The sequence below is a fragment of the Spirosoma litoris genome (genome assembly GCF_054776755.1).
The window spans coordinates 57,672-255,302 of the sequence record NZ_BAAHBI010000071.1 but is presented as its reverse complement, the minus strand read 5'-3'; the positions used below and the strand labels follow the sequence as shown (position 1 = coordinate 255,302).

154 protein-coding genes and 4 tRNA genes (1 of these 158 cut by a window edge) are annotated in these 197,631 nt (G+C 47.0%); 66 read left to right on the top strand and 92 right to left on the bottom strand.

What is annotated here, in order from left to right; translation table 11 throughout:
• The first annotated feature begins 161 nt into the window (after positions 1–161).
• On the top strand, positions 162–617 hold the full coding sequence (locus ACYVGR_RS34810) for a ferritin-like domain-containing protein (protein ID WP_460965085.1): 456 nt from the start codon (positions 162–164) through the stop codon (positions 615–617).
• 70 nt (positions 618–687) lie between these two features.
• On the opposite strand, the gene ACYVGR_RS34805 is transcribed toward ACYVGR_RS34810, so the two are convergent.
• From ACYVGR_RS34805 to ACYVGR_RS34795, 3 genes are all read right to left on the bottom strand, one after another.
• The gene (locus tag ACYVGR_RS34805) at positions 688–1,035 is read right to left on the bottom strand and encodes a hypothetical protein (protein WP_460965083.1); all 348 of its coding nucleotides are present in this window, start codon (positions 1,033–1,035) and stop codon (positions 688–690) included.
• A gap of 61 nt (positions 1,036–1,096) precedes the next feature.
• Entirely contained in the window at positions 1,097–1,975 is an 879-nt protein-coding gene (locus ACYVGR_RS34800; RefSeq protein ID WP_460965081.1) for an aldo/keto reductase, read from the bottom strand.
• 107 nt (positions 1,976–2,082) lie between these two features.
• Positions 2,083–2,940 carry a prephenate dehydrogenase gene (locus ACYVGR_RS34795; RefSeq protein WP_460965079.1) on the bottom strand — a complete coding sequence of 286 codons (858 nt, stop codon included), beginning with the start codon at positions 2,938–2,940 and terminating at the stop codon, positions 2,083–2,085.
• A 106-nt stretch (positions 2,941–3,046) separates the two neighbouring features.
• Here ACYVGR_RS34795 and ACYVGR_RS34790 point away from each other — a divergent pair, with 106 nt between their 5' ends.
• Positions 3,047–3,439 carry a GxxExxY protein gene (locus ACYVGR_RS34790; RefSeq protein WP_460965077.1) on the top strand — a complete coding sequence of 131 codons (393 nt, stop codon included), beginning with the start codon at positions 3,047–3,049 and terminating at the stop codon, positions 3,437–3,439.
• A 61-nt stretch (positions 3,440–3,500) separates the two neighbouring features.
• On the opposite strand, the gene ACYVGR_RS34785 is transcribed toward ACYVGR_RS34790, so the two are convergent.
• Both ACYVGR_RS34785 and ACYVGR_RS34780 read right to left on the bottom strand, forming a co-directional pair.
• Complete coding sequence (locus ACYVGR_RS34785) at positions 3,501–4,676, bottom strand: pyridoxal phosphate-dependent aminotransferase (protein WP_460965075.1); 1,176 nt, start codon at positions 4,674–4,676, stop codon at positions 3,501–3,503.
• A gap of 133 nt (positions 4,677–4,809) precedes the next feature.
• Positions 4,810–5,394, bottom strand: coding sequence for an NUDIX hydrolase (locus ACYVGR_RS34780; protein WP_460965095.1), 585 nt, complete (start codon positions 5,392–5,394; stop codon positions 4,810–4,812).
• A gap of 131 nt (positions 5,395–5,525) precedes the next feature.
• Between ACYVGR_RS34780 and ACYVGR_RS34775 the strand changes: the two genes are divergently transcribed.
• Entirely contained in the window at positions 5,526–6,143 is a 618-nt protein-coding gene (locus ACYVGR_RS34775; protein ID WP_460965073.1) for a hypothetical protein, read from the top strand.
• A 181-nt stretch (positions 6,144–6,324) separates the two neighbouring features.
• Here the strand turns inward: ACYVGR_RS34775 and ACYVGR_RS34770 are convergent, their stop codons facing one another.
• Positions 6,325–7,263, bottom strand: coding sequence for a nucleoside hydrolase (locus ACYVGR_RS34770; protein WP_460965071.1), 939 nt, complete (start codon positions 7,261–7,263; stop codon positions 6,325–6,327).
• A gap of 192 nt (positions 7,264–7,455) precedes the next feature.
• Here ACYVGR_RS34770 and ACYVGR_RS34765 point away from each other — a divergent pair, with 192 nt between their 5' ends.
• Positions 7,456–9,126: a M28 family metallopeptidase gene (locus tag ACYVGR_RS34765; RefSeq protein ID WP_460965069.1), complete on the top strand. Its 1,671-nt coding sequence runs from the start codon at positions 7,456–7,458 to the stop codon at positions 9,124–9,126.
• 105 nt (positions 9,127–9,231) lie between these two features.
• Here the strand turns inward: ACYVGR_RS34765 and ACYVGR_RS34760 are convergent, their stop codons facing one another.
• Positions 9,232–11,394, bottom strand: a complete 2,163-nt coding sequence (locus ACYVGR_RS34760) for a tetratricopeptide repeat protein (protein WP_460965067.1) — start codon at positions 11,392–11,394, stop codon at positions 9,232–9,234.
• A 110-nt stretch (positions 11,395–11,504) separates the two neighbouring features.
• Between ACYVGR_RS34760 and ACYVGR_RS34755 the strand changes: the two genes are divergently transcribed.
• The gene (locus ACYVGR_RS34755; RefSeq protein WP_460965065.1) at positions 11,505–12,392 is read left to right on the top strand and encodes a DNA/RNA non-specific endonuclease; all 888 of its coding nucleotides are present in this window, start codon (positions 11,505–11,507) and stop codon (positions 12,390–12,392) included.
• A gap of 77 nt (positions 12,393–12,469) precedes the next feature.
• Here ACYVGR_RS34755 and ACYVGR_RS34750 read toward each other — a convergent pair whose 3' ends face one another.
• From ACYVGR_RS34750 to ACYVGR_RS34705, 10 genes are all read right to left on the bottom strand, one after another.
• Entirely contained in the window at positions 12,470–13,555 is a 1,086-nt protein-coding gene (locus tag ACYVGR_RS34750) for a fatty acid desaturase family protein (protein ID WP_460965063.1), read from the bottom strand.
• Between the two features lie 151 nt (positions 13,556–13,706).
• Complete coding sequence (gene gnd / locus ACYVGR_RS34745) at positions 13,707–14,603, bottom strand: phosphogluconate dehydrogenase (NAD(+)-dependent, decarboxylating) (protein ID WP_460965062.1); 897 nt, start codon at positions 14,601–14,603, stop codon at positions 13,707–13,709.
• Positions 14,604–14,780: 177 nt separating this feature from the next.
• A complete protein-coding gene (locus ACYVGR_RS34740) occupies positions 14,781–15,134 on the bottom strand; it encodes a VanZ family protein (protein ID WP_460965060.1) in 354 nt (117 codons plus the stop codon).
• The gene (gene gldF, locus ACYVGR_RS34735) at positions 15,131–15,856 is read right to left on the bottom strand and encodes a gliding motility-associated ABC transporter permease subunit GldF (protein ID WP_182458628.1); all 726 of its coding nucleotides are present in this window, start codon (positions 15,854–15,856) and stop codon (positions 15,131–15,133) included. The genes ACYVGR_RS34740 and gldF overlap by 4 nt, the downstream gene beginning before the upstream one ends.
• 86 nt (positions 15,857–15,942) lie before the next feature.
• Positions 15,943–16,464 (bottom strand): DUF4199 domain-containing protein, encoded by a 522-nt coding sequence (locus ACYVGR_RS34730; protein ID WP_460965057.1) that lies wholly within the window; start codon positions 16,462–16,464, stop codon positions 15,943–15,945.
• Positions 16,465–16,490: 26 nt separating this feature from the next.
• A complete protein-coding gene (locus ACYVGR_RS34725) occupies positions 16,491–17,042 on the bottom strand; it encodes a DUF4199 domain-containing protein (RefSeq protein ID WP_182458626.1) in 552 nt (183 codons plus the stop codon).
• Positions 17,039–18,370: a dihydroorotase gene (locus ACYVGR_RS34720; RefSeq protein WP_460965055.1), complete on the bottom strand. Its 1,332-nt coding sequence runs from the start codon at positions 18,368–18,370 to the stop codon at positions 17,039–17,041. Before ACYVGR_RS34720 ends, ACYVGR_RS34725 begins: the two co-directional genes overlap by 4 nt.
• A 99-nt stretch (positions 18,371–18,469) precedes the next feature.
• The gene (gene gcvH / locus ACYVGR_RS34715) at positions 18,470–18,853 is read right to left on the bottom strand and encodes a glycine cleavage system protein GcvH (protein WP_182458624.1); all 384 of its coding nucleotides are present in this window, start codon (positions 18,851–18,853) and stop codon (positions 18,470–18,472) included.
• A gap of 127 nt (positions 18,854–18,980) precedes the next feature.
• Positions 18,981–20,039, bottom strand: coding sequence for an aldo/keto reductase (locus ACYVGR_RS34710; protein WP_460965053.1), 1,059 nt, complete (start codon positions 20,037–20,039; stop codon positions 18,981–18,983).
• Between the two features lie 124 nt (positions 20,040–20,163).
• On the bottom strand, positions 20,164–20,976 hold the full coding sequence (locus ACYVGR_RS34705) for an SDR family oxidoreductase (protein ID WP_460965052.1): 813 nt from the start codon (positions 20,974–20,976) through the stop codon (positions 20,164–20,166).
• 81 nt (positions 20,977–21,057) lie between these two features.
• Between ACYVGR_RS34705 and ACYVGR_RS34700 the strand changes: the two genes are divergently transcribed.
• Positions 21,058–21,402 carry a MerR family transcriptional regulator gene (locus ACYVGR_RS34700; protein ID WP_460965050.1) on the top strand — a complete coding sequence of 115 codons (345 nt, stop codon included), beginning with the start codon at positions 21,058–21,060 and terminating at the stop codon, positions 21,400–21,402.
• Between the two features lie 15 nt (positions 21,403–21,417).
• On the opposite strand, the gene ACYVGR_RS34695 is transcribed toward ACYVGR_RS34700, so the two are convergent.
• The 3 genes from ACYVGR_RS34695 to sov form a co-directional block, all read right to left on the bottom strand.
• The gene (locus ACYVGR_RS34695) at positions 21,418–21,918 is read right to left on the bottom strand and encodes a DUF6169 family protein (RefSeq protein ID WP_460965048.1); all 501 of its coding nucleotides are present in this window, start codon (positions 21,916–21,918) and stop codon (positions 21,418–21,420) included.
• The gene (locus tag ACYVGR_RS34690; RefSeq protein ID WP_460965046.1) at positions 21,890–22,099 is read right to left on the bottom strand and encodes a hypothetical protein; all 210 of its coding nucleotides are present in this window, start codon (positions 22,097–22,099) and stop codon (positions 21,890–21,892) included. Before ACYVGR_RS34690 ends, ACYVGR_RS34695 begins: the two co-directional genes overlap by 29 nt.
• Positions 22,100–22,198: 99 nt before the next feature.
• A complete protein-coding gene (gene sov / locus ACYVGR_RS34685; protein WP_460965044.1) occupies positions 22,199–29,803 on the bottom strand; it encodes a T9SS outer membrane translocon Sov/SprA in 7,605 nt (2,534 codons plus the stop codon).
• Between the two features lie 353 nt (positions 29,804–30,156).
• Between sov and ACYVGR_RS34680 the strand changes: the two genes are divergently transcribed.
• The 3 genes from ACYVGR_RS34680 (at position 30,157) to ACYVGR_RS34670 (ending at position 33,190) form a co-directional block, all read left to right on the top strand.
• Complete coding sequence (locus ACYVGR_RS34680; protein ID WP_460965042.1) at positions 30,157–30,957, top strand: Rossmann-like and DUF2520 domain-containing protein; 801 nt, start codon at positions 30,157–30,159, stop codon at positions 30,955–30,957.
• A 60-nt stretch (positions 30,958–31,017) separates the two neighbouring features.
• Complete coding sequence (locus ACYVGR_RS34675; RefSeq protein WP_460965040.1) at positions 31,018–32,043, top strand: WD40/YVTN/BNR-like repeat-containing protein; 1,026 nt, start codon at positions 31,018–31,020, stop codon at positions 32,041–32,043.
• 85 nt (positions 32,044–32,128) lie between these two features.
• A complete protein-coding gene (locus ACYVGR_RS34670) occupies positions 32,129–33,190 on the top strand; it encodes a M48 family metalloprotease (RefSeq protein ID WP_460965038.1) in 1,062 nt (353 codons plus the stop codon).
• A gap of 61 nt (positions 33,191–33,251) precedes the next feature.
• Here ACYVGR_RS34670 and ACYVGR_RS34665 read toward each other — a convergent pair whose 3' ends face one another.
• Both ACYVGR_RS34665 and rocD read right to left on the bottom strand, forming a co-directional pair.
• Complete coding sequence (locus tag ACYVGR_RS34665; RefSeq protein ID WP_460965036.1) at positions 33,252–33,878, bottom strand: hypothetical protein; 627 nt, start codon at positions 33,876–33,878, stop codon at positions 33,252–33,254.
• A gap of 73 nt (positions 33,879–33,951) precedes the next feature.
• Positions 33,952–35,205 carry an ornithine--oxo-acid transaminase gene (rocD, locus tag ACYVGR_RS34660; RefSeq protein WP_460965034.1) on the bottom strand — a complete coding sequence of 418 codons (1,254 nt, stop codon included), beginning with the start codon at positions 35,203–35,205 and terminating at the stop codon, positions 33,952–33,954.
• Positions 35,206–35,293: 88 nt separating this feature from the next.
• Here rocD and ACYVGR_RS34655 point away from each other — a divergent pair, with 88 nt between their 5' ends.
• From ACYVGR_RS34655 to ACYVGR_RS34645, 3 genes are all read left to right on the top strand, one after another.
• A complete protein-coding gene (locus tag ACYVGR_RS34655) occupies positions 35,294–35,464 on the top strand; it encodes a DUF5522 domain-containing protein (RefSeq protein WP_460965032.1) in 171 nt (56 codons plus the stop codon).
• A gap of 60 nt (positions 35,465–35,524) precedes the next feature.
• On the top strand, positions 35,525–35,764 hold the full coding sequence (gene rpmB / locus ACYVGR_RS34650) for a 50S ribosomal protein L28 (RefSeq protein WP_111344536.1): 240 nt from the start codon (positions 35,525–35,527) through the stop codon (positions 35,762–35,764).
• A gap of 140 nt (positions 35,765–35,904) precedes the next feature.
• Positions 35,905–36,627: an RluA family pseudouridine synthase gene (locus ACYVGR_RS34645; protein ID WP_460965030.1), complete on the top strand. Its 723-nt coding sequence runs from the start codon at positions 35,905–35,907 to the stop codon at positions 36,625–36,627.
• A gap of 87 nt (positions 36,628–36,714) precedes the next feature.
• On the opposite strand, the gene ACYVGR_RS34640 is transcribed toward ACYVGR_RS34645, so the two are convergent.
• From ACYVGR_RS34640 to ACYVGR_RS34630, 3 genes are all read right to left on the bottom strand, one after another.
• Positions 36,715–39,897, bottom strand: coding sequence for an efflux RND transporter permease subunit (locus tag ACYVGR_RS34640; protein WP_460965028.1), 3,183 nt, complete (start codon positions 39,895–39,897; stop codon positions 36,715–36,717).
• Positions 39,898–40,002: 105 nt separating this feature from the next.
• Positions 40,003–40,959 (bottom strand): efflux RND transporter periplasmic adaptor subunit, encoded by a 957-nt coding sequence (locus ACYVGR_RS34635; protein ID WP_460965026.1) that lies wholly within the window; start codon positions 40,957–40,959, stop codon positions 40,003–40,005.
• Positions 40,960–41,049: 90 nt separating this feature from the next.
• Positions 41,050–42,291 carry a TolC family protein gene (locus ACYVGR_RS34630; RefSeq protein ID WP_460965024.1) on the bottom strand — a complete coding sequence of 414 codons (1,242 nt, stop codon included), beginning with the start codon at positions 42,289–42,291 and terminating at the stop codon, positions 41,050–41,052.
• 300 nt (positions 42,292–42,591) lie between these two features.
• On the opposite strand from ACYVGR_RS34630, the gene ACYVGR_RS34625 reads away from it, so the two are divergent.
• The 3 genes from ACYVGR_RS34625 to ACYVGR_RS34615 all read left to right on the top strand — a co-directional run bounded on the left by ACYVGR_RS34625 (position 42,592) and on the right by ACYVGR_RS34615 (position 44,459).
• Complete coding sequence (locus ACYVGR_RS34625; protein ID WP_460965022.1) at positions 42,592–43,266, top strand: peptidoglycan recognition protein family protein; 675 nt, start codon at positions 42,592–42,594, stop codon at positions 43,264–43,266.
• A gap of 77 nt (positions 43,267–43,343) precedes the next feature.
• Positions 43,344–43,832, top strand: coding sequence for a TlpA disulfide reductase family protein (locus tag ACYVGR_RS34620; protein WP_460965020.1), 489 nt, complete (start codon positions 43,344–43,346; stop codon positions 43,830–43,832).
• Between the two features lie 6 nt (positions 43,833–43,838).
• Positions 43,839–44,459, top strand: coding sequence for a thioredoxin family protein (locus ACYVGR_RS34615; protein ID WP_460965018.1), 621 nt, complete (start codon positions 43,839–43,841; stop codon positions 44,457–44,459).
• 176 nt (positions 44,460–44,635) lie between these two features.
• On the opposite strand, the gene scpA is transcribed toward ACYVGR_RS34615, so the two are convergent.
• Together scpA and ACYVGR_RS34605 are read right to left on the bottom strand one after the other, a co-directional pair.
• Complete coding sequence (gene scpA, locus ACYVGR_RS34610; RefSeq protein WP_460965016.1) at positions 44,636–46,846, bottom strand: methylmalonyl-CoA mutase; 2,211 nt, start codon at positions 46,844–46,846, stop codon at positions 44,636–44,638.
• A 12-nt stretch (positions 46,847–46,858) separates the two neighbouring features.
• Positions 46,859–48,193, bottom strand: a complete 1,335-nt coding sequence (locus ACYVGR_RS34605; RefSeq protein ID WP_460965014.1) for a methylmalonyl-CoA mutase family protein — start codon at positions 48,191–48,193, stop codon at positions 46,859–46,861.
• A 304-nt stretch (positions 48,194–48,497) separates the two neighbouring features.
• Between ACYVGR_RS34605 and dnaA the strand changes: the two genes are divergently transcribed.
• Entirely contained in the window at positions 48,498–49,907 is a 1,410-nt protein-coding gene (gene dnaA / locus ACYVGR_RS34600) for a chromosomal replication initiator protein DnaA (protein ID WP_460965012.1), read from the top strand.
• Positions 49,908–49,924: 17 nt separating this feature from the next.
• Positions 49,925–50,905 carry a GNAT family N-acetyltransferase gene (locus ACYVGR_RS34595; RefSeq protein WP_460965010.1) on the top strand — a complete coding sequence of 327 codons (981 nt, stop codon included), beginning with the start codon at positions 49,925–49,927 and terminating at the stop codon, positions 50,903–50,905.
• Between the two features lie 337 nt (positions 50,906–51,242).
• Here ACYVGR_RS34595 and ACYVGR_RS34590 read toward each other — a convergent pair whose 3' ends face one another.
• Together ACYVGR_RS34590 and ACYVGR_RS34585 are read right to left on the bottom strand one after the other, a co-directional pair.
• Positions 51,243–52,034, bottom strand: a complete 792-nt coding sequence (locus tag ACYVGR_RS34590) for a DUF3108 domain-containing protein (RefSeq protein ID WP_460965008.1) — start codon at positions 52,032–52,034, stop codon at positions 51,243–51,245.
• 30 nt (positions 52,035–52,064) lie between these two features.
• Positions 52,065–53,111, bottom strand: coding sequence for an aminopeptidase (locus ACYVGR_RS34585; RefSeq protein WP_460965006.1), 1,047 nt, complete (start codon positions 53,109–53,111; stop codon positions 52,065–52,067).
• Positions 53,112–53,280: 169 nt separating this feature from the next.
• Between ACYVGR_RS34585 and vapB the strand changes: the two genes are divergently transcribed.
• Positions 53,281–53,490, top strand: a complete 210-nt coding sequence (vapB, locus tag ACYVGR_RS34580; RefSeq protein ID WP_460965004.1) for a type II toxin-antitoxin system VapB family antitoxin — start codon at positions 53,281–53,283, stop codon at positions 53,488–53,490.
• A 539-nt stretch (positions 53,491–54,029) separates the two neighbouring features.
• Here the strand turns inward: vapB and ACYVGR_RS34575 are convergent.
• The 14 genes from ACYVGR_RS34575 to ACYVGR_RS34510 form a co-directional block, all read right to left on the bottom strand.
• Positions 54,030–54,581 carry a hypothetical protein gene (locus ACYVGR_RS34575; protein WP_460965002.1) on the bottom strand — a complete coding sequence of 184 codons (552 nt, stop codon included), beginning with the start codon at positions 54,579–54,581 and terminating at the stop codon, positions 54,030–54,032.
• Between the two features lie 244 nt (positions 54,582–54,825).
• On the bottom strand, positions 54,826–55,161 hold the full coding sequence (locus ACYVGR_RS34570; RefSeq protein ID WP_460965001.1) for a hypothetical protein: 336 nt from the start codon (positions 55,159–55,161) through the stop codon (positions 54,826–54,828).
• 55 nt (positions 55,162–55,216) lie between these two features.
• A complete protein-coding gene (locus ACYVGR_RS34565) occupies positions 55,217–55,711 on the bottom strand; it encodes a PD-(D/E)XK nuclease family transposase (RefSeq protein WP_460964999.1) in 495 nt (164 codons plus the stop codon).
• Positions 55,712–56,302: 591 nt separating this feature from the next.
• On the bottom strand, positions 56,303–56,596 hold the full coding sequence (locus tag ACYVGR_RS34560) for a hypothetical protein (protein ID WP_460964997.1): 294 nt from the start codon (positions 56,594–56,596) through the stop codon (positions 56,303–56,305).
• Positions 56,578–57,237 carry a hypothetical protein gene (locus tag ACYVGR_RS34555; RefSeq protein ID WP_460964995.1) on the bottom strand — a complete coding sequence of 220 codons (660 nt, stop codon included), beginning with the start codon at positions 57,235–57,237 and terminating at the stop codon, positions 56,578–56,580. Before ACYVGR_RS34555 ends, ACYVGR_RS34560 begins: the two co-directional genes overlap by 19 nt.
• A gap of 2 nt (positions 57,238–57,239) precedes the next feature.
• Positions 57,240–57,974, bottom strand: a complete 735-nt coding sequence (locus ACYVGR_RS34550; RefSeq protein WP_460964993.1) for an HNH endonuclease — start codon at positions 57,972–57,974, stop codon at positions 57,240–57,242.
• 372 nt (positions 57,975–58,346) lie between these two features.
• A complete protein-coding gene (locus ACYVGR_RS34545) occupies positions 58,347–58,868 on the bottom strand; it encodes a hypothetical protein (RefSeq protein ID WP_460964991.1) in 522 nt (173 codons plus the stop codon).
• A 403-nt stretch (positions 58,869–59,271) separates the two neighbouring features.
• Positions 59,272–59,913, bottom strand: coding sequence for a cysteine hydrolase family protein (locus tag ACYVGR_RS34540; RefSeq protein WP_460964989.1), 642 nt, complete (start codon positions 59,911–59,913; stop codon positions 59,272–59,274).
• A 53-nt stretch (positions 59,914–59,966) separates the two neighbouring features.
• Positions 59,967–61,250, bottom strand: coding sequence for a serine hydrolase domain-containing protein (locus tag ACYVGR_RS34535; protein WP_460964987.1), 1,284 nt, complete (start codon positions 61,248–61,250; stop codon positions 59,967–59,969).
• Between the two features lie 88 nt (positions 61,251–61,338).
• The gene (locus ACYVGR_RS34530; RefSeq protein WP_460964985.1) at positions 61,339–61,896 is read right to left on the bottom strand and encodes a GNAT family N-acetyltransferase; all 558 of its coding nucleotides are present in this window, start codon (positions 61,894–61,896) and stop codon (positions 61,339–61,341) included.
• Positions 61,897–61,972: 76 nt separating this feature from the next.
• Positions 61,973–63,073 carry a mandelate racemase/muconate lactonizing enzyme family protein gene (locus ACYVGR_RS34525; RefSeq protein ID WP_460964983.1) on the bottom strand — a complete coding sequence of 367 codons (1,101 nt, stop codon included), beginning with the start codon at positions 63,071–63,073 and terminating at the stop codon, positions 61,973–61,975.
• A 96-nt stretch (positions 63,074–63,169) separates the two neighbouring features.
• Positions 63,170–64,303, bottom strand: a complete 1,134-nt coding sequence (locus ACYVGR_RS34520) for an amidohydrolase family protein (RefSeq protein WP_460964981.1) — start codon at positions 64,301–64,303, stop codon at positions 63,170–63,172.
• A gap of 174 nt (positions 64,304–64,477) precedes the next feature.
• A complete protein-coding gene (gene ispF, locus ACYVGR_RS34515) occupies positions 64,478–64,957 on the bottom strand; it encodes a 2-C-methyl-D-erythritol 2,4-cyclodiphosphate synthase (RefSeq protein WP_182458594.1) in 480 nt (159 codons plus the stop codon).
• Positions 64,954–66,189, bottom strand: a complete 1,236-nt coding sequence (locus ACYVGR_RS34510) for a M16 family metallopeptidase (protein WP_460964979.1) — start codon at positions 66,187–66,189, stop codon at positions 64,954–64,956. Before ACYVGR_RS34510 ends, ispF begins: the two co-directional genes overlap by 4 nt.
• 144 nt (positions 66,190–66,333) lie before the next feature.
• Here ACYVGR_RS34510 and ACYVGR_RS34505 point away from each other — a divergent pair, with 144 nt between their 5' ends.
• Positions 66,334–67,413, top strand: a complete 1,080-nt coding sequence (locus tag ACYVGR_RS34505) for a hypothetical protein (RefSeq protein ID WP_460964977.1) — start codon at positions 66,334–66,336, stop codon at positions 67,411–67,413.
• Between the two features lie 66 nt (positions 67,414–67,479).
• On the opposite strand, the gene ACYVGR_RS34500 is transcribed toward ACYVGR_RS34505, so the two are convergent.
• The 4 genes from ACYVGR_RS34500 to ACYVGR_RS34485 all read right to left on the bottom strand — a co-directional run bounded on the left by ACYVGR_RS34500 (position 67,480) and on the right by ACYVGR_RS34485 (position 74,559).
• Positions 67,480–69,381 (bottom strand): DNA polymerase III subunit gamma/tau, encoded by a 1,902-nt coding sequence (locus ACYVGR_RS34500; RefSeq protein WP_460964975.1) that lies wholly within the window; start codon positions 69,379–69,381, stop codon positions 67,480–67,482.
• Positions 69,382–69,483: 102 nt separating this feature from the next.
• Positions 69,484–70,785: a PepSY-associated TM helix domain-containing protein gene (locus ACYVGR_RS34495; RefSeq protein ID WP_460964973.1), complete on the bottom strand. Its 1,302-nt coding sequence runs from the start codon at positions 70,783–70,785 to the stop codon at positions 69,484–69,486.
• Positions 70,786–70,987: 202 nt separating this feature from the next.
• Entirely contained in the window at positions 70,988–73,372 is a 2,385-nt protein-coding gene (locus tag ACYVGR_RS34490) for a TonB-dependent receptor domain-containing protein (RefSeq protein ID WP_460964971.1), read from the bottom strand.
• 389 nt (positions 73,373–73,761) lie between these two features.
• On the bottom strand, positions 73,762–74,559 hold the full coding sequence (locus ACYVGR_RS34485) for an ion transporter (protein WP_460964969.1): 798 nt from the start codon (positions 74,557–74,559) through the stop codon (positions 73,762–73,764).
• A 451-nt stretch (positions 74,560–75,010) separates the two neighbouring features.
• Between ACYVGR_RS34485 and ACYVGR_RS34480 the strand changes: the two genes are divergently transcribed.
• From ACYVGR_RS34480 to ACYVGR_RS34470, 3 genes are all read left to right on the top strand, one after another.
• Positions 75,011–75,721 carry a GNAT family N-acetyltransferase gene (locus tag ACYVGR_RS34480; RefSeq protein ID WP_460964967.1) on the top strand — a complete coding sequence of 237 codons (711 nt, stop codon included), beginning with the start codon at positions 75,011–75,013 and terminating at the stop codon, positions 75,719–75,721.
• A gap of 443 nt (positions 75,722–76,164) precedes the next feature.
• Positions 76,165–76,521: a hypothetical protein gene (locus ACYVGR_RS34475; RefSeq protein ID WP_460964965.1), complete on the top strand. Its 357-nt coding sequence runs from the start codon at positions 76,165–76,167 to the stop codon at positions 76,519–76,521.
• A 130-nt stretch (positions 76,522–76,651) separates the two neighbouring features.
• Positions 76,652–77,965 carry a cryptochrome/photolyase family protein gene (locus ACYVGR_RS34470; RefSeq protein ID WP_460964963.1) on the top strand — a complete coding sequence of 438 codons (1,314 nt, stop codon included), beginning with the start codon at positions 76,652–76,654 and terminating at the stop codon, positions 77,963–77,965.
• A gap of 172 nt (positions 77,966–78,137) precedes the next feature.
• Here ACYVGR_RS34470 and ACYVGR_RS34465 read toward each other — a convergent pair whose 3' ends face one another.
• On the bottom strand, positions 78,138–78,704 hold the full coding sequence (locus ACYVGR_RS34465; RefSeq protein WP_460964961.1) for a hypothetical protein: 567 nt from the start codon (positions 78,702–78,704) through the stop codon (positions 78,138–78,140).
• Positions 78,705–79,135: 431 nt separating this feature from the next.
• Between ACYVGR_RS34465 and ACYVGR_RS34460 the strand changes: the two genes are divergently transcribed.
• Entirely contained in the window at positions 79,136–81,490 is a 2,355-nt protein-coding gene (locus ACYVGR_RS34460) for a TonB-dependent receptor (RefSeq protein WP_460964959.1), read from the top strand.
• A 2-nt stretch (positions 81,491–81,492) separates the two neighbouring features.
• A complete protein-coding gene (locus ACYVGR_RS34455) occupies positions 81,493–82,521 on the top strand; it encodes a DUF4249 domain-containing protein (RefSeq protein ID WP_460964957.1) in 1,029 nt (342 codons plus the stop codon).
• 9 nt (positions 82,522–82,530) lie between these two features.
• Here ACYVGR_RS34455 and ACYVGR_RS34450 read toward each other — a convergent pair whose 3' ends face one another.
• From ACYVGR_RS34450 to recQ, 4 genes are all read right to left on the bottom strand, one after another.
• Positions 82,531–83,757 (bottom strand): lytic transglycosylase domain-containing protein, encoded by a 1,227-nt coding sequence (locus ACYVGR_RS34450; protein ID WP_460964955.1) that lies wholly within the window; start codon positions 83,755–83,757, stop codon positions 82,531–82,533.
• Between the two features lie 101 nt (positions 83,758–83,858).
• Positions 83,859–85,097: a lytic transglycosylase domain-containing protein gene (locus tag ACYVGR_RS34445; RefSeq protein ID WP_460964953.1), complete on the bottom strand. Its 1,239-nt coding sequence runs from the start codon at positions 85,095–85,097 to the stop codon at positions 83,859–83,861.
• Positions 85,098–85,262: 165 nt separating this feature from the next.
• Complete coding sequence (locus ACYVGR_RS34440) at positions 85,263–86,345, bottom strand: lytic transglycosylase domain-containing protein (RefSeq protein WP_460965093.1); 1,083 nt, start codon at positions 86,343–86,345, stop codon at positions 85,263–85,265.
• 189 nt (positions 86,346–86,534) lie between these two features.
• A complete protein-coding gene (gene recQ, locus ACYVGR_RS34435) occupies positions 86,535–88,661 on the bottom strand; it encodes a DNA helicase RecQ (protein WP_460964951.1) in 2,127 nt (708 codons plus the stop codon).
• A 210-nt stretch (positions 88,662–88,871) separates the two neighbouring features.
• Between recQ and ACYVGR_RS34430 the strand changes: the two genes are divergently transcribed.
• Entirely contained in the window at positions 88,872–89,507 is a 636-nt protein-coding gene (locus ACYVGR_RS34430) for a hypothetical protein (protein ID WP_460964950.1), read from the top strand.
• A 78-nt stretch (positions 89,508–89,585) separates the two neighbouring features.
• Here ACYVGR_RS34430 and ACYVGR_RS34425 read toward each other — a convergent pair whose 3' ends face one another.
• Positions 89,586–90,050 (bottom strand): hypothetical protein, encoded by a 465-nt coding sequence (locus ACYVGR_RS34425; RefSeq protein WP_460964949.1) that lies wholly within the window; start codon positions 90,048–90,050, stop codon positions 89,586–89,588.
• Between the two features lie 243 nt (positions 90,051–90,293).
• Between ACYVGR_RS34425 and ACYVGR_RS34420 the strand changes: the two genes are divergently transcribed.
• The 4 genes from ACYVGR_RS34420 to ACYVGR_RS34405 all read left to right on the top strand — a co-directional run bounded on the left by ACYVGR_RS34420 (position 90,294) and on the right by ACYVGR_RS34405 (position 96,243).
• Complete coding sequence (locus ACYVGR_RS34420) at positions 90,294–92,663, top strand: penicillin acylase family protein (RefSeq protein ID WP_460964947.1); 2,370 nt, start codon at positions 90,294–90,296, stop codon at positions 92,661–92,663.
• A gap of 118 nt (positions 92,664–92,781) precedes the next feature.
• Positions 92,782–94,566, top strand: coding sequence for an arginine--tRNA ligase (gene argS, locus ACYVGR_RS34415; RefSeq protein WP_460964945.1), 1,785 nt, complete (start codon positions 92,782–92,784; stop codon positions 94,564–94,566).
• A gap of 69 nt (positions 94,567–94,635) precedes the next feature.
• Positions 94,636–95,253, top strand: coding sequence for a glutathione peroxidase (locus tag ACYVGR_RS34410; protein ID WP_460964943.1), 618 nt, complete (start codon positions 94,636–94,638; stop codon positions 95,251–95,253).
• A 96-nt stretch (positions 95,254–95,349) separates the two neighbouring features.
• A complete protein-coding gene (locus ACYVGR_RS34405) occupies positions 95,350–96,243 on the top strand; it encodes a 1,4-dihydroxy-2-naphthoate polyprenyltransferase (protein ID WP_460965091.1) in 894 nt (297 codons plus the stop codon).
• Positions 96,244–96,354: 111 nt separating this feature from the next.
• Here ACYVGR_RS34405 and ACYVGR_RS34400 read toward each other — a convergent pair whose 3' ends face one another.
• The 5 genes from ACYVGR_RS34400 to ACYVGR_RS34380 form a co-directional block, all read right to left on the bottom strand.
• On the bottom strand, positions 96,355–98,679 hold the full coding sequence (locus ACYVGR_RS34400) for a metallophosphoesterase (protein ID WP_460964942.1): 2,325 nt from the start codon (positions 98,677–98,679) through the stop codon (positions 96,355–96,357).
• A gap of 91 nt (positions 98,680–98,770) precedes the next feature.
• Complete coding sequence (locus ACYVGR_RS34395; protein WP_460964940.1) at positions 98,771–99,169, bottom strand: hypothetical protein; 399 nt, start codon at positions 99,167–99,169, stop codon at positions 98,771–98,773.
• A 284-nt stretch (positions 99,170–99,453) separates the two neighbouring features.
• Positions 99,454–102,900, bottom strand: a complete 3,447-nt coding sequence (gene ileS, locus ACYVGR_RS34390; RefSeq protein WP_460964938.1) for an isoleucine--tRNA ligase — start codon at positions 102,898–102,900, stop codon at positions 99,454–99,456.
• Between the two features lie 182 nt (positions 102,901–103,082).
• Positions 103,083–104,060: an Rpn family recombination-promoting nuclease/putative transposase gene (locus tag ACYVGR_RS34385; RefSeq protein ID WP_460964936.1), complete on the bottom strand. Its 978-nt coding sequence runs from the start codon at positions 104,058–104,060 to the stop codon at positions 103,083–103,085.
• Entirely contained in the window at positions 104,060–105,430 is a 1,371-nt protein-coding gene (locus tag ACYVGR_RS34380) for an OmpA family protein (protein ID WP_460964934.1), read from the bottom strand. The genes ACYVGR_RS34385 and ACYVGR_RS34380 overlap by 1 nt, the downstream gene beginning before the upstream one ends.
• Before the next feature lie 216 nt (positions 105,431–105,646).
• On the opposite strand from ACYVGR_RS34380, the gene ACYVGR_RS34375 reads away from it, so the two are divergent.
• The 5 genes from ACYVGR_RS34375 to ACYVGR_RS34355 all read left to right on the top strand — a co-directional run bounded on the left by ACYVGR_RS34375 (position 105,647) and on the right by ACYVGR_RS34355 (position 113,345).
• A complete protein-coding gene (locus tag ACYVGR_RS34375; protein ID WP_460964932.1) occupies positions 105,647–107,065 on the top strand; it encodes a Gfo/Idh/MocA family oxidoreductase in 1,419 nt (472 codons plus the stop codon).
• Between the two features lie 114 nt (positions 107,066–107,179).
• Positions 107,180–108,553: a putative oxidoreductase C-terminal domain-containing protein gene (locus tag ACYVGR_RS34370; protein ID WP_460964930.1), complete on the top strand. Its 1,374-nt coding sequence runs from the start codon at positions 107,180–107,182 to the stop codon at positions 108,551–108,553.
• 81 nt (positions 108,554–108,634) lie between these two features.
• Positions 108,635–109,810 (top strand): Gfo/Idh/MocA family protein, encoded by a 1,176-nt coding sequence (locus tag ACYVGR_RS34365; protein ID WP_460964928.1) that lies wholly within the window; start codon positions 108,635–108,637, stop codon positions 109,808–109,810.
• Positions 109,811–109,918: 108 nt separating this feature from the next.
• The gene (locus ACYVGR_RS34360) at positions 109,919–111,262 is read left to right on the top strand and encodes a sigma-54-dependent transcriptional regulator (protein WP_460964926.1); all 1,344 of its coding nucleotides are present in this window, start codon (positions 109,919–109,921) and stop codon (positions 111,260–111,262) included.
• 115 nt (positions 111,263–111,377) lie between these two features.
• Positions 111,378–113,345 carry a KUP/HAK/KT family potassium transporter gene (locus tag ACYVGR_RS34355; RefSeq protein ID WP_460965089.1) on the top strand — a complete coding sequence of 656 codons (1,968 nt, stop codon included), beginning with the start codon at positions 111,378–111,380 and terminating at the stop codon, positions 113,343–113,345.
• Positions 113,346–113,400: 55 nt separating this feature from the next.
• Here the strand turns inward: ACYVGR_RS34355 and ACYVGR_RS34350 are convergent, their stop codons facing one another.
• Positions 113,401–114,327: a WD40/YVTN/BNR-like repeat-containing protein gene (locus tag ACYVGR_RS34350; protein ID WP_460964925.1), complete on the bottom strand. Its 927-nt coding sequence runs from the start codon at positions 114,325–114,327 to the stop codon at positions 113,401–113,403.
• 681 nt (positions 114,328–115,008) lie between these two features.
• Between ACYVGR_RS34350 and ACYVGR_RS34345 the strand changes: the two genes are divergently transcribed.
• From ACYVGR_RS34345 to ACYVGR_RS34305, 9 genes are all read left to right on the top strand, one after another.
• Complete coding sequence (locus ACYVGR_RS34345; RefSeq protein ID WP_157585830.1) at positions 115,009–115,089, top strand: potassium-transporting ATPase subunit F; 81 nt, start codon at positions 115,009–115,011, stop codon at positions 115,087–115,089.
• A 72-nt stretch (positions 115,090–115,161) separates the two neighbouring features.
• Complete coding sequence (kdpA, locus tag ACYVGR_RS34340; RefSeq protein WP_460964923.1) at positions 115,162–116,865, top strand: potassium-transporting ATPase subunit KdpA; 1,704 nt, start codon at positions 115,162–115,164, stop codon at positions 116,863–116,865.
• A gap of 113 nt (positions 116,866–116,978) precedes the next feature.
• The gene (gene kdpB, locus ACYVGR_RS34335) at positions 116,979–119,048 is read left to right on the top strand and encodes a potassium-transporting ATPase subunit KdpB (RefSeq protein ID WP_460964922.1); all 2,070 of its coding nucleotides are present in this window, start codon (positions 116,979–116,981) and stop codon (positions 119,046–119,048) included.
• 123 nt (positions 119,049–119,171) lie between these two features.
• Entirely contained in the window at positions 119,172–119,735 is a 564-nt protein-coding gene (locus tag ACYVGR_RS34330; protein WP_460964920.1) for a K(+)-transporting ATPase subunit C, read from the top strand.
• Positions 119,736–119,846: 111 nt separating this feature from the next.
• A complete protein-coding gene (locus ACYVGR_RS34325) occupies positions 119,847–120,998 on the top strand; it encodes a porin (protein WP_460964919.1) in 1,152 nt (383 codons plus the stop codon).
• A gap of 73 nt (positions 120,999–121,071) precedes the next feature.
• Complete coding sequence (locus ACYVGR_RS34320; RefSeq protein WP_460964917.1) at positions 121,072–122,196, top strand: sensor protein KdpD; 1,125 nt, start codon at positions 121,072–121,074, stop codon at positions 122,194–122,196.
• A 2-nt stretch (positions 122,197–122,198) separates the two neighbouring features.
• Positions 122,199–124,046: an ATP-binding protein gene (locus tag ACYVGR_RS34315; RefSeq protein ID WP_460964915.1), complete on the top strand. Its 1,848-nt coding sequence runs from the start codon at positions 122,199–122,201 to the stop codon at positions 124,044–124,046.
• 114 nt (positions 124,047–124,160) lie between these two features.
• On the top strand, positions 124,161–124,997 hold the full coding sequence (locus ACYVGR_RS34310; RefSeq protein WP_460964913.1) for a ThuA domain-containing protein: 837 nt from the start codon (positions 124,161–124,163) through the stop codon (positions 124,995–124,997).
• 83 nt (positions 124,998–125,080) lie between these two features.
• The gene (locus tag ACYVGR_RS34305) at positions 125,081–126,004 is read left to right on the top strand and encodes an SMP-30/gluconolactonase/LRE family protein (protein ID WP_460964911.1); all 924 of its coding nucleotides are present in this window, start codon (positions 125,081–125,083) and stop codon (positions 126,002–126,004) included.
• Between the two features lie 128 nt (positions 126,005–126,132).
• Here the strand turns inward: ACYVGR_RS34305 and ACYVGR_RS34300 are convergent, their stop codons facing one another.
• The 3 genes from ACYVGR_RS34300 to ACYVGR_RS34290 all read right to left on the bottom strand — a co-directional run bounded on the left by ACYVGR_RS34300 (position 126,133) and on the right by ACYVGR_RS34290 (position 131,005).
• The gene (locus ACYVGR_RS34300) at positions 126,133–128,337 is read right to left on the bottom strand and encodes a penicillin acylase family protein (protein WP_460964910.1); all 2,205 of its coding nucleotides are present in this window, start codon (positions 128,335–128,337) and stop codon (positions 126,133–126,135) included.
• A 44-nt stretch (positions 128,338–128,381) separates the two neighbouring features.
• The gene (locus ACYVGR_RS34295) at positions 128,382–129,971 is read right to left on the bottom strand and encodes an amidase (RefSeq protein WP_460964908.1); all 1,590 of its coding nucleotides are present in this window, start codon (positions 129,969–129,971) and stop codon (positions 128,382–128,384) included.
• Positions 129,972–130,156: 185 nt separating this feature from the next.
• On the bottom strand, positions 130,157–131,005 hold the full coding sequence (locus tag ACYVGR_RS34290; RefSeq protein ID WP_460964906.1) for an SDR family oxidoreductase: 849 nt from the start codon (positions 131,003–131,005) through the stop codon (positions 130,157–130,159).
• A 96-nt stretch (positions 131,006–131,101) separates the two neighbouring features.
• On the opposite strand from ACYVGR_RS34290, the gene ACYVGR_RS34285 reads away from it, so the two are divergent.
• From ACYVGR_RS34285 to ACYVGR_RS34250, 8 genes are all read left to right on the top strand, one after another.
• Entirely contained in the window at positions 131,102–131,554 is a 453-nt protein-coding gene (locus ACYVGR_RS34285; RefSeq protein WP_460964905.1) for a winged helix-turn-helix transcriptional regulator, read from the top strand.
• Between the two features lie 141 nt (positions 131,555–131,695).
• Complete coding sequence (locus tag ACYVGR_RS34280) at positions 131,696–132,253, top strand: RNA polymerase sigma factor (protein WP_460964903.1); 558 nt, start codon at positions 131,696–131,698, stop codon at positions 132,251–132,253.
• A complete protein-coding gene (locus tag ACYVGR_RS34275; protein ID WP_460964901.1) occupies positions 132,225–132,947 on the top strand; it encodes a hypothetical protein in 723 nt (240 codons plus the stop codon). The genes ACYVGR_RS34280 and ACYVGR_RS34275 overlap by 29 nt, the downstream gene beginning before the upstream one ends.
• A 2-nt stretch (positions 132,948–132,949) precedes the next feature.
• Complete coding sequence (locus ACYVGR_RS34270; RefSeq protein WP_460964899.1) at positions 132,950–134,065, top strand: hypothetical protein; 1,116 nt, start codon at positions 132,950–132,952, stop codon at positions 134,063–134,065.
• Between the two features lie 132 nt (positions 134,066–134,197).
• Positions 134,198–134,884 (top strand): hypothetical protein, encoded by a 687-nt coding sequence (locus ACYVGR_RS34265; RefSeq protein WP_460964898.1) that lies wholly within the window; start codon positions 134,198–134,200, stop codon positions 134,882–134,884.
• A gap of 100 nt (positions 134,885–134,984) precedes the next feature.
• The gene (locus ACYVGR_RS34260; protein ID WP_460964896.1) at positions 134,985–135,578 is read left to right on the top strand and encodes a YbhB/YbcL family Raf kinase inhibitor-like protein; all 594 of its coding nucleotides are present in this window, start codon (positions 134,985–134,987) and stop codon (positions 135,576–135,578) included.
• A 347-nt stretch (positions 135,579–135,925) separates the two neighbouring features.
• Positions 135,926–138,493 (top strand): TonB-dependent receptor, encoded by a 2,568-nt coding sequence (locus ACYVGR_RS34255; RefSeq protein ID WP_460964894.1) that lies wholly within the window; start codon positions 135,926–135,928, stop codon positions 138,491–138,493.
• A 263-nt stretch (positions 138,494–138,756) separates the two neighbouring features.
• Complete coding sequence (locus ACYVGR_RS34250; RefSeq protein WP_460964893.1) at positions 138,757–141,621, top strand: TonB-dependent receptor; 2,865 nt, start codon at positions 138,757–138,759, stop codon at positions 141,619–141,621.
• Between the two features lie 47 nt (positions 141,622–141,668).
• Here ACYVGR_RS34250 and ACYVGR_RS34245 read toward each other — a convergent pair whose 3' ends face one another.
• From ACYVGR_RS34245 to mnmC2, 24 genes are all read right to left on the bottom strand, one after another.
• Positions 141,669–142,661 (bottom strand): sulfite exporter TauE/SafE family protein, encoded by a 993-nt coding sequence (locus ACYVGR_RS34245; protein ID WP_460964891.1) that lies wholly within the window; start codon positions 142,659–142,661, stop codon positions 141,669–141,671.
• 170 nt (positions 142,662–142,831) lie between these two features.
• Positions 142,832–143,083: a hypothetical protein gene (locus ACYVGR_RS34240; protein WP_460964889.1), complete on the bottom strand. Its 252-nt coding sequence runs from the start codon at positions 143,081–143,083 to the stop codon at positions 142,832–142,834.
• 66 nt (positions 143,084–143,149) lie between these two features.
• On the bottom strand, positions 143,150–143,479 hold the full coding sequence (locus ACYVGR_RS34235) for a hypothetical protein (protein WP_460964888.1): 330 nt from the start codon (positions 143,477–143,479) through the stop codon (positions 143,150–143,152).
• A gap of 119 nt (positions 143,480–143,598) precedes the next feature.
• Positions 143,599–144,153, bottom strand: a complete 555-nt coding sequence (locus ACYVGR_RS34230) for a carboxymuconolactone decarboxylase family protein (protein WP_460964886.1) — start codon at positions 144,151–144,153, stop codon at positions 143,599–143,601.
• Between the two features lie 73 nt (positions 144,154–144,226).
• Positions 144,227–145,291 (bottom strand): cobalamin-independent methionine synthase II family protein, encoded by a 1,065-nt coding sequence (locus ACYVGR_RS34225; protein WP_460964884.1) that lies wholly within the window; start codon positions 145,289–145,291, stop codon positions 144,227–144,229.
• Positions 145,292–145,408: 117 nt separating this feature from the next.
• On the bottom strand, positions 145,409–147,673 hold the full coding sequence (locus ACYVGR_RS34220; protein WP_460964882.1) for an FG-GAP-like repeat-containing protein: 2,265 nt from the start codon (positions 147,671–147,673) through the stop codon (positions 145,409–145,411).
• A 474-nt stretch (positions 147,674–148,147) separates the two neighbouring features.
• Positions 148,148–148,690, bottom strand: a complete 543-nt coding sequence (locus ACYVGR_RS34215; protein ID WP_460964880.1) for a hypothetical protein — start codon at positions 148,688–148,690, stop codon at positions 148,148–148,150.
• A 198-nt stretch (positions 148,691–148,888) separates the two neighbouring features.
• A complete protein-coding gene (gene rpoC, locus ACYVGR_RS34210; RefSeq protein WP_460964878.1) occupies positions 148,889–153,238 on the bottom strand; it encodes a DNA-directed RNA polymerase subunit beta' in 4,350 nt (1,449 codons plus the stop codon).
• Positions 153,239–153,341: 103 nt separating this feature from the next.
• Positions 153,342–157,211: a DNA-directed RNA polymerase subunit beta gene (gene rpoB / locus ACYVGR_RS34205; protein ID WP_460965087.1), complete on the bottom strand. Its 3,870-nt coding sequence runs from the start codon at positions 157,209–157,211 to the stop codon at positions 153,342–153,344.
• A 325-nt stretch (positions 157,212–157,536) separates the two neighbouring features.
• Entirely contained in the window at positions 157,537–157,920 is a 384-nt protein-coding gene (gene rplL / locus ACYVGR_RS34200) for a 50S ribosomal protein L7/L12 (protein ID WP_142775445.1), read from the bottom strand.
• A gap of 58 nt (positions 157,921–157,978) precedes the next feature.
• A complete protein-coding gene (rplJ, locus tag ACYVGR_RS34195) occupies positions 157,979–158,512 on the bottom strand; it encodes a 50S ribosomal protein L10 (RefSeq protein ID WP_460964876.1) in 534 nt (177 codons plus the stop codon).
• A 3-nt stretch (positions 158,513–158,515) separates the two neighbouring features.
• Positions 158,516–159,214 (bottom strand): 50S ribosomal protein L1, encoded by a 699-nt coding sequence (gene rplA / locus ACYVGR_RS34190; protein ID WP_460964874.1) that lies wholly within the window; start codon positions 159,212–159,214, stop codon positions 158,516–158,518.
• A 26-nt stretch (positions 159,215–159,240) separates the two neighbouring features.
• Entirely contained in the window at positions 159,241–159,684 is a 444-nt protein-coding gene (gene rplK / locus ACYVGR_RS34185) for a 50S ribosomal protein L11 (protein WP_111344336.1), read from the bottom strand.
• A 168-nt stretch (positions 159,685–159,852) separates the two neighbouring features.
• Complete coding sequence (gene nusG / locus ACYVGR_RS34180) at positions 159,853–160,413, bottom strand: transcription termination/antitermination protein NusG (RefSeq protein ID WP_460964872.1); 561 nt, start codon at positions 160,411–160,413, stop codon at positions 159,853–159,855.
• 15 nt (positions 160,414–160,428) lie between these two features.
• Positions 160,429–160,620 carry a preprotein translocase subunit SecE gene (secE, locus tag ACYVGR_RS34175; protein WP_012928967.1) on the bottom strand — a complete coding sequence of 64 codons (192 nt, stop codon included), beginning with the start codon at positions 160,618–160,620 and terminating at the stop codon, positions 160,429–160,431.
• A 17-nt stretch (positions 160,621–160,637) separates the two neighbouring features.
• Positions 160,638–160,708 (bottom strand) — tRNA-Trp (locus tag ACYVGR_RS34170).
• Positions 160,709–160,820: 112 nt separating this feature from the next.
• Complete coding sequence (tuf, locus tag ACYVGR_RS34165) at positions 160,821–162,008, bottom strand: elongation factor Tu (RefSeq protein WP_460964871.1); 1,188 nt, start codon at positions 162,006–162,008, stop codon at positions 160,821–160,823.
• 156 nt (positions 162,009–162,164) lie between these two features.
• Positions 162,165–162,236: transfer RNA gene (locus ACYVGR_RS34160), tRNA-Thr, on the bottom strand.
• 110 nt (positions 162,237–162,346) lie between these two features.
• Positions 162,347–162,419, bottom strand: a tRNA-Gly gene (locus tag ACYVGR_RS34155).
• A gap of 106 nt (positions 162,420–162,525) precedes the next feature.
• Positions 162,526–162,611: transfer RNA gene (locus ACYVGR_RS34150), tRNA-Tyr, on the bottom strand.
• Positions 162,612–162,730: 119 nt separating this feature from the next.
• On the bottom strand, positions 162,731–163,270 hold the full coding sequence (locus ACYVGR_RS34145; protein ID WP_460964869.1) for a hypothetical protein: 540 nt from the start codon (positions 163,268–163,270) through the stop codon (positions 162,731–162,733).
• A gap of 163 nt (positions 163,271–163,433) precedes the next feature.
• Positions 163,434–165,455 carry a M13 family metallopeptidase gene (locus ACYVGR_RS34140; RefSeq protein WP_460964868.1) on the bottom strand — a complete coding sequence of 674 codons (2,022 nt, stop codon included), beginning with the start codon at positions 165,453–165,455 and terminating at the stop codon, positions 163,434–163,436.
• A gap of 110 nt (positions 165,456–165,565) precedes the next feature.
• On the bottom strand, positions 165,566–166,156 hold the full coding sequence (locus ACYVGR_RS34135) for a thioredoxin family protein (RefSeq protein ID WP_460964866.1): 591 nt from the start codon (positions 166,154–166,156) through the stop codon (positions 165,566–165,568).
• 83 nt (positions 166,157–166,239) lie between these two features.
• On the bottom strand, positions 166,240–166,911 hold the full coding sequence (gene mnmC2, locus ACYVGR_RS34130; RefSeq protein WP_460964864.1) for a tRNA (5-methylaminomethyl-2-thiouridine)(34)-methyltransferase MnmC2: 672 nt from the start codon (positions 166,909–166,911) through the stop codon (positions 166,240–166,242).
• A gap of 116 nt (positions 166,912–167,027) precedes the next feature.
• Between mnmC2 and ACYVGR_RS34125 the strand changes: the two genes are divergently transcribed.
• From ACYVGR_RS34125 to ACYVGR_RS34095, 7 genes are all read left to right on the top strand, one after another.
• A complete protein-coding gene (locus tag ACYVGR_RS34125; protein WP_460964862.1) occupies positions 167,028–167,501 on the top strand; it encodes a DUF4293 domain-containing protein in 474 nt (157 codons plus the stop codon).
• Positions 167,502–167,684: 183 nt separating this feature from the next.
• Positions 167,685–170,192: a zinc-dependent metalloprotease gene (locus ACYVGR_RS34120; RefSeq protein WP_460964860.1), complete on the top strand. Its 2,508-nt coding sequence runs from the start codon at positions 167,685–167,687 to the stop codon at positions 170,190–170,192.
• 308 nt (positions 170,193–170,500) lie between these two features.
• Positions 170,501–171,130: a TetR/AcrR family transcriptional regulator gene (locus ACYVGR_RS34115; protein ID WP_460964858.1), complete on the top strand. Its 630-nt coding sequence runs from the start codon at positions 170,501–170,503 to the stop codon at positions 171,128–171,130.
• Positions 171,131–171,172: 42 nt separating this feature from the next.
• On the top strand, positions 171,173–172,531 hold the full coding sequence (locus ACYVGR_RS34110) for a TolC family protein (RefSeq protein WP_460964857.1): 1,359 nt from the start codon (positions 171,173–171,175) through the stop codon (positions 172,529–172,531).
• A 9-nt stretch (positions 172,532–172,540) separates the two neighbouring features.
• Positions 172,541–173,644: an efflux RND transporter periplasmic adaptor subunit gene (locus tag ACYVGR_RS34105; RefSeq protein ID WP_460964855.1), complete on the top strand. Its 1,104-nt coding sequence runs from the start codon at positions 172,541–172,543 to the stop codon at positions 173,642–173,644.
• A gap of 196 nt (positions 173,645–173,840) precedes the next feature.
• Positions 173,841–176,990 carry an efflux RND transporter permease subunit gene (locus tag ACYVGR_RS34100; protein ID WP_460964853.1) on the top strand — a complete coding sequence of 1,050 codons (3,150 nt, stop codon included), beginning with the start codon at positions 173,841–173,843 and terminating at the stop codon, positions 176,988–176,990.
• A 245-nt stretch (positions 176,991–177,235) separates the two neighbouring features.
• Entirely contained in the window at positions 177,236–178,690 is a 1,455-nt protein-coding gene (locus ACYVGR_RS34095) for a hypothetical protein (RefSeq protein ID WP_460964851.1), read from the top strand.
• Positions 178,691–178,766: 76 nt separating this feature from the next.
• On the opposite strand, the gene ACYVGR_RS34090 is transcribed toward ACYVGR_RS34095, so the two are convergent.
• The 4 genes from ACYVGR_RS34090 to mdh form a co-directional block, all read right to left on the bottom strand.
• Positions 178,767–180,023, bottom strand: coding sequence for a Na+/H+ antiporter (locus ACYVGR_RS34090; protein ID WP_460964850.1), 1,257 nt, complete (start codon positions 180,021–180,023; stop codon positions 178,767–178,769).
• A 181-nt stretch (positions 180,024–180,204) separates the two neighbouring features.
• Positions 180,205–180,954 carry an SDR family NAD(P)-dependent oxidoreductase gene (locus ACYVGR_RS34085; RefSeq protein WP_460964849.1) on the bottom strand — a complete coding sequence of 250 codons (750 nt, stop codon included), beginning with the start codon at positions 180,952–180,954 and terminating at the stop codon, positions 180,205–180,207.
• Positions 180,955–181,004: 50 nt separating this feature from the next.
• Positions 181,005–181,601 (bottom strand): TetR/AcrR family transcriptional regulator, encoded by a 597-nt coding sequence (locus tag ACYVGR_RS34080; protein WP_460964847.1) that lies wholly within the window; start codon positions 181,599–181,601, stop codon positions 181,005–181,007.
• A 159-nt stretch (positions 181,602–181,760) separates the two neighbouring features.
• Entirely contained in the window at positions 181,761–182,702 is a 942-nt protein-coding gene (mdh, locus tag ACYVGR_RS34075; protein WP_460964846.1) for a malate dehydrogenase, read from the bottom strand.
• A gap of 187 nt (positions 182,703–182,889) precedes the next feature.
• Between mdh and ACYVGR_RS34070 the strand changes: the two genes are divergently transcribed.
• From ACYVGR_RS34070 to ruvA, 7 genes are all read left to right on the top strand, one after another.
• Complete coding sequence (locus tag ACYVGR_RS34070; RefSeq protein ID WP_460964844.1) at positions 182,890–183,351, top strand: YkvA family protein; 462 nt, start codon at positions 182,890–182,892, stop codon at positions 183,349–183,351.
• A 200-nt stretch (positions 183,352–183,551) separates the two neighbouring features.
• The gene (locus tag ACYVGR_RS34065) at positions 183,552–183,755 is read left to right on the top strand and encodes a Sec-independent protein translocase subunit TatA/TatB (protein ID WP_157590364.1); all 204 of its coding nucleotides are present in this window, start codon (positions 183,552–183,554) and stop codon (positions 183,753–183,755) included.
• A 190-nt stretch (positions 183,756–183,945) separates the two neighbouring features.
• A complete protein-coding gene (gene gatA, locus ACYVGR_RS34060) occupies positions 183,946–185,370 on the top strand; it encodes an Asp-tRNA(Asn)/Glu-tRNA(Gln) amidotransferase subunit GatA (RefSeq protein ID WP_460964842.1) in 1,425 nt (474 codons plus the stop codon).
• Positions 185,371–185,467: 97 nt separating this feature from the next.
• Entirely contained in the window at positions 185,468–187,024 is a 1,557-nt protein-coding gene (locus ACYVGR_RS34055) for a lytic transglycosylase domain-containing protein (protein WP_460964840.1), read from the top strand.
• A 671-nt stretch (positions 187,025–187,695) separates the two neighbouring features.
• Positions 187,696–189,270, top strand: a complete 1,575-nt coding sequence (locus ACYVGR_RS34050) for a T9SS type A sorting domain-containing protein (RefSeq protein ID WP_460964838.1) — start codon at positions 187,696–187,698, stop codon at positions 189,268–189,270.
• A 575-nt stretch (positions 189,271–189,845) separates the two neighbouring features.
• Positions 189,846–191,771: a glycoside hydrolase family 97 protein gene (locus ACYVGR_RS34045; protein ID WP_460964837.1), complete on the top strand. Its 1,926-nt coding sequence runs from the start codon at positions 189,846–189,848 to the stop codon at positions 191,769–191,771.
• Between the two features lie 260 nt (positions 191,772–192,031).
• Positions 192,032–192,625 (top strand): Holliday junction branch migration protein RuvA, encoded by a 594-nt coding sequence (gene ruvA / locus ACYVGR_RS34040; RefSeq protein WP_460964835.1) that lies wholly within the window; start codon positions 192,032–192,034, stop codon positions 192,623–192,625.
• A 60-nt stretch (positions 192,626–192,685) separates the two neighbouring features.
• Here ruvA and ACYVGR_RS34035 read toward each other — a convergent pair whose 3' ends face one another.
• Both ACYVGR_RS34035 and ACYVGR_RS34030 read right to left on the bottom strand, forming a co-directional pair.
• Positions 192,686–193,006, bottom strand: a complete 321-nt coding sequence (locus tag ACYVGR_RS34035) for a hypothetical protein (protein ID WP_460964833.1) — start codon at positions 193,004–193,006, stop codon at positions 192,686–192,688.
• Positions 193,007–193,327: 321 nt separating this feature from the next.
• The gene (locus ACYVGR_RS34030; protein WP_460964831.1) at positions 193,328–195,562 is read right to left on the bottom strand and encodes a S9 family peptidase; all 2,235 of its coding nucleotides are present in this window, start codon (positions 195,560–195,562) and stop codon (positions 193,328–193,330) included.
• A 166-nt stretch (positions 195,563–195,728) separates the two neighbouring features.
• Between ACYVGR_RS34030 and ACYVGR_RS34025 the strand changes: the two genes are divergently transcribed.
• Positions 195,729–197,631, top strand: the 5' portion of a protein-coding gene (locus ACYVGR_RS34025; protein WP_460964829.1) for a SusC/RagA family TonB-linked outer membrane protein. The gene runs 1,277 nt beyond the window's last position; only the first 1,903 of its 3,180 coding nucleotides appear in the window; its start codon is at positions 195,729–195,731; the stop codon falls past the right edge of the window.

Sequence of the window (197,631 nt, the reverse complement as noted above, 5' to 3'; positions counted from 1 at the left end):
TTGGCCCATGTCGGAAAGATACTTAATTTTATCTAATCATTAAATTGGAAGAGTACTAGTGAGATAACCTTATCAAGCTCTGTACTTTTTAGTTAATTTGTAAACAATCGCGCGTACACTAGGTTGTAATTTGAGTTTATAACTCATAGAATTCAACTGTTATGATTACGAATAAGGAAATTGTTGACGATCTCAACGAACTGGTTAAAATCAACAACGATCGCATTCAGGGCTATGAAAAAGCGATTGAAGACAATGAAGATGCTCAACTGGACGATTTGTTCCGGCATTATGTTATTCAGAGCCAGAACTTTCGTAGCCAACTAGCCGATCACATTGTACGGATTGATGGGTTGGCTGTATCGGATGCCACCTCAACCGATGTAACCAGCAAAATTCACCGCGCGTGGATTGATATCAAAACCGCATTGACGGGTAAGGATCGCGATAGCGTGTTGAGTTCGGTAGAATTTGGCGAAAATGCTGCCATCGAAGCGTATCAGGATGCCATCGATAAGGATCACATTCCTGCGTATATCAAAGAAGATCTGGTAAAACAACTTAGTGAATTACAGGCTGCTCATGATAAGATCAGTTCACTGGAAAAAGTGTCCTAGTCGCGAGCAGTGTACTAAAAAAGGGATGGCTTTACGTCATCCCTTTTTTAGTAGTAGGGTATTGATTCATTTACCCCGCCTGCGTAACCTGTTTCGAAGTAGCTTCCAATACTTGAGCCAGTTGGAGTAGCTGGCCGACCAAGCCAACGTCCGTTTCCTCGCCAGCAGCCTGCTTTGTTAGTTTACTAAGCGTATGCAACGACCCCGCGATTTTAGCTGCTTTGCCTTCGGCCAGGGCTTGTTTGAGCGAAAACAACTCATCGGCAACATTTTCGAGTGTTAAATTGCCTTCACCAAGCGTATCGCTCCACTGATTAATCAGATCATTGACTGGGCTTATGTGCTCAGCGCCTTCTTGCAGCCGGTGCAGGGTCGAAGCCAGCAATTGCTGCGGGTCTTGTTTGGTTTGTGTTAGCATACAGATTGACGATTTGGTTACTGAGTTTGGGTCTACAGTATCGCATCGAATACCGTAAACCTTATTTTGGAAGTGGCATATCCTGCAAATCTTCGTCGGTAAGTTTAATGGTAGCCGCCTTTACGTTTTCTTCCAAATGCTTAACAGAAGATGTTCCGGCAATCGGAAGCATGGCAGGCGAAGCGGCTAATAGCCAGGCTAGGGCAATCTGATAGTCAGTTGCCCCGTGGCGAGCGGCTACTTTCTTGATGGCGTTGTCGGCGGCTACGTTCCCTGCGTTGAGGGGAAACCACGGAATAAAGGCGATATTGTTCTGTTCGCTGTATTTAAGCACATCATTCCAGCGTTGTTCGCCAAAGTTGTACATGTTTTGTACCGATACGACTTCGAAGTATTTTTTCGCTTCTTCAATCTGATCGATACTCACTTCCGATAAACCAATGTGCTTGATCTTCCCTTGCTCCTGGGCTTCCTGTAAGAAACTCAAAAACTCGTCGGAGGGAACTTTGGAGTCGAAACGGTGTAATTGATACAAATCGATTCGATCGACTTTCAGGCGTTTTAAGCTTCCCTCCAGGGCTTCCTGAAGGTGTTTCCGGCTTCCGTCTACCGGCCACTGATTGGGGCCCGTACGTAATAGTCCCCCTTTAGTGGCAATAACTAAGCCATCGGGGTAGGGGTGGAGTGCTTCGGCAATAAGTTCTTCCGATACATAAGGACCATAGCTATCAGCCGTATCAATAAAATTAATGCCCAGGTCCAGACAGCGTTTTAAAACGCGAATGGCTTCGTCATGATCTTTGGGTGGCCCCCAAATGCCATTTCCCGTAATACGCATGGCTCCGTAAGCCATACGGTTGACTGTTAGATCGTTCCCGATGGTAATTGTACCAGCCTGTGCGGCCACGTTTGACCCGGCTGATTGTTCACTTGCTTGCATAGGTATTCAATTGATTCAGGTTCCGGGACGTACCAGTTTGTGGCGTCCTTTAGGCTATAAACCAATAGAAATCCGTTTTGTATCGATAAGTGTAAAAAGTTTTACACTTATCGCTTCTCGATCCCGTCTAACACTCGCCGGATAACGTTGGCCCGCTGCATGAAATCCAGTGACGTTTGAAGGTCCTGAGTGTCAATTACAGCTTTAAACTGCTGTAAGAAGTCGATATAGGCGGCTAGTGCATCCGATACGTTCGTGCGATTCTGGTCAAAGATGGGGGCCCACATCTGCGGTGAGCTTTTGGCCAAACGGACTGTTGAGCTGAAACCTGTACTCGCCATGTCGAAAATGGCTTGCTCATCTTTCTCTTTTTCCAGCACGGTCAGGCCAAGGGCAAAGGCGCTGATATGGCTTAGATGAGAAACATAGGCCAGGTGCAGGTCGTGCTCTTGGGGAGTCATGTAAAACAATTTCATACCTATATCCCGGAATAGGCTTTCGACAAGCGTCAGGCTGTCGGCATTACTTTTCTCCCGGTCGCAGATGATCAGGTTTTTGCCGGGAAGCAGTTCCTTGAACGCTGCGCCAGGCCCCGAGTTTTCGGTACCCGCCATCGGGTGTACGGCAACAAACTGTGCTCGTTTTTCGTGGGCGTCGGCTACGGCACAAATCAACTCTTTGGTCGATCCTAAGTCGATAAGGGTAGCCCCCGGTGGGAGATGATCAAGTACTGTTGGCAACAGATCGATGATCGTGTTAACGGGTGTGGCCATCACAACAAGTGTACTTTGGGCTACGGCTTCGGCCAGTGGAAGCACTTCATCGACAATACCTTTTGCCAGCGCCAATTGCCCATTCACAGGCGACGCATCGACGCCAATGAAGTGCATTTTTGGGTATTTCTCTCGTACTGCCAGGGCGAATGAGCCACCTAATAAACCTATGCCAATAATAGAAACAGTCATCTGAACCGGGATTTTTATGATTTAACTGACTGGCTTTGATTAATTAATCTCATTGATGAATATTGATTTGTAATCATTATATTTTCAAGAGAATACTAATAAAAGTATGATTAAAACAGAATATAAATACTCAGAGTTGGCGGGTAAAGTAATTGGGTGCGCATTTGAAGTACATAAGATACTGGGGAGTGGGTTTCAAGAAGTTATTTATCAACGAGCATTAGCAATAGAATTAGAAGAATGCAATATTGGTTTTGCTCGTGAATACGATATGCCGATTTTCTTCAAAGGAAGACATATTGGCTCTCGTAGAGTTGATTTTCTGATTGAAAACGTAGTGTCTGTTGAGTTAAAAGCAATTGCTACGCTCAATGATGATCATTTAGCTCAGGCTATTAACTATTTGGAAGCTTATAATCTTGAGGTAGGTATGCTCATTAATTTTGGCTGTTTAAGTCTACAGTTTAAGCGACTTTTAAATAAAAAATTCAGGCCTTGAACTAAATTTTATTATCTCGCTTGAAAATCAAACCAATCAGTTTAATCAAAAAAATCCCGGTTCAGACGCCCAAAATTCGTTCAATCGCGGTTCGGATTCGGTCTTCGGGTACGCACAACGACACCCGCACGTATCGATTTCCTTTAGGCCCAAAAATGAAGCCGGGCGCAATGAAAACGTGTTTTTTTGTCAATAGATCGTTGACCAAAGTTTCGGCTGATTCAACCGAATCGGGTAGTTTGGCCCAGATAAATAGCCCTTCCTGATCGGTAGAATAGCTACAACCGAGCGCATTTAGAAGGGCATGAACGGCATCCAGCCGACCCTGGTAAACAGCGTTACGCTCCCGGTGCCAGTCGTCAGAGTTGCCCAATGCTTCGGTCGCAGCGTCCATGAGTGGTTTAAACTGGCCCGAGTCAACGTTACTTTTGATCGTTAACACAGCATCGACATACGCTTTAGCACCAGCCATCCAGCCAATGCGCCAGCCCGCCATGTTATGCGATTTGCTCAGTGAGTTTAACTCCACAGCTACCTCTTTCGCCCCATCAACCGACAATAGGCTAATCGGTGGTTTTTTATTCAGAATCAGGCTATAAGGGTTGTCGTGGCATAACAATACCCGGTTGTCGTGCGCAAACCGTACCGCCCGTTCGAACAGCGCGTGTGTAGCGGGTGCACCCGTGGGCATGTGTGGGTAATTGAGCCAGATAATTTTAGCTTTTTCGGAAGTGGGCAATGCGGCCAGTAAATCGGTCATGGCTTCCCAATCGGGTTGCCAGCCAGCCTGTTCCAGCAATGGGTACTCATGAACCTTTGCGCCAACCATCTGACTTACGGCCCGATAGGCTGGATAACCCAACTCTGGAACCAGTACGCCATCGCCTTCATTCAGGTAGGTGAGCGAAATATGTGTGATGCCTTCTTTAGAACCGATTAACGGTAAAATTTCTGTTTCGGGGTCGAGGGCAACACCGTATGTATGACTATAGAATTGGGTAATAGCCTGTCGTAGGGCGGGCGTACCTTTATAGTTTTGATAGCCGTGCGAAGTAGGCTGTTGCGCCGACTGAATAAGCGCATCGATTGTATTGGCCGAAGGCATCATATCAGGATTGCCAATGCCAAGGTTAATCACATCATGACCAGCCGCCTGTATCCGACGAACTTCAGCCAACTTTACTGAAAAATAATACTCCTGCGTTTGATCAGCGCGGAGAGCAAGAGGGATAATCATTCTGAACCGGGATTTTTCTGATTGGTATAATTCCTCTGATTTTGATTGGGAATCAGAGGAATCATACCAATTTGGACGGCAAAGATACTCGTCGGGGCAATGCCATAAACCATTAATGACTAGATAATCAAAATCAGTCAGTTAAATCAAACAAATCCCGCGGGGCCGCCCGGCGGTTCAGGTATTTCAGCAATGGGGCCAAATGTAGCGCCTGCATCATCTCGCCGTTATTGATAATCTCCATTGCCCGTTCCCGCGAAACAACGTGTACCGTGATTTCTTCGGTGTTTTCGAGGTGTTGTGCCTGTTTTATCTCAACATCTGTTGCCAGAAACGCATGGGTCAGGTTAGCATGCGTGCCCGGATTGGCAGAGAGTGTCATCAGATGCTGCCATTGACCACCGCCAAACCCAGTTTCTTCCAGTAATTCACGCTGAGCGGCCACAATTGGCTCTTCGCCAGGATCGATAACGCCTGCACAAAGTTCGTAGTGAACCCCCGCAATGCCGTGTCTATATTGCCGAATAAGTACGAGTTGCTTGTCTTTGGTAACAGCGACTACATTGATCCAATCAGGATATTCGAAAACGAAATAGTTGGGAATTGAGCCACCATTTTTCATCCGAATGGCGTCTTTTCGAACCGTAAACCACGGCAACTGATGAATGTACTCGGAGGTTTCGACCTGCCAGGGCTGGGGATCTTTATCTGGAATCATGGCCGCAAAGGTAGGCACAGCCTGTGGACTAATTGAAGGCTTTTTTGGGTGAATCATATTAACCGGCCCTTCTGATTCGTTGTAGATGGGATTTTGTCTCCGCAATTTCCGTTCGTCCAACTCACGACCTGATGAAAAATGCCATTGCCCTTTTTGTTACTGCGTTATGCCTTTTTCTTTCATCCTGCCATCGCCCTGTTGCGTATTTTCAGCGATCATCCCATCCGGCAGCAGCCCGATTAGCCGTTGAGAAGTTTAAAGAGCGAAAGAGTGAAAGAGTGGAAAAGCGTTCTGCCTCGCATACCGTAGCACCAGATTCGGATTCAGTGGCGGAAGGTAATGGATCGATTACAACGTTGCCGTTGATAGCTGACCCTGTTGTGGCCAATCGAAGGCATCAGCCGGTTCAGACAACCAGCAATCGCATTGAACATCGTATGCATCGGGTTCAGTCGCTGTTAGCAGCGTCAACTGAATCGACCGATAAACAACCCGATCCCCGACCCAAGAAAAAACTCAAACTAGGGAATCAAATTCGGCAGAGTCTAGGCATGCGATTACGTCCAGAACTGAACTGGTGGCAGCGGATTAGCTGGAAATTAAAAGCGTCCGTGTTGATTATTCTGGTGGCCGTTCTCTTTGCCATTCTGCACATCACAATCCTGGCAATCATCTTTGGTATTCTGGGTGCCTTCCTGATGATTAGCGGCCTGAAAAAGTCGTTTAAAGTCAGACGACCGTGGTTTTAAGTTTTCGACAGGATTAACAGCATTTGCAGGATTTTACTGTGGTGTCGGATGCTTACATCTGACACGGCGAGGTTTCTCAAAACCTCGTTTATAATCACAAATCAAAAGGTTATGAGAAACCTAAAATGTCGGTTACTCATAACCGACATCACGCTACTCCTGCAAATCCTGTCGAAAAAACTTAAGGCAGTTTTTGAACGGCTTCGTAAATCAAGTTGATGTACTTCTCCCGATCAATGTCATACACAAACTCGGTATTCGGGACTTGTTTCAACACATTGAAGAAGTCGACAACTGTGGTGCCCAGCGTTAGTTTACCCGTTACTTCGACATCTACGTAACAGGATTTTGACGTAAACATCGTTGAGTCAATGAGCCAGGCGATGGCGCAGGGATCATGCAGGGCCGCTCCTCCTTCCAGCTCCGGGCGTTCGCTTCGATAATAGATGGAGAAAAAGTCCATCAATTCGGCAACGACTTTGCCCGATTGATTGCCGATGGACCGGAATCGCTCAATATCTTCCTGAAAAACGAGTGCTTTGTGGGTAACGTCCAGACCACACATGGTAATCGGAACGCCCGAGTTAAACACGACTGAAGCGGCTTCGGGGTCAACATAAATATTAAATTCGGCGGTGGGCGTCATGTTGCCTCGAAAACCACCACCACCCATTAGCGATATGCGGGCAATTTTCGATTTCAGATGTGGATACGCCAGCAGAAAAGTAGCAATATTGGTTAGTGGCCCGGTTGGAACGAGAGTTATAGGTTCGTCACTGTTGGTCAAAATAGCTGCTATGGCCTCTACAGCTGGTATCGGTTCCTGTTTTAGCGTCGGTTCAGGCAGAATTGGCCCATCCATACCTAATTCACCATGTACGTGGTCGGCAATGATAAGATTGCGAAAAAGCGGTTTATCGCAACCTTTGTAGATAGGAATATCAACGCCAAGCAATTCCTTGAGCTTTAGTGCATTGGTTAGTGTTTTTTGTTGCGTCTGATTGCCCGCTGAAGTCGTAATAGCTTTAATATCAAATAAGCCGCTACCGATGGCCAACATGAGCATAACGGCATCGTCGTGGCCGGGGTCGCAGTCGATAAGTATGGGTAATTTCTTCATTGTCTGTTGATCGTCTAAGTGGCCCAACTTCCTCTAAAAGTCATAGCCGATTTCTGGTCTAATTGGGGCGCCCAATATACGACCAATTAAGCAAGTGTATGGATATCGGAGCTAAAGTTGCGTAAGGGTCAATTTGTTCTCCTGAAACTGTGATCTATATTAGCTAATCGTTTTCTGCTTTACTCTTCTTCGATGAGACACTTTACAACAACTATTGCCTTTAGTTTATTGATGACCCTGTCTGGTGTAAATTGGGTAGTAGCCCAATCCAGTGCCATTCCGGCCGACGCTCAACAAGTTACAAAAACCGTTCGCCCCGATGCTATTCGAAGACATATGAGCGTTCTGGCCAACGATTCCTTGAAAGGCCGAAAACCGGGTACAAGAGGGTTTGCTATGGCGGCCGATTATGTAGTTGGGCAATTCAAGGCATTGGGACTGCAACCAGCCGGGGAGAACAACACGTTTCGACAGAATGTACCCCTTCGTCGGTGGCAGGTAAACGAAAAAAACAGCTTACTGGCCTTGCTGTCGAATGGCAAGGAGGTGCCCCTTAGTTATGGAAAACAGTTTATTCTGAACCCAAGTCCTGATAACCCTATTGGCGATATAACCGCTCCGGTAGTCTTTGTTGGCTATGGCGTGACCGCGCCTGAACTCGGTTACGATGACTACATGGGCATTGATGTAAAGGGAAAGATTGTCGCGTTTCTGAATGGAGCCCCAGCTACGTTTCCGTCAAATCAACGAGCTTATAACTCATCGTCTAAAGCCGAAAATGCTGTAGCGCATGGGGCCATCGGTACAATCGCTTTCAGTTTACCCACCGATTTACGCAGTCGTATCGAAACGGCAGCTCCTCGCGCCCGCCAGGGAGTAACGCGATGGGTAGGTAAGGATGGAAAACCTAAAAACACGTTTCCGGCGTTGAAAGGCGCTGCCTCTATTAGCGACTCACTAGCCCGGCTCCTGTTTGTCAATGCGCCAACGTCGTTTACCGAAGCGGTGGGGCTGGCTATGAAAAACAAATCCCAGGCATTCCCGCTCAACGTGTCGGTACACATGAAAACGCAGACCGATGTTGCCGAAGATATTGCCGGATTTAACGTGGTGGCCGTATTACCCGGCTCAGATCCCGCACTGAAAAATGAATACATTGTACAAGTAGCTCACCTCGATCACCTGGGCGTTGGCAAACCTGTAAAGGGTGATTCGATCTTCAACGGTGCTCACGATAATGCCTCGGGTGTTGCTATTATGCTCGAAACCGCGCGCCTGTATGCGTCCTTACCCAAAGCACCCCGACGGTCTATTTTATTTGTGGGTGTAACGGGCGAAGAAATGGGCCTGCTAGGGTCTGATTATTTTGCCAATAACCCGACTGTGCCAAAAGAAAAAATTGTGGCGAATTTGACGTTAGATATGCCGTTCTTTTTTCATCCACTACTCGATATTGTGCCCTATGGCGCTGAGCATTCGAGTTTGGCTAAAGAGGTCAAACAGGCCGCTGACTTTCTGGGCGTTGCGATTAGTCCTGACCCAATTCCTGAACAGACGGTGTTTATGCGAAGCGATCACTTCAGTTTTGTGCGGCAGGGGATTCCGGCATTGTTTATCAAAAGTGGTTCGCAGACGGGCAATCCCAATCTGGATGGTACTAAACTCAATCTGGAATGGCGGGCAACCATTTACCACACGCCACAGGACGACATGAACCAGCCTTTTGATTTCAATTCTGCGGCCAAACACGCCCAATTGCAATTCCTGGTCGGTTACCTGACCGCACAGGATAACCAACGTCCAACCTGGAACAAAGGCGACTTCTTCGGTACAAAGTTTGGGAAAGGGAATGTTGGACAGTGAATGTAGCGTATTAATTACCGGCTGGTAGGCGTCGTTACTAAAAAGGGCGTTCCGAATTTTGGAACGCCCTTTTTAGTAACGATATCGTCTTTGTAAGGCTCTTGCTTAGTACTTATTGATAATCGAGTCGGGCAGCATTTTTACGTCAATACCAAAGGCTTTGAGCAGATTAGCCCGGTTGTTCTGTCCGTCTACATACGCTGGGTTTACCACCATCGACCGGTTGTAGTAATAGGAGGCCAGTTCCAGCTTCTGCCGGTTGTTCTGCGTCTGACCTTCACCCTGATAAATTACCCCAAGGTTGTTATAAGCCGGAGCATAGGCATTGGCTGCCCGGATCGTTTGCTTGTAGTAATACTTGGCTGAATCGACGTTAGGCGTAATTTTCTGAAACACATAGGCCATCGAGAAGTAAGCTTCACCAAAATTAGGATAAATTCGGGTTGACTCCTGCAAGTGATCCAGCGCCCAACGGCCGTGTTTATTGGCATGGGCAATGTTCGTATCAATCAATATCTGTGCTTTCTTAACCTGCTCAAGAGACGGTTTGGGCTTAATCGCGTTTGTGGCGTTCGCAATCGAATCAGCTTTAGCCCGATCTTTCAAGCCTTTCTCAATCCACTCATTTGCCACGTGCCGTTGTACCTGACAGCTATTGGGCGCATAGGGTAAGGCCGAGTTAAAGAGGATGAAATTGTTCTCCCAGTCGCGGTTTCGTTCAACCGTTTTGAAGGAGTATAAGCCCGCTACAACCGCCATTAGACCAAGCAAAGGAGCGTATCGAACCAGTACGGGTTTAGGTGAGTTTTCCGATTGACGAACCAGCAATTTCTCTAAGGCCCAGATTAACACGAAGCCAAAGCCCATCACAGCCGCATACGCAAAACGTTCAGCAAAAATACCCCCCCGAAGCCAGATGAAGCCCAGACCTGGAGCCATCGTTACGAAGAACCAGAATATGCCAAATCCCCAGAGGGTACGCTTCATAAATCCTTTCCAGGCTAACCAGATCAGACCCAGGAACGTAAAGAAACCAGCCCATGTCAGGATATCGCCTTTACCGCCCGATGGAATGACATTGTACGAGTAGTCATAAACCAGCGGATGGGGCAAAAAGAGTAATCGCAGGTAGTACTCCAGAAACTTAAACATGGTTGATTTCTGGGTCTTCTCAATCGCGTACGGATAGTTAGCCCAGTCGACCGGAGGAGTACCACTAAGCGTTCCAATCATTTTCTGTTTTTGGTAGAAAAACAGCGCCGTAACGATCAGGAATGGCCACAAGCTAATGAGCGATTGCCAGACATTACGACGGGCGAACCAATACTGCATCGCCGGAATCAGTGCCAGACTCACAATGGAAGATTCTTTCGACAGAAAAGCAAAATAGAGCGATGCGCAGGCAAGACCCATCCAACTGCCAGATAAGGCTCCCATAATCAAAACGCCCAATACACCACCAGCCGTGCTACCGAGTGTATTTACCATTAAGCTACTGCCAATAACCCAGCCGCCAACGATGGAGAAGAGACCCAATAGGCCGCCTAATGGCCAGTCTGAAATTGGTCCCTTGAACCAATAAGGCGAGTCAGCCTCTAAATGCTTCCAATACGAAAGCAGCATCAGCGAAATAAACAGGAAGCTCAGAATTTCATCACGCCCTTTGATGTTGGCAACAATCTCAGTATGTAGCGGATGGGCAATAAAGACCAGGCCAATCAAAAACGCGGTAATCGTTTGCTTCGTCAGCCATTTTTGCAACAACACGCCAACAACCAAACCAGTCACTCCGTAGAGACCCGCATTAATCATGTGGCTGATGTTTGGGTTATCTTTAAAATATTCCTGCTCCATCGCAAACGTAATGAGCGACAGCGGACGATAGTAGCCTAGTGAGATATTACTGAAATGCCAGAACTCCGTACGGAGCAAATCGGGGATACCCGCAAGACCTTTTTTAACAAACAAATTCTGACCAACAGCGGCAATGTCGTCGAGCGCATACTGGTGGCCAAACGTATTGATATACAGGGCTACTCCCAGCAAGGCTAGGACAACTGGCGGCCACCACTCAATCGGACGTCGTTCGATCGGTAAATCATCCGTAACAGCTGGTTTTGCCGGGGTTGATCGAACAGGAGGACGTTGTGTGGTATCAACGGGTCTGGTTGCATTGGTACGCGCAGCACCCTGGGTTGGAGTTGGTGTAGGTTTAGGCGCTACGGAGCGAGGATTCTCGTAGCCAGAAGATTGCTTTTTTTTAGCCATAACAGCAGATGCTCGTCTATTTTAGGTCACTTAAATTCTCTCGTTAGATTTACTAAAGGGCTACGTCGAGAATCACTACATTTATGGATTGATCGTAAAGTTCCGTAAGAATGTCAGCAAAATCAATTCAACTTCATCATCCGTTCAAAACTATTATTTTGGCGGTCAGTCTGGGCGTCCTTCTGAACGGGTGCGCTACTGTACGACCGACTGCTCCAGCAACAACATTTCCTTCTCAAAGTCTTAACCGCGCGGATAATCTTGCTCTCGGAAACCCGAGTGGAGCGTCGATCAGTGATCCGGATAATTACCCCATTACGCGTCCTCAGTATACACTGTCTTATAATCGTAGCCGAGGCATTGCTAACTGGGTAAGCTGGCGCCTAAGTCCTTCCTGGAAAGGTGATGCCAAACGAACAACCGAGTTCAAACCTGATCAAACGTTACCAACGGGCTGGTATGCTGCTCGACCAAACGATTATACGAATACGGGCTTTGACCGGGGGCACCTCTGTCCATCCGACGATCGGGATTCAAGCCCCGAAGATAATGCCGCCACATTCATCCTATCCAACATCGTGCCACAAGCGCCACGACACAATCGGGAGGTCTGGAAAAGTTTAGAAGATTACGAACGTCAACTGATGAGCAACGGTAATGATGTCTATATTATTGCTGGTGTAAGTGGTACCGGAGGAACCGGACAAAACGGCTATGCAACCACAATCGCTAATGGCAAACTGACCGTTCCGGCTACGCTCTGGAAAATACTGGTCGTTGTCCCTAACGGGAGTGATAATGGATTTCAGCTTACTTCTAATACGCGCGTCATTGCTGTCAATATCCCTAATAATCAGACCGCTGCCGACAAGCCCTGGCGAGCTTATCTAACCAGTGTAGACGAACTGGAAAAGTTAACTGGCTACGATTTCTTATCGAATGTACCTGTCGACGTTCAGCAGATTATTGAAAAGCAAATCGATGGCGGCAATAGTTAGAGCTAAACACAGAGACACGGAGAACACAGAGCATTATTTACCACTCTGTGTTCTCCGTGTCTCTGTGTTTATACAATTTATGCAGCCACCGCCGACACCTGCGGCATGTCTGTGACTACAGTCTTCAAGGGAATTCGCTTTGTGCGTCGTCGTAGCAGTGCAATGGCTTCGTCATCATCAGCAAAAGCCCCGTTAATATTGACCATGTTTCGAGCCAGCACATCATAGCGCTTAAACATGAGCAGGAAAAATACTTGCCCGAAATCAATTCCATCGAAAACAACAGCCTGATTCTGTGCGTATTTATCAATAGTTTTCATGAAAAATGTGGGATGCTCAGTCCAGTGCATGGCTGGCCGAACATGGTGACTAATGTGATAACCGTCATTCCAGCATTTTTTGTTATAGCGCACATTGATGCAGGTTATACTGTTTTTGTAAGCATTACCTGGATCGTCAAAATCGACAAAACAGTGTTGGGTCCAGTTACCCAACATCGCAATAAATCGATAGATAACAAGCGGCAGCAGAAATACCAGTACCGTAGCGCGCCAGTTTACAAAGCATAGCCCAATGCAAACAACCGCAAACAGGATTTCACCTGTTAGCGCACGTGTCGCTAGTTTAGGGCGATTTTTCTGCCGGAGATAGCCCAGCAAATTACGTACACCAACCACAAAAAAACGCCCGAAATAAGCCAGGAAGCTTCGGAAGCTATCGCGTTGGAAGGTCATTGTACTACTATCATCCTCTTCGAGATTATTCTCAGGATGGTGCATGCCAATATGATGACTATAATAGGTTTCGGGGGTATGACCAAAGAAAGGCGCCAGTATCCAGGGCAGAAATTTATTCATCCAGTCATACTCGGTCTTAAAAAACTGACGGTGGCTTGTACAGTGAAGCATCAAACCAAAGGGACCTTTGACGCCCAGATTACTAAAAAATAAATGAAGAACAGCGATCGCCCACCAGGCCCAACCCGTCAAAAAGGGCATAAACAGCAAAACGCTTAAGGGAACAAGCGTCAGGCAAATGCGAAGGGTAAGATAAATAAAGGGCAGGTCTCGTTCATCTTTAATAAACTGGAGGAAAAAACGATCCAGCCTATTGTAATTTCCACCTTTGAACGTAGGGTCGTGGATAGTGCTCAATAATTTCATGCAACAGGTACGGCGGTTTAAGGAATAATAGGATACAAAAATTCGGGTCGCTTCAATTATCGTTCATAGCGAAATTGAAACGACCCGAACCTTTGTGTAATACTAACGAAAAAAACAGAACTTTATTTAACTATTTATCGTTAGGACCTTTTTATTTTTTCTCGACGGCATGGCCGCCGAACTCATTGCGCAAAGCTGCTACTACTTTCCCGGTGAAGGTATCATCCTGTAAGGAGCGATAACGGGTTAGTAAGGACATCGCGATTACGGGTGTTGGAACACCCAGATCAAGGGCCGCATCGAGCGTCCAGCGCCCTTCGCCCGATGAGAACATCTTCCCTTTAATTGTATCCAGTTTAGGGTCTTTCCGGAACGCGTCTTCCGTCAGTTCCATGAGCCAGCCACGAATCACTGAGCCATGACTCCACATTTTGGCAACAGCTTCAAAATCGAACGGGAATTGGCTTTTCTCTAGTACTTCAAAGCCCTCGGCAATGGACTGCATCATGCCATACTCAATGCCGTTATGGACCATTTTGGTGAAGTGACCGCTTCCTGCAGGGCCTGTGTATAGATAGCCGTCTTCAACAGAAATGTCCTTAAAAACACCATGTAGTGGCTCAATTACGTCAGGATCGCCCCCTACCATAGTACAAGCGCCATTCAGGGCACCGCTAATACCGCCACTGGTTCCGCAATCGAGGAAACCAATGCCTTTCTCTTTCAGGTATTCATGCCGCCGGAGCGAATCCTTGTAGTGCGAGTTCCCCCCGTCAATAACGACGTCGCCCGATTGCATAACCGCCAGTAATTGCTCAATTACCTTATCAACCAGATTCCCTGCCGGAATCATCAGCCACAAAACGCGTTTCTCGGGCAGCGCATTATAAAGGTCGGCTAACGTGTTAGCTCCCTGGGCGCCTACCTTCTCAATACCTTCAACCAACTCTGGGTTAATATCGAAGCCGACAACAGTGTGTTCATGCCTTACCAAGTTAGTAACGAGGTTGAACCCCATCTTGCCTAATCCTATGAATCCAATATGCATAACAGTTGATGATTTAAGCAGTTAAGTTGGCAATTTTTCCCTTACTCTTCTTTTTTCGGTCCGTTAGAATTCAATTAATCCTATTTTAAATTTCTCCCGGCGTATTATTTCCTATCAACTGGCTATCCGCAGTAGACACTCAATAGATATAAGCAGAAAAGATGCGTTATGATTTTATCAGGCTACAACCCCTGTTTTTTGGACAGCCCAGGCTAAGCCTATCCCTATAAGGACACCCAATCCATCAGCGGCAAAGTCAATCCAGTCGGCACTACGATTAATCGGCAATATGTATTGTAGAACTTCAATGAGTGCTCCGAGTAGAATGCCTGCTATCAACGTATGATTCATGCGAACCCCAGCCAATATCCACAAGATGGAGAATGGAGCAAAAATGGCTGCATGCAGCATTTTATCGTTAAGCTCCACTAATTCACCAGGCAATTCCTCATGGGGAGTGAGGCACCCGATCAACATAATAATGGTCCAGACAATGGCTAGCCAACGAAATACGGTCGGATTAATTTTCATAGAGTTGATTTCAAGCGATTGGTTGTCAAAAGCAGGAAGAGGATAAGTAAGCTAAGCAGATAAATCACATTTCGGCTATCAATTACACCCCTGCCCAGCGCTCGGTATTGTTCATCCAGCGCCAATGAAGATAGGTAATACGATAAGCCACCCAACGCTGATAAGCCAGCCAGCGCGCTAAGACCCACATAGAGTAAAAAACAAAAAAATGCACCCAGTACGAAGGCAACCACCTGATTGTCATTAAATGACGACGCCCACAAACCAATAGCCACAAACACACCGGCTAATAAGATCAGGCCAAGATAAGAACCAAACACCCCCGCCGAATCGATATTCCCAACGGGCGAACCGAGTTTATAAAGCGTAAAATAATAAATCAGAGTAGGAAGCAGGGTGATAATGACCAGTAGCCAGCTAGCTAGAAACTTTCCGCTGATAATGCCCCATTTACTAACAGGCTTAGTCAGTAGCCATTCGAGGGTACCCGAACGTACTTCATCGGCCAGCGAACGCATGGTAATGGCCGGCACCAGAAAGAGCAATAAATAGGGAGTTAGATTAAAAAAGGTGCCCATATCAGCGTAGCCATTTTCGAGCAGGCTAGTGTCGGGAAACACCCACAGCAGTAAGCCCATTGCTGTCAGGAATACACCCATGATAATATAGGCGATGGGCGAGGAGAAGAATTGGTTGATTTCTTTACGGAAAATAGCCAGCATAGTTGATGATTTACGGTTTATGGTTTACGATTGGCCTGTACCTATTTGCTGATCAACCAACGGTAAACCGTAAACTGTAACTGTTTCTATTCAAACGGATTGTCTTTGTTCCTACGTATGAAAGCGGCTATAATCAGCGAGAAAATGACACCAATGAGTATGGTCATAAAGATACCCACGGCAAAGGTTATGCCTGGGCTCTGAAACTTCTGCATCATTTCGATACCCTGATCGATCTGTTCGTCAGACATAGTCCCCTGATCTTCCATCTGCGTGCGCACCTGCTCGGTGATACGCTCCTGAAAACCTGGATCAATGATCTGGGTATAGAAAACCGTAAACAGCGACGACAGAAAGCCTGCTATGGCCGATACCAAAGTTCCTGTACTCATGCCCTCGCCGTAACTCATGTATCCCTCGTTGGCAGTACGGTAGTCACGCATACTCAACACTAATCCTACAATCAGAATCAGATAAATGATAAGACTAAGCGAGCGGTTCGTCGTTTGATCGAGTGTGTACAGAATGATTGAATAGACCACTAAGGTTATGCCAGTTATCAGTCCCCATTTTAGGGCAACACGGGCGGTGGAGGTCTGATTATTCATAATCTTGGGCTAGTAATTAGATCGGATTATCGCAAAACACTATAGTCCTGCTTTCGGAAAATAAGCGAAATAATGAGTACGGGCAACACGGCTAACGCTGTTTTCTTTGTCAACTCATCAGGCAGCAGCACCGAAGGCTGCATATTAACAACTTTACTCCACTGTTCGGCAAAGGTTTCTGGGCCAAACTGATCGGTGAGTTGCTTTTTGCCATCTAGTAAGAGCTTTTTAGAATTAACTACATATTCAGCAAACACGCCCGGATCAATTTGTGTAATAAACAGATAAATAAGCCAGCCCGTCACTAAGGCTGCTACTGTATTAAGGACGTAACCAATGGTCAACCCTTCCCACAAATGCAACCGACCATGGCCAATATATTTCCGGTAATACCAGACTGTAGCGGCCATCACAATAATGTGAATGCCGAAATCCAGCACTCGAATATTTCCTAACGGGGGAACGCCAATGGCATACAGCGCCAGGAAATACAGGAAACACAAAACACCCGTTAGCAATCCAGCCAGAAGTGGGATTTTTAGCAACGGGTGATTAAAATAATTCAGAATACTTTTCATTTAGCAGGCTTAAATTGGCCGTGATGTACAATACCGACTATGCGTCCGGTGAACGACTGACCTAGAAATGGAGAATTTTTCGACTTAGAAACCGTACGTTCATAGTGCCACGTGCTGGTCGGATCAAAAAGCGTTAAACAGGACGACTGTCCTTCGGCAATGCTCAACGCAGGAAGTCGCAGAATTTGGCGAGGGCGTGTGGTGAGTTTTTCAATGAGTTGTGCCCAGGACAATCTTCCCTGATTATGACTGGCCAAAATAGGGAAAACTGTTTCCAGACCAATTATGCCAAATTCCGCCTGATCGAACTCCAGGTTTTTACTTTCGGCATCCTGAGGAGAGTGATCTGATACGATGGCATCAATCGTTCCATCGGCCAGCCCGGCCCAAAGCGCAGCCACATCTGTTTCTGACCGGAAGGGTGGATTCACTTTAAGATTTGTATCAAAACCTGCTAACGAAGAGTCATCGAAGACAAGTTGATGAACTGCGACATCGCAACTAACAGGCAATCCCTGCGCCTTCGCCTGCCGAATCAACTCCACCGAACGGGCCGTAGAAATCGTTGAGAAGTGAAGAGTGGGGGGCACGGAGCTCGGGGCTGGGGTTGTTTTGTCATGCTCCCTGCTCTCTGCTCCGCGCCCCGTGCTCAGCACATAATCCAGCAATCGCAAATCGCGCTCTACGATTAGTTCTTCGGCGAGGGCTGGCATGCCTTTCAGGCCAAGTAAGGTGCTTTGAATACCCTCATGCATTTGACCGAACTGAGTCAGCAATTGCTCTTCTGGCCGATTCATCAGTAGCCCATTAACCGGTTGCAGATATTGTAACGTTTTGAGCAATAAGTCAGGGTTCTGGAGCGGATGGGTACCGTCAGAAAACGCAACAGCGCCTGCATGATGCAGGTCAAGCATTTCTGTAAAATCAACGCCAGCCGCTTTTTTCGTTATAGCGGCAATAACGTGGACACTTACAGGTTGTCCTTCGGCCATGCGCCGGACATAACCCAGTGTTCCTTTGTCGTCGATAACCGGCTGCGTGTTTGGTAGCACCGCAATATCGGTAAAACCACCGACAGCGGCAGCCTTACAAACACTGTTCAGATCTTCCTTGTGCTCGTAGCCTGGGTCTTGTGCCAAGACCCGCATATCGACCCAGCCGGGTGATACATGCAAATTATCCGACTCGATAACCACGCTGCTTGCATCGGCAGACAAATTTTCGCCAACTTGACGAATCAGGCCGTTGTCAACCAAGATATCAACTACCTGCCCATTCAAGGATGAAGCAGCATCAACAACACGGGCAGAACGGATTAGAAATTGCATAGAAAATTCCCCTCTCCCGTTTTTCGAAGAGGGCTGCATATGAAGTAATTATCGAAAAAAAGGCCCCTTTCGGAGCCTCCAATTAATCTATTCAGCGAATTAGGCGCCTATCAATTCCCGGTAGGCATCGGCAGATAATAAACCATCTTTTGCTCCGGCATCGACAGGTTTCAGGCGAATAATCCACCCTTCACCATATGGATCGCTATTCAACAGTTCGGGGCTTTTTTCAATGGCAGGATTCAGTTCGAGAACTTCGCCTTCGACTGGTAAAAACAGGTCCGATACCGTTTTCACAGCTTCAACAGCACCAAAAACATCCCCTTTCCCGAGTGATTGACCGACGGTATTAACGTCGATGAAAATAATATCGCCCAATTCATTTTGTGCGAATTCAGTAATGCCAATTACGGCGGTACCATCATCTTCTATGCGAATCCACTCGTGATCCTCCGTATAGCTTAATTCTGCGGGAAAATTCATTGTAAAGGGGTCTTGATTGATTCCCACAAAAATCGGTATCATCTGCCGAATTTGCAAACGGTAATGTGGCTGGCCAGGCTCACTTTAGTTATAAACGATTTTCCATCGGGCCACCGAAGCGACTACCTTACTTTACCACTGTCGATTGATTGGGTGAGAAATTATAAGCCCCAAGTCGATCACTACTCTGCCGTTGAATCATCCATTGTGGATAGGGCTTCGTGGTTGAACTGACCTGATCGAGCTGCTCAAGTTGTTCGCTGGTGAGGCTTACTTCTACTGCTTTAATGTTATCGGCAAGCTGGTCGGTGTTTTTGGCACCAATAATAACGCTTGTCACACCAGGTTTGGCCAAGACCCAGGCCAGCGCAATCCGTGCAACCGAAACACCGTGTGCCTCAGCAATGGTTTGCATCACCTCAATAATATCGTAAGCACGCTCTTGATTAACAGGTGGGAAATCAAACGCCAATCGACGCGAATCGCCTTCGGGTTTGTTTTCACGGGTATATTTTCCGGATAAGAAACCTCCCGCCAATGGACTCCAGGGTAAAATAGCCATCTGCTGATCCTGTACCATTGGCACGATTTCATTTTCGAGATCGCGACCAGCAATGGAATAATAATTCTGAGTCGATACAAACTTCGTCCAGCCATTTTTCTCCGCGATTCCATTGGCTTTCATCACTTGCCAGGCCGCCAGATTCGAGCAGCCAATGTAGCGCACTTTACCACTTCTGACCACATCTTCCAGCCCGCGCATAGTTTCTTCCAGCGGTGTTATGGGGTCAAATCCGTGAATTTGGTATAGGTCGACATGGTCAACTTGAAGGCGTTTCAGGCTACCTTCTATCTGCTGCATGATTTGCAAACGACCTAAACCAACCTGATTCTTGCCTTCGCCCATGCGCCCACGGACTTTCGTGGCAATCACCAGTTCATCACGCGATATCCCCAGCGTTTTCAACGACTGCCCCAGCAATCGTTCCGATTCGCCAAAGGAATAGACGTTGGCGGTATCAATGAAATTAATGCCACTATCCAGTGCGGCTTTGACAATATCGTTGACGGCATTCTGCTGAAGCTCGCCCATTGCTTTCCAATAGCCATTTCCTCCGAAGGTCATGGTACCCAGGCAGATTTCGGAAACTAATACGCCGGTATTTCCGAGATGGTTGTATTTCATACGTTCGTTTATTGGGGTTTGTTAAGTCAACCGGGATACTAGGTCGATTGTTGATCGAGATACCCGGTATTAAGGTTACTAAATTGTGATGAGACGAATAGATAAGGCAATAGTCAGTAAGGCTTTACTCATTAAAAAACCGATCGTTAACGGCTTTTCTGAATACTTCGTCGCCCACTTGTAAGCGTTGCGCATATAAGGCTTTGGCATCCTCGCCCGCCACGTACCGCAATTGATTTTTGCCATCCGTAGCCGCTTCATATACGACTTCAGCAATTTGGTCGGCAGTTGAGTAATTGGCACGGCGAGCCGGATCACTAAAGGCGGCAATTACTTTATTCAGTTGATCCGTGTACGCTTCGTGCGATGTTCGCACAATGGAACGACCTGAAAAATCGGTTGTGATACCGCCGGGCGAAACTGTTTTGATTCCAATACCAAATTTGGATAACTCAAACGACATGCTTTCACTCCACCCTTCCAAGGCCCATTTGGTAGCATGATAGACCGAGTTGAACGGGAAGGCCACTAAACCGCCAATCGACGTAGTGCTAATAAACAAACCGGCTCGTTTTGCTCTGAAATGTGGGATGAATGCCTGCGTAACCCGAATAACACCCAGCAAATTTGTTTCCAGTTGTTTCACAATCTGCTCGTCAGTTGTGCCTTCTAAAGGGCCAACCAAACCGTAGCCAGCATTGTTGAATACTACATCTACCTCACTTGAGTCAATCACTTGCTGTACTGTAGACTGTATCTGTTCGAGGCTCGTGACATCGAGCGGCAGGAGCTTAATGGCAGGGATTTGGGTAAGTTCCGTTTCATTTTCGGGATTGCGCATGGTGGCAATCACGTTCCAGCCCTTGTTCGCAAACAGAATTGCAGCGGCTTTGCCAAGTCCACTCGATGCGCCTGTAATGAAAATTGTTTTTGTCATTGTTGAGAATGGTTTCATATTCGTATAGCGAACAAATTGGAGTTAACTCCAGAATTCCCACAACGCTCATTTTTTTGTGAAATGTACATCCGCGAACTAGCCAATCGAACCGGGCTAACGCCCGACACCATCCGATTTTACGAGAAATTGAATTTATTACAAAGCAACCGCCAGAGTCGACGGGGGCATCGCCAATACGACGAATCGCATGTAGCGGGATTGCTGCAAATTAAGTTTATTAAAGCAATGGGCTTCACACTCAGGGATATACAGGAAAAGTTCGTTGACTGGCGAGCGGGCAAGCTGACGAACTTAGAAAAACGAACGATTCTGGAAGACCAGCTCCGAAAAATGGACGAAGCCGCTGCCGAAATTGAACAGGTCAGAGCTTATTTACGCAAAAAGATTGGCCTGTTTCCTGATTGATTGTCAGAAAAGGAATTATTTCTCGCCGTTTGCTAAATCCTCAAAAGCGGCAATGATAGCCTGACGGAAGGGGTTGTCGTATCGAAAAAATATTGACGCAAAGTATTGTTCAGGACCACTAATTACTGACGGAAGGTCATATTTCTCAAACGGGTGATTCCTGCTTCGGTTAAACCAGTTATCAAATTTACGCTTGCGAGCTAATTCGCGAGAGTCAGAGTCATCGCAGATATACAGAATAACCCGTTCATGAACGGCGAAGAAATCAGAAATGATGGCTACAATCGTTGGAAAGATGGCACGATCTGCGGGAATATGAGTAGGGTTAGGAGCCGTAATTACTTCAATGACTAGTTCATAAAAATCATCTCGCCATGGTTCATAAGGCGGGACATAATCTATCCCAGGCTTAAAACGAACATCGTATTCAACGTTGTTCTTTGTGCTAAATGAGTATACACTATCCCATCCACTATTGAACTTGTAATTATAAATACGGGGTTCCTCGCTTTGCATTTTCTTCTCTTAATTGCCGCATGACTTCCTGATGTTCTGGCGTCTTTGCATACTCGCGCATTTCTGCCTGGGTTTCGCGTTTGCGCTGCATTGCCTTCCGATAAAAAGCCAGCCATTTTTCCCGTTGTTCGGGCGTTAAATCTTCCGCTCGGATAGCTTTAACTTCTTTCTGCTTTTCCATGGTTTTTACTATTTAGTATACAAACGTAGCGATTCTCAGAAGTATAAACAATTAACGAACTGACTTGAGTTCTGTAAACCCTCATTCCTGACGGGCTTTCTACTCTGCCAGATTAAATTTCACCTGTACGCCACCAGCGGTAGTTGCTCGCTTAAACGAGTTCGAAACGAGTGGGTCGTTGAACGTGCGATCGAAGTAGAGGTTGAAATTCAGACGCTTGCTAACAATATAGCTAATTTGCGGGCGCAACTGGAAGTTTACGTTACCAGCGGTCACAATCTGCTCAGCATCTAATTTACGCTGAATGGTTCGGGTATCTCGGAATGTCAATGCACAGGAGAACGTCAGGTCGTTTTTGAGTTTTTTATACGTTCCATTGATCCGGAATGGAATCCGGAAGTTCTGCCGTGTAAAGCCCATAGAGGCCGTTATGTCCTTATTGCTTAGTTCAGCAACCTGAGCATTCGACAGACTTAGCGCAACATCCCGACTCTGGTTGAAGGCCAATTGGCCGCTAATACGATTTTTCGTTTGGAACTGAACGCCAATTAAGGGCGCAAATTTCTCCGACATCGTAATAGTACTCATCGCTACAATAGGCACAAATTGACCTAACTGATTCGTCACCTGATCTACCCTTGGACCAAAGTCCTGTACCGCCAGATTTACGTAAGCGGCTGTATAATCCAGATTCGAAATGAAATTACCGACGCTGTAAGTCGATGAGTAACTATGGTTTAAAGTAAATGAGGAGAATTTCTTCCGAATAAACCCTAAGCCTGACATACCATTGTAGGCAATCTGCCAGTTTGGTAAGGGGAAATTATAGAACGGCGAAAACTTCGCTTTCTCTTTTTTCTGACCACTATAGGCGGCAAAGAACGAAGGGATCAGTACATCTTGTGAATTGACATCATAGGTTCCCGCCCGATTTGCCTCTCCTGCTTTTTTATTCAGTACGCCAGCAAAGTAGGATCGATATTGCTCAAGACTGTCAAATAAAACCGAACTATTATCGGAACGCAACCCTTTAAACGCTGTTCGGAACGACCAGAAAGACATGCTAAACTGGCCACTTCGCACGGGCGTCTGGGTTTCAAATGGGCCACCCTGCGAACCAGGTCGGTAGTATTCCTGATAAGCGTCGGTTCGGTCAAGTCGCCAGTTGATCTGCATTCGGAAGTCCTTAAATGGCTCCAGCGTTGTACTAGCCGTAAACTTCTTGGTAATATTTTGCTGGAAAGCCGTATTCTGAACCGTGCTGGGTGATAACCAGCCTTTTTGTGCCGCTTTATAGGCAATATTATGATCCTGACTGCCCAACACAAAACCTAAACCTGGTGCGTTTTCGGCACTTAGACCAAAGAATTTCGGGGTTGGCAGGAAGCCGGGTAAAATGGTGGATTCCTGCAAGTTATAGGAGAAGTTAATTCCACGCACGGTCAATAAGGCACGCGTAAAGTTTTTCAGGACTTTACTTTCTCCGCGCACAATATCTTCAATATCGCCAGGGTTACGGGCAAAGTTTTTCCGTATCGGCGCAGGTGTATTGGCAAAGCGCAGGTAGCGAATTTTATTGTACAATCGAATTAAATCGACCCGGCCTGTAATACCCCGTTCGCGGTTGTTGCGCAGGATATTACCAAACGGAACCCCAAGCGAATCGACAATACCGTAAGAATTGGCCTGGAACTGATAGCCTACTGCATAGCTGGCATCGGCGGCAATCCAGTCGAGTAGCGGAATCTTGTCTAACGGCAGTCGATAGGTGGCCTTAATGTCCTGAACGAAGTTTTTCATCCGTCCCAAATGCTTGATGCTGTTGATAATCGAGTCGCGTTTGGCTTGCGTATTGATGTCGCCTGCTGGTTCGTCGATAATTGCATTGGCCTGGGCGTGATAGGTCAAAATCAGACTACGCGTCAGATTCCAGGTCAGATCATAATACCGATTGAACAGGAAATATTTCTCGAATTGCGGCAAAATCCCGTTCGTTGTCAGGTCAGATGATCGGAGTTGGGTTTTAATGAAACTCCGGTCCATATCGGTTCGGATCGAGACCAGCGACGGCAACAGCGTCAGGTTAAAATCTTTGAGCCAGCGCAGATACGGAGCCTCAAACGAAGCCACATTCCGGAACGGCTCAAACGGTTTGGGTTGTGCGCTATACGTATAGGAAATGCCGCCCCGATTCTGCCGTTGCAGGTATTCCTGCGTCAGAATGTTCGTGCGCTTCATATCATTGAACGCATAGGTAAACGCAAAGTTTTCGAAATCCCAGAAGTGTGATTTTGCATTTGGGGCGGTTTTTACCTTCCTCACATTCGAGAAATTATACCCTCGGCGTGTTGTATTATCCTGAACTAACTGACGATAACTGTCGCGTTCAGACTCCGGTTTGGTCGACAACGAGGTTTGCAGTGGCGTATCGGGGTCGAGCGGGTCGAAATGAGGGTCAACATTCCGATGGTCGTAATTGACGTAAAGCGGAATCTTCATGCCCCAACTGGCTGGCAAAAATTTATCGATTGCCAGCGCCGACGAGACACCAAACTCAGTCGTCGTTTCGAGGGCTCGTTCACCAATACGTGTCTGTACGCCACCGAATCCAAAGGTCGTAATTCGGCCTGATGCTGTGAGTGTCCCCAGATCGGCGAGTTTCATATTTAACGCACCAACTGCGGCCACCCCGGCATGCTGATCATAACCGCTTGCCCGCAACTCATCGACCCAGATGGTAAAGGTCTTAGGCTGTTCTCCATCACCAAGCATTTTAGGGTTTCGCATCCCAATCATGATCGATTGCACCGAACTCAAATCCGGGTTACCCACTACCGTGAGCAGGTAATGTTTATCTGCCGATGGCTGTGTAAATGGTAGCGAGCTTTTGCGACCAAATTCCCGGTTCCGGTTTGCCTTGAGGGTAATCAGTTCGTTAAGCGCTAAATCCAACGCATTTCCATCGGGCCAGACTACCTCTGGCGCCTGATTACCAGCTGGTGTGGCGATCAGGCCAGGAATTTCAATTTCGTAATAGTTGTCTGTGTAATCGGTACCAAGTCGAACAAAAGCAGACACTTTACCGCTTTCCGTTTCATTGTTGTGCATATGCACAAACATTTTGAGCCGCTCCCGGAACAGCAGATTGTAATTGGTATTCTTGAACGCCCCTCGCGAATCGCCATCTCGTAAACCCGTTACGCTCAACCGCATCGACTGCTCGTTCAGTTCAACGATGTTGGGTTGGGTATAGTCGCGATCCCGAACGTAGCCCGGTGGCACCGTATATTGATATTTGTCTCCTCCAGCCGTGGTGGTTTGGGTGCTGCTGTTTTCTTCAATGTTAACCGTCGATACCGTAAAGTTTGCATCATACGGTTCAGGAACTTCCTGTAAGCCATGCTGCGTCAGATCGCCCGTGTATTTACGATATTGGTTGGCCTCCATTTGCAACTCGGCAAACCGAAGCACAACAGGATCTGCAAAACCCGTCAGGTACATCCGCATAAACCGGATTGACTTATACCCGTTGATGTCGCCTACTTTACCTGATGGCTCCCGCACTGGAATTCGGAATTGATACCAGTTTACTGGCCCTCCCGGCGTACTTACGGTCACTTTATCAACAATATATTTAGTCTGACCAACTTCCAGTTTATCAGGCTGCAAGTCCAGCTCGTATTCATAATACGCTTCGTTGTCGTTGATGGTATTGTCTATATTTAAATCCTCAATATCAGGTAATGTAGTCGATGCAGGAGTCAGGTATTGATTGGCGCTGGTATTTTCGGGCGAGTTATTCTCCATACCCATGTATTTCTTATACCGGGCAATAATGTACTTCTGCTGATCGGCATCATCGCCCAGATAGAATTTAAAGTCATCGCCCGAAGGGTCCGCTTCAATTTCGGCAAATGCATCGGCGCTAATTTTCGGGCGGATGGCGTTTAGGTAGTTTTTGAAGAAGTCCTTTTCAGCAGTAACGCCACTCGGAATGTTTGGCTGGCTACTTAAACCATCCAGACCAATATCCTGTTGCGCTCGCGAACCACTCTGAAAAGCATTCGTCACAAATTGCCGAGTTGGAGCCTTTCCCCAAGCCGTTGTTTCGGTACCAGGGTTCCGTGTGCTTATGGCAGAATCGAGCGGGAAACCATTTTCAAATTCATAACGGCTATCCTTCACCACATCTTCCGAAACATCGCCCAGGTTAAACACTAATTTCCCCCCGCTCTTGCGAGTGCCTCCTTTTAAAATCTGATTGGAACCGGGTCCATATCGAATATCCCCGGCATCTCCTTTCACAAATGGGTCCATCAACCAGAATGTGATGTTCTCCACGTTGGCATTATCGAAATCAATATCTGAGGCAATAGCCCGAGTTACGGCACCAAAGTTCTGGGCCGGGTTTGGAAGAAATCCATTTGCATCCAGATTTGGGTTGTAGTTATACATACCCCGTTCTGCCGGGAAATACGCTACATCCAAAATATTTTCGGGCAACTGCACTGGTCTTGCCGACCGCCCTGGAAATAATTCCTGTGGTAAGAAAGGTCGTTCATACATGTGCTTGTTTGCATCCTCAACATCAATGTTCGACGATACACCCAGCAAACCCGTTGAACCAAAAATACTGGGATCGACCGTATAGACCGAAATCCGGGCACGGTTATAAGCAAACGGTAGCGGATCGGCAAACGAGCCTTGGGGAAACTGTTGTGGTGTAGAGCCTAGCCGCCAGCGTGTGGGTTGACGGGTTAGGTCAAAAATCGTTCGAGCCGCTTCAAAATCATCCAGGTAACTTTCGTTTCTGGCCTTCTGGTTTGTACCCGGAAAGAGTTGCGCGACTTCACCATTGAACTGGACCGTCGACATTTCTTTAGTTTGTACGCCTGGCAACGCATCCAGCAGCCGCGTCAGACCAGGGGCATCTTTGCGAATATTGGCGTTGATACCCAGAATTGTGTTATTGACAGGTTCGTTCCCCAATGCCACCCGAGTCAGGAAACCGGCGGGAGTCTCTTTCATGTGCATGGCGGTTAAGCCAATACTAACGTCCTTATTAACAACATAATCCAGGTGGGTACCAATAAGTGTTCGAATCTGGTTCTGGAACAGATCGGGCTGTTCGTAGCTAATCCGAATCTCGCGGCCCGAGTTGGTTACGCTTTCGTTGATGATGCGCAACTTACCAATCTGGGCCTCTAGTACGTAATCTGAGCCCGCTACTAGTGGCACACCACCCGCTGTTACCGTAACTGACTGTTCATTAACGCCGTATGGCAGTTGCACCTCGGCTCCGTTGCCCGATTGGAACGAGCCTTTCAGGTAAAACTTATCTTTAGCGGCAATCTGTTTTGCATCAGCCTGGGTTCCCCGGTATAGCTCACTAAAGACATATTTCGCCTTTAAATTGTCTTCGTCGGCATCGAACTGTTTCTCCAGATACGCCCCAAACGGTTCCAGAACCGGAAATATTATTTTTCCATACCGGCTATCAATGGTGTAACTTTCGACGTAATCGAAATTGCCATCGGGCTGAGCATCCAATTGCTGATTAAGCCGGTCCATGCCAAACAGCTGCACCAGTGGGCGATTCTGTGTCCGGCGTCCTTCCTGCAGGTTAGGGTTATCCATACCCGTCAGGTCATCTTTATAAATAATCCGTAGTTGAAAGCCCTGCCGGGTGATCTGCGATGAGTTAAGTCCGTAGATGTTTTTCATCATCAGGTTCCACATCGGTAACTGAAGGTTGTTACGTATCGTGGACGATTTCAACAACTTCAACACAATCACCTCGTCTCCTTTACGAGCCTGGTAATCTTCGGTCAATTCACCCACTTTATAGCGACGGCCTTGGTAGGTGTACTCGTAGGCAACGGCCAGAATCTCGTCATTCCGCAGCGGGGTTACGAGCGAAATATAACCCAGATCGGCCTGAAGTCGGTACTCCCGATCGGTCAGTCGTTTGGCACCACGAAGCAAGTCAAAATCACTCCCCTTGGTCAGCTGAAAAGAGGTGGTCAACTGATCGTTCGTCTGATCTACCTGCCGAAATCCACTTGTTGGATTCGCGGTTAGTTTGCTAAAGAGCCCATTGGCAGCATTGGCTGTAGGCGTCAGATTATTTTTTGTATTAGGCGACAAGTTCGGATTCGCCAGATTATAGGGGTTTCCTTCGCCCAAATCCTGAAAACCGGCAATGTTCCGAAGCGATTCGGTGGTGTTAGTTCGGTTCGTCACATACACCTCAATCCGTGTTATGTTCACGCCCGACGTTACCTGTGGCATTGTTTTCAGCGAGGCTTCGTAGTTAGCCCGGAAAAATTGCGACAGGAAGAAGTGCTGGTTTTCGTCGTAACTATCTGCCCGGATCTCAAACGGCCGGTTCGATGTACCACCACGAAGTACAATTTCACTCTTACGGGATCGCTGCTGAGAAGCTACTAAGGTAGCGTTCAGCCGTCCGAAACGCAGCTGTGTTTTAATCCCAAATAGATTCTGTACACCCGGAATCAACTGACTGTTGACCGCCCAACTAATATTACCGACTTCGAGTCCCTGCAAAATGCTCTCGTTCTGGGGAGTGAATGCAGGCGCTCCTGGCGTGGTCATACCCGGCAGCGTAGGGGCTCCTGGTAACGAGGGGGCTTTCGGTAAGCCGGGTAACCCCTGTCCTGTGCCAAAAGCAGGTAGGCCGCCACCTGGCTTATAATTAAGCTTCAGCGCGTTCTCGAAATTGAAACTCGCTTTAGTATCGAAGTTGGCGAGTACGCCTAGTTTCTCCCCAATTTTACCATTGAAGTTGATACTGATCTGCTCGTTGAAAAGAAAGTTACCACTACGACGTTGCCGAATCGGATAAGCCGGGTTGTCATTAAACTGATACAGATACCCAAAATCGAGCGTTACAAATCCATTGGGCTTAAAATCGACCTGACTACCCCCAAAAAGTCGGTCAATAACGGGTGGTAATTCGAGTTTTGGAACCAGCCCACGGCCACTTAATGCACTCTGCCCATCGCGTTTCGCCCCATATTCACGCCAAACGCTTTGTTCTACACGTTGATTTTGAAGCTGATTATAGGTCGAATACGGAATTGTTTCAGCTGGCCGGTAGGGCAAACCAAACTGTGAGGGAGGCAGTATCGGACTCGTAGCCGCAGGGGTACTTGTGCCCGCTGTAGGTGCACTCGTTTGGCCCTGCACTGAGTTGGGTGTAGGTGCTCCTGACAAGGACACGCCTGCCCGAACCCGCTCTGTAACACCAATGCGCCCTTCGGGGTCAAGCCGGAAATCGGTCGAAACACCTTTGGGATCGCGAAGAATAAAGGGAGATTTTGACGGTCGCTCCGAGAAACGCGTAGCTCGTCGGTCAGGCCAGTTAACGGTTGGCCTCCGGTTGGCACTTCGTAATGCTCGAATACTATCGTTTCGATCTTGAATGGCCTGTTTAGCTGAGTCGGCTCGCATAATAGCTCGCCGACGTGCGTTGGCTCGTGCAGAATCGGCAGCAGCTTGTTGACGTCGTCCGGCAGCGCCTTTCTTGGCGGGCGCTGGCTGGTTCTGGCCGAAGCTGATACCCAGCCCTAATAGCAGCCAACATCCCACTATAAGCCACCCGTTCGGAATGAACAAAAGCCTGCTAACGGGAATAATAACGTGACTGGCAACAGAACTGTGAACAAAGTAGTGGTTCACCATTGGGGGTACTTTCGGGTTCAGAATTAAGGAGCGAGGATACGTTCTTCTATCAAACGGCCAAAATTAGGCCATTCGTCTAATACAGCAATAGATTTTTTATATGGCTCTTTTCTTTCATTTTAGCATAATTAGGGGATAAAAATACACATTAAATCATCCTCATACGAATAAGTTTTAGTTCATTTTCTTATAGAATAAGATGCTAAGCGACCTTACTGGAAGCCGTTCTACAATTACCGCGCCATATTTTCAACGAATTAGCGAATACAAGTCGCCATTCAATAAGAAGTCTTACTTTGCCTACTCAATCACTTTATGGGTAACGATTCAAGTAAAATGTTTTATACTTGGCTATGGAAATTTCGTTTATCGGTGCCGGAAATCTCGCCTGGCACTTAGCGCCAGCGCTGGAGAATGCAGGGCATCACATTAATGAAGTGTACAGCCGTCAGCTTCAACACTCCCGCCAACTAGTCAGTAATTTGTACGATGCCCATACGCATTCAGAATTAAATTTTGCCGACAGCCCATCCCAATTGTTTGTTCTGGCGGTGTCCGACCAGGCACTTGAAGAAGTCTGTTCGCGCCTGGTACTTCCCGAAAATGCGATAGTTGTCCATACGTCTGGCGGACAGTCGCTTCGGTCATTGGCGCATTGGCTAAGTATTTATAGCGATGTGCCCGTTCAAACGGGTGTTTTCTATGCGCTGCAAACTTTTACCAAGGGTCAGCCCTTTTTAGCATTCGACGAAATTCCGCTGTGTATAGAAGCTTCGGATCCGGCTACGGAAGAAATATTGGTTCAACTGGGACAGGAGATTAGTGATATTGTCTATTTAATAACCTCCGAAGAACGGCGAACCCTACATATTGGCGCTGTGTTAGCGTGTAATTTCACCAATCACCTGATAGCACTTGCCCATGACCTGACAACGCAGGAGGGACTAGAATTCGATTTACTCCGGCCAATTATTGCCGAAACGTTCCGAAAAGGATTAGCAGCCCGAAATCCAGCCGATGTGCAAACCGGCCCAGCCCGGCGGAATGATCTGACAACGATTGACGCCCATTTAGCCTATCTTAGCAATCAGCCGCGTGTATCTGAGGTATATCAGGTTCTAACGGAAAGTATTCAGCGGTATTATAAAAAGTAATAAACCGTACCACGGCATAAAGCCAAATTTCATCATCCTGATTAACAAAGAGCTAAATCTATGAATCGATTAGTCGGCCTGTTCATATTAAGTCTATTAATTCCTCTAAGCGGTTTTGCTCAGTGGCGACTTCAAAACATCGGTACTGATGCCAGTTTCCGGGCGGTGAGCGTTGCCAGTCCTGATGTTGCCTGGATTGGCGGTACCAAAGGCACATTTGTGCGAACGGCCGATGGGGGAAAAACCTGGCAAACAGGCACTGTACCCGACGCTCAGGCTTGTGATTTTCGCGATGTACATGCTGTGAATGCACAAACCGCCTATTTGATGAGTGCCGGCCCAGCCGAAAAAGGACAAGCCCGGATTTACAAAACCAACGACGCTGGTCAAACCTGGACACTACTCTACCAAACGCAGCAGCAAGGCGTATTTTTCGATGGAATCGATTTTTGGGATGACCAACATGGAATCGTATTCAGCGATCCTGTTGATAATAAGTGGGTTATCCTGACTACCGACGATGGTGGAAAAACTTGGCAACCGATTCCTGCCGCTGCATTACCTCTTATGGAGCCGAACGAAGCCGCGTTTGCTGCCAGTGGTACCAGTCTGGTTGTGCATGGAAAGCGGAACGTTTGGATTGCATCGGGTGGTGGACGATATGGTCGTGTATTCCGTTCCAGCGATCGAGGGAAGACCTGGAACGTAGCGAACACGCCCTTACCAGCTGGAGAAGCAACCGGCCTGTTTGGTATGCATTTTTTCAGCGATAAAAACGGGATGGTTGTAGGCGGTAATTACAAACAGGAACAACAACCTGGCCCAAATGCGGCTATTACTCGGGATGGTGGGCAAAGCTGGCAGCTTTTGACGCAAACTAATCCTCCCGGTCTGAAAGAAGCTGTTGCCCTGCTTCCTGGTGATCGCCTGCTTACCGTTGGTCCATCGGGTACAAGCTTATCAGCCGATCAGGGACAAACCTGGCAGCAACTCGATACGGAGGGCTTTCACTCAATGGGTTGTGCCAAAGGCACCTGTTATGCCGTCGGTACCAAAGGAAGGGTAGCGGTGCAGCAGTTTAAATAAAGCGTAAAAACTTTATGATACCCCAAAATAGCAACTTACCTCTGTTCGTTATTCTGCCGTGTTGAACGATTAACCCGATTCGGTTATGCCTGTGAGAGCGGCTTTATCATCATGTATTCTTTTGGTATCTGCAACCATTTTTAGCCCCTTATTGGCGCAGATTCCCAGCAGTCCCGGCACGTTTATTTGTAGTTACACAGGTGGTAATGTTGCCCCTGATGTTATTTGTGCCCAAACAACCGCATCAAACGGCCATGCAGAGAAGGTTGTCGATCGGATTTTAAAGCCTATCGGCCTGCAGCGCAATTTTAAAGTTATTGAGTGCTCCAACACCGATAACTGTTTTGCAACCGTTCTGAAAGGTCAGCGTTTTATTGTTTATGATGGTGCGTTCATGGCGCAGATTGAAGAAGATACTGAAACCGACTGGTCGGCTATCAGTATTATGGCGCACGAAATTGGGCATCATTTGCAGGGGCACACCATTGACGGACGTGGTGGGCAACCGATCAAAGAGATTGAAGCCGATAAGTTTTCGGGCTTTGTATTGCACCAGTTAGGGGCATCGCTGGAAGAAGCGACTGTCGCAGTAAAAGCGCTTGGTAACGAGCATGCCACATCGACCCACCCGGCCAAACCTGCTCGTATTGAAGCCATTCGAAAGGGTTGGTTAGAAGCCGAAGCTATGTATCCCAAAAGTCGGACGGTGGTAAAAACGCCAACGGCTATGGCGCCGAAACCCATGGCAACCAATACTAACCTGGCCACTACATCTGCCCGCCCCGTTGTTGCCCCCAAAACGCCCGCTCAACGTCCCAGTATTCGAGCAACCGTAGGTTGTGTTTCAGGTGATTGCCAGGATGGAACGGGTGTATTTGTTTACCCAACGCTTGAACGCTATGCCGGTGAATTTGAAGAAGGTGACAAGCACGGCGAAGGAACGGAATATTACGCTGATGGTAAAGTAAAATATAAGGGAAACTTCCGGGATAATCTGCGCTCCGACTATGGTGTGTATTACTATCGTAACGGGGATAGATATGCTGGCTGGTTCCAGAATAATGTTCCCAACGGAAAAGGAACGTACTATTTCGCAGATGGCGATAAAATAGCGGCCACGTTCAGGAATGGGCAGCCAGTGCAGTAAGTAAAACGGGCTGAATGAGGAAACCCCATTCAGCCCGTTTTACTTACTTTCAACCAAGCAGTTATTTCAAGCGATCTTGAATTAACGTGACGAGTTGATCGAATCGTTGATTCATCTCCAATCGTAAATCATCGACCTTACCATCAACTCGAGATATCTCTCGACGGATATTCTCGTCTACTCGAGAAATTTTGTCATCAACTTTAGTAATTTCCTGGCGGATGTTCTCATCGACTCGGGAAATTTTGTCATCGACCCTGGTAATTTCCTGACGGATGTTCTCATCGACTCGGGAAATTTTGTCATCGACCCTGGTAATTTCCTGACGGATGCTCTCGTCTACTCGGGAAATTTTATCATCCATTTTAGAAATTTCCTGCCGGATATTCTTGTCTACCTGAGAGATTTTCTCGTCAACCCTAAAGATTTCCTGGCGGATACTTTCGTCTACTCTAGAAATCTTACTGTCAACCTTAGCGATTTCATCTCGAACGTTAGCAAAACCTTCCTGAACGTCAATAGTTAGTGCTGCCAAACCAGTGGCAACCACACTAACGTTTTTCTCCAAGCCAGGTATTTTAGATACCTCGTTAATAATCTGTCCGTTGCCTTCAATTAGGCGGTCAACCTTCTGAAGAACATCAGCCACTATTGGTTCTAATTGATTCAGGCGTCTATCTGGTGTCATGGAGACAAGTGTAATTATATTTTCTATAAAGTATACAAATGCTCCTGGCGCTTCTAGTCAAACACTGGCTATTCTAAAACGCCAAAATCGTTTTCTCAATAATATCGCAGGCCTCGTGCATTTGTTCCTCTGTAATGACAAGCGGAGGGGCAAAGCGGATTTTATCGCCGTGGGTTGGTTTGGTTAGTAAGCCGTTGTCTTTTAGTTTCAGGCAGATTTCCCAAGCGGTTTCTTCGCCTAAATCAGGGCGTTCTGTTATTACAATAGCGTTCAGTAATCCTCTACCTCGTACCGACTTTACCAGCTCTGTTTTCTGACTTAAAGCGGTCATTCGGGCTCGGAAAATCTCACCCATTGCCGCTGCGTTCTCGGTTAGCTTCTCATCTTCTATCACCTGAAGTGCTTCTATCGTTACAACGCAGGCAAGCGGGTTGCCACCGTAGGTTGATCCATGTTCGCCGGGTTTAATGGTCAGCATGACTTCGTCGGAAGTCAATACAGCCGAGACTGGCATGGTGCCCCCTGAGAGGGCTTTTCCTAATATGAGCAGATCAGGCTTAACGCCTTCGTGGTCGCAGGCTACGCGCTTGCCGGTCCGTCCAATACCCGTTTGTACTTCGTCGGCAATGAATAACACATTGTATTTGGTACATAAATCGCGAACACCACGCAAATATCCTTCGTGCGGCACTACTACACCTGCTTCGCCCTGAATCGGCTCAACCATGAAACCAGCAATGTTCGGATCGCTTTTGAACGTATCTTCCAAGGCGTCGAGGTCGTCGTAAGGAATGACAATATAGCCAGGTAATAGCGGCCCAAAATCGTTCGTGCTACTGGGGTCTGTCGATGACGAAATTGCCGCCAATGTTCGACCCCAGAAGTTTCCAGCGGCAAATACTACTTTCGCCTGATTCTGTGGAATGCCTTTGACTTTATACGCCCACTTTCGTGTCAGCTTGAGTGCGGTTTCGCCCCCTTCGGCCCCCGAATTCATGATCAGGGCTTTATCAAAGCCGAAGTATTCGCAAAGGAATTTCTCGCAAAGGCCCGTTTTGTCGTTATAAAATGCGCGTGAGGTCAGCGTTAGTCGTTGAGCCTGCTGGATCATCGCGTTAATAATTCGCGGATGGCAATGGCCCTGACTTACAGCACTGTAAGCCGATAGAAAATCAAAATACCGTTTATTATCTACGTCCCAAACGAAGACACCTTCGCCCCGGGTTAGTACCGCCGGAATGGGATGATAATTGTGGGCACCGTAATGCCATTCCAATTCCATTGCCTTATCGGCAGCAGAGAGGGATTTTGTTGGTTCGATTATCATAGTAAAAAGCGGTTTAAATCTGCAACCAATCAGCCAGGCCGACCGTTTGTTTCCAAAAATACAGTTTCTTCGACAGACGCCCAAAACCATGCAATTGCAACCATCGGGTAAAAAAATAGCCGGATTAGCGGATGAGGATTATTACTACACGTCTGAAGGCTATGTGGTTTTTACGGCCAAATACCATCTCAAACGAGGGCATTGTTGCCAGAATGGTTGCCGTCATTGCCCCTATGGATTCAAAAAAAAGAAGGAATGACTTGCAGATTATGAATTGTTTAGCGAATTTTGCGCCCTCATACGGAAAACGAGTACGGTAATGGCCAGAGTTTGTCAAATCACAGGAAAACGCACACGCACGGGAAACAACGTTTCTCACGCTAATAATAAAACAAAACGTAAATTCTTCCCGAACCTGCAAAAGAAGCGGTTCTTCGTTGAATCAACCGGCGAATGGATTACGTTGAAAGTGGCTACTTCGGCCATTAAAACCATCAACAAAAACGGTCTGGAAGCTACGCTTCAGAAGGCTTACGAGCGCGGCACCCTGTCGCTCTAATCTTTCCTAAGATAGTTTATCGAGCCTCTTCCGGTAAGGAGGAGGCTTTTTGTGTTTAGTTTATAGTTTGAGGTTTGACGTTCGTAGTTTGAAGCTACCTCATATATCAGTAAATAACTTCAAACTACGAACGTCAAACCGTGAAACTAAACTTTGAAGACCTCATTGTTTTCGAAAATGAGGATTACATACTAATCAATAAGCCTCCGCACGTAGCGTCGCTTGACGAGCGGACAACTGACCGAGGAGGACAGAGTATTGTTCGGATGGCCAAAGCCTATCATCCTGATGCTCAGCTTGGCCACCGACTGGATAAAGAAACGTCAGGTATTTTAGCCATTGCCAAGAATCCGGAGGCTTACCGACATCTGGCCATGCAGTTTGAACACCGAGAAGTTGCCAAGCGGTATCATGCTGTCACGAATGGCGTGCATAATTTCGAAGGTATTTCGGTCTATTTACCGATTTCGCCGATTAAAGATGGAACGGCGGTTCGCATTGATCGCGAAAAAGGGAAAGTTGCCGAAACGATTTTCAATACGCTGGCAGCTTACCGGACAACGACGTTAGTGGAGTGCATGCCCATTACGGGGAGAATGCACCAGATTCGTGTCCATTTGATGTGTTTAAAAGCACCTATCGTCAATGATGCAACTTATGGTGGAAAACCCGTCTATCTGTCGGAAGTGAAGCGTAAATTCAACTTAAAAGAAGGTACGGAAGAACTCCCGCTGATTCAACGGGTTGCGCTTCATGCCTACTCATTGACGTTTACATTACTGGATGGCGAAGAACAGACATTTGTTGCTCCCTACCCTAAGGATTTCGGTGTATTGGTCAAGCAACTGGAGAAGTTCGCCTGATTTCAGTGAAGCATGTAGAGTGAAAAGTGAAGAATAAGTTTTATCGTAAACTATTCTTCACTTTTCACTCTACATGCTTCACTCTTTTTATATCTCCGTTCCTTCCTCAATTGGCTCGGGTAGGTGATGGCCTGTCGAATCCAATGGGGTTGGGCGTGGGCGACGTCGATTGACGATGTAAAACAAAGGCGGAATGATCAGCGGAGCAAAAAATAGCGTTGTGGTTAAACCACCGATGATAACCGTAGCCAATGGACGCTGAACATCGGAACCGATGCCGCTCGAAATAGCAGCTGGCACGAGACCAATAATCGCAACGACCATGATGGCCATTATGGCCCGGAACTGCTCTTGTGCCGTCTCAATCGTAACCTCCAGCAACGACTTCGGATTATCTATCAGGTTTCGGTTCAATGCCGAGACGAGCAAGACACCCGCCATTACCGAAATCCCAAAGATCGATACGAAGCCTACTCCGGCCGATACGTTGAAGTTGTATCCTCGCAATAGTAAAGCACCAATTCCTCCCGCCAAGGCGAATAACAAACACGTCAGCGTGAGCAGCGTATCCCGAACGTTGCCATAAAGCATAAATAGGAAGAGGAATACGACCACAATAGTCAGTGGAATTGAGACGGCTAATTGGCCGCCAGCCCGTTCGAGATTCTCATACTGCCCGCCGTAGATAACACTGTACCCTTCCGGTATTTTTATATGCTGTCTTACTTTTTCGCTGATTTCTTTCACGAAACCACCCTGATCGCGCCCGCGAATATTTGTTCGGACGGTTACCATTCGTTTGCCGTTTATACGATAAATGTTCGTCTGCCCCTGCACATAACGAATGTCGGCCAGCTCATTCATGGGAATCAGGGCTCCCGTTGCCGAAGGCACCTGTAATAAGCGAATGGCATCGATACTACCCCGGCTTTCGGGTGTGAATCGTACAACAATGTCATAGCGTTTTGCTTCGTCATAAATGGAGCCAATGGCTTTACCACCAATGGCTGCTTCAATCATGTTCTCGATTTCGGCTACGTTGATGCCGTAACGGGCAGCTGCCGGACGATTAATTCGAATAGCTAGCTGATCCTGAGGACCTTCCTGCTCAATATTAACGGAGACCGCGCCGTTCATCGCTCGCACGAGTGTCGCAATGCTATCGGCTTTGGAGCGCATCAGCGTTAGATCGTTACCGACCACCGAAATGGCCAAATCGGCGGCACTTCCTGTTACGATTTCCATTACCTGGTCAATAATGGGTTGACCCGACGAGAAGAAAGCGCCCGGAAACGCTTCCTGCAACTCAGCCTGCATCGATCGAACAATCTCTTTTTTCGAAATCGTATCCGACCAGGTGCTGTAATCTTTCAGTCCGATCAAGATTTCGGTACGATCGGTTGGGAATGGATCGGTTCCGTCGTCGTTGCGCCCAGTCTGGGTAATCACGAAACTAACCGGTTTGTACGCGCTAATAATGTCCCGAATTTTGGGCGAAATCTTCGCGTTTTCCTGAATCGTAATTCCCGATGGCATAAACGCCCGCATAAAAATCGAGCCTTCATCCAGCTCGGGCAGAAACTCAGTACCCAGTTTTATACCGAAGCCAATCATAACCACAACAACCGCCATCCCAACGCCCACCACCATGCCTGGCACCTTCATTAAGGTCGATCTGAGGAGCCATTGATAGCCGCTCTCCAAGGGGGACAGTAGAAAGTTTTTATGTTCTTTCAACGGCTTACCATCGGGAGCCAGCACTTTACGGAAGGCAAACGAAATCAATACCGGAATAACAGTTAAGGCACAGATTAATGAACCAATAACCGCAAAGGAAAGTGTGAGCGCCATTGGGCTAAATAGCTTTCCTTCAACACGTTGCATCAACAGAATGGGCATGTAAGCCAGAATAATGATGGTAACCGAGAAGAAAATCTCGCGGGCCACTTCACCTGCCGAACGAGCTGTAACATTCACAATGCCCTGATTTCGATCGGCGGGGCCAGATGATCGATACCGCCTTATCAGGTGTTCGGCCATAACGCTGGCTCCATCCACGATAATCCCGAAGTCAATAGCGCCTAACGAGAGCAGGTTAGCCGGAATGCCGACCAGTTTCATCAGAATAAAGGCGAACAGCAGGGAAAACGGAATCGTAACCGTAACGACCAAAGCCGCTCGCAAACTGCCCAGAAACAGCACGAGTAAAATGGCCACAATAGAAATGCCTTCAATAAGCGTATGGGCAACCGTTTCGAGCGAGTGGTCAATGAGAAAGCCCCGGTCGTAAAGTATCCGTAAATGCACGCCTTTAGGCAACTCACGGGCTTCGAGATCCGCAATTTTCTCCTTCAGCAATTCGAGCACTTCGCTGGGGTTTTCTCCCCGACGCAATAGGACGATTCCTTCCGTTGCGCCAATCACATCCAGATTTTCATCGGGGATTCGATAACCCAAAATACCGGATGGTGATGGTGGGTTGATTTCAACACTAGCCACATCCCGTAGTAACACTGGAACTCCTTCATTGGCTTTCAGAACGATATGTTGTACATCGTCGGGCGTTTTGAGGGCACCTAACCCACGCACAGCAAAGCCCTGACCGCCCCGCGCAATGACGTTACCTCCCGTATTCTGGTTGTTTTTCTGAACAGCCTCAATTACGTCCTGCAACGTGAGATCGTATTTACGAAGCTTAGCCGGATCGGGAATGACCTGATATTGCTTGATTGGCCCACCGAAGGTTGTCACATCGGCCAGGCCAGGTACCTGCAACAATTGGGGAATAATAACCCAGTCCTGTAAATCGCGCAGTTGCATGGGCGTCATGCTTGCAGGAGCTTCAATTACATAGCGGTAAATCTCGCCTACAGCCGTAGTAAGTGGGGCCAATTCGGGTGAAACGCCGTCGGGTAGTTGTGCCCCTGTAAGCCGCTCGATTACCTGCTGACGGGCGAAGTAATCGGTAACGGTCTCATCGAAGTTTAGCTGCACAACCGACAGACCGAAAATGGTCCTTGAACGTCGGTCTGTTACGTGGGGAACGCTATTGAGGACTCGCTCAAGAGGTATCGTGACCTGCTGTTCAACTTCCTCAGCCGCTCGCCCATCGTATTTAGCAATAACGATAACGTTAGTATCAGCAATGTCTGGATAGGCTTCAATCTTCAACAGTTTGAAGCACCAAAGCCCTAAGCCCATCACCGCCACAGCCAATCCGACGATGATCCAGCGATTTTTGAGCGAAAATGTTATTAGTTTCTGAATCATATTTTTAAGGGAGGAAGGGGAGGAAAAGGATGAGAGGGACGAAAGGGGGTATTGCCACAAACCATTCTCCCTTTACTCCCTCTCGTCCCCTTCTTCCCTCCATTATCAATACCCAAAACTTAACCCCTTTAATTGCAGTACATTGGCTGTTACAACCTTATCATTTACCCGCAGCCCGCTTTGCACAACTACCTGGTCATCACGTTGTTGGCCGAGTTGAACCGCCCGACGTTCGATGGTTTGGGGGGCTGTTTGCACAAATACATAATCGCGGCCCTGTACCGTTACGACAGCATCGCGTGAGGCTGTCATGAAATTCCCTTCTGTAACACCAAACGCCACGGTCGCAAACATTCCCGCTTTGAGTCGTCCATCGGGGTTAGCCACCGAAATGCGGAGTTTAATCTGGCGCGTGGTATTATCCACGTAATCATTCACGTTATCGATCCGGCCAGAAAACTGTTCGTTCGGGAAGGCGGTAAAATTGAGGGTACAGTTTAACCCTTGCCGAATACTACCAAATTGGTTTTCAGGGATTTCGCAGACAACCAGAATCGTATTTGGGAGGGCCGTTCGCAAAGCCTTTGGATCAAATCCGGCCAGTTTAAGCGTGGCTTCATCTGAGATAATAGCCGCTTCCTCGTTGGCCAGCTGAGTCTGTGCTTCAATGACTTCCTTGCCCGATGCAGCCCCATGCGCCTGTAAATCTTTCACACGCTCCAGATTCCCTTTCTGGGTTTGGATATTGATTCGGTGCTGCAAAATGGCCGTGTAGTTATCCGACAAACCAGGATCATCGAATAAAACCAGTCGTTCCGATGGTGTTTCTACTGAACGAAGAACCATAGCCGCTACGTGGCCTGGAGCCGAAAAATCGGTACGGACGGCCCCAACCCGAGCGAGTTGTGTTGTAAATGGACGCATCATTACCGAGTCAGGAAAGGTAATCTGGCTACCATCGGTGCTTATGGTTGGACGTGGTATTGATTTGACCACCGTTTTCGGTTTTTCATGACAAGCCAGTGCCAGAAATACCAGCGGAAGTATCGCGTAAAATTTCATGTCTTTTTTTTGTAATGCACTATAAAAAAAAGCCTCATAATCAGCAGATAAGGTTAACTCATCGCTACATTACTCATTGTGCATTATCCATTAATATGAGTTAATCTGCCCGGTTGCATATAACAGCCGAACATAGTTTTGACGGTAGGTATAAAGAGTTTGGTAATAAGCGGTTTGCGTGTCAAACCAGGAGCTTTCGGCCTGAAGCAGATCAATCAGAGTAGTGGCTCCTCGTAGATAGGCATAACGCACCGACGCTAATACGCGGTCGGCATCCTGTCGAATAGCAGCATAGCGATCGATATTTTGCCGACTGGTCATAAACGAGCGGTAAGCTGTTTCCACTTCTGATCGAATTCGGGCCTGTACCAAGGCCGCAGCTTGCCCGGCCTGATCTTCCAGTACCTTCGATTTCTGGATTTCACCCTGATTGCGGCTATAGAAGGGTAACTCGATGGTCAGAAATATACCGGCATAAGGAATCGCGTTTTGGGGGTTCCAGATAAATCCAGCCTCGTTTCGTGGTTTAGCCAATACCTGCTGCAAGTCGATGTTCCGACGGGCCGATTCAATATTGGCTTCAGCCACCTTCACGTCCGTTCGTGTGGTCGATGCCAGATGAAGTAAACTATCTTCCGACGCATTCAGCGTTATGTAAAAGCGAGATGGCAACGTGAAATTCGGCTGAATAATCGAATCGTTCATGGCGACGGTAATACTATCGCTCGTTCCGATTACCAGGCGCAATTCATTCAACCGATTACTCAAATCTTGTTGGGCCGTACGGGTTTGAATGTCATATTGGTCTGAAATCAGTTGGGTTCGGGTAAGGTCGGTGCTGGTAATAACCAGATTCTTAAGCCGTACCTGATTCAATTTCACCAACGTGTCGACATTGGCTTTGGCGCGTTGCAGAAGTGCTAATTGAATACGGGCATACCAGGCATCGATAAACCGATTGGCGGCTTCAAAAAGTAAACCACGTTCGGTTTCGGCCACGCTCCGAACCGCCAGATTGGTATTGGCTTCGGCGAATCGATTGCGATAGGTACGCTTATTATAAATATCAAACTCTTTGGTTGCCTGTATCCAGAATTGCCGCCGTTGCCGATTCATTAAACCTATCGCTTCGGCACCGGGGGTGGGGGTTAACTGAAGCAGCGTCTGATTATTAATAACCGGGTTTGGTCGCAAATTTGCAGTAGTCTGATCCGCCTGTGCTGCATTGATATTTAGCCGTTCAACTCGGAGAGCTGGGCTATTCGTACGAACTTGTTGAAGAGTTTGCCGTAAGGTTAATGGCGCCTGTGCCAAAGCAGGCAAACGGAACAAACTAAGGAACAGTAAAGAATATGAGGCAATTTTTAATGTCATCCGCTTGTAAAAACGCAACAAAGTAACAATTCTTCCACTCCAATAGCGAAAAAACACAATTAAAAGATAGTTAAATATACTTAACACAATCTGCAAAAATGTTCAAAATTGAGTGAACACCCCAATTATCTGAAAAAATAATTAGTGAATAATACCTACTGTTCTGTTGGATAACACTGAGTAATTTCGACACAATTTTATCATTTATTTTATTGAAATTCTCCTATCTAATTAAATAAATACTTGTACTTACCACCTATGAAATGTCTTCTTTCTTCCCTATTGCTGGTCATTCTGATACTGTCCAATTCATGTGCTCAACCAGCCTTCCGATTCGTTGATAAACCTATTATTTTCGATGAAGAACGGAAGCAACTCTCCCTTGAATACTTGGCCAAACGACACGGTATTCAGCAACAGGAACCTTACATTAAACCCCTAATGATTGTATTGCATTGGACAGCCGTGCCGACGCTTGAAGCCACATTCGATATTTTCAATCCGTCAGTCTTACCAGGTCGGCCTGATCTTCAGAAGGCTAGCCGATTAAATACCTCGGTTCCATTTCTAGTTGATCGGGATGGTACCATTTTTCGGTTACTACCCGATACGGCCTTTGCTCGGCATTGTATCGGGCTAAATTATTGTGCTATTGGGATCGAAAATATCGGTAACAACGACCTGACGAAGGCACAGATGAAAGCCAATGTGCAACTAGTCCGCTACCTGAAACGGCAGTATAAAAGCATCGAATACTTGATTGGGCATTACGAGTATAAAGACTTTATTGGTACTCCAATCTGGAAAGAAACTGATCCTACGTACCTAACGGGCAAAATCGATCCGGGTAAATCGTTTATGCGGAAAGTTAGGAATCGAGTAAAAGATTTGCACTTAAAGGGAAGCCCAGGTGTGAGTAATGAATCGATTTAAGGCAATAAGGGCAATAGAAGTCCGTGCTGTTTTCGTTTTCTGATTGTTAGCAGACTATCTGTAAATTAGTTACGTGGATGAAGTCGGTCTTGGGCATTTTCCTTATTACGCTGCTACTGGATAGTTCGGCTGCCCGAGGTCAGTCTGTTCCGGTAATCAAATTTGAGCAGTTGAAGCAACTGATTAGCCGTCCGAATGATACGCTTTACGTGGTGAATTTCTGGGCGACCTGGTGTGCGCCTTGCGTGAAAGAGTTGCCTCAGTTTGAAGCCATTCAGCAAACCTATGCCAAGAAGCCAGTTCATGTTCTGCTGGTCAATATGGATAATGGAAAAGTGCTGAATACGAAAGTTATCCCTTTCGTTAAAAACCGAAAAATTAAATCACGAGTAGTTTTACTTAATGAACCCGATCTGAACACCTGGGTTGACAAACTAGCCCCTGAATGGTCTGGTGCTTTGCCAATGACACTGATTATCAATTCAAAACGAAACATTCGTCAGTTTATCGACAGGCCAGTAAAAGCAGGAGAACTTGAGGCAATGATTAACCAATATAAACTATAACCAACTATGAAAAAGGCTGCTTTGCTAGCCACGATCGCTCTCGTGATTACCGTGGTATTGATGAACGCACACAGTGCCTCGACCGGGTATAAAGTAGGCGATGTGGTACAGGATTTTAAACTGAAAAATGTTGATGGAAAAATGGTTTCGCTGGCCGACAAGCCAGATGTGAAAGGCTACATCATTGCTTTTACCTGCAATACGTGCCCGGTTGCGAAAGCATACGAAGGTCGAATTATGGCCCTAAACGAGCAATTTGCCGCAAAAGGGTATCCAGTTGTGGCCATTCAGGCCAACGACGCTGAGCGGTCGCCGGGGGATTCGTACAGTGCGATGCAACAGAGGGCTAAGGCCAAAAATTACGCATTCCCCTATTTATACGATGAAAGCCAGGCTGTAGCCCGTACGTTTGGTGCTACAAACACACCGCATATGTTTGTCGTAAAACGAGATGGTACCCAATTTACAGTGGCCTATATTGGGGCTATTGACAACAATCACTATGATGTGGGAACCGCCGACAAAAAATACGTTGAGCGTGCTGTTAGTGAATTACTGGAAGGCAAGCCTGTAACAACCCCTTCGGCAAGAGCGGTTGGGTGTGGGATTAAATGGAAAGACGCTTAATACAAAATTAAAAAGCTTCTATAGAAAATTAGTAATAAGCTATCGTTTGTACTGCCGTATTGCCCAGCGGACTATGGCTCCCCCCAAAAACAAACTGGTGGATAGTACAATTATTTGCCAAATAATGAGCCCCCAATCAGGTGATAGTAAATTCATTTAGTGTCTTAATTAGTAAGCTACTCCTCCATTAATTCAGTCAAAATTTTCTGAGCTGCTACCGAAATCACCGTTCCAGGACCGAATACGCCTTTGACTCCAGCGTCGTACAGAAACTGGTAATCCTGCGCTGGAATCACCCCGCCGGCAATGACTAAAATATCGCCACGTCCGATTTTCTTTAATTCCTCAATCAGTTGTGGTACGAGAGTTTTGTGGCCCGCTGCCAGACTCGATACACCCACAACATGAACATCGTTTTCTGCCGCCTGTCGGGCTACTTCGGCGGGTGTCTGGAAGAGTGGCCCCATATCGACATCGAAGCCCAAGTCAGCAAAGCTCGTTGCAATTACTTTGGCACCCCGGTCGTGTCCATCCTGCCCCATTTTAGCAACCAGAATCCGTGGGCGACGACCGTCCAGTTCGGCAAAACGGTCACTCATTTCGCGGGCTAACCGGAAGTTTTCATCGTCGGATACTTCGGCAGAGTAAATACCCGACACCGCCCGAATCGTGGCTTTATGTCGGCCAAAGGCTTTTTCCATAGCGTCAGAAATTTCACCAAGTGTAGCCCGATGGCGAGCCGCTTCAACAGCAAGCGCGAGGAGGTTTTTAGCAGGGGGCAGGGAGCTCGGGGCAGAGTTTCCCCCCTCTCCTTGCTTAAGGGGAGGGGCCGGGGTAAACTGAGTTAAAGCTGCTTTTGTCAATGCCGCCAGCGCCATTTCAACCTTCTCCTGATTTCGACTTTTCTTTACCTCGTTTAAGCGTTTTAACTGGCTTTCCCGTACGGCCTGATTGTCAATATCGAGCAGCTCAATCTGGGTTTCAGTTTCAGGTTTGTAGCGATTGACGCCGACAATGACGTCTTTCCCGGCATCAATACGCGCCTGCTTGCGGGCAGCCGCTTCTTCAATTCGAAGTTTGGGTAGTCCTGTTTCAATAGCTTTGGTCATACCACCTAATTGCTCCACTTCTTCTATCAGCGCCCACGCTTTTTCAACCAATTCTTTCGTCAGATACTCAACGTAATAAGAGCCACCCCAGGGATCAACAGCGCGGGTAATATCGGTTTCGTGCTGTAAATACAACTGCGTATTGCGGGCGATGCGAGCCGAAAAATCAGTCGGCAAGGCTATGGCTTCATCCAATGAGTTTGTGTGCAGACTTTGTGTGCCACCTAACACAGCCGCAAGCGCTTCAATAACCGTCCGGGCAACATTGTTAAATGGGTCCTGCTCCGTCAAACTATAGCCAGACGTCTGACAGTGGGTTCGTAAAGCCAGCGACTTCGGATTTTTCGGATCAAACTGCTTCACAATTTTCGACCAAAGCAACCGACCAGCCCGCAGTTTGGCAATCTCCATGAAGTGATTCATGCCAATACCCCAGAAGAACGATAAACGCGGGGCGAATTCGTCGATACCCATACCAGCCCGCAAGCCAGTACGAATGTATTCAAGTCCATCGGCTAGCGTATAGGCTAGTTCGAGCTGGGCAGGGGCACCTGCTTCGTGCATGTGATAGCCGCTAATACTAATGGAATTGAATTTAGGCATATGCTGACTAGTGTAGGCGAAAATATCGCCAACGATACGCATAGAGGGTTCGGGCGGATAGATATAGGTATTTCGCACCATGAATTCCTTCAGAATGTCATTCTGAATCGTTCCCGAAAGCTTTTCGGGTGGAACTCCCTGCTCTTCGGCAGCTACAATGAAAAAAGCCATAATCGGCAATACGGCTCCATTCATGGTCATCGACACCGACATCTGATCAAGCGGAATCTGATCGAAGAGAATTTTCATATCTTCGACCGAGTCGATCGCTACGCCAGCCTTACCAACATCGCCAACTACGCGTGGATGATCGGAATCGTAACCCCGGTGAGTGGCTAAATCAAAGGCAACGGATAAGCCCTTTTGTCCACCGGCAAGATTACGTCGGTAAAAAGCATTCGACTCTTCAGCGGTCGAAAAACCTGCATACTGCCGGATAGTCCAGGGCTGTTGTACGTACATACTGGCGTATGGCCCCCGTAGGAAAGGCGGAATGCCAGCCGCATAGTCCAAATGGTCAGCATTAGCCACATCAGCGACTGTAAAATGCGGCTTTACTTTGATGCCCTCAGCGGTAGTATAGGTTGTTTGTCGCTGTGCACTGGGCGTTGTGTTTGCCAATGCCTGGCTGCCTACCGACAATGAATCTGGTATCGTGTTGAAATCGGGTCTCATGGCTTGTCGGGATTATTCAAACGCTTGGGCCAGGCGCCGGTCGGGTAATGAACCTGTACTTGAGCTGGCAGTGACGCTTTCTAAAGTTGTAGTGGCTTGGGTGCCTGGTTCATCAAACCGGAACTTTGTAACACCAACCAGCACCTTTCCACCACGAACCGCATCGACTTTTGCCTGATACGGTCGATCGATTTCGCTGGCGATAAACCCAGCCTCAAATGCCTTTGCAAAGCCTCCTTGTTTTTCGACGTTCAGAAACAGAGACCAGGCGGATTCGGCTAATTGATGGGTCATCGTTTCGATGTAATACGATCCAGCCGATGGATCGGCAATCTTGGCCAAATAACTCTCGTCTTTTAGCAGCAGCGACACGTTGCGAGCAATTCGCTCGGCAAACGCCTGGTTATCCGATTGCGCTAAAACGGTATTGTAGGGATGCACAGTCAATGCATCGCAACCGCCCATAACAGCGGCCATTGATTCGGTAGTGCCCCGTAGTAAGTTGGTATAAGGGGTGGCTGTCGAATCGAAGAAGGTGGATGTTTGGGCGTGAATGTAGGTAGGATGTATTGTGGATGATGTATGATAGGCTGATAGAAAACGAGCCATTAAAACACGTAGTGCGCGGAGTTTGGCGATTTCCTGGAAATAGCTCGTGCCGACAGAAACGGAGAGGATCGTTTTAGGAACAAGTTGATTGATTGTCAATCCCGCATCTGTCAATTGATCATAACTATCAGCCAGCGAAGCTAGCGTAAAGGCTAACTCCTGAGTAGCAGTAGCGCCAGCATTGTGAAAAGCATGGCCACTGGCACAGATTGTTCGAAATTGGGGTGAATCAATCGTTAGGCGAGTGATCTCGGTGGTCGTGCTATCGGTGCCAGACAGTAATCCTCCTTTAAGATGATAGGGGGCAATGGTTTCCAGGGCATTTACCAAATCCACCCCATTAGTTTGGGCATTGAAACGAAAAAAAACGGGTGTTTCGCTAAGTTTTATGCCGTGTAGCAGCGGGGCTACGTCTGGTTGAGTAGATAAGTTAAGTACCAGCGCATCGGCTCCTTGTGTAAGGGCATCCCGAAGCCTGGAGTTATCTGTTTTCTCAGTAGAAATAAGTAGTTCGGGCGCATTAAGCCAGCCTGGAACTTGCTTCTGTGCTTCCTGAATCGAGGCTAGTGGCAGATGGGTAAGTGCATCGCCAGTGTAATAAGGTTCCTGGATAAACCCTTCGGCCGTGTGCCAGCGAAGACTCTCATAAGCCCCCTCATCTTTCAACTCTTTCTGAACTTGTTTTAGCCAGACAGATTGATCGGCAGGAGGAAATAACGATGATAAAAGAGAGTCCATCAGGTGCGTTGCGATGATTGAGAGTAAAAGTACATTTTTTATCTTTTCCAGGGAAAATTGTGCCCGCTACCGCTTAATAAGTGTCTTCGTTGTATTATTCAAAGGGATTCAAATCGCACCTTGACGTTCCAACTGAATCACGTAATTTTAGCTTAACATTGGGAAGGAAGACAGCGGTTGTCAAAAAAAACCTGACATGGTCTGTATGGCCGGGTCAACTATTTTTCTCATATTTGTCTCCCTTTTTTGCGACCCCAACCGTAATAAGAAATGTCTTCCCGTGAATATAACTACTCAGACCGGCATGCAGCGTGAAATAACGACGGTGTGGAATCGCTGTCTGAATGTTATTCGGGAGATTGTTCCCGAACAAAGTTTTAACACTTGGTTTGAACCCATTGTGCCTCTGCGGCTTAATGGGCATGTATTGACGATACAGGTACCCAGTGAGTTTTTTTACGAATGGCTTGAGGAGAACTTTGTGCACGCCCTGCGTAAAGCGCTCGATACGGCCATTGGGCCTAACGGGCAGTTAGAATATTCGATTATCGTCGATAAGGGCAACGAACAAAACCGCCCGCTTACGGTAAACATACCAACAACGAAGTCGACACAAACGTCAAAACCTGATAATGTTAATCCTGATCTAATCAAAAGCCCATTTGTTTTTAAAGATCTTGATTCATTAACGCTCGACTCCTACCTGAATCCGACCTACACGTTCGATAATTATGTGGAAGGTGATTGCAATCGGCTGGCGCGTTCGGCTGGTTATGCCGTTGCGGAACGGCCAGGGGTTACCTCCTTCAATCCATTGATGATCTATGGGGGGGTTGGTTTGGGCAAAACGCACCTGGTACAGGCTATTGGTAACTACATCAAGAATAACAACCAGAATAAGTTTGTTCTATATGTGACTTCCGAGAAGTTTACCAACCAGTTTCTGAATGCCGTTCGGAGCGACGGTATTCGGGATTTTACCTCGTTTTACATGCAGGTAGATGTGCTGGTGATCGACGACGTGCAGTTTTTACAGAAAAAGGAAAAAACCCAGGAGATTTTCTTCCATATTTTCAACCACCTCCATCAGTCAGGCAAGCAAATCATTATGACCTCCGACCGCGCCCCACGGGCACTGGATGGATTGGAAGACCGCTTACTATCCCGTTTCAAATGGGGGCTTTCGGCCGATTTGCAAACACCTGATCTGGAAACGCGGATTGCCATTATTCAGAAAAAACTCCAGGCAGAAGGCATTTATATCGAGAACACGGTAATTGAGTACCTCGCTCATAGCGTCAACACAAACGTGCGCGAGCTGGAAGGTGTTATTGTCTCGCTGATGGCACAGGCGTCGCTGAACCGGCGCGACATTGACCTTGAATTGGCCAAACAAACCCTCCGCAATATTGTGGTCGACTCAGACCGGGAGGTGACCATCGATTCGGTACAGGAAGCCGTTGCCGATTATTTCAATGTGACCATCGCCGATCTGAAAGCCAAAAGCCGAAAGCGCGAACTGGTACACCCACGGCAAATTGCGATGTATCTGGCCAAAGAGAAAACCGATCTATCGCTCAAATCCATTGGGTATCATTTTGGTGGCCGCGACCATAGCACGGTTATTCATGCGGTGCAAACCATCAGCGATCTTGTGGCCAAGCACGCCGAAACTCGCGACGCGATTGAAAAACTGAAAGCTCAGTTTAAATAAGGTTTTCAGCGTTTGCCATGCTGGAAATCATTCCTCGCCATCAACTCGACGCTACGGCCTGGGATGCCTGTGTGGCCGCTTCTCCCCAGCGAATTTTATATGGCTATTCCTGGTATCTGGATGCCGTGTTGCCATCGCCCGACTGGAAATGGGTTGGCCTTGTTTCAATAGATGAAGCTGGGCGTTATCAGGCCGTTATGCCTGTTCCATTGCGCCGGAAGCGTGTAGCCGGAATTGTTTCCCAATGGGTCGTCCATCAGCCATTCTTCTGCCAGTTTCTGGACGTTTTCAGTCTTGCTGAATCTGTTGACTCAACCCCGTTTTTTCAATTGATGATTGAGACGTTTCGATATGGCTCCGTTTACGGTACGCGCCAGCAAGTTGATAAACAGCCCAATCATACTACTATTCGGAAGCTCACGACTCTTACACTCAACCTATCTTCTGATTACTCGACCATCTATCAAAACTACTCACCCGACCGAAAAACAAACCTCCGTCGGGCGCAGCGTGAGTTTAGCAATAATCCAAACTGGGAAATGCTGGATTCGATAGACTCAGAACCACTCATAACCTTATTTCGAGAAAATCACGCAGATACCATCGACGGAAGCGTGGCCGACTGGGCTTACGACATGTTTAGGGCGCTCCTACGTGAATTGACTAAGCGCAGCATGGCCATTTTGCGTTATGCTCTGTATAATGGGCAAATTGAAGCCGGGGTTTTGTTTGTGCAGGAGGATAAGCGAATTATATACCTGTTCAATGCGGCTTCTAAAACTGGACGAAAGGCAAATGTCCGCACACTGTTGATCGACAAGTTGATTCAGGAAAAAACTGGAGAAGCCTTCGTATTGGACTTTGAAAGCCCTGCTAAATCATCAATTCGAGATTTCTATCAGAGTTTTGGGGCTGTTGAGGAGCCGTTTTGGACAATGCGATGGAATCGGCTGACAGCTGTTGAGCGGGGACTTCTGAGACTTAAAAAACGATTCTGATTACATTCTAGAGCCAGTTTGTCATTCCGAGTGCAGGGAGGAATCTCAAGCTTAATTAACATGAATTATGGAGGATTTACAAATAGAATTATACTAGTTTTTTGTCATCCCGACGCAGGAGGGATCTTCGGCAACTGGCTATTTACCGAAGATCCCTCCTGACGTCGGGATGACAAAAAAACGTTGATAACCAAAGAATTAAATGAAAGCTGAGCCATAATTCACGTTAATTAAGCTTGAGATTCCTCCCTGCGCTCGGAATGACAAAAAGTAATAAAAAAGGCGTGCCAGGGTTTCAAAACCGTGGCACGCCTTTTTTATTACCCCACTGAAACTATTAAAAAAACTTCAGCGGTTGTTTCAATCCAGAGTTTTGTTTTAAGTCCATCGCCATCGAGCCGATCCATAAATCGACTTCAACCTTAATGGGAATTTTATTCGCATCATCCGAAACGAAAATCCGGATCGATTCTTCTTCCTTAAACATGGCATTGCCCGGTGGTAACACAGGGTTCAGCTTGATCACGTTGATCTTACCACCCTTTGCCTTAATAACATCTTTACCCCGATACCGAACCTTCATATTATAGATGGTATCGTCGTAGAAGGCAGGCACTTCGATTATTTGGCCGCTACTGAGTTTGTTAAAATCGATCGTTCGTAGGAAATAATAGCCGCTGATAAGATCATGAACGTTATCAGGTACTTTAAACACGTCTTTTTCTGTACGTTCCTCAGCTTTTACCGTATTGGTTTCGTGATTGAACGTGATGTTTTCTTCCTTCCGATATTTATTTTCCTGAAGGTTCGTATAAAACTTTTGCGGAAGAATAGCCGATGTGTCGATATACGAGCGCCAGGTGTCGCGAACGCGAGTCACGAGATCAAAGGCCCCTACAGTACGGCCATCTACATTGACTCGATAGCAAGGGCGGTCGTTTACCTTATACAACGTTGGGCTAACATCTACGACTGCTTCGGCTGCGTTTATAAAGCCATAGTGAACCCGATATTCAATGTGTTCACCTGGTCCGAAACTGTTGTTAACCACGCGTCGATAGCTGTTCATAGCCATAAAACCCGTGCTAAGAACAGATAAAATACCGATGCCAATCAATAACTTCTTCATACTTCCAACTGCCCGTTGACCGGGTTTTGTTTACAACGATGGATAGGTCTGTTTAAGGTATGTTAGATATTTTTTGAAATCTCCACCAAACTGTTTCTCAAACTCCTGCCGAAAACGATTCTGTTGTTTCCGGTAAGTCAGGTACCCAATAAAATACGCATTATTGGGTAGGTTCAGTTTTGCAGGTTGCCGTTTTTTTACTGAACGTATACTTGCTTTACTTCGCTGATCGGTTAATGTATCTGATGAATCAACAATTTGACGAATAGTTTTCCACTTCAATGAATCTTTGACTACGACAGGCGTTGTCGGTTTAAACGACTTATACAAACTGTCGAGCATTCGGGTACCGCGCAAAATGTGTTCATCATAACGTTCATAAAACGCTTTAGTAGCCAGATAGTTCTGATACTGAACCGATGTCTTGCCATACTTCTGCGCCAGGAAGCGCAAAGCGCCGTATTCGCCTACAAAGTCGGCCAGATTTTCGTTATACTCCAGGCTGTTTTTCACAAACAACGTGCCATGCGTGAGTTCATGAATAATCAACTCGGCCAGACTACCTTCCGGCCTGTCCAGAAAGCTGGACAGAATCGGGTCATCTAAAAATCCTAATGTCGACCAGGCCGATACTTCACCAATACGCGTATCCAATCCTTCCCGTTTCAGGTCTGCTACTGTCGAATCGGCCCGATCTTTTTCAAAAAATCCTTTGTACGAAAACGTACCGAGGATTGGAAAGTGCCATTGTCTGGCAATGAGTTGGTACGGTTGAGCTGCCGTTACCACCCATAAAATAGGCTTTCCCTGTTGATCGTAAAACGATTCGTAACTCCCCGACTTATCAAGACCAAGCGAGTCTATAGCAAAACGCTTGATTTCACGGATAAGTTCTATTTTCTTTTTTAACGAATCTGGGTACGCTGGGTTGGCCAATACATCGGCAACGGGCTGGGTATTCCATAGAATATGCAACTGGCCCTTTGCCTGCATCCAGCCGTAACTAACTAGCTCCCACTGCCAGACAGTTAAAATAACCAGAACCCCTACGACGACAAGACCAATTTTTTTAAGCATAGGTTGGAAGCACTCACCAGGAATATTCGCTGCAAAAATAACGAACGATCTGCCTCGAATAAAGATAAAGTGCTATTGGCTGATAAGCCCGGCTAGAAAATGGTCATAACGATGTTGAACAAGTAAACTCACTATCTTTGTTAAAGGGCGAGTTAATCAATGTACACGCATGACGTATCGTCAACTTTATCAGAAATACCAGGCTTTACCGCCTGTCTATCAAGCAGAAGTAGCTGATTTTGTTGACTTTCTGGCTACTCGGAAAGCTACGGAGAAGCCACTTGAACGAAAAACACCTGTATTTGGTAGCGCCAAAGGCCAATTTCAAATTAGTCCTGATTTTGATGCACCACTGGATGATTTTGCGGACTATCAATAATGAATTTACTGCTTGATACCCACACCCTTATTTGGTTTCTTAATGGTAATGAAACGAATCTTTCTTTTGCTCACCCATGCATCACCGTGACCCATTCGACCGGCTTTTGATTGCCCAGAGCATGACAGAAAATCTGTTATTCATTACGGCTGATGCCAATATTCATCAGTGTGACGTTAATTGGGTTTGGTAATCAGGTTGCTTTGTTCTGCGGTCTAAATCTGAGGTTTATGCGGGCAGAGGACTGCAACTACATTTCTTTATGTGGTGTGCTCGTTTAACGGCCAAAGGTGTTGATGATGGGCAAGTCACCTAGCTGAACTCACTGCACCTTTACACCCCTGTTTGGATGTACTGTTAAATTTTAATTGACTGATAATCAGGTATCTTATAAAAAAAAGCAATTTGACAGTTCTTCTAGGTTCGTTCGCCCGCGAACACGGTGGCTATTGGGCTGCCAAACCTACCTTCGGGACGTGCAACCTGTCGCAGACAGGTGAATCATGCGAAACGAATAGTAACGAACGGATGCAACTGACCTACAAGTTAAAAATTGATTTTGCATTAACTAAGTATTCTTGAGACTGCTTTATAAAAATCTCAGGTTTGATTGCTTGCTCACCCTTTTCTCGTTTTTTCAATAAAACATCAGCATAGAAATAGTACTTGCCTTCCGAAATACGATTACGTGCTAATTGATTTGCGTAAATGGAGGTTTTAACGAAAATCAGAGTGTCATTGTAAAAATAGTAAGTTCTGAAAGCAAAGTGATTCAGAGTTTCTCCCCGTTCAACTTTCACTAGGTGGTTATCAGTAGGAGTAAGCCAGAAAGTATCAGAAAATCCACCCTTTAGCTTTTTGTTTCCTTTGCGCTTTAAATACCCATCAACGACAGCATTCCGTAATCCTTTTGTTGAATCAATTCTACGTACGATACTGTCGATTTGTGTTACTGTGAATGTTTGCCCCAAAACGGGAGCTGAAAACAGCAATAGCAAGGGTAAAAACAATGGCTTCATATCAGGCTTATTCTGACTACGAGTTAACCTGTCACCGGCAAACACGCTTTTTCTATTTGGCTGTTTACGCAACGGCCATAAGGGTTGATAGATGATGACGCTACGTCACTCAACAAGACTACCAACCTTTACACACTCATTTGGATGTACTGTTAAATTGCAACCCAGTGATTATCAAGCATACACCAAAAGGGCAATTTAACAGTTTGTCGGGGGGTGTTCGCTCGCGAACTCGGTGGTGGTTGGGCTGACCCGCTTGCCTTCGGGACGAGCGTCCTGTCGACGGAAGCGTGAACTTGGCAGAGCAAATTGCTAGCTATTTGCCGGTTTGGAGATTCTGCTTGATATCCAGAACAAAATCAATAGAGGTGTTACTGAAATTGGCTATATCTTCTACTGACAGTTGGCTGGCAGTCAGCATTTTTTTTACTGTTTCGGTTTTTACTGCTACCTCTTTGCGTTTTTCTGCTTCTTGAATCTTCAGCTTTTCAGCCTTAACTGCTTCCGCATTGGCTGCGGTCACACGGGCAAAGTACGCCCGCTCCTCTGGGGTCATTTTCCGCGTATCCAGCTCGTCAATGGCCCGTTTAAGCCATTCTTCATTCCAGAAAGCCGGGTACTGAGTCGGTTCGGTTGTATGGAGCGTCTTCATCGTATAAACCAGTTTGTCTAAGTCAGTCTCTATCTCGGCTACTTGTTTGTTAAACTTAGCCAATTCTACGATGATGAACCGGGGCCGCCCGTGCGGTCATTTGGCTGTCAATAATTTCGCCCTCCTCGCTTCGCAAATTGGCAACTGTATGGAAGTGAGTAGTTGGCAAAATATTCTTCTCTAACAGCGCAATAGCGTAGATTTTAGGTAGGTTGGCGTAATCGAACTCACCCCGTTCGACGACCGTATTGAACTTGTGCAAGGCATAGAACTTCATACGTTGTACAAAATGAGGGGCTAAACCTAACTGCATTTCGACAATAAACTGACTTCCGTTTTCATCCGTACAAGCGAGGTCAAAAATGCCACTCCGGCTGTCAATGGTTAGAGCTTCAAAGGCGTTTTTATCGAAGTGAACTTCACGAATAGGTATGTCTGACTTGATAAGGGCCTGTAACGCTGTGCGAAGGAATAAACTATCAGTTTCGTTGCCGAAGGTGGCTTTGAAGCCGTAATCCGAAATAATGGGAATATAAACACTTGTCTCCATTGTGCAAAGGTATTGGAAACATACAGAAACCCATTTTATCAAGACTGCCAAGCCGAGACGTTCATCCTGTCGCAAGCAATCCAGTAATTTGAGCAAAGAATCTACCCAACCCGGGCGTTTTTCGTGTCAACCGAAACCCGCCTAACGAGCCCAAAAGTTGTCTGTCAGGGCGACTCCACGGTCACAGGTGACCTGCCTTGCACTCACATTTTGGCCGGTTCACCCAGCGCCCGCGAGGGCTGATGGTGGAGGAAACAACTCAAAATTACGAACGGAGCGTCCGACCTTTACACCCCTGTTTGGATGTACTGTTGAATTGCAACTACCTGATAATCAGACGTCATTTAAAAAGGGCAATTTAACAGTTCTTCTGGGTTCGTTCGCCCGCGAACACGGTGGCTGTTGGGCTGCCCACTTTCCCACGGGACGGGCTCCCTGTCACCCGCCAACTACCCCATGCGTAGCGGACAACCAACGTTTCTCATTATCGCCAATGATGGGTAATTACAGCCCTACTAAAATAAAATTATGTATGGCTGTTTGTCTATAATATTGTATCAACCTCGCTTTTAGCAAATATATTATGTATGCTTACAAAGTGAATATTTTTATTGCTTTTTGTTCTTGAATAAATTCCAGCTCTCCTTCTTCAGAAAATGTAAAATAACTAAAGTGCAAAGGGTAATGTAATGCAATTGCCTTCATTTCTCTTTTTAAAATACTCAAGTCATGTAAATTCTCATATATGATTAAAATATCAACATCATTTGCTAGTTTGGAATTAATCAAAACTGATCCAAATATATAACAGTCAATTTTCTCAACATTTAAATGTAATCTTTCACCAATAATTTTTAGTTCTAATATTATTTCCTCCAAGTCCATCGTGAATTTAGTTTCCCTAGAAGTTCGCCCCATTTAAACACTTTAATTTCTCTCGAATCTGCAAGTTCAACTGCGGAACTTGTGATTCTTCCATTTGGATTAGATTTCAAAACAGCATCAAATTGCCCAAACTCATCTACAGCGCTTCTAATTGATTCGATACCTAAATCATAATCGTTCAAGGCAATGATGATAACCGTCTCTAGGCCGTGACGCTCAATTTGATACCGCTTATTGTCAAGCCTATAAACGGCACTGACTTTTGTATGCTGTTCCAGACCTCGAACAATAAACCGAACTTCCGGTGATAGATATGGCCAGTTTTTCCCTTGGTTTACAACCCTAATAAGGTCGCCGAAACCTCCCAAAACTATTTGTCTTTCCTCCAAAAAGGAAAATACGCTACCAGATACAAATGGTTCCTTCGATGTGTGCAATATGAAGTTTGCTATTTGCACATCAATAATTGACCTGGTATTACTAACATTGAAGTTATCCAAGCTAGTCTTAGTAACAGTCAATTTAGAACCATCTGTCCTAACAACAGTTAGGAGGTCCTCAGAATCGACGGTGATTGATTCTACTTTATCATTACCTTCTAGCTTTTCGACGATCCATTCAAATGCAGATTGTTTCGGCATGACTAATCAACAAATACTTGATTTAACTTTTCAGGAAACTGCAATCCATTTAGGTCTTCATTATTTATATGTTTAGATTCAAAATCTAATACATGCTGTCTAAATAGCTCGACAGTTTTTACTTCCTCTTTGTTTAGAAGACCATAATTTTTATCTAAAATTCCAAGCATTTTTCTGTTGTTAGGTAGAATATACTGATGGATTTTTGATATCCATATTCTTGGCATTTCGCTTTCTGGATTGAATCTCTCATCCGTCATCGGGCCGTATGTATCAAAAATTGTCTTATTCTGATTTAGTAGTGGTAAAACAGAACTTCGAGCTTCTTTTCTATTTGTAAATTCTTTAATATTAAATAAAAAGTTTATTTTTTGACTGTGGATTTTCTTCCAACTGAGAATTAAGCTATCGAGAAATTCTATTTCTGCTTTGTCTATTTTAGTATGGCAAGTAGGGCATAGCATAATCAAATTAGAAAAATCCCCTTTCAACTCCTTTGAAATACCTTTATTTGAACGAGGGCCGTCGTCTCCTGCGCTTATTATATGCGCCATTTCAGCAATATGAAACTCCGAATTCCCAACTGATAAAAATAAGTTCGTATTACAATCAGGGTTTTGGCAATAGCCACCTGAGTCCGCGAAAAGCTTTAATTTGGTGTGAGAATCTGGGTTTGCTTTTCCTCTTTTACAACTCATTGGGAGTATTAATTTGTTTTGAAGCACTATATCATTCAAAGTCTTGTCCAGTAGGAGATTGTATTGTCGCCGGGACTGTTAAAGTGAAAACTCAAAAGCTAACCTGTCGGGGACGAGCGCCCTGTCGCACACGACCCGGCAAACGCGCTTTTACTTTTGGCTATGCACCCAACGCCCCCGAGGGCTGATGGATGATGACACAACTTCAGACAACTAACTTAACCTCAACCTTTACACCCTCATTGGGATGTACTGTTAAATTGCAACTGCCTGACAATCAGACGTCATTTAAAAAGGGCAATTTAACAGTTCTTCTGGGTTCGTTCGCCCGCGAACACAGTGGCTGTTGGGCTGAAAGCGCTCCCTCGGGACGTGCTGCCTGTCACCAGACAGCCTCCTATGCAAAGCCAATTATTGCAAACCTACTCTTAACATACCCTCATTCTCCTCATAATTTATCTTCCATTTGCTCAAAGACTCCCAAATTATCACATCGATATTGTCTTTATCAGCACCTTTCCAATACCATTGATTATCGGAGTAGGATAAATCGTCTTTGGCAAAATAGAGCAAATAAAAATCATACAAATAGTCTTCGTAATCAAGTTCAATACAAAGGTCCTTTAACGAACCTAATACTTTGATTATGGCAATACAACCATTCAATCCTTCGCATACGAGGTAGTAAACGTAATTCTTAATCGTTTTTTCTTTGTCTGAATAGTCAAAATGTAGTTCGCCAAAAACTTTGTCCGTCAACTTTTGCAGTTCAAATTGGTTGAACGGTTGGCTTTCTCCTGCAAGTATTATTAAATTTTCAGTATCAAATCCAGCTACGAGCATATCAACTGCCCAATCAACCCAATACTTATCAATATTTCTATTGAGAGCATTGAAGGCTAATACTGCTGCTGTAGATTTCACCGGTTTCATATCTACTTTACAAGTTTCTACCGCTTCCTGTCGAGACGTTCACTCTGTCAGCCGAGACCCGGAAATGCAAGCCCAAACCTACCACGCGGGGCGTTCAACTTGTCGCACGGAACCCGCCCCGCAAGCACTACTTTTTGGCTTCGCACCCAACATATTATTGTACGCAAACTCGCGGAACTAGCCCTCTCAGATTATCAGTCACTTTTAGTCCCGTTATTTCTTAATCTAAGGCATTAATGCGCAAGAAAAAAGAAACAATGCACCTTACAAATAACCCTTTGTCGAAATGACTTAACGGTAGGTTTTTGGAGAAAAACGGGCTTTCCCCCTTTTTAAAATAGCCTAAGCTCGTTCGGCGATGAACGGGCTTAGGCTATTGAGTAAATCAGGTCTTTAGTTATCTCTACGCTGAATACCCCCGCGTTTCAACTTCCTGAACAGCTTCACCTGTCAACTCATCCAGAAACTGATTGTGGGTCATTGGTTTTGAAAACATGGGGAAGTTTTTGGCGCAGGCAAATGCCTGTTCTTCTTCGCTTAAGGTGGCCGTACAGTCGGTCAGTGTAATCACCTCGAAGCCTTTTTCGTAGCCGGAGCGCATGGTCGATTCCACGCAGCAATTGGTCAGGAAGCCACCTAGTGCGATGGTTTCAATCCCTTTGCTACGTAAAATAAAGTCAAGGTTGGTGCTGGCGAAGGCGTCTAAACCCCGCTTGCCTTCCAGGACAATATCACCAGACTGGGGTGTTAATGAATCGACAATATCGACTCCCCAGGAACCCTTTCGGAACGACTTGCTATCTACAACACCTTTCAGAATGCCGTACGGATGTTTCGTAATCTCAAAATAACCTTCCTGAAAACTAATGGGCGAGTGAATGATAATGGCACCCGCTTCGCGTGCTTTGGCAACAAGATCAAGCGTGTTGGCCAGCATGTTCGTTGAGTCCATGACACCTTTAACGGCATCGTGGAGACTACCTCCTGGCGACGTAAAATCGTTCTGATATTCGATCAGGACAACGGCGGTTTTTTGCGGATTCATAACAGTTCGTTTTTAGTGACAGACTCATAACGAAAGTAGCAGAAATCCCGTGTTTACTCCAACGCCTGATAGACGGCAATCCGGAATTTCTTTACAAAATCGCCGTAGTAGGCGTAAGGATGCACATTGGTAAAAATGAGCATGATCAGCTCTTCTTTGGGGTCGATGGTAAACTCAGAGCAGTACATACCTCCCCAATTATAGGAGCCTGGCGAAGCTTGATCACCATAGTGGGAATTTTCGGTTATCAGCATAAAGCCAAGTCCGAATTTGTCTTTGCGATCCCAGACTTCGGCAGCTCCAATCTGGTTCCGAAGCATCATCTCGATGGTTTTACGGCCCAGAATTCGCTTATTGTTGAAGCTGCCGCCGTTGAGCAGCATCTGACAAAATTTGGCGTAATCTTCTACGGAACTAACCAAACCGGCTCCACCCGAGAAGAAGGTTTTCGCGCCCGACACGGCAAAGTTTCGGTAAGCCTCGTTGCTATGTAGTGTCAAGGGCTTGTCCATACTTGCCTTGCTGTATAACTCCACCAACCGACTGGCTTTACTATCGGGCAAATAGAAATAGGTATCCGCCATGCCGAGTGGGTTGAGCACCCGTTCGCGCATGGCTACGTCGAAGGGCTTGCCAGAAAGGATTTCGATCAATCGCCCAAGAACATCAATGTTGAGCCCATAAGTAAAACCCGTTCCTGTTGAATCCTTGCCCGGATCGCGGAGAAGTGGGCGTGTGGCCAGTTTATTTATTACGTCTTCGAGTTTGTCGGGTGCGGTGGAGTTGAAAAACGGAACCTTGAATTCAGGCCGTTGATCGAGTGGGTGTTCGTAGGGCAGCCCAGCGTTATGACTCAGCAATTGCCGAATCGTGATTTCGCTTTTTGCCGGACGTGTTTCGTACTTCCCGCCAACGGGGTCTTTTTTGTCGTAATTGACCAGGACTTTCGGATTCTTGAACGCCGGAATGTACTTCGAGATGGGATCATCCAACAGAAACTTCTCTTCTTCGTACAGCGTCATCAACGTTACGGTCGTGATGGCTTTCGACTGCGACGCAATGCGGTATAAATCATCCCGTTTTAGGGGCGTTTTCTTGGCCAGATTACTGTAGCCGAATGCTTTGTAATGAACAACCTTACCCCGATGGGCCACGAAGGTTACGGCATTAGGGGCAATGTCTTTATCGATCAGCTCTTGCAGCCAGGTGTCCAGTCGTTTCAATCGGTCGGCAGAAAAGCCAGCATCGGCGGGCGATTTGGCGGGAGTAAACGTTTGTGGAAGAGGCTGGGCGAGGAGCGAAGTAGAGACAAATAGGAAAAGTAGGAGCAGGCGCATTGTTTTCTGTTTCAGGTTCAATGTTTCAGGTTCAGCTACGTGATGGTAACTTTAAACGTCGAACTACAAACGTCAAACTCCAGCGATTCTACTTCTGAAAATCCCAGGATACGACTACCCAGGTTTCGCCAATGGCGGGGTCGAAAAATTCGTGGAGTGATTCGAAACCCACCCGAGCGTGGGCCCGTAACGAGCGGGTGTTATTCGCCGAAATATCAGTTATCAATAATTGATAGCGATCGCTATAAACTTCCCGATGGTGTTGAAACATGCGATCGAAAATACGCTGGCCTCGATAGCCATCGGCCACGCAAACCTGCCCCATTACATACCAGGGATAATCCTGTATGGGTTTTTCGTTGTAAGTCAGTGTATTGATCAGCGCAAAAAGGGGTAATAGCTCCGGTACATCGGTGCCAAACTCAGGAAGCATAGTGAGCGCATAACCGACAACGGTATCGCCATCTTTGGCAATGATACTCGGAGCAGCCTGATTCATACGGGTGAGCACCTGCGGATCATGCTCAACCGTTACAAAGCCCTGATCGATCTGTACGTCAATCGGTACGTTTTTGCGCAGATTAGCCTGTTGCAGTGCCAAAATACCCTGCACATCGGCAACTGACTGAACGGTGGTAATAGTCATAGAGTGAAGAGTGAGGAGTGAAGAGTGAAAAATACACACTGTGCATACCTTATTTTCCCCTCTTCACTCCTCATTTTTAACTGATTATAATTCGCTCGGATTTTGCCAGGAAAGCAGAATCCACTTCGGCACCGATGCCAGGTGTTTCGGGGAGTTCGATTTGATAACCATTGTACGTAATGCCACCATAAACAGGATCTTCGGCATGTTCAAAACAGGCGTCCAGATCGAAGAAACGTACATTCTGACGAGCTGAGGCAAAATGCGCGTTGGCTGTTAAGGCCAATCTCGACTCCGACATGCACCCAATCATGCAGGGAATCCCGGCCGCTTCGCCAATCGCATTGATCTTAAGTGCTTCGAAAATGCCCCCGCTTTTTGAGAGTTTGATGTTGAAATAATCGACAGCTTCTTCGCACACAAGCCGAATAGCATCGGGAGCCTCGAACAGACTTTCGTCGGCCATGATGGGGACGGTCGTTTTCTGCCGAATTTGGCGTAAGCCCGCAATGTTGTGTTTTTTGATGGGCTGCTCGCAATATTGAACATTCCAATCACCAATGGCGCGCAATACACCCGTAGCCGTTACAACGTCCCACCCCTGGTTGGCATCGGTGCGAATGGGAGTGGCATCACCAATTGCTTTCCGAATGGCTTCTACACGGGCGATGTCGTCGCGTAGGTTAGTGCCGAGTTTTACCTTAATGGCTTCGGCGCCCTTCGCCTGAATCCGTAAGGCATCCTCAACCATACGCTCGGGCGTACTGATGTAAATGGTTTCGTCGGTTATGAGTGTACGTTTTTCGCCACCGAGAAATTGGTAAAGTGGCATTCGGGCCGATTTGGCCGCAATATCATACAAGGCCATGTCGAAGGCCGAGCGGGTAGTAGGGTGGGCGGGCAAGTAGCGCGTTAATGTATTGAGACACCCCTCAATGTTGAGCGGATCTGCGCCAACCAGCAAACGGGCCATATCATTCGCAGCCGCTAGCCCTGATGCCTGCGTTTCACCCGCAATCATCCACAAATGCGATCCTTCGCCCCAACCTGTAATGCTCTCGTCAGTTTGAATCTCGACCAGAATATTACGAGCGTTTTCAATGGTACCGAGCGAAATGGCAATAGGCGCTTTGAGCGGAATGTCGTAGCGGTAGAGGTTGATTTGGGTAATTTTCATTTGTATTTAAACACAGAGGAAACGAAGGTTTCACGGAGTTAACGGAGGATCTCTGTGTTCTCCGTGAGATCTCCGTTAACTCCGTGTTTAAGAACGCTAATTTGGGAATTGGCTCTTGTCCAGTCCGGGAATAATACGGAGGGCGTTTTTATAATACACCTTCTTCAGCACTTCATCGGGTAAGCCCATGCCATACATACGCCAGAACGCGTGGTACTTTTTGTGGTACGGGAAATACTCGTCGTCGGTTTCGAGGACACGGAAATAGGTTGCGTATTCCGATGGCACCCAGCTATCTTTTCCAAATAAAATTCGATCCTGGTATTTCTCGAAGAACTTCCGGCTGGCGCGTGGCTGACGGCCTAATTCGGCGATTACTGCCCCAATCTCAACATTCATGTTCGGAAACACTTTCATCAGACTGTCGAGTTTAGTCAGATCGTTTGGGTACCAACCCATGTGGGCAGCAATGAACGTCGTTTTGGGGTGCTTGCGGAACACATTATGCTGCTCAGCGATAAGTTGTTCCCAGGGGACAGGGTCTGTTGGGGAGCGCTTGCGACCAGCGTGGAGTTTGAGTTCAAGCCAGCGTTCGTTATACCGATCCATTGGGTCCCAGAACGACTTTGGGTCGGCAGTGTGAATCAGAACGGGAATGCCCAATTCACCACACTTCGCCCAGACGGGATCTAAGCGTGGATCATCGACCCGAACGCGATTGCCTTTATCATCTTTGACATTAAGACCCAAATTTTTATAAATCTTCAGGCCTTTGGCGCCCTTCTTTACGTCTTCTTCGAGCATTTTCACCGCCTGCGCTGTCCAGCCTTTATCGTTCACATCCGAAAAATTAAGGTTGGTAAACAGGGCTATTCGCTTAGGGTAGTTTTTCTGGACGTTCGCCAAAGCACTCGTGAAAAACTTAGTGCTTTCAGTTTCGCTACTGCTGAAGCCACGTCCGCTAAGGTTAATCATCAGGCCCATGTTCAACGCGTCCATCTGAGCAACGAGCTTGCTCAAATCCTCATTATCCATCTGGTACTGATGATTATGCACATCGATGAATGGATATTTGGATCGCGTCAGTTTGTGCTCTGGCACCTTTAGGGTCGAAACGGGATCGTATTCTTCGAAACCCAATGGCTCAGCGGGTTGATTGGGCTTTGCGGGCTGGCCACAGGCAACGACTCCTAGTAAGAGGAAGGCCGGAAGGTAAAGCAGGTTTTTCATAAAGAGGCTGTATTAAACAATGGAACGCAGATTGTTATGATGCCAATGATTGATTAAGATTTTTGAAATTGAAAATGATCAAAATTGACTATTTCTTGGCAGTGATAGCACCTATTCATTAGTGAGCCAGCATTAAATCATAACCTAACCCTATGGATCATAAAAATCTACGGTCTAATCCTTAAATATAAGCGCTACGCAGTGAGCGGCAATACCTTCGCCCCGGCCAACAAAGCCAATGTGCTCCGATGTGGTGGCTTTTATCGAAATATCGTCTTCTGGAATAGCCATTACCTCCGCCAGACAGGTTTTCATGGCCGGAATGTGTGGGTTCAGTTTTGGTTCCTGTAAGACTACCGTTACGTCTACATTGGAAATTTCATAGCCCGCGCCCCGCACCATTCGGAGTACTTCAGCCAACAGAAGCTTACTATCAACGCCTTTCCAGCGCGGGTCTTTATCTGAAAAATGATAGCCGATATTGCGCATGTTGGCGGCCCCCAACAGAGCGTCGCACAAAACATGACAAACTACATCGGCATCAGAATGACCTACTGGCCCGAACGTACTTGGAATCTGAATGCCACCCAACCAGAATGGTCGGCCTTCCTCAAGCCGGTGAACATCGTACCCTTGGCCTACGCGAATTTTCATGCCGTTCGGTAATACAAAGTCGAACAATTATCCTTCCGAAGTACCTGCTTGGCCATCGCCTGGATATCATCCGATGTGACAGCCTGAATCTGAGCGGCTTCCTGATTGACTAAGTCTGGATTGCCAGAATTAGCGGCATAAGCCAGATTCATAGCCCGGTTTAGAAGTTCAACTTCCGAGAAAGCGTGCGTAGCTTCTCCCTGATTTTTTACTTTGGTCAGTTCCTCGTCGAGTACCGGCTGACTGATGAACTCCTCTATAACAGCTTCTACAGCAGCATCTGCTTCTTCGAGCGAAACGCCTTTGTTAAGATTCCCCTGTACAATTAGCAAACCGGGATCAATGGAAGCGGTTACGTAGGCATTTACACTACTAAATAAGGGGTTGTTTCGTAAGAGCTGCTGGTACAGTCGCGACGATTTGCTCCGACCTAGTATATCGCTCATTAGGTCAACCGTGTGAAAGCCAGCGTCGAAACGTCCGGGCATGTGGTAGGCTTTGTATAACCCGTTAAGCGGTACTTTCGCTGAAGTTTCCTCCTTGCGTGCTTCCGTTTGCCTAGGCTCTACAGGAAGTTGACGGATGTAAGGGGAACCAGCCGGAATAGGAGCGAACCACTTGGCGCACAACTGTTTTACCTGCTCGACCGTGACATTGCCTGCCACGACCAGAATAGCGTTGTTGGGCAGATAATATTTAAAGAAAAACGATTTTACATCGTCCAGCGTAGCATCTTCGATATGGCTGATGTCTTTGCCAATCGTTGCCCACTGATATGGGTGTTGTTTATACGCCAACGGTCGAAGCTTTAGCCACACATCGCCATAAGGTTGGTTCAGATAACGCTGTTTGAATTCTTCAATCACCACTTTTTGCTGTACATCCAACACCGTTGGGTCGAAGGAGAGGCTGAGCATCCGGTCTGATTCGAGCCAGAATGCCGTCTCCAGATTGGCGGCCGGCAAGGTGATATAATAGTTGGTAATATCGGGGCTGGTAAAGGCGTTGTTCTCGCCACCAACTTTCTGTAAGGGTTCGTCGTAGCTGGGAATATTGCGCGAGCCACCGAACATCAAATGCTCAAATAAATGGGCAAAGCCTGTTTTGTTGGGATCTTCATCTCGTGAACCAACATTGTACAGAATATTAACGGCGGCCATTGGCGTAGATGCGTCTTCATGAACGAATACCCGCAGGCCATTATCTAAAACAAACTGTTCGTAATGAATCATTAGTAGAAATAAGAATCTTTTGCGTAAAGCCCTTGTTAGATAATACGCGTCAAACAAAAGTACAGTTCCGGCTGTATAGAATCAAACAACGTTCTTGCGTCTACCACTTTGTCCATTCTGAAAAATATCTTCCTGAGTTTAATCTTGCTCTGTTTACCAATAGTAGCCTCGGCGCAGGTTATCAATGATCCCGTTGTTCAGCAAGCCATTGTGAAAACGCTCGATCACATCTATAATCTTGAGTTTGCGGATGCTGATGCGCTGATTCGGCAACTTCAGTCTAAATATCCCCAACACCCAATTGCCCCAATTTTACGAGCTACGCAACTGGATATTCAAAACTTGCCTTTAGCTGAAAATAAAGTAGCTACCGTTCAGTTCGAGCAAGCGGTTGATCAGGCATTACGCTTGTCGAAAAAGATGCTTGCCAAAAATGAAGAAGACCCTGAGGCTGTCTTTTTTATGCTGACCTGTCATAGTTATCTGGCTGCGCTCTATCATAATCAGGGGGAATCACTAAAGGCTGTTGGTGAATCGAAAAAAGCATATAATTATTTACGGGATGGGATGAAATTGATGGATAAAAACCCAGATTTCTACTTCACAACCGGGCTTTACAATTACTACGTCGAACGTTATCCGATTGACCATCCAATCGTTAAGCCGTTCATGTTTTTCTTTGCTGATGGCGACATTGCCTTGGGAATCAAGCAAATGGATATGTCGACTCGTAAAGCTGTATTTATGCGCCCGGTGTCCAATTACTATCTGGCTCACCTGCTGATGAAGCACGAAACGAAGCCAGCCCAGGCCGCGATTTACGGAAAATATCTGGTCGAGAAATACCCTAATAATCCACTGTTTGCCATGACCTATGCTGAATCGTTGTTGCTGTCAGGTCGTTACGTCGAAGCTCGACCTTATGTGCAACGACTGAAGCAGATGCCTAACAAATTAGTCCCGCTGGCCTTTCACACCTTTAGCGGGATGCTGGCCGAACTGGCGGATAAAGACGATAAAGAGGCTGCTGAATCTTATGAAACGGCCCTTAAATACCCGTCGAATGAGGCCTACACGAAGGAGTACCGCGCCTTTGCCTATGCCGGTTTAGCGCGTATTGCTGCTCGCGCCAATAATCATAATCAGGCCCGCGCTTATTATAAAAAAGCGCTCTCCGAGGGAGAATATAAATCGTTGATTAAAGAAGCGAAGGCGTATAAATGATATATGATGTATGATATAGAGTGTACGGCTGACGCGAAATACATCATACATCCTATATCATATATATCAATAATCCACTTCCAAATTCAACACCTTTCTCAGCTCGTGCAGGGCTGGGTTTTTCTCGGCGAGGTAGTTGTATTTGTCCTGTGAGCTGTAGATCATCTTCTTCACTTCCTGGATAACTACCTCATGTTCAATCTTAATCTGACTGTTCTGGAGTTCACTACGAAGGTAGCCCAATAGCTCAGGTTTCAATTCGGTTAGGAAATCGACTTGTAGCGTATTATCGAGTTTGAGATGAATAGTTGTGCCGTCGAGAACCAGATCACGATTCAATACAACCTGCTCGGTCGTAATATCACTTTTCTCGCGTCGATGTCTGGCGAAAGCGATCCACGCTTCCTGCAATTCATCAAAATCAAACGATTTGTCAGGGCGATTCTGGGTTTGTACAACTGGTCCTTCGTCTGCGTCAGCTACAGGTTGAACAGGCCCCGATGTCAGGGCAACCGTTGTGCGTAGGCGACTGCTAGCTGGTCGTGTTGGTAGAATTGGCTTCGGTTTGGGCGCGGGTTCCGATTGCCCAACTGTACTTACGGGTGCTGTTGCAGTTGCTACGCCGTTTGTGCCTGTTGCCTGCCCAGTTGATTTGACAGTTCCATTCGTTGCTGCTCCGTTTGTAGGGGCCGTAGTTTGATAGCCATTCACGGGTTCGCTCGTGATGGGATGGCTTTCGGTTAGCTGGTTGTTTTCAGGCGGAGACTGGGGACTGGCGTTTTTTTTTTCGGCGATCAGTTGACCGACTGTACTCGTTTCTCCACCGTGTGCGCCATTGAGTGATAACTCAGGAAGCGCTTCCCAGTTGAGCAGGTTCCGCAGATTAGCCAGCTTCATTAGCCACAATTCCGTATGAAGTCGCTGATCTTTAGCCTGTTTGTAATTCATGTCGCACTGACCACCAAGGCTCAATGCCGATAACAAAAACGACATTGGTGCACGAGACGACTGATCGAGGTATTGCCGACGAACATTCTCTGTTACCTGCAATAGCTGAACTGTAGCGGCATCTTTACAAACCAGTAAATCACGAAAATGGCGGCATAAGCCAACCACAAACTGATGCCCATCGAACCCCTTTCTCAGAATTTCATCAACTGTCAATAGGCTTTTTGGGAGATTTCCCGCCAGCAAAAAATCTGTCAATTTGAAATAATAATCGTAGTCGAGAATGTGCAGGTTGTCCAGCACTTCCTTATACCGAATGATCCGGTCAGCGGCAAAGGTTACGTTCAGGTCGAACATCGACAAGGCATCGCGTAAACCGCCGTCGGCTTTTTGGGCAATCAGGTCGAGCGCTTCTGTTTCGGCAGAGATTCCTTCTTTCTCCGCAATCTTCGCGAGGTGATTGGCAATGTGCCCCGGCTGAATCCGGTTGAAGTCAAAAATCTGACAGCGCGACAGAATCGTTGGCAGAATTTTATGCTTCTCCGTTGTTGCCAGAATAAAAATGGCGTAGGAGGGTGGCTCTTCCAGTGTTTTCAGGAACGCGTTGAAAGCCGCCGACGAGAGCATGTGCACCTCGTCAATAATATAGATCTTGTATTTACCCGATTGGGGTGGGTAGCGAACCTGATCGATCAGATTACGGATATCTTCAACCGAGTTGTTCGATGCCGCATCCAGCTCGTGGATGTTAAATGAAGCATTCTGGCTGAAGCTCACACACGACTCGCACTGGTCGCAGGCTTCACCTTCAGACGTCAGGTTTTGACAGTTAATTGTCTTGGCCAGAATCCGGGCACAAGTTGTTTTACCAACCCCCCGCGGTCCGCAAAACAGGAATGCCGACGCTAAGTGGTTGGTTTTGATTGCATTCTTAAGTGTGGTAGTAATGTGCTCCTGACCCACGACAGTGTCGAAGGTAGCGGGACGGTACTTGCGGGCCGAGACCACGAAATTTTCCATATCCAAAGTTAGCACGACTAGGGCGGAAAGCCAACAAGTCACCAACCTATATTACATACTTTCGTAGTAAGTTCAGCGAGCAACAGCCCGTGGCTCGGTCTATTAAGATACCTTCGCTATGACGGGTTTTCGGACTGGTCGATCGCTCAATTTCTGCGTTTTCGGAACTGGTTTCTGCGAGGCTTTACTCTTGTTACGACGTCCCCACCAGATCAAAAAGCCGCTGACAGGCAGGCTGGTAGCAATTAGGCTGGCGATAAAATAAAAGACTTTGGAAAAGACGCCAAATAGCTCACCCGTATGAATGAATTTGGCAGAAGCAACGATCTTTTCGCCCAGTGTTTTCTCCGAATAACGATCTAATTGAAGGGTTTTGGCGCTGTACTGATCCAGAATCATGCGATCAATAGCGGCAGACTCCAGAAACCCCGTTCTCGCTTTCTGAACGCTAATGGAGCCCAACGAATCTTTAGACAGAATAAGCCGGATATTACCTTCGTAGGGATATGTTTCATTGATTTTCGCTACAACCTGCTCAAGAGCAAGCGGTTTTGTAACACCTTCTGGACGTACGGATTGAAATGGATTTTCTTTGTTAAGCGGCTTAGTTCCCAGCGCTTTACTCGCTCCTTTTTTGTACCAGTCGAATGCGAAATAAGGCCCGGTAAGCGCCATAATCGTAACAAACAGGAACGAATAGAAACCCAGCGCTTTGTGTAGGTCGAAATTCGTTCGTTTCCAGTTGCCGCCAGTTTTTATTTTGAATCCGGTTTCCCATACGTTCCACTTTTTCCAGCTCTTGATTTTGGCGGGTAGCCACAAAATCAGACCCGTAAACTGCAATAGAATCATCATCAGGGCCGCGATGCCCGTAATGACACCCCCAATTTTCTTGTCCATCAGGAGCCAGCGATGCAATTGCAGGGTCGTAGCAAAAAACTCAGACGTTGGCGTTTTAGCGTTTCCCTGAATAACTCCTGTATACGGATTAACGAGGTAACTATCGGTCTTCTCTTTTTCCTCCTTCTTTTCGATAGTCGCTACGTTTTCCTTAACCTTTTTGGGTTTCTCGGCAGAAGCGATGGCTTCTTTTTTCTTTTTGGGAGCGATGACAACCAACCAGGCTTCGGTCTTGTCTTTAGGAATCGTGAGGTTGGTAGTTTTGCCCTTTTTCTCTTTTTCAACCTTCTTGAGCAGTTCAGCTATGGGCATGGCGCTGGCACCGGCTTCGGCCTTTACGACAAACTTGTCGCTATCGAGCCATTTCGTTATTTCTTTACTGAATACGTAGATCGTACCCGTAAAGCACATGATAAAAAGTATGAGGGCACTTGGTAGGCCTAGCCAGAGGTGTAAGTCGTTGATCAGTTTTCGAAACGTATATCCTTTTTTTACGTTTTGCATCGTTTTGTACAATCTGAGCGGCTAATGATTATATCTCTGGCTGGAGGCAGTGATTGTTGGTAAAAATCTACGACAAATTTCTTGTTTTTAATTATTCTATATAAGTTTTGAGGTTTTTTCTGACAGGATTAACAGGATAGAGCAGGATTTTCTCTTGTCTGTAATCCTGTTTTATCCTGTTAATCCTGTCAGAAAAAAACTTTTAAAACTTTAATGCCATACTGCCCAAAAACCGCGCTGGAGCCTGTGGGGTCAAACGGACAGACCAGTTTTGTTCGCTCGTCAGGTTATCGACTTTGAAGCCAATCCGGTATCGGGGCTGATCGTAAAAAATGGTAGCGTCGAACAGGGTATAGGCTGGAATAATGACTTTAGCCGTTTTTGTGTTGGTTTGGAAAGACGCACTGCCCGAGTTGCCGCCAAAACCTACACCGAATCCTTTCAGATTGCCCTGACTAATCCGGTAGCTAATCCAGAAATTCAGCATCTTGTCGGGACCCGACAGCGCCGGGCGTAAGCCGTTTACAGACTCATCGGCGTTTGTGTATTTGCTGTCGTTATAAGCATAACCTGCTACGATATTCAAACCGGTAACCGGGTTGGCGGTTAATTCCACTTCAACGCCTTTGCTTTCTTGGGTCCCGTCCTGAACCGAATAGTTTATGTCAGCCGGATTGGTCCGTAGCACATTCGCCACCTGAATATTATAGTAGCTGATTGTACCAACGAGTTTATGATTCAGCACGTCGCCTTTCACCCCAAATTCAAGCTGGTTGGCATGTTCTGGTTTGAAAACGTTGCCATTGATATCAGACCCGCTTCGGTTGAAGAACCCATTCATGTAGTTCCCGAATACCGAAACTCGGTCTTTAATTACTTCATAAACTAACCCAAGTTTATGCGACAACGCGGTTTGGCCGTAAGGACCAGCCGTTGTTCCACCAGCAGCCGTGCCACCAGCTGTTACGCCCGTTGTAACATTGTACACACCCTGATATTGGTAACGATCAACCCGAAGGCTTAACATCGCCATTAGCCGATCGGTGAAATTAATCACGTTAGAGGCATAGGCTGCGTACGTATTATCCCCGTTGTTTTCCTTACGCAACGTTCCGGTAGAGGAAAGCGAATCAATTTTAAATCGGCTTATTCGGTAGCTGGCGGCTGGATTGCGGAAATTGACGGTTGGCGTATTATTGACCGTAACTCGATCGAAATCATTGTAATTGTTATAATAATCCAGCCCCACTACGAGTCGGTTACGCAGTGATCCCAGTTTAAAATCACCAATGAAATTCTGTTGAATATCTGTCGCAATGAAATTTGTATTACCCACAATGACCTGTGCCCGTAGGGTTGAATCGGTTCGGCCATTCAGGGCGGTGATGTAGCCATTGATGGTTGATCGGGCGCGGGATACAATGGTTTGCGACGTCCATTTCTCCGAAATTTTGTAGTTGAGCTGCGCAAAAATGTTCATCATCTGCGTCTCGTAGGTCAGGTCGTTGCTCAGGAATGTACGGTTGTAGGGGAAATGCATATCGGCAATAGATTGCGTTTTGTTGCTACCCGTGTACGGGTTAAATCGGACAACAGAAGTTCCTTTAGCTTGCCCAAATTCAACGTCTATCCAGAGCGAAAGGCGATCTGTAATTTGATACGAGAAACTTGGAGCCAGACTAATCGTATTCGTAAAGCCTAAATCCTGGAAACTTTTCTCGAACGTAGTTGCCCCGTTCAGGCGTAATAATGCTGTTCTGTCTGCATTGATGGGCGTATTGGCATCGACTGTAAGCCGATTGTAGTTCCAGCTACCACCGAAATAAGCAACTTCACCACCAAAGCCATTGTAAGGTTTCTTGGTAACCCGGTTGTATAATCCACCGTAGCTGCTCGATACGCTAGTGCCGAACAAAGTAGCCGAAGGACCTTTAATCGCTTCAACTCGTTCCAGGTTGGCCGGATCAATCGACGAAAAAGCGGCTCCAGCTACACCGTTCCGGGCATTGGGCTCAGTCTCGAATCCACGCGAACGGAAGGTTACCCGGCCCTGGTTAGCCAACATCGGAATCCCCGCCCCCGGAACGTTCTTGGAAATACTGCCCAAATCGACCGCCATTTGCTCTTGAATCAGCTCTTTCGGAATGGTGGTGTAGACCTGCGGATTTTCCAGGTTTTTCAACGGCAGGCGAGCCACGTAGATGCTTTCCTTTTTCGAGAACTTGTTGGTGTTACCAACGACGGTTACTTCCTGTAAAGCGCGGATATTCTCTTCCGTCAACTTATAGTCGACAATAGCCGGCTGACCCGCTATAACCTCAACGGGCACATCTTTTTCGGCCGTGCCTAGCATCTGAACCCGAACCGTGTATTTACCGGGTACTATGTTTGTGATCGAATAGTTGCCCTGATTGTCAGTTAATGTACCCTTTTGAATCTCGATTAATGAAATGGAAACCGACTCAATTGGTTGATTATCAATAGATGTAATTCGTCCAGAAACTACTCCTCCAGTTTGGGCTACACACACATAACTGAACAAGAGGCCGGGTATGGTTAATATGAAAGAACGTATACGCTTGGTCATGAATAAATAAGAATAAAGAGCAGGTTGTACGTATTTCAACTACTAGTCTGTTTGCACAGACTAGTAGTTGAAATACGTACAACCGTAAAGTTATTAAGACTAATTATAAACAAGTGAATTGTACGTGTAAATACTTAGAAAGGTTATGGCATTAACTGAAATAGGCCAATAAAAGAGAGGGAGTGTACGGGCCTTTGGAACGAATCGAACAGTTTTAGTAACTGGCCCGTCAGGGCCTCAACAGCGAAGCGTCGGTAGAGAAAGTATGCATACCAATAGTCGAGTGTGCCGTTAGGTACACAACCATTATGTACCTGGCGGCACATATACTTGCCAGAGGTTCAATCTTTCTACCGACGCTTTGCTGTTGAGGCCCTAGCGGGCCTTTACTAAATCTCCTTCCCGCAGTGCGGACACACTTTCCGGCGAGGTGCTTTGTGTTCGCGGATGTGTTCATTGAAGCCGGATACCAGAATACCCGTTGGCAAGGCAAACAGGCCAATGCCTACAATCGCGGTGACGCCACCTAGTAGTTTTCCTAACGGAGTGATTGGGTGAATGTCGCCGTAACCAACGGTTGTCATGGCCGTGACGCCCCACCACATAGTTGCCGGAATACTCGAAAACTTATCAGGCTGGGCCGAATGTTCGACGTAATACATCACACTCGACACAATAATGAGCATGAAAATAACCAGCATCGTACTGAGTACCAGTTCTTCCTTCTTTTCCTGAACTACATTCTGAATCAGGCGGAACGCATGAGAGTAACGTGAAATTCGGAATAGCCGGAAAATTCGGAACAAGCGTAAAATCCGAACGATGGCCAGATCGGTTGCGAACAGCGAGAAGTAGAAGGGAAAAATGGCCAGTATATCAATCAGAGCGCTGGTCGAAAAGATGTAGCGTAGGCGTCCCCAGAACCAGTGATGGTATTTTTCATTCTCAACACTCACCCAGACGCGCAGCAGGTATTCAATAGTAAAGAAACCTACGGAGAACAATTCGAAGTCGGTGAATAATTTGGCAAACCGCTGGTCGTATTCGGGGACAGTATGAAGAACGATGGCGATGGCGTTCAATGTAATAATGGTAATCAAAATCAGGTTAAATGCCAGACTTAGTCCCCGGCGTTTACCTGCCGAAGTTTCGAGGATACGGTAGAGCGATTTACGGAAGTGTAACATGTTTAAGTACGGTCGGTAGGACTGCAAGCTACTCGCTAAAATCGGAACTTGCCATGAAGACGTTAATAAAGCCGATTAAGTAATTACGGATGCCTCAGTTATCGTGACTGCCTGATTTTTAGCGATGTAACGATATTGCATTTAACGATTAATAAATATGTTTTGACCACTGACGAACTATCCTGAAAAAAAACCGTTATTTTATTGCAAGACCCGGATAATCTCTCTAACATTGTCCGCGTTTTCGCACAAACCAATGGCAAAGCTCGTCTACATACCGACCTTCTTCCATACTACGCCATTTCGGTTTAGGTCCGAAAGGACTATATCTATTTGTTTGCCTATGCGGTAAACTTTTTCCGTCTTTTTTCTCGTTTTATTTACTCACAACAAACCAGCTCGGATTACGCTGTCTCCGTTTTCGCGGCTTCACAACCGCCAATAAACGACAATGATCACCCCAGAAATAGTTAACGATCAATACATTATTCAGGTGGCTAACGAAGACCACCTGCGGTTAGCAGAAACCATCTGCCGCGAAATGGAAGAGAGCGCGAAAGCCCGGGGAACCGGTATCGCTAAACGTTCGCCCATTTATGTGATGGAGAAAATGCTCGAAGGCAAAGCTATTATTGCAATGACTTTGTCGGGCGAATGGGTAGGTTTTTGCTACATCGAAACGTGGGATCACGGTAAATTTGTGGCCAACTCGGGCCTGATTGTCCATCCCGATCATCGCAAGAGTGGTATTGCTACACGCATCAAAGCGAAAGCGTTTGAACTTTCGCGCACTATGTTCCCAACGGCTAAAATTATTGGTATTACTACCAGCCTGGCCGTAATGAAAATCAATTCCGATCTGGGTTATCAACCTGTGACATTAAGCGAGTTGCCGGGCGACGATTCATTCTGGAAAGGATGTCAGACCTGTACTAACTTCGATATTCTGACGCGTACTAATCGGAAGCACTGCCTTTGCACGGGTATGCTCTACGATCCAGAAGAGCATAAAAAAGAAGAGAAAAACGAGAAGTGGAATTTCCTGAAAGAATCAAAACTTTACGAGCGTTGGATGCGGATTAAAAAGCGTATTCTGCTCCGCATTCAGCCATCCGATCGGTCGCGCTCTCGCAAAGGTGATCGGGAGTTAGAGATTGCCTGATTAGCCATATAGAATTAAAACAAGACAAGTCCGGAAGCTACTTCCGGACTTGTCTTGTTTTATACCCCCTTGTCGTAAGTGATTTTGGGTGAATTGTTAGTTAAGCCCTCTCCATTTTGCTTTCACAGGCTACCCAAAAACTAAAAACTACCAGTTTGTTAATATTTACTTAACATTGGGATGGGCGAATAATATTCTGCTTGTTGATTTTTTAATAATATCTTGGAATAGATTTCTCTTGAAAAAATCTATAAGAACAAAATATAATTATTAATTTGATCAAACTGATGCAAGGGTTTGACAGTGAAGAGATTAAGTTAGACTGTGAAATGATAACACAAATTTAATATTGAAATAATATTTGATTAATATTAGTTGTTGAAAGCTCCCGGGTAATTTGAGTCGAGAGCGAGTTGTTCTATCACTTAACTCATTTTGAAGTCATGAAAAAGAATTTTGCTCTTCTCATGCTGGTAGGCTTCCTGGCAACGCAAGCCTACGCTGCGCCGATCACTACGCACAGACCTAAAGCCGCTAAGACGACTTTAGAGCAACAACTGTCGAAGTATATCTCTTACCCGGATGCACTCAAGGCGACTCAACAGGCAGGTATTGTTGTCGTTCAATTCCGGATAAATTCGGCGAATGAACTTTGTCACGTTGAAGTGTTTAGTCAGAATGAACAACTTAATAATGAATTGCTGCGTCAGCTAACTGGCGTTAAGTTGAAAGGTTATCAAAACGATTTGAGCGAATTTACCCAACAAGTACATACTGTTCGGCTTCGGTTTAAACCTTAACCATATACGTTTTAAATAGATCGTCAGCGATTGCCAGAGAACTTTTATAAGCTGGCAACCGCTGACTTTTTTGTGTCTTAACTTTTTACCTCTACAGCTGGTTAGCCGATAAACAAACTTCTCCAAACCTATGTCTGAACCACTTTCGTTGGTTTGGCTTCGGCGCGACTTGCGTCTGCACGACAACGCTGCGGTATATTATGCACTCAAAAGTGGTCGGCCAGTTATGCCGGTGTTTATTTTTGATCGTACAATTTTGGATGATCTGGATGATCGACAGGATCGTCGGGTTGAATTTCTGGTTCAGGAGGTCAATCGATTGCAGGATGAACTAGCTAAAATGGGATCGACGTTGCTCGTTCGATATGGTAAGCCCATTGATGTATGGAAAGAGCTGATCTCGCAATACAGCATAGCCGATGTATTTACCAATCATGACTATGAAGTGTATGCCAAAGAGCGTGATAAGGCCATTGGTAAGCTGCTGGCCGAGCAGGGAATTGGGTTTCATACGAGTAAAGATCAGGTGATTTTTGAGCGAGATGAGGTGCTGACTGGCAAAAAAACGCCTTATACTGTCTTCACTCCGTATAGCCGTAACTGGAAAGAGAAACTGACCGGTTTTTATTTGAAGTCATACCCAACTGAAAACTATTTCAATCACTTTTGGAAAACCAGCCCTGAAAAAGCGCTGACGTTACAGGCAATGGATTTTAAGCCAATAGGGGAGTCGTTCCCAGCTAGAACAGCGCCTGACACGTTGCTGGATAATTACAATCAAACCCGTGATTTTCCCGCTTTACCACATGGCACCAGCCAATTGGGGATGCATCTCCGATTCGGTACAATTAGCATTCGTGATTTAGCGCGTCAGGCGAAAGCTGCCGAGGATAAAACGTTCTTAAACGAACTCTGCTGGCGGGATTTTTATTTTCAGGTGCTCGATCATTTCCCGCACGTGGAAAAGCACTCCTTTCGGCGCGAATATGATGAAATTAACTGGCGGAACAACGAAGATGAGTTCGGGAAGTGGTGCGAGGGTAAAACGGGCTATCCAATTGTGGATGCCGGGATGCGTCAACTAAACACCATTGGCTGGATGCACAACCGTGTTCGGATGATTACGGCGAGTTTTCTGTGTAAACACCTGCTCATTGACTGGCGCTGGGGTGAAGCCTATTTTGCGAAGAAACTTCGGGATTACGACCTGTCGGCCAATAATGGTGGCTGGCAATGGGCAGCAGGCTCTGGAACCGATGCGGCCCCTTATTTCAGAGTATTCAATCCAACCCTACAGGCAAAGAAGTTCGATCCGAAAGGAGAATATATTCGTCAGTGGGTTCCTGAAGTTGAGCAGTCGGATTATCCCAAACCAATCGTTGAACATACAATGGCCAGACAACGCGCCATCGATACCTACCGCAAAGCACTGAGGAAGGGGTAACTAGTGCTTTGACAAAATAGATTCTAAATGTTTCTGTAGATTTTTTTGATTCTATTGCGCTGATAATCAGAAGAGATAGAATCAAAAGAATATATAGGATCTAAATTTCTCACAGCACTAGGGTAGTTCTGTGAGAAATTTAAATAAACGGGATTAGGAAAACGCCATTTACTTAGCAACCACCTTTGCGAGGAGCACGCTTATAAATTATATTACTATCTCGTTCTACATAATCGCCCGATACTATTGGATATGAATACTTGGGCGCGTGCGATACATTATGGCTTCTTATAATTATTTTGTCGTTAACTTTCAGGCTATGCAATTGCTGAAATTCATTGTTAACATTCAAAAAATTCTTGTCGGACTTTTCCGGCCCAAAACTAAGAATATAATCGTCATCATTAATCCTGACCATCACTCCGAAGCCTAATCGTGAGCCTGGCGGAAGAGAAAGAGAGGTTACAACAGCCTCCATATTGGTAAAAGCACTTATATGCTTCCTTATTTTAGCTTCACCGGCATACACTTTTTTACCTTCGGGAGACGCTTCCCATTTTTTGTACTTTATACCATCAGGGGTAGCCTCCCATTTTTTCAATGCGGCTTTCCGTTCAGCAGCAGAGAGTGGCTTTAAGGTTGACTTTTTAGAAGCTTCATTTTTAATTTCACGATTCGCAAATACTAGTCCGCTTACCACAACCAGCGGTAAGAGTAGTGTATAAATAATTTTTTTCATGTTTTTGTAAGTTTAATCGAGGTAAATCTATCTCCTGATAAATTAGATCCGTTTAGGGCATTCTTTCAACAAAGCTAAAAGTCTCTATCCTGTCGTCTGTTAATGACCTGTAAAAGAATGTTAACGAAAGGTAAAATAGCTGCTTCGACGTTCCTATTTTACGGGCTGCTATGGATTTTGGCCTATAAGTAGTTGGATATACTTTACGCTATTTCAGGGCGATACAATTATTGAAAATAATCGTTTCATAAATCGCTTCCTCGTAACACGAAAAAGCCGCACAACTATCTTAAGTCATCGAAGAGCCGTGATATGGCTTCTGGCCATTGTTTTGTTAAAAATTAGTTAATTGATTCTGGGGTAAATAAGCGGCAATGGTAACCTTTTGTAGTTTAGGGTTCCTTTCTTAGATTATTCCACTGCTCAACCTTATGAAGTTGCGGTTTACTCTGTTCTGCTGTCTGTTTGCGTTTTCTTCAGCTGTACTAGCCCAGCAGCGGCTTCGCTTAAGCGTTATTGTGCGCGATGGCCTTACGAAAAAGCCAATTCCTGGGGCTAGCCTGCTTGTTGCCGAAACAAAAGCAGGGGCACGAGCAGACAGTGCCGGTGTCATTACGCTCACCCACCCACCAGGTGTCCTGACTCTTTATGTGTCGGCGGTGGGGTATTTCCGAGGTCGCGAAACAGTCGTGCTGGATTTCAATAAACGAGTCGAGTATTTCCTTCAACCTCGCTCCACGGATCTGGAAGAAGTAGACGTACGAGCTACTCGTAAGGATAAGAATATTAAGGATGTACAGATGGGGCAGATTCTGATTAGTATGCCCGAGCTAAAGCGGATGCCGGTTGTGTTGGGCGAACCCGATATTCTGAAAGCGCTCACACTTCAATCGGGCGTGACAACGGCGGGCGAAGGCGCTGGCGGCTTTAACGTTCGCGGTGGCCGTGCCGATCAGAATCTGGTGCTGATGGATGGGGCGCCTTTGTTTAACACGTCGCACTTACTGGGTTTCTACACAAACATCAATCCTGATATGGTGCAGGATGTGAGCCTGAATAAAGGGGCTTTTTCGGCACAATACGGCGGGCGGGTGTCGTCTTTGTTGTTGATGAGTACCCGAAATGGGAACAAAGATGGCTGGCGGGTTTCGGGGGGCGTAAGTCCGGTAAGTGCGCGAGTTGTGGTGGATGGGCCGATTTCTAAAAAACTAACCTTGCTGGCAGGGGGGCGTGTGGCTTTCCCGAGTTATTTACTGCAATTATTTCCGTCGGCCAGCGTCAAAAATAGCCGGGCGTTCTTTTATGACGGAAATATTAAACTGACCTACACCCCCGATGAACGAAACACCATTTCGCTGTCGGCCTACCGAAGTCAGGATAATTTCCGATTTCCGGGCGATACGCTCTACGGGTGGCATTCGAATGTAGTAACCGGGCGCTGGAGTTACCTTATCCGGCCGGGTCTGCAAGTCAATCTGTCAGGGCTTTATAGTGGTTATTTCCTGAATGTAGATGGCGTCGCGCCTACGTTAAACTTCCGGTTTACGTCGCACATTGAACAAAAAGAAGGGAAAGCCGATGTGTTTTATACGCTGAACAAATCCTTCAAAGTCCAGGTTGGCGTCAATGCCATTCTGTATGGTGTTCAAACGGGCGCTATTCAGCCAACGGGCGATAATTCCAGCATTAATGCCCGGCGAGTTAATCCAGAACGAGGTCGGGAAATTGGGTCGTACATCAATACCGAATGGGCGTTGACACCCCATATTACCCTGATGGCCGGTTTACGGTATTCGGCCTTTGCGTTGCTGGGGCCTCAAACGGTTTATAGTTATGCCGAGAATTTGCCAATTTCTCCCGAAACCGTCACGGATTCGGTACAATATGGAAGCGGAAAGGTAGCACAGACTTACGGTGGATTTGAGCCTCGGTTGGCCTTACGGGTGCAGGTTGCCAAAAATACAGCAGTCAAAGCAAGTGCAGGGCGAACACGTCAGTATCTAAACCTGATCTCGAACACAACGGCCATTACACCGCTCGATTTCTGGAAATTGAGTGATCGTTATTTACCTCCTCAAATCGCCGATCAGGTGTCTTTGGGCGTATTTCAGAATTTGCAGGACAATGCGTATGAAATAAGTGTAGAGGGCTATTACAAACGACTTCAGAATCAAATTGACTATCGATACGGGGCTAATTTAATTCTAAACCCAAAACTTGAAACCGCACTCCTGCATGCCGCCGGACGCGCTTATGGGGTTGAGTTTGGGCTAAGCAAGAATACCGGGCGACTAACCGGACAATTTAATTACACCTATGCCCGCTCCCTGATTGCGATACAAACGCCCTTCGATCAGCTTCGGATTAACGGCGGAGAGTATTACCCCTCCTATATAGACAGACCGCACACGTTGAACATGCAGGCTCGCTGGGGAATGTCGCACAACTGGACATTCTCAACAAACTTCGTATATTATACAGGTGTGCCCGCCACGTACCCAGATGGCCAATACACCTATAATGGCGATGTGGTACAGGACTATTCGCGCCGAAATGCTGACCGTATTCCAGACTATCATCGTCTGGACGTAGCTTTTTCGAAGGATACGCGATTTGTTAAATCACAAAAGCGGTATGGCATCTGGACACTGGGGATTTACAATGTATACGCGCACAAAAATCCATACTCAATTTATTTCACTCGTTATAATCAACGAACAGAAGCGTACCGACTGTCGGTATTTGGCACCATGATTCCATCTATCGCTTACAATTTCTATTTCTAGTTATGTACCGGCTCTTCGTTATTCTCCTGACCAGTGTTTTAGTTGCAGCCTGTATCGATCAGGTAAGCTTACCTATTCGTACCGAAGCTCCCCGGTTGGTGGTAGAGGGCCAGATTACGAACGAGGCCCCTCCGTATACTGTCCGGCTTACCTATACAGGTAATTATGGCGGAAGTGGACAGAACGTAAGTGACCAATACGTAAAAGAAGCTCAGGTTACCATCGCCGATGATCAGGGCCGCTCAACGCGTTTGGTATCTACAGGATTGGGCTTATATCAAACCGCCGATTCAACGTTTCGCGGGCAGGTGGGCCGGGCTTATAGCCTGAGTGTAGTATTGACCGATGGTAAACGCTATGTTACGAAAGCGGAGCGAATGCCCGCTGTGCCCCTAATTGATAGTATTTCATCATCCTTAGTTAAAACAAGTGGTATAGCACCCTATGCGATATCGTATGCGATCAATACGACTGACCCTGCCAATGCACAAAACTATTATCGTTGGACTGCTTATGGGTATACCAATCGCATGTCGTTGGGCGTACCCTGTAGCTTGGGTAGTCCTAATAAATGTTTCACTCGTTGCTGGACGCCTGTCTCGAACGATGTTGTCAATGTGTATAGTGATGAGGCTATTAATGGAAACCCGATTCGAGGTAAATTCGTGTTACAATTGCCTATTTATGCAATCGGGCCGCAATTGGTTGAAGTACAGCAATATTCGATTACCCAGTCTAATTATCAGTTCTGGAAGCTTTACCAACAGCAAAATGCCCGAACCGGTAGTATTTTCGATCCGCTTCCCGCGCCTGTAACGGGAAATTTGGTTAATGCCAGCGATCCGACTGATTTAGCCAGAGGCTATTTTGCCGTAACAGCTGTTACGCGCAAACGCTACCGGCAGCAGAGCTTTCCCAGCGCTGTTTTTTATCCAGCTGTGCTTAGCTTTATCAGTAGCCAGATTTTACCCGATGGCGATTGCCGGAATACTTATGGTAATGTACCTACTCTGGAACCAGATGGTTGGTGAACCGGGATTTTACAGCTTCCACTGCACAACCCAACCTGGCTTTATAACTTTTGGGCGAGGTACTCCTGCCAAGCCTGTTGCCGGGTTCATGGCCAGTAAGGTGAGTGGAATGCTGGTGTTTTCTTGGGCCGAAACGGCTTTAGTTGCTCGTAGGAATAGATTGCCTCGCGAATCTATATCGTCTACAATGGCATAGAGCATGTCTCCGGCTTTCAGGGCGTCATCGCCAATCTGAACGTCTTCTGTTAAGGTAAATGCCCAACTTTGGCCCACTTTGGGGAGCCCTGCCCGCACCAGCCGCGTAGCTACATCACCAACAAAAACAGGATTAGAAGCTGGCTTGCTCTTTAGCAATTCCGTGAGCAAACTGTCCATAATCATCGCTTCATTCTTGGTCGGTTTGCCAGCATCCAGGAATGATTCGATAGGGATGCCTTCGGGTTCGGGTTCATCGTCATGAAGCCAACCCATCCGCCGGGCCTGTTCGCGTTCCTTTTCATACAAATTACCCGAGTAAGCCAGCATTGTACCAGCCGAACCAACGCCGTAAAATGGGTTTGTAAATAGTTCCTTCATGGCCAGAATCCGGTAGAGGTAATAGCCTGTTTCGGGATTCATAGTCATTGCGTAATAGTCTCTATGGCCCGACTTTGTGATTTTACGCTGTACCATACCCACGCCCCCATTATAAGCAGCCGCTACCAGCGTCCAGGATCCCAGTTTTTTGTACAGGAATTTCAAATATTTGCAGGCGGCTTCTGTCGATTTGAGCAAATCCGTTCGTTCATCGTTACCGGCTGCGATGGAAAGCCCCATGTCCTGAGCCGTGTCGTCCATGAATTGCCAATACCCAATGGCACCCGCCGATGATACTGCATTCGACTGCCAGGCACTCTCGATAAGCGGCAGGTATTTGAAGTCGTTGGGAACGTTATACTTCTGCAGAATGGGTTCGATAATCGCAAAAAACGGTGCCGAACGAGCCTTCAACCCGTTCACATGCCGGATATAACCCGAGCTGCCTGCGAGTGCTAACGCTAACTTCGCTGATACATCTCCCTGTTCGGTTGGGACTACCTCGCCACAGAAATGTAGCCGTTGTGGCTCCAGTGGGCGAATAGCTTTTTTACTTCCTTTGGCTTTCGCTAAAGTTGTTTTCTTCTGCGCTATGGCAATTTGCTCAAGCGATAAAATGCTCAGGAGCAATAGAATAACATATCTAGTACCTACTGTCAAAACAAAGTGCTGTTGGTCAGATCAATAGACAACGAATTGGGCGTAAGGTTTAGTTCGGAGGAATTATAGCAACTTGAAGCTCAGTTGATCATCTTATGACGTTACAATGTCTTCCAGGTCAGAATCCAGCCTGCCTTTATCTGATCAACGTCTGGGAGTTTAATGCCAATGCGACCTGTCGATGCATCAATGGCGGATAAATTCATCGTGTAGGTATGTTTTTCATTAGCGGAATAAAGTCGGTCAGCCCGTAAGTAAATCTTGTCTGTTTTAGGGTCAACATCTTCGACAATGGCATATAAAACATCCCCTTCTTCAACTTGTTTACCATCGGCCATGCCATCACGAGTTAAGTGAAATACCCAGACCTGCCCGCGCGCCACACCGGCTGATTCCACTAGTTTGGCCTTGATGCCTCCCCGAAAAACATCGGCTGCGTTCGGAAGCGGTATATCGGCTGTTTGCCCTGCCAGTGGTTTTGCTGCTTCCTGAATAGGTGTGTCAATGGCTACTCGGGTAGCTTCGTCCACAATTACTTCAGGCAGCAGCACTTCATCTTCATCCGGGTCAGAATCGGGCGTGAGTGGCTCGCTAAGGTAAGCCATCATCCGTTCTGGAATAAGGTGATCGTACGATTTGTAATTGGAAAACAGCTCTTTAAACGCTAAAATCCGATATAGGTATTTACCTGTTTCGGCATTCAGGCGTAGGTAGTAATAATCTCGTTGCTGTTGTCGGCGAATATTGCTCAACAAGGCCCCAATCCCATTGTTATAAGCTGCTGCTGCCAGTGTCCAGGAACCTAATCGAGTGTACAGATACCGCAGATACCGACAGGCGGCATTGGTTGATTTAACTAAATTCGTTCGCTCGTCGTAGCCAGCATGAACGACTAACCCCAACTCACGAGCCGTAGCGGGCATAAATTGCCAATAACCCACCGCTCCTTTAGGCGATACGGCCATTCCGGTCAAGGCACTTTCAACTAAAGGCAAATATTTGAAATCCAGTGGAATCCCGTGTCGGGACAGGATAGGTTCAATAATCGGGAAAAACACAGAAGCCCGCTTTCGAATGCGATAAATTGCCTGATTTTGGTTCGTATTTCGGGCCAGGGCAGATACTAATCGACGCGCAACAGCTTCTTCATGTAGAGGCACCGATTCACCACAGAAATAAACGGGAGGGAGCATCCTCGTTAGACCCGGATCAATAGCTGGTGTGAATGTGAGGGAATGTGCTAATGGTCTGTCTACTGGCGCATTTAGCAAACGAGTAGGAGCAAAAACACTTGTCACAACCAAACCAGTCGCTAGCGAAAGATAGGCTAACAAGTTCATTTTAAGGCAAGTTCAAGTTTTATGGGTTATTGCCTTTTTGACTCTATTATTAGTCTATAGTTACACTATAGTTCTTGCTTATTTATTAAAAGGTAGGCTTATAAATAAAGCCGCCTGATACCAGGCGGCTTTATTTATCACATTAGTTTCCGTTCAATGAATAGCTTATAACCAGTCCCAGAAGTGCAATGGGCGTATTCCTTCTCCTTTTTTCTGGGGTAAAATTCGTGGCCGACGGAACCGAAGAACCATGAGTCCCATCATAAGCTTTTTGATGGGCAAATGCTGCCCTTGTTTCTCCAAATCGGCATCTGGAGCATTGGGTATAGTTGCGGCAGAAGTCGCACTGGCAATAAATTGATCTGTATCCGATGGCGCTTTGGTTAGGGCCGTATTGGGGCGTGGTCCCCAGGTAGGATCGGTAAAATCTTCGTCAACCAACTCGATGGTAGGCGCATCCTTAATTTTCTTTGGAAGCGCCAGCGGCTTATGCCAGCTAGGCAGTGGCTTGGTTAGCTCGGCCATGGTTGAGCCACTTAGTAACAAGGCGTACTGGCGTGGGTTCGTAAGAAGTTCTTTGAACGCCAGAATTCGGAATAGATAGTGACTCGTTTCACGATGCAACCGAAGCCGATAATAACTTGTCTGGCTTTGTTGGTGCATTTTATTCATCACGTGGGTAATTCCTCCGTTGTAGGCCGCTGCTACCAATGTCCAGGAACCTAGTTCCCCATAAAGCTGGTGTAAATGGCGACAAACAGCAATCGTTGCCTTTTCCAGGTTCAGGCGTTCATCCACTTTTCCATTAACTTTCAGCCCCAGTTCGCGAGCGGTGCCCGGCATGATTTGCCAGTATCCAGCGGCTCCCCGATACGATACGCTCCGGTTATCCAGCGCACTTTCGGCCAGCGGCATGAAGCGGAAGTCGCGGGGAATTTTATATTTCCGAAGGATCGGGTCAATAATAGGGAAAAACTCAGATGCCCGCGAACGGAGATCGAATAGAAACTCTTCCTGTGCACCATAGGTGCGTAAGGTTTGTGCCCAACGGCGCGATACACGAGGTTCGTTGACCGGTACTTCTTCGCCACAGAAGTAAATCGGGAACAGGCGTTTGGTCGAATCGACGACTAATAATTCAGGATTGTTGAGACCGTTCGAGGGAAGAATTCGGCTCGTGTCGGAGGTGAAAATGGAGATCGGGTGGGCCGTTTTAACGACACCCGGCCCCGTTTTTACGGCGGCCATGAGCAGTGAAAAACTTACTTCTTTTATCAAAATTACATTAGTTGTTGTGATACATATAGACAACAAAACCCGTCTTTTGGTAACGGGCTCATTTACTACCTAAAAACGAATTTAACTGATTATCTGGTATGTAGCAAATATTCTGTCTAAGAATTATCCAACGGGACAGCGGAAAAAAGGATTTTATCTTTATAGGAGACCCATAACAAGCGTCAGTTTACCATAGTCATAACGACCGCCTAAATAGTCGAAAACAGGCTTTAAACGGCCTTCTTCGATACCAACGGCGGCAATGGCTTTTTCAATTTCGCGCCGGTCAATCGGGTCAATTAATGAGACTAAATCAATATCGTAGCCTGACTTGGAAAGCTGCACTAAATGGCTCGCTACGGAGCCAGTTGTAAGTTGTCGTTCGGCGGCAATCTCGTCAATTGTGTAACCATTATTATACAAATCGAGCGTTACTAATTGGGTTGATCCTTTGGGTTTTTCGCCCGCCTGCACCCGACTTCGTATATAGTCGAGGATTTCACCCAGAAACTGCTTACCAAACAACTGAAGTTTCCGCTCGCCAACCCCGCTTACATTCCGCAACGCATCGGGTGTAGTTGGCCGCTGGCGGGCCATGTCTTCGAGAGTGGTATCCGTAAAAATAACGTAGGCAGGAACGTTCTGCTCGTCGGCGAGTTGCTTGCGCAATACCCGTAGTCGTTCGAACAGATCGTCGCGTTGAGTTTCGGCTTTGGTCTTCGTTTTTTCGACCACTGGTTTTGGTGCATCGTCGGGGCGTACCAGATCGATCTTTCGGCCACCATACAATACCTGATCGGCCAGGATACCCCGGCGCAGTGCGTAGTGCTGATCGTAGGCGATTTCGATGACACCGACGTTTATGAGCTGATGAATGTAATTGCGCCAGTCTTCGAAACGGAGGTCTTTTCCGGCACCGTAGGTTTTTACCTGATCGTAGCCACCCTGGATTATTTGCTGGCTCCGCGACCCGCGTAAAATGTCAATTAACAAATTCATCGGAACCCGCTCGCCCGTACGAATCATGGCCGAGAGGGCTTTCTGAGCCAGAATCGTACCATCAAAGGTCACGCGTGGATCTCGGCAAACATCACAGTTTCCACAGGGTTCAGGAAAGTCTTCTGAAAAGTAAGAAAGCAGAATCTGCCGGCGACAGGTGTGTGCATCGGCGTATTGTTGCATCCGTTCCAGTTTGGCCAACTGAAGGCCAAGGTTAGCTGGATTGTTTTCGGCCAGCATCTCTTTGTAGGTGGCTACATCGGCGAAGCTATAGAACAAAACCGTTTGAGCTGCAGCCCCGTCGCGTCCTGCCCGCCCAATTTCCTGATAAAAGCTCTCGATGTTTTTGGGCATGTTATAATGAATTACCCAGCGCACATTCGACTTGTCGATGCCCATACCAAAGGCAATCGTGGCGCACATAATACGCACATCGTCGCGAAGAAAAGCTTCCTGAGTTTTTGCCCGATCATCAGGGTCCATTTTGGCATGATAGAAAGCCGCGTTAAATCCTTTCTCCTGTAGTTTAGCCGCCAGCGATTCGGTCGATTTCCGGCTCAGGCAATAAATAATACCCGATGTATTGGGTTTCTGCTGCAACAAGCGGATAATCTGCTGAATGCGATTCTGACCGGGCAACACCTGCAAACTCAGGTTTTTCCGGTTGAACGAATCAACAAATATGGCAGGGTCGTTCATACCAAGCCGGGTCGCAATATCCTGCCGGGTCAACTTATCGGCCGTTGCTGTTAGCGCAATCGTTGGTACATTCGGAAACTGCTCTTTCAAAACATGCAATTGCGTGTATTCTGGCCGGAAATCGTGCCCCCAGGACGAAATGCAATGGGCTTCATCGATGGCGAATAACGAAAGATTGACGAGTTTCAGGAAATTGAAAAACGACTCGGTGAGCAGTTTCTCAGGTGAAACGTAAAGCAGCTTGAGTTTTCCACTAATGCAGTCGTTTTCAATCTCGCGCTGTTCCCGGCTGGTCTGAGTGCTGTTGTAATAAGCAGCCTGAATACCGTTCATGTGTAAAGCCCCTACCTGATCTTTCATGAGGGCAATCAGGGGAGAAACAACGATCGTCAGGCCCGGAAGCATAAGAGCCGGAATCTGAAAACAAACCGACTTGCCTCCCCCAGTTGGCATCAACACTACGGTATCCCGACCACTCAAAATGGATTGGATGATCGCTTCCTGCATGGGCCGGAATGTATCATATCCATAATAGCGCTTAAGATAATCGGTTGGGGTCGACGTAAGAGTGGGGTTTGTACTAAGCATTTTATGTTTCCGAGTAGGTTGTGTACCGGACAAATGGGCGTAGCTGAGAAGAGCTAAATAACCATCGTTGCTCGGTTAGAAACTACTATCTTTCTATCAAATTTAAGAAAAAATTAAGTCATTTTTAGTGACAGATTCGTGATTTTATACCCATCTTTCCGTCCTAAGTGCTGAAGTTTTAAGTTTATCATAAACCCCAGTCCAATTGCCATGAAAAAGATTATTTCAATACTATGCCTTTCGCTTGGTTTACTGGTTGCCTTTGATGGTGTAGCTCAGGATGATAAAGCCTCCAAAAGCAAAGCGAAAAAAGAAATGAGCGATGCCGACAAATCGGCGAAGGATGCTGCGAAGGCAGAGAAAAAAGCAGCCAAAGAAGCTGCGAAAGCTGGCATGAGCGACGCTGATAAAGCCGCGAAAGATCAGGCCAAAGCCGATAAAAAGGCGGCTAAAGATGCTGCCAAAGCAGCCAAAGCTGATGCGAAGGGAGCTGCTGACGCAACAACCGATGCCGCCAAACAGGCTGCCATGAACGAAAAAATGGCAAAAGTGAGAGCGGCCAAAGACGCGAAGAAAGATGCCGCAGCTGCTGCTGATAAAGGAGCCGCTAAGGCCGATAAAGCCGCTGATAACGCAGGGTTGAAAGACGACAAGATGAGCAAAACCGCCAAAGCCTCGACACCTGCTGTGAAAGAAGAAAAAGCGACGCCCGCCGATTACAAAGCCCCTGTTGACCCGTCGAAAAAAGGCCCTAACGGAGAGAAAGTGATGACCGGTCCTCGTGGTGGTAAATATTATATCAATAAGAACGGTAACAAGACCTATTTGAGTAGCATAAAAGGGTAATAACTTACCTTCATAAACAGCACGAGGGGACAGGTTTTCAAGCCTGTCCCCTCGTGCTGTTTAGTGCAATCAGTGGTGCTAATAGTTTGATTGAGAGGATCTCTGAGTGGGTATTGAACCTTCAATAATGCCGTCTTTTATAAGCTGAGAAACGATATTGCGAGGAGGCACTTCGTTACTGCCGCCCGTTGTGATAATAGCCTTCCAAAAAGGTTTACCCGTTGCCAGATTTGTCATTTCCAGATAAAGCTCGTTGTAGGACGTGATATACCTCCCCGAACCGGCTGTATAGTTTCGATTGAAGTCAATTGTTAGCATAACCTCACTTTGGCAGGTCTGTCGTTGCCTATCAATGGCTTCTTCGGGACTTTCGAACGAAATAGGGCTGTTCGATACCGTACAAACCTGATAACCTGCTGGAAATGCCGTTTGGAACGTAGGTAAATAAGTGGCGTGGGTTTTGGGGAGCCTTGATACAACCAGAATACGCCGAAACTCAGGTTTTGCATCCGCTTTTACATTCGACTGGATGTTCGCGGTCATGCAACTTGCCAGGTTTATCAGGAGACTAAGGGTTATTAGTTGGCGGAATATTTTCATAACAGTTTTGTATTGTTTTATCAAAGAAACATCATGTTTCTAATAGTTAACCAATTCCAGGCAATGGATTCTTGATCGAAACTTTGTTCATACTATGCCATTCAGAGCCTGATTAAGGATTTAGGCGTTTAGAAAGGCTGTTACAAAAGCGAAAAGTTCGTATGTTCAGGAATAGAATCTGATCCTATGCGCCAGCTACTTCGGTTGTTTATCGTTTTTCTACCATTCAGTTGCAATTCTCAGACATTACAGACGACGGGCCTGCAGCAACCTGTCGAAATCATTCGCGATCGGTGGGGCGTTAACCACATTTACGCCAAAAACGAACATGATCTTTTTTTTGCACAGGGATATGCTGCCGCTCAGGATCGTCTGTTTCAACTGGAAATCTGGCGTCGTCAGGCTACAGGTACAATTGCCGAATTGTTGGGGCCTCAGGAAACCAAACGCGATATAGGTACGCGGCTGTTTAAGTTTCGGGGAGATATTAATAAGGAACTACTGCATTACCACCCGCACGGCCCGCAAATCGTTGGGGCATTTGTCGATGGCATTAACGCCTATATCACCGAAATCCTGAAAACGCCCGAAAAGCTGCCTTTCGAATTTCGGGTTCTAAAGACAAAACCCGCATTATGGACGCCCGAAGTCGTGATTAGTCGGCATCAGGGACTGCTCGGCAATGTTCGCGACGAACTCAATTATGGCCGATTGGTGAAACTCATTGGCCCCGACAAACTTCGTGAACTACAGTGGTTTCATCCGGCTCCCAAACCCAGCGATCCTGACCTGACGCTACACGTCAATGGCGAGGAGTTGTTTCAACCAATCCTGGAACTCTATGAAGCGTTTCGTTTACCTCTGAAATTCAGTGACCGATTAGCGAAAGCTGACGAAGATGAAGCCAGTCGATCCGATAAACCAGTTGATGAATGGTTCGAGACAGAGAAGCAGTTTGTGGGGTCGAATAACTGGATTATTTCGGGCAATAAGTCAGCTAGTGGGTATCCGATGCTGGCCAATGACCCACACCGGTCACAATCGACGCCCTCGCTACGGTATTGGGTGCATCTGAATGCGCCGGGTTGGAATGTGATTGGAGCAGGAGAACCAACCTTGCCCGGAATTTCAATTGGGCATAATGACTACGGTGCCTGGGGGCTCACGATTTTTGAGACCGACAATGAAGATTTATACGTCTACGAAACTAATCCCGCAAACCCCAATCAATACCGCTACAAAGGCAAAGGGGCGACATCTACTTGGGAGAATATGAAAATACTGACCGAAACCATCCCGATGAAAGACGACCAATCGGTACGGGCTGAACTAAAATATACGCGTCATGGCCCGGTGGTATTTGAAGATAAAGAACACCACAAGGCCTATGCAATTCGGGCAGGCTGGCTCGAAATGGGTTGTGCTCCCTATCTGGCGAGCTTGCGGATGAATCAGTCAACGAACTGGACAGAGTTTCGGCAGGCGTGCACCTATAGTCGCGTACCGGGAGAGAATATGATTTGGGCCGATAGAACCGGAACGATTGGCTGGCAGGCCGTGGGTTTATCGCCTATACGAAAAAACTTCACGGGCCTGGTTCCCGTGCCGGGTGATGGGCGGTTTGAGTGGAGTGGTTATCTGCCCATTTTACAACTGCCCAATAAACTCAATCCATCCGAAGGGTTTGTAGCAACTGCGAATAATAATCTGACACCTGTGGATTTTCCGCACCGCGATGCCGTTGGCTGGACCTGGGCGGCACCTAGCCGGGCTCATCGCATTGAGGAAGTATTGGGCGACGGTAAGCGCAAAAACCTGGTCGACTTTATGGCGTTACAGGCCGATTATCTATCCATTCCTGCCCGAACATTGGTGCCGCTGCTCCAGAATCTGGCGTCACCATCGGACCGAACAACACAGGCGTTAGAATACCTGCGTCGATGGGATTACAAACTTGAGCCTAATTCGGTGGCCGCTGCTATTTATGTAGCCTGGGAAGGACAGTTAAAACTGGCTGTTTATCAGCAGAAGGTGCCGAAGATTGCGCAACCTTATTTGACGAGTCTTCCATCAAAACGGGTACTAGACGCGCTTCTTCCGCCAACGGCTTCCCGAGATAGTTTGTTACTATTGTGCATGGATCGCGCCATGACAGAACTTACCGGGCGATTAGGCAACGACATGACCAAGTGGGTGTATGGCCAGGCCAAGAATAAGCACATTACCATTACCCATCCGCTCAGCAACATGGTCGATAAAGCGATGCGGAAGAAAATTAATCTCGGTCCTGCCATTCGGGGAGGTTATGCCGAAACGGTGAATGCAACCAGTGCTAATCTGAATCAAACGCACGGCGCATCGTTCCGAATTCTGGTCGATACCGAAGATTGGGATAAAACGCTTGGTATCAATACACCCGGCCAATCAGGAAACCCCGATAGCCCGCACTACGGCGATTTGTTTCCGATCTGGGCCGACAACAACTACTTCCCCGTCTATTTCTCGAAGGAAAAAGTAAAATCCGTCGCCGAAGAAACAACGGTATTGAAGCCATGAGTAGCGCGGACATCTTGTCCGCATAGTTGAAAACTACCTTGTTTCTTGAAAAATGATTAGCCTGCGGCTACGCGGACAGGATATCCACGCTACATAACATTTCGTACTTTTGTGGGAAATGGATATTCAATCAATAGTAGCAGCCGATATTGCACGGTCAATCGCCGAACTTTATCCCGGCAATACGTGCGACGTACAACTTACGCCGACGAAAAAAGAATTTGAAGGTCAATATACCTTTGTTACGTTTCCACTCACGAAAGCCCTCCGCCAAGCGCCTGCGCAGATAGGCCAAACGATTGGCGCTTGGTTGCTGGAAAATAGCCCAGTTGTCAGTGCATTCAACGTGGTACAGGGATTCCTGAATATTAGTATTGCCGATTCGGCCTGGGTTGGCTTGTTAAACGATATTGCCTCTAATCCATCGTTCGGCACATTGCCTTCGAAAGAGCAGTCGGTGATGGTTGAATTTTCGTCACCAAATACCAACAAACCGCTTCACCTCGGGCATTTACGGAACAATTTTCTGGGTGATTCAGTCAGTAAAATTCTGGCTGCAAACGGCTATGATGTCGTAAAAACCTGCATTGTCAACGACCGGGGCGTTCACATCTGTAAGTCGATGCTGGCTTATCGGATGTTTGGTAATGGAGAAACACCGGAGTCGGCGGGCATGAAAGGCGATCACCTGATCGGGAAATATTATGTGCTGTTCGACAAAGCGTATAAGGCGCAGATCGAAGAGATGGTAGCGCAGGGTACGCCTAAAGAAGAAGCTGAAAAGAAAGCGCCCCTCATGCTTGAAGTTCAGCAGATGCTACGTTTGTGGGAGCAAGGTGATCCCGAAACCGTAGCGCTCTGGAGCCAGCTCAACGCCTGGGTATATACGGGTTTCGATGCTACCTATAAGCGGATTGGCGTTAGTTTCGACAAGACTTATTACGAATCGAATACGTACCTGCTAGGGAAAGAAATTGTTGAGGAAGGTCTTCTGAAAGGCGTTTTCTTCCGAAAAGACGACAGCTCCGTTTGGATTGACCTGACTGCCGAAGGGCTGGACCAAAAGCTAGTGATGCGATCGGATGGTACGTCGGTGTATATGACACAGGATTTGGGTACGACCGATCTGAAGTTCCAGGATTTTCAGAATGATCGGCAGATTTGGGTAGTTGGGAATGAGCAGGACTACCATTTCAATGTGCTGTTCGCCATCCTGCGCAAGCTGGGCCGGACGTATGCCGATGGTCTTTACCACCTCTCGTACGGCATGGTTGATTTGCCAACGGGTAAAATGAAATCACGTGAAGGCACCGTTGTAGATGCCGACGATCTGATTCAGGAAACGGTTGATGCGGCCTCGACAGCTGCTGATGAAGCGGCCAAGGGCAAACTGGAGGATTTCAGTCAGGAAGAGAAAGATGCACTTTTTCAGACGCTTGGTTTGGGTGCGTTGAAATACTACCTGCTGAAGGTTGATCCCCAAAAGCGGATGCAGTTCAACCCAGCCGAATCGGTGGATTTGCATGGGAATACCGGGCCTTACATTCAGTATGTTCACGCCCGGATTCGCTCTATTCTGCGTAAGGCTGCTGAGCTTACAATGACGTTGGAAGGACCCGTGTCGGCAACGCAGCTGGATGAGCTTGAGCAGCAATTAGTGTTCCTGTTGAGCCAGTATCCGCAACGGGTAGCTGAGGCAGGAACAGACTATGCGCCTTCGTATATTGCCCAGTATGCGTATGAGCTGGCTAAGACCTTCAATCAGTTTTACGATAAGCTGTCGATCCTAAAAGAAACGGACCCGATTAAATTGCGTACCCGACTTGTGTTATCAAAGACCGTTAGTGAAACTATTCGGAAGTCAATGGGTTTATTGGGGATAGAAGTGCCTGAAAAAATGTAGTTTAAGTTATTCAGGTTCAGTACAAGTACGCTCCTTTACCAAACTGTCTACAAAATTGTCAAACTGATCATGAAAAAGAGTATTATCGTTTCCCTGATCGCGGTTGCGGTCGTTTTTTCACTCACTAGTTTTATGTCGTTACCCCAGCTGGTAAAAGCCATTTTTGGTGGAAATAAGGCTATCTCGGCTCCCACGGATGCGGCAGCTCCCACCAAAAGCCTGTATGATTTTACGGTAAATTCGCTTGATGGCAAACCTGTCGCGCTGAAAGCCTACAAAGGCAAAAAAGTTGTCATTCTGAACGTTGCGTCGAAATGTGGCTTCACTCCCCAGTATGCCGATTGGGAAAAATTCTACAAAGAACACGGCGACAAAGTGGTTGTTCTGGGTTTCCCCGCTAACAATTTCAAAAGCCAGGAGCCAGGCAGCAACGAAGAAATTGCTGAGTTCTGTAAGAAAAACTACGGTGTAACCTTCCCAATGTTCGAGAAAGTATCGGTATTGGGCGATGATCAGGCTCCATTATACAAATGGTTGACAACGAAGTCATTGAACGGCTGGAACGAACAGGCTCCAACCTGGAACTTCTGCAAATACGTTATCAACGAGAAAGGTGAACTAATCAATTTCTTCGGCTCGAAAGTGAAGCCAGAGGATGAAGAGTTTAAGAAGGCAATAGGAATTTAATTAATGGTGAAAGAGTGAAAGAGTGAAAGAGCGAAAGACTGATATCGGCAGTTTTCACTCTTTCACTCTTTCACTCTTTCGCTCTTTACACACATGATAAAGAGCTGGATTGCGGCTGCCCGGCCGCGTACGTTACCGCTGTCGTTAGCCAGCATTATTCTTGGGAGTTTTCTGGCTTCGGCCGACCATCATTTTAGCTGGCCGATTGCTCTGTTAGCTGCTCTGACGACGATCTTCCTCCAAATCCTGTCCAACTTCGCCAATGACTATGGCGATGCGGTATCGGGTAAAGATACGGAGCTTCGAGTTGGCCCACGCCGGGCAGTGGCTACGGGCGATATTACCAAAGAAGCTATGATGCGCGGCATTATCATTATGTCGGTATTGTCGCTGATTTCCGGTCTTGGCTTATTGGCGCTGGCCTTTTATGATGCAGGCGCTAAGCTTTTCTGGTTTTTTCTGGTGCTGGGATTGCTGAGTATTGCCGCTGCTATTGGCTACACAAATGGTAAACGACCCTATGGATATGCAGGCTTCGGGGATATTGCCGTCCTGATTTTCTTTGGTTGGGTGGGCGTGTTAGGAACGTATTTTCTGCACACACTTTCGTTCAATCCTATTCTGTTATTACCTGCCACCAGCGTTGGGCTATTTGCAACGGGTGTTCTGAATGTCAATAACATTCGTGATATCGAAACCGATACCATGACCGGCAAGCGTTCTATTCCTGCGCGTCTTGGATTACCATTAGCTATTCGCTATCACTGGGGATTACTCCTGACGGGCATGTTCTGTGCCGTTGCTTACTCGTTTCTGACAGGCGCGAACTGGTTCAGCTACGTTTATCTACTGGCGTTCCCGCTGTTTATTGTAAACGGTCGAGCGGTAGCGACTCACAAACGGCCCGCTGAACTCAACGCTCGTCTGGGACAACTTGCCCTTTCGACTTTGTTGTTTGTGATTTTGTTCGGAATCGGTCAGGTGTTGTAGAGTAGTCATAATTGGTCAGGTATGGTCAAAGATTGTCAGGAATAGAATTCACGAGACAACTCTTTACCATTCTTGACAACCTTTGCCTATACCTGACAATACTTGCCTACCTTATTGCCGAACTACCTTTCGAGTCACTTTATTCTGACCGGCCTGAATCGTGAGCAGATACGTTCCGTTGGTATGCGGCATGGAAATCGTTTCGTTTACAGATGAAACTGTACCGAACTGCTTCTGAAATACGGTCCGGCCATTGACATCCTGAAGGCTCATTGTTACTTCCTTTTTCTGTGTCGTTGTCAACTCGACATACACCACTTCGTGCGTTGGATTGGGGTAAACGCGGAGCTTTCCATCCGAAAACTCCTCTTCGGCAGTTGGAAGTAAGACCGTTATCGACGCCTGACCTGAGAAAGTGCCTTTGCCACAACTATTTTCAACACTCGCTATCGAATAAATAATAGATTTAATCGGCATGAGCGTCAGTAGGGTTGGGGTAACGCTACTGGAAAAAGCCGTGCCGTCAGATAATGTTCCTTTCCAGGGAGCATCGCCTGTGAAACTGATGGAAAGGTCGATGGATTGCCCTTGTACTATGCTTGTTGAACCAGACAGCGTTGCCGTTGGTAAGGGTTTAACAATGAACCCGTCGCTGGCAACAAGTTGTGCATAGGGAATGCCGCGCGGTCTTACCTGTAATCGATAGCCGGCACCCGGTGTTAAGCTGATTGGAATGGTGGCATTTAACGCGTTTAGCGATCCAGAGCCGACAATCTTCTCGGTGGTGAAATTTCCTGTTGCATCCGACAAAAGCACATCGTATTGCCAACCGGCAGCTTTGGTGGTATTTTCGGGTGTTGCCGAAACCGAAAAAGTAGCGCCCGGACAAACCGATGTGCTCACCGATGCTTTAGCCGTTAGCTTGGGCGGTTGTTGAACGGTTATGGTAAACTGATCGGTTAGGCATTGCTGATTATCAGTGACCGTGACTGGGAATGTTCCGGCCTTATCGGCTGTATAGCGGATACTGCGTCCTGTTTGCCCAACCGACCATCGGTAATCACCCACCCAGGAAGCTGAAAAGGAAAGTGTATCGGCAAATTCGGTTGTGAGTGACGTGGACTTATTCACATTTTTCATGATCGTGAACTTATCCTGTACGGAGCCATCAGACATAACTAGTTGCGCATCCAGGCGGTTATCATTTACATCCAACAACATAGACCCTCCGACAGTCACGTTATTATACACCGTGGCTGGGTGCGGAAAGCCCGGAGATTGTCCGCCCAATTGCCCACCAGAACCATTAATAACATAAACAGTGCCTTGTCCTTTGGTTAGAATAGGGCAGGAGTTAGGCGACCCATCGTACCTTGCTGTAGTCCCTTCAGCAAGGTTCTGATTGCTATCGTATGTAGTGGCCAAGCCGCGTAGACCTTTAATTCGATACGTTCGCTCGTAACCGTGACTGTGACCGTTAAGAACCAAATCGACCCCGTAACGTTCCAGAATAGGGGTTAGATTTTCACGAATAAGTCGCATGGACTCCTCCGTATCGGAGTTATGACCGCCTTTGCTGTAAGGTGGGTGATGGAAAATGACAATCGTCCACGGAAGTTTGTTAGCCGCCAGGTCGCTTTTGAGCCATTGCACCTGCGTAGAGGTTGTATCATAAAGACGATATTGCCCGTCTGGACGGCCCTGCGAATCCAGCGAAATTAAATGGACATTTCCATAATTGGCTGAATAATAGGACTTAGAGTTTGAGGGTACTCCTCCCGCTTCGCCCTGCTGGGGGAACGAAAACAGGTTGTAATAGGCCGTATTGAAGTTTGTTTGGCTATCGGCATAATCGTGATTGCCAGGGGTGGTGAATATCGGTGTGTTCCGAAGAGTAGCTGCGTAAACCGGAAATACCAATCGCTGATACTCTTCCTCAAAACCAAACGAGTACGCGTTGTCGCCAAGCCAAAGCCATAAATCGGCGGGATAGTTGGCAGTAGCGTTTTTATAGGCCTGATAAACGTTGGCTTGGTTAGCATTGCCACTTCCAAAGTCGCCTAGAACCCACATCCGAAACGGACGCTTATCGCCAGCAGGAAGCGCTGTTTTAACGTAATAGTCTGGACCAGAGGCTAATTGGGTATCGTCGTAGCCGATAGCGTAGGCGTAGCGGGTTGTAGGTTGTAAGCCTGTGATTGTCAGAACGTGCTCGAGCGTGGGCTGTGCTTCACGAATGTCTTTGGTCAATTGGTTGGTAGCCGGACCAAACCAGACCCGACCGGTTGTGGGCTGATCGGTGCGCCAGCGAACAACTACCGAGGTAGTTGTCAGTACCTGTAAGTAGGGGCCACGTACAATAGTAGGTGTTTGTGCAGTCGCTTCCTGTACGAAAATGAAAAGGGAAATGAGGGCAAGTAGAAGTGTATTCTTCATCAGGTGAACTATGGGTCCACCGTAAAGTTACACCCACTGACCGATAATTCCGCCAGTGGGTGTAATTTGGTAACAATCAGTTAATTAGTTTTTAAGCATTATGTAATGCCTGATGCATCTTTAGTAGATTCCGAACAGGCCAGTCGCTTTGGTTATAGGATTCCAGTTGCGCTACTTTGACAAGTAATTTACGCTCCGTCCGTCTACGTTCTTCAGGACTTATCTCTTTTAGTTTAGCAGGTAGTTCCTGAAGGGCTAAGGTTAACTGAGTGCAGGCCGTGATCGGCAGTGCAAAATGAGCAGCTAATCGCTCCACATCCGATAGTTTCCAGAGGTCCGGTTTATTCCGTCGATTACGGATGGCATTTCCACTCAAACCTACAGCTATTCCCAATTGCTCATCATTGAGCGAACACTCACGTAGTCGCCACATAATGGCCTGATAATTATTGACAAATGAGTGTAATGTAGTTCGTAAATAGTCTATCAATGGCGTAAGGTTTTTGATGAATGCAGCTAATTAATTACAGCTAATGTTCACTGAATGGGCTAGTGGCGTAAGTATGGCTGGGGCCCGCTCCAACGAATGGCCGCAAGGAATTAAATCAACAATCAACTACTTACTTAGGCTTATATGAGCAACATTCGTGCCGTTGTGTATTTATTTTTCCGGATTAAGTAAAATTCGTATTCAAGCGTGAGGCTTTCTGAGAAACAAAAAAGCACCCGCTGTAGCGGGTGCTTTTTTGTTTCTCAGAAAGAATTATAAAATCGCTATATGCGCTCTACATTGAGCCGCAATTGGAACTCGTCCATTTCGATTTCTGCCGTTGCCGACCCATTCAGGTCACTCACTAAATCGAGTGAAACAGCCTGAACTTCCTGGCGGATATACTCGCGGTTGGCTTCGATAGCGGTAGCCAGTACTTCGTCGTTTCGTTCGAGTTCAATGCGAATCTTGTCGGTTACCGAGAAGTCACGGTCTTTTCGCAGATTCTGAATCCGGTTCACAAAATCGCGGGCAATACCTTCACCACGTAATTCGTCGCTTACATGAACATCCAGTGCAACGGTCAAACCACCTTCACTGGCAACGAGCCAGCCTGGAATGTCTTCTGTCAGAATCTCCACGTCCGACAATTGTAAGTCAAATGAGCCAAGCTGTAGGCTATTGGTCGCTTCCAGTTGTTTTAACTCGTCGGGCGTCATGGCCGTAATAACGGCGGCAACGTCTTTCATCTGTTTGCCAAACTTGGGACCAAGCGCCTTAAAGTTCGGTTTTACTTTCTTCTTCAGAATACCGCTGGCGTCGTCTACAAATTCAACAGCTTTCACATTCACCTCCGACATAATGATCGGGCTGACGTGCTCAATCTGCCGACGTGTATCTGTATTCAACACGGGAACTAGTACCCGGCTTAACGGTTGCCGAACTTTCAGTTTATGTCCTTTCCGTAACGAGTGAACCAACGAAGAAACCTGTTGGCCCAGCTCCATCGATCGTTCCAATTCAGTGTCGATCAGGCTTTGATCGGCAACCGGGAAATTGGTCAAATGTACCGAGGCATTATTGGCATTGCCATCCGTTAAGTTACGGTACAGCCAATCAGCGTAGAAAGGTGCGATAGGCGACATTAACTGCGATACGGTTGTCAGACACTCGTGCAGGGTTTCGTAAGCTGCCCGTTTGTCGAGGGTCAATTCTCCGTCGACCGCGACCCCGGACCAGAAACGCCGACGTGATAACCGTACATACCAGTTCGACAATTGGTCGTTCACAAAATCCTGAACGGCCCGCCCGGCTTTGGTTGGATTGTAGCTATCAAACTGGGCCTCAACTTCCAGCACAAGCGATTGCAGCTTGGACAAAATCCAGCGATCCAGTTCAGGGCGTTCGGCTACAGGTACGGTACGCCCCGTGAATGAAAAGGCGTCCAGATTGGCGTACAAGGCAAAGAAGTTATAGGTATTCGACAGCGTGCCGAATAACTTCCGTTGCACTTCGCCAATACCATCCGTATTGAATTTGAGGTTATCCCAGGGCTCAGCGTTGGTGATCATGTACCAGCGTGTGGCATCGGGGCCATATTTCGCCAGGGTTGCAAATGGGTCAACGGCATTGCCCAGCCGCTTCGACATTTTGTTGCCGTTTTTATCAAGCACCAACCCGGTCGAAACCACGTTTTTAAACGCGACCGAATCAAATAGCATTCCGGCGATGGCATGCAACGTGAAGAACCAGCCACGGGTTTGGTCAACACCTTCGGAGATAAAATCGGCCGGGAACGCTTTTTTGAAAACGTCCTGATTCTCGAACGGATAATGCCACTGTGCATACGGCATCGCGCCCGAGTCGAACCAAACGTCGATCAGATCCGACTCGCGCTGCATCACTTGCCCACTTTCCGATACGAAATACACCTCGTCAACATAAGGACGGTGCAGATCGAATGTTGATTGATTGAATGATTGAATGAATGACTGGTTAGCGTCGAGATAAGATTGGTATTCGGTTTTACCTTCCCGAACCCATTCGCCCATTCGCTCATTCGCTAATTCGCAATTTTTTACCAGCTCATCGACCGAACCAATGCAGACTTCCTCTCCGGTTTCGCTACGCCAGATCGGCAGGGGAGTTCCCCAGAAGCGGCTACGGCTCAGGTTCCAGTCTACAAGGTTTTCGAGCCAGTTGCCAAAGCGACCAGTCCCTGTGCTTTCGGGTTGCCAGTTGATAGTTTTGTTTAGTTCAACTAACCGATCTTTCTTCGCCGTCGTGCGGATAAACCAGCTATCGAGCGGATAGTACAAAATCGGCTTGTCTGTCCGCCAGCAGTGCGGGTAGGGGTGTTCGTATTTCTCAACCCGGAACGCTTTGTTTTCCTCTTTCAGCTTGATGGCAATCAGCACATCGGTTGGTTTGAACTCAGGATCTTCGCGCTCTTCGTCTGAATAATATTCTTCTTTTACGTATCGACCAGCAAAGTCTGTGATTTCAGCCACAAACTGACCGTGTTTATCCACAATCGGGACTTCTTTTCCCGTTTCATCTTTCACCATGATGGCCGGAATCCCCGCAGCCTGCGCTACCCGGAAGTCGTCGGCACCAAAGGTTGGCGACGTATGGACGATACCCGTACCATCTTCGGTCGTGACGAAATCACCTAAAATGACTTTAAAGGCTGGCTTGTCGGGCTGCACATACGGCATCAATTGCTCATACTCGATGCCTTCCAGATGTTGCCCTTTAAATTCCGAGACAATCGCCCAGGGAATCACTTTGTCGTTGGGCAAATAGGCGTCGAAAGCAGGATTGGCTACCGAATCGACTTTTCCTTTTTCACTCAACCAGCGACCCACCAGGTTTTTCGCCATCACCACGTGTACCAGTACATGGGTATACGGGTTGAAGGTTTTCACCATCACATAATCGATGTTGGCACCGACGGTCAGCGCTGAGTTCGCGGGTAAGGTCCAGGGCGTGGTGGTCCAGGCCAGGATATAGACGTCCTCATCGGCAGAATCGAAAAATAGAAAGCCCGATTTGCCGCTGGGTTTCACTTTGAACTGAGCCACAATGGTTGTGTCGCGCACATCCTTGTAAGTGCCCGGCATGTTCAACTCGTGTGAACTCAAACCTGTTCCTGCCTTAGGTGAATACGGTTGGATGGTATAGCCTTTGTATAGCAAATTCTTGTCGTACAACTGCTTGAGTAAATACCAAACCGATTCGATGTATTCATTTTTGTAGGTAACGTACGGATTGTCCAGATCAACCCAATAGCCCATTTTCTGGGTTAGGTCGTTCCATTGATCGGTAAACCGCATAACGGTTTCGCGGCATTTGCGGTTGTATTCTTCCACACTAATGCCACCTTCCGATTCGGGTTTGCCGATATGATCTTTCGTAATACCAAGCTCCTTTTCAACTTGTAGTTCTATGGGCAGACCGTGTGTATCCCAGCCGCCTTTTCGCTTAACCTGAAAGCCCTGAAGCGTTTTATAGCGGCAGAAAATGTCCTTAATTGTCCGGGCCATTACGTGGTGAATTCCCGGCGCGCCATTGGCTGATGGTGGTCCTTCGTAGAACGTAAACGTGGGTTGTCCATCACGGATCGCCACTGATTGTTCAAATACCTGATTCTGATTCCAGTAAGTTAGCACCTCAGCTGCGATCTGTGCGTAGTCGAGGGACTCATATTGTTGGTACTTCACGCCTGGCATAATCGAAAGGCACAATTTGTCTCCTGGTAAAGCCGGAGCTTGTCGTGCGGTTAAAAAATAATTCGCAAAGATACGGAAATTTAGGGCATAGGGTGGGTTAGTCTCGCCGTACTCCGTTAATAGGCAACAAAAAAGCGAACCAGAGTGGTTCGCTTTAGAGCATGGATAAACCAGCGCAAACCTTATGTAGTTTGGGTACAATTAATTTCATCTATAATGGCATTTACCTCAGCCAGGGGAAGGTCTACCGCCGAGGCAATGGTATCTGCGGTGAGATTTAAATTCAGCATAGCCTTGATAAATTTGATCTTGTTCCGATGTCCTTCTTCCCGCTCTTTCTGCACCAGTTCTTCGGCGACTGACATCGCTTGTCGGCGTCCTTGTTCGCGTCCTTCTTGTAATAGTTCTTCGGCGACTGTCATGGTAGAAGATTCGGTTTTTGACGAAATACGGCTAAAGATACCGAATAGTTCAACTTTGGTCAAGTTGGTGGTATACGACAAATAGAGAAAACCTGTACTGACAAAACGTTGCCCACTTGGTGTTTCAATTAACCGCCGGACAACATCGGCAAAGATGTCCAGCAAACGAGCTAGTTCGCGTTTCCGGCGACTATTCTGTAATAAAATCGCTGTAAGCCGAGCATAATCTGATCGTAACGTAGGAAGTCGTTCGTCAGAGAGCGTTGAAAGGTCAATCAGTAAGTAATCGAACGCAGGCAGATAGGGAATTAGCGTCCCATGTAAGACCGGGAAGTAGTCGGGTACACTACGCTTTTTCCAACGTCGGTTACCATGATAAACCAGAATAGGTAAAACGGGTGTTAATCGTTGTTTCTGTTTGATTTGACTCTCCCAGAGGTTGAGCAAGTACCGATTGATCTGGAAATGTGGATATTCCTCGGTATAGCTTTTGTGCTCCAGTAAGAGGACAAGCCGAATCGATTGACCACTATACTGTACCGAAAAAACAAGATCAGCAAAGTGTTCGGCCAGTTGCTCATCGGTAAACGTATCGACTTCACGGGTCAATGTGGTGTGATCGATACGTTCCCGAATGGCTTCTGGGGCAAACGCATTTAAAAAATCAATCAGAATTTCAGGCTGAGAGAATGTCTCTTTGAAAAACCTGTCGTGTGGGTTGTCGGGCTGGGTTGCCATCAAATTGTCAGAATCACAAACTCTACGCGCCGGTTCACTTTTCGTTCTTCATCGGTCCCTTTGGTCAGAATAGGTCGAGTGTCGCCATAACCGATGGTCTGGATGCGGTCAATATCGATTCCTTTCTGAACCAGATAGCGCTGGCAGGCAATAACGCGGTCGCGGGAGAGTTGTAGATTTTTATCGTGATCGCCAATAATATCTGTGTGTCCTTCAAGCCGGATACTCATGTTAGGGTTGTCCTGCATCATGGAAACCAGCTTGTCTAGCTCCGCAAACGAAGCCGATAATAGGTCTGATTTCGACATTTCGAAATAGATATTCTTCAAGGTGACCTTATCGCCGACCGCTAATGGCGTCAGCGAAATATCTCGCGTAAGTTTTTGTCCACCGGCTGTTTTACTTAAGTCCAATACCCCGCTGGTCGACTGATAACCACGTGCCGATGCGATATAGGTATACACCTGTCCTTTCTGCAGACTCATCCTATAAGCTCCGGTTGAGGCAAAACTCTGCACGGAGTCGATGGACTGCTTGCTCGACGAAAGCTGATAATCGATTGTAGCTGTAACGGGCCGCTTATTTTTCGCATCACTCACGATGCCCGATACATTCACAATCGTGAGTATAGGCGCTGGCGCAGGTTTCGTTTTAGGGGCTTCCATTTCGCCACCTGATTCACCCGAGGGAGCCGGTGGTAGGTTCGTTTTCTTTTTGGGTAAGCTGGGTGCAGGCTTGGGTGCTGAAACTGGCGGGGCTGGCGGATTATAAACGACTGGATCGGCGGGGTTATTGACGTATAAGTTGTAGATATTCCAGCAAACAATTTGATCATAATCGTTGCATTCAAATACGTCGAAGTTTTCTAGCCCTTTATCTAATCGTTCAAAATAGAGCGTAAAGGTTACTTTATCTCCAGGGAGCGTGGTTATCCCTTCAGGAATCCTATTTCCATTACGATCAAATTTAGGTGTTGCTGATTTCAATGGAATACCTTCGGCTTTGAGAAAGCCAAACTTTCTGGCTCCATTGGCAGCTACTAACTGACCTGCTGGATCAAATTCAATGAATTCTTGGCCAGTCGGTTGCCCATATCGGTCTCTCCCTGGCTGGTTTTTATTTGTAAACGTCAAATTCAGAATGGTGTAATCCCTCATTAAACGAACGCTGTTCACGGTTACGCCAGGGTCGGCAGGTCGGCCAGTACCAGGTTGATTGCCTGAGTTTGGGTAGGTATCATCCGGCGATTGTTGACCACTAGACGGATATTGCTGACCACCCCCAGACGGATAACCCGATGGATAAGAACCAAACATACAGGACGAAGTAAGTCCGGCCAGAAAGAGGAAAAGTAAGGGGCGTTGCCGCATAAACAGGAGAAGCAAATAGTTATTAATCAGAGCGTAAAGGACGGTAAACTACTAGAAACAAAAGCCGTAGTTACCATTATGTTAGCTATCGGTATAAGACGGAAGGAGGGGATAGTGGTTACAGGTAAGGCGGAATAATCTTCCGGGACACAGAATAGTAAAAATCACTAAGTCAAACCTTCTATAGGCAATGAATTGTCCTGAACCTTGCCGATTATGTCAACTGAAAAAAAATCAACTGTCTCCCGGAGAAAATTCCTTGATCTGGCAGCCAAAGGCACACTAGCATCGTCTGCAATTATCAGCGGTTTCCCGACTATAGTGCCTGCTTCGGTATTTGGCAAAAATGCCCCCAGTAATCGAATCAATGTGGCAGCCATCGGTACTGGACGTATTTCGCGTGGGCACGATATGCCGGGCGTTTGGCAATACGACAATGCCCTCATTATGGCCGTCTGCGATCTGGATAGTAATCGGGCCGAAGATGCTAAAAAGCTCGTTAATGGGGTTTACGCCAAGAAAACGGGCAAGGATAATTACGATGGCGTAAAGGTTTATACCGACTATCGTGAATTACTCCTGAACAAAGATATCGACGCGGTTATCGTAAGTACACCCGATCACTGGCATGCGCCTATAGTGATTGATGCTGTGCGGGCGAAGAAAGACGTATACATGCAGAAGCCAGCATCGCTCACTATTGCCGAAGGGCGTATGATGGCCGATGAAGTGAAGAAATCAGGGCGGATTGTGCAGGTGGGGAGCCAGCAACGCTCATCGGAACAGTTCAGATATGCTGCCGAGTTGGTACGCAATGGCCGAATTGGCGAATTAAAAACAGTGTATGTTGGCCTTCCTGGCGACCCGTCGGGCGATGAAGAACCGCAGATGCCTGTTCCGAAAAACCTGAACTACGATATGTGGCTCGGTACAACGCCTGAGGTATATTACACCGAAAAACGGGTTCATCCGCAGGTTGGTTACGATCGACCAGGCTGGTTGCGTTGCGAGCAATTTGGGGCGGGCATGATTACAGGTTGGGGTGCTCACCACGTCGACTGTGCGCACTGGGCTATGGATACGGAACATACCGGCCCGATTGAAATATGGGGCCACGCCGATTTCCCGAAAAGTGGCCTGTGGGATGTACATGGCATCTTCAAAACCGAAGCCAAGTATGCCAATGGCGTTCACATGGTTGTGACCAATGAAATTGCCAATGGCATTCGATTCGAAGGAACAAAAGGCTGGATTTTTGTCTCGCGGGGCGATGCGGCTGTGACGGCCAGTGATCCGATTGCGAAGCAAAATGCCGCTAAAAAACTCGATGCCAGCGATCCTACAATTCTGACATCGGTTATTGGCCCCAACGAAACGCATCTAACGGTCAGTAAAGAGCATCATGGCAACTGGCTGGAGAGCATCGTCAGCCGGAAAGAGCCCATCGCTCCTGCCGAAGTGGGGCACCGTTCGTGCTCGGCTTGTTTGTTGCACCACGCAACCATGAAGCTAAATCGTAAACTCTATTGGGACCCTAAAAAGGAGCAATTCAAGAACGACCCCGAAGCCAATAAACTCTTATCACGCCCACAACGAGCCCCTTACGCCATTAAAATGGTGGCTTCGGCTAAATAATTAGTTTATGGTTTACAGTATTCGGTTTACGGTGGGCTGACGCAAAAAAAGTTAAGGCGTCAGCCCACCGTAAACCGAATACTGTAAACCGAATACAACCTTACTAATTTACAAATGAAGTTCTCTCCCCTTTTTGGTAGCCTATTCATGGCCGCGTTGATGACCGCTTGCCAAACGTCGAAGAATGAAGCTGATAAAGCCGCTATTCGTCTGATTACCTTAGATCCTGGCCATTTCCATGCCGCATTGGTTCAAAAAACCATGTTCGAAGATGTTGATTCGGTCGTGCATGTGTATGCACCCGATGGCCCTGATCTTCAGTTGCATCTCGATAAAGTTGAAGGATATAATACGCGCGCAGAAAACCCGACACATTGGAAAGAAGAGGTCTATAAAGGCCCTGACTTTTTCGATAAGATGATTGCCGACAAAGCCGGTAACGTCGTAGTAATGGCGGGAAATAATCGCCTGAAAACGGATTACATTCAGAAAACCGTTGGTGCGGGTTTCAATGTATTAGCCGACAAACCAATGGTGATCAACGCGTCAAAATTCGACCAATTGAAAGAATCGTTTGCGACAGCCGAGAAAAATAATGTACTGCTTTATGACATCATGACGGAGCGGTACGAGATTACAACGCAGCTACAACGGGCGTTTTCGCAACAAGCGGCTCTATTTGGCACGCTGGAAAAAGGCACGCCCGAGAACCCGGCGGTAACCAAAGAAAGCGTTCACCATTTTTATAAGAATGTATCGGGAAGCATCCTGACGCGTCCGGCCTGGTTTATGGATGTGGCTCAACAAGGCGAAGGTATTGTCGACGTAACGACTCACCTGGTCGATCTGGTGCAATGGGAGTGTTTTCCTGAGCAAACGATTGATTATCAGAAAGACATTATCCTGACATCGGCTCGTCGTTGGACGACAGACATGACCCTGAGTCAGTTCAAAGCGATTACCAAGCAGGACGTTTTTCCAGATTACCTCAAAAAAGATGTTGTGAAAGACAGCATTTTGCGGGTTTATAGCAATGGCGAGATCAACTATCAACTGAAAGGTGTCCATGCTAAAGTATCCGTGACCTGGGCTTACAAAGCACCCGAAGGCGCGGGGGATACGCACTACTCGATTATGCGGGGTACAAAGGCGAATCTGGTTATTCGACAGGGTGCCGAACAGAAGTACAAACCGACCTTATACATTGAAGCTGCTGCAGGCAATAAAGACCTGGAGGCTGCTTTGAAAACGGTTTTGCCGGCTATTCAGAAGGAGTTTCCGGGTGTAGAAACGAAGAAAATCGCGACAGGTTGGGAAGTGGTTATTCCAGAAAAATACAAAGAAGGTCACGAAGCCCATTTTGGTCGGGTTGCCCAGAAATACCTGGAATACCTGAAAGCAGGCAGTCTACCTGCCTGGGAGGTCCCCAACATGATTGCCAAGTACTACACAACCACGCAAGCGCTGGAGTTAGCGAAGAAAAAATAATGGCGAAAGAGTGAAAGAGTGAATGGGCGGACTGGCGCTCCATCACACTTTCGCTTTTTCGCTCTTTCACTCATTAATTTTATGAACTCACCACAATCTGCCAATCGGCGTAACTTTATTAAAGAAACCATCAGCACAGCGGCTGGATTGGTTGTATTGCCTTCTTTATCAGGCGAATTGGTCGGCGCGCCCGCTATTGTACGCTCAGAATCATTGGGGAGTGATTCGGTGCCGACGGGTGCAGCCCGAATTCGCTTTGCTGTGATTGGTATGAACCACGGCCACATCAACAGTCAGATTGGTGCGGTTACGCGGGGTGGGGGCGAATTCGTTTCTTACTACGCCAAAGAACCGGAGCTGATGGCCGACTTCGCCAAGCGTTACCCGCAGGCAAAGCAAGCGAAAAGTGAGGCTGAAATTCTCGAAGATAAAACCATCCAACTCGTGCTGAGCGCAGGCATCCCCGTCGATCGTGCTCCGCTTGGGATTCGAGTCATGAAGGCTGGTAAGGATTACATGTCTGATAAACCGGGCATTACTACACTTGAACAGCTAGCCGAGGTGCGTAAGGTTCAGAAAGAAACCAAGCGCATTTACTCGATCATGTACAGCGAACGGTTTGAAAACCGGGCCACGGTAAAAGCGGGTGAACTCGTTCAGGCTGGAGCGATCGGCAATGTGATTCAAACGATCGGGTTGGGGCCGCACCGGATGACACCAGCATCGCGCCCACCCTGGTTTTTTGAAAAAAAGTCGTTCGGCGGAATCATCTGCGATATCGGTTCGCACCAGTTCGATCAGTTTTTGTTCTTTACTGGGTCGAAAAAAGCCGATGTCGTAGCATCTCAAGTTGGTAACGTTCATTTCCCACAATACCCCAATTTTGAGGATTTTGGCGATGTCATGCTACGTGGCGATGGTGGCATGGGCTACATCCGGGTCGACTGGTTCACGCCGGATGGCCTGAAAAGCTGGGGCGATGGCCGATTGACCATTTTGGGGACCGAAGGTTTTATTGAATTACGTAAGAATATTGACCCGGCTGGTCATGAGGGTGGGAATCACCTGTTTATCACCGATAAGAAAGAAACGCGCTATATCGATTGTAACAAAGAGCCGCTGCCTTACGGCGAGCAATTGGTGAACGATATTTTGAACCGGACTGAGACTGCCATGACGCAGGAACATTGCTTCCTGGCGACAGAATTGGCCCTGAAAGCACAGAAACAAGCACAAATCGTTCATCTTAAAAAATGATCTGGTAGATTTGGGGCGTATTTAGATTCTTTGGATTCTATTGATGGTGTTGTTCTTTCGCATGAATAGAATTCAAAGAATCCATAGCCTCTAAATTATTTCTACCAGTTGGCAGCTACTATCTTAATTATCGACGATGAGTCGCGGTTGCGGCAGCTTCTGGCGCGCATTCTGCAACTGGAAGGGTATACTGTACTCGAAGCCGAAAATGCCCGTGCCGGTCTGAAAATACTCGAACGCGATGATATCCACCTCGTTATCAGCGATGTGAAGCTGCCCGATAGAAATGGCATCGAGTTGTCGGGCCATATTAAACAACTTTACCCGGCTACCGAAATCATTGTACTGACCGCCTACGGTACGATCTCAGATGGCGTAACGGCGATAAAAAATGGCGCATTCGACTACATTGTCAAGGGTGACGATAACGACCGAATCATTCCACTGGTTAGTCGGGCAGTGGAGAAAGCTACGCTACAGTTCAGGATTAAACAACTGGAGCAACAGGTGGGCCAGCGTTACGGATTCGATCGGATAGCGGGTCAATCGAAAGCGATTCGACAGGCGATTGAATTGGCCCGAAAAGTAGCCGTTACCGATACCACGGTACTACTCACAGGCGAAACCGGAACGGGTAAAGAAGTCTTCGCACAGGCCATTCACCAGGCAAGCCCCCGCCGAACCGGCCCATTTGTAGCGATCAATTGCGGTGCCTTAGGAAAAGATATTCTCGAAAGCGAACTCTTTGGTCACCGAGCCGGAGCCTTTACCGGAGCTAATCGCGACCAGAAAGGCCTGTTTTCGGAAGCAGACAAAGGCACTATTTTTCTGGATGAGATTGGCGAGATGCCATTAGATCTCCAGGCCAAACTCCTGCGAGTCCTCGAAACCCATGAGTTTCTTCGCGTGGGCGATACCAAGCCAACCAAAACCGACGTACGAGTGATTGCGGCTACGAATCGGGGGTTAGAGCAGGAAGCTTCAGAAGGTCGTTTCCGGTTGGATTTATACTATCGATTGTCGGTCTTCAGTATTGAATTGCCCCCGCTGCGTGATCGGCGCGACGATATTCCAGTGTTAGCCAATCAATTTGCCCAGCAAGAGGCCGTCAAAGTAGGTAAACGCGCCATTCAATTGAGTCCGGCTTTTGTCCAGAAACTTCAACAACATTCCTGGAAGGGGAATATCCGCGAACTGAAAAACGTTATTGAGCGGGCGGTGATCCTGGCCGATACCCGTGAGGATGGACAAACCGAATTGACTCCCGGTCTATTGCCCTACGATATGCAGGATGGCCCCCTTCCGGCTAATTCAACCGCCATGGATTTGGCTACCATTGAGCAACAGCACATTCGGCGCGTATTACGCTACACCAACGGCAACAAGGCTGAAGCCGCCCGGCTGTTAGATATTGGCCTGACGACGCTCTATCGGAAGCTGGGAGAACAGTAATCTCGCCCAATTTTACAGAAGTAGATTTTCTGCGTGTGAAATAATGCCCGAAAAAATCAAAACAACGCAGGAGTGCTGTAGTTTTGGGGGTAACTTATTCTGTACGATTGGCTTCATGTCTACATCTCATTCGTCCATAAACAAAGTATCGGCCCAAGGGCTACTGGTTGCCATTGGCATTGTGTTTGGTGATATTGGTACATCGCCCCTGTATACACTGGCGGCTGTTATGCGTGGCAAAGACCTGACCGAAACACTGGTACTCGGAACATTGTCGTGCGTAATCTGGACCCTAACGCTGCAAACGACCATCAAATATGTGATTATTACGCTCCAGGCCGATAACAAAGGCGAAGGCGGCATTTTCTCATTGTATACCCTGGTTCGTCGGTTTACGGGAAAGTGGTTGTTGTATCCCGCCGTTATTGGGGGTTCGTTTCTGCTGGCCGATGGCCTTATTACCCCACCCATTTCGGTTTCGTCGGCTATTGAAGGCTTGCTCATTTTTTATCCGCATCTCGATACGGTTCCTATTGTTATCGGCATTCTGGTTGCCCTTTTTGTGAGTCAGCAATTTGGTACCCAACAACTAGGTAAGCTCTTCGGGCCGATCATGCTGGTCTGGTTTTCGTTTATTGGGGTCATTGGTTTTCTGGCTTTACTGCACCAGCCCTCTGTATTGAAGGCGCTGAATCCCGTGTGGGCGTTTCGCCTGATCGCTGAATATCCAGGAGGATTCTGGCTGCTGGGGGGCGTGTTTCTCTGCACCACCGGGGCAGAAGCGCTGTACTCCGACATGGGGCATTGTGGACGAGGGAATATTCGGGCCAGTTGGGCCTATGTCAAGGTAACCTTGCTGCTGTCGTATGCCGGTCAATCGGCGTGGTTGATGCAGCACCTGGGTAATCGCGTTGGCGAAACCAGCCCATTCTATTCCATCGTACCCGCTCCGCTAGTGGTGTTCAGCATTGGACTGGCTACTTTAGCCACCATCATTGCGTCGCAGGCGCTGATTAGCGGGTCGTTTACACTGGTAGGGGAGGCCATGCGCCTGAACCTGTGGCCACGTCAGCGGGTCGTTTATCCTTCCGATTTCCGTGGGCAATTGTATGTGCCGTTCGTGAACTGGGGTCTCATGACGGGTTGTATTTTGATGGTGCTTCACTTCCGGGAATCTAAAAATATGGAAGCGGCTTTCGGATTGGCCGTTACCCTGACCATGTTGATGAGTACAATACTGATGAGCACTTACCTTCGTGTGAAGCGTGTAAATACCTTCCTGATTGTGCTCATTACAGGTGTATTTCTGGCCGTTGAAACTACGTTCCTGAGCGCCAATCTGGTGAAATTTGAAGAAGGGGGTTGGATTTCGGTGACGATGGGATTGTTGCTGATGGCCATGATGCTATTCTGGTATCGGGGAGAAACCATCAAAGCACAACTCATTCGCTATGATTCGCTCCCCGATAATCTGCCGTTACTGAAAAAGCTTAGCAATGACTTTGAGATTCCCAAATTTGCTACGCATCTGGTCTATCTGACGACTGCCGAAGACGCTCGGAAAATTGAATCAGAAACGCTCTATTCGATCTTGAATCGGGCACCCAAACGAGCCGATATCTACTGGTTTTTACATTTGTGTGTAGAAGATGAACCCTATGTAATGCGCTACAAAGTAGATACACTGGCTCACGAAGATGTCTACTTTATTACGTTTTACCTGGGTTTTCGGGTGCAGCCCCGACTGAATCTGTTGTTTCGGCTAGTGGTCGAAGACATGGTTAAAAATAAAGAAGTAACCATCGAAAGCCGATATCAGTCACTTAATGTTCATCGGGTGCCGGGCGATTTTCGGTTTGTGCTCTTCCGGTCGTTTCTTTCGTATGAGAACGACTTGCCCATAAGTTCGCAGCTCATTATGAACGGCTATATGTTCCTCAAACGCATTGCCCTTGCGCCCCAGGCTGCTTATGGACTGGATACGAGTAACGTTGTGGTCGAGGACGTTCCGTTAGTGCTAACCCCGCCCAATAACATCCGACTCGTGCGCGTGAAGCCTAAGCACGAATCACGTGCAGAATAGTTTCTGATTATATTGGTCATAAGATTAACCGATGGAGGATACTGAACAATGAGGTTCAGCATCCTCCATTTTTGGGTATGGCATAAATCGCGTTGCCAGAACTGGATAAATTGAAGACCTTATTGTCGATTGACGTCAGCAACAGTTTCCAGGTTTTACCTTGATCGGATGATCTAAAAACGCCGTCAGGATGACCACAAAAGAAGTACTCCCCAACCTGAATAATTGACGAAACGGATGCGTTTGCTGGAAGACCGGCATCAATGGGCAGCCAGAGTTTACCACCATCGTAGGAAATCCGCACTCGTCGGGTCATCGACTCTGTATTGTACGTGATCGCTGCGAATCCGCCGTTGATGCGTTCTACAGCAATACCCACACCGCCCTCACGAATCACCCAATCCCAGTTTTCACCCTCATCGGTCGACCGCAATATACCGCCCTGGCTGGTTGCTAGCAGCACGCCGTTTGATTCGGCCAGTTTCATTACCCAGCCGCCCGTATGAACTTGTTTCCACGTTTCCCCATTGTTCATGGATTTAAAAAGGCCGTTGTTGCAACCGATGAAAACCATGCCGCTAGTAGTTTCAAAAACGGTGTTTACGTCTTTCCGTTGGAAATTCGTGTACGTAGAAGACCATATACTGCTGCGATGCTCGTCAGAGAAACTCTCTTTTTTCCAAAAAGGAGCTCTAGAGGTTGGCTTTCCGTGATAGATCTCATTTCCAGCACGTATATAAAGCTCTCTATCTTTTTCAATGATACTTTCTGCCTGTGAGTTTTCGGGCAGCCCTTCGCTAATGTCCTGCCATGTCTGTCCGCCATCCGTAGATTTAAAAACGATGTTTTCCGCTACAGGCTTGTCTCTTTTTGGGGTTTGCAGACTATCTGGACAAGGGGAAGATTTTGGAAATTCTAACGTTTGCTCAAAAGCAAATGAGAATTGAAAAAGGAGTAACAAAGTAAGGCCATAGTTATTCATGACTCTGATTGATTTTGTGAAACAAGTCCGTAAAAGTATTGAGCCTCAACGGTCCTAAAGTTTTTTACTGGTAAAACGTTGTAAACGATATGTAAAAGGTTTGTAAAACCACCGCTTTGTCGATTGTCATGGATTGTCTTACTTAAACTCAAGCGATTTCAGGTCGAGAAAACGAGTTGTTTGTTGGCCAAAACGCGTACTTTGATACGTCAGCAACTAGCCTTCTTAGCTTATCCCTTTTTGATCCGGAAATCCGTCTTGCCTAACACTTTGCTTCTTCTAGATTTCCCAAAATAGCAGAATACCCTATCAGTTTGAAACGTCAACCCTTCCATTTTGGAAGGGTTGACGTTTTTTTTGACCTTTTTGTTTTTAATGTATAAATTTTAATTAATTGATTGTCAGTGATATAGTATTAGATTGTTGATTTTGGAAGTGATCTGGACTGCTTCTTGGCATAACCCTTTGCGAACGTTTTTAACAAACTACTTCTCATGGGTACACTCCTGCTTCTTGTTACGTCAGCCCTGCTCTGTTTCGCTGCTTTTTACAAAGCCATTGACTGGTTCGAACGCATCTAAAGGCGAAAGAGCGAATGAGTGAAAGAGTGAAATAAAAAAATCAAGTACACTCTCACTAACCCTTTCGCTCTTTCGCCATTCACTCTTTCGCTCTTTAATCATGCTCACATTCCTGTTTATTGTTTCGCTGCTGGTTTTTGCTTACATGCTGTACGTGCTGATAAAGCCAGAAAAATTCTGAATTAATCGAGGAAAGATTCGACTGTGATACCAGCCCTCTCTTTCGCTCATTCACTCTTTCGCTCTTTAAAAAATGTCAACTGAATTAATCGGCGTTTTAGTTATGTATGGGCTAACAGTCCTGTTGGCTATTCCGCTGGGCAAATACATTGCCAACGTCTTTAAACCAGAGTCGGCCAATGGGCCGCTGGAACGGTTTATTTACCGCGTGGGCGGCATTGATCCTACCCGCGAAATGACCTGGAAAGAAAACCTTGTCGCGCTGCTAACCATCAATGCCGTATGGTTTGTGCTTGCTTTCGTGTTGCTACTGTTTCAGGGCATACTGCCGCTTAATCCCGATGGTAATCCCTCCATGACACCTGATCTGGCGTTTAATACGGCCATCAGTTTCATGGTCAACTGCGATTTGCAACACTATTCGGGCGAATCGGGCGCTACGTACCTGACGCAACTGTTTGTCATGAACTTCCTGATGTTCGTCTCGGCTGCAACCGGAATAGCAGCCTTGCTGCTTGTTGTCCGGTCGTTTCTGCCCAAAGTGGTTGATACCGTGGGTAACTTCTACGTGTTTTTTGTAAAAGCAATTACCCGGATTCTGCTTCCGATTTCCTTCGTCGTTGCCCTGTTGCTCGTATTCAATGGCACACCGGCCAGTTTTGATGGGAAAGATACCATTGTTACGATGCAGGGCGACACCGTCAACGTTTCACGCGGACCGGCGGCTGGTATGATTGCCATCAAACATGTTGGTACGAATGGTGGTGGCTGGTTCGGGGCCAACTCCGCGCACCCGCTCGAAAATCCAAACTACTTCACCAACATCGTTGAAATGGTGGCGCAGGTATTGCTTCCTATTGCCATGCTCTTTGCGCTTGGTTTTCTAATCAATCGTCGTCGGTTTATCTGGGTGGTATACGGTGTCATGACGCTCGGGATGCTCTTACTGCTTGTCCCGACGTTAGTAACCGAAGTGCATGGCAACCCGGCCATTGCGCAGCTGGGAATTAGCCAACCAACGGGAGCGATGGAAGGCAAAGAAGTTCGGTTCGGACCGTTGGCGTCGGCTTACTGGAGCATCGTGACCACGATTATTTCAACGGGTTCCGTCAACTCCATGCACGATTCGTCGATGGCCTTATCGGGTACCATGGAGCTACTCGGCATGATGACCAATGCCTTTTACGGTGGTTGTGGAGTTGGTTTCCTGAACTACTATTATTACCTCATCATCGCCGTTTTTATATCTGGATTGATGGTGGGCCGTACTCCTGAGCTTTTTGGCCGGAAGGTCGAAGCACGCGAGATTAAGATTGCGTCTATTGTGGCGCTACTGAGTACGTTGCTCGTGAAAGGTGGAGTAGCCTTAGCCGCCTGGATCTTTATCCAATATGGCGATGCAGATTGGGTTGTGAAACCATCAGCCTGGCTAAATAACCCTGGCAATCACGGCTTCTCGGAGATACTCTATGAATTCACGTCAGCCAACGCCAACAACGGATCGGGTTTTGAAGGACTGGGTGATAACAATTTCTTCTGGAATTACGCAACTGGTATCGTGCTGATTCTGGGGCGGTTCATTCCAATCATTGGCCCGGTTGCGATTGCCGGATTATTGTCTCAGAAGAAATACGTACCGGAGTCGTCAGGAACACTACCAATCGATACGGGCACCTTCGGGTTAATGACGTTCGCTGTGATTATGATCATTACGGCCCTGTCGTTCTTCCCTGCACTAGCACTAGGGCCATTGGCCGAATATTTTTCACTTAACTAATCAGACGTCTAAACCAGGATTTTAACACAATTAAAAAGATTAGGCTAGATGGCAATCCATCAATCCTGAAAATCATTTCAATCGCGAAAATCCTGGTTCAGACACTATACAAAATGGCAAAGCAAAATTCATCCCCATCCCTGTTCCAACGCGAGCTTGTTGGTACGGCCATTCGGGAGTCGTTTGTCAAACTTAACCCGGCTGTTCTGATCAAGAATCCGGTCATGTTTACCGTCGAAATCGGGACTCTTGTTATGGTACTCGTGACGGCCTACATCGCTATCTCTGGCGATACTACACAAGGTTCATTAGCCTACAATATCGCCATCACGTTGATTCTGTTGTTAACGATTCTGTTTGCTAACTTCGCAGAAGCCATTGCCGAAGCACGGGGGAAAGCACAGGCCGAATCGCTTCGGAAAACACGACAGGAAACACCTGCTAAAAAAGTCGTTAGCCGTCAGTCATCAGCGGGGCATGACCAGATTGAAATCGTCTCGTCGGCACAGTTGCGGAAAGGCGATCTATTCCTCTGCGAACCAGGCGATATAATCCCATCGGATGGTGAGATCGTTGAAGGATTAGCGACTATCGATGAGTCGGCAATTACGGGTGAGTCTGCCCCAGTGATTCGGGAAGCGGGTGGCGATAAATCGTCGGTGACGGGTGGCACGAAAGTACTGTCGGATCGCATTAAAGTGCAGGTGACAACCCAACCGGGCGAATCGTTTCTGGATAAAATGATTGCGCTGGTTGAAGGGGCAACCCGGCAAAAAACACCCAACGAAATTGCACTGACAATTCTGCTGGCGGGTTTTACACTCATCTTCATTATTGTCTGCGTGGCCCTGAAACCCTTTGCCGATTACGCCAATACGCCCATCACGATTGCGGCTCTGATTTCGCTCTTTGTGTGCCTGATTCCAACGACCATTGGCGGGTTACTATCTGCCATTGGCATTGCGGGTATGGACCGGGCACTTCGGGCCAACGTGATTGCAAAATCAGGTCGGGCAGTTGAAACGGCGGGCGATATCGACACATTGCTGCTCGACAAAACCGGGACCATCACGATTGGGAACCGGAAAGCCACTAATTTCTACCCGGCTCCGGGAGTTTCGGAAGCGGAAATGATTTTGGCTTCGGCGCTTAGTTCGCTAGCCGACGAAACGCCAGAAGGTAAATCAATCGTTGAGCTGGCTGGCCCTAAAGTAACCTCTCGATTGTCGACTGACGGAGCTACCCTGATCAAGTTTACAGCCGAAACACGTTCATCGGGTATTGATATGAACGGTAAGAACGGTTCGCAAATTAGGATTCGGAAAGGTGCTACGGATGCCATTCGAAACCTCGTTACCAGAGCGGGGAATCCATTCCCGATAGAAACTGAAAATCAGGCAAAGAAAATCGCCGGAAATGGTGGCACTCCGCTCGTCGTTATCGAGAATGAGCAGGTGCGGGGCGTTGTCGAATTGCAGGACATTATCAAACCGGGCATCTCCGAACGCTTTGAACGACTTCGGAAAATGGGCGTTAAAACGGTCATGGTGACGGGTGATAACCCACTGACTGCCAAGTTTATTGCCGAAAAAGCGGGCGTGGATGACTATATAGCCGAAGCCAAGCCTGAAGATAAAATGAACTACATCCGTCATGAGCAAACCGGCGGTAAGCTCGTAGCCATGATGGGCGATGGAACCAATGATGCGCCAGCGCTGGCACAGGCCGATGTAGGGGTAGCTATGAACTCCGGTACGCAGGCTGCCAAAGAAGCAGGCAACATGGTCGACCTGGACAACGACCCAACCAAATTGATTGAAGTCGTTGAGATTGGGAAGCAACTGCTCATCACACGCGGTACGCTAACAACGTTCTCCATTGCCAACGATGTGGCCAAATACTTCGCCATTGTTCCGGCCCTGTTCGTGATGTCGATTCCGGCCTTACAGGCACTCAATATCATGCGCTTGCACAGTTCAGAGTCGGCTATTCTATCGGCCGTCATCTTCAACGCCATCATTATTCCAATGCTTATTCCATTGGCGTTGCGTGGGGTCGAGTACAAGCCCATTGGCGCATCAGCGCTACTCCGTCGAAATCTGCTCATCTACGGTTTGGGCGGCATCATTGCTCCCTTTATTGGTATCAAATTGATTGATCTGGTGGTGGGGCTGTTTGTGTAAAACTTAAAACCCTCACCCCTGGCCCCTCTCCCATAACGGGAGAGGGGAACAGAACTGTCTTTTTTTACCCCTCTCCTGGTTTTCAGGAGAGGGGCCGGGGGTGAGGTAAAACATCTAAAAATCATGAAAACTCATATTTTCCCAGCCATTCGGCTTACGCTCGTGCTGCTGGTTATTCTTTCGGTTATTTATCCTCTCGTTGTGGCTGGCGTTGGTCGTCTTGCACCGGGTAAAGGCAAAGGGGAAACCGTTACGGTTAATGGTAAAACTGTGGGCTACGCGCTAGTTGGTCAGAAGTTTACCGAAGACCGTTATTTCGATTCGAGGCCATCGGCAGTGGAATACAATGCGGCTGGTTCGGCTGGGTCGAACAAAGGCCCATCGAACCCCGATTATCTGAAAACGGTTCAGGCGCGTATCGATACGTTTCTGGTACATAATCCAAGCGTTCGGAAGGCCGACATTCCCGCCGAGTTGGTAACGGCATCTGGCTCGGGATTGGACCCGGATTTATCGCCCGAAGCAGCTAAGATTCAGGTGGCTCGTATTGCTAAGATTCGCGGAATCAGCGCAGATCGATTGACAAAGCTCGTTGATGAACACACAAACGGCCCCCTCATTGGCTTATTGGGGCCATCGACCGTGAATGTGCTGAAATTGAATGTTGCGCTGGATGCGCTGAAGTAGAAAAAGGCTCGAACAGGCTCCGGCTGTTTGGCGATGGAACGTCGCTAGTGAATGAAAGATCGAACAGTTGGAGCCTGTTCGAGACAGTGAATTGAGTACAACAAAACAACCATGAAAAATAAAATCCATTTACTGCTAACTACAACGTGGTCGGCAGTAGCCATGCCTTTGCTGGCGCAAACAATAGACTCAACAGCATCGACAACAAGGCAAACCAATACTGCTGTAGCACCAACTACCGGCCTGTCGCTATCGGGTTACATTGAGGCTTATTACACCCATGATTTCACGGCTCCGAAAACCAGCCAGGAACGCCCCGGTTTTTTATACAACCACAAGCGTAATCGGGAAGTCAACATTAATCTGGCGTTTCTGAAAGCAGCTTATGTAAGTGAACGGGTTCGTGCAAATCTAGCGCTTCAGGTGGGTACGTATGGGCAGTATAATTATGCTGCTGAACAAGGCTTGGTGAAAAATATTTACGAAGCCAACGTCGGGGTGAAACTTTCGGGGAAACGTGATCTATGGCTCGATGCGGGGATTTTTAGCTCACACATTGGCTTTGAAAGTGCTATCTCGAAAGATTGCTGGACATTGACGCGAAGCCTGTTGGCCGAAAACTCACCTTATTATTTGGCGGGGGCCAAACTGACCTATAACACCCCAAATGGGAAATGGACACTGCTCGGTTCGGTACTAAATGGCTGGCAGCGAATTGCCAGACTACCGGGTTATTCGGGGCCTTCGGTCAGTACCCAGGTGCAGTTTAAACCCAATGCCAATTTAGTTCTGAACTGGAGTAGTTTCCTGGGCAGTGATCGGCCTGATTCGCTTAAACAGACTCGCTTTTTCAATAATTTCTATGCAATCATAAACCCAGCTAGTAAGGTCAGTGCGATTCTGGGTTTCGATATTGGTGCCGATCGAAAGCCAATTGGTGTTAACAATCAGCGAGTCGGTGCGGGGAGTTATGTTTGGTATTCGCCAGTGGCTATCGTTCGCTATTCGATAAGCGATGCCTTCAAGCTTGCGGGACGAGTGGAATATTACAGCGATAAGAATGGGGTAATTATTGCTACGGGTACACCAAACGGCTTCCAAACCTGGGGTTACTCGGTCAACGCCGATTACTTCATTTTGCCAAACGCTGTCTTTCGACTAGAAGGCAAAGTGTATGATAGTCAGGATGCAATTTTTGAAACGAAGTCAAATCTGAGTAAAACCAATACATCGTTGACAACGAGTTTAGCAGTGAGTTTTTAACGTCTGGGCCAAGCTCTGGCTTGGCCGTCTAAACGGTTTACACGGGCCAAGTCGGAGCTTGGCCCAGACCAATATGAATCCCAACGACCAAAACGCTGAACATTTCCTGAACCTGCTGCGCCAGTCGCGTCGGGGAAAGTTTAAGATTTACATCGGGATGAGCGCCGGTGTGGGGAAATCGTACCGTATGTTGCAGGAAGCGCATGCGTTGCTACGAGGGGGTATCGATGTTCGGATTGGGTTTATTGAAACGCATAACCGGGCCGAAACGGCGGCTCTGCTAGCTGGACTGCCTGCAATTTCTCGTCGGAGCCTATTTTACAAAGGACGACAACTGGACGAAATGGACGTACAGGCCGTTCTGAATCTACACCCCGAACTCGTTATTGTCGACGAACTGGCGCACACCAATATTCCGGGCTCAAAAAACGAAAAACGCTGGCAGGATGTAGTTGAGATTATTGAAGCGGGCATCAACGTAATTAGCGCGGTCAATATTCAGCACATCGAAAGCTTATACGATGAAGTACGCGCCATTACGGGCATCGACATTACTGAGCGTGTGCCGGATCGGGTACTCCAGATGGCCGACGAAGTTGTGAATATTGACCTCACCGCCGACGAGTTGATTAGTCGATTGCGGGAAGGAAAAATTTACGACCAGGCCAAAGTGGAAATGGCATTGCAGAATTTCTTTCAGCCCGAAAAAATCCTGCAACTGCGTGAGCTGGCGCTACGGGAAGTGGCTACTGCAGTTGAACGGAAGATTGAAACGTCATTACCGCCAAGTATAAAAGCGAAACCCGAGCGATTTCTGGCGGCTATCAGTTCCAATCATGAAATTGCCCGGCGGGTTATCCGTAAAACAGCCCGGCTGGCGTCTTATTATAACTCGCGCTGGTTTGTCTTGTATGTACAAACGCCTGCCGAAAGTTCTGATCGCATTAAATTAGACGTGCAACGACACCTGATTAATAACCTTAAATTAGCGACCGAACTGGGTGCTGAGGTCATTCAGGTCAAGAGCAATACGATCGTAAATAGTATTATGGGCGAAATAGAAAGACGTAATGTAACGACCGTTTGTATTGGTAAGCCGCACTTTACCCTGATGCAGATTATTCTTCGCACCAACGCGTTCAATCAGTTGCTGAATAAACTTTCAGGATCAGAAACAGACCTGATTATACTTTCATAGCCATGTCGATTAAAAGTAAAATAGGGGCTGCCCTGGGCTTCATGTTTGCCATCATTCTGGCCATTGGCGGGTTGGGTATTTACTATTTAAACGAGCTATCCAACGACACGCAGGCGATTCTGAAGGATAACTACATTTCGCTTGAATACACAAGTAGTATGCAGAAAGCATTGGCTATGCTTACCGAACTGCCCAAACCCGACCCTGAGGCAATTACTGATTTTGAACGCAACCTGAAAAAACAAGCGGGCAACCTGACCGAAGTGGGCGAACAGGAGCTAACGGGCAATTTGCAGCGGGAATTTAAGCGACTTCGTACCGGGGCTGTCGATTCGGCCACACTTTTTCGTCTTCGTCAGAATCTGTTTGCGCTGGACGATATCAACCGGCAGGCCATTATCCGCAAAAATGAGCAAGCCAAGCAAACGGCGAAGGATGCCCTGTTGTGGTTATCGGTCGTTGGTACGTCTTGTTTCCTGATTCTGTTCTCGTTTGTCCTGAATATTCCGGGCTACATTGCCAACCCCCTGCGCGAACTGACGCAAGGGCTTCGACAGGTAACCAAACGTAATTTTGAAGAACGGCTGCACATTAATTCCAGCGATGAGTTTGGCGAACTGGCCCGAACCTTCAACTCGATGGCGCAAAAGTTAGATGAATATGAGCATTCTAATCTGGCCAGCGTACTATTCGAAAAACGCCGAATCGATACGCTGATTCGGATTATGAGTGAGGGTATTGTAGGCATGGATGAAAACAAACGGATTCTGTTTGCCAATCCGGTTGCCTGTCGGTTACTGGGTATCGATGAAGCACACTTACTGGGCCATTATGCCCCCGACATCGCAGCTTCCAATGATTTGATGCGGACGCTGATTCAGGATATTATGACCGAAAAACCGGTGAATTCCGAACAGAATGGGTTCCTAAAAATCTATGATCCCCGACCAGGAGGAACAGGCTTAGAAGAATCGGGCAAAGAGAGTTATTTTAACCGGAGAACACATACCGTAGAAGTCGTACCTACTGGCGAAGACCAGCCTCAATTGGCAGGCTACGTCATGGTTCTAGAAAATATCACGCCCTATAAAGAACTGGATTTGGCGAAAACCAACTTCATTGCTACCATCTCGCACGAGCTGAAAACGCCCTTGTCGAGCAGTAAAATGAGCCTTAAGTTGCTGGAAGATAGCCGTATTGGTGAGTTGAATGACGAGCAGAAACAACTCGTTGGCAACGTTAGGGCCGACATCAACCGACTCCTGAACCTAACCGGCGAGTTACTCAATATGGCACAGGTAGAATCGGGGCAAATTCAACTGAATATACAAGCTGTTGCCCCTACCGATATTGTTAAATACGCTACGAATGCGCTTCGGGTACAGGCTGAAAACAAGCGAATTACGCTTAAACTAGACGTAGGTGCAGGGCTCCCGCCCGTAGCGGCCGACCCCGATAAGGCTTCATGGGTATTGGTTAATTTTCTTTCCAACGCCATCCGGCATAGCCGGGAAGATAGCACCATTGACGTATCGGCGGAATTAATCGACAGTACTGTGGAGTTTCGGGTTCGCGATTATGGCCCAGGTATACGACCGGAGCATCGGGATCGGGTGTTTGACCGCTATTTTAAAGCGCATACGATGAGTGACTATCAGTTGAACGGAAAAACGGGTGGAGCGTTATCCGGCGAAGCATTAACTGGCGAGCCATCGTCAAGTGGTACGGGGCTTGGGCTGGCCATTTCGAGCGAGTTCATCCAGAGCATGAAGGGACAGATTGGACTAGACAAAGCCATAACGAATGGAGCCGCTTTCTACTTCCGGCTGCCGTTTTTTCGACAGGATTGACAGGATTTTATTAATGGTAATACTCTTGTTAATCCTGTCGAAAACACCTTTCCTGTCAGCCAAGCGTAGATAACCACTTTTGGTTGCTTTCCTGTGTAAATCGTTAAACAGCTTATGAATCGATTTACAGCTATTGGATTGTCTGTTTTGTGTTTACTCCTGTTGGTTGTGTGCGTTGGTCGGAGTCAGGATGTAAACTGGAAAAAAGTGAAGGTGCTGGTGTACACTAAGAACGGTAAGGGATACGTTCACGACAACATTGCCAACGCCGTGCTGTGTATCCAGAAACTTGGCCAGCAAAACGGATTTAGCGTTGATTCGTCCAGTCAGGCCAGCGTTTTCACCGAGGCCAATCTAAAGCAATACACGCTCCTGATTTTCCCTAGTACAAACAACGATGTATTTGATACCGACGCACAACGGCTGGCGTTTCGGCGGTACATCGAAGCAGGCGGGGGCTTTGTGGGTATTCACTCCGTAATGGGTACCGAGCGTAACTGGACCTGGTTCAAGCGAATGCTGGGCGGCACATTTGCCTGGCATCCCAAATTTCAGAAATTCAGAGCCGAGATAATCGATACAAAACATCCATCGATGCAGGGTCTGCCCAAAATCTGGGAGAAAGAAGACGAGTTTTATTTTACCAAAAACATGTCGCCAGGCCCAACGGTAATTATGGCGAATGACCTAACGTCGCTCAATCAGGACGAACCCGAAAAAGTAAAGACGTTTGGTGGTAGCTACACCGAATTATATCCCTCGGCCTGGTACTACAATTTCGATGGGGGGTATACCTGGTGCACGACGCTGGGACACGCCAAAACAGACTACCTAAGTGATACAACGTTTATCCAGCACATCTTTCAGGGCATCCGTTACGTAGCCGGGCAGGTGAAAAAGATTGATTTCAGCAAAGCCTACGCGGATTCCAGAGATACGCCGATTCGCTAGGTTGTGTTTATCAGGAGCCGAAAGGTTAGTTTTTAGTGCGTAGAAGCTTACTGGATATAGCAAACGATTTATCAGTTTTACCTATGAATGATTATTGCAAAGCAGGATTGGTATTGACCGTCCTACTAACTATCTCCAGCAGTTTACTGGCTCAACAAAATGCTGGAAAAGGCCTCGATTCAATAAGCGTGGTGGCGCCGGGAGCTACGCTTCGCAAGGTGTCGGATCAGTTTACATTTACGGAAGGCCCTGCCGTCAATAAGAAAGGCGATATCTATTTCACCGACCAACCCAATGACAAAATCTGGATTTACGATACCGATGGTAAACTCTCGTTATACATGGATAAAACAGGGCGTTCCAATGGGCTGTATTTCGATAAAAAAGGCAATTTGATTTCCTGTGCCGATGAAAAAGATGAACTATGGTCAATTAGCCCCGACAAGAAAATTACCGTTCTGTTGAGTAACTTACAGGGTCAGCGCATGAACGGGCCGAACGATTTGTGGATTGACGCGAAAGGCGGTATCTACTTCACCGATCCTTATTACCAGCGCGACTATTGGGAGCGGAAAAAGCCAGACATCGACGGTCAGAAAGTCTACTATTTACCCAAAGGAAAACAGGAAGCGGTACTTGTCGATGGCGATTTGAAACAACCCAATGGTATTGTTGGTACGCCCGATGGCAAATTCTTGTACGTGGCCGATATTCGGGATAGCAAAACCTATAAATACCAAATCAATGCCGATGGGACTTTGTCTAATCGACAGCTTTTTGTTCCACAGGGTTCCGATGGTATGACGCTTGATAGTAAGGGCAATCTGTACATCTCAGGTCGGGGTGTTACCGTTTATTCGCCAGCCGGGGTTAAACTGGGCAACATACCGATTCCTTCGCGTTGGGTGGGCAATGTTTGTTTCGGCGGCAAAGACCGGAAAACGTTGTTTATCACAGCTTCTGAGTCTGTTTATACGTTGCCCATGCAGGTGAAAGGAGTGGAGTGAAAGGCATTCAATAGTTCTTCATAAAAAGGGCCAGTCGTGGAGACTGGCCCTTTTTATAGGAGGTAAAACTATATCGACAAGCAATGAGCAAAATTCGAATCTTGCTGATCGACAGTGGAATAGGCTTCCTACTTATCTCCCGGATGGTATGTCTTCTCGACGTGCTTCTGAATATCCTCAGCGTAAAACAACACATCTTTAAACTTGCCTTCGCAGTACATGGGTGCCTGATCGGTGAAGTGCTTGTCGCCGGGTTTGCTGCTCTGGCCACTTGTCACCACCGAGCGGGCTTTTACTTTCTTGCCAAACTCGACTACCGCGACAAAGCTGTTTCCTACACTGCCGTACCGTTTCTTGGTACCGGGATAGGTTTTAGCCGCAAAAGCTGCCAGTGAGCCCCAGGCTGAAGAGGTAAAGCCAACAGCGACGCTTGGCTGCTGATCGTCGTAGGTTTCCTGGATTTTGCCGGTTAAACGCTGGAATCGGTTGATGTCGCCCCAGGGTGTTTTCCAGGTGCCGAAATCGCGGGTAAGGTCGGTTAGTACCTCGGCCAACGCGTTTACTTTTTCCTGTGGTGTGGTATTGCTGATGGTGTAGGCCGTGAGCGATAGGTTGTCGAATCGCTGGTCGCCAGCCGCCCGACTCCGGGCTAATTTCTGGATTTTCTCGCCCCAAAAAATGGCCAGCGTTTGCCCAACAGACGTTACTCCATACGATTTATCCCAGGCTTTCAGGATTCCAATGGCTTCGGCTAAATCTTTAGATTGGGTTGCTGCATCAACTGTCTGGTAGGCCGAAAGCAATGCCGGGAGGAGTTCGTCAAATGCAGCCAGATGCGGATCATCGGCAGCCGCAATCAGCGTATCGAGCGTGAAAATGGATTTCTGACTTAGTACACGAGCGGCATTGATACCCCGGTAATTTTGAGCATCGGGAGCCATATAAGCAGGATACTTGCTCTTGTCAGGGCTGCTACTGCCCGATACCGTAAAGGGCGTTGCATTGCAGTTCTGAATCCAACCACTAGCCGGATTGCGCACCTGAACAATCTCATCAATGCCATGTAGCCCTTTCCAGTCGGTTTCGGGGTTGCTGCCGTCAACGGGTTGGTCCCAATCGAATTTTGGATCTCGTTTAGGCATAAAGTTGCCGTGCCAGTAAGCAATCGTCCCGTTTTTATCGGCAAAAATGGTGTTGTTCGAGGCATTCCCATTGAGCTTCATCACCTCTTTATAGCTATCGTATCCGGTGGCTTTGGTGCGCAAATAAGATTGCGACAGCGCGTTCAAGGGAGTATTCATCATGTCGATGGCAATCCATTTGCCGTCCTTTTCGCCAGCAATAGGCCCATGTTGAGTGAAATACATCGTAAAATCCTTGTACTGCATCCCCGACGCCGTTTTATAGGGAATCCGTACCGCTTGCGTGCGAACCGGTTTCAGGTCTTTGCCATGTTTATAAAACAGCGTATTCCCTTTTTTCTCGATGGTTTCCAGATACTCATCCATCGAATCGGCATAGCTGGTAGTGTGCATCCAGCCGCAGTTTTCGTTAAAACCCTGATAGATGAAAAACTGCCCCCAGGTCACGGCTCCGTAGGTGTTCAACCCCGCCTGACTAATCATATGCACCTCCGACCGGAAGTAAAACGAGGTGTGAGGGTTGATCAAGAGTAGCGCATTTTTAGTGGCACTTTTGGCTGGAGCAATGGCAAAACCGTTGGAGCCAATGGATTCGCGTTCGTAATGGTCGCCTTTGTCGATCCAGGAGGTTGATTTTCGCTGTTCATAGAAGGCTTTCAGGCGTTCGGTGGATACCACGCTGATATTGCCGCCAATGCTACCCTCACTGAACATGAGCGGCATCCAGGGCTGGAAACGGGTTAATAATCTGGGTTTTACGTCTGGGTGCGTGTAGAGGTAATAGTTCGTGCCATCGGCAAAGGCATCCAACAGTTGTTTCATCCAGAGCGGGCTCTTTTTATAGATGGCGATAGCCTGAGTCGTATCCAGAAAGAGCCGAGCCCGTAGGTCATGGTAGATGGCTGATTCACCTTCGACTTCGGCCAGCCGCCCGGTCGATGTGATATAGTTTTCTTCGACTCGCGCAAAATCATCTTCGCACTGTGTATACAGAAGCCCAAAAACGACGTTGGCGTCCGTTTTGCCATAAATGTGCGGAACGCCCCAGGTGTCACGCGTAATGGTTACTTGCCTGGCCTGTTGCTGCCAGCGGGCTATTTCGGCTTTGGTAAAGGGCTGAGCTTGGGTCGAAAGAGAAAAGACGAGCAGACTCAGTACTAAACGAATCGACGGCGATTTGAAGCAGTTCATTGATGAGAGTTGGATTGTAATAGATATAGATGGTAGTCTAGACTTCATTGGCCAAGTGCTGGAAACCGTTTTGGGGATGCCCGATGATGGGTTTCCTGTTCATAAGCGTAAACTAACCGAATTAATCTGGGCTCGTCGAATATACGTCCTAGAAATTGAATCCCCGCCGGTAAATCGCCTGTTGTAAAACCCATTGGAATGGTGAATGCAGGCTGACCGGTAGCGGGCGAAATTAACTGACTGTTATCGCCTTTGTAACCTTTGGCGTCGCCAACCAGAGCAGGTGGATAGTTCCAGCTTGGGTAAATCAGCGCATCGACGTGTAAACGGTCCATTTCGGCTTCAATGGCCTTTCGGTAAGCAATCCGAAGCGGGTCCGTGAAAGGATCGCCACACGGAATTTCGGAGTGGTTGGCGCGGCCCGAATGGGTCTGCTGGGTAATAAGCCGGTTGCGAACAATGTCGGAATAACCACCCACGCGGATAATGTCTTCCAGGGTTTTCAGCGTATCGCGTTTCACGAAGGTGCGGAGATAATTTTCGACATCCATTCGGAAATCGGCACACCACTGATTGGCGCGTAATGAATCAAAATTCGGAATCGTGACATCTATAACCTCCGCCCCCGAACGCTTCATGTCAGCGATAGCCTGATCGAAAAGCTGTTTTATTTCTGGGTGGATATTGGTGGAGGTCAACTGACTCAATACGCCAATTCGGGCACCTTTTAGCCCATCTTTTCGTAAAAACTGCGCGTAGTTTTTAGGGATTTTACCCTGACTATGTTTGGTAATTGGGTCGTTTGGATCGTACCCGGCCGTTATGTCCAGCAAGCGAACGGCGTCTTCCACAGTACGACACATGGGGCCACCCACGTCGTTGCGGCTGTAAAGCGGAATAATCCCATAGCGGCTGACAAGGCCCAGCGATGTTCGAAAACCTACCAGTGCATTATGCGATGATGGCCCCCGAATCGAATTGCCTGTATCGGAGCCTAGCCCAACTGTACCTAAATTGGCCGCTACGGCTGCCGCTGTGCCCCCGCTCGAACCGGCAGGTACATGGGCCAGATTGTAAGGATTCAACGTTTCGCCCGCCATCGAACTCTGCGAGTGCATCGGCGTAAAAGCCCATTCGGCCATGTTTGATTTGGCCAAAATAATAGCCCCAGCCTCGCGCAACTTGCGAACCTGATAGGCATCTTCGGTAGGCATAAAACCTTTGAGGGCAATTGAACCACCTGTTGTTTGGAGCCCCTTGGTGTTGAAATTGTCTTTGACAATAACCGGAATACCATGCAGGGGACGTAGTTTTCCTGTTTTTCGGAACTCGACATCCAACGCACGAGCCGTAGCCAGTGCTTCGGGATTGACAATAATGATGGAATTGAGCTTCGTGGGCTGGTCGTACGTTCGGATACGTTCCAGATAGGCATTGACCAATTGTTCGCTGGTGAGGGTGCCTGATCGAAAAGCCCGATGAATGTCGCTGATGGTTGTTTCGACCAGCTCAAATTGGGTAGGAGAGGTCGCTGCTCTTGATTGTGCGTAAGTCGCAACTAATCCGAGCGGACTGAGTAGGACGAAAAGTAGATAAAGTCGGAGTTGATGAAGAAGACGAATAGGTCGCGGCATACGATACAGAAGCGAACGGTATAATCGTATGGCAAAAATAGTCTTTCTGGATAGGAATTAGTGTATTGGTGAGTATATAAGCGTTATTTATATCGGTAGTTGGATAAAAGGCAAAATAAATTGAACGAGTTCTTGCTGTATTGAGGTGGTGTCAGGTTGAAGAACCCGACACCATTGGAGAAAGATTACGCCAAGCTTTTGAAATAATCTGATAGGCTAACAGGCTCGCGACCCAACAGGTTTGTGAGCGTTGGTGAAGGTACATCGAACTCGCCTTTCTTTACACCTTCGGCCATCCCGGTATAAATCTTGACTGCTACGGGAGGTAGGTGTTTTGCTAATTCTGCTTCGTAAGCACTTCCCGGAATGTCGATGTAGTCAACGGTTGTTCCGGCAAGACTAATGCTGTTGGCCAGATCGTTAAACGAATAGGCCGTGTTGGCTCCAATATCGTACACTTGATTGGCATGGCCTTCGCTACTTAATGCATTGGCTAGCGCTTCTGCCATGTCTCGGCGTAACGCAAAGCTAGTTTTGCCATCTCCGGCCGGGAAATAGAGTTTACCAGTTTTCGCGGCATCACCCACTACCATCGGCAAAATATCCAGATAGAGGTTATTGCGGAAAATGGTATACACCAGGCCAGATTCCTTAATTAGGTTTTCGGTCTTGAAATGGTCAATAGCGGGCAAGAAACTCGATTCCAAGGATGGGTTCGGAGCGCTGGTATAGAAAATATGTTTCACACCAGCTTCCTTCGCGGCATTGATTACGTTGCTGTGCTGATTGACGCGCTCATCGCCTATTGCTGCGCTGGAAATCAATAACAGCGTATCGACGCCAGCTAAACTCGTTAAAAGTGATGCTGGATCGGTATAATCGCCCTGACGGACAGAGATGCCTTTGTCGGCGAAGTCAGCAAGTTTCTGCGGATCGCGTACGATGGCGACGAGTGATTCGGGAGTTGTTTTCGTGAGCAGGAATTCGAGCGTGGCTTTTCCTAAATGGCCAGAAGCTCCAGTAATTGCGATCATGATTGTTATTTTTAGTTTCTTAGTTACTTTTGGTAACTCAAAGGTATTTAGTCAGTATAACCACCGCAAGAAGGCACTTTATTCTGCGTCAGGCACATGGAGAGAACTATTGTTGATTATCAGGAAGGTAACGTACAGGAAAAATTGCAAAAAATTTTAGAGGATGTCGAAGAGGATGGCGGCATCTGTCCAATCCGGCACATTATGGCGCGGTTTAGCGATAAATGGTCGACGTTATCTATAATTAATCTGGGTGAGGCTGGTACGCTCCGGTTCAATGAATTGAAGAAACGAGTCGAGGGGATTTCACAACGGATGCTTACCGTAACGCTTCGAACATTAGAACGGGATGGCCTTGTGACTCGTCGGGTTTATCCCGAAATTCCCCCTCGGGTCGAATATCAATTGACGGATTTGGGACGAAGCCTATTGGTGCAACTGCTGGCAATGGGTGAATGGGCCAATAAGCACAGTGATCAGATTCTGGAAGCCAGAGCGCGGTTCGATGCCCGTGAAGGACGGATTGTAGATGCTGTCTCGTTGAATTAGTGTACGATAGCGCGAACGTCTTCGTTCGCACCATCGTGCACCATCCTCGCGCCTGTTTGTAAAAAACAGACGCTTTTTTTTGACTGTCAGGCAACCCTTTGGCCGAACCTGGCATTTCTGTTAGTGAAACCAGCCCAACGTATGTCGAAGCAACTTGTTGAACAGTGCCAGCGAGGTAATGCCTTTGCCCAGAAACGGCTGTTCGATCAGTATGCTAATCGATTGTTTCGGGTGAGTTTGCGGTACATTCGGAATGGGCCAGAGGCCGAAGAAGTGCTGATGAATGCGTTCCTGAAAGCATTTCGCGGGATTGACAAATTCTCGTACCGCGACGATACTAGTCTGGATGCCTGGCTCCGTCGCATTGTGGTCAACGAAGCTTTGCAGCACCTGCGAGCCAATAGGCACCTACCACTTTTTCAGGCAGAAGAGGAAGCCGAAGAGCAACCTACCGCAGAGCCACTGCCTGATTCGGGGCTGGATGCCGAACGGATTTATGCACTAATACGAGAATTGCCGACTGGCTATCGAACGGTGTTTAATCTGTACGCTATTGAAGGCTATACACATCGCGAGATTGCTGAGCAGTTACGGATCTCTGAAAATACATCGAAATCACAGTTGAGTAAGGCGCGTGCGCTGTTGCAAACCTGGTTAACACAACATGGCTATGAAGCAGAAACCCGACGAATTTCCTGATCAATGGGTGCGACAGACACTTAGCCAACTCCCCGATACACCACCGCCCGGCTCAGCCTTTAACTCGGAGCGTTTATGGGGCCAACTGCGACCTGAACTAGAGCAAACGCCAGCTCGTCGGTTGACGGGTTGGGTGTGGTGGGCGGCTGCCGCCTGCTTGCTGGGACTAGCTCTGAGTTACTTCTGGTTGTATCCATCAATCAACGAACGTAGTGTTATGGCTACACACAGTGGTAAGCATAGGCCTAAGAGACTGTTAACGAACCAATACCAGTCCAATTCTAGGGCTGATGTAGCCCGGTCAAAGCCCGTAGTGGACGGGAAAGAAAAATCTGTTTTAGTCTTACGAAAGCACCGCGATCAGCACGAAACACGAAAGACAACCACCACTCCATTCGTACTAGAACCTGTAGAAGTAGTTGCTCAAACAACGGAAGTGCCCACAAATATAGAAGTGCCGCTCTTGGTAGAATCGAAATCCGACGCACAAAAGCCTAGTGTTGCGATGTCGGCACCGAAGCGCCGATTTAAGGTTGTTCACGAAAACGAATTGCGGTCCGAAGAGGAAACGCGCCCTAAACTTTACCCCGCCGAAAACTTTGTCCGAATAGGTACTGGCGGCCGTGCCGAATCTGTCTCCGACGGAAGCCGTCCTGCCTTTACGCTCCCATTAACACATAAACCAAACCAATAATCATGCGTCTATTTTGTTTGATTACTATGCTTCTGTTGAGCATAGTCGGGATTGCTATATCCCAACCCACAGGCTCACATCTATCCGAAACGAAAAGTCCGCTGCTAACCGAAACAGGCGCCAAACGAAAGTTTATTGGCCTTAACCAGATTGAAGTCGAGTTAGGCCAACGAAATACGCTCCTTATTGGATTTGACCGATATACGCAGCTGCTGGCCCGGAAAAATGTTGACTCCGTATTACGCCTGGTTATTGCCGACTATCATAAAATAGAAGACACCACCCAAAGCCCAACTCAGGCGACTCACGCACTGGTTCGGCTCGGTGAAACAGATCGAACGATTGCCATGCATTATACACCTCAATCGACCGCTTCGTTTCGGTTTCGGGATGGGGATGAACCGTTACAGATGAAGACCCTGCAAGACACATTGCAAATTGTCTGGGTATCATCTGTGTCGCAGGCTATTCCCGATGATTTTAGTATTTATCTATTCGTCAATAACCTTCATGATATTGAGCGATTGCTTAAAGGAGGAGGGGTTAATCAGCGACTGCAGCAAGCCATTGAGGCTACGCGAGCATATAAAAACCACGACCTGACCAATCCTAGAATATCATTTGCCTTAATTCAGAGTGCTGACAAACAAACCAAAGTTCAGCGGGTTGGGGCAGTGGCGAGCCCATTCCTGAGTTTACAACCAGGAGTTGGGGTCGGATTGATTCGCAACCAATGGGTGCCCTCACTCAATTTTGACGTTCAATTAATACCCAGTCAGCTGAAGTGTATTGGGTATCAGGTAGGCTATACATCGAACTTCTTCTTTCAGCAGGGAGCCGATGGCGGTTTTCAAACATTTAGAAACGACTTTCTGAACGTTGGAGTCACTTTTTACCGGGCGAATAAAGGAAGTCGATTCACAAATTTTAGCCGACAAATTGCTTCGTTTTATATAGGAATTCCTGTTTATCGAAGAGGTTCTTACTTCGAATCGAACACGATTCGGTTTGGTGGTACAGTCTACCAGAATAAGCTGTTTAAAGTTCAGTCAGACTTCTATATGAATGGTTTTTTCAAGAATGTAATTCCTGGATTAAGATTAGTTGTAGGGCTCTAATTATGTTTGTGTTAACCCTTTGTAATCAGCGGTTTGTTGTGTATATTTACCTCCCCGATTTTACAACAGACAACCATACTAATGAGCTGGGTGTTGGTATAATAAAATCAACATTCTGGCTACTCAAGCCGCATGAAAAAAGGACGTTCGAATCCGAATCAGCTTCAGATCGATTTTCTGGCTGCTTTCCGCCAAATATTAATTAGCCTGGGTAACTCCGACAATCTGCCTGTTAACGAGAGTCTGTTTATGCGGATGACCGATCAGTGGGAAAATACGCGTGCCATGCCTGCTACGCTTTTATTTCACAAAAGCCCCGTTGAAGCCGTTGTTTTTCGGCTACAGAAAACCGATGAGCGACTACGTTTTCCGGATGAATTTATTGCCGGTGAAATTAGGGGCGAACAGGGCCTGACGGGCTTTTCGGGTAAGTTTCGTGAGCAGGGGTGGGTTATTTTGCCAGCCGAGTTGTCGGCTATGTATAAAAACCTCTTTCTGAATATTTTAACAGCCTCCGTTGGCCTTGAGTACCTGTTTCCGGTACGAAAAGAATTATTAGCCGAAGCCGAACGTGTGGCGCTGGCAGCCATGCTTCCCGAAACAGAAGTGCGTAAATTCTTCGGTCTGCGATTAACCCGGTTCCCGGATAGTTTCCGCAGCGAAGTGGCCAATTATTTTAATATGCCATTCGATTATGTGCTGAAACGTGCCAATCATCTAGGAATGGTATCGGAGCAAGTAATTGAAGAAGCGCTTACCAGTGCGGGCCCGTTACGCTCAACCATTTTACGTCGCCCACAAAGTAGCCGGGCTGCTTAATCAACTACTTAGTAAAGATTATTTAGTGCGTAAGTAGTTGATTTTAAACTTTTTCAGGAACAGTCGGTTAGATGCGAGTGTGCATTTAACCGACTTTTTTATGCGTAACTATTGGCGACTCCCGGTGGGCCTGCTACTACTCGTTAGTCTGGTAGTGCTGATCATGCACATTCGGGCAAAAACTGGTCGACAGAGTGAGGAAGAAAATCTTGCCACACTCAAAAAAAATATAGCACTTTCGAGTCGTTCCTTTCCACCAAATGGAGATATGCCCAAGGATTGCAGTTGTCGGGGGAAGGGCATATCGCCTGCTTTGATGTGGGAAACAGATCAGACTACAGTTGAATCCTATGTGATTATGGCGACGGATTACGATGTTCCTACGCCTGCCTTTCCTGTGTTTAACTTGTCGCACTGGACCATATATAATTTGCCTGGTTCAGTGCATAGTATACCCGAAGCCGTTAGCGATGAGCAGATGAATATGTTGGGTGGTAAGGTTGGTAAAAACTCACTAGGCAATCAGGCATTTATGGCCGCCTGCCCACCCGCAGGGCGACATGCCTATGTATTTCGAATCTACGCACTCGATCAACTGCTTTCCTTTTCAACTGTTCCAGATAAACACACGCTTCTTGATGCAATGAGTGGTCATGTAGTGGGCTACGGCGAACTGACGGGCTATTTCCAGTAGGAATTTTAGAGAAAGAGGAGCCATTCGATCTTCTATGAGTAGCCTCTGTACATGACTGTACTAGTAGTAGCGCTGGATAAAACTAATGCCAAAGCCATCACAGTGTGTAGGCGAAGGTCTTTTATTGGCTTATTTTTAGTTTAACTATTTTTTAATCAAGAAAATCGATCGGACCAGGTGAATTTGCTTCCTTTTATTTGGAAGTGACAGGAAGATACTGCTGTTTTGCATAACCTATTAATTCAATAGACTATAAGTACTAATAGTCTATCTACAACCGGGAGAATAGGGAGAATGTAGAAATACAGACGCTCAGAACCACCAACAGCAATTCGTAATAAACCAGTATGAGACAAATTTTAACGTCAGTTTTATTAATTGGGGCCATTCTTATCCCCTTATTTTCATTCGCACAAAATGCACCGGTTATAAATTCAACAGTGACTGGACGGGTCATTGATTCACGCACCAACGAAAATTTGATTGGAGCAACTGTAGTTATTAAAGGAACAACAAATGGTGGAGCTACAGATCAAAACGGAGAATTTAAACTGTTGACCGGCCAAAAACTTCCATTCACAGTGGTGGTCTCTTTTTTGGGCTATCAAACTAAAGAAGTGGTTGTAAATGAGAGCAATACCGAGATTAAACTTGATGAAGGTAGTAATCAGTTAGCCGATGTCGTAATCACCTCTCGTCGTCGTCAGGAATCGGCGCAGGAAGTTCCCATCCCAATTTCCGTTGTCAGTGGTAACCGTGCCGAAGATGCCGGTGCTTTTAACGTGAACCGATTAAAAGAGTTGGTGCCCACCGTTCAGTTATATGCTTCTAATGCCCGGAATACAACGCTTAATATTCGTGGCTTAGGCTCTACATATGGGTTGACAAACGACGGAATTGACCCTGGTGTTGGGTTTTATGTCGATGGTGTTTATTACGCTCGCCCGGCGGCTACAGCACTCGATTTTATCGACATTGAACAGGTAGAGGTGTTGCGAGGGCCCCAGGGAACGTTGTTTGGCAAGAATACAACGGCGGGGGCATTTAATATCACAACGCGTGCTGCTGGTTTTACCCCAAGCGGCAGTTTTGAACTGAGCTATGGTAATTATGGGTACATCCAGGCTAAAGGCTCACTGACGGGGCCACTGAGCAAAAAACTTGCCGCGCGAGTATCGTTTACGGGTACACAACGAAACGGGACATTTTACAATGTACATACCCAGCTCCCCATTAACGATATCAACAATATTGGTGTACGAACACAACTCCTGTACACGCCAAGCGATAATGTCAAAATCACGATAATCGGGGATATTTCGTCGCAAAAGCCGAATGGGTATGGTTGGCCAGTAGCGGGTGTGGTTCCTACCAAACGGGCTGCCTATCGTCAATTTAACGCCATTATTGCCGATTTAAATTATAAACTTCCGTATTCAAGCGCTTTCGAACGGATTGTTGATCTGGATACGCCATCAAAAGCAGATAACAACCTGGGTGGGGTATCTGTCAATGCAGATATTAAGATCGGAAACGGTACATTAACGTCTACCACAGCGTGGCGTCACTGGCAATGGACCCCATTGAATGACCGTGACTATATCGGCTTACCTGTCTTTACGATTTCGTCCGGTAACTCGGTTCATGATCAGTGGTCGCAGGAAATACGCTATGCGGGTAAAATTACCCCCCAATTGAGTGGTGTTGTCGGTTTGTTTGGTCTTTGGCAGGATCTGAAATCGGACCCCGTACAGACCGAAGAAGCGGGTTCGGCTCAATGGCGTTTTGCGCAAAGCTCAACGAGCGCGCTCTGGAAAACACCAGGTCTGTTCGATAACTTTGGTATCCGGACAACCAACCGTATTCAAAGCACGGGGTTAGCTGCTTTTGGCCAACTTGACTGGGCCTTGTCAGATAAATTCCACATTTTACCCGGTGTCCGGTATAATTACGACAAAAAAGTTGCCAACTATAAACGAGAAACCTACGGAGGTCTGCAAACGACTGATCCAGCTTTGCTAGCGTTAAAAAACGCAGTTTATACGAATCAGGCGTTCGATACGGACGTATCTGAGGGTAATTTCTCTGGTCAGGTTACCCTGCAATATCGGGTTGGAAGAGCCATCAACGCCTTTGGAACTTATGCAATTAGCTATAAACCTGTCGGTATTAATATTGGTGGATTGCCAACGGCCAATGGCCAGACATTACTTGACCTGGCCCGAGTGAAGCCAGAGCACGTAAATCACCTTGAGTTTGGTCTGAAAACAAGACCAACACCGAACTCTACCCTGAATCTGGTATTTTATAACACCGAAATCAAAGACTTTCAGACACAGGTACAAACGCCTGAACCGGGCGTGAACAGAGGCTATCTGGCTAATGCAGAGAAGGTGCGCGTGATGGGGGTGGAAGTCGATGGAAATGTGCGAATTGCCAATCGCTTAACGCTTAACGCAGCTGTAGCTTATACAGATGGTAAATATGTGTCGTTTACGAATGCGCCGGTTCCGCTCGAAGAAACGGGTGGGGAACAAGCTTTTAAAGACATTTCGGGGGGTGTGTTGCCCGGTATTTCAAAATGGTCTGGTTCGGTAGGTGGCGAAGTAACCGCTCCTGGTCTGCTCATCGGTTTAAAAGGAAATTATTTCTTTGGCGTAGATGCTTTCTATCGGTCATCATTTTCGTCGAGTCCATCACCCTCTCAATATTTGAATATCGATGGCTACTCCCTGATAAATAGCCGCCTTGGCTTTAGGGCTTCTAGTGGAATTTCGATTTTCATTTGGGCTAGAAACCTGTTCAACACAAACTATTATGAGCAGTTATTGGCCGCTCCAGGTAGTGCCGGGCATTATGCCGGTATTGTAGGCGATCCGAGAACATACGGAACTACGTTACGGTATACGTTCTAGTTGAGCAAAGTGTAAAATTCCTGAAGTCTCATGACTGCCTGCTTATAGTTAGGTAGTCATGAGACTTCGTTTTTAAAACGGGTAGATGAGTCAGAAAACCCTGAATCCTTAAACCTTTAGGTAGGTTGGCCTGGGGGCCAAATCATAAGTTTTTCCAATTCTCAGAAGCTGTTTACGTTATCAGGGGTAACGTAAACAGCTTTTCTGTTTTCTGTTATTTTTGTTTACCTTTCTTACTGTATTGCTTACTCAACACGTCCTATATGAGGCAACTCTTTCTTTTATTGACTTTTATGCTTCTGGTCGGGCTAACGGCTCAGGCGCAAATTAATATGGCTGGTATCGTAACCGATGATAAAGATCAACCGCTGTCGGGAGCAACCATATTAATCCGCGGGACGAACATCGGTACGACTACACAGAACAACGGACAGTTTGAACTAGAAACCAACGTCGAGTTGCCCTTAACCATAAGTGTCTCATTTATAGGATATCAGCAGAAGGATGTGCTGGTACGCGGAAATAATTTCAGGAGCCTCACTATAAAGCTTTCGGAAGAAGTTGTTACCGTTCTGACCGGCGAAATTGTTGTAGCGGCTAGCCGGGTGCCAGAAGACATCCAGAAAGCGTCTGTAACGGTCGAAAAGTTAGGAACAAAACAGTTTCAGCAGTCGCCTGCTGCTACGCCCTTCGATGCACTTCAAAACGTAAAAGGCGTTGATTTTCTGACACAAAGCCTGGCATTTAAAACGGTTAACCTTCGTGGTTTTGGGTCAAATAATAACAGTCGCTTTCTGCAACTGACCGATGGTATGGATAACCGGTCGCCGGGTTTAGGGTTCGGTTTTGGGAACGTAGCGGGTATTTCAGATTTAGATATCGATAATATCGAGCTGATTCCGGGAGCCTCGTCGGCACTGTATGGACCCGATGCGATGCAGGGACTCATGTTCACATCGAGTAAAAATCCATTTACGTATCAGGGGCTAAGCGTTCAGTTAAAGGTTGGTGCTAATAATTTCGGGAAAGATGATTTTGGACCAAAAGGTTACGGCGACGTCGCCATTCGTTATGCGAAAGAAGTTAGTCCTCGGTTTGCGTTTAAAGTGAATTTTCAGCGGTTTAGCGGCACCGATTTCATTGCCGACGATTACAGTGATCGACAGACTCGTTCGCGGGCTAACTTTTTGGCAACCGATCCGAATCGGGGAGGCATCGCAACGGGTATTGGCTATTTACAGAATAGCAACGCCAACACGAATTTTCAATACGATGGCCTGAACATATATGGCGACGAAATAACCGCTAATGGAAGCGCATACACTTTCCCAAAAGACTATGCCAATGTGTTGTTGCAGAATAAGTTAGTGACTCGTACAGGGTATACTGAATTAGAATTACTGGGAAATAATGGGAAGGTATTTAACAACCGGGCCAATGTATCGCTGCATTACAAACTGCCCGGAAACATCGAAGCCTCTATAGGCTGGTATTATGGAAACGGTAATTTTATCCGTACAGCTAACTTCCGTGAATACTTCCCCGACTATCAGCGACATCAGGTCAAAGCTGAACTGCGGGGCGAAAATTTCTTTCTGCGAGCCTATACAACCCAACAAAAAGCCGAAGCCTGGAACATTGGTCAAATGGCTGCTGCGATCAATAACAGCTGGAAATCGCTTGGGCAGTGGGCTGCTGAGTTTGGTCAGGTTTATATCGATAACAAATTTATTGTTGGGGACTCCCGCGCCACTGCCGATCGGGGGCGCTACCTGCCTGGCTCAGACCGCTTCAATGCGGTGCGTGATGCGTTTGCCAATACGTACAATACCGATTCAGTTCCGGGGTATAGAGGGGCAAAAGGGCTCGGTTTTCGCGATAATTCGGCCTTGTGGCATTATGAGGGCATGTACAACCTCTCCAAATTCCTGGATGTTGCTGAGGTGATTGTGGGTGGTAGCATTCGGCATTACGCGCTGAATACGGGTGGTACAGTCGTTGCGCTGAAACCAGACGGTTCAGAATATACCATCGATGAGTATGGTGCTTACATACAGGCTTCGAAAGAAATAAAACTAAGCATGGTAACGGTGAAGCCAACGGTAGCGGTTCGGTATGATAAAAACCAGTATTTAGACGGTGGTTTCAGTCCTAGGGCATCGGCGGTGGTCAGTATTGGGCCGCATAATTTTCGGGGATCGTGGCAGTCGGCGTTTCGAAATCCCTCGCCAAATCAACTGTTTTCGATTCCGGCTGCTGGACAAGCGGGCGAAGTGGGCGGTTTGCAGTCGGTGGCAGCGTCGGCCGGATTGGTATCAAATCCCGCTTACCTGGACAGCGACGTGAATGATTATTTAAACGGTCGTATCACCGAAGACCAACTTCGGGGTCGTGCTTACAGTCCAACTACTTTCAAGACGGAGAAGATTAAGACATGGGAAGTGGGCTATAAGACTTTGCTTACCGATAAGCTATACATCGATGCAACGTATTTCCAGAGTAAATACTCCGATTTTATTGTTGCTCAGCGCTTTTATCAACCGACAACTGGTCAAATCTCCGATTTAACGACAAACGCTTATCGGGTGCTCCAAATCAATTATAACAACACAAACGAGGTTTTTGTAAAGGGTTGGGCAGTAGGAGCGGAGTATGGTTTGGGCAAGGGGTTCAGCCTGAGTGGAAACTACGCCCATCAGGTTGGAACGGTAACGCTTCGGGATGCACAGGGTAACGTAATCAATGATAATGCGGGTGCGCCGATTATTAAGCGGAAGATGAGCAATCCGGAAGTTGTTCAGAAAGGGCGCAATTACTTCAACTCGCCCGAAAATCGCTATAACATCAGCCTGAACAATCCGCAACTGACAGATCGATTGGGCGCTACCGTCTCGTTTCGCTGGACGGAACGAATGTGGTTTGAACAGGGCATCACGGCAGGCGATGTGTGGTTGCCTGCCTGGACAAGTTTAGATGCGCAGGTATCTTACAAAGTTCCAGTCTGGAAATCGGTTGTCAAATTGGGCGGCACGAACATCCTGAACAAATATTACTCGCAGGGCTATGGTCTGGCACGAATTGGTGGCTTGTACTACCTGAGCATCACGTTTGATGAATTAATGCGGTAGACATCTGCCTGATTTAACGAAGGCAGGCGCCTTTCCTGAGGAGTCCATCAACTAGCGGCTGTTCGTTGCGATCGGGCCAGTAACGCAAACAGACCGAGACCGCCACCCAAGGTACAGGCGCAAAGCAACAATTGAGGCAGCGAAGGTTTAATAACGACCATTGCGCCAACAAACTGCACGAAAAGGATTACGTACAACAGGCGGGCAATCGACTCGCGTGGGAGTTTCGTAATGACAAACGCACCTAGTGGAGCAAAGAAGACAACGATTGGCACACAGGCTAACCACAACTCGAACGATTCCTGACTAAAATCGTGCAGAATCTGAGCATGCAGAAAAAAGCCTAACAATGTCTCGATCGTCATAATAATAACCGAGGAGGGCGTTGCGACTTTTTCGTTTAATCGGTAATAAATCGTGACGAGGCAAAACGTGAAAATGTTGATACCCGTCCCGAAAATTGATGAAATAACACCGCCTACAATACCAAACAAAGCCAACCTTCGCTTGTCAACGGGTAAAAATGGTGTAATTGAATCGTGTACTTCGCGCTGTGGTCGGCGGTTTTCACGCCAGAGCGTAATGCCGAAACTCAGCCAGAGTGATACAAAAAAGAGCTTCGCCATCACCGGCGACACCAGGGGCACTACATAATACGTTCCGAAAATCAATCCGAAAACTCCGCCGAGTGTCACATAACGAATGTAATTCCAGTCTACCCGAACCCGAAGCCCCAAAATTAAGAGTGAGGCCGAGGTCATGCCAATACTCTGAATGGCAAACGAAAAATTGCGGGCTACGGGTGGTGGAATCTTGAGTAGCAGGGTAAACACCGGATATGAAATAGCTGCGCTTCCTTCTGGACTTGAGCCCGCTATGAACGAACCAAGCACCATCGTAAGTGAAGCTGCCCATCGACGCGCCAGGAAGCTAATGTCGGGTAGCGACGTAATGTAATACACCCATCCGCTTAAGATGCTGATGAGAAAAAGAATGTACAGGATCGGAATACGTCGGGAAGGCCGCGCAGATGTAGTCATGGTGGGGTACTGAAACAGTGAGTATTGGCAACGTAAATGATAATAACTAACAACCGGAACTGGTCGTGCATTTACTATGCCAGTCCCGGTTAAACTGTAATCCTTAACTGTATTAATTGGCCGGATTGTACCCACGGGTACAATCCGGCATAACTTCCAGAAGTTACAACTTACTTTTTCAGCAGACTTAGAATTGTCTCCTGATTCGCTAAAATAGCGTCCAGCGTTTGCTGGTTTTTGAGGATAGATTGTTGGTTGCCCAAAATACTGTCCTGATTGCTGATAATCGTTTGTTGATTATCGAGAATCGAATCCAGTGTTTGCTGGTTTTTAAGGATAACCTCCTGGTTTTTGAGAATACTTTCCTGGTTGGATAGAATTGATTCCTGATTTTTCAGCACTTGTTCGTTTGGCGTTTCCATACTTTGTTTGGGTGAAATAAAATGAATTAATTGGTAAAGCTCGTGGGCAAAAATGCCAGCGTATGATTATGATAACACGTATTGTTGATGTGAAATACCACTGATTTCGGACTGGATTTTTGTTGATTGATCAACCAGCAATTGCTCTGACTGACTGGATTGACCTGGCGTTGAGTGCGGATTTTGTTGCAGCCAATGCTGGAATCGCCGGGTTAAAAATGGCAATGCTATAAATACCATATAGGGTACTAGCAGGCAGGTTAAACAAAATGTTCGGGCGACTAAAGGCCAGTGTGCGACAAAAGAGACCTGTGACAAACCATAACTTACTGCGGTGCTGAAAGGAAACATAGCCGACCAAACCAGCAGCAACATCTTCCATTTATTTGTTTTCATAGGGTAAAGGCGTTAGAAATCGTTTGACGTAATTTTTTCAATATGTCCCCGGCCACAGAGCAGCCGGGGTATATGTCAACCTAATCTAGTTTTAAACTTTTAAAGCCGTTATTGAGGAGTTAAGCTGGCTGTGGCTCATTAAAATGCACATAGCCTTTTGTGGCCAGGGTTTCGCCCATATCGGCATATACCGCCGGATCTTTAGGAGCCCAGGTAGCCAGCCCATCTACATAGCGATTGTACATGCAGAAAGCAGCTGCAATCAGGACTGTATCGTGAATATCTTTGTCGGTTGCGCCTTCGGCACGTGCCAATTCAACCTGCTCAGGCGTTACGTGTTTACCACCCTGTTGTACACTAGCCGCAATGGTCAAGAGCGCTTTCAATTTTGGTGAAATGGGCGCAGTCTGATAATTATTCCATGTTTGCTGGACAACATTCGCTTCTCGGCCATGCAGGTAATCGGCTGCTGCACCATGACTTGTTGAGCAAAAAAAACAATCATTCCGGCGAGAAGTAAAGGCGGCAATGGTTTCCCGTTCGGCTGGGCTTAAGGTATCGTTTGTGCGGAGTAGAACTTCGGCCAGTTCGTTTAGTGGCTTGGTTGTTTGCGGGCTGAACGCCATAGGGCCCAAGATGCCGGGTAATCCTTCGGGTAATTGAATATGTGCCATTTGAGTAGTCTTTTAGAAGTTATCCTGTGTATTTCGTTTGATAAGTTTAAGCGTCAATTAGTAGTTGATTTTTTTAAGCGGTGATAGCGTTTTCGGCTAATTTGGTCCCCTCCAGTCGGGCGCGGATTTTTGCAAAAGCAATTTCTCGGGCTGTAGATGTATCGTCGCCAAAAGGTGAAAAGCCACAATCGTCGGTAGTGCCGAGTTGTTGAATAGGAATAACTTCGGCAGCTTCCAGAATCAAATCCCGGATTTCTTCGGGAGTTTCTACGCGAGGATCAAGAACATTCGTAACGCCCAAAAACACCCGTTGATTTGGTCGTATGGATTGTTTTATGGCATTGAGAGCGGCCTTCTTGTCGGTCTCTGCTGCGTATTCCAGATAGAAATTACCCGCTTCCAGTGAAAAGAGCAAAGGCAGCAATTCGCTATAAGGGATATCAGCGCTGTGCGTAGAATCATGATCACCACCGGGGCAGGAGTGAACACCAATCTTCTGTTTTTCTTCGGGAGAAAATCGATTCAGTACCTGATTGTTCAAATCGATAAAAGCCGCCAGTAATTGTTTGCTTGGGTCCAGTTTGATGGCCAGCCGGGCTTCAGTAAAATCAATCTGTACCTTATAAGCGCCACTGTTCAAACAGGTCCGAATATCGGCTTCAGCGTCATTGACCAAATCCGCTAAAAATTGATCCCGTGAGTAGCCATCGATGCCTTCCTGTGGATATAGCAGGCTTATTGCCGAACACGAAATGACGGCTTGTTTTATGGGAAGAGATGAAAACTCCTGCGCTTTATGAAGGTAGGAGTTGGCAAAGGTTGTATAATGAAAAGGGCCAGCCGTCAGCTTGGGCAACTGCCGGGTATGACCATCGGCAAACGGAATCACTACCCCATCAGAAGCCAGAGTCTGAAGACCTTGTAGCGGATAAGTAACAAAACTAGGCTTCGACTGCTCTCCGTCAGACAGGATAGGCGAACCTAATTTTTCCAATTCCTGGATCGTCTCCTTGGTTGCCTTATCGGCTAACTCGCCCAATTCCTGAGCGTTGAGCTGCCCTGACGAAAATGCAGCCATGGCTTGCTGTAGGTATACTGGACGCGGAATACTACCGATTAATTCTGTTGAGATTTTCATGTTTTTAATGAATAGATCAGCTTTAATGGACAAAAGCCTAATTGAGTGATCAATGGATTTGGCAGTCGGTCTCTAAAGCATACCTGTTGCTTCTGTTCTGGAGACCGACTGACGTAGTTAATTGGATTTTCGATTGACGGTTGCGGCAGCCGATGCTACAGGTGTACGGCAAATAGGGGCAACTTCCTTGCTGAAATTCAGTGTTTTGAGCACCACTCGATTCATCGTGTTGCTGCCTTCGGTAATGCTTAGGAACTGATTCGGTTTAACATTCCGAAATACCTGAACTGTTTTGGAGCCGTGCCAGCGAATCTCGATTTCATCAATCGTTGTTGCACGGCCAATCCCGATTTCCCGGCGTAGGGGAGAAGCCCCGAAACTACCACCTGAATTCACCTCCCGATATATACTCCGTTTCATGCCATTTTCCCGAAACGTCAACTTCACCTGCGAGCCAATGGCTAGCCGATTGGCTTTGGTTCCCTGTATGTTTAGGCAAATCCAGTTATTGGTATTCTGGCCAGGATTCAGATACAACGAATTTTGGTAACTATCGCCAATGTAGGCCCCACCCATATCGATGTATATATCCTGATCGCCGTCATTGTCCATATCGGCAAAGGAAACGCCATGACCTTTTTGCAGATGGCCCACTCGCCCAGATGCGGTTACATCGGCAAACGATTTGCCGCCCTGACTGAGGTACAGTTTGTTGGGAACCAGCGATTTGTAATTTGGATTTCCTGTGCCAAGGTACATATCCAGGAAGCCATCATTGTTAATGTCCCCAAAGTTACCTCCCATAGAGAAGGTTGTTTTCTGGAGATCCGCTTCGGCCGAAACATTGGTGAACGTACCATTCTTGTTGTTATGATACAGATAAATAGTACCAGCCTGACCTATTGGCTTGTGCAGGGCCTCCGAGGCTTCGTAAAACGCCAGCGATCCCTGAAATGTATAATCACAAACGAAAATGTCCAGCCATCCATCGTTATCATAATCCCAGAACCAGGTGGTGAATGAATTGCCTGTTTCCTTGCGCAGACCAGCATCCAGCGATACATCCTCGAAGTGGACCACCTTATTACGTAACCCCTTGTTCTTCAATAGATACCGATTGCCATCTACCGTCGACAGAAACAGGTCTTTCCAGCCATCATGATCATAATCGCCCGATGTGACTCCCTTGACATACCCAACAATATTGCAGTTGGCCAGATTGGCAACTTCCTTGAACGTACCATCCTGATTATTCAAATACAATTCGCAGGGATGCATTTTTCCGGCACCTGTCTGAAATGAATTGGACGTTTCGTTACCAATAAACACGTCTACCCAGCCATCATTGTTGAAATCATTCCAGGTAGCGGTTTGGGTTGGATGAAAGGACAGAAGCCCGGCTGGAATCGTTACATCCGTGAACGTACCATTGCCATTATTTCGGAGTAATGAATTGGGTTGTTCACCAAAGGCTCCTTGCCAGGCACCTCTCAAAACAAAAATGTCGGCAAACCCATCGTTATTGTAATCGGTCTGCATCATGTTCAGACCACCCGTAATCTGATGTAAACCAGAGGCTTCAGAAAGATCGCTGAATGTGCCATTCGCGTTATTCTTGAAATAGTGCATAGGCTCATCAAGTCCCCAGGCTGAGAGGGCTACGTCTAGATAACCATCGTGGTCAAAATCTTCGATCACAACTCCTCCGGCCATATTGTTCACATCTAGCTTCAGGCTTTTAGCCACATCCTGAAACGGATTGATTCGATGCGTTGTGTCCACCATGTTAGGGATTAACCAGGTTTTGGGAACCTGCTTTGGATATTGCCCTAGTGTCATGTAAGCCAGATTGAGTAGCCAGCGAGATTCCAAATCATCCGGGTATTCATTCAGTAGGGATTCGTATAGCGCAATTGCTTTTTTGGAGCCCGTCTGATTGCTATGGATGCCTGATCCCTGGATCGGTAAAATGCAGGACTCTGTAGAATGTTTGGCAACACAGTTCGTTTGTTCACCCAAGCGTAGGTAAGCCATCGCTAGTTCACCCAGGACTAATCGTCGTGCCGTCGCGTTATCTTTCTTGATAATTTTTTCCAGACTTTCAAGAACAACGATTGCCTTTTCCTCTTCGCCCAATTTCATCAGCGTATTGGCTTTGGTAAACATAGCCCCTTCAATCGGTCCCGATTGCCCCATTGTGGAGTCCATATGAGCTAGCTGTGATTCAGGGCTAAAATCATTTCGGTAATCCTTAAATTTATAATTTATCTGTTCAAGCAAATGGACCATCTGCTCTTGTGATGTTGGCTTTTTGGTGTAGTACCCTGCCACAATAATTAGCAGAGTTGCTAGACCTATTAGGCCATATAAAAGTTTTTTCATGTGAGAGAATATGTAGCCGCCCCATCAAGATGACTCGATGGACAGATTTAGGCAGTAAAATCACCGCTAGTGATCAGGCTTAAAAGCCTGACTAGCTTAGTACCAGCAGATTGATCCTGACGGCCAAACCTGGCGGTATGACAGTAGGAACGGATCTATCTTGTAAAAAAATGAGCATGGATGACTAGCGATATAGCCATAACTCCAGCTGATTGATCTACCGGCAGAGACAGGAAAGAAAATGAGCTACCTGAAGAACAGATGTTCCTGCATGCGCGAGCACTTTGTCCACTAAATCCAGTGACTTCTATACGCCCTCTGTTGTTTCTGATAATTGACAGAACAGAGGTAATAGAGCCGAGGAGAATCTAAATTGGATAGGCGCTGACTTATTCGAGAAAGCACAACGCTTCTCGCAATGAATCATTGCAGTGCAGTAACCTCAATAAGTTTCAGGTAGTCGATATGGCCTTATTAGGCCCTTGGAGGGGGAGACTGAACCGGCACAGCACGGTCGGTCAGGAGTGCTAGCACTGAAGGGATTTTCACCGCTTCGCGCCAATGGGCGGGCATTGTATAAATCGTCGGTTTATCAAACGGACAATACTCTTTCAATAAATTTTTTAGCAAATGACCAGCCTTCTTCTGCGACCGGCCCGATTCGCCTACAAACTGATGTTCAATAAAGCTAAGTAAATCCTGTTGCCAGAGAGAACGCGTTTTGGTCGCAAATCCGAGTATGTGCAGGGTGTCATTCTGCATTTCTAACCGCACCACTTCATAAAAACTACCCTTATACGCAAACCCTTCAGATGACTGCTTCTTGAGAACCGTTTCAGCCGACTTTTCGTGTAGAGGAACGTAAAACTCTACAATGCTGTCGACCGTTCGGTATACTGTTAGCCGGTTTGTCAAATCCCGCTCTTCCTCACCGTTTATACTCACCAATACCAGCATGTAAGCCAGTATGTGGCAGAGCAATAAGCTGAGCAGGCCAACGGAGACAAGTCGTTTCAAAGCGTAGGAGTCTTTTGTTAGTAAAAGTAAACTTATGGGCCAAATAATACAAGTTCAACTCTATTAAATTTCTTTTAGTTAGCTATTGGGAAATTTGTTAGGAAGCTTGATAAGCAGCCCAGACATTAGTGCTCAAAACCAAAAATGCCCCAGCCATTTCTGACTGGGGCATTTTTGTTATATAACTAGACCGACGTTTTAAACCGTCGCCCGTTTCTTGCTGCGGGCAAATTGTTCGCGCGATTCGGTAACTGTTTCCAGTTCTTCTTTCGACCCTACAATTGTGCCTTGGTAACGACGGAGACCTGTACCGGCTGGAATTAGGTGACCTACAATAACGTTCTCTTTCAGACCGTCGAGTACGTCACGCTTACCACGGATAGAGGCTTCACTCAATACCTTCGTTGTTTCCTGGAAGGAAGCCGCCGAGATAAAGCTGTCTGTGCCCAACGATGATTGAGTAATACCCATCAGCGTTGGCTGCGAAACAGCAGCCATAGCATCGCGAACAGTAGCAAGCGCCATGTCACGACGTTTCAGGCTTGAGTTTTCGTCACGAAGCTGACGGCTTGTTACGATCATACCTGGTTTGAAGTTAGTTGAATCACCAGCATCCGTTACCACCTTGGCGTCCAGAATCTTGTCGTTTTCTTCACGGAAAGCCCACTTATCAACAACTTGTCCTTCGAGGAAGTTGGTATCGCCTGAGTCGATGATTTCAACTTTCTGCATCATCTGACGCACGATGGCTTCGATGTGTTTATCGTTGATTTTCACCCCTTGCAGACGGTAAACTTCCTGAATTTCATTTACCAGATACTCCTGAACAGCGGTCGGACCTTTAATGGCCAGAATATCGCTTGGCGTAATGGCACCGTCAGATAACGGAGCACCAGCACGAACGAAGTCATTGTCCTGTACAAGGATGAACTTCGACAGAGGCACCAGATACTTCTTCTTCGTACCGTCTTTCGACTCGATGAAGATTTCACGGTTACCCCGTTTGATCGTACCATATGTGACAACGCCATCAATTTCGCTCACAACAGCTGGGTTCGATGGGTTACGCGCTTCGAACAATTCCGTTACCCGTGGCAGACCACCCGTGATATCGCGGGTTTTACCAACGTTACGTGGAATTTTAGCCAGCGGCTGACCAGCTTTAATTTTCTGGCCTTCCTTCACTACCAGACGCGAACCTACAGGTAGGTTGTAGCTCTTCTGTAGCGGACCTCCATCGTTATCGGGCAGGTGCAACGAAAGTGTAGTTGTACCTTGAACAACAATGGCTGGGTTTTTCGCTTTATCGCGGGTTTCGATAATTACCTTCTCCTGGAAGCCGGTCTGTTCATCGAATTCTTCGCGATACGTGATGCCATCTTCAATCGCATCGAAGCTCAACGTACCGGTCAATTCAGACAGGATAACGGCGTTATAAGGGTCCCAGGCGCAAATGTCGTCGCCTTTCTTCACTATATCACCTTCTTTCACCCGCAGGAACGCACCATATGGAACGTTGTTGCTAATCAGCACCTGGTTACGATCGTCAGGATTCACAATCCGAACTTCGCCCGAACGACCCATTACGACCGTTTGTGGGTTTCCTTCGGCATCTTCCGACTCAACCGTACGCATTTCTTCCAGTTCGATCAGACCATCGAATTTCGCTTTGATAGAGGCATCGACAGCGATGTTCGACGCCGTACCACCCACGTGGAAGGTACGCAAAGTTAGCTGAGTACCTGGCTCACCGATTGACTGAGAAGCGATAACACCCACAGCTTCACCGATGTCGACCATACGACCCGATGCCAGGTTACGTCCGTAACACTTAGCACAAACACCCTGACGTGACTCACAAGTCAATACCGAACGGATTTCAACCGTTTCGATACTCGTTTCGTCAATCTGAGCGGCAACTTCTTCCGTAACTAATTCGCCAGAAGCGATGATCAGCGCTTTGGAGAGCGGATCATAGATATCGTGAACTGTGGTACGACCCAGAATCCGCTCAGACAGTGGCTCAACGATATCCTCGTTATCTTTCAGCGCCGATACTTGCAGACCACGTAGGGTGCCACAATCATCTTCACTGATAATAACGTCCTGAGCTACGTCGTGCAGACGACGGGTTAGGTAACCAGCATCAGCCGTTTTCAGAGCTGTATCAGCTAGACCTTTACGAGCACCGTGAGTAGAGATAAAGTACTCCAATACGTCGAGACCTTCTTTGAAGTTCGACAGAATTGGGTTTTCGATGATCTCACCAACTGAACCCTGCAGGTTTTTCTGTGGCTTAGCCATCAGACCCCGCATACCACCCAACTGACGAATCTGCTCGCGAGAACCACGGGCTCCCGAGTGCATCATCATGTAGATGGAATTGAAACCACCTTGATCGGCTTCGAGTTGCTTCATCAGCGTCTCGGTCAGACGAGAGTTCACACGCGTCCAGATATCGATAACCTGGTTGTAACGTTCGTTCTCCGTAATCAGACCCATCAGGTAGTTGTCCCAAACACCCTGAACTTCAGCTTTGGCTTCTTCAACCAAGGGCTGTTTTGCTTCAGGAATCATGATGTCGCTCAAACCGATTGACAGACCGCCTTTGAAAGCCATCTGGAAACCAAGTTCTTTGATTTCATCAAGGAATTGAGCCGTCCGTGCACCACCCGAAATCTTGAAGATCAGCGCAATGATTTGTTGCAGTTTTTTCTTCGTCAGTAGTTCGTTAATATAACCAACTTCTTCAGGTACTGCCTGGTTGAACAACAACCGACCCGCTACGGTATCAATAACTTTCCAAACCAGCTCACCATTTTCGTCCCGGACTTTCACCCGACACTTAATGTTGGCGTGCTTCGAAATTTTTCCTTCGTTGATACCGATAACAACTTCTTCCGTACCGTAGAACGTCATGCCTTCGCCCGGAATTGGGTATTCTGGCGTACTCTTACGGCCTTTGGTTACGTAGTATAGACCAAGTACCATGTCCTGAGAAGGTACGGTGATTGGCGCACCATTCGCAGGGTTCAGGATGTTGTGCGACGCTAGCATCAACAACGACGCTTCCAGAACAGCTTCCTGACCCAGTGGCACGTGAACGGCCATTTGGTCACCGTCAAAGTCAGCGTTGAAGGCGGTACAAACCAGTGGGTGCAACTGAATAGCCTTACCTTCGATGAGTTTCGGCTGGAATGCCTGAATACCCAACCGGTGAAGCGTTGGAGCCCGGTTCAGCAGAACAGGGTGACCTTTCAGTACGTTTTCCAGAATGTCCCAGATAACAGGATCTTTCCGGTCAACAATTTTCTTGGCCGATTTTACCGTTTTCACGATGCCCCGCTCAATCAGTTTGCGAATAACAAACGGCTTGAACAATTCGGCAGCCATGTCTTTCGGCAGACCGCACTCGTGCAGTTTCAATTCAGGACCAACAACGATTACCGAACGACCTGAATAGTCAACACGCTTACCGAGCAGGTTCTGACGGAAACGACCTTGCTTACCTTTCAGCATGTCGGACAGCGACTTCAGCGCACGGTTACCTTCCGAACGAACGGCGTTTACCTTACGTGAGTTGTCGAACAGCGAATCAACAGCTTCCTGCAACATCCGTTTTTCGTTACGGAGAATTACTTCGGGAGCTTTGATTTCAATCAGACGCTTGAGACGGTTGTTCCGAATGATTACCCGACGATACAGGTCATTCAAATCGGAAGTTGCGAACCGACCACCATCCAAGGGGACGAGTGGGCGCAGTTCGGGTGGAATAACCGGAACCATTTTGATTACCATCCATTCAGGACGGTTTTCAATACGGCCATTGGCTTCCCGGAATGCTTCAACGACTTTCAATCGTTTCAGCGCTTCCGCCTTCCGTTGTTGTGACGTATCGGTAGCAGCCGCGTGGCGCAATGAGTACGATAACTCATCAAGCTCTACCCGCGACAACAACATTTCCAATGCTTCAGCACCCATTTTGGCGATGAATTTATTGGGGTCTTTGTCGTCGAGGTGCTGGTTGCTGCTCGGCAGTTTATCGATGATGTCCAGATACTCGTCTTCTGTCAGGAAGTCAAGTTGATTGATACCATCTTCGGCTTTAACACCGGGTTGTACAACTACGTAGCGTTCGTAGTAAATAACCTGGTCGAGTTTTTTGGTCGAAAGGCCCAGCAGATACCCAATTTTGTTAGGCAAGCTGCGGAAATACCAGATATGCGCAACAGGCACCACCAGTTCGATGTGGCCCATGCGCTCCCGGCGAACTTTTTTCTCGGTTACTTCAACACCACAACGGTCACAGATAATGCCTTTATAGCGAATCCGCTTGTACTTACCGCAGTGACATTCCCAGTCCTTTACAGGCCCAAAAATGCGCTCGCAGAATAAGCCGCCCATTTCGGGTTTGTAAGTCCGGTAGTTGATGGTCTCCGGCTGTGTCACTTCGCCGTAGGAACTCTCCAAAATAGACTCCGGCGATGCCAGACTGATCGTCACACTGGCAAAGTCGCTGTTGAGTTTCTTGTTCTTTTTGAACGACATTGGTTGGAGGTTTAATTTAAGGAGAAAAGGGAGGAAGGAGGAGGGGGATAAAGGAAAACAGGCATTTTTAGCCTTTTCTCCTTTATCCCTTTCCCCCCTTCTCCTAATCTAGAGTAATTTCAAGTGCAAGACCCCGTAACTCGTGAACGAGTACGTTGAACGACTCAGGAATATTGGGCTTCGGTAGGTTTTCACCTTTTACGATAGCTTCGTATGCCTTCGCACGACCAACTACGTCATCGGATTTGACGGTCAGGATTTCCTGCAGAATGTTCGAAGCTCCAAAAGCTTCCAACGCCCACACTTCCATCTCACCGAATCGCTGACCACCGAACTGCGCCTTACCACCCAGCGGCTGCTGCGTAATGAGCGAGTAGGGGCCAATTGAACGGGCGTGCATCTTGTCGTCCACTAAGTGGCCAAGTTTGAGCATGTAAATGATACCGACTGTAACTGGCTGATCGAAACGTTCACCCGTCAGACCATTGTAGAGGTAAGTCCGGCCAAACGATGGCAAACCTGCTTCGTTCAACTCATCAGCTACCTGCTGCTCCGTAGCCCCATCGAAAATCGGTGTTGCATACTTACGATCTAATTTCTGACCAGCCCAAGCCAATACAGTTTCATAAATCTGACCGATGTTCATCCGAGAAGGTACACCAAGTGGGTTCAGAACGATGTCCACTTTGGTTCCATCTTCGAGGAACGGCATGTCTTCATCACGCACGATCCGGGCAACAACCCCTTTGTTACCGTGACGGCCAGCCATTTTATCACCCACTTTCAGCTTACGCTTCTTAGCGATGTACACTTTCGCCAGTTTCACAATACCTGCTGGGAGTTCGTCACCAACTTCAAGCGTGAACCGTTCGCGTTTGAAACGACCCGTAATCTCACTCCGACGATTGTTGTAGTTTTTCACTAACGAAACAATCATCTCGTTCAATTTAGGATCTTCCGTCCAGTCGTTCAAATTCATGTCCGACAGGAGGTTAGCTTCTTCCGCTACGGCGTAGCTGCTTTCGTCACGATAAGCGTTCTTATCAGGGAAGAGGTTATCCGTAATATTCTTACGGTTGAACTTCACTCCTTTACTAACGATCTCATCGCCAAACTTATGCTTCACACCCGCACTGGTTTTGCCATCCAAAAGCGGCACGATTTTTTCAATCATGCGTGCCCGGAAGTCGTTCAGTTCGCGGCTGTACTTCTTCATCAGGGCCTTCACTTCGTCTTTGTGCTTACCACGGTCTTCTTTGGCCGGACGCGCAAATAACTTAGTGTCAATAACAACGCCTTTCAAGGATGGCGGTGCTTTCTTAGACGCATCTTTCACGTCACCGGCTTTATCACCGAAGATAGCACGAAGCAGTTTTTCTTCCGGCGTTGGATCGCTTTCACCTTTTGGTGTAATCTTACCAATCAGAATATCACCTTCTTTAACTTCCGTACCTACGCGAACGATACCGTTTTCGTCCAGATTTCGAACCGTTTCTTCGCTTACGTTTGGAATTTCAGAGGTTAATTCCTCTTCACCCCGTTTCGTATCACGAACTTCCAGTTCAAACTCTTCAATGTGGATTGAGGTGAAGATATCTTCCCGAACAACACGTTCCGAGATTACGATAGCATCCTCAAAGTTGTAACCCTGCCAAGGCATGAAAGCAACTTTCATGTTCCGGCCCAGGGCCAACTCACCTGCCTGTGTTGCGTAACCTTCGCACAGTACATCACCTTTTTTCACCTTCTGACCTTTCAGTACAGTTGGCCTAATGTTGATGCAAGTATCCTGGTTTGTCCGACGGAACTTGATTAGGTTGTACGTTTTCTGATCTTCGTCGAACGTAACAGCCAGTTGATCATCATCCAGATTGTATTTAACAACAATTTTGGTTGAATCAACAAAGTCAATGACACCATCCGCTTCAGCAATTACTAATGTCCGAGAGTCAACAGCGACACGACCTTCCAGACCTGTGCCCACAATTGGAGCTTCTGGACGGAGCAGCGGTACTGCCTGACGTTGCATGTTCGAACCCATCAGGGCGCGGTTAGCATCGTCGTGCTCAAGGAACGGAATCATGGAAGCCGCCACCGATACAATCTGGTTCGGAGCAATATCCATGAATGTAACGTTCGCTGGTTCAGCCATCGGGAAGTCACCTTCAAAACGGGCTTTCAGGCGATCTACCTGGAAGTTCCCTTTTTTGTCGATGTCTGCGTTAGCCTGCGCGATATAGTGCGTATCTTCTTCTTCAGCCGTCAGGTACATCACTGGCTTATCCATCGACACCTTCCCGTTTTCGATAATCCGGTAAGGTGTTTCAATGAAGCCCATGCTATTGATTTTAGCATAAACACATAACGATGAAATCAGACCGATGTTCGGACCTTCAGGGGTTTCAATGGTACACAGACGACCGTAGTGCGTGTAGTGTACGTCACGAACCTCAAAACCTGCCCGTTCACGCGATAGACCACCGGGTCCAAGAGCCGACATACGACGCTTGTGCGTCACCTCGGCCAGTGGGTTCGTTTGGTCCATAAACTGCGACAGCTGGTTCGTACCGAAGAACGAGTTGATAACCGACGACAAAGTCCGGGCGTTAATCAGGTCAACGGGTTTGAAATCCTCGTTATCCCGGACGTTCATCCGTTCTTTAATCGTCCGCGCCATCCGGGCCAGACCAACACCAAACTGGGCATATAACTGCTCACCTACCGTCCGAACACGTCGGTTGCTTAAGTGGTCAATATCATCGACGACAGCTTTCGAGTTAATCAGACCAATCAGGTACTTCACAATCGACACGATGTCTTCTGTGGTTAATACCTTCATCTCCGATGAAATGTCAAGCTGGAGCTTTTTGTTAATCCGGTAACGGCCTACGTCGCCAAGGTCATAGCGTTTGTCCGAGAAAAACAGACTCTGAATAATTTCACGAGCTGTTTGTTCATCGGGCGCGTCGGCGTTCCGAAGCTGCCGATAGATTTGCTCCACAGCCTCTTTTTCAGAGTTAGAGCTATCTTTCTGCAGGGTGTTATAAATAATATTGTAATCGGCCATGTTCATGTCTTCCTTGTGCAGGATGACCGATTTCTGACCTGATTCAGTGATAACATCAATATCATCTGCCGAGATAGCCGAGTCACGCTCCAGGAGCACCTCGTTCCGGCTGATGGAAACTACTTCGCCCGTATCCTCATCCACAAAGTCTTCCGTCCACGTGCGCAGTACCCGAGCTGCTAACCGACGGCCAATAGCCTTCTTCAGGTTAGCTGGGGTTGCAGGAACTTCTTCCGACAGACCGAACAAATCCAGAATGTCTTTATCTGAACCGAAACCGATGGCACGCAGCAGCGTCGTTACCGGGAATTTCTTTTTCCGGTCGATGTAAGCATACATGACATTGTTAACATCCGTCGAGAACTCAATCCATGATCCTTTGAACGGGATGATCCGGGCCGAATAAAGTTTGGTGCCGTTCGTGTGCTTGCTCATCGAGAAGAACACACCTGGTGAACGGTGTAATTGAGAAACAATAACCCGCTCAGCACCGTTAATCACGAACGAGCCTTTCTCGGTCATGTACGGAATATTACCCAGGAATACCTCTTGCTCGATCGTTTCAAAATCCTCGTTGTCGGGATCATTATTCGATAGGCGCAGTTTGGCTTTCAAGGGCACCGAATAGGTCAGTCCCCGGTCGATAGACTCGTCGACCGAATATTTCGGCGGATCGACAGAGTAATCGATGAACTCCAGTTTGAAATTCTCACGGGAGTCAGATATTGGGAAATTTTCCTGAAAAACTTTGAACAAACCTTCTTCCGACCGTTGGTTGGAGGGCGTGTCAAGCTGGAAAAAATCTTTGAAGGATTTTACTTGGATGTCCAGAAAGTCTGGATATCCAATCACTGGCTGAATCGTCGCAAAATTTTTGCGCGTACTGATTTTCGCGTTTGTCGCCAAGATTGTGCTTCGTTTAGTGCGTAACCGATTCTCAATGAGTGCGTTGCGAAGATTTGCCACGGCACCGAATCAGATTTTCGAATTACGGTTTACGGTTTACGATATTGGATTCGGGTAAGAAAACAAATCATAATTCGTAATTCGTACCTCGTAAATCAATCCGCTCCAGGTGTCACCCAACCCAAGGAGCGTAAATAATTAACATATAGCAATAGAAATAAGTTTGTCTTTTGCAATAGCTAAGACAAAAAGTCTCCAAACAGGAAAAGACCAGACGTTGGTCTGGCCTCCCCTGCCTGGAGCGATATGCGAGAAAGCTTTGTGCTTATTTAACTTCTACTTCAGCACCAGCTTCTTCAAGTTGTTTCCGCAGTGCTTCAGCTTCGTCTTTAGCAACGCCTTCTTTCACTGGTTTTGGAGCTGTGTCAACCAATTCTTTGGCTTCTTTCAGACCCAGACCGGTAAGGTCTTTCACTAATTTCACGACAGCTAATTTAGCAGCACCAGCCGACTTCAGAATAACGTCGAACGATGTCTTCTCAGCTACAGCTGGAGCAGCATCACCTGCACCTGCGCCACCGGCTACCATTACTGGAGCAGCAGCAGCTGGTTCGATGCCATACTCATCCTTCAGGATAGTAGCTAGCTCGTTAACTTCTTTAACTGTCAGGCTTACAAGCTGCTCCGCGAACGCTTTCAAATCTGCCATTGTAGTATTTTCTTAATTTGATTGTGATACAATATTGAAAAACTGGGTGTCGGAAAAATTAAGCTGCTTCCTCGCGCTCCGACAGCGTTTTGAGGATACCGGCCAATTTGTTGCCACCACTTTGCAACGCCGAGATGACGTTTTTCGCAGGTGATTGCAGCAGACCGATGATTTCGCCGATAAGCTCTTCTTTGCTCTTCAGTGCGATGAGCGTGTCGAGTTGATCAGCACCAATAAATAGGCTATAATCAATTGAAGCAGCCTTCAGTTGCAGTTTGTCGTTCGTTTTACGGAACTCCTTGATAAGCTGCGCCGGTGCTTTGCCATTTTCGGGGTGAAACATCACCGCCGATTGACCATGTAGCACCGTCTCGTTGAACGGCGTATAATCCGTATCGAGAGGCTCGAGTGCTTTTTTGATGAATGAATTCTTCACCACTTTATACTCAATACCTCGTTCAAAACACATCCGACGGAGAGTGTTGGTTTCAGCAACCGTCATGCCATTGGCTTCCGTGATGTAGAAGAAGGGAATCGACTGGAACTTACCAGCTAATTCCTCAATAATTGCTCCTTTGTCCTCGCGCTTCATGGCTTAAATACCGGCTACTGTGCCTTTATCAATCGTTACTCCTGGACTCATCGTGCTCGACAGGTTGATCGCTTTCACGTACGTACCTTTGGCCGATGAAGGCTTCAGACGAAGTAGTGTAGAGATGATTTCCTGCGCGTTTTCAGCCAGTTTTTCTGGCGTAAACGATACTTTACCAATACTGGTGTGAATAGCTCCTTGTTTATCAACTTTAAAGTCGATTTTACCGGCTTTCACCTCGCGAACTGCTTTCGCTACGTCGGGGGTTACTGTACCCGACTTAGGGTTTGGCATCAGACCACGTGGCCCCAGAACTTTACCCAGACGACCAACTTTAGCCATAACGCTCGGCATCGTGATAATCACGTCGATGTCGGTCCAGCCTTGTTCGATTTTCTGAATATAGTCGTCCAGACCCACGAAATCAGCGCCTGCTTCTTTCGCTTCGTTCTCCTTGTCCGGGGTGCAAAGCACCAGTACGCGAACCGTTTTACCTGTACCATGAGGTAACGTAGCAACGCCACGAACCATCTGGTCAGCTTTACGCGGATCAACGCCTAACCGAACGTCAATATCGACGGAAGCATCGAATTTCGTGTACGAAATCTCCTTCAGAATCTCAGCAGCCTGATGGAGCGAGTATTCTTTAGCAGCATCGTATTTCGATTGAGCTTCCTTTTGTTTTTTCGTTAACTTAGCCATTTGTGTGTTTGCTTCGGCAAGTCTGTTTAGTTCTCGAATGGCGCTGTGCCCGTCACCGTGATTCCCATGCTGCGGGCCGTACCGGCCACCTGCTTCATTGCCGACTCGATCGTGAATGCGTTCAGGTCTGGCATCTTCGTTTCCGCGATTGTCCGAACCTGATCCCATGTCACTGAGCCGACTTTTTTGCGGTTTGGTTGAGCAGAGCCGCCTTTCAGCTTAGCTGCTTCCATCAGCAGAATCGGTGCGGGCGGAGTTTTGATAACGAAATCAAAGGATTTATCCTTATAATACGTAATCAAAACTGGCAATACCGTACCCATCTTGTCCTGCGTCCGGCCATTGAACTGCTTGCAGAATTCCATGATATTTAAACCCTTGGAACCTAGCGCCGGACCGATTGGAGGTGAGGGGTTGGCTTGCCCGCCTTTGACTTGCAGCTTAACGTAGCCACCTACTTCTTTTGCCATTGTGGTAATTGAGTTACGACCGCACGGGCGGCCCCGCTTCTGCTCTGGTTTCTTATTGGTTCGTCACATAACCAATCCGCACACCAGTTGCAGTTAATCAACTTGTTTTGGCTGGCCATCCTCTGAGGGAAGCATAGGACACCGAACCACGGAGAACTAACCTTACGATTAGCTTTCCTTTTCTACTTGTGCGTAACTGAGTTCTACCGGAGTATTCCGGCCAAATATTTTTACAACGACGTTCAATTTCTTCCGGTCGTCAAAAACTTCTTCTACTGTGCCAATAAAGTTGGCAAATGGGCCATCCACAACTTTTACGTTTTCACCTTTCAGGTAGCCAACAGTTGGGGCTGCTACTTCCTGTGCTTCTTCATCAACCTTACCTAAAATACGGTTAACTTCAGCTTGACGTAAAGGAACAGGAACTTTCGATGTTGTACCAGCCTGTGAATTACCCAGGAACCCTAATACACCCGGCATATTCAAAATCATGTCGAGAGCCCGGTTATTACCCAGATCAGCCGAAATAAGAATGTAACCTGGGAAGAATGACTTTTCCCGAACACGCTTCTTGCCGTTGCGCATTTCGTACACCTTTTCCGCTGGAATTAATACCTGCGGAATAACTTCGTCCAACTTCTGCCGGATAATTTCATTGTCGAGATAGGATTTGATTTTTTTCTCCTGACCCGACACCGCCCGAATGACGTACCATTGTATGCCGCTCATGTTTCGTAAGCCAGTTTAGAATGACTGATAAAATGCGTTCAGTCCGTTCTCGAACACTAAATCAATTAACCCGACCAATAGCGCAAAAATCAGCGAAGCTACTAGTACCAGTGTTGAACTGGATTGTAGATCGCTGAATTTAGGCCAAGTCACGTTATGCTGAACTTCCTCCCAGGAGGCTTTCAGAAACGATATAAACTTGTCCATTCGATGTAAAGGATTTGCACGGGTGGAGAGATTCGAACTCCCATCAACGGTTTTGGAGACCGCTATTCTACCCTTGAACTACACCCGTTTAAACTAATCCGCATCAGTGTGCTTCTGAAACGGACTGCAAAAGTACGAATTAATATCAAAAAAACAAGTGCATCCCAATAAGAAATGCACTTGTTTTAAGATACTTACAATTAGTCGAGGATTTCTGTTACCTGACCAGCACCTACGGTACGGCCACCTTCGCGAATAGCGAAACGAAGACCTTTTTCCATAGCGATTTTGTTGATCAGTGTTACATCAATCGTGATGTTATCACCTGGCATTACCATCTCAACGTTAGCTGGCAAAGTGATTTCGCCCGTTACGTCAGTGGTACGGAAGTAGAACTGTGGACGGTACTTGTTAAAGAATGGAGTGTGACGACCACCTTCTTCTTTCGACAGTACGTAAACCTCAGCTTTGAACTTCGAGTGTGGTTTTACTGAACCTGGCTTACAAATAACCATACCACGACGGATATCGGTTTTTTCAATACCACGGAGCAGAAGACCTACGTTGTCACCAGCTTCACCACGGTCCAGAATTTTCCGGAACATTTCAACACCGGTTACAACTGATTTCAAGTTTTCAGCACCCATACCCAGGATTTCAACTGGCTCACCCGAGTTGATTACACCCCGTTCGATACGACCTGTAGCAACTGTACCACGACCTGTGATCGAGAATACGTCCTCTACTGGCATCAGGAATGGAAGATCTGTTTGACGAGGAGGCAGAGGAATGAAATCATCTACGTTCTGCATCAGGTCTTCGATGGTAGCAACCCATTTAGCATCGCCGTTCAGGCCACCAAGAGCCGAACCTTGAATAACTGGGATGTTATCGCCGTCGAAGTTATAGAAGCTCAATAGCTCGCGGATTTCCATCTCAACAAGTTCGAGCAGCTCAGGATCGTCGACCATGTCCACTTTATTCATGAACACAACGAGCTGAGGTACGCCTACCTGACGAGCGAGCAGGATGTGCTCACGAGTCTGAGGCATTGGTCCGTCAGTTGCAGCTACCACTAGGATAGCTCCGTCCATTTGAGCAGCACCCGTAACCATGTTTTTTACATAGTCAGCGTGGCCTGGGCAGTCAACGTGGGCGTAGTGACGGTTCGCCGTTGCATACTCAACGTGCGATGTATTGATGGTGATACCGCGCTCTTTTTCTTCTGGAGCGTTGTCGATCGAGGAGAAGTCCCGAATTGCGGCTAGACCCTTTTCGGCCAGCACTTTCGTAATGGCAGCCGTCAGCGTCGTTTTACCGTGGTCAACGTGACCAATCGTACCGATGTTTACGTGCGGTTTCGAGCGGTCAAAATTCTCTTTTGCCATGTTTTTAAAACGCTATTGTGAACTGTTTTTGTTATTGAATGAATTCGCTGAAAATAAATTAAACCCAGCGAAATCATTCCGTTTGAGGTCTGACGCCATTTGGGCTTAATACCGCACGTGGCGGTTCCGTCAAAAAGGCTTCATTAAGAAGCCCTGAGCCGTTACGGGGACTTGAACCCCGGACCTCTTCCTTACCAAGGAAGTGCTCTACCGCTGAGCTATAACGGCTTACTACTGGAGTTGTAAAGTTTTACTGTTAAAGAGTTGTAACGTATGTGCTGGCAAACCAGTTTAACTATACAACTTTATGACGATATGACTTTAAAACTTAACCATTGAGCGGAAGACGGGTCTCGAACCCGCAACCTATAGCTTGGAAGGCTATCGCTCTACCAATTGAGCTACTTCCGCAAAAAAAGAAGTTATACAGTTGTAAGGTTTTACAGCTATGCAGTTGTTTGCGAATGCAATTGCCAACTTTATAACTCTTTAACTATAGAACTTTATAACTTCTTTTTGGTGGGGAGTGGAGGATTCGAACCTCCGAAGGCGTACGCCAGCAGATTTACAGTCTGATCCATTTGGCCACTCTGGAAACTCCCCTGAAAACACTTTTAAAAGAACAATTCCGACCCCGCTTCCGGTTTTGGAGTTGCAAAATTACACGTTTTTGTGGTGTTGTCAACAGATGCTTCAAAAATAATTTTGAGAACCCTAAAATCTTACTGTAATAAGCTCGTCAATTGCTTGCCATCTGGATACGAAATTTCCTGTATACGCCACCGGCCAGCCACTTGCTGCATGTCAATTTTAAGCTCTTCTGGCCTGGCTTTATTTTCGAAAGTAACGTACACAATGGCGCGCGTTCCCCCAATAACGGCGGGCAGAACCCACGTCTTTTTGAGCGCTGCATCGGGTGCGTTAAAGAGTAAATTAACTTTGGTTCGGTTTATTTTAGGGGTTGATTTTTGAGCATCATTCCAGATTAGATCACTAGTCGGTTTTGTGAAAAACTGATCGATGAGCGAACGATCTTTCTTCTCCCGAAATGGGTTTTCTTTGACGTTATGCTCGAAGTAAAGTGCTCTAATTAAGCGGTCTGCAGCGGACCGGGGTGTATCGGGGCCGGGACGTTTTGTCAATGCAGTTGCGCTGTCTTCGGTTGCTGTAGTCGCTGTTGATGCCGTTGATTCCTGCTTTGGTTTGGTCTGACAGGATAGAATAATACTTGCCGAAAGGACGAAAAGATAGGCTGTTTTCATGATAAGGTAGAGGTGGTTTATAGGGTTTGACAAGCTGACAATTAGCCTGCCGTATTTACAGACTGAAACGCATCGAAAGTTAAGGAAACTATGCATCCATTCTTACACGCAAAAGCCGCACATAACGATTTAGGTGCGGCTTTATACTACCCGAAGAATTTTTTTACCAGACTCGTATCCGTTGGTCTTTTGGCTTAAATAATTTGTCGCCGGCTTGAATATTGAATGCCTGATACCAGGCATCGATATTTGACAATGGGCCATTGACTCGATAAATATCCGGGGCATGTGGGTCAGTCAGGATGCGCTGGGCCGTCGATTCTGGAAGCTGATTGCTACGCCACACTTGCGCCCAGGATAGAAAAAAACGCTGGTCAGGGGTGAATCCGTCAATCAGGCTTTTCTTGCCACTGGATTTGCCTTGTGGCGTTTTTTTGAAGGCATCGTACGCAATGGCCAAGCCACCCAGATCAGCGAGATTTTCGCCGAGGGTCAGTTGCCCATTGACTTTGATGGAATCGAGGACTTTAAAACCAAAAAACTGATCACGTACTTTATCGGCTCGTTCTTTGAACTTGGCAGCATCGTCTTTAGTCCACCAATCACGCAACGTGCCATCGGCATCATATTGTCGCCCCGAATCATCGAAGCCGTGTGTCATTTCGTGCCCAATTACGGCCCCGATCCCTCCATAATTTACGGCATCATCGGCATTAAAATCGAAGAAAGGGAACTGTAGAATGGCGGCTGGGAACGAAATGTCATTATTGACCGGGCTATATTGTGCGTTTACGGTTGGTGGTGTCATACCCCATTCCGTGCGATCAACGGGTTTACCTAACCGGTTAATCATGTGATTGTACGACCATTTGCTTGCCGATTTCACGTTACCGTAGAAATCAGTCCGGTCAATGATTACCCCCTCGTAGCTTTTCCATTTGTCGGGATAGCCAATTTTTCGTTTGAAAGCCAATAGTTTCGCGAGCGCTTTTTTCTTGGTGCCTTCACTCATCCAGTCAAGATTTTTGATATGCTCCTGAAAAGATGCTTCTAGGTTGTTGACCAACGCTAGCATTCGTTGCTTGGCCTCTGGCTTGAAGTACTTTTCTACATAAAGCTGTCCTAATAAATCGCTTAGTGTGCCATCAATCAACATACTGACTCGCTGCCAGCGAGGTGTTTGTTCTTTTTGGCCAGACAGGACTTTTGAGAAGGCAAAATTCTGTTTAACGAAAGCATCGCTCAGATAGGGAGCAGCGCCTTTGATGATATTCCAGCGCATGTAGGTTCGCCAATCTTCAATAGGAGTGATGGACACAAGACTATCCAACGAACGGAAAAAAGCTGGACTTTGCACCAAAACAGTATCTTGTCCTTTTGCACCATATTTTGTGAGCTGATCGATCCAGTTAATGCCCGGTGTTTGCTGCCTGAAACTGGCAACAGTCATCTTGTTATAGGTTTTATAGGGGTCGCGCATGTCAACACGCGGCATTTGAGCCTTTGCCAGCGCTGTTTCAACGCGCATAATTATTTCGGCGTCCTGCGATGCCTGCGTTGGCTCCTCGCCAATCAGGGTAAATAGTTGAGTCAGATTGTCGAGGTAGGCGTTCCGGATTTTCTGACTACGAGCATCATTTTTCAAGTAGTAATCACGGTCGGGAAGGGTGGTGCCTCCTTGGCTGAACTGAGGTAAGTATTTATTTACATTTTTTCGATCGGTTACTACGCCGAATCCGAATAACATCCCGTTACTTTGGGTGCGTTGATAGGCAAGTTCATCGAAGAAAGTGGCCTTATTATTGACTTTGTCAACCCTAGCCAGATCGGCTTTAATAGGATCAAAGCCACGTTTCTCAATGGTAATACTATCCATGCCACTCAGGTAGTAATCGCCTACCATTTGATATAGACGCCCTTTTGTAGCGGTTTTGGTGGCCTCTTCGAGTAATGACTTCATGGCATCAAGACTCTTTTCACGAAGTTCATTGAAGCTTCCCCAGGAAGTTTTGGAGGCTGGAACTGCGTTTTTGCGGAGCCAATTCCCATTGGCATACTGGTAGAAATTGTCGCCTGGTTTCACGGATAAATCCATGTTTTGGGGGTCGATGAATTTAGGAGGGCTAGCTGCCAGAAAACCGATAGCTACAACCACTGCAAAAAGAAAAACCACGCGTTTTGTCATGTAAGCGCCAATTGAAGTTAAGAAAGGCTACAAAAATAAGTAACGCGGGTGGAAACCTGCGCTTGTGAAGTATTACAAGCGCAGGTTTCCACCCGCGTTACAAAAATCAACTATTTACTAGCTGTCAGGGCACCTTGAAATTCTTTATAAGTGCCTGTTTTATACTGGTCAAACGGTTCTTTCTGATGGTAGTTTTTGCCGAAATAGGTAATAATCTGGTGGAAGGTACGTGGCTCCAGATAACCCGCTATAGGCTGAATCAGATTGAATTTCTCATCTAAAAACACCGTTGTTGGATAACTCATCTGATTTTTCAGCATGGCAGCCGCTAACTCATGAACCCCCCTGCTTCCTCCGCTTACGTATTTAAATGTCTGCTTGCCCAGGGTTACATCAGCGGTTTGCTCGGCATTGAATCGAACGGGGTAAAAATTCTCGTTAACGTAATCGACAATACCTGGTTTCGAGAAGGTTTCGCGATCCATTACTTTACACCAACCACACCAATCGGTATACACATCGACCACGAATTTCTTAGGCTTCTTTTGGGTTAATGCATAGGCTTGCTCAATAGTTAGCCATTTAATGTGCTTACCTTCATCGGCAGGTTTGCTGATAAGCCGCTCGGTGGGTAGCGTTGTTCGAAAAGCGCTGATCGTCAGCAAAACGAAGCCAGCAAAGAATAGAATCAGACGGTTCATACAAGTGATGTGTTGTTTGGATTAATAACGTTCAGGAAGTTATAAAATTCGTCAAAGCCTGTTTTTTTAACCGCAAAGTCAGTTCAATTCAGTTTTACCGCTCTTAAAATATCACGTTTGTGGGGTGGACCAGGGTGTTTTTCAACGATCAGGCCAGCCTCTCTCATATTTCGTTGTACGTAACTCTTTGAACAATATGTGGTCAACATACCATTGGGTAGCAATAAATGAGCCAGTTGTGCAAAGATTTCGGGCTCCCATAGCTCAGGCTGGGCGCTGGGTGCAAACGCATCGTAATAAATTAGATGAAAGCGCTCGGGCGTCTGCCAATCCTGCAGGCGATTTTCGATCTTGGTTAGCGTAAAATAAGGGCTGATTTCGACGGATTCATTCCAGGGCGATTCGTGTAATCTGGTCAGATAGTCAGTAGCTAAGAGGGTATCGAAGTTCAATTGTTGCGCATCTTCCGTTGACATTGGATAAGCCTCAATAGCCGTATAATGCACGCGTCTTTGACTGATATTGGCCTCATGGGCGGTCAGTAAGGCGTTTAGACCCGTTCCGAAACCCATTTCAAAAATGTGTAATTCTTCACCAGGGAATTTTTCGAAGGCTTCTAATAACCCCAGTTCAATATAAACCCGTTGTGATTCTTGGTAAGCGCCATGAATCGAATGGTATGTTTTGTCGAGGGCTTGGTTTATGGCTGTATGCGAACCATCTGCCGTTACAATCAGACGAACGTCTGCCTTCATAAGCTATCAGTTTTTGGGCTATTTTTGCCGTAGATTAACGACTGGTGGATAGTGTACAACGAATAATTTACGGCTACCATTATCCATTAATCACTCTACATTATCCATTAAAAACAATGATTCAACGCATTCAAACAGTGTTTTTGTTTCTTATTGCGGTCGCAATGGGTATTGCGCTCTCTAATCCAATTTGGGAAAAAGTAGGATTAAAATCGCCAGAGATGGCTCATTTGACCGCTCTTCAATACACACACCAGGAAGGAATTACGACCTATGCCGATACCATTTGGTATTTGGCGCTATTAATTGCTTTGGTTGGCCTAGTTTCGCTTTATGCGATTTTTCAATACCGTAACCGACTGACTCAAACAGCCTTATGTGCTGTGAATGCACTTATGCTCACGGCCATTATGGGTATTATTCTTTATCGGACGCTCTATGCCGGGAAAGCTTATGGTAACCCTGCCGATCAGGGTACATTTCTGTTTGGTTTTTACGCCATCATTGCAGCCCTCGTTTTCAATGCATTAGCAAACCGATTCATCCGTCGGGATGAAAAACTGGTGCGCGGCTCCGACCGAATTCGGTAAGATAAAGTAATTTTTTTCGACAGGATTACAGGATTTAACAGGATTTTAGTCCATAGATAGCCTGTAATCCTGTCGAAAAAAAGAAGGCATAATTGGTGTCGACTAAACTTGTCCTGCCCTCATTTCAGTTGAGTAAGCGTTTTTGCCGTAACTTGAGCAGCAACTACAACCTCTGCTCAAAAAATGCAAAAACGCTTATTTACACTTCTTTACTTACTAACAGCTACACGCTTACTGGTTGCCCAAGCCCCCACTAGCGCCAGTTCATCGGCCAGCATTGCTACGTTTACAGCTGGTATGGAGCGAAATCCCGGTTTTCTGACCTATTACTGGGATGCTAAAAAAGGCAAAATCTGGCTCGAAATTGACAAATTCGATACCGAACTGTTGTTTTACCCAACGCTGGCACAGGGTGTTGGTTCCAATGATATTGGGCTCGACCGGGGTCGTTTAGGTCAGGAACACATTGTGAAATTCCAGCGCAGTGGGAATAAGGTTCTGATGATTGAACCCAATTATTCCTACCGGGCTATCAGTAATGACCTGCTCGAACGTCGGGCCGTTGAAGAATCATTTGCCAAATCTGTTCATGCTGGCTTCGATGTTGCTGCGGAGGAAGGGGACGGTCCGACGGGTCGGAAAGTGCTGGTTGATCTCACTCCCTTTCTGATGCAGGATTTGGTTGGGGCAGTGCAAGCCATTACCCGAACCCGACAGGGAGCGTTCAAATTTGATCCAGCACGTAGTGCCATGTATTTGCCTCGAACAAAGGCTTTTCCACAAAATACCGAGTTCGAGACGATTATTACGTTGACGGGCGATAATCCGGGCGCTTATTTACGTGAAGTTGTGCCAACGCCTACGGCAATTACGATTCACCAGCATTATTCATTCGTACAATTACCTGATGCTGGCTACAAACCCCGCGTGTTCGATCCGCGTATCGGATACGGTGGTATTGAGTATTTTGACTACGCAACACCGGTTAGCCAGCCCATTATGAAACGCTACATTTCGCGGCACCGACTGGAGAAAAAAGATCCGTCGGCGGCTGTCAGCGAAGCCGTTAAGCCCATTATTTATTACATAGATCCCGGCACGCCAGAACCAATTCGGTCAGCGCTGATGGAAGGTACGGCCTGGTGGAATCAGGCATTTGAAGCGGCTGGTTATAAAAACGCGTTTCAGGTAAAATTGCTTCCGGCGGATGCCGACCCGATGGACGTTCGTTATAATCTGGTGCAATGGGTTCACCGGTCTACGCGTGGCTGGTCGTATGGCGGGAGCATTAGTGATCCGCGTACGGGCGAGATTATTAAAGGAAAAGTTACGCTTGGTTCACTGCGAGTTCGTCAGGATTATCTGATTGCGCAGGGCTTGGTGGGTGATTATTCAGGGGCTACTGCGCCTGCTTCGGACCCGATGATGCAAATGTCGATTGAACGGTTGCGACAATTGGCTGCACATGAAGTTGGTCATACACTTGGTTTGCCGCACAACTATATCGCCAGTACGCAAGGTGGAGGTATGTTCGGGCGGGCGTCTGTTATGGATTATCCGACTATGGTGGCCAAAATAAAAGGTGCCAGCATTGATCTATCAGATGCGTATGCGAAAAACATCGGTGAGTACGACAAATGGAGTATTCGCTATGGATACGAGCAGTTTCCGGCTGGTACAGATGAAAAACAGGCGTTGGACAAGATTGTAAACGATATGCACAAGACAGGCCTGACATTTTTGACCGATAAAGACGCCCGTCCCGAAGGTTCCGTCCACCCAGCTACACACTTATGGGATAATGGCAACAATGCCGTTGATGAGTTAAAACGGGTATCGGATGTTCGACGGATGGCGCTGAGTAATTTCTCCGAGAAGAAAATACCGGTTGGCACGCCAATGGCAACGCTCGAAGAAGTGCTGGTACCTATGTATATGTTCCATCGTTATCAGGTAGAAGCAGCGTCGAAAGTAGTGGGTGGACAAACCTACACGAATGCGCTTCGGGGTGATGGACAACCCGTTGTATCGACAGTGCCTGTGCAGGAGCAAAAACGGGCGTTAGATGCTTTGCTGGCGACAATCGATCCGGCTTTCCTGGCGGTTCCCAAATCGATACTGGCTCTCATTCCGCCACATCCATTCCGGTATGATCCTAATCCTCGGGAGGTGTTCAAACGCAGGACAGGCTTATCGTTCGATCCAATGGCAGCGCCCGAAGCTGCGGCTGGCATGACACTTCAGATGTTGATGAATAGTGAACGTGTTAGTCGGTTGGTTGCACAATCGGCTGTCGATCCCACTCAGCTGAGCCTTGAATCGATGTTTGATCAACTGTTGGGAGCTACGTGGTATAAAGCAGAGCCAACGGATAGTTATCAGGCCGAAGTAAAACGGTTGACCGACAAGTTAGTGCTGCAAAAACTGATTGATCTGGCTAATAATCAAGAAGGTACCTCACAGGTCCGGGCGGTGGCTTTGCTGAAAATTAGCCAGCTAAGAACGAAACTTGCTGCTCCAGCAACAAATCCGAAAGTAGCGGCTCATCGGCTGTTTGCGCTTGATCAAATTCGGCGGTCAGAGGGTAACGTGGCTGATGTAAAACCAACTAATGCTCAATTGCCTCCCGATGGAATGCCGATTGATACCGGCCAGGATTGGTTGGCTCCAGCCTGCGACTGGGAATTCTAGCTGTCCGGGAAGAGTGTGAGGTCAGGTTCTTCAAACCTGACCCGCGAGGTTTCTCAAAACCTCGTGCAGCCTATAGACGAGGTTTTGAGAAACCTCTTAGTGTCGGTTTTAAGAAATCGACACCACGGTATACTGACTGTAGTTAATTGCTAATAAATAGTATTTTACATAGAAAGGCCATTGCATCATAAGGGTGTAATGGCCTTTTGTGCGTTAAAATCAACCGTTTATACAATTTTTAACAAAAATCGAATTTGACGAAACAAATAAAATCTACCTTTGTTAGATAATTTGAAAGTTGTTAGATAATGAGTGTTATAGATCGTAGAACTCGGCAAAAGGCAGAAGTCCGACAGCGTATTTTAGACGCGGCCCGGCAGATTGCCCGTGAGAAAGACTGGAATGCCGTGACCATTCGGAGTATAGCCGAAGCCATCGATTATACGCCCCCGATTGTGTATGAACACTTCCAGAATAAAGAGGATGTCCTTCTTAACATCGTAAAAGAGGGGCATGTTGAAAATCGAAGGGTATTTGATGAGATTCTGGCCATGGAATTGAGTGCCGAAGAGAAAATTGTTCGGCTGTCGATGGTACAGTGGACGTTTGCCCATGAACGGCCAGAAGTATATCGATTGACACATAATCCTGAGCGTATGGAACAGCAACGGGATATGATGCGTGAAGGAATGGAGGATGCCAAACAAAAAATTGAAGGACTGTTTCGTGAGGTTAGTCCTGACTCAGAAAATTTGGGTGAGCTAATTTTTAACTGGTTCTGCTTAATGCAAGGCTATATTAATTTGATTACGAGTATTCGGCCTGAGCAGGGAGCCAAAATGCTTGAACGGGTACAGGACCCTAAAATGATCGCGCTTTTTAAGGACCCAACCACACTATTTGAACGAGCTATTCGCCGATTTATAAAAAGCCTATAAATCCATTTTGACTTCACTTAGATTTTATAAACAATGAAAAGCATGAAGCATACTACGCTAATGCTACTGACGCTGAGCCTACTAGCCAGTTGGGCCAGCGCACAAAATACGTCGTCGGGAGGCTACACCCTGGCGCAATGCGTTGAGTACGCGCGGGTCAATAATCCGAACATAAAAATTGCTCGTGTGAATGAGCAAATATCAGTTGCCCAAACGCAGCAGGTTATCGGGCGGAATCTCCCGCAGGTTTCTGTATCGGGTTCGTTGCTGGATAACGTTAAGATTCCAGTCAATTTATTCCCCGGCGATTTTTTTGGTGCTCCAGGCACTTTTGTTCCTCTAAAGCTCGGTACACAATACAATACAACACTGACGGGGCGAGTTGATCAAAAACTTTTTGACCCTTCGTTCGGACTAGCCTTGAAAGCTGCTAAAATTTCGACTCAGGTACAAGCACAGGCTACACTCCAGGCCGAACAGACGCAGGCGTATAATATTGCACGAGCTTATTACCAGACGTTGGTCATTGATTTACAAAAACGGCTGACTATCCGGGATCTGACTTCGTCGGATACGCTGTTACGGCAAGAACAAGTTCGTCTGAAAAACGGAACCACGCGCGAGATCGACTTTGGCCGTATTCAATTGAATCGCAACAACCTACAATCGCAACTGGAGCAGGCAAATCGAAATTACGAACAGGCCATTAACCAACTGAAATATCAGATGGGGATGCCGCTTGCCGAAACGCTCACGCTTCAACCGCTGGAGGTTGAGAAAGAATTGCAGGTAAATGAATTGCCAACAGCAGACAGCCATTTTGTTGAAAACCGCCCTGATTTTAAACAGTTAGTCTTAAATACGGAATTACAGGATTTAAATCGGCAGTCGAATAACCGGGGTTATTATCCATCTTTAGGGTTATATGGTACGTATGGTACTAATGCCCAACGACAGGATTTTAATTTTTTCAACGGTGGTTTGCCTTGGTTCCAAAGCTCAACAATCGGCCTGACTCTCTCCTGGACGCCCTTCGATGGTAATCAACGGAAATACCGGGATCGCGAAAATCGATTGAACCTAGAATCTCTCAGGCTGCAACAAATTCTGGCCCGCGAATCGGCGCAGTTGAATTTGAGCAATGCCCAGGTAAGCTATCAGAATCTGGTGACCGACATTCAGCGCGAACGGGACAATATCACGCTGGCTCGTAAAATTCTGACAGTTACCGAACTGGAATATAAGGAAGGCATTGCGACATCGGTAACGCTCATCGATGCCAAAGACGCACTGACTACGGCTCAAAACAACTTAGCCAATAAACTTATCAGTCTGTACCAATCTCGACTTGATTACGAAAATTCACAGGGAACCATACTTCAATACGTCACTCAAAAATAAACAGTTACCATGAAACGAATACTTATAATTGGAGCGGTAGCTGGTCTGATCGCGCTGATTGCCTTCCGATTAATTAATAACAAAAAGGATATTGATGCCGCAAAAACGTCGTCGACGCAGTTCCAGACAACGCCGGTTGTAGATGTACAGCCCGTTGCCTACGAACGCATCGATCAGAACCTGTCACTGTTGGGAACGATAGCTGCTCAGAACGAAGGCGACATCATCGCCGAAACACGGGGAAAGCTCCAGAATTTTAAACTGGTGCTCGGTACGTTTGTGAAAAAAGGGCAGCAGGTGGGTTATGTGCAGGACCCCGTGCAAGGCGTTGTTGTTGAAAACAATGAGACGGCTGTGGCTAATGCCAAACGCGAAATGGAACGTTATGAGCGCTTGTTACAAGGGGGAGCCGTAACGCAGGAAACCTACCAGAAATACAAGGATCAGTATGCAACGGCTCTTTTGAATTCAAAACAACAGCAGCGCGTGTTGGGTAATGGTGCTGTGATTGCGCCGATCAGTGGGTATGTATACGACAAAAAAGTGGAGAATGGCGAATATGTAGCCATTGGCGCTGTGCTCGCGTCGGTTATTAATTTGCAGGATTTGAAATTGGTTGTCAACGTGCCCGAACAGGCTGTTTATCAGCTTAAATTGGGTGACAAAGCATCCGTTACGGCACAGGCATTTCCGGGCGTAACGTTCTCGGGGTTTGTACATTACATCAGCCCCAAAGGCGATGATTTGCATAACTATCCGGTTGAAATTTACCTGACCAACAACAGTAAGAACCAACTGAAGGCAGGTACGCTGGCCAATGCAAACTTTACCTTTAAGCAGGGAATCAATGGACTGTTTATACCGCGTCGAGCTTTGGTTGGCGGGGCTGATAGTGCCAGTGTGTATGTCGTGCAGAACAATATAGCTCGTTTGCGCAAAATCCGACTCGGGTACGATAGTGGCGACCAATATCAGGTGCTTGAGGGCCTTAAACAAGGTGAGCCAATCGTTGTAAACGGTCAGCTTAACCTGACCAATGGCGCTAAAGTGACAGTTAACCAGAGTAACGCAGCACAGGGGAAAACGGATACGTCGGTAGCGGTCAATCCTTAATCATTAGTTTGTGGGTTGCAGTTGAAGCTGCTTAAACTTTTGTTTTACTAGCGTTTCTGTCATCCCGACGCAGGAGGGATCTTCGGTAGAGCCGAATACCATCCATTTACTGAAGATCCCTCCTGCGTCGGGATGACAGAAACACACCGATTACAGCTTCAACTACAAACTTCAAACTACAAACTTCAAACTAAAAATGTCAGTAACTGAAGTAGCCATTAAACGCCCGACGCTGGTTGTAGTGGCTTTCACGATCCTGGGTATTTTGGGCTTTATCTCGTATAAAAGCCTGAACTATACCCTATTGCCGAAATTCGATGCGCCCGTCGTGACTGTAATCACGACTTATCCGGGAGCGGCTGCGGGGGAGGTTGAAAACTCCGTGACGCGGAAGCTGGAAGATGCGGTGTCGTCACTCGAAAACCTGAAAAACATCAGCTCGACCAGTCAGGAAGGGCTTTCGATTATTCAGATTGAATTGTCGGCGAGTGCCGACGCGAATCAGTCGTTGCAGGATGCCCAGCGGAAAGTCAACGCAGTGCTCTCGCAACTACCTGATGAAGTAGAATCGCCGACACTGCAAAAATTCTCGACCGACGATGTGCCTGTTATTCGGATGGGTGTTCGGGGAAATCTGGAAGCAACCAAACTTTACGATCTGGTTGACGATCAGATTCGTACGCAACTGACGAAAGTTGACGGGGTAGGGCAGGTAACACTAACGGGCGGACGTCAGCGCGAAATCAAGATTGGGGTTGATCCAAACAAGCTCAAACTCTACAATCTTTCGTTGTCGCAGGTAACGCAGGCTGTAAATTCGGCTAACCTCGATTACCCGACGGGACGAATTGAAACCGATCAGGCACAATACGCCATTCGTTTGGCTGGTAAGTTCACCGACATCAACCAGATTCGGAACGCTGCTCTGGTCACATCGGCCAATGGAACGAACGTTGTATTGAGTGATGTGGCAACGGTAACCGATGGCGTTGCCGATGCGACGACCATCAACCGGATTAACGGTCGCGAATCCATCGGTATTTCGATTCAGAAACAGACCGATGCCAACGCGGTAGAAATTAGCCAGCAGGTGAAAGCTATTCTGGGTGGTATCGAAAAGCAGTACGCCAACATTGGCCTGAAATTCGAAATCACCAGCGACTCATCGACCTACACACTGGCCTCTGCCGAAGGGGTTATTTTCGACCTTGAGTTTGCCGTTGTGCTCGTGGCCCTGGTGATGTTGTTGTTCCTGCACAGTATTCGGAACGCCTTCATCGTCATGGTATCGGTACCGGCTTCGATTATTTCGGTTTTCGTGCCGATGTACCTGTTGGGCTTTACGCTGAACCTGATGACGCTGATGGCCTTGTCGCTGGTCGTTGGTATCCTGGTCGATGACTCGATTGTGGTCCTGGAAAACATCTACCGGCACCTCGAAATGGGTAAAGACCGACGAACGGCTTCGCTCGACGGACGGAACGAAATTGGCTTTACCGCGCTGGCTATTACGATGGTCGACGTGGTGGTGTTCCTGCCGCTGGTATTTGTACAGGGCCTGATTGCGAACATCATTCGGGAGTTCTCGCTGGTTGTTGTGTTCTCAACGCTCATGTCGCTGGCGGTGTCGTTTACCATTACACCGTTGCTGGCTTCGCGTTTTGCGAAAGAAACAGACCTCAACGGCCCTGGTCTTGGCAAGCGATTCCTGAAATGGTTTGAAGGGCAATTCGATTCGTTGAAACATGGGTATGCCCGCTTGCTGACCTGGGGGCTGCACCACAAACGTTGGGTGTTCATCACCGCGATTGTCCTTCTGATTGGCTCCTTTGGCTTAGTGGCCGGTGGTTTCATCGGTACCACGTTCTTCCCGCAAAGTGACCAGGGCGAATTCATTGTTCAGATCGAAGGCGAACCGTTCAATAGTCTAGCCGAAACAAACCGGATTTGTCAGAAGATCGAAAAGCAATTGATGAGTAACCCGTTGGTTACGAAAGTGAACAGCAACGTTGGGTATTCGAGTGCTGCCTCGGGCGGTGGATTGGGTTCTACACCTTATCACAAAGCGGAGATTACGGTAACCATTTTACCGAAACAGCAACGGACTATTTCAATCGAAAAGTTTGCCGCTCAGACAAAGGCCGAGATCATGAAAACGCCTGGGCTGAACGTCAAATCGGCACCGCTGGCCATTACAGGTGGCGCCAATGCCGCGCCGATTCAGATTTTATTGCAGGGTAATTCGCAGCAGGATTTAGAGAAAGCAGCGGCTGTTGTGAAGCAGATTGTGAAATCGGTGAGTGGAACAACCGACGTTGAGTTAGGGGTAGATGATCCTAAACCAGAACTTAAAGTAAACCTCGATCGTCGTCAAATGGCCCAATATGGGGTTTCGGTGGCTAACGTTGGGGCGACTTTACAAACTGCCTTTTCAGGAAACACCGACAGTAAATACCGGATTGGTAGCCGCGACTACGACATTCGGGTTGAACTCAACAAGTTTAATCGCCAGAGCAAAGATGACGTTGGTAACCTGACAGTGCCCGATGCAAGAGGAAAACTGATTGAGATTCGGCAGATTGCCGATCTGAGTCTGGGTACGGGTGCCACGCAGTTGACTCGTTACAACCGAGTTGGTTCGTTGTTCGTGAATGCCAACGTAGTGGGTCGCCCAACGGGTACGGTTGGTACAGAGATCGACAATATTCTGAAAACGAAGCAACTACCCGGTGGCGTAACCTATAAACTGAAAGGGGATCTGGAACGACAGTCGGATGCGTTTAGCAGCCTGGGTATTGCGTTAGGTCTGGCTATCACGTTTGTGTACCTGCTGATGGTGGCGTTGTATAATTCATACTTCCGGCCGTTTGTGGTTCTGTTCTCTATTCCGATGGCTATTATCGGGGCATTCCTCGCACTGGCACTAGCCGAACAGGCAATCTCGTTCTTCGTTATGCTGGGGATGATTATGCTGATCGGTCTGGTGGCCAAGAATGCTATCCTGCTGGTTGACTTTGCCAATGCCCAGAAAGAAGAAGGAAAGAATACCATTGATGCGCTCGTGGAAGCGGGTCGCGAACGGATTCGCCCAATTCTGATGACGACTATTGCCATGGCGATTGGTCTGTTACCGATGGCGCTAGCCACGGGTGACGGTTCGGAGTCGAAAAACGGGTTAGCCTGGGTAATAATCGGCGGTCTGATTAGCTCGCTTTTGCTGACGCTGGTTCTGGTGCCAACGGTTTATTTAACCTTCGAAAACATCTTTAACGCTACTCGGCGTGTGTACGGTCGGCTGACCGGGAAAAAAGAAAATCCCGTATCGGCCAAGCCTGCGAAAGTTTAGTTGAGGTAAAATTAACTTGTGGAAAAAGCCGCCTATGTAGAAAATAGACGGCTTTTTTTATGCCCTATACCTCTAGCATAACGCGAGTTATAAATAATTAGCCCTCTTAGGATGCCTTTAGGTATCGTATGTTTATCCACAAACTACATTAACCTATAATAGTGGTTTTAATCTGAATTTAATCTATCTGCTATTTTCATGCAATTACAATCCTAGTTTTGCGTCGATTCCAAACTAGTAGCCGAATGAATAGAAGTCTGATAACTGGCTGGGTAGGTGCTTTATTGATGAGTAGTCAACTGCTATTTGCTCAACAACCCGTGACACCTCGTGCCGATACAACTAAACCTTCAACAGCAGTCATCGGTAATGAGCCAATTTCTCCTAAACCAGCCCCGGAGAAGAATGAATTGAAATATAACCTCAATGCATCGGGAACGCATTTTTTCAAGGCCACTTTTCTAAATCAGGCCTGGCTGCAATGGAATCAGAGTAACCCCGGATCAACCGTTGTGGGCGTTCCGAAAGATAATACGTTTTCCATTGGTTTGCGCCGGACGCGTATACAGTTATTTGGTCAAATCAGCGATCACTTATTTCTGTACTTCCAGTTCGGGATGAATAATTTCAATTACCTGAATGGTGGATTTAATCAAACCGCTTCGTCGCAACGGAAAGTACAGGCGTTCTTTCACGATGCGCTGGCTGAATATCTGGTGTTTAAGAATAAAAACTACCTGAATATTGGCGCTGGTCTAACTATTATAAATGGATTGTCGCGGTTCAGCGCGCCCAGCGTGGCAACGATTATGAGTCTGGACGTACCCATCTTTGCACAAGCCACCACCGATCAAACCGACGAGTTTACCCGCAAGCTGAGCGTGTATGCCCGCGGTCAGGTTGGCCACCTCGATTATCGTGTAGCGGTTAGTGACCCATTCCCGATTCAAACCAATGGAGCTGCGTTACCAACCTACGGGCCTAATTCTATTTTTGCGTTGAAGGGCCACGAGAAGCAATTTCAGGGCTTCTTCATGTGGCAATTCTTCGATAAAGAAGCGCATCAGGCACCTGGTTACAACACGGGTACTTATCTGGGCGCTAAGAAAATTTTTAATCTGGAAGCTGGATTTATCACTCAGAAGAATGCCATGGTACGCGTACCTGTAGCGGGCGATACCGTTTATCAAGCATTGAATCTGTGGTCAATTGCATCGTTTCTGGACATGCCGTTGAATAAGGGAAAAGGAACCGCCATTAACGCTTACCTTGGCTATTTCCACACGGATTACGGTGACAACTATTTACGGTTTAACGGCGCCATGAATCCGGCCAGCGACATTCCCGCGTCCCAACGTCCCGGTGGTCTAGGTGGTACTCAGGGCAACTCTTTCCCAATGTTCGGTACGGGTAATGTTGTTTATGGTCAGTTTGGCTATCTACTGAAACGGGATCTATTTGGGGCTGGCAACGGTACGCTCATGCCCTATGTGCAGGCTCAAATCGCGAACTACCAACGTGTGGCCAGCACACTCGGGGTTTACAACATCGGCATAAACTACCTGATCAAAGGCCACAACGGAAAGCTTACCCTCGATTACCAGAACCGACCTTATTATGCCCCATCGTCTAGCACATCCCAACTTTCGGCGAGTGGTCGTCGTGGGCAGTTAATTCTGCAATACCAGATTTTTATTTAGGAGGAGCTGATAGAATGGCGGGTCAGCTTTGACGCTAGTTAAACTCTTTAGTTTAGTAGCACCAGTTGCTTATCATTTATTTACTGGTCGGGTTAACGCCCAACCGTTTTACGAGCATAGGCAAACTCAGTCCCTGCGCCACCAGAGTAATCAGCACCGTCATCACCGAAATGAAAATGATTACGTCTCGTTGTGGAAATGCGTGACCATCCGTTAAGGTGACGGGTAGGGCAATGGCAGTGGCCAACGAAACAATACCGCGCATGCCCGACCAGCTAATGATCAGGCAGTTTTTCCAGTCCAGTTGCGCATCTTCGAACCGACTGTCCTGCGTTTTTCGGAACGCACGGTCTATGTTAATCTTTTGCAAAAATACCCTGGCCATTCGGATAATCAGCGCGACAAGGCAAATGATAAAACTGTAGCTAATCAGCGGCAAAAGCTCCTGACGATCAATGTTTTCGAGTACATACGGGAATTCAAGGCCAATAAGCACAAAGACTAGCCCATTCAGGATGAACACAATTATTTCCCAGATGGCTTTAGATTGGGCTTTTGTGCCGTCCGGGAAGAGTTTTTTGGCAAACTGTGAGATCGTTAACCCCAATGTCACAACGGCAATAACGCCCGACACATGAAATTCTTCCGCTACTGAATAGGCCACAAATGGCATCAATAAGGTGAAGCTAATAGCCACTAATTTATTGTTGGGAAGCCGTTCCAGGAGGAATCCCATTACTCGGCCTAGCGCTGCCCCAACCAGAAAACCACCTGCAATGAGCAGTAAAAACTGTAAGCCAGCCTTCCAGAATACGAATGAACTGCCCGCAACGGCAGCCACCGACAGGCGATAGGCAATCAGGCCGGAAGCATCATTAATCAGGCTTTCACCTTCTAAAATGGTCAGCGTTTTGTGTGATAGGCCTAAGCCTTTAGTAATGCTCATAGCGGCTACAGCATCCGTAGCCGACAGAATCGCGCCTAATACAAACGCCAGTGGCCAGGTCATGCCTGGAATCAGGAAGTAGGCTGTAATAGCGATTCCGCTCGCGGTTAGAAAGACCAGCGCAAAGGCTAATGACGAAATCGTGTTGATGTTCTTTTTGAATTCCCGCCAGGAAATATTAAAGGCGGCATCGTACAGCATTGGTGGTAGAAAAAGCAGAAAGACTATGTCGGGGTCAAGCTCGATTTTGGGCATTCCCGGAATGAATCCGATGGCAATACCCGCCGTTACCAGGAGTATAGGATAGGGTAAACGAATCTTATCGGCTACTGCCGACAGGCCGATCATAACCGCCAGCAGAAATAGAATAATACTGTAATTCTCCATAAAATGCTTATTTCTTTCCGGCAGGATTTACAGGATGAACAAGATTTTATGAATTCGAAGAAATCCTGCTCATCCTGTAAATCCTGTCAAAACAGCCTCTCTATCTTTACTAAAACAAGCTTATCCCGGATGGTTCAGGAACTGCCACTGATTAGTGATTTTTAAGCGGGATTAGTTCTCTCTAAATCTGCCCTAATCCACCATCCACCAGCAAATCGCTGCCGGTCATATAAGATGAATTGTCAGAAGCCAGGAACGCCACTGCCTTCGCTACTTCATCGGCTTGTCCCCAGCGGTGCATAGGTACTGTAGCCTCTACGTAGTTGTTAATCATGCGTTCCATTTCGGGGGTGTCCTGTTTGGTAAGAGGTGTCTGAATAGTTCCAGGACTGACGGTGTTCACCCGTACGTTTTTAGCCAAAACATCTTCATCCATAGCCAATGTGCGGCCCAGACTTCGAATAGCGGCCTTTGTCATGGAATAAAGCGGATCGCCGGGACGACCTTTGCTGTGGGCGACGGAGCTTGTAAAAATAACCGAAGCGTGTTGAGTCAGGAGAGGAAAAGCCTTGGTGAACAAAAAGAATACACCTTTCACATTGATAGCCATAATCTCGTTGAAAAAACGTTCGTCGGTCTCCAGAATCGGTGGGCACTCAGACATGCCTGCGTTCGCAAACAGTATATCGATACGACCGAATGTCTCTTTGGCTTTTGCTACTATGGCGTCAATATCAGCCAGATATGAAGCATCTGCACAGATAGTCATGACGTTGTGGCCAATTTCAGTTGCGGCTGCTTTCAGTTTTCCTTCGTCGCGCCCGACAATGGCCACGTGAGCGCCTTCCTGCGCCATCAACTTAGCCGTTGCTAACCCAATTCCACTGCTGCCACCCGTAATTAAAGCGACTTTATCGTTTAAAGTATTCATAATAGCATTTTTAATAAAACCGACCGTTTGGTTTGTTTGTGGGCAAAAAATTAAGCTTTTAACGTCGCATATAGACCATCCCAAAGCGATTGAAGCTCCTGCCTCACTCTCGGAAGTCCTTCCGTCATAATATAATTGATTCCGACACCGTCGCTCAGATAAATAAACAGTTTAGCAATCTGATCATCGGTCATAGCTGATTGAATTTCTCCTTTACTACGAGCCTGGGTCACAACCGTTGTCCAACTGGCTAACTCTTCCTGCTGATGCTCTACCTGTTTCTGTTTGAAAGCAGGTAGCATCCGAATAGCGTCGAAGAGTAGGTAGTAATGGTTAATGCTGAAAGCCGCATCGGTACCGCTAAAGAATGAACCTTCATTTCTCCGGTCTATATGCGCCAATATGGCCTGGTAGAAGCCGAGCAATGATTCGGTAGGAAGCCGACTAAAATCTTCATGCATGTATTCCCGAAAGAAGTGATTGATTACCTCGGTGAAAACCTGCTCCTTGCTGGTGAAATAGTGATAGAAAGCACCTTTGGAAAGCCCGGTATGCTCTACAATCTCCTTCATCGTAACTTCCTTATAGCTTTTCTGTAAAAATAGCTTTAGTGAAGTAGTTAAAATATGTTCTCTCGATTCATTCATCTAAAAACCGACCGTTTGGTATGCAAACGTAGAGACAAGATTTGGACGATGCAACTAATGGGGTTGAAAAATGAATGAAATCTTATTGACAAGGTAATATTGAATTGAAAAAGCCTGCCAATTTGCAAATCAGCAGGCTTTTTCTACTATGTACCTCAATTACACACCGATATTCAGCGTACTCAGCACACCATTCATATTCCGAACGGCATCGGCCGATTTGTTGAACGCAGCTTGCTCTTCGTCGGTTAGTTTGTAATCGATGATTTCTTCCCAACCATTTTTACCTAAAACAACGGGTACGCCCAGGCAAATATCCGACTGGCCATATTCGCCTTCGAGCAATACGCAGGAAGGAATCACACGCTTCTGATCGCGGAGGATGCTCTCGACCATGTAAGCACCGGCTGCACCTGGCGCATACCAGGCCGATGTTCCAATTAAACCTGTCAACGTAGCACCGCCCACCATGGTGTCGGCAGCTACTTTTTTCAGGGTTTCTTCATCCAGAAAGTTGCTGACAGGTACGCCAGCTTTAGTTGCCAGACGGGTTAACGGAATCATGGTTGTATCGCCGTGGCCACCGATAACCGAAGCTTGCAGATCATTCGGTGAGCAGTTTAGAGCCAGGGACAGATACGTTTTGAAACGAGCTGAATCCAAGGCACCTCCCAGACCGATCACCCGATTTTTGGGCAAACCCGACGATTTCAACGCCAGATAGGTCATCGTATCCATTGGGTTCGAAATGATAATGAAAATCGCGTCGGGAGAGTATTTCAGAATATTTTCTGTAACGCCTTTTACGATACCAGCATTAATACCGATGAGATCTTCACGGGTCATACCGGGTTTACGGGGGAGGCCCGAGGTAATAACAACAACATCCGACCCTGCTGTTTTGGCATAATCGTTGGTAGAACCTACCAGCTTAATGTCGCAATCAAGCAGCGTCGATGCCTGGAGCATATCGAGAGATTTACCCTCACTAATACCTTCTTTAATATCGAGAAGAACAACTTCGTGGGCAAGCTCCCGACGAACAATGTTGTCGGCGCAGGTGGCTCCAACGGCTCCGGCACCTACTACGGTAACTTTCATACTGTATTCGGAATTAAAGGGTTAACAAACGATCGCAAAAGTACGTCCCACGGTCAAGACAAACCAATAGCGGTCGTAATAAAACTTCTGGTTCAGTTCGAGCGTTTATAGTACGAACAAAAGTTGTTAAATACATACCACCCTTTACTTTGTTAGACTGGCCCTCGCCGGAATAACAAATCAGTCAATGAAAAACAGTAGTCTTATATCCAGGATTCTATCCTCCATTTTCTTTAAGCGGGCTAGCGATGGAGCTGCTCGTTACGCTCGTAATACACGAAGTTTGTATGACCTGATCCGGGAAGCTATTGACAAGAGCGGTGGTTTATCGGGGGCCAATTTTGCCGCCTTTCGGGAGCAATTAGGAATTGTTACCCGTTTGTTGAAAGCTTATGCATCGGGCGAATACCGACAATTACCCTGGAAGACTCTCCTTCGAATGATTGCCGTGCTCATCTATTTCGTATCGCCCATTGATATTTTGCCCGATTTCCTGCCGATTGTGGGCTTGACAGATGATATTGCGCTCATGTTTTGGCTCTTCAATGGAATTAAAGAAGACATTGATAAGTTTCGGGAGTGGGAATACACGGCGACCAATCCACGGCAGGAGTCATCCCGTCCGGTTGAGACTATTAAAATAGGGTGAGTATAAAGTTTCAAGTTCAACGTTTAAGGTTTAATGTTTCCTGTATGATTAGGTGAACGTTTAACCACTTGAATAAAACTTGAAACATTAAACTTGAAACGTGAAACCAAATTGAGCCTTCGCGCGTAAGTTTCACTACGATTTAATAGATTGTACGAGAGAGTTTTGTTAATTTTGCATACATTCAAATTCCAGAAATCATGGTATTGGCAAGCATTTTTGCAATTATGGGTTTGGGCGGTCAGGAAATGATCTTTATTTTCCTGGCATTGCTCCTGTTGTTCGGCGCTAAAAAAATTCCCGAACTCGCACGGGGACTCGGCAAAGGCATCAAAGAATTCAAAGACGCTACCAAAGACGTTCGCGAGAATATCGAAGAAGGTCTGAAAGAGTCGGAGAAATAAGTTAAGTCATGTTGTATGGCAGCAGACAATCAGGCGGTACCAGTCAGGAACCGTCTGATTGTCTGTTTTTATTAGTTTAAGATTTAGAGTTTAATGTTTCAAGTTTAAGGTTCCATGTTCAATAACCTGTAGCATGAAACCTTGAACTTGAAACACGGAACTCTAAACAGATTCCCGTAAATTGTTTTCTGTGACTCCCTATCGTAGCTTCTCCTCTGTTCAAGCCGATCTCAACAATGGCACCGTTACCTGCCGTCAATTGGTAGAGCAATACCTCGTCCGTATTGATGAGTACCAAAACCTCAATGTATTTACCGAAGTATATGCCGACGAGGCCCTTCAGCAAGCAGATGCGGTCGACCAAAAACTAGCAGCTGGCCAGGCAGGTCGGTTAGCTGGAATGGTCATCGGTATAAAAGACATTCTCAATTACACCGGGCACGGCGTTCGGGCCGGAAGCCGAATTCTAGATAATTTTACGGCTCAATTTACTGCCACAGCCGTTCAACGTTTGCTGGACGAAGATGTAATTATCATTGGTCGGCAAAACTGCGATGAGTTTGCAATGGGCTCGTCCAATGAGAATTCTGCCTTTGGCCCGGTTCGTAATGCCGCCGATCCTAGTCGCGTACCCGGTGGGTCGAGTGGTGGTTCGGCAGTAGCTGTACAGGCTGGTCTTTGTTTAGCCAGTATTGGTTCCGATACAGGTGGATCGGTTCGTCAACCTGCCGCTTTTTGTGGTGTTGTGGGGCTGAAACCAACCTACGGGCGTGTCAGCCGTTGGGGGCTAATTGCGTACGCATCCTCCTTCGATTGCATCGGACCGATTGCCAACAACGCCGAAGATGCCGCTCTGCTACTCGAAATAATGGCCGGGCCTGATGACTTCGATAGTACGGTATCGAGCGAATCAGTTTCAGCTTACGCACAGGCAACACTCCCTGACCGCCCTTTACGTATTGCCTACCTGCGCGATGGTGTTGAGAGTGCTGGGATTGACGAGAGCATTCGGAACGCTACCCAGCGTAAAATCGACGAATTAAGAGCTGCGGGGCACGTAGTAGAACCTGTTGATATTTCCCTTTTAACATATCTCCTGCCGACTTACTATATTCTGACCACTGCCGAAGCGTCGTCGAACCTATCGCGTTTCGATGGGGTACGGTATGGATACAGAAGTGCATCGACCGATACATCAGGAATCGACCTTTTGACGTTGTACAAAAAAAGCCGTACAGAAGGGTTTGGTGCCGAAGTGCGTCGGCGGATTTTACTCGGCACGTTTGCGTTGAGTGCCAGCTATTACGATGCCTATTATACCAAAGCCCAGCAGGTTCGGCGGTTGATCCGTCAGGAAACGGAGCGGTTGTTTGAGCAATATGACTTTTTGCTTTCGCCTACAACGCCTACACCGGCGTTTAAATTGGGCGAAAAAACCGATGATCCATTGCAAATGTACCTTGCCGATATTTTTACGGTGCAGGCAAACGTAGTGGGTTATCCGGCCATATCGATCCCAAACGGTACCGATGCTGAAGGATTACCGATTGGTTTGCAACTAATGGCCCCACCTTTTGAAGAAGGGAAATTAGTGGCATTGGCAAAGACTTTGTAAGATAGATTAGATGTAGGATGTATAATATAGGAGATATGACGCATGCTACGATAAAAATACATCATATATAATACATAATATATAAAGTGAAACTTATATGAACTATCTGAACCGTAGCCTGTTGAGACTGGGGCTGTTGAGTGCGGTAGTGGGGCTGGCAACAGCTGCTCACGCCGAGACTACGATTCAATTGGACAGTACAATCGTGAAAAAAGATACACTGGCGTATGTACCCAGTGTACCTGACAGCCTGATTCGGGAGCGGCTGGCGAAGTTACAGAAAGACATTCCGCTGAATTACCACAAAGCGGTTCAGGCCTATATTGATTACTTTACGTTCCGGAGGGCAAGTTACACCCAGACAATGCTGGAACGGATGCCTATGTTCTTCCCGCTTTACGAGCGAATGTTGAAGCAATACGGCCTTCCCGATGAACTGAAATACCTCTCTATCGTTGAATCGGCTCTAAATCCGCGTGCTATTTCACGCGCTGGAGCGGGTGGTCTCTGGCAGATTATGCCCGGCACAGGTCGCGATTTACGCCTGTCGCAGGATGAGTATGTGGATGAGCGAATGGACCCCGTAAAAGCGACTGAAGCTGCGTGCAAATACCTCCGGGATTTATATAACATTTTTGAGGATTGGGAACTGGCAATGGCCGCGTATAACTGCGGGCCAGGTGCTGTGAAGCGGGCCATGCGCCGATCGGGGGGCGATTCATTTTATACCATTTACGATGCCTTGCCGAAAGAAACGCGAGGTTATGTGCCTCAGTTTGTGGCATTCACCTACCTAATCAACCATGCTGGGGACCACGGTATCGTTGGCGAAAATTTTGAGTATCCTATTCCGCATGATACCATTCAGGTGAGTGGCTATTTCAACCTCGAAACCTTCGCTAAACACAGCACAATGGCGCTGGCTGATTTACAGAAAATGAATCCGGCCATTACAACAACCATTCTGCCTGAATACACCAAACGATACCCACTTCGTGTACCACGCGAGCAGTACGACTATTTTGCATCGAATCGTCGGGCTATCCTGGATTCGGCCAGCCGGATTCCCAATAAAATGGAGCATATATTGCTGGCCACAGCAGAAAATGTTCGGTATGGTGCTGATTCGGTAGGTGCCTGGACGGCATTGAATCGGAATCCTCTGGCTAATATAAGCCTGGAAGAAGCACCTTCTCCGGCCGCTCAGCTTGCCGTAGTTGAATCGGTTGATGAGCCTGAGGACGATATCGAAACCGTTGTTATGCGGAAACCCCGCAAGCAGACGTATGTCGTCAAAAAGGGTGACAATCTGGGGGATATTGCCGATCGATACAACGTCGAACTCTACGATCTGAAACGCTGGAATCACCTTCGGTCAACTAAAATCCAGAAAGGACAGAAGTTGACCATTTTGAAAGAAGTAACCGAAACCCGTGCCGAACGGCTAGCCGATCAGGGAACGGCTAAAGGTCGCAAAAAGGCAGAGGCTATTGCTAAATCGAAACATTACAAACCGCGTTACCATCGAGTACAAAGTGGCGATACGCTCTGGAATATTGTTCAACGGTACGATTTAACGATCGATCAGCTTAAGAAAATGAACCACATCAAGAGCAACGCGCTCCGACCCGGCCAAAAGCTGATTGTTGGATAATTGTTCAACGTTTCAAGTTCAATGTTCCATGTTTAAACCGAGCAACCGTGGCGATTACAGCTGCTAGTGAAACATTGCACCTTGGCTAAATCTAAAAAACGGATCAAATTCATCATCTGGAATAAAAATCAGTCTCACAAACTCAGCTAAAATGTGAGATTTTGAATTTGATTTATGAGATAACTATTTGCGACTTTACTTCATAAAGAAAGAATAAACCTGGACTCGAAGTGTATCCACCTCCCTAAACGGGCGTTTGAAGAGATTGTCAACTCGGGAGTAGTAAGCCTGTTGTTTTGCACTTTAGCTAACATATAAGAGATTATACAACAGATTAGAACCTTAATCCTTTGGTGATAATTATGGTCAGCGGAAAGTATAAACACTACTTGTATGCGTCGCACCATTCTATTACTTCTTCTAACGGCTGGATTGACCTGTAACAGGGATGATCTGACTATCAACAAAAATCCAGTCAAAGCAAGAGTGATGTTAAGCTCATGTGGTGGTACCGTTTTACAATTTATAGATTTGTCAAAAGCTACAGGAGAGGACTGGCTTTGGTTCAAGTAGCTTAGAGCGATTTCGAGCTGATCAATGTGCCAATAGATGAACTCGCTAACTACTCGATCATCATTAGTCCAATCCAAAAATTTCTGAAACACTTGTTCATGAAAAGACTTTTCACTACTTTCCTGGTACTCTTCAGCGTAAGCTGTTTGCAAAGTTCACCTATTTTTGCTCAATGGTCCAGTGGGACGCTCTCAACACAAGGTCGGCAGTGGCTAACAGCAGCTACTGTAGACAATAAGGCAATGTTTGCCGGAGGCTATTACTATACATCTGCTTCGTCTATCGTTTCATCAAATCAGGTGGATATTTATGATAATACGACCAACCAGTGGACAACGACTATGCTCTCGGTGGGAAGATCAACCTTGGCGGCTGCCAGTTCAGGTAGCTTAGCTTTGTTTGCAGGTGGTTTTATATGGCCAAGTAATCCCTTCTCTGGGGCAGGATCTTTTTCTGCAACAGTAGATATTTACAATTCGAATACAAACCAATGGACCACTTCTCAACTTTCCGAGCCCAGGTCTAATCTAGTAGGTGCCAGCGCTGGCAACAAAATCGTATTTGCCGGTGGTACAACGAATTTAGAATCCAATACAGTAGATATTTACGACATAGATACAAATCAGTGGTCAGTTTCCCAGCTTCCTCAACTCAGCGGATCTGGGATAGCAGTAACCTGTGTAGGCACTAGATTACTTTTTGCAAAAAATGGCTTATTAGATATTTATGATGTAACAACAGGCCAATGGACAACGGCTACAATTCCATTGCCAACACGAAATTTGGGCGCTGTCAGTATTGGCAATAAGGCCTTATTTGCCGGAGGTTTACTTGACACAGGCCGTTCTAACCAAGTAAGTATTTATAATGTGGACACAAACCAATGGACTACAGCTACGCTATCAGAAGCCCGCTATGATCTGGCAGCTACCCAACTAGGAAACAAAGCTTTTTTTGCCGGAGGAGCGGATGGATCTGGCGCATTAGATATTTATGATGCACTAACTGGCCAGTGGTCGTCAACTCAACTCCCACACGTTAGGAACGGTACAGTTGCTATCACCGTCGGTAACAAGGCCTTTTTCGTCGGCAATGGAATAAACACAGTAGATATTTACACGCTGGACAATGTCCTACCGGTTAAGCTAATCTCTTTCTCAGGCAACTGGACGGCGAACATAGGCGCCCAACTGGTCTGGCAAACGTCGCTGGAAACCAACAACGATCATTTCGAGATCCAGCGCAGTACCGATGCTAAAAGCTTCGAAACGATTGGCCGACTGACAGGGAAAGGGACTACTCAGGACCGGACCGACTATAGTTTTGTCGATGTCAGCATGCCCAATCCAATCAATTACTATCGATTGAGACAAGTTGACTTTGACGGCAGTGCCCGCTTCTCTACTATTATTTCAGTTAGTCGCCAAGACAAGCAACAGCCTGTTCAGTTATCCGTTTACTACACTTCGCTTACCAGCTCTCTCTCGGTTCAATTGTCAACCGATGCCAGGCCCCAAGAGATGAGTATTTATGATTTGCAAGGCAGGCAAGTGGCGGCACAACTGAGTCCTCAGGCTTCGACAAACCTATCTGGTTTGCCAACCGGCGTTTACATAGCCAGCGTAATTACGGCCGATGGGCAGCACCTGCGTGCTCGCTTCGTCAAATTCTGAAGCACCTGTTTCATTCGTAGTTTTGCTGTTCACCGTTACAGCATCGTTACTGATTACAGTTTCCACTTTAGTGGCGATTTGTGCACTATCAGAGTACTCTTTCAGAGGAAATTTTTCATAAAATTCACGCTTGCTAATCTGGCCACTTCGTTGGCCAGATATTAGTTTTTTCTCCGGCTTGGTCATTTACCCTGTTGTATGTTAGTGGTATACAATGCAAATGGGATGGGTCAATCTACGAATATTTCATTAACATAATGCAGTCCTTTCTTTTCCTTTTCAAAGGACAATCAGGCCTATTTTCGGGGCGTATATAGCGTGAATGATCTTAGAATATTCCCTTAACATAAGACTGCCTATTCAACCAGTCTAGAAATTGTACAAATTCTAAACCGTATTTTAGACGGGTTGACGGCTCCCAATGACGGATCTTAGGGTCGGCCGCTGCCGTAAGAAACGCTAAATACACCTTTATTCTCACGAAACCCTCATTTTAATGGGAATAAGTAGCTTTGGTTACAAACTATCCTTTTTTACAGGTGGCCCCCATTAGCAATAAGAACTCAATCCGTAGTATGAGAAATAGATTGATTGACAAAGCCCTTACTGTTTTAACCCCAGCTATTTTCCTTTTCAGTGGCTTTCAGGCAGCAAGCCAATCGATGGAATTAAGTTCAAAACTCGGAGTCAATAAAATCACCTTGTCGCTGACCAAAAAGGGAGAACTGCATTACTATGTAACACACCGGGATAAAGTCATTATTGCCGATTCTCCGCTTGGCCTGAACTGCGACGACCAGAACTTTACATCTGGACTGTCCCTGGTTAACGTGTCACCCATTGATCTAAGACGGGAAAACTACGAATTGAAAGTAGGCAACCTCAAGAAGATTGATCATGTTTTTGAGACCAAGAGCATTACGTTTAAAAATAAGTCAGGCGCGCTGATAGCCATTGATTTGGTTACTGGAAAAGAGGGCGTCGCTTTCCGTTACCGGTTTCCGGATCAGACGAAAAAAATGCGCGTGATCAGCCAGGAGAACACCGGATTTCTGATTGAAAAAAAAGCGACGGGTTGGTTGCAACCCTATAATAAAGCGGGGAAATACACCCCGGGCTACGAAGATTTTTACTTAAACGTTCATCCTGGCGACTCAATCCGTAAGCCCCGTAACCCGTCTGTAGGCTGGTGTATGCCAGCCCTTTTTCAGGTAAATGATGGTAAAAGTTGGGTTCTACTAGCCGAGTCGGGAACGGATGGGTCGTATTCAGGCTGTCATTTGCTGCCCGATTCCCAGAGGGGACTCTATAAGATTGCCTTTGCGGAAAAAGACGAGAAATATACTCTTCCCCTGAGTGACAACAATCATCCAGTCTCCAGTCTTCCCTGGACGATGCCCTGGCGGGTGATCATTATAGGTGATCAGGCTGAAGACATCCTGCTCTCTAGCTTGATTACAGATTTGGCACCTGACTCTAAACTGGACGATACGTCCTGGATCGAACCGGGAAAGGCTACCTGGTCTTGGTGGTCACATCCCGAGGATCATTCATCTAACATGTATAACGCCTACACAGATCTGGCTGCTTCTTTCGGCTTCGGATATACATTGTTTGATGCGGGCTGGGAGAACGCCAACACCGAAGGTGGGATCATCGCTAAGGCTACGGCCAAAGGTATTAAACCCATGGTGTGGGGCTATTCGGCAGCGTATTTCGATTCTGAAAAACGAAAAAAGCGCTTTAAGGAATTGGCGGCAATGGGTGTAAAAGGGGTTAAAATTGATTTTTGGTGCTCAGACCGGCAGGAGGTGATGGCCTGCTTGCCATCCCTGTTTGAGGATGCCGCCCAAGAACATTTACTGGTCAACTTGCATGGCGCTACCGTGCCAAGAGGCTGGCATCGAACCTGGCCCAATTTCATGACCGCCGAAGCCGTTTTAGGAACAGAAAGTTATTTTTATGAACCCCGATACCCGGATAAAGCCGCCGAACAGAATACCATCTTGCCCTTTACCCGAAATGTAGCCGGTCCTACGGACTACACACCATTTGCCCTAACGATTCGTAAATACCCCCGGTTGAACACGGCTATTCATGAGTTGGCTACGGCCATGATCTATACGTCGGGAATTATTCATTTTGCGGATTCAAAAGAGGTATTTGATTCCCTGCCGGTGTCGGTTCGTCAGGTATTGAAAGACATGCCTTCTACTTGGGATAAAACAGAAAGTATTGTGGCCAACCCGGGGGAGCAGCTCATACTCGCTCGTCAAAAGGATCACCTTTCTTACATTGTAGGCATCAATGGGACGAATACCGCAGTACCAATCAAGTTAAATCTGGCTAAGTATGGCAAGAGGTATTCTAAATGTAGAGTCATTACGGAAGGCGAAGATCCATTGATGAGTTTTAAAACGGAAACCTATCCCATCACGTCTAGCTGGTCGTACAGCTTAGCTCCTAAAGGAGGCTTTATTATTCAGTTTATTCATAACTAAAACGGGTCGAGTTAAGTTAAGCCCACATCTCAGTAAACCCTCCTCAAAATGAGATGGCTATCTGTATTGCTTAAGGCGAACACCGTTTAATCCTGTGAGTTTGCAATGTAAACCTAACCTAAGTGATAAATTTGGTCAGATTTACCCAACCTTAAACTTGAAACAATGTAGAGGCTCACGATTTTAGCGATAAAGTCGTGGGTTTTTCGTATCTTTATCTATATCTGACACGCTTAAAAACAAGCCTTTCTAATCTACGAATGATTGCTTATTTAGACGGAACACTGGCCCATAAAGAACCTACAAATGCCATTATTGATGTAAATGGAGTAGGGTATATGGTCCATATTTCCCTTCAAACATATGCTGTTCTGCCCGGTGGTGGCGACCGGATCAAACTGTTTATTCATCATCTGTTTCGCGAAGACTCTCAAGCGCTATATGGCTTTGCTAATGCCGATGAAAAGTCGCTTTTTCTGGATTTGATAGGTGTTTCGGGTGTTGGACCGAATACGGCGCTTGGGATGCTATCAGCCATGCAACCCGGTGATTTACGACTAGCGATTTTAGGCGAAAACGTTCGGGCAGTGCAGGCTATTAAAGGGATTGGTGCCAAAACCGCTCAGCGCATTATTCTTGAGTTGCGCGATAAAATGAAGAAGTCGGGTGTGGTACCTAGTGGGCCTACTTACCGCCAATCAGCGGTCGATCCCGTTCGCGAAGAATCGTTGGCTGCTTTGGTGGCACTCGGCTTTCCAAAACCAACGGCTGAGAAAAGTGTCGACGATGCGCTGAAAGCCGATCCTTCGTTATCGGTTGAGGATGTGATTCGGCGGGCATTGCGAACTTCATAAAACAAAAAACGTGGCCTTGATTGATCGAGGCCACGTTTTTTTGTTTTATGTTATCTATTATTAATCAACTCCGGCAGCCTTTTTAGTTTTTGCTTTAGCTACTGCTTTTAGCTCTTTAGCCTCGCCTTTTAGTTCTTTCTTTTCGGCCTTCTCCATTTTCCGATCGGCTTTCGCCATTCTCGTTTTTGGGTCAGAAATACCTTTTATTTCTAAGCCTTTATGGGTTGCCGCATCTTTTCTATACTCATGCGCTTTAGCCACTTTCTTTTCGGCTTTCATTTCTTTTTTGGCTGCTTTCCCTTCCTGAACGGCCTGAGAAAATCCAAGTTGTGAGATGGTTAGTAAGCTGCATAGTGAAGCAGCGACGATTACATTTTTCATAGCAGTTGATTGTTTTACTAATATACCTACGGATTCGTAAGTACTTATGTAAATACTTAACATGTGATCTGCTATTTTGTTTTACGAATGGGCGGCCAAATCAATCGATTTAATTAACGAATAAGGTATGATTTATAGGTAAGTATTTGATTTTTAGGTCATATTTTGATTTTGGTTTTTTCGTTGAATTACCTAGCTACTTAGTGGTTGACTAGGTAATTCAACGAGAGAAGTTTCTCAAAACCGAATTGTATGAATCGCTCGGTTTTGAGAAACCTCACGAGGGTCTGATTTACGAATCAGACCCCAAAAAGGCGAAGATTAATTCAAAGGACCGCCTTTCAGATACGTTTCCAGATAAGTCGTGTATTGTTGGTACAGGAGCAACTGCGTGCCAGCACTATACGCTACTCCGTGAGCGCCGGGGGGATAAATCCGCAGGTCGGCGTCTTTGCCTGCGTCTTCCAGCGCATTCATGAGTTGGAATGTATTCCGGACGTGTACGTTTTCGTCCATTGTTGAGTGAGCCACGAACATTTTGCCCGCCAGATTTTTGGCATAAGGCGATACGGCGCTGGCTTGGTATTTCTCCTCGTTTTCGGGAAGCAGGCCCATATACCGTTCTGTATAGATCGTATCGTAAAGCCGCCAGTCGGTAACGGGGGCACCAACGAGTGATACTTTGAACACGCCGGGATGCGTAAGCATGGTGTAGCTGCTCATGTAGCCGCCGTAGCTGTGTCCACGAATGGCCATTCGGTTACCATCTGCCCAGGGTTGTTTGGCTAACCAGGCCGCTGTTTCGGCAAAATCCTGACTTTCATACTTGCCTAGTTTCTCGTAAACGATTTTCTCGAAAGCACTGCCGTAGCCACCGCTGCCCCGGTTATTGACGCTCACGACTACGTAACCCGTTTGCGCCAGCCACTGATGCCAGCCCGTTCCACTCCAATCGTTATAAACAGATTGAGAGCCGGGACCACCGTAAATATCCATCACAACCGGGTACTTCTTCGTCGGATCGAAACCGAGTGGTTTGATGATTGAGATGTCAATCGTTAGCCCATCAGAGGTTGTGAAATTGACTAGTTCTTTAGGCGCATACTCGTGACTGGCTACGTACTCGGCTACCTTCTTGTTCGATTCCAGCGCTTTGATCAACTGGCCTTTAGTATCGCGGAGTTCGACTTGCGTTGGTGTCGACGTGTTGGAATACCGATCAATGAAATACTGACCATTGGGTGAGAAGTTCACCGTATGTCGTCCGGGAATGGTCGTTAGGCGACGTTTGTTTTTTCCGTCCAGGTCAGCCACGAATAATTGACGTTCCAGCGGAGACGCTTCGGTTGAGGTGAAATAAACCTTCTTGGCCTTGGGGTCGATATGGTGCATGAACGTGACTTCCCATTTGCCGCTCGTAACGGCATTGAGCAGCTTGCCCGAATAGTCGTAGCGATACAGATGCGAGTAGCCATCCCGGTCCGATACCCAGTAAAATTCCTGAACGCCTGCCGGAAAATAGAGCAGATGATTAATGCCCGCGAAGAAATCGAAAACATCAATCCAGGTGTTCGATTTCTCTTCCATGATCTGTTTTGCGTCGCCGGTTCGGGCGTTCGTCATAAACAGTTTCATGTGGTTCTGCTTGCGATTCATGTGCACTACCGCCAGTTGGCCTTCGAGCGAAGTCCAATAGACGCGGGGAATATAGCCGTCGCCTAGGTCCACCTTCATCCATTGCTTGTTCTTGTTCGCAATCTCGATCACACCGATCCGAACGATGGGATTCGGATCGCCAACGCGTGGATAGGGGAGAGAGTCAAATTTCTCATCGAAGCCTTTGTAATCGGTGAGTTTATACATTGGAACCTGCCGCTCATCAGATTGCCAGAACGAAATGAATTTGCTGTCCGGCGACCAGTCCCAGGCTTGCGCTAGTCCAAATTCTTCTTCATACACCCAGCCATACCGACCGTTCAGAAACGATGCTTTTGCATCGTTGGTAAGCTGTGTTTCTTTTTGAGTAGCAAAATCGAACACAAACAAATTGCCACCTCGTTCGTAGCCTACTTTCTGGCCGTCGGGGGCTAGTTCAGCGGTTTGTGCATCCTTTGCTACGAGTTTAAGGCTCTTGTCGGCTACGGTATACACATAGTAATCGGACACCCCCGATCGCCGGTAAACGGGACGGAAATTGCTTTGAAACAGGATGTTTTTTGAGTCCTTCGACCACTGGAACGAACCGTAAGAAAATGGCTTATCGGTACCCGGAAATTTTAACTGGCTACCATCAAAAATAATTTCCTCTTTTTGGTCTTTGGGCGATAGGGTTTTGATTGTATTCTGCCCATCGATAAACGAAAATTTAGTGCCTCCTTCAATCCAGTTTACACTTCGCGGCCCCTGTGAACCAGTCAACTGTCCACCCGAGAAAACAGCTTGCTGAAGGTTTGAATAACGCTGTTTAGACTGCGCTTCGGCAATTTTTGGACTAGTCAGACGAACGATTAAGAGAGCAATGAAGAAGAGTTGCCCGGAGAGCTTTCGGTTGATCATGAAGTATAGTATGACTTATAAAAGATTCAAATTTACTAAAAAAAGACATTTCATTTTTTTGAGAGTAAACTGACCCTGATCATGGTTTGCCTAGTCATTTATCGCTACATTTCGTAATTAATTTGATTATGTTTTCATTAACTCACCCACAAATTAATTCGTACGTATGACCAACAAATACTCGCTCGTTATCCGACAGTTTTGCCTGCTCTGGTTAACGGTTTTGCTTTGTACCGCAGCCTTTGCGCAAAGCACTCGCTACACGATTAAAGGTCGTGTTACAGACCCTGAGAAGCTACCGCTTCCGGGCACAACGGTCGTGATTGTAGGTACCACAGTTGGTACAACTTCCGACGCTGACGGAAACTTTACGTTGCCAGTAAGCCTAAAACCTGGCCCAACATCAGTGGCTTTCACGGCTATTGGATACGAAACCTTACGCCAAAACGTAACGCTCGGTAGTGCCACCGAGGTTACGGTAAATGCACAATTAGTAGCGGCTGCCACCAATCTGGATGAAGTAGTTGTAACGGGTTCTACGCTATCGGCTCCCAAACGGGAACTGGGGAATGCCATCAGCACCATAAAAGGATCTGATTTATTGCAATCTGGCTCGGGTAATCTGATCAACTCTTTACAAGGCAAAGTGCCAGGCGCACAAATCACCCAGAACTCGGGCGATCCTGCCGGTGGAATCAGTATCCGGTTACGTGGTATCAAGTCGCTCGTTGGCTCGTCTGATCCATTGTATGTTGTTGATGGGGTAATCGTCAGCAACGCCAGTACGAACGTATCGCAATTGGCATTAGCTAACGACGTTGGAAATGCCAACGTTGGTCAGAACCGATTGTCGGATATTAACCCCGACGATATTGCCACCATCAACGTAGTCAATGGTGCTGCTGCGGCTGCTCAATATGGCTCACGGGCTGCTAATGGTGTTGTAATTATCACCACAAAGCGCGGTCAATCAGGGAAAGCACAAGTCACGTTTACGACTTCGTTCAATGTCAACGAATTGCGGAAAAGCGTGCCGGTTAACACCTATGGCAAGCAATTCGGATTTGCGTCCCTTCGCCTTTATCCAATTGGTGTTATCACACCAGCGCAGGTTACGGCCAATCCGGGTACAACAACAACAAATATCTACCGTGATGGTGCCTATTCGGCGCTGGCAACGAATTTGGTTGATGTTCAACGGTACAACTACTTTGATCAGATTTTCCGGACTGGCTACGGAACCGACAATAACCTGTCGATCTCGGGTGGTCGCGATAACACGCAGTATTACGTGTCGTTTGGCTACCTGAAAAATCAGGGGATTATTAAGGACACGGATTTTACGCGCTACAACCTCCGCGCTCGTGTTGATCAGCGGTTGACCGACTGGGCTAAAATTTCGGTGGGCCTGAGCTATGCAAATAGCCTGTCTAACGAAAAAGCGAATGGCAACGTGTTTTATAGCCCGATCAACGCGGTCAATATCACAAACAACATCTACGATATTACCAAACGCGATGCCGCTGGCAACTTGCAGGCCGTTGAGCCAACACGCGTAAACCCACTGTCGACAATTGAAGACATGAAGTTCTCGCAGTCAGTGAGTCGAACGATCAACAGTCTTCAGTTGAACCTGACACCGCTGAAAGGCTTGAGCGTTGACTACATTGTGGGTGTAGATGCGTACTCGCAATTCGGTAAAAACTACATTCGGCCTTATCCTTATCAGGCTATTGCTGGTTTACCTGCTGCTCGGTACCCTGGTGGATTTGCCGCTACAGCTACCAACCAAGTGTTGCAATTCAATAATGACCTGAACGCGCAATACGAACGCCAGTTCAACGATAAGTTTAAACTGAATGCCGCTATTGGGTATAGCTACCAATATTTTCAGGCTGACTACTCGCTTAATAGTGGACAAAATCTAGCTCCGTTTATCGAGACGGTTAATGGGGCCAGTAGCACCACATTAGGCGTTGCTTATAACCTGGATCGCTTTAGTTTGAGCGGTTTGTTTGCCCAGGCTACGTTTGGCTACAAAAACCTGGCGTTCATCACCGGCGCTGTTC

Coding starts and splice junctions, on each gene's coding strand:
- ACYVGR_RS34810 (WP_460965085.1), top strand. CDS start 162: ATGATTACGAATAAGGAAATTGTTGACGATCTCAACGAACTGGTTAAA.
- ACYVGR_RS34805 (WP_460965083.1), bottom strand. CDS start 1,035: ATGCTAACACAAACCAAACAAGACCCGCAGCAATTGCTGGCTTCGACC.
- ACYVGR_RS34800 (WP_460965081.1), bottom strand. CDS start 1,975: ATGCAAGCAAGTGAACAATCAGCCGGGTCAAACGTGGCCGCACAGGCT.
- ACYVGR_RS34795 (WP_460965079.1), bottom strand. CDS start 2,940: ATGACTGTTTCTATTATTGGCATAGGTTTATTAGGTGGCTCATTCGCC.
- ACYVGR_RS34790 (WP_460965077.1), top strand. CDS start 3,047: ATGATTAAAACAGAATATAAATACTCAGAGTTGGCGGGTAAAGTAATT.
- ACYVGR_RS34785 (WP_460965075.1), bottom strand. CDS start 4,676: ATGATTATCCCTCTTGCTCTCCGCGCTGATCAAACGCAGGAGTATTAT.
- ACYVGR_RS34780 (WP_460965095.1), bottom strand. CDS start 5,394: ATGATTCCAGATAAAGATCCCCAGCCCTGGCAGGTCGAAACCTCCGAG.
- ACYVGR_RS34775 (WP_460965073.1), top strand. CDS start 5,526: ATGAAAAATGCCATTGCCCTTTTTGTTACTGCGTTATGCCTTTTTCTT.
- ACYVGR_RS34770 (WP_460965071.1), bottom strand. CDS start 7,263: ATGAAGAAATTACCCATACTTATCGACTGCGACCCCGGCCACGACGAT.
- ACYVGR_RS34765 (WP_460965069.1), top strand. CDS start 7,456: ATGAGACACTTTACAACAACTATTGCCTTTAGTTTATTGATGACCCTG.
- ACYVGR_RS34760 (WP_460965067.1), bottom strand. CDS start 11,394: ATGGCTAAAAAAAAGCAATCTTCTGGCTACGAGAATCCTCGCTCCGTA.
- ACYVGR_RS34755 (WP_460965065.1), top strand. CDS start 11,505: ATGTCAGCAAAATCAATTCAACTTCATCATCCGTTCAAAACTATTATT.
- ACYVGR_RS34750 (WP_460965063.1), bottom strand. CDS start 13,555: ATGAAATTATTGAGCACTATCCACGACCCTACGTTCAAAGGTGGAAAT.
- gnd (WP_460965062.1), bottom strand. CDS start 14,603: ATGCATATTGGATTCATAGGATTAGGCAAGATGGGGTTCAACCTCGTT.
- ACYVGR_RS34740 (WP_460965060.1), bottom strand. CDS start 15,134: ATGAAAATTAATCCGACCGTATTTCGTTGGCTAGCCATTGTCTGGACC.
- gldF (WP_182458628.1), bottom strand. CDS start 15,856: ATGCTGGCTATTTTCCGTAAAGAAATCAACCAATTCTTCTCCTCGCCC.
- ACYVGR_RS34730 (WP_460965057.1), bottom strand. CDS start 16,464: ATGAATAATCAGACCTCCACCGCCCGTGTTGCCCTAAAATGGGGACTG.
- ACYVGR_RS34725 (WP_182458626.1), bottom strand. CDS start 17,042: ATGAAAAGTATTCTGAATTATTTTAATCACCCGTTGCTAAAAATCCCA.
- ACYVGR_RS34720 (WP_460965055.1), bottom strand. CDS start 18,370: ATGCAATTTCTAATCCGTTCTGCCCGTGTTGTTGATGCTGCTTCATCC.
- gcvH (WP_182458624.1), bottom strand. CDS start 18,853: ATGAATTTTCCCGCAGAATTAAGCTATACGGAGGATCACGAGTGGATT.
- ACYVGR_RS34710 (WP_460965053.1), bottom strand. CDS start 20,039: ATGAAATACAACCATCTCGGAAATACCGGCGTATTAGTTTCCGAAATC.
- ACYVGR_RS34705 (WP_460965052.1), bottom strand. CDS start 20,976: ATGACAAAAACAATTTTCATTACAGGCGCATCGAGTGGACTTGGCAAA.
- ACYVGR_RS34700 (WP_460965050.1), top strand. CDS start 21,058: ATGTACATCCGCGAACTAGCCAATCGAACCGGGCTAACGCCCGACACC.
- ACYVGR_RS34695 (WP_460965048.1), bottom strand. CDS start 21,918: ATGCAAAGCGAGGAACCCCGTATTTATAATTACAAGTTCAATAGTGGA.
- ACYVGR_RS34690 (WP_460965046.1), bottom strand. CDS start 22,099: ATGGAAAAGCAGAAAGAAGTTAAAGCTATCCGAGCGGAAGATTTAACG.
- sov (WP_460965044.1), bottom strand. CDS start 29,803: ATGGTGAACCACTACTTTGTTCACAGTTCTGTTGCCAGTCACGTTATT.
- ACYVGR_RS34680 (WP_460965042.1), top strand. CDS start 30,157: ATGGAAATTTCGTTTATCGGTGCCGGAAATCTCGCCTGGCACTTAGCG.
- ACYVGR_RS34675 (WP_460965040.1), top strand. CDS start 31,018: ATGAATCGATTAGTCGGCCTGTTCATATTAAGTCTATTAATTCCTCTA.
- ACYVGR_RS34670 (WP_460965038.1), top strand. CDS start 32,129: ATGCCTGTGAGAGCGGCTTTATCATCATGTATTCTTTTGGTATCTGCA.
- ACYVGR_RS34665 (WP_460965036.1), bottom strand. CDS start 33,878: ATGACACCAGATAGACGCCTGAATCAATTAGAACCAATAGTGGCTGAT.
- rocD (WP_460965034.1), bottom strand. CDS start 35,205: ATGATAATCGAACCAACAAAATCCCTCTCTGCTGCCGATAAGGCAATG.
- ACYVGR_RS34655 (WP_460965032.1), top strand. CDS start 35,294: ATGCAATTGCAACCATCGGGTAAAAAAATAGCCGGATTAGCGGATGAG.
- rpmB (WP_111344536.1), top strand. CDS start 35,525: ATGGCCAGAGTTTGTCAAATCACAGGAAAACGCACACGCACGGGAAAC.
- ACYVGR_RS34640 (WP_460965028.1), bottom strand. CDS start 39,897: ATGATTCAGAAACTAATAACATTTTCGCTCAAAAATCGCTGGATCATC.
- ACYVGR_RS34635 (WP_460965026.1), bottom strand. CDS start 40,959: ATGAAATTTTACGCGATACTTCCGCTGGTATTTCTGGCACTGGCTTGT.
- ACYVGR_RS34625 (WP_460965022.1), top strand. CDS start 42,592: ATGAAATGTCTTCTTTCTTCCCTATTGCTGGTCATTCTGATACTGTCC.
- ACYVGR_RS34620 (WP_460965020.1), top strand. CDS start 43,344: ATGAAGTCGGTCTTGGGCATTTTCCTTATTACGCTGCTACTGGATAGT.
- ACYVGR_RS34615 (WP_460965018.1), top strand. CDS start 43,839: ATGAAAAAGGCTGCTTTGCTAGCCACGATCGCTCTCGTGATTACCGTG.
- scpA (WP_460965016.1), bottom strand. CDS start 46,846: ATGAGACCCGATTTCAACACGATACCAGATTCATTGTCGGTAGGCAGC.
- ACYVGR_RS34605 (WP_460965014.1), bottom strand. CDS start 48,193: ATGGACTCTCTTTTATCATCGTTATTTCCTCCTGCCGATCAATCTGTC.
- dnaA (WP_460965012.1), top strand. CDS start 48,498: ATGCAGCGTGAAATAACGACGGTGTGGAATCGCTGTCTGAATGTTATT.
- ACYVGR_RS34595 (WP_460965010.1), top strand. CDS start 49,925: ATGCTGGAAATCATTCCTCGCCATCAACTCGACGCTACGGCCTGGGAT.
- ACYVGR_RS34590 (WP_460965008.1), bottom strand. CDS start 52,034: ATGAAGAAGTTATTGATTGGCATCGGTATTTTATCTGTTCTTAGCACG.
- ACYVGR_RS34585 (WP_460965006.1), bottom strand. CDS start 53,111: ATGCTTAAAAAAATTGGTCTTGTCGTCGTAGGGGTTCTGGTTATTTTA.
- vapB (WP_460965004.1), top strand. CDS start 53,281: ATGACGTATCGTCAACTTTATCAGAAATACCAGGCTTTACCGCCTGTC.
- ACYVGR_RS34570 (WP_460965001.1), bottom strand. CDS start 55,161: ATGAAGACGCTCCATACAACCGAACCGACTCAGTACCCGGCTTTCTGG.
- ACYVGR_RS34565 (WP_460964999.1), bottom strand. CDS start 55,711: ATGGAGACAAGTGTTTATATTCCCATTATTTCGGATTACGGCTTCAAA.
- ACYVGR_RS34560 (WP_460964997.1), bottom strand. CDS start 56,596: ATGGACTTGGAGGAAATAATATTAGAACTAAAAATTATTGGTGAAAGA.
- ACYVGR_RS34555 (WP_460964995.1), bottom strand. CDS start 57,237: ATGCCGAAACAATCTGCATTTGAATGGATCGTCGAAAAGCTAGAAGGT.
- ACYVGR_RS34545 (WP_460964991.1), bottom strand. CDS start 58,868: ATGAAACCGGTGAAATCTACAGCAGCAGTATTAGCCTTCAATGCTCTC.
- ACYVGR_RS34540 (WP_460964989.1), bottom strand. CDS start 59,913: ATGAATCCGCAAAAAACCGCCGTTGTCCTGATCGAATATCAGAACGAT.
- ACYVGR_RS34535 (WP_460964987.1), bottom strand. CDS start 61,250: ATGCGCCTGCTCCTACTTTTCCTATTTGTCTCTACTTCGCTCCTCGCC.
- ACYVGR_RS34530 (WP_460964985.1), bottom strand. CDS start 61,896: ATGACTATTACCACCGTTCAGTCAGTTGCCGATGTGCAGGGTATTTTG.
- ACYVGR_RS34525 (WP_460964983.1), bottom strand. CDS start 63,073: ATGAAAATTACCCAAATCAACCTCTACCGCTACGACATTCCGCTCAAA.
- ACYVGR_RS34520 (WP_460964981.1), bottom strand. CDS start 64,303: ATGAAAAACCTGCTTTACCTTCCGGCCTTCCTCTTACTAGGAGTCGTT.
- ispF (WP_182458594.1), bottom strand. CDS start 64,957: ATGAAAATTCGCGTAGGCCAAGGGTACGATGTTCACCGGCTTGAGGAA.
- ACYVGR_RS34510 (WP_460964979.1), bottom strand. CDS start 66,189: ATGATTCATTACGAACAGTTTGTTTTAGATAATGGCCTGCGGGTATTC.
- ACYVGR_RS34500 (WP_460964975.1), bottom strand. CDS start 69,381: ATGGAAAATTTCGTGGTCTCGGCCCGCAAGTACCGTCCCGCTACCTTC.
- ACYVGR_RS34495 (WP_460964973.1), bottom strand. CDS start 70,785: ATGCAAAACGTAAAAAAAGGATATACGTTTCGAAAACTGATCAACGAC.
- ACYVGR_RS34490 (WP_460964971.1), bottom strand. CDS start 73,372: ATGACCAAGCGTATACGTTCTTTCATATTAACCATACCCGGCCTCTTG.
- ACYVGR_RS34485 (WP_460964969.1), bottom strand. CDS start 74,559: ATGTTACACTTCCGTAAATCGCTCTACCGTATCCTCGAAACTTCGGCA.
- ACYVGR_RS34480 (WP_460964967.1), top strand. CDS start 75,011: ATGATCACCCCAGAAATAGTTAACGATCAATACATTATTCAGGTGGCT.
- ACYVGR_RS34475 (WP_460964965.1), top strand. CDS start 76,165: ATGAAAAAGAATTTTGCTCTTCTCATGCTGGTAGGCTTCCTGGCAACG.
- ACYVGR_RS34470 (WP_460964963.1), top strand. CDS start 76,652: ATGTCTGAACCACTTTCGTTGGTTTGGCTTCGGCGCGACTTGCGTCTG.
- ACYVGR_RS34465 (WP_460964961.1), bottom strand. CDS start 78,704: ATGAAAAAAATTATTTATACACTACTCTTACCGCTGGTTGTGGTAAGC.
- ACYVGR_RS34460 (WP_460964959.1), top strand. CDS start 79,136: ATGAAGTTGCGGTTTACTCTGTTCTGCTGTCTGTTTGCGTTTTCTTCA.
- ACYVGR_RS34455 (WP_460964957.1), top strand. CDS start 81,493: ATGTACCGGCTCTTCGTTATTCTCCTGACCAGTGTTTTAGTTGCAGCC.
- ACYVGR_RS34445 (WP_460964953.1), bottom strand. CDS start 85,097: ATGAACTTGTTAGCCTATCTTTCGCTAGCGACTGGTTTGGTTGTGACA.
- ACYVGR_RS34440 (WP_460965093.1), bottom strand. CDS start 86,345: ATGGCCGCCGTAAAAACGGGGCCGGGTGTCGTTAAAACGGCCCACCCG.
- recQ (WP_460964951.1), bottom strand. CDS start 88,661: ATGCTTAGTACAAACCCCACTCTTACGTCGACCCCAACCGATTATCTT.
- ACYVGR_RS34430 (WP_460964950.1), top strand. CDS start 88,872: ATGAAAAAGATTATTTCAATACTATGCCTTTCGCTTGGTTTACTGGTT.
- ACYVGR_RS34425 (WP_460964949.1), bottom strand. CDS start 90,050: ATGACCGCGAACATCCAGTCGAATGTAAAAGCGGATGCAAAACCTGAG.
- ACYVGR_RS34420 (WP_460964947.1), top strand. CDS start 90,294: ATGCGCCAGCTACTTCGGTTGTTTATCGTTTTTCTACCATTCAGTTGC.
- argS (WP_460964945.1), top strand. CDS start 92,782: ATGGATATTCAATCAATAGTAGCAGCCGATATTGCACGGTCAATCGCC.
- ACYVGR_RS34410 (WP_460964943.1), top strand. CDS start 94,636: ATGAAAAAGAGTATTATCGTTTCCCTGATCGCGGTTGCGGTCGTTTTT.
- ACYVGR_RS34400 (WP_460964942.1), bottom strand. CDS start 98,679: ATGAAGAATACACTTCTACTTGCCCTCATTTCCCTTTTCATTTTCGTA.
- ileS (WP_460964938.1), bottom strand. CDS start 102,900: ATGCCAGGCGTGAAGTACCAACAATATGAGTCCCTCGACTACGCACAG.
- ACYVGR_RS34385 (WP_460964936.1), bottom strand. CDS start 104,060: ATGGCAACCCAGCCCGACAACCCACACGACAGGTTTTTCAAAGAGACA.
- ACYVGR_RS34380 (WP_460964934.1), bottom strand. CDS start 105,430: ATGCGGCAACGCCCCTTACTTTTCCTCTTTCTGGCCGGACTTACTTCG.
- ACYVGR_RS34375 (WP_460964932.1), top strand. CDS start 105,647: ATGTCAACTGAAAAAAAATCAACTGTCTCCCGGAGAAAATTCCTTGAT.
- ACYVGR_RS34370 (WP_460964930.1), top strand. CDS start 107,180: ATGAAGTTCTCTCCCCTTTTTGGTAGCCTATTCATGGCCGCGTTGATG.
- ACYVGR_RS34365 (WP_460964928.1), top strand. CDS start 108,635: ATGAACTCACCACAATCTGCCAATCGGCGTAACTTTATTAAAGAAACC.
- ACYVGR_RS34355 (WP_460965089.1), top strand. CDS start 111,378: ATGTCTACATCTCATTCGTCCATAAACAAAGTATCGGCCCAAGGGCTA.
- ACYVGR_RS34350 (WP_460964925.1), bottom strand. CDS start 114,327: ATGAATAACTATGGCCTTACTTTGTTACTCCTTTTTCAATTCTCATTT.
- ACYVGR_RS34345 (WP_157585830.1), top strand. CDS start 115,009: ATGCTCACATTCCTGTTTATTGTTTCGCTGCTGGTTTTTGCTTACATG.
- kdpA (WP_460964923.1), top strand. CDS start 115,162: ATGTCAACTGAATTAATCGGCGTTTTAGTTATGTATGGGCTAACAGTC.
- kdpB (WP_460964922.1), top strand. CDS start 116,979: ATGGCAAAGCAAAATTCATCCCCATCCCTGTTCCAACGCGAGCTTGTT.
- ACYVGR_RS34330 (WP_460964920.1), top strand. CDS start 119,172: ATGAAAACTCATATTTTCCCAGCCATTCGGCTTACGCTCGTGCTGCTG.
- ACYVGR_RS34325 (WP_460964919.1), top strand. CDS start 119,847: ATGAAAAATAAAATCCATTTACTGCTAACTACAACGTGGTCGGCAGTA.
- ACYVGR_RS34320 (WP_460964917.1), top strand. CDS start 121,072: ATGAATCCCAACGACCAAAACGCTGAACATTTCCTGAACCTGCTGCGC.
- ACYVGR_RS34315 (WP_460964915.1), top strand. CDS start 122,199: ATGTCGATTAAAAGTAAAATAGGGGCTGCCCTGGGCTTCATGTTTGCC.
- ACYVGR_RS34310 (WP_460964913.1), top strand. CDS start 124,161: ATGAATCGATTTACAGCTATTGGATTGTCTGTTTTGTGTTTACTCCTG.
- ACYVGR_RS34305 (WP_460964911.1), top strand. CDS start 125,081: ATGAATGATTATTGCAAAGCAGGATTGGTATTGACCGTCCTACTAACT.
- ACYVGR_RS34300 (WP_460964910.1), bottom strand. CDS start 128,337: ATGAACTGCTTCAAATCGCCGTCGATTCGTTTAGTACTGAGTCTGCTC.
- ACYVGR_RS34295 (WP_460964908.1), bottom strand. CDS start 129,971: ATGCCGCGACCTATTCGTCTTCTTCATCAACTCCGACTTTATCTACTT.
- ACYVGR_RS34290 (WP_460964906.1), bottom strand. CDS start 131,005: ATGATCGCAATTACTGGAGCTTCTGGCCATTTAGGAAAAGCCACGCTC.
- ACYVGR_RS34285 (WP_460964905.1), top strand. CDS start 131,102: ATGGAGAGAACTATTGTTGATTATCAGGAAGGTAACGTACAGGAAAAA.
- ACYVGR_RS34280 (WP_460964903.1), top strand. CDS start 131,696: ATGTCGAAGCAACTTGTTGAACAGTGCCAGCGAGGTAATGCCTTTGCC.
- ACYVGR_RS34275 (WP_460964901.1), top strand. CDS start 132,225: ATGAAGCAGAAACCCGACGAATTTCCTGATCAATGGGTGCGACAGACA.
- ACYVGR_RS34270 (WP_460964899.1), top strand. CDS start 132,950: ATGCGTCTATTTTGTTTGATTACTATGCTTCTGTTGAGCATAGTCGGG.
- ACYVGR_RS34265 (WP_460964898.1), top strand. CDS start 134,198: ATGAAAAAAGGACGTTCGAATCCGAATCAGCTTCAGATCGATTTTCTG.
- ACYVGR_RS34260 (WP_460964896.1), top strand. CDS start 134,985: ATGCGTAACTATTGGCGACTCCCGGTGGGCCTGCTACTACTCGTTAGT.
- ACYVGR_RS34255 (WP_460964894.1), top strand. CDS start 135,926: ATGAGACAAATTTTAACGTCAGTTTTATTAATTGGGGCCATTCTTATC.
- ACYVGR_RS34250 (WP_460964893.1), top strand. CDS start 138,757: ATGAGGCAACTCTTTCTTTTATTGACTTTTATGCTTCTGGTCGGGCTA.
- ACYVGR_RS34245 (WP_460964891.1), bottom strand. CDS start 142,661: ATGACTACATCTGCGCGGCCTTCCCGACGTATTCCGATCCTGTACATT.
- ACYVGR_RS34240 (WP_460964889.1), bottom strand. CDS start 143,083: ATGGAAACGCCAAACGAACAAGTGCTGAAAAATCAGGAATCAATTCTA.
- ACYVGR_RS34235 (WP_460964888.1), bottom strand. CDS start 143,479: ATGAAAACAAATAAATGGAAGATGTTGCTGCTGGTTTGGTCGGCTATG.
- ACYVGR_RS34230 (WP_460964886.1), bottom strand. CDS start 144,153: ATGGCACATATTCAATTACCCGAAGGATTACCCGGCATCTTGGGCCCT.
- ACYVGR_RS34225 (WP_460964884.1), bottom strand. CDS start 145,291: ATGAAAATCTCAACAGAATTAATCGGTAGTATTCCGCGTCCAGTATAC.
- ACYVGR_RS34220 (WP_460964882.1), bottom strand. CDS start 147,673: ATGAAAAAACTTTTATATGGCCTAATAGGTCTAGCAACTCTGCTAATT.
- rpoC (WP_460964878.1), bottom strand. CDS start 153,238: ATGTCGTTCAAAAAGAACAAGAAACTCAACAGCGACTTTGCCAGTGTG.
- rplL (WP_142775445.1), bottom strand. CDS start 157,920: ATGGCAGATTTGAAAGCGTTCGCGGAGCAGCTTGTAAGCCTGACAGTT.
- rplJ (WP_460964876.1), bottom strand. CDS start 158,512: ATGAAGCGCGAGGACAAAGGAGCAATTATTGAGGAATTAGCTGGTAAG.
- rplA (WP_460964874.1), bottom strand. CDS start 159,214: ATGGCTAAGTTAACGAAAAAACAAAAGGAAGCTCAATCGAAATACGAT.
- rplK (WP_111344336.1), bottom strand. CDS start 159,684: ATGGCAAAAGAAGTAGGTGGCTACGTTAAGCTGCAAGTCAAAGGCGGG.
- nusG (WP_460964872.1), bottom strand. CDS start 160,413: ATGAGCGGCATACAATGGTACGTCATTCGGGCGGTGTCGGGTCAGGAG.
- secE (WP_012928967.1), bottom strand. CDS start 160,620: ATGGACAAGTTTATATCGTTTCTGAAAGCCTCCTGGGAGGAAGTTCAG.
- tuf (WP_460964871.1), bottom strand. CDS start 162,008: ATGGCAAAAGAGAATTTTGACCGCTCGAAACCGCACGTAAACATCGGT.
- ACYVGR_RS34145 (WP_460964869.1), bottom strand. CDS start 163,270: ATGAAAACAGCCTATCTTTTCGTCCTTTCGGCAAGTATTATTCTATCC.
- ACYVGR_RS34140 (WP_460964868.1), bottom strand. CDS start 165,455: ATGACAAAACGCGTGGTTTTTCTTTTTGCAGTGGTTGTAGCTATCGGT.
- ACYVGR_RS34135 (WP_460964866.1), bottom strand. CDS start 166,156: ATGAACCGTCTGATTCTATTCTTTGCTGGCTTCGTTTTGCTGACGATC.
- mnmC2 (WP_460964864.1), bottom strand. CDS start 166,911: ATGAAGGCAGACGTTCGTCTGATTGTAACGGCAGATGGTTCGCATACA.
- ACYVGR_RS34125 (WP_460964862.1), top strand. CDS start 167,028: ATGATTCAACGCATTCAAACAGTGTTTTTGTTTCTTATTGCGGTCGCA.
- ACYVGR_RS34120 (WP_460964860.1), top strand. CDS start 167,685: ATGCAAAAACGCTTATTTACACTTCTTTACTTACTAACAGCTACACGC.
- ACYVGR_RS34115 (WP_460964858.1), top strand. CDS start 170,501: ATGAGTGTTATAGATCGTAGAACTCGGCAAAAGGCAGAAGTCCGACAG.
- ACYVGR_RS34110 (WP_460964857.1), top strand. CDS start 171,173: ATGAAGCATACTACGCTAATGCTACTGACGCTGAGCCTACTAGCCAGT.
- ACYVGR_RS34105 (WP_460964855.1), top strand. CDS start 172,541: ATGAAACGAATACTTATAATTGGAGCGGTAGCTGGTCTGATCGCGCTG.
- ACYVGR_RS34100 (WP_460964853.1), top strand. CDS start 173,841: ATGTCAGTAACTGAAGTAGCCATTAAACGCCCGACGCTGGTTGTAGTG.
- ACYVGR_RS34095 (WP_460964851.1), top strand. CDS start 177,236: ATGAATAGAAGTCTGATAACTGGCTGGGTAGGTGCTTTATTGATGAGT.
- ACYVGR_RS34090 (WP_460964850.1), bottom strand. CDS start 180,023: ATGGAGAATTACAGTATTATTCTATTTCTGCTGGCGGTTATGATCGGC.
- ACYVGR_RS34085 (WP_460964849.1), bottom strand. CDS start 180,954: ATGAATACTTTAAACGATAAAGTCGCTTTAATTACGGGTGGCAGCAGT.
- ACYVGR_RS34080 (WP_460964847.1), bottom strand. CDS start 181,601: ATGAATGAATCGAGAGAACATATTTTAACTACTTCACTAAAGCTATTT.
- mdh (WP_460964846.1), bottom strand. CDS start 182,702: ATGAAAGTTACCGTAGTAGGTGCCGGAGCCGTTGGAGCCACCTGCGCC.
- ACYVGR_RS34070 (WP_460964844.1), top strand. CDS start 182,890: ATGAAAAACAGTAGTCTTATATCCAGGATTCTATCCTCCATTTTCTTT.
- ACYVGR_RS34065 (WP_157590364.1), top strand. CDS start 183,552: ATGGTATTGGCAAGCATTTTTGCAATTATGGGTTTGGGCGGTCAGGAA.
- ACYVGR_RS34055 (WP_460964840.1), top strand. CDS start 185,468: ATGAACTATCTGAACCGTAGCCTGTTGAGACTGGGGCTGTTGAGTGCG.
- ACYVGR_RS34050 (WP_460964838.1), top strand. CDS start 187,696: ATGAAAAGACTTTTCACTACTTTCCTGGTACTCTTCAGCGTAAGCTGT.
- ACYVGR_RS34045 (WP_460964837.1), top strand. CDS start 189,846: ATGAGAAATAGATTGATTGACAAAGCCCTTACTGTTTTAACCCCAGCT.
- ruvA (WP_460964835.1), top strand. CDS start 192,032: ATGATTGCTTATTTAGACGGAACACTGGCCCATAAAGAACCTACAAAT.
- ACYVGR_RS34035 (WP_460964833.1), bottom strand. CDS start 193,006: ATGAAAAATGTAATCGTCGCTGCTTCACTATGCAGCTTACTAACCATC.
- ACYVGR_RS34030 (WP_460964831.1), bottom strand. CDS start 195,562: ATGATCAACCGAAAGCTCTCCGGGCAACTCTTCTTCATTGCTCTCTTA.